We start from the raw sequence: 226909 nt of genomic DNA, 5'->3' as shown, positions 1-226909 counted from the left end.
GAACCCGGAGGCCGCGGCGCGGATGATGGAGGAGACCAAGGCACGCGGGCTGCTGATCGGCAAGGGCGGGCTGCACGGCAACGTGCTGCGGATCGCGCCGCCGATGACGCTCACCGCCGAAGAGGCCGCCGAAGGCCTCGGGATCATCACCGACGCACTGGCCGCCATCTCCTGACAAACGCCAGGAAGGGACCTTTCCTTGCAAATTTTGCAAGGAAAGGTCCCTTCCTGGCGTTCAGGAGCGGACGAAGCGGGCGATGACCTCGCCCAGCCGCCCACCGGCGTCCTCCTGCAGGAAGTGACCGGCGCCGGTGATCGTCGGATGCTCGAGTTCGCGGGCACCGCGCATCGAACCCCGCAGTTCGAGGCCCCACGGCGCGGTGATCGGGTCGCCGTCGGAGAACGAGACCAGGAACGGCTTGTCCAGCTCCGAAAGCACCTTCAGCGCGGCCCGGTTGGCGGCCGCGGCCGGATCGCCCGGAGTGATCGGCACCAGGGACGGCATCGCGCGCGGCGCGGCCTTGTACATCTCGTTCGGGAAGGGCGCGTCGTAGGCGGCGCGGACCTCCTCGGACAGCTTGGTCTGACAGCCGGACTGGACGAACCGCCCGACGTCGATGACCTGGGCGTTCTCCATGGCGTCGCGGAACTTGTGCCAGAGTTCGGGCATGTCGGTGTCGCCGGTGGGGAGGCCGGTGTTGGCCGCGACGACCCGCGCGAAGCGGTCGGGGTTTTCGGCGACCAGCCGCAGGCCGATCAGGCCGCCCCAGTCCTGGCCGACCAGGGTGACGTCGGTCAGGTCGAGGACGTCGAAGGCGAACGCGCGCATCCACTCGACGTGCCGCTGGTAGGTGTGGTCGACCATGTCGCCGGGTTTGTCGGATCGGCCGAAGCCGACCAGGTCGGGCGCGATGGCGCGCAGCCCGGCGTCGGCGAGCACCGGGATGACCTTGCGGTAGAGGTAGGACCAGGTGGGCTCGCCGTGCAGCAGGAGAACGGGCGGCCCGTCCTCGGGTCCGGCCTCCACGTACCCCACTCTGATCACGCCGCCGTGAAGGTCGACGAGCTCCGCGTAGCGCGGTTCGAAGTCGAAATCGGGCAGGTCCGAGAACCGGTCGTCCGGTGTCCTTAAAAGGCGCACGACTCCCACGTTAGTGGGAATCGTGCGCCCATGCCGGTTTCAGTGCGTCAGGAAATCACGAGATGGCGACGGCCACGACCAGGCCGAGGGCGAGGTGCGCGGCCGCGACGACGATGCTGGCCGGGGCGAACTTCTCGCTCTCGATCGTCGAGCGGACGTCGATCCGGGTCGCCCACTCCAGCAGCCGGACGGCGAGCACCTGCACGATGATGCCGAGCAGGCCGTAGACCAGCGAGGTGATGAGCCCCTCGGTCAGGTCGCTGGCGGAGTTCGCGATCGCCACGACGATGATGAACGCCATCGACAGCAGGCCCGACGCGGTGACGATGACCGCGTTCGGCAGGCCGCGGGTGACCAGCTGGGCGAGCTTGCCGGGCGTGGTCCAGTCGATCGCCCAGAACCCGGCGAACATCATCAGCAGGCCGACGACGCCGTACAACAGGATCGCGCCGATCCCTCGCACGAGGTCGGAGCCGAACGTGTCGGACAGCGCAAGGGTGGTGGTCACAGGGGTTCTCCAGGAGTCAGGAATGTCAGGTTTGTGCGGTTGCTTCTATCACGTCTCGACGATGCGGTGCGGGACGAACGCCGCACCGTCGTCGGTGACGAGACCCGCGGTCTCGCGGATGCCGAGGCCGGCGGCCTGGTCCCCGACGATCCACGCGCCGAGCGCGGGCCGGTAGCCCTGGAACTCCGGGAGCGGGTCGAACGCCTGGTAGACGAACCCTTCCGCGCCGTAGACACCGTCGGTCTGCGTCTCGTACCCGGTGGCGACGATCTGCACGTTCGCGCCCTCGCGGCCGAGTTTCGGCTTGCGGACGTACTCGGTCAGCAGGCCGGGGTCGTCGGCGAAGGCGGGCAGCAGGTTCGGATGCCCCGGGTAGTTCTCCCACAGGATCGCGAGCAGCGTCTTGTTGGAGAGGATCATCTTCCACAGCGGCTCGACCCACAGCGTGCGCGGCATGGTCTCGACGGCGAAGCGGCCGAACTCCTCGTCGACCACCCATTCCCACGGGTAGAGCTTCACCACGGTCGCCATCTGCGCCTCTTCGAGGTCGACGAACCGTTTGAGCACCGGGTCCCAGCCGATCTCCTCGATCGACAGGCCGACGGTGTCGAGCCCGGCCTCGGCCGCGGTCTCCTGCAGGTACGCCGTCGTCACGTGGTCCTCACCGGACGGATCGGCCGACGACCAGGTGAAGTGCAGTTCGTTGGACGGCAGCTTGTCGGCGAGCTCGCCCCAGCGCTCGACCAGCTTCTCGTGGATCGAGTTCCACTGGTCGTCCTCGGGGAAGACCGTGGTCTTCCAGTGCCACTGCAGGACCGCGGCCTCGAGCAGCGAGGTCGGGGTGTCGGCGTTGTACTCGAGCAGCTTCGCCGGGCTCTTGCCGTCGTAGCGCAGGTCGAAGCGGCCGTAGACGTGCGGATCCTGCCGTTTCCACGACTCGGCGATATGCGGCCAGACCCACTCGGGGATGCCGAAGCGGTGGTACTGCTCGGTGGTGATCACGTTGTCGACGGCTTCGAGGCACATCGAGTGCAGGAGTTCGACGTCAGCCTCGACGGACAGGATCTCGTCCATGTCGAAGACGTAGTGGACCGACTCGTCCCAGTACGGCCGGGACTTGCCGGAGCCGTCGCGGGCGGGCGTGCCGAAGACCAGCCCCTGCTCTTCGACGATGTTCTGCCAGTCCCGCCGGGGCGGCTTGGAATCCCGGTACACCTACGAGCCCCCGCTCTTGCCGCTGCCGCCGCTCTTGCCGCTGATGCCGAACCCGCCGCGCTGGACGGACTTGCCCGATTTGGTGCTGATGTTCGCGCCCGACGGCGCGGTGTACGAGCCGCCGGACACGCGCTGCCCGACCTGACCGGTCCCGCCGTAGTTGTAGCGGTAGCTCTGCGTCGGCCCACCGATACCGCCGATGGGGAGGAAGAAGAACCCGCCGCTGACGTACCCGCCCTGCGACCGGACGTAGTTCTCGTCGCAGTTCCGGTCGTCCTGAATGATCTCCGTGTCCTTGGCGGCGCAGACCGCCGTGACCTCTTCCGGCTTCGCGACCGTGTAGAACGTCGCGACCAAGCCGACCAGGCCGACGGTCACGCCGGTGCCGATCAGGATCTTCTTCTTGGTCGAAGACTTCTTCTCGGCGGCGCGGGCGGCTTCGGCCGCGAGCACCTCCTGGCGCTCCTGCTCGGCCAGCGCCTGCTGCCGTGCCCGCTGCTCGGCCAGCGACGGCTGCCGCACCCGCGTCGTCTCGTCCTGAAACCGCATGCTGCCGCGCTTCGGTGGCTCCTGAGGCGGCTGTGCCCCCTGGTTGTCATCCTGCGTCATCAAAAGCTCCGTAATCGACGGCCCGCCAAGTATCCGTACCTCAACACTAACCACCCGGTACGCGCACCTTACGTGCGGCGCGGGCATCATGGAGTGGATGTCTCAACAGGCCGAGCGGTTCCGTGATCCGCGAAACGCGCTGAGCACCCTGCGCACCCGGCTCGTCATGGCCGGTGTGTTCGCGGGCGCGATCATCGCGCTTTCGCTGAGTGTGGCGTTTTCGTGGAACGTGGGCCCGGAGGGCGGTGCGGGCGGCGGCGCCCCCAAACTGTCGCCCGCCGCGGCCGAGGCGTTCCAATCTCCTCCTGGCACCTGTCTGACCTGGAACAATCCGGACGCCACCGACGCGCGGCGCGTGCCGTGCGCCGAGGCCCACCTGTTCGAGGTCACCAGCATCGTCGACATCGGCGCGCAGTACCCGCCGGGGGCGCCGAGCCCGAACCTGGAGCAGTGGCAGGAGATCTCCAGGTCGCAGTGCACGATCGACGTCAAGCCGTACCTCGGCCGCAACCTCGATCCCTACGGCAAGCTGAGCATGAACCTGCTCCGGCCGACGCCCGCGCAGTGGGCCGACGGCGACCGGCAGCTGCGGTGCGGTCTGCAGTGGGCGGGCCAGGGCGGCAAGCTCCAGCCGACCAAGGGGCCGGCGAAGGAACAGGACCAGTCCGCCGTCTGGGAGCCGGGCACCTGCCTCGCGCTGCTCAACAACAGCTTCGGCGACCCCATCGACTGCGCGCAGACGCATTCGTACGAGATCATCGCGACGCTCGATCTCAAGACGAAGTTCAAGGACGGCTACCCGTCGCAGGAGCAGCAGAACACCTGGCTGGACACCGAGTGCTCGACGGCCGCGCAGGAGTACACCGGCAACGCGGACCTGGCGGCGAAGAAGCTCATCCTCAGCTGGGACGTCCGCGAGCAGGAGAGCTGGGACGCCGGGTCGACGCTGGTGAACTGCAAGGTGGCGGCGGTCCTGCCGGAGAACAAGGGGCTGGCGCCGGTCACCGGGAGCGTCAAGGTCGGCACCGGCGAGACCCCGCCGCCGTCGTCGTCTTCGGCCCCGAAGACCGGAGGGTGATCGCGTGCCCGTCGAGATGACCCAGCAGCGGTTCGAGGAGCTGGTTTCGGAGGCACTGGACGAGCTCCCGCCCGAATTCGCGGACGCCATGGACAACGTCGTGGTACTCGTGGAGGAGTTCAACGAGGAGTCGCCCACGATCCTCGGCCTGTACCACGGGGTCGCACTGACCGAGCGGACCCACGAGTACGGCGGGGTGCTGCCGGACCGGATCTCGATCTACCGGCGTCCGCTGCTGGAGATGTGCGACACCGAGGAGGACGTCGTCGAGGAGGTGCTGATCACGGTCGTCCACGAGGTCGGCCACCATTTCGGCATCGACGACGCGCGCTTGCACGAACTCGGGTGGGGCTGAGCCCGCCGGACGGACGAGAGCAAAGGTCCCTTGCTCCCCCGAGACGTACACAGTGGATTCCGTGCCGAAGGCGGCATGGTCGGTGATTTTCGTGCGTGAAGCACCAAGGGTACTCCGGATTTTTAACTGGGCGTAACAACCCAGCCACTTTGGGCGACAGCCCCCGCTAAACTTTTCGACACGTTGTCGCCGGCCTGCGCCGGCGAATGCCCGGGGGAGGCGGTCCATGACCGAGTCGGCGACACGAGGGAGGAGTGACCGGCGGTTGCGCTGGTTGCTCGCGTCCAGCGCGGCGTCGAACCTCGGCGACGGGATCGGCAAGGTCGCGTTCCCGCTGCTCGCGGTCACCCTGACCCGTGATCCGCTGCTCATCGCCGGCCTCTCGGCGACCCAGTTCCTGCCGTGGCTGCTGTTCGCGCTCCCGGCGGGCGCGCTGCTCGACCGCATCGACCGGCGGCGGGCGATGATCCTCGCGAACAGCGTCCGCGCGGTCGTCGTCGGCGGGACGGCCGCCCTGGTCGCGGCGGGCGGAGTGACGATCTGGCTGGTCTACGCCGCCGCCCTGCTCATCGGCTTCGCGGAGGTGGTCGCCGACAGCGCCGCGAACGTGCTCATCCCGGCGGTCGTCGGCAAGGGATCACTCGACAGCGCGAACAGCAAGCTCCAGGCGTGCGAGATCGTGGGGCAGACCTTCCTGGGCGGGCCGGTCGGCAGCGCCACCTTCGCGCTCTTCGCGACGTTCCCGTTCCTGCTCAACTCGGTGGGCTTCGCGATCGCGGCCGCCGTGTTGATCGGACTCGCCGGGAGCTATCGGCCGAGAGCCACCGGCAACGCGCCCGCCGGCCTCCGCACCGAACTGGCGGAGGGTTTCCGCTGGCTGAAGCACAGCAGGCTGGTGCTGCGGCTGGTCGTCATCGCCGGGCTGATCAGCCTGGTCAGCGAACTCGCGCAGGCGCAGCTGGTGCTCTACGCGATCGAGTACCTGCGTCTCAGCGAAGCGGCCTTCGGGCTCTTCGCGTTCGTCGGCGGCATCGGCGGCCTGCTCGGCGCGGCCCTCGCCCCTCGGTTGGTGAAGGCGACCAGCCGGCGCGCGGTGCTCCTCGGGGGCACGGCCTGCTGCGGCGCGGCGTTCACCGGGATGGGCCTGACGCGCTCGCCGGTGGCGGGTGCGGCACTGTTCGGCCTGTTCGCGGCCGCCGTGGTCGCGGTGAACATCGTGCTCGGGACGGCGCGGCACACGCTCGTCCCCGGCGACCTGCTCGGCCGGGTCCTCGGCGTGTGGCGCACCGTCGTCTGGGGTGCGATCCCGGTGGGCGCCCTGCTCGGCGGCGTCCTCACCCACGCCCTCGGTTCCCCGGCCAGGACGTTCCTCACGTCCGGGCTGCTGCTGTTCGGAGTAGCCGGTTTCGCGTTCGTCTCGTTACGGCAAGGAACCTTCGATGACGAATCGGCCACGGAGGAGCGGGTTCTCCACCGAGACCGGTGAAAACAAAGGCCTTTGGTGCTGAAATAGCCCATCACCGCCACGGGTGACGGGGAGGTCCGCGATGCAGCAGACACTGGTGCCGGAGGCCGGCGTGGGGACGACAGAACCTTCGAGAAGGCCGCAGGTATTGACCGCCGTCGCCGGTTTCGTGATCGGCGGTGGCGTGATCGGCATGCTGTGGGCGCTCTCGGGCGTCAACGCGGGGGCGCTCGAAGACGCGAAGCACGCTTGCTCGGCGCTGGCGAGGGTCGGCACGATCCCGGACACCACCGACTCCGCACCCGGCGAACGGACCGTGGCCGTCCTCGCCCCCGAAGTCCTGCACCGGATGACGGCCGCACGCGAACTCTCCGCCGCGGCGGCCGCCGCCAAGGACATCTACCGGCCGCTGGCCGAACATATCGACGGGGTCAGCCGGATGGTGTTCAGCCTGCACTTCAACCAGATTTCGGGACAGCGGCATCTGGCGCAGGCCGAACAGCTCTGCGCCCAGCTCTAGCCCTTGTGGACGGTCTTGACGGTCAGCTGATTGCCAGGAATCTTCCCGGCGCAGCCGAGTCCCTGCACCGGCACGAAGTTCGACGCCGTCTCCTGCGGCAGGTACACCCGCAGCCCTCGGGTCTCGGTGGGCTTGCAGACCGCCTCGTCGTAGTTGCGGACGTTCACGAAACCGACGTCGGCGATCGCGCTCTCCCCATTGGCGAGCTGGACCGGGCCACCCTTGGCGCCGTCGCGGTACGCGGCCTCACCGACCTGGTGGCCGTCGGCGCCGGTCACGTACGAGATGCCCGGGAAGCCCTGGACGGTGCACGGGTGTCCGCTCGCGTTGGTGATGACGAGCTTGCGGTACACCGTGCCCGCGGCGGCGTCACTGTCCTTGATGGACAGTTTGACGTCGCCGGCCTTGCACAGCCCGTCGTTCTTCGGCGCCTGTGCGGGCGGCTGGACCGGCTGCGGGGCAGGCGCCGGGCTCGAAGAGCTCGCACTGGGCGCGGCGGAGGTGTCCGGCGCCGAACCGGACGGCGACGCGGACGTGTTCTGCGCGACGGGCGCGGTCTCCGCACCGCAGGCGCTGAGCAGCAGAAGCCCGGCGGTACCCGCGACGAGACCGCCGATGGAGATCAGTTTCGAACGAACCATGGTCATTCGCCTCCCTGTAGTCCGACGCTGCCGGGTGACCCACCGTCCAGTAGACGTGTTGTCCGCCGTGGGGGTTGCGCTCCACCGGTTAATTCCCCACAAGGTGTTAATCGATCTTGTGGGGTGTATTCCCCGGCGGGCGCGGAGGCAAACGTCCCTGGTCAGGGTTCGACGGGGGCCTCCGCCCAGGTGAGACAGCTCCAGCCGGTGGGGGTCGCGACGAGCTCGACGATCCCGGTGTTCGGCACGAGCCCCTGGTTGGCGACCTCGGCGGTCACGTTCCCGGCGAGCCATTCGCCGCCCAGCCGGATCGCGCCGCCGTGGCTCACCAGCACCACCGTGCCGTCGGGGTCGGCCTGCTCGTGCTTGGCACGCAGACGGGCGACCGCGTCGAGCACGCGGGCGCGGACCTGCGCACCGGTCTCGCCGCCGGGGATCGGCGGGTCGAGCTCGCCGAGCGTCCACCGGCGCACGACGCTCATGTAGGTCGTGATCGAGTCCTTGTCCGTCTTGCCTTCGAGGTCGCCCGCCGCGACCTCGTGCACGCCGTCGAGGACCTGGACGTCCAAGCCGAGTTTCGCCGCCAGCGGCGCGGCGGTCTGCCGGGCGCGGATCGCCTGCGAGGCGTAGACCGCGACGATCGGCTCGCCGTCCAGCCGCTTCGCGAGGTCCTGGGCCTGCTCGCGGCCCAGCTCGGTGAGCGGTGGCCCCGGCAGCGCCGTGTCGAGCGCGCCCCGCACGTTGCCGTCGGTCTGGCCGTGGCGGACGAGGAGAAGTTTCACGCCTGTGCTCCCTTCCGTACCGACTCGACCCAGGCGATCGCGTCGGTGAAATCCTCGTTGGCGGCGCCCGGCTCGATCTCGGTCGTGCCGTTGTCCGCGCGCGGGTGGGAGCCGAGGAACCGCACGTTCCGGCACCGGCGGCGCAACGCGGCCAGCGCGTCGCCGATCCGGGACTCTGCCACATGTCCCTCGAAGTCGACGAAGAAGCGGTACTCGCCGAAGTTGTTCCTGGTCGGGCGGGCGTCCAGCTTGGTGAGATTGATCCCGCGGACCGCCAGCTCGGTGAGCAGTTCCGCCAAGGCGCCGGTCCGGTTCGTCGCGGCGGCGACGATCGACGTGCGGTCCGCCCCGGTCGGCTCCGGCAGCTCACCGGGCGTGCGGACGAGGATGAACCGGGTCTTGGCGTCGCGGACGTCGGCGACCTCGGTGGCCCGCACCTCCAGCGGGTAGTGCTCGACGGCGACCGGCGCGGTGACGGCGGCGTCGAACTCGCCCGCGTCGACCGCGACCGCGGCCGCCGCCGTGGACGACGTGGCGACCGGGCGCGCCCCCGGCAGATTCGCCTCGACCCAGTGGCGGACCTGGGCGAGCGCGTGCGGATGGCTGGCCACGGTGCGGATCTCGGTGGTGCCCGGCCGGGTCAGCACGCTGAAGTGGACCGGCAGCAGCACCTCCGCCACCGCGACGACCGGCTCGGCCTCGCTCAGGCTGTCGAGGGTGGCGGTGACCGCGCCCTCCACGGAGTTCTCGATCGGGACACACGCGGCGTCGGCCGCGCCCGAGCGCACCGCGGCCAGCGCCGCCGGGATGGTCTCCGCCGGGATCAGCTCCTCCCCGGGGGCGAGCCGGCGCGCGGCCTGTTCGGTGAAGGTTCCCTGGGGGCCGAAGTAAGCGATCCGTGACACCCCGCCAGATTACGCACGGCGTGGATGGCGACTTTCACTCGGACAGCCGGTACGCGCACCGGTTACGCCGGGTGGCTTTTTTTGCCATGCTTAGCGCGTGACCGCCGAACCGGGCACGCGCACCGGCCACGAGGACACCGGCTCCTCCTTCGCTCCCCCGTCGGACCGCCCCACTCCGGAGCTGGTGCTCTGCGCCGTCGATGACCTGCTCGCACAAGCCTGGACGACCGTCGCGGACACTGTGGACGGCCGGGTCTTCGTGCACCGCGGGTCCGTTCTCGACGTCGTCGCGCAGGCCGTCGTCAGCCCCGCGAACTCCTACGGCTGGATGCGCGGCGGCATCGACGCCGTGTACGCCCGCGCCTATCCCGAGGTCGAGCAGAACGTGCGCAGCGCCGTGCTCGCCTACCACGGCGGGGAGCTCCCGATCGGCGAAGCGGTTATCGTGCCCACCGGCGAGGCCGAGCCCGCCTGGCTGATCAGCGCGCCGACGACGCGGGAACCCGGCGAACGCCTCCCGCGTGACACCGTGCATCCGTACCTGGCCGCCAGGGCGGTGTTCCAGCAGTGGCGCGACGGCAGGCTCGACCAGGGCCGGGTCCGTGATCTCGTGCACACGATCGCGATGCCCGGACTCGGTACCGGCTTCGGCGAGGTCGCGCCCGCGTCCTGCGCACGGCAGGTCGCCGCCGCGTGGAACGAGGTCTTCACGCCGGGCCGTACCCGTAACGGATGGTAACGCCCTGAAGCGGGGTACATCACATCGCAGCGCGTTCACGAGCCGTAAGCCCTACCGTTAAAGCGGCTTCATCCGGTTCGAGGCACGTTCACCCGCCGAGAACTCGTCAACACGGTTTTGTACGGCGCCAGCGCAGGCGACGGGCGAGGAGTGTGCGATGCCGCGGGTCCGTGAGCTCAGTCCCTACGTCGAGCTGCACCGTGAGCAGTGGCGCGAGTTGCGCAGGTCGACTCCTCTGCCGCTGACCGCCGCGGAACTGCTGCGGCTGCGCGGTCTCGGCGAACAGGTCGACCTGGCCGAGGTCGCCGAGGTCTATCTGCCGCTCTCCCGGCTGATCAATCTCCAGGTCGCCGCCCGGCAACGGTTGTACGAGGCCACCACCACCTTTCTCGGTGAAGACAGTCGGGGCACCAAGGTGCCGTACATCATCGGGATCGCGGGCAGTGTCGCCGTCGGCAAGTCGACCACCGCGCGCATCCTGCGCACCCTGCTCGCCCGCTGGCCGGATCACCCCAGGGTCGACCTGGTCACCACCGACGGCTTCCTCTACCCGCGTGCGGAACTGGTGCGGCGCGGGATCATGCACCGCAAAGGTTTCCCGGAAAGCTACGACCGGCGGGCGCTGCTGCGGTTCGTCACCGAGGTGAAGTCCGGGGCGGACCGGGTCAGCGCTCCGGTGTACTCGCACCTCGCCTACGACATCCTTCCCGACGAGGAACAGGTCGTTCAGCGGCCCGACATCCTGATCCTCGAAGGGTTGAACGTCCTTCAGCCCGGCCCTCGGCTCACTGTCTCCGATCTGTTCGACTTCTCGATCTACGTGGACGCGCCGACGACCGACATCGAACGCTGGTACATCGAGCGCTTCCTCAAGCTGCGGCACACCGCTTTCGCGGACCCCGCGTCGCACTTCCACCACTTCGCCGGCCTCCCGGACGACGAGGCCCGTGCCGAGGCACGCCACCTGTGGCGCACGATCAACGAGCCGAACCTGATGGAGAACATCAAACCGACGCGGCCCCGGGCGACCCTCGTCCTCCGCAAGGACGCCGACCACGCGATCAACCGGGTCCGGCTGCGCAAGCTCTGAGGCCGGAGCCGCAACTCACGTGATCGAAGGCGGAACTCGCGTGATCGGACCCGTAACTCACGTGATCGAAGGCGTAACTCGCGTGATCGAAGGCGGAACTCGCGTGATCGAAGGCGTAACTCGCGTGATCGGACTCCGCACACCAGAGTCCGGCGCCCAGTACGCGAGTTCCGGCTCTGATCACGAGTGTCACGTCTTCGAGACCACAACGCCGCGTAACCGGGCACCCACGGATTCTCTACTCACGGCGAACGTTCACGACGACGGCCAAGATCACTTCGCCGTAAGCCGTTCACGCGGTCGGCTTCCGGCTGTTCCCTCACAAGGACCAGCCTTCGCACCACGGGAGAGCCGGTGGTGCCCGCCGGTCGCGCACCGCTGTCGGCCGGTGGCTTTCCTCGGCCGATCGGCCGATCCACGCTCAGTACGTGTAACCGGTTGGCCGATACCGGCTACCGCCCCCCGAGGCGACCCTTGTGTCAGGAGTTCACGAGGTCTCGAAAGGACCTTGAGCAGGGAGGAGGCTCACGATGTTCTCGACCATCCTGACCTGGGTCGGCTCGATTCTCGGACTCGCACTCCTGGTGGCCATGGCCGCCGGCGCCTTCGTCGTCGACTTCGACGACGCCCGCGGTGACCGTCGCCGGAAGAAGCCACCAGTCACGGAGAGCAAGGGCACTCCCGCGGCACCGCTGGGCTGAACCCCGGTGAGCTGAACTCCGGCCGATCAAGGCGTCCGGACGTCTTGATCCCCGCGGAGCTCGGCTCAATCGAACGGATTGTGCACCTGCGCGCCGAGCCCGGCCATGTCGGCGAGGTTCCTGGTGACCAGGGTCAGCTCGTGGACTCGGGCGGTCGCGGCGATCAGCCCGTCGATCGACGGCACCTTCCGCGGCGCGTACTGCCTGCCCCATTCGGCCGCGATTTCGGCGGTCACCGGAAGGATCCGTTCCGAGAACTGCGCGGTGAGCCCGGCCAGCCAATCGGCCAGCGCCTCCGCACGCTCCCTGTCCCGCTCCCCTCGATGCCTGAGTTTCGTTATCCCCCTCTCGATTTCCCCCACCGTCAGCGCGCTCAGATAGAGCCTGCTCGACGACACCCCTCCCCACCACCGGGCGAAACCCGGGTTCGGCGTGCGGCGCCGAGCCTCGGACACGATGTTCGTGTCCAGCAGAAAGCTCACCCGCTCACCTCCACGGCATCCCTCGGCAGGTCTTCCGCTCGTTCGGCGGCGATCTCCTCCAGTACGTCGGCCAGCGCCTCCCCGTACTCGGGATGATGCTGCTCCCCGGAGAGCACGAGCTTGAAATCGACGGCTTCGCCACTTCCGGTCAACCTGCGGTAATCCACGATGTCCAGCACCACGGCCACCTCCTCCCCATGTTTCGTGACGAACTGCGGCCCATCGGACGCGGCTCGGCGCAGCAGCTCGCTCAGCCGCTGCTTGGCGTCCTGCACTTGCCAGGTTGCTGCTTCCATCTAGACAGACTAGACAGAACTAGGTGGGTTGGCAAGGGCTGGAGGGGTGTGACCGGGGAAAACGGGTGTCAGGCGAGCTCGCCGAGCGCCTTCCGATAGTCGTCGATGTCGTAGTCCATCTCGTGCTCGCCCGCTTCGGTGAGCTGGGCGGACAGCGCGTCGATGAGGCGGTCGAAGATCTCCTCGCGCTCCTGCCCGGTCTCGCTCAGCCGCCGCACGGCCTGCCAGACCTCGGCGGGCTCGTCGGCCCAGAGCTGGTCGACGATCGTGGTCTTGAGCGCGAGCCGCATCCGCGGTTCGCCGTCGAAGTTCTCCTCGGCCAGCGCCTCGTGGTATTCGGGGTGCTCGCCGATCACCAGCAGGCGGCGCTGTTCGGGGTCGGCGGGTTCGAGCTCCAGCTCCTCGTCACCGATCTCCGCGTAGACCGTCGGGACGGCGAACATCCGGCGCGCCAGGGCTTCCGCGAGGTCCGCCGGGTCTTCGATCCCCTCGGAGCCGTCGAAGTAGACGTCGAGCGCGGAATCCTCGTCCTGCGCGAATTCCTCCAGGAACTCGGTCGCGCTCTCCAGCAGCGCGACACGCGCGGCCTCGGGGAGTCCGGCGCGGTCGGCGGCCCAGGTGACCCAGCCGAGCAGGGCGGGCTCCAGCGCGTCCTCGTGGGCCTCGTCGATCTCGAACTCGCCGTCCAGCAGTGATTCGAGGAACCGGGCGAGCTTCTCGGGGCCGACCCGCAGCGGGCTGCCCGGCTCGGTCTCACAGCCGTAGTCGACGAGCAAGCGCGCGTAGAACCGCGTCGCCTCCGTGTCCTCGACGAGTCCGGACCCGATGAAGTCGGCCACGACCTCTTCGCGGACCTGCTCGGGCCATTCGGTGATCTCGGGCGACGGCTCGGGAGCGGGCAGCGCCCGGATCCACGCCAGCGCGAGCGCGTGGAACCGCGCGTAGTCCTCGCTGACGTCGGGCTCTTCGACGACGTCCGTCGCGGCCAGCCCGTCCGCGAGCAGCTGGTGGGCACGCTCGGGCAGCACCCGCTCCAGCGTGACCAGCTCCGGGTCGTCGGCGGCCTGCTGCCGCATCTCGGCCAGCACGTCCTGCGGCTTGTCGACCACGACGACGTCGCGGATCCGGCCGCCCTCGGTGAAGTCGACCAGCGCGAGCAAACCGTGCTCGGCACCGCCGCGGGAGAAGACGCACAGGAGGGAGGACTCGTCGCCGAAGACGTCACCGGTCCGCCAGCACTCCCCGATGGTCACCGCGGCCAGCTCCGCCACCCATTCCGGCTCCGGGATCCCGCGGCCCAGCACGGTGTTCAGCGCCGAAGCGGCCGCCTCGCGCTCCTCCTCGGTCTCGGCGAAGACCTTCAGCCCGGCGAGCAGCGCGGCCGCGGCGGGGGTGATCTTCCGCTCGGCGAACGCGATGAGCTCCAGGCCCAGCGGCGTTTCGTCCTCTTCGAGCTCGATCTCCCACCACTGGCCGAGCACCTCGGAGGTCAGCAGCTCGACGTCGAGCACCTCGGGTTCGGCACCAAGGGTCGAGAAGTCCCGGAGGACGTCCTTGAAGAGGCCCGTCACACTCGGAGTGGAGGGCTGGGCTGCCTTCTTGCGCGCACGGCTGACCGGACTCATGGCGACATGTTTTCACGCGGACCCGGCCGGGCTCGTCGCGGTGGTCGCGGGCGCGGAACACGGAGTCCCGGACGCGGGCGGACACCGGTTCACCGACCACCGCGACTTCACCCTCTTCGCCGGGTTTCCTCGGTTCACTGCGAACAACGACAGGCGACGGGCGCGGTTACGCCCTGACCGGTTTGGGAATCGCGATTCTCGCCGCTTTGACCTCGGCGATCAGCCGGGTCTTGCGTTTGTGTATTTCCACCAATGTGCCGAGGTACGAGCTGAATTCTTCAGCTGTACCGGCCTTTTTGTGCGCCGTGCGCAGTTTGCGCAGTTGCCGGGCCGCCTCGCGGTAGGCGTTCGGATCCTTCCGCGTGATCAATTCTTCGACATGGTCCCGGTATACGGGAATGGTTTCGGCCGGATGGGCGACGGAACGGGAATCCGCGAGTTCGACACGCACCGGCAAAGACGCCTCGAAGCGCACGGCCGCCCGCCATGCCTCGTCGGCGCGGTCCTCGCCGAGCAACGCGCGGACGAGTTCGTCGGCGGCCTCCGTGCTCCCGGCGGCGAGTTCACGCAACCTGGCCAGCGCGGTCTTCCGCTGCGCGACCCAGCGCCCGGTTTCCAGCGACTCCGCGCGCAGCGCGAGGTACGTCGCGGCCGTGGGGTTCTCGTCGAAGTCCCTACGCGACAAGGGAACCGGCTCTTCCTCCAGCGGAGGCGCCTCCTCCTTCTTGTCGTGCGTGAGCGCCCGCGCCGCATGCGCGATGGCCTCGCTGTGCCGCCCCGCCGCGCGCAGCACGCGCACGATCTTGAGGCTGACGTCCACCCGCGGCGGCTTGGCGGCGAGGATCGCGACGAGCGCGTCGACGTCGCCGGACACCTCCGCCAGCTCCTCGCGCAACCGCTCGGCGGTCTCGCGTTTCGCCCCGGACGGATGCTCCGCCAACACACCATCCACAGTGGACTTTATCCGCGCGATTCCTTTGTCCCCCAACGCGGAGGCGAAGTCGGCCAGCTCGATGACGGGCCAGCCGGGGCCGTCGAACTCCACTTCGAGGATCCAGGCGGCCAGGCTCTCCGGATCCGGCGGGTGCGCCACGCAGGCCCGCGCGTACAGCTCGACGGCCCGGTCCAGCCGGTCCGCGACCTCGCCCGAGGCGTCGTCGATCTGCTCCAGCATCTCGCTGATGTCGTCCACGGTCCGGCGGGCGAGCGGAGCGAGATCCGCCCGGCTGCCGGCGTCGAGAAGCCGCTGGAGCGTGTCGAGGACGGAGCCGACCTTCGCGGCGTACTCGACGTTGCCCGCCAGCACGGCGGTGTCGAGGAGGCGGTGCGCCTCGGCGACGTCACTCCCCTGGGTGGCGAAGCGGTTCTCCAGGGCCTGCCGTAACGCAGGGTCACGCTCGGCTTGGGCGTGCAGCAGGTCCGCCAGCGTTTCCGCGTCCAAGGTACGCAGGTAGGGGCGCAGATCCGTCGGGGAACTCACCCGGACAAGTCTGCCCGACCGCTTCGCCGACTCGTGTGGGCCAACAGCGTGCTCTTTTCGGCGTAATCGCTCACCAGGTGTGACCAGGTCAGCGGCGTCGCTTCGAGGCGCGAAGGGCAGCGGACGGCCGGGATCGGCAGCCGGCGGGCGAGCTGCATGACGATCGCCATCACCACCGCCGCGAGCAGCGAAATCGCCGCGGCGGCGGCGAGGGCGCCGCTCAGCACCCGGCGCCCGCCGTCGATCGCGAGCTGCGCCGAGTACTCGATCTGGCGCGCGGCGAGGTCGCCGAGGGTCCGGCCGACGACGCCGGCCGCGACCCGCCAGGCGTCCTGGCCGACAGGCGGCGGCGTGGCCGCGCTCAACGCGGATTCGACCGCGCGGAACCGGCCCCAGTCCTCGCTCCCGACGAGATCCCGGTAGGTCTTCCGGCTACTTTCCGTGAGTTTTCCGGCGATCGCGTCGAGCCTGGACCGGTAGGCGCCCACGGCGGCGGCGTAGTCGCGCCGCCCCGCGTCGTCGATCCCGGCGACCGCGAGGGAATCGCTGCGGTCCATGCCTTCGACGGCGGTGAGCAGTTCGACGGCGATCGTCTGCTGGTAGCCGACCTCGGCGTCAGGGGCGGCCCGGGCGATCTCGCGCAGGGAGGAAAGCGAGGTGTCGATGCGATCGGCGTACGCGGTGTAGGTGGCGGAGCGGCTGCCCGGCGCCTTCAACGCGACCGCCCGCTCCCGCTGCAGCGACGCGATCACCCGGCTCGCCCCGGCGAGGGTGACCGCTCCGTTCTCGGCGTCGTCGCGGTCCTCGATGGCCTGCTGGACGAGGAAACCGCCGATGAACAACGCGACGAGCACCAAGGCCGCGCTCGGCACGAACGCGATGGAGAGCATGCGAGACCGAAGGCTTCGCTGATACGTCAAGACTTTCCTTCCGGATCGGTCTCCCGACGCCGGCCGACGTTATGCAATTTGCACTTTGCACGTCAACGCTCGTCCGCCATACGGCCGTTAGCGCACCGTGACGATCTGGTAGGCACGGCACGTGACACTCGACGACCTCAACCAGCGTCTCCGCGACTTCGCCGCGGCACGGGACTGGGAACCGTTCCACACACCGAAGAACCTGGTCATGGCGCTGTCCGGCGAAGTCGGCGAGCTGACTTCGCTGTTCCAGTGGCTCACCCCGGAGGAGTCCGCGGAGTGGCGCTCCGACCCTGAACTGGCACACAACGTCGTCGACGAGATCGCCGACGTCACGCTGTACCTCCTCCAGCTCGCGAACAGCCTCGGTGTGGACCTGATCGAGGCGGCGAACGCCAAGATCGACCGGAACGAAATCCGCTTCCCGGCGCCCGGTTAGCCGCCTTTCGGGTCTTGTGGGGCGTTCGTTCGGCGGAAACACTGTGCCGACGTCCCTGGAGGTGGCCCCTTGTCGCGTTCGGCCCGCACCGTGTTCCTGGCCCTCGTGTTGTCCCTGAGCGCGGTCGCCGCGCCGGCGTACGCGGCGCCGCCACCGACCGCACCGCATCGGGACCCCGGCAACGGGCCGGAACGCAATGAAGTCGCCGCGACCGATCAGCCGATGGGCGTCGCGCGGGCCGCGGCGGGCGAGAACCTCGCGGGCGACCGTTCCGGCTATCCGCGCAAGACCCAGCTGCGCGTGTACCCGGAGAACACGGCCGACAAGTCGATCAAGCTCGGCCTCGCGCCGTATCACGCGATCGCGCCGAAACTGAACGCGTTGCAGGCGCGCAGCGACCGGATCTCGGTCGAGATCGCCGGACAGTCGGGCCTCGGCCGGGACCTCTACCTGGTGACGCTCACCGCGCCGGAGAGTCCCGCCGAGACGCGGCGGCAGGACGCTTGGCGCTCGCTGATCGAGAACGACCCGGCCCGCGCCGCGCGCGACCCGTTCCTGCGCCACGGCTACAAGGCGCCGGTGTGGATCAACAACAACATCCACGGCAACGAATGGGAAGGCACCGACGGCGCGCTCCGCGTCATCGAGAAGCTGGCGACGTCGACCGATCGCACGACGGCCGAACTGCTGAAACGGAACCGTTTCTACTTCAACGTCACGGCCAATCCGGACGGTCGCGTCGCCGGTACGCGGCAGACGTCGCAGGGGTTCGACCCGAACCGCGACTTCGTCACCGCGTCGCAGCCGGAAGTGCGGGCCATGCGCGGGATCGCCATCGGCAAGCAGCCGCTGATGATGCTGGACGAACACGGCTACGTCGCGAACACGCTCATCGAACCGACCACCCCGCCGCACGGCCAGAACTACGACTTCGACCTCTACATCAAACACGGGTACGCCAACGGGCTCGGCATGGAGCAGGCGGTCAAGGCGCTCGGACGGCCGGAAACGGCGAAACCCGAGATCCCGTTCCGCGACTACGAACCCGGCAGCTGGGACGGCTGGGCGCCGATCTACACCGCCCAGTACGCGATGTACCACGGCGCGGTGTCCTTCACGATCGAGTTCCCGATGCGGGTCAACAACGCCGACTACGAAACGCGGCCGGTGGCGGAGCTCCAGCGGCGCGCGGTGATCAACACCGAGGTCGTCGAAGCCACCATCGGCAGCACGCTGCGGTACGTCGACCGCAACCGTGGTGAGCTCATCGCGAACCAGATCGAGATGTTCCGCCGCGGCACGGCGGGCGAGGCGCAGCGTGAGATCCCCGACGGATTCGTGCCCGGTTTCGGGCCGGAAGACCGCTACCGCACGGAGTTCCCGCGCGCGTACGTCATCCCCGCCGGCGCGGACCAGCGTTCGGCCGTCGCCGCTTCGCGTCTCGTCGACCACCTGGTGGCCAACGACGTCCGCGTGCGGCAGGCGGATCGCCCGTTCTCGCTGGCCGGGCGCCGGTATCCGGCCGGTTCGTACGTGGTCGACATGCACCAGCCGAAACGCGGCCTGGCGAACGTGATGCTGGAACAGGGCAGCGACATCTCGGCGAAGGTGCCGGTCATGTACGACATCTCCGGCTGGAGCCACCGCCTGCTGTGGGGCGCGTCGGTCGACATCGTGAAGCAAGGCAGGCTCGACGTCCGGGCGCACGACGTCGTCGCCGCGTCGCCGACCGGCGGCATCGACGCCGCGCCCGGCCGTGACCTCGCGCTGAAGCTCGTCGACGGCAAGGACGTCAGCGCCGTCAACGACCTGCTGAACCGGGGCCTCGCGCTGGGACGTGCGGACGACGGCACGATCATCGTCGCCGCGTCGGCCCGCCCGGCGGCCGCCGAGGTGGCGGACCGCTACGGCGTCCGGTTCACCGAAGCACACGGGACGGCGGCGCCGTTGACCCGCAAGACCATCGCGGCCGCCGTCGGGCCGGACGAGCTGAAAGCGCTGCGCGACATGGGCTTCGACGTACGACCGGTGTCCGCGGCGGTGCTCAACGCCGGCTTCGACTGGTCCAGGGTGGACCTGCTGTTCGTCTCATCAGGACTGCGCTACACCGATCTCAACCCGGCCGCGAAGGACGCTCTGCGTGCCTTCCTCGCTCGCGGCGGCGTGGTCACGCGCGGTGCCACGGGCGCGCGGTTCAACACCGACGTGGGACTTCTCGAAGCGCGTCCGGTCGCGGGCTGGGAGGACGGGAACGGCGTCGTCTCGGTGGTCAACGGGACCGGCCCGGTGGGTGGCGGCGCGCTGCCGGACTCGTTCGTCTACGGACCGTTCTGGTTCACCGATCTCGGCTCCTCGGTCAGTGTCGAGCAACGCTACGCGAGCGGGAATCCGCTGGTCGCGGGCCATTGGCGGACACAGGACGACGGGACGGGCGGGCCGCTGCAGGCGGCGGGACAGGCCGCGGTCGTGTCCGGGACCTCGGGACTCGGCGGGCGGGCGGTGCTGTTCGGCACCGAACCGCTGTTCCGCGATCACCCGAAGGGCTTGTACTCGCAGGTGGCCAAGGCGATTTACTGGGCCGCCGCGAAGTAACGTGGGGGTATGCCGATCCAGGTGCTGCTCATCGACGACCACGAGGTGGTGAGGCGCGGCCTGCGTGACCTCCTCACCGACGAGCCCGACATCGAGGTCGTCGCCGAAGCGAGCGGGGTCGACGAGGCCCTGGCCGTGGCGATGCACGTCGAGCCGGACGTCGCGGTGGTCGACGTGCGGCTCGGCGACGGCGACGGCATCGCGCTCTGCCGCGAGCTGCGCTCGAAGCCGAACCCGCCGCAGTGCCTGATGCTGACCGCGTTCGACGACGAGGAGGCCATGGTCGGCGCGATCATGGCGGGCGCCGCCGGGTACCTGCTGAAACAGGTCCGCGGCCAGGACGTCGTCAACGCGGTCCGCGAGGTCGCGGCCGGCCGGTCGCTGCTCGACCCGCTGTCGACGGCACGGGTGCTCGACAAGCTGCGGCATCCGCCCGAGGACGAACTCGGTTCCCTCACCGAACGCGAGCGCGAGGTGCTGGAGCTGATCGGGCAGGGCATGTCCAACCGCGAGATCGCGGAACGCCTGTTCCTCGCCGAGAAGACGGTGAAGAACTACGTGACGTCGGTCCTCGCGAAGCTGGGTATGCAGCGCCGCACGCAGGCCGCGGCGTGGATCGCGCGCCGGGACAGGTAGTGCGCGAAAAAAGCATCCCCCCGTCGTTTTGGCCGAAGGTCCGGTTGACCCGGGATTCCGCTCCTGGTTGACCAACGCTCCCGAACGACAGCTCCTCGTGGTCGTCCGGACGTTGACGACGTTGAACCGGCTTCAGGACATCCTGACCCTGACGAGTGCCGATCTCCGGGTCCAGACGACCTTCACCTTCGACGAGGCGCGGCCGGGGATCCTTTCGGCCGGGGTGAGTGACGCGCTGCGGGCCCTGCGTGTCGCCGTCACCCCGTGGGAACAGGCCGCGAAGAACACCTTCGACCTCATCCTCGCGGCGAGCGAGAACGACGCCCTTCACGAGCTGAACGGGCCGATTCTGCTGGTGCCGCACGGGATCGGTTACCAGAAGTACTACCCGGGCGGACGAGTCACGTCGGGGATGGACCCGGATCGGCTCCTGCGCCACGACCGGGTGATCCCGGCGGCGATCGCGCTTTCGCACTCCGTGCAACGGGAACAGCTGAAGTCGGCTTGCCCGGAGGCGCTGGACCGGGCGGTCGTCGTCGGCGATCCCTGTCGCGACCGGATGATGGCGAGCAGGCACCGGGTGGCGACCTACCGCGCGGCGCTCGGCGCCGGGAACCGGAAGGTCGTCGCGATCGCGTCGACCTGGGGCAGGCATTCGCTCTACGCCAGGTATCCGCACCTGCCCCACCGGCTGCTGACCGAACTGCCGCTCGACGACTACCAGATCGTCCTCACCCTGCATCCCGGGGTGTGGGCGGCGCACGGCCCGTGGCAGCTGGAGTCGTGGCTGCGCCCGGAACTCGCCGCGGGGCTCACGCTCATTCCCCCGGACCACGGCTGGCAAGCCGCGCTGCTGGCGGCGGATTGCGTGCTCTCCGATCAGGGTTCCGCCGCGTTGTACGCCGCCGCGGCGGGCAAACCCGTCCTCCTCGCCCCGTCCGCCGCGATCACGACGGTGGACGACTCGCCCCTCGCGATGCTGACGCGGGCCACGGCCGAAGTGGCGGAAACGGGGTTGCGCGAGCAGATCGACGCGACCATCGCGAACCATGTGCCGGATCGCTACCGGCCGATCATCGACCAAGCCGTCGAGGACGCCGCGAGCGGTCCGCGGCTGGGCGATGTGCTCTACGACCTCCTCGATCTGAAGCGGCCGGATCCCCGTCCCGTCTTCCCGCCCGTGCCCGCTCCGGCACCGGTGACCCATCCGGTGGCCGCGCTCGCCGCCGGATGGGACGAAACCGGGAAAGTGGTCCGGTTTCCCGCGTCCACCCGGCCGGAAGGCCTGCGTCACCGGCATGTTCTCGCCCACGCCGATCAAGCGACCCTGCGTGACCTGGACGGTGCGGCCATCGTGTTCGCCGAGGACCCGGGCCGGTTCGACGAGCTGCTCACCCACTGGCCGCTCGCCCGGCTCGTCGCCGCTCCCGCCCCCGGCGGCTGTCTCGCGCGGATCCGGGATCGCGGCGATTTCCTGCTGTCAGCGGAAACGGATCCGACACTGCTGGCGAGTCATCTCTACCTTCTGCTCGTCTCGCACGCGGACGTGGAAGGGACGCACGCGGTCAACGGGCAGCCGGTCACCGTCGCCCGGTGTTAGCCAAGACCGAACGGAACTCGGCCTCCCGCGGATGCCCCGCGTCGAAGTACGTCTGCCAGGCACGCTGGAAGTGCGTGTGCGCCCGGCCGTGGTCCCCCCGAGCCGTGAAAAGCCTGCCGAACTCCTCCTCGAACTCGGCCGTGTACTGCGTCGCACCGGACACCAGCCGCCACGCCTCGAGCAATTCGCGTTCGGCGTCGTCGTAGTGGCCGATCGTCCGGAGGTACTTGGCCCGCACCATCGACACCCGGCCGAGGTTCCGGCTGTCGGACGCGGGGAACTGCCGTGCGGATTCGGCGAGCAACGCCCAGACGTGTTCGTACGCACCGGCTTTCAGCAGTACGTTCGCCAGCATGCGGCTGTGGATGCCGAGTGACCGGCGGCCCGCTACGGCCATCGCGCGGTCCAGCGTCACGGCTCGCCGGAGGAAGTCCGCGGCGGCCGGGAGGAGCCCTTTCTCTTCGTGGAACCGGCCGCAGAACTCCTGCACGGACGACTCCAGCGCCGGGTCGTCCAGGGTCCGGACCGTTTCGAGAGCCTCCTCCAGCAGCGGCTGAGCACGGTCGAAATCGTGCAGCAGGAAGAAAGTACGGCCTTGCTGGCTGAGGATCCTCGTGGTCAGGGCCGGATCGCCATGCCGCCTCGCCGCGAGCAGGCCCCAGTGGTTGATGTGGGCGAAGAGCCGGTGGTGCCCACGGTTGAGCATGAGCACTTCCAGCGCGCCGCAGATTTGCCCGAGTTCGACGTCCCGTTCCCGCTCGAAGGCCTGATACGCCAGTGCGCCATAGGTTTCCCGGGCGTCCTCGACCCAGTCGAGCGGCGCCTTCCGCTCGAAATCCGGGGTGGGCACGGAAATCGGCGCGTAGCGGCGCAGGCGGTCCGGGCTGGTGAGGTGGTCCGCGGCGACGGCCTGGTCGCGGAAGAAGACCAACGCGCGATCGGTCACGACGTCCCGGCTCCCGCGCCGGCGCGCCCCCTCGCGGATCAGGTTGAACAGCCGCTGCCGGGGAGTGCCCGTGGGCGCCAGGAACCCGGCGTCCGCGAGTTCGTCGAGCGCGTCTTCGGCGGGTTCGCCGAAGACCGCGGTCGCCGACGCCGTCGTGAAGTCGGGGCCGGGATGGGCCGCCAGCACCTCGCAGAGTTCCGCGGCGTCGGTGGACAGCTCGGCGAACGACTGCTCGAACGCCATCGCGATGACGTCGACTCCGCCGAGCACCCCGGTCCGCCGGAAATCGGCCAGTACCGAGGCGACCGCGCCGGGGCCGCGCCGCAGGCGTTTGCGGATCCGGACGCCGGCCTGCACCAGGGCGAACGGCATGTGGTCGCACAGCGCGGCGAGTTCGGCGGCGGAGTCGCGTTCCGCCTCGATGGCCGCCCGATCCGACGCCTTGCCGAGGAGTTCGAGCGCGAAGTCCCGTTCGAGGGAGTCCAGTTCGATCGGCGGAGCGACGTTGCCGGCCAGCAGGTCGTCGTCCTGGCGGATGGCGGTCACCAGCACCAGGCTCGACGGTGACGAGGGGATCAGTTCGCGGATGTCCGTGGCCACTTCGGCGTTGTCCAGTGCCAGGAGGAACCGGCGCCGGGCGGTGACCGACCGGTACTGGGCCCACAGCTCGGCGGTGTTCGTGGTCACCAGATTCGTCTCGACCCCGAGCGCGCGCAGGACCCTGGTCGCCACCTCCGAGCGGCGCAGCACGGTGCCGTCGCGATAGTCCGAGAGGTCGACATAGACCTGATCGGGGTACCGGTCGCGGAGGTCGTCCGCGAGCCGGTACACGAGCGCGCTCTTCCCGGCCCCGCGCGGACCGGTGATGACGTGGACGCCCGGCCCCGAGGCGCTTCGCCGTTCCCTGTCCCGGTCGACGAAATGCGCGGGCGCGCCCGGCACATCGCGAACACCGGTGCCGTCTCCCGCGAGGATCTCCTGCAACCGCTCGGCGAATTCGGGATCGGTTTCGACCAGTTCCCGGACCGCCCGCTCGGCGCCGCCGGGATCCGCGAGCAGCGCCTCGACGTCCTGTGCGGTGCGGCGGCGGGCGAGCCGCTTGGCCACCAGGTCCTTCACCCCGCCGCCGGCGCCGACCGCCAGCGCTTTCACGGCCTCACCCAGAACGGCTTCCCACACGGCGTGTTCCCCTCGTCACGGCTGGTACCGAGGCTATCAACGATCGGCCTCCCCGATCGGGAGATGGCCGATCCCGGCGAGCGTCACGACCTGCCGGTTGTGGAAGTAGTCGTCCTCACGCAGCACCGTGACGCTCCCGGGTGAACCGCGGAAGTCCACGTACCCGGCCGACTCGAGCGGCATCCGGATCCACGCGGCGATCACGAAGGTGAGCGCACCACCGTGCGTGACGACGATCTGGTGTTCGCAACGGCTTTCCAGGATCGACTCCATGGCCGCGTACACCCTCGCGGCCATCGCTCCTTTGGTTTCGGCGCCCGGGATTCCTTCGTCGTGTCCCAGCCGGTCCCCGACGGCGGGAGGCGGGACGAACCGGCTGTCCAGCCACTCCTGCGGCCTGCCACCGGCTTCCCCGTACGACTTCTCGCGCAGCCGCCGGTCCAGGATCGGGGTCACGCCGAGCTGTTCACCGATCAACTCGGCCGTCCGGACGGTGCGGCGCAGATCCGAGGAGTACAGCTCCACCTGTTCCGGCACCTTCGCCCGCAGCGACTCGGCGACGGCGGCGGCCGCGCGTTCTCCGGCAGGAGTGAGTTCGGCGTCGAACCACCCGCCCACCAGGCGATCGACGTGGTGCGTGGCCTCCGGATGCGTGACGACGTAGACGGTGCGCATCCGGAGAATCTAAACGCGGGTCAGCTTCGCGAAGGCCACGACGTTGTCGAGGTAGTTGCCGGTCGAGGAGTCGAAATCACCGCCGCAGGTGATCAAGCGCAGTTCAGGCCCGGTCGTATCGCCGTAGACCTTCTCCGTGGGGAACGACGACTTCGGATGCCGTTCGACGGCGTACACGGTGAACACCGCGGTGATCCCGTCCTCACGGTGGACCAGGGCTTCGTCGCCGACCTTGAGTTCCTTGAGCCGGACGAAGACGCCGGGGACCTTCTTGTAGTCGACGTGCCCGGCGAGGACGGCGGGCCCGATCTCACCGGGTGCCGGGCCGCCGGTGAACCAGCCGGTGGTGATCGCGTCGTGCGGCACCTCCAGGGTGCCGTCACCGGCGAGGCCGAGGTCGATGATCTCGCCGGTACGGACCCCGATCGCCGGGATCTCGAGCCTCGACGGCCGTGCGGGCGCGAGCGGTGGCGCTTCCACGGCCGAAAACATCGCCGAGGCCACCGTGGTGGGTGGTGCGGGCGACGCGACCTTGCCCGGCGGCGGGACGGCGCACGCGGTCAGCACGGCCGCGCACACCATCCCGATGAGGGTGCCGATGACCATCGGAAACGGCCATCGGCGCCAGAACGATCCGGTCATCGCTCGGCACGCCGCCGGAGCATCAGTGACGCGCCCGCGGCCGTCGCGGTCAGCAGCGCCGCGCCGGTCAGCGCGACCGTGGCGACCTCCGGGAAACCGCCGTTGGTTTCGACCGGGCCCCCGCCGGTCGCGACGCCGCCGACGGGTTTGACCTTGACCTGACCCGATTTCGCGGGTTCGCCGAACCGGGATTCGCAGGCGTACCCGTCGTGGTCACCGTCGAGCTTGTGCGGGTCTCGCGGGTTCTTCTTGAGCTCGGCCTGCGCGGCGGCCTGTGAGGGGAAATCGGCGCAATCCTTGTCGGTGGATCGCGGTGCCCGCGTTTCAGTGGTGCTCGGCGGCGGAGTGGGCGTGCTCGTTCGGGACGGCACCGTTCCGCGCTCGGGAAGCGTTTCGCAGGCGATTCCGTCCTTGTCGCGATCAAGCCCGTGCGGATCGGATCGATCTTTGTCGAGTACGGCTTGCGCGTCTTCCTGGAACTGGAAGTTCCCGCAATCCAGGTCGGCGATCGTGGGCGCTTCCGCCAGCGCGAACGCCACGGAAGCGGGGCCGAACAAGGAGAATCCGGCGAGAATGGCGGCCGTGCCGAGGGCGCGACGAATCGAGGACATGGGGAGTCCTTTCACTCGGAATTCGCGCTTTGAGCGCGTTCGATACACTTACAGTCGCGCACCGGCCCCAGCTGTTACTGATTAATCAGAATTCGCGAATTGTCACTCCAGCGAGCGGCAAAGACCCGTTAATTTCACACGGTTTGATCGAGTGGAACGTCGAAAGCGACCAAGGTCCCCAGGCTCGGGGAAGAATTGATCGAAAAGCGCCCACCGGACGTCGTCGCGCGTTCGGCGAGATGCCGGAGGCCGCGTTTGGCCACTCCCTGCGGAACACCGGATCCGTTGTCCCGCACCCGGAGTTTGACGCCTTCCGCGTCGCGGCTGAGCGTCACGCGGGTCTCGCTCGCCCCGGAGTGCCTGACCACATTGGACAATGCTTCGCGCAGGGCGGCGCGGATGTGGTCCGCCTGTTCGGCGGGGATGTCGGCCAGTTCGCCCGACAGTTCGAGGGTCGGCGGGTAGCCGAGCAGCTCACCCGCGATGCGCACCTCACCCCGCGCGGACTCGGCGAGGTCGGTGGCGGTGACCGACTGGTTCGCGGGCTCCGGGCTGCGCAGGGCGCGCACGGTGCCGCGGATCTCTTCGATGGTCTGGTCGAGCTGGTCGATCGCCTCGGACAGCCGTGCGCCATCGGCCTGCGCGAAGCGTTTCCGCATGTTCTTGCGGACGCGGTCGAGCTGCATCCCGGCGCCGTAGAGACGCTGCACGATGACGTCGTGCAGTTCACGCGCGATGCGTTCGCGCTCTTGGTAGAGGGTCACGCGGTGGCGGGCGTTGGCGCCTTCCGCCAGCGCCAGCACCACACCCGCCTGCGCGGCGAACGCCGTGAGCACCTCGACCGTGCTGGCGGAGAACGGTTCCCCGCCGTGGCGGCGGTACACGGTGAGCGCGCCGAGGACGCGCCCGCCCGCGCCGAACGCCGACGCGGCGAAAGGCCCGAAGCCCTGGAGCTCCGGCGGTACGAACGGCGCCGTGCGGGGATCGACGGTGAAGTCCTCGCTGACCACCGGTTTCCCGCCCCTGGCGACCTGGCCCGCGGCGGAATCGGCGGAAAAGGCCAGCCCCCGGAGGCCTTGGGTGGTGTCCCCGTGCGCGGCCTCGGCGACCACCTGGCCGTCGTCCGCGCGCACCATGACGAGACCGAGGTCGGCCTCGGCCAGTTCGACGGCGCGGGCGACAACGGTCTCCAGCACGTCGCCCGGGTCTTCGCCGGACAGGGCGGTGCCGGTGATCTCGGTGGCGGCGGACAGTGCGCGCGCGGCAAGCGTGGGATCCATGAGCGCTATCGACATTAGACCGCTCCGGCCCTTGTTCGCGCTGTGACCCGGCCCTCCCGAACCTCCAGGATCACGTCCGCGCCGTCGGCTTCGGCGGCGTTGTGCGTGACGTGGACGACGGTCTTCCCTGCGAGTGCCTCGCCGAGCCGTTCGCGGACGCTGCGCGCGGTCGGTTCGTCGAGGTGGGCGGTGGGCTCGTCCAGCAGCACGAGATCGGCCCGGGCGGCACCGAGAACGGCCCGCGCCACCGCGACCCGCTGCGCCTGTCCACCCGAGAGCCCGGCGCCGGCGCTATCGAGCATCGTCGTGAGCTCGACGTCCTCGAGAACGGCTTCGTACAAGGCTTTCCGCAAGTCGGCCTCGGACGCCGCCGGCTGAGCGAGACGCAGGTTCTCGGCGACCGTGGTCGAGACGAGCATCGGTTCCTGCGGCGCCCAGGCGACGTTCTCGGGAACGGCGACGTCACCCTTGCTCGGCTTGAGGAAGCCGAGCAGGGCCGCGACGAGCGTCGACTTCCCGGCGCCGCTCGGGCCGACGACGGCGACGTGCGTCCCGGGCGCGATGTCGAGGTCGACCCCGGTGAGGACCGGGCGCTCGGTGCCGGGCCAGCCGAGGTCGGCGTTCCGGATCCGCACCCCGCCGGTGCTATGAAAGGCCCCTTCATTGCAAATTTTGCTATGAAGGACGCCTTCATTGCACGCGGCGAGGCGCAGACGGGCCTGGCGAAGGGTGTCCCAGTGCTGCGCGGCGGGCGGAAGAAGAGAGAGGACCTCCGCCAGCGCGAGCGGCACCAGGGCGACCACGGGCGCGAGTACCGGGTTCAGCGCGCCTGCGGCGACGGCGCTCACCGCGAACCCGGTGCTCACGACGGTGGCGGCCCCCGTCGCCAGGATGATCAGGGCGTCGGCCGCTCCGGCGCCGAAGGCCTGTCGCCGGGCTTCGGCGGTCAGCGCGGTGTCGGTGGTGGCGATTCGGCGACGTCGCTCTTTGTCGGCCCCGTACGCGATCAGTTCGGCGGCGGCTTCGAACAGGCTCAGCACCTGCGCCGCCACCGAACGCCGTCCGGCGGCCAGCGCGCTGGTCGCGCGGCGTTCCGCCCGGAGCGCGAGCAGCGGCGCGAACGCACTGACCAGCACGGCCGCAGCCAGCGCGAGACCGGCTTCGGGCAGCACGACGGCCTGGACCGCGACGGCGCCGACGGCCACCAGCGCGACCACGATCAGCGGCGTGATCACGCGCGGGAGCAGGTCGCGCACGGTGTCGGTGTCGCCGACGAGCCGCCGCTGCTCCTCGCCGGCCCGAAGCGCTCGTGCCGGGCCGAGCCGCACCAGCGAATCCCACAGCCGGACGCGCAGACTTCCGGCGATCCGGAACGCGGCGTCGTGCGTGACCAGCCGTTCGAGGTAACGCAGCCCCGCGCGGCCGAGACCGAACGTCCGCACGCCGACGATCAGCACCGTCAGGGTCAGGATCGGCGGCTGTTGCGACGCTTTGGCGATCAGCCAACCCGAAAGCGCGGTCAGCGCGACCCCGGCGAGCAACGCGGCGGCGCCGAGCAACGCGCCGCCGAAAAACCTGGGGTTCAGCAGGTCGCGCCAGGGCAGCGGCCGGGTCGCCCGCGTTTCTTCCACGACTCCGGCTTCAGGCACCGCATTGGCCGACATGTCGACACCTGAGGTGCGCTCGTGGGCGGCGATGATCGCGGCGGCACCCTCGTCGACGGCTTCGCGGACCGCGGTCATGACGAGTGCGGCGTTGGCCTCGTCGAGGTGGGCGGTGGGTTCGTCGAGCAGGAGCAGCCACGCGCCCGACCGGACCCGCGTCAGCGCCCGCGCCACCGCGACACGCTGCCGTTGTCCTTGCGACAGCTTCGAAACCGGCCGCTCGGCGAGGCCGGCGAGCCCGAGTTCGCCGAGGACGTCTTCGCCGCCGACCTCCTCGCGGACCGTGCCCCCGCCGAACACCGGCGACTGCGGCACCCAGGCGACGTTCTCCCGCCACCGCTCCAGATCGGCGTCGGCGAGGTCGGTACCGCCGACGGTGATCGACCCGTCGTGCGCCTGCACGAAGCCGAGCAGTGCGGCGAGCGTCGTCGATTTGCCGCCGCCGCTGGGCGCGCGCAACCAGGTGATCTCGCCGGGCCGGACGCTGAACGTCTCGCCGTCGGGCGCGAATCCTCCCCGCCTGACGACACGCAGTCCGCGGACGTCGATCTCACCCTGGGCGGGTGTCTCGGAACCGTTGTCCGGCAAGGGTTCCGAGAGCACATCCGCGACGCGGCGGACGGCCTCGACGCCGTCTTCGCTGGCGTGGAACGCGGCGCCGACCGCACGCAGCGGCTGGTAGCACTCCGGTACGAGGATCAGCACGCCGAGCCCGATGGCCAGCGACAGTTCGCCGGAGACCAGGCGGACACCGATGACGACCGCGACCAGCGCGACCGAAAGCGTCGCGATCAGTTCCAGCGCGAACGCCGACGCGAAGGCGACCTTCAACGTCTTGAGCGTCGTGCGGCGATGACGTTCGGAGATCTTCCGGACCGTCTCGGCCTGCGCCCCGGCGCGGCGGAACGCGCTGAGGATCGGCAGTGCACGGACGAGTTCGAGCAGATGCCCCGACAGTCGTTGTTCGGCGTCGGCGGCTTCGGCGACCCGCTCGGCGGTGTGCTTGCCGATCAGGATGGCGAACAGCGGAACCAGCGGCACGGTGATCACGACGAGCACGGCCGACGGCCAGTCGGCGACCAGGATCGCGGCACCGGCGGCGAGCGGCACGATCGCGGCGGTCACCAATGCCGGGAGATACTGGGTGAAGTAGGCGTCGAGCGCGTCGAGTCCCTTGGTGGTCAACGACGTCAGCTCGCCGTGACCGCGGCGCGCGATCCATTCCGGGCCGAGTTTCAAGGCGTGGTCGAGGGCTTTGGCACGCAGCTCCTCTTTCGCGCGGGCGGCCGCGCGAACGGAAACGATCCGCACCGCCCAGCCGGTCAGCGCGCGCCCGGCGACGAGCGCGAGCAGCACGGCCAGCTGGGCGGTGCGGTCCCCCGGTGTTCCGCGGACGACCGCGGAGAGGACATCGGCCAGCAGGAACGCCTGTCCCACCAGCAAGACCGCGTTGACGAAGGACAGGATCCCGCTGAGGATCAACGCCCGGCGCGCCGCACTCGAAAGTGGAGCCAGCGCGCCGAGCGGACCCCTCCCCGGTCGCGCTGGGTCCATTGTGGACTCCGTGGCGGAAAGGGTGTCGCGGCCGGGAAGTTCGGTCATGGCGCGTGGACCGGTGGGATGTGCCGGGTGCCGATGCGCTTGCGGAACACCCAGTACGTCCAGCCTTGGTAGATCAGGACGGCGGGAGCGCCGAACAGCGCGACCCAGGTCATCACGGTCAAGGTGTACGGGCTCGACGCCTCGCCCGCGATCGTCAACGTGTTCGCCGGGTCCACAGTGGACGGCAGGACGTTCGGGTACAGGGCGACGAAGATCGCGACGGCGGACGCCGCGATGACCCCGCCGAGCGCGGCGAACGCCTGCCCCTCGCGGCCGGCGCGGATCTTGAACCACGCGAGCACCGCGGCGAGGACCGCGACGCCGATGAGGAGCAGCGTCCACAGGTCGCCCGAGCGCAGCTGCACGAGGATGAGGAACGCGAGCAACGGCATCAGCGCGACCGGGAGCAGGCGGGTGGCCAGGTTCCGCGCCCGGTGGCGGAGGTCGCCTTCGGTCTTGAGCGCGAGGAACGCGGCGCCGTGGACCAGCGAGAACCCGACGACCGCGATCGCGCCGAGCAGCGTTTCGACGCTGAGTGCGGCGAACGGGCCGCCGACGCGGTCGCCGTCGGCGTCGAGCGGGAGACCGAGGACGGTGGTCGCGAGGAGGAGGCCGACGCCGAACGGCGGGATCCACGAGCCGATGCCGATGACGCGGTCCCAGTTGCGGCGCCAGCGATCGGAGTCGACCTTGCCGCGGTATTCGAACGCGACGCCGCGGCCGATGAGGGCGAGCAGGACCACCAGGAGCGGGAGATACGCGGCCGAGAACAGTGACGCGTACCAGCCGGGGAACGCGGCGAACATCGCGCCGCCGGCGACGATCAGCCAGACCTCGTTGCCGTCCCAGACCGGGCCGATCGTGTTGACCATGACGCGGCGCTCGGTGTTGTCCTTCGCGAGGACCGGCATGAGCATGCCGACGCCGAAGTCGAAGCCTTCGAGGAAGAGGTAGCCGAGCCAGAACAGGGCGATGACGCAGAACCAGATCGTTTCGAGGGTCATCGGGCACTCCTGCTTGCTTCGTTCACTTCGAGTGCTTGCACTGCTTCGACAGCCTTCGCTCGGCGCTGAGCCGCTTCCCGCGCCGGGACGTTGCGAAAGTGGCTTTCACAAAGCCTCGTGACCGCCCGAGCCCGCCCGAGCAGCCCCCTCATGCCCCGGTCGCCCTGAGTTATCCACAACCGCTCAAGTTGTCCACAGATCGGCTGTGGGTAACCCGCCTGAGCGATACCCCCGATACGCTGGGTGCGGGGCCGTCCCCCGGGAAGGGCGGGGGGCTGGGTAGGTGACGTAAAGAGGCGATCAGTAGGCGAAGGCCAGCGCGTCGTCATCGCCGTCACCGCCTTTCGAGTCGCTGTTCTCGCTGGTCGAGGCCGGTTTCTTGGGTGGCATGACCGCGTCGACGCCGCCGCGGACGTACTTCCGCATCAGGTAGACCTCGACCACGCCGAGCACCGCGTAGACGGTCGTCAGAGCGATCAGCGACGTCCAGACCTCGCCTGTGGACAACTTCGAGACCGCCTGCGCGGTGAACATCCACACCCCGTCGACACCGGTCGGGTTCGGCACCACCACGAACGGCTGACGGCCCATCTCGGTGAAGATCCAGCCGGCGCTGTTGCCGATGAACGGCGTCGCGATCCCGCCGAGCACCAGCCACGGGAACCACCGCTGCCCCGGGATCCGCCCACGCCGGGTCAGCCACAGCGCGAGCAGCCCGATCCCGGCCGAGATCGCGCCGAAGCCGATCATCGCGCGGAAACCCCAGTAGGTCACCGGCAGGCTGGGCACGTAGTCGATCGGCTTGCCCGCGAGCGAACCGAGCTGCGGGTCGTCCGGGTAGTTCGTGCCGTACTTCGCCTGGTACTCGGTCACCAGGTTCTCAACGCCCTTGACCTCGGTCGAGAAGTCGTTGTGCGCCAGGAACGAGAGCAGGGCGGGCACGTTGAACGTCTTGACGTCCTCGCAGTTCGCGTTACGGACGTCGCCGATCGCGATGATCGAGAAGCTCGCCGGTTTCTCCGTGTGGCACAACGCTTCCGCCGACGCCATCTTCATCGGCTGCTGCTCGAACATCAGCTTGCCCTGCAGGTCGCCGGTGATCGCCAGCACCGCGAACGCCACCACGCCGGTCCAGCCGCCGAGACGCAACGACGAACGCCACACCGCGCGGTGCTCGTCGTCCTCCGAACGCTTGCGCCACAGCTGCCAGCCCGCGACACCGACCAGGAACGCCGCGGCCACCGAGAAGGCGCCCGCGAGCGTGTGCGGGATCGCGGCCAGCGCGGTGTTGTTCGTCAGCACCGCCCAGATCGAGTTCATCGTCGGCTTCCCGTCGACGAACTCGACCCCGACCGGATGCTGCATCCACGAGTTCGCCGCCAGGATGAAGTACGCGGACGCCACCGTCGCCAGCGAGTACGCCCACGCGCACGCCAAGTGGACCTTCTTCGGCAGTTTGTCCCAGCCGAAGATCCACAGCCCCAGGAAGGTCGACTCGACGAAGAACGCGACGAGCCCCTCCATCGCCAGCGGCGCGCCGAACACGTCACCGACGAATCGCGAGTACGCGCTCCAGTTCATCCCGAACTGGAACTCCTGCACGATGCCGGTGACCACGCCCATCGCGAAGTTGACCAGCAGGAGTTTTCCCCAGAACTTGGTCATCTTCAGGTACCGCTGATCACCCGTGCGGACCCAGGCCGTCTGCATCCCGGCGACCAGGACCGAAAGCCCGATGGTCAGCGGGACCATCAGGAAGTGGTAGACGGTGGTGATGCCGAACTGCCACCGAGCGAGATCGAGAACTTCCACGCCTCAAGCCTGCTCAACGCCCGATGAGCCCGCCAGTTCAAGTGGTCCCGATCTCGCCGGGACGTAGGTCCCGCGCCCTGGTCAGCCGAGGCCGGCGAGTGTGAGCCTCGCCTCGTCGGCGACCTGCCGCCGCACACCCGAATCCCCCAGCGTCAGCACGTGTTCCAGCGCCAACGCGTACGCCGTGTCGAAAGCGGCCTCGACGTCGACGGCGATGTCGGGCTGAACGCCGACGCCTTCCCAGTTGGTCCCCGTGACCGGGTTCACGGCCCGTCCACCCGGGACAGTGACGTCCAAATGGGTGTCCACTTTGTACTGTCGCCGCGGGTTCGCCCCGCCGCCGGTGACCGCGCCCACCGTCTTCGCCCGCCCCAGTTGCTGCAAGGAGTAGCTCAGATCCTCGGCGCCGGAGAACGTCGTCGGCCCGGTCAGCACCCACACCGGCTTGTCCGCGCCGAACTTGCGGCCCGGTACGTACGGCAGCGTCCAGAACTGGTTGGTCACGTCGCCGTCGCGCAGATAGATACTGTTGAAATGCGTCGGCTCGCCGACCAGATAGCTGATCAGCAGCGCGACCGCCATCGGATCCCCGCCCCGGTTCTCCCGGACGTCGACGATCAGCGCGTCGGTGGTCGCGAGCAGCGTCATCGCCGCGGCCAGCGCCTCGCCGGCGATATCCGGCCCGTAGAGCAGCTTGGTCTCCAGGTAGCCGACGTTCCCGGCCAGCCGCCGCGCCGACGCGATGCCATGGCCGTTCAGCTCCGCCTCGCGCCGATACTGCTCGGGATCGAACGACTCCCCGTCCACCTCGGGCAACGGGTCGACGTGATGCCGCAGCCGCAGGTGTTTGTCCCCGTTGACCGACTGCAGGTCCTGGGTGACCGCGACGGCGAACGCTTGATCGTCGAGGCCCGCGTACGCGCCGTCACTCAGCCTCGCCCGCAGGAGCACCGTCAGCTTCTCGGCGACGTCGGGGAACACATAGTGCTCCTTCAGCCGTTTGCACACGTCTTCGATCCGCGCTCTCTCGTCCATGCGCCCGGACGCTACCAGCGGAGCCGGAAAAAAGAATTCGGTTTGCCGAAAACTCAATTCAGCCCAGCCATGAAATACAATTCGCCCGCACATCCCATGCGATTCGGAAAAGCCATCAGCTTGCCTTTATCTGAAACACCCCTTTATCGTTGCAGTGAAAGGGGTGAAGCACTGTCATGTCGAGCTCGATGCTGGCGCTGATCAGCGCGTTTGGCCTGGTAATGGCCGTGGAGCTACCGGACAAGACCCTCGTCGCCACCCTGGTTCTCACCACCCGTTTCCGCGCGTGGCCGGTATTCGTCGGGGTCACCGCCGCATTCGCCGTGCAATCCGCGATCGCCGCCACCTTCGGCAGCGTGCTCACTTTGCTGCCGGAGACACTGGTGACCGTGATCGTCGCCGCGATGTTCGGAATCGGCGCGTTCATGCTCCTTCGTGAAGGGTTCAGTACCGGCAAGGACGGCGGAGAGGACGCGTCGCGCTCCGGGCCGAGCCCCGCGACCTTCTTCCGCTCCGCGCTGACGTCGTTCGGCGTGCTGTTCGCCGCCGAATGGGGCGACGCCTCCCAGCTCGCGACAGCCAGCCTCACGGCTCGCTTCGGCAACCCGTTCGCGGTCGCCCTCGGCTCCTTCGTCGCGCTTGTCGCCGTCGCCGGGCTCGCCGTCTTCATCGGCGCGAAGGTCCGCAGCCGGATCCGTCCCAAGCTCATCCAGCGCGTGGCGGGATTCGTCTTCGCCGGGTTCTCGCTGTTCGCGCTGGCCCAGCTGGCGTTCTGAGGCGCACGGGGTCTTCACAGGTTCGCCGGGTAACCTTTCGGGAACGAAAAGGTGAACACCCGCCCCGACGTGCCTGGAGAAACCGGTCGTGACCTCGCCGAAGACACTCGCCGTTTCCCCTGTGCACGGCAGGCTCGCGGTCTTCGGCATGGCCGTCGCGGTCGCCATCTCGATCGACCTGCACCTGAGGCTGTCCAGCCAGGTCAGCCCGATCTGGCAGACGCTGTCCGAGTACGTCTACGGCTACCTCTCGCCCGGTTCGACGGCGGCCCCGCTGTTCGGCGCGATGTGCCTGGCGCTGGGGTTCGGCTCACTCGCCCTGCTCGGCGGGATCGCGAAAGCGCACCGGCGCGGCTACGAGTCCGTTCTCGTCCTCCTCGGTGTGTGGTGCGCCGGGCTGTTCGTCCTCGCGCTCGTCCCCGTCGACCCCGAGGGCCAGGCCCGGTCACTGGCCGGGCAGATCCACAACTACGCGGCGCTGGCGGCCTTCCTGGCGCTCCCCGCCGCCGCCTGGGTGCTGACCCGCCCCGGCCGGGCACGATGCCCGTGGGAGCCGCGCCGCACGACGATCCGGCGGCTTTCGGTGGCCAGCTTCGCCGCGGTGGTGATCGTGCTCGGCGGATTCGTCTGGACGATGCTCACCGGCCCGTCGCATCAGGAGGTCACGCTCGGCCTGTTCGAGCGGCTGCTGTTCGCGGTCGACCTCACGCTGCTGGCGACCATGGTCCGCCCGCTGCTCAGCCACCGCTGAGAGCCTGTTGGCGGAGCTGAGACGTACCCGCCCCGGCCGAAGGCCCCGGCTATCGCGGTGGCAGGGTGCCCTGTTCGCTTCATCGTGACGTGGATGACCAGGCAGCGCCCTGCCGACGTCGATCGCGGACGCGGGTTTCACCAACAGACACTGAGCGCTACTCGGGCTGTTTCAGCACCTCGGCCAGCCGGACGGCGGCCGCCACGACCGCCGGACCCACCACGGACGCGTCCAGCGGCTCCAGGGACACGACACCCAGGCTGGCCTTCAAGCCCGGCACCCCGCGCACGGGTGCGGCGACCCCGGAGGCACCCGCTTCCAGCTCACCCGACGAGGTGACCCAGCCCTCGCCGCCGCCGGGACGCAGCGTGATCGCCTTGCCCGCGGCGCCGGCGGACAGCGGATGCCGGGTACCGACGCGGTAGGCGACGTGGAAGCTCGTCCAGGACGGTTCGACGACCGCGACGGCCTGCGCCTGGTCTCCCTGCGCGACCGACAGGTGCGCGGTCGCGCCGACCTTCTCCGCCAGCTCACGCAGGACCGGCCTCGCGGCCTCGCGGAGCTGCGGGAGGACCTGTCCGGCGAGCCGGAGCAGGCCGACCCCCAGCCGTACCTTGTTGCCGTCACGCCACACCAGTCCGCGTTCGGACAGCGGGACGAGCAGCCGATAGACGGCGGCCCGGCTCGCGCCGATGGCGACGGCGAGTTCGGAGATCGTCGCCGCCTCGCCACCGGCGTCCGCGACCGCTTGGAGCAGCGCGAGCCCCCGGTCCAGGGTCAGCGACCCTTCACGAGTCACAGCAACCCGAGTTCCCCGAGGTCGGCGACCGGCTCGTCGAACGAGGCCGCCGCGTACGAGGCGAAGAGCCCGCGAACGGCCTTCGCCGCCTCGTCCGACATCCCCTTGGCCTCGGCGGCCAGCGCGGCGCCGTCGGTCGATTCGAGGGCCGCGCGCACGTCACCGCCCGAAAGGCAGCGCGCGGACGCCACGATCAGGTTCAGGAACCCGTGGTGGGTGAAGCCGCTCGACTCCTCGGTGTGCCGGACGGCGCGGTGCAGGCTGTTCGTCGCCTTGAACGACGCCCCTGTCGAGCCGCTGACGACCGCGAGGAAGTCCGCGACCTCGTCGACGCTGGGGAAGTTCTCACCCGCTTTGCCGCCGCAGCGGATCTTCGGCCAGCTGCCGTGCTCGATCACCTTCCGCACGCCGTCCAGCCAGCCGACGCCGCGCCGCGGCTCGACCACGCGGATGACGTCCTCGGGCACGAACTCGGAGACCCGCTCCAGCCAGACCTCGTCGACGTCCGACGGCGCCGGCATCTCCACCATGCGCAGACTGAGGATCTCGCTGCGCGATTCGACGATCGAGATCGCCTTCGGGACGCCGCCGAGGCCGGTGTCGATGATGAGCGACAGCGGCAGCGGTTCCTTGGGTTTGATCTTGATGAGTTCCGTGATGAGCTCGGGCAGCCGCGACGCCTGGCACAGGAACACACCGAGGACGCCGGAGTGCTCACCGGCCCTCGACACGAAGTGCGCTCGCAGCGCTTCGGGCATGGACGCCTCGCCGGGCGGGAACAACGCCGAGTCGTCGACGAGCCGCGCGAACAGGGGAGGGATTCCTCGGGGGCCGGGTGGCGTGAGTTCCACAGCGCTTGACACGACTGACACGCTAGTAGCGTACGACATCAGGACAAAATCGTTCGCAAAACGGACACGTTCCGGGGAGATTCCGATGCCTTACTACCGGCAGGTAGGCGAGATCCCGCACAAGCGCCACACGGCGTTCCGCAAGCCCGACGGGGGCCTGTACGCCGAGGAACTGATGGGTGTCGAGGGCTTCTCGGCGGACTCGGCGCTGCTGTACCACCGCGGGCTGCCCACCGCGATCGTCGACGCGGTCGCGATCGAGGACGAGCGCGGCCCCATCACCCCGAACCACCCGCTCAAGCCCCGCGCGTTCAAGACCCAGGACCTCGAGTTCGGCGACGCCGACGCGGTCACCGACCGGCGGCGGCTGTTCGGCAACGCCGACGTCACCATCGGCTTCGTCCACGCGACCAAGCCGTCGCCGCTGTACCGCAACGCCGCGGGCGACGAACTGTTCTACGTCCAGGGCGGCGGCGCGACCGTCGAGACGATCTACGGCTCCCTGGAGGTCGGGGACGGCGACTATCTCGTCATCCCGACGTCGTGCACCTACCGTGTGCTCCCGCACGACGACGGCGGGGTCAAACTGCTGACCATCGAGGCGCGCGGCCACATCGGCCCGCCGAAGCGGTACCTGTCGGCGAAGGGCCAGTTCCTGGAGCACTCGCCGTACTGCGAACGCGACATCCGCGGCCCGTCCGAGCCGCTGGTCGTGGACGGCACCGACGTCGAGGTCCTCGTGCGGCACCGCGCCGGGCTGACGCGCTACACCTACGCGACCCACCCGTTCGACGTCGTCGGCTGGGACGGCTGCCTGTACCCGTGGGCGTTCAACATCGACGATTTCGAGCCGATCACCGGCCGCGTGCACCAGCCGCCGCCCGTGCACCAGACGTTCGAGGGCCCGAACTTCGTGGTCTGTTCGTTCTGCCCGCGCAAGGTCGACTACCACCCCGAATCGATCCCGGTGCCGTACAACCACGCGAACGTCGACTCGGACGAGCTGATGTTCTACGTGCGCGGGAACTACGAGGCGCGCAAGGGCTCCGGGATCGGGGTCGGCTCGCTTTCGCTGCACCCGTCCGGCTTCACGCACGGGCCGCAGCCCGGGGCGGCGGAAGCGTCGATCGGGGCGCAGTTCTTCGACGAGACCGCGGTCATGGTGGACACCTTCGCGCCGCTGGACCTCGGTGAGGCGGCCGACGCGTCGGAAGACCCCGGCTACGCGTGGACCTGGTCCGGCCGGGGTCCCGGCGCTTAGTGCCCATGCATTTAGTCCTCTGAATGCGGCATTCGAAGGCCGGCGCGAGCAGGCGCTCACGCATTCAGAGGACTAAATGCGGGAACGTGGCGGGATAAGTACCGCCACGGCCGCAACGGTTCGGCAACGCCAAGCCTGGCAAGGCGAAACCTCCGGATAATCGGTGTTTCTCACCGGGAGGTTCTCCATGGTCGTGAATCCAGGGCAGTCCCGCGGCGGCCGCAAGGTGCTGGCGTTCGTGGCCGCCGCGGTGGTCGCGATCGGGTTGATCATCGGTTTGCGCGCGATCACGAGCGACTCCGGCGAAGAGGCCGTCGAGGCGAAGTGCACCACCGGTGACGCCGTCAAGCTGCAGGTGTCGTCGTCGCCGGAGAAGGCGGGCGTGGTCGCCGAGATCGCCAAGGGCTACAGCGGCCGCACGGTGGCCGGACGCTGCGTCGACGTGCTCGTGCGGTCGAAATCGTCCGGCACCGCGATGCAGGCGCTGTCCCGCGGCTGGAACGAGGCGATCGACGGCCCGCGCCCGGACGTCTGGACACCCGCCGCGTCGGGCTGGGTGAACCTGTTGCGCCAGAACCTCACCGGCTCCGACCACCCCGCACTGGTGCCCGAGGGCGACCCGGAATCGGTCGCGAACGCGCCGCTGGTCGTCGCGATGCCGAAACCGATGGCCGAGGCGCTCGGCTGGCCGGGCAAGGGCATCGGCTGGAAGGATCTCGCCGCGCTGGCCACGGATCCGCAGGGCTGGGCGAAATACGGCCACCCGGAATGGGGGAAGTTCCGGCTGGGCAAGACGAATCCGAACATCTCGACCTCCGGCCTCAACGCCACCATCGGCGCCTACTACGCGGCGACGGGCACGTCTTCCGACCTCACCGCGAACGCGCTCGCGAAGCCGGAGGCGCGGACGTTCGTGCAGAACGTCGAGCAGGCCATCGTCCACTACGGCGACAACACGCTGACGTTCCTGACGAACCTGCAGAAGGCCGACGACCGCGGCGCCGCGATGTCGTACATCTCGGCGGTCACGGTCGAGGAGAACTCGCTCGTCGGCTACAACCAGGGCAATCCCACCAACGACCCGGCGAAACGCGGGCAGCACGCGCCGCCGAAGGTGCCGCTCGTGGGGATCTATCCGAGCGACGGCACGCTCAACTCCGATCACCCGTTCACCGTGCTGAACTGGGCCGACGATCTCCACAAGCAGGTCGCGGCGGACTTCCTCGCGCATCTGCGCGGCGCCGAAGCGCAGCAGAAGTTCAGTGACATCGGCTTCCGCACGTTCGACGGCAAGCCCGGTTCGCAGACCACGAAGGAGAACGGCGCCGAGCCGGATTCGAAGCTCAACCTCATCCGCCCGCCGAGCCCGCCGGTGCTGACCGAGGTGCTGAAGTCGTGGAAGGACCTGCGGAAGAAGGCGAACGTGCTGCTGGTCGTCGACGTCTCCGGGTCGATGGGCGACGGCGTCGGCGGGACCGGGAAGAACAAGATGGATCTCGCGAAACAGGCGGCCGTGGCGTCGTTGCCGCAGTTCAGCGACGCGGACAAGGTCGGGCTGTGGATGTTCTCGACGAAACTCGACGGCGACAAGGACTTCGTGGAGCTGCGGCCGGTGTCGCCGATCGGCGGTGAACCGGGCAGGCAGGAGCTGGCGTCGCGGCTGAACGGGCTGACCCCGCAGAACGGCACGGGGCTCTACGATTCGTCGCTCGCCGCGTACGAGTTCATGAAGCAGCGGCTGGATCCGAACGCGATCAACGCGGTCGTCGTGCTCACCGACGGCCGGAACGAGGATCCCGGCGGTATCGATCTGCCGAACCTCGTCGGACGGCTGCGGGCCGAGGGCGGCGGCGAAGCGGTGCGGCTGTTCACCATCGCGTACGGGTCCGACGCCGATCTGGACGTGCTCAAGGAGATCGCCGAGACCACCCAGGGGGTCGGGTACGACTCGTCCGAACCGGACTCGATCGACCAGGTCTTCACCGCCGTGATCTCGAATTTCTGAGATCCTCGGTTATGCGTTTCGTCCGTGAACTCGGTGAGCCGTGGGGACTGCTCCTCGCGGCGACGTCGGCGGGGGCGGCCTGGGCCGTGCAGCTGCCGGTGCTCGCCGCGCTCGGCGTCGGCGTGACCGTGCTGGCCGCCCGCGCCGGAGTCGCCGCCGCCACGCGGCCGAAACCCTTGCCAGAGCCCGAAGAACGGCCATTCCCCGACGTCAAGCCCGGTTCCCCGGAGGCGGATTGGCTGCGGCGCGCGGAGGCCGCGGCCGACGGGTTCCGGTCGATTTCCGCTTCGCTCGACACCGGACCGCTCGCCGGCCGGGTGGCCGACATGGAACCGGTGGTGCGGGAAACCGTCGACACCCTCCGGCGCCTGGCCGCCCGCACGTCCGCCACCGGGAAGGCGCTGGCGCGCGTGGACCTCGGCGCGGTGTCGGCCGAAAAAGCCAGGCTGCGGAAGGATTTGAAGACCGCCGACGACGACATCCGCGGCGACCTGACCCAGTCGCTCGAAGCCGTGCAAGCACAGGAGGACGTGCACGCGCGACTTTCGAGCGCGCAGCGGAAACTGCTGGCACAGCTGCGATCCGGCGCGCTCGGACTCGACGGCCTGGTCGCCAGGGCGGCCGAATTGTCCGCCGCCACCGGGGATTCGCTGCTCGACACGACGACCATCGGCGAGCTGAGCGAACAACTGGAAGGGATCCGGCGAGGTGTCGTGGAGACCGAGGAGGCGACCCGGCGCTCGCTCGGCTGACGTCACCGGCCGAATCGGACCGGTCCGAAAACCGCGTGACCGGGCACTCCGGCCTTCGCCGTCTTCCCGGCCGCGGGCACGCCGAGCACCCACAGCCGTCCGGTCGCGGCGATGTTCGCGGCCAGCGACGGATCCGAACCACCGGCGGTGACGCCGACCTCGCGTCCGTCGGGCAGGACGGTCCTGCCCTTCACGGTGACCATGCCGAACTGGTTGACCGAGGCAGGCCCGGGCACGACGGCGAGTTCGGTCCACCGCGGCTCGGGCAGCTTCCTGAGCAGCATCACCGCGACGATCGCGAGCCCGAGGGCGCCCACCGCGCAGCCGTAGCCGAAGAACCACGTCACCTTCACCACGACGCTGTCCCGCCGCGGATAGTCGACCGCCGTCCAGAAGCCGAACGCGCTCGCGACGAGCAGCATCGCGACAGTGCTGAAGTAGTACGCCGCGAGAAAACGCCGCTGGGTCGCGAGCATCCGGCCCGGCGACACTGGCTCCGCGGCGAACGGGATCGAGCCCTTCACCGCGGTGTCGCGGAACGCACCGCGGCGCGGGACGACGACACCGGGCAGCACGACGAACGGGCCGAGCACCCAGAGCCGTCGCTGGGCCGCGAGTTGCGCCCGGAGCGGAGCGGGTAACCGCACGACGAGCCACCGCCCGTCCAGGGGAATGCTCACCCGTGCACCGGCGACGACGGCGCCGTCCAGCCCGTTCACCAGGCGGAACGGCTTGCCGGTGAGCTTCCGCATCGAGGAGGATCCGGCAAGGGCGGAGTAGCCGAGGTACACCGAAGACGGTGTCATGAAGACCAGAAGGGCCAGGGGCGCGGCGATCCCGTGTCCCCCGGACACCGCGAGCACGACGCCCAGCGCCACGAGCAGTCCGGTCGCGATGGCCATCGTCCCGGCGGTGACGGTGTTGCGGTCGAGCAGGTGCACCAGGACCGGCATGTTCGTCGCCGGAATCCCTTCGGGTGGTTCGAGCACCCGGATTCCGTGGGTTTCCACCTGGTCAACGTATACGGATGCGGTGAGACGTGATCCAGGCTACTTCCACTCGGTGGCCAGATCAGGTTAGGCTCACCTAACCAGGAGGTGAGCCGTGACCACACCGACGTCCATCCGCCGCCCGCCGGCGCCGAACCCCGCCGAACGCGCGAAGACGATCGCGACCCGCAACGGGCCGGCGACGCTGATGCCGACCGCGGAGCAGCGTGACCAGCCAGGACAGTACGGCCGGGTCATCCCCGAGCTGCACCACGTGCACACGAGCGGCAGCGTCAGCATCCTGCTGCCGGACGAGCACCACCTGGTGCAACGCGCTCACGAGGCCCAGCGCGGCGAGCTCGCGGTGATGGTCGAACTGACCGATCAGGCGCCGGTCGACCTGCGGGAACCCATCCGCGGGCTGCTGTGGATCACGGGCTGGCTCCGCCCGCTCTCCGAGGTTTCGGCGCGGGCCCGCGCGGTCTCGATCGCCGAGACCCGGCCGGACGAGCGGCTCCTGGACGTCGGGCACGGCCTGACGCTGCTGCGGCTGACCCCGGCGTCACTGGTCCTCGCCGACGCCGAGGGCACGCATTCGCTCCGGCCGCACATGTTCAGCGCCGCGCCGCCGGATCCGTTCCACGACTACGAGGCCGACTGGCTGCGGCATCTGGAGACCGACCACGCCGACGTCGTCCAGCAGCTCGCCAAACACGTGCCCGCCGAACTGCGCGGCGGGTGGATCCGGCCGCTCGGGCTGGACCGCTACGGGCTGCGGCTGCGGGTCGAGGCCGACTCCGGCGACCACGACGTCCGGCTCGCGTTCTCGCGTCCGGTCGAAGGTCCGCAGCAGCTGAGCGGCGAGATCCGCCGTCTCGTCGGCTGCCCGTACTTTCCGCAGGGTTAGGCCAGCTCTGCCGGGAAACCGCCCTTGGCAATCGGACCCCACGACTCGATGGTGACGCGGATGATGCTCTTGCCCTGCTTGACCATCGCTTCGCGGTACTCGTCCAGTCGGGGTGCTCACCGGAGATCGCGCGGAAGTAGTCGACCAGCGGCTCGATCGAATCGGGCAGGTCGAGCACCTCGGCGGTGCCGTTCAGCTGGACCCACCGGTCGTTCCACTCGTCGGAGAGGACGCAGGCGGACACCTTCGGCTCGCGCCGGATGTTGACGACCTTCGCGCGCTTCGGGTACGTCGAGATCACCAGACGACCTTCGGCGTCGACACCGCAGGTCACCGGGGAAAGCTGGGGGCCGCCGTCGGCCTTGGTGGTCATCAGGATGGCGCGGTGACGGGTGGACAGGAAGTCGACGAGCGCGGCGCGGTCGAGGAGTTTCGTTGGTCGCGATGCTCCTTGGCATGACCCGACGGTAACGTGCGGCCGATGAGCTGGCTGCGTCCCGAACGCCCGGCGCTGCCGGAATTCGTGGAAGATCCGGCGCGCCGCCGCACGATCGTCATCGAACTGGTCGTCGTCTTCGGCATCACCCTCGGCCTGTCCGGGCTGCGCAGTCTGCTGTCCCTTGTGGACTCGCTGCTGCAGCCGGTGCCGCTGGCGCAGCAACAGGCCCAGCTGAACGTTCCCCAGGCGACACTGAGCCTGGTCGACCTGCTCAAGCAGCTGCTGAGCGCCGGCCAGCTGGTCGGCTGGGGCGCGCTCGGGCTGTACCTGTTGTGGCGCGGCGGGATGAAGCTCGCGGAGATCGGCCTCGACAAACAGCGGCCGGGCCGCGATGTCGTCCACGGGCTGCTGCTCGCCGCGGCGATCGGGATTCCGGGGCTGGGGCTGTACTTCCTGTCCTACGGCCTCGGGTTCAGCCTGTCGGTGCAACCGTCCACTTTGAGCGAGACGTGGTGGCGTCCGATCACGCTGACGTTGTCGGCCTTCGGCAACGCGTTCGCCGAAGAAGTGCTCGTCGTCGCGTACCTGCTGACCAGGCTGCGGCAGCTCGGCTGGCGCGAGAACACCTCGCTGGTCGCGTCTTCGGTGCTTCGCGGGTCGTATCACCTGTATCAAGGTTTCGGCGGTTTCGTCGGCAATGTCGTGATGGGCCTGGTGTTCGGCAGGCTGTGGCAGAAGACGAACCGGCTGTGGCCGCTGATCGCCGCGCACACCGCGCTGGATTTCGTTTCCTTCGTCGGATACGCGCTGCTCAAAGGGCGAGTTTCCTGGCTTCCCTAGCTAGTGTGAAACCGTGATTGACGAGACGACTCCACCCCGAGTTGACAGCGAAGTCGGCCCCCTGCGTGCGGTGCTGCTGCACAGGCCCGGCAACGAGCTCAAAAGGCTCACGCCTCGCAACAACGACCAGCTCCTGTTCGATTCCATCCCCTGGGTGGACCGCGCGCAGGAGGAGCACGACGCGTTCGCCGAGGTGCTGCGCGGCCGCGGCGTCGAGGTGCTGCTGCTGGCCGACGCGCTGCGCACGGCGCTCGCGGACACCCGCGCCCACGCGGCGGGCGTGCACGCGGCCGTCGACGAGCGGCGGCTGGGGCCCGACCTCGCCGATTCGCTCCGCTCCCATCTGTCGAGCGTCACCCCGGCGACACTGGCCGAGGTCCTGATGGCGGGTATGACCTTCGAGGAACTGCCCGCCGCCGAGGGCGCCTCGCTGGTCCGGCTGATGAACCACCCGAACGACTTCGCCGTCGATCCGCTGCCGAACCTGCTGTTCACCCGTGACTCGTCGGCGTGGATCGGCGACCGGGTCGCGGTCTCCTCGCTGACCATGCCCGCCAGGGTCCGCGAGACCGCGGTGCTGGACCTCATCTACGCCTACCACCCGTGGTTCCGCCACGCGTCCCGCGCGTACGGCGCGCATTCGGCACCGATCGAGGGCGGCGACGTCATGCTGCTCTCGCCGGGTGTGCTGGCCATCGGCGTCGGCGAGCGGACGACGGCGGCGGGCGCGGAGTCGCTGGCGCGGTCGGTGTTCGCCGACGGGATCGCGCACACCGTGCTCGCCGTCCCCATCCAGCAGACCCGCGCGACCATGCATCTGGACACCGTCTGCACGATGGTCGACGCCGACGCCGTCGTCATGTATCCGCTTTCCCGCGATTCACTGACCGCGTTCACGATGCGGCCCACCGGCGACGGTTCCGTGAAGGTGGAAGGCCCGGCCCCATTCCTCACCGCGGCCGCCGAAGCAATGGGAATCGACCGGCTCCGGGTCATCGACACCGGCCTCGATCCGGTCACCGCCGAACGCGAGCAATGGGACGACGGAAACAACACCCTCGCCCTCGCGCCCGGCGTGGTCGTCGGGTACGAACGTAACGTGGAAACCAACGCGCGCTTGGCGGAAGCCGGTATCGAGGTACTGGCCATCACCGGCTCCGAGCTGGGCTCCGGCCGCGGCGGGCCGCGTTGCATGTCGTGCCCCATCCGGCGCGAAAGCATCTGACAGAGAAATTAAGTAAGCCTTCCCTAATCGATTTCAATTGATTAGGGAAGGCTTACTTAATTGAGGTGAACCTAGTATTGGGAATACTAACCTAATAGGGGGTACATCACCAGAGAAAAGTGGAAATCGAATATGCGGATGACGTATCGTCGAACACATGGCCCTCACCAAGAAGAAGCAACCGCGCTCGAAGTTCTACGAACTGCTGCAGGCGCAGATCCACAACGAGTTCAACGCCTCCCAGCAGTACATCGCGCTGGCGGTCTGGTTCGACGCCGAGGACCTGCCGCAGCTCGCGAAGCACTTCTACAAGCAGTCCGTCGAGGAGCGGAACCACGCGATGGCGCTGGTCCAGTACATGCTGGACACCGACCACCACGTGGAGATCCCCGGCACCGGCGACGTGCGCAACGACTTCTCCGACGTCCGTGAACTGATCGAGCTCGCGCTGCAGCAGGAGAAGGACGTCGCGACCGACATCCAGCAGCTGGCCAAGGCCGCCCGCGCCGAAGAGGACTACATCGGCGAGCAGTTCACGCAGTGGTTCCTCAAGGAGCAGGTCGAGGAGATCTCCCAGATGTCCACGCTGCTCAACATCGTCAAGCGCGCGAACGGCAACCTGTTCGAGGTGGAGAACCACCTGCACCGCGAATCCGTCGGGGACGGCGGCGCCGACTCGGGGATGCCCCCGGTCGCCGGCGGCGCGCTCTGACGCACCGGCCAACGCTCCCACCACGGGAAAACCCGGGCTCTCCCCCTTGGAGAAGCCCGGGTTTTCTTCATCCCGTCAGCTGAACTGACAGCCCTGCTCGATCCGGGTCAGCAGGATGCCGAGGGCCGACCCGTCGTTGGCCAGCGCGATCCGGTACGCGCTCACCGAACTGATCGGCGCGAAGTAGGCGCTGCCGTTCTTGGTGCCGCCGGGGTAGGCGGCGAGAATGTCCGCTTCGCTCGAACCGACCCCGATCCCCTCGGGGGTGTGCACCGCCCCGGCCGGGTTGATGACGGTGATCCCGTCCGCCTCGGTCAGCGACACCGAAGTCGGCCCCGGAACGGCGGTTCCTTCCACGTAACCGTAGACGCAGTCTTGCCGCCAATCCTTCGCGCGCAGCGGACCGACGGCGGCTTCCGCCTCCTCCTCGCTCATCCCGAGCCGGAGCTTGCCGAAGCCGGCCGGGGTCAGCAGCGCGCCGGTGGTCACCTTGCGCGGTGTCGGCGGGTTCGTGGCGGCGGTGCTCTTCGGCGGCTTGACCGGCCCGTCTGGGGCCGTCGACGGCGGTGACGCGGACGACGGGTTCGGCGACGCCGCCGGGGAGGAGACCGGCGGTGCCGAACTCCCCGGCCCAGGCCGCGCCAGGCTCGACGGGGCCGCCCCCATGGTGAGCTGATCGCCTCCGGGGAAGGCCGCGCCGTTGTCCTTGTCGTGGATCGTGAAGACCGTGACCCCGCTGGCCAGCAGGACCACCGCGGCGGCCATCCCACTCGTCGTCTGCATCAGCTGACGGCGGCGACGGCGACGGCGGGCGCCCGCGACGATCGTCTCGGGATTCAGCGTGGGGCCCACGCCCAGCCGCTCATCAGAGAACAGGTCACGCAGCTTCCGCTGCACGTCCTCTTCGGACATGTTCATCCCGCTTCCCTCCCTTCGTCCTTGGGCTCGATCAGGGCGAGCTTCGTGCGCAGCGACGCGATCGCCTTGCTCGCCTGGCTTTTGACGGTGCCCTGGCTGACCCCGAGCGAATCCGCGATCTCGGCTTCGGACAGGCCTTCGTAGTAACGCAGGACCATCACCGCGCGTTGCCTGGGCGGCAGCGCGCGTAACGCCTGCCACAACGGCTCGTGCTCGAACGGGTCGGCGGGGCTGTACGGCTGGGTGTCCGGCAGGTCGGCGACCAGGTTCTCGCGTTTGGTCCGGCGCCAGCGGCTGATATGCGCGTTGGCCATCGAACGGCGGACGTAGGCCATCGGGTCGCCGGTCTTGTGCTGGACGTACGACCAGCGGGAACCGATCTTCTCCAGCACGGTCTGGACCAGGTCGGCGGCGTCGTGCGGATTTCCGGTGAGGGCGTGGCCGTACCTCAGCAGACCCGGGAGGCTGGTCCTCACGAAGTCGCCGAAGTCGATGAGTTCACCCGGCACGTCACTCCTCCGGCTCTCGCCGGCCCCCCAGACGTCCGTCCCCGGTATGACCGTCGCGGCAGCGGTCACCGTATCGCCTCCTCCCGGGGTCATCCGGCCAGGTTCGCCTGGCTCACCTCTCCCGAAACGCATGACCGCCCCCACAGGTTGTCTCTTGCCGCGAACCAGTTCGAGGGACGCCTGCTCAACGCCTCGCCACGGAGCCGGGAATTCTGAACGTACCGTCCCCCTGAACAGGGAATTCGTGGACGGCCACCACGGCGTTACGCGGTATCGGCCCGTACACGTGGGGGAACTGGAGGCCTGCCGGATGCGGCGGGTCGCCGTCCTCCCAGACGACGGGCGCGCCGACGAGCGCCGGGTCGATTTCCAGCAGCACCAGATCGGTGCGGCCGGGGAACACGGCGTTGGCCGGGATATGCGCCGTTCCCGGGTCCGAGCAGTGGATGAAGCCGTCGGAGCCGAGCGACGCGGCGGTGTAGACGCCGCCTTCGGGCACCGCGGCCCAGTCGGCCTTGGGGCAGATATGGAGGATCACGCACCCATCCTCGCGCGTTTCGTCCTCTGGATGCGGAGCCCGCATTCAGAGGACGAAACGCGCGGGAAGGGATCAGCGGATGGTGAGCTGGCGGCCGATCAGGCCGTCGCGCGAGCGCCGTTCGGCGGCGTTGAGCGGCTCGTTGTCGAGCGACTTCAGCGCGGCCTCGAGGCGGACGCCGAGCTGTTCCTTCGCGTCGGCCCACTCGCGGGCGTGAGCCTCGGGGTCGAGATCCCACACCGGGACGAGCAGCCCGTGCGCGCGGAACGAACCGGCGTAGCGGGAACCTTCGCCGAGGCTCAGCTCGCCGGCCGCCGACAGCCGCGCAAGCGCTTGCAGCAGCAGGTTCTCCGGTTCCGGGCGGACCCAGCGCAGGTGTGCCTTCTCGCCGGCGAGCACCCAGTACGCGCCCGCGCCGAGGCGTTCGGTCGGCATGATCGCCGCGTTCGCGCGCTCGAGGGACAGCGCGACGTCGCCGCCGGCGTCGGCGTCTTCGGGGAGCCACCAGGCGAAGTCGTTGTAGAGCGTGACGTCGAGTTCGGCGTTCACGTCGAGCAGGTCCTGGAGACGGGCCTTCTCGTCGGCGGTGGGCGGCGTCGTGGTGTCCGGCACGGACAGGACGTCACCCTCCTTGGCGTCCAGCACCCACTGGAGCGCGCGGCCGAGGTCGCGGCTGATGTCCGAGGACCGGGTCTGCACCTGCATCCCGACGTAGCGCTCGCCGTCGGACCGGACGAACGCGGCCGCCGCCATCGGCAGCACCGTGCCGAGCGTGACCTTCTCGCCGGAGCCCAGCGTGAGCGCCGCCGTCGCCGACGGGACGAACTCGCGCAGCGCGATCAGCTCGGTCTCCGCCGCGAGCCCCTCGAAGGGCTGGCCGACGAAGACGTCGCGCACCTTCGGCTTGCGATCCGAGGTCGTCTTGGGACCCTTCTTGCGCGAACCCTTGCCCACGTCAGCCTCCTCAAAGCTCGGTTCGGAACGCTATCGCGGGAAGGCACGCGTCTCGTAAGGCCCCCGGGGTTGGTGACGAAGGCGGCGCGGACGACACCCGGCCGACCACCGGATCGACCGGATCGGTGGGTTTCAGCGGCCATCCGGGTACCACGGAAACGTGACTGAAAACGGTTGTCATCATCCGGACGATCGAATCGCGGGTGATCAGCCTGCCGTTTCCCCCGTACCGCACCGAATACTCGATCACGGCGCCATTCCGGCGCCGTAGTGCGGAGAAGGGATCACAGATGAGCACCTCGAAGCGCCGGGCCGCCTTGGCCGCGGTTCCCGTGGCACTCGGACTGATGCTGGCCGGGCCCGCGGCAGGCACGGCTTCGGCCGCGCCGGAGCCCGGCAGAGCGGACCAGGCCCGTCATTGCCTGCTGCTGTGCGGCGGCCATCACCACGGGCATCACCACCACGGCCTGCACCTGCACCTGGGGCTTTGGCTGCATCTGTAGCTCCCTGCCGCGCCGGGGCGGCCACCCCGGCGCGGGTTACAGTCGGCACGTGTTCGACCTCGCCGACCCGGCCTTCCTCGCGAATCCGTACCCGTATTTCGCCGACCTCCGCGAGCGCGGCGAAGTCCACCGCCACGACGGCCTCGGCATCGCCGTGGCGGTGTCGCACGCGGCGTCGGCCGCCGTCCTGCGGCATCGCGGGCTCGGCCGCATCTGGCAGGACGCGCTGCCGGTGGAGCGGTTCGCGTCGTTCAACCTGCTGCACCGCAACTCGCTGCTGGAGAACGAGCCGCCCGCCCACACGCGGCTGCGGCGGGTGATCGCGGGCGCGTTCGGGCGCGGGCACGTCCAGCGGCTGCGGCCGATGGTCGCCGAGCTCGCGGACGGCATGGTCGACGGGCTCGCCGCCGAGATCGCCGAAACCGGCTCGGCCGACCTGCTGGCGCATCTCGCGCAGCCGCTGCCGGTCGCGGTCATCGCGGAACTCCTGGGCGTCCCGGTCGAGGACGGCCCGCGCATGGTGACCCTCTCGAACCACATCGTGAAGATGTACGAATACGGGCTCGCCGAGGAGAAGCGCGACGCCGCCGAAGCCGCGGCCGCGGAGTTCGTCGAGTACCTGCGTGGCGTCGCGAAGCAGCGCGCGAACTCCCCCGGCGACGACATCGTCAGCGATCTTCTGCGCAGTGAGCTCACCGAGGACGAACTGGTCGCGACCGCCGTCCTGCTCCTGATGGCCGGGCACGAGGCGACGGTGAACGTCATCGGGAACGGCGTCAACGCGCTGCTGACCCACCGCGACCAGTGGGAGCGGCTGCTGGACTCCCCGGATCTGCTGGACCCGTGCGTCGAGGAGCTGATCCGCTTCGACGCGCCGCTCCAGCTCTTCGAGCGGACCGCGACCGCCGACGTCGAGATCGCCGGATTCCCGGTGGCCGAGGGCGAGAAGATCGGCGCGCTCCTCGGCGCCGCCGCACGGGACCCGAAGGTCTTCGACCGGCCCGACATCCTCGACATCGGCCGCACACCGAACGCGCACCTCGGCTTCGGCATGGGCATCCACTACTGCGTCGGCGCCCCGCTCGCGCGCGTGGAGATCGCGGCCGCGCTGAGCTCCCTCGCCTCGAAGCTGCCGGGACTGGAGCTCGCCGAAACCCCGGAGCGGCGGCCCGAATTCGTGATCCGGGGGCTGCGCTCGCTCCGGGTCACCACGGGCTAGGCCGTGTCCTGTAAGTCTGTCCGATGGGCTTCGTGATCCAGGTGGTTCCTGGCGGTGCGGGCGGTTCGGCCTCGTACCGGGTTGTACTCGGCTGAGCCGCCCATGCCGTCAGGGGACGCCTGGGCGTGAAGACCGCGGGCAGACTTGCAGGACACGGCCTAGGGGTACTCGACGACCACTTCGTAGAGCGCGGCGTTGGGCGTCGCGACCTCCGCCGCGCGTTCGGTCGACGCCTGGAACACCTGGTTCTTGCCTGCCGCCTCCCAGGCTTCCTTGCTGTCGTAGTGCGTGACGTTGACCAGCTGGAAGCGTGAATCGGGCAGCAGAGCCCGATGGAGCTTGGCGTCGCGGAAACCGGGCGCGTCACGCATCAGCTTCGCGCGCTCTCGCCACGTCTCGACGAACTCGTCCACACGGTCCGCGGGGATCTCGAAGACATTGATGAAGGTGACGCCGTCGTCGCTCATGAGCACAGTCTCGAACCTCCAGCGAACTGGAGGTCAACGGTGACCTGGCTCACCCCAGCGGCGACGGCAGCAAAGGTCCCTTTGCTCTCTTTCGGCAGGTCAGCGCGCGGTTTCGGGATAGAGCGTGAAGTGGGAAACGTGCACCGGCTTGATGTGCTCGAAATGCCGGCGGTCAACCGTCGCCACCTCTACCGTCTTCAGCCGTTCCGCCGTGGCCACGACCGCGGCGTCGGCCAGGCCGAGCGGCCAATCCGAGTACTGGCGCATCAGCACGGCCATCCGCCGGAAATCGTCGTCCATGGGGTGGTAGACGGCGAACTGAGGCGAGCGCATGAGCCCTTCGATGAACGCCGCCTCGGCTTCACCGCCGAGGTACTTCTCTATGTAGTGACATACCTCGGTCAACACCAGCGACGGCACCAGCAGATCACGCGTGGCCGCGGTCTCCAGCCACGACACCACGGCCAGATGATGATCATCTTTTCGGCTGACCATGGCGATGAGCGGGCCAGCATCCACCACTATCGGGCGCGCCATCGGATTACCTGGTGCGCCTCAGGCGACATCCTGGCCGCGCACCACGGCCTTCACGCTTTCGGACGCGTCCGCAGGAAGATCGAACATCCCCAAAAAGGACGGCGGCGCATACGGCTTCGACGGCTCGTCCTTGGCTGGCTCAGGCCTGCGGATTCCATGAGCGGTGAGGCCTGTTTTCACGCCAGGGTAAAATCGCTCAGCGGCAGGCCGCGCGATCTTCGGTCTGGGGGCGGACGGTTTGTACAGACCGAGCACAGCAGACCTCGCCCGGCCGGTCTCCCCGGCGGGCAGATCACACTCCTGCTGCTCGCTGCTCATACCCCCATGTTACAGACCGATCCACTTCCAGCGGAGTGCGGAGATCCCGCATTCAAACGTTCAGTGGAGAAGTTGCGTCAGCGCACTGAAGAGGCCGGGCGCTCCCGCCGGTCCGGATCCGGCGCCCCCTCCACCTTCAGCACGCGAAGCAGCCGAAGGCGCTTCTCCGCCACAGGCGCGAGCAGGTCCGACATGCGCTTCACGAGCAGCGCCGTCACCACCGCCAGCCCTGCCGCGGCCAGGTCGGTCAGCGCGACCAGGACGACCCCGTCGGCCAAGGCCTGGACGCCGTCACGGAACCGCCAGACGATGACGAGCCCGAGCAGCACCCAGTTCAGCATCCAGACGCCCCACCAGATCAGCACGAGCCGCGACGGCTTCGGCCGGGTGTCCCGTGTCCGGCGCAGGACGGCGTGTTCGAGTTCGGCGACGATCGGCAGCACCATGACCAGGTTCACCACCGGCACCAGCACGAACGCCAGCACGTGCCACTGCCGCCTCGGCGGCCCCTCGCCGCGGGCGTCCGCGGCGGCGTGCCTGGCCACGAGCAGCCACCACACGGTGAGCCCCGACGGCAGCAGCGAAAGGATCGTCGTGAGCAGGCCGGCGGTGATCACGAAGCTGTCGGACACCGAGACGACGGACGTCGACAACGCGGAGTCGCGGCTATGCACGAGCAGGACGTAGCGCCAGATTTCGGCGGCCGAGGCGACGACGGCGAGAGCGGCGAAGGTCCACAGCACCGGCAGGAGGCTTCGCGTGATCACCCGCAGTCGTTCCCCAGCGGTGACCTCGCCGGAGGCCGTCCCGGGGACCGCGGTCGGCCGCCGCCAGACCAGGTTCGGGAAGCCCCAACGCGGTGGGACCGGATAGGACGGCGGACCGGAGTAGCGCTCGGCCACCGGATTGCGCCGCTGCGACAAGGCGCCGGGCGGCGGCGACGCGACCCAGCGGACGCGATGACGCGTCGGCTGCCGCATCGGCGCGGGGCGCACCGGCGGCATCGGTGCTCTCGGCGGGTAGTGGCCTGGCTGCACGGTTACAGCACTTCGGGTTCGACGCCGGGATGGTCGCCGACCATCGGGCGCCCCTCCTGCTTCCAGGAGCCCATCCCCCCGGCGACGTTCACCGCGTCCCAGCCGCTCGCGTTGAGCCACGCGGCGGCGCGCGCGGACCGGCCGCCGCTGCGGCAGATCACATAGACCGGCTGGTCGTCGGGCAGGTCGTCGAGTTCGGCGACGCGCGCGGGCAGCTCACCCATCGGGATGTGCTTGGCACCCGGGGCATGCCCGGCGGCCCACTCGTCGTCCTCGCGGACGTCGAGCAGCGCGACACCATCCTTCGGCAGGTCACGGACGGCGACGGTCGGGATGTCAGCAGGGCTCACCACAGTCCCATCCTCGCATCCCGACCCGTTGCGCGCGCGTGAAGAGGCACTCAATGCCGGACGGCCTTTTCCGCACCGGCGCCGGTGAGCGACCGGACCTCCATCTCCGCGTACTTCTTCTGGTTGTGCTCCTTGGACAGCACGGTCCCGAGCCAGCCGAGGAAGAAGGCGACCGGGATCGAGACGATGCCCGGGTTGTCCAGCGGGAACCAGTGGAAGTCGACGCCCTGGATCATCGAGGCGCTCTTCCCGGTCTTCGGGTCGACGGGCTTACCCGAGACCGCCGGCGAGAAGACGATCAGGACGACGCACACGCTCAGACCGCCGTAGATGCTCCACAGCGCGCCCTGGGTGTTGAACCGCTTCCAGAACAGCGAGTACAGGATCGTCGGCAGGTTCGCCGACGCCGCCACCGCGAACGCGAGCGCCACCAGGAACGCCACGTTCTGGTTTTTCGCGAGGATCCCGCCGACGATCGCGACCGCCCCGATCACCAGCGCGGTGATCCGCGCGACGCGGACCTCGCTGTCCGGGGCGGTCTTGCCCTTCTTGAGCACGTTGGCGTAGACGTCGTGCGCGAACGACGCCGACGCCGTGATCGTCAGGCCCGCGACGACCGCGAGGATCGTCGCGAACGCCACCGCCGCGATGAACCCGAGCAGGATCGGGCCGCCCAGTTCGAGCGCCAGCAGCGGGGCCGCCGAGTTGGTCGTCCCCGGCGCCTTCGCGATCACGTCCGGGCCGACGAGCGCGCCCGCCCCGTAGCCGAGCACGAGCGTGAACAGGTAGAAGATGCCGATCAGCGCGATCGCCCAGACCACCGAACGGCGCGCGTCCTTCGCGGTCGGCACCGTGTAGAAGCGCATGAGCACGTGCGGCAGGCCCGCGGTACCGAGCACCAGCGCGATACCCAGCGACAGGAAGTCGAGCTTCGTCGTGCCGGTCTTGCCGTACTGCTTGCCCGGCCCGAGCAGCGCTTCCCCGGTCTGCCCGCCCTTGTCGACGGCGGCCTGGAACAGGCTGGACAGGTTGAAGCCGTACTTCCCGAGCACCCACAACGTCATCGCGAACGTGCCCGCGATGAGCAGGACGGCCTTGATGATCTGGACCCAGGTGGTGCCCTTCATCCCGCCGATCAGCACGTACAGGATCATGATCACGCCGACGACGGCGATCACCAGGTCCTGGCCGAGATTCCCTTCGATGCCGAGCAACAGGTTCACCAGGCCGCCCGCCCCCGCCATCTGCGCGAGCAGGTAGAAGAACGAGACGGCCAGCGTGGAGATCGCGGCCGCCGCGCGGACCGGGCGCTGCTTCATCCGGAACGCCAGCACGTCGCCCATGGTGAACTTGCCGGTGTTGCGCAGCAGTTCCGCGACCAGCAGCAACGCCACCAGCCACGCGACGAGGAACCCGATCGAGTAGAGGAAACCGTCGTAACCGTTGATCGCGATCGCACCGGCGATACCCAGGAACGACGCCGCGGACAGATAGTCGCCCGAGATCGCGATACCGTTCTGCGGACCGGTGAACGCTCGGCCCGCGGCGTAGTAGTCGGACGCGGTCTTCGTATTCCGGCTCGCCCGGAAAACGATCACGAGCGTGATCGCGACGAAGATCGCGAAAATGGTGATGTTGAGCGCCGGATTGCTCCCCTGTACGCCCGCTGCCAGCGTATTCACCGTTCGGTCCCTTCGACCTCGTGCCGGATCTTGTCGGCGAGCGGATCGAGTTTCCGGTTCGCGTACCGGACGTAGAGGCCGGTGATCACGAAGGTGGACACGAACTGCAGCAGGCCGAAGACCAGGCCGACGGTGATGTTGCCGAAGAGCTTGGTGCTCATGAACTCGGTCGCGTAGTCGGCGAGGAGCACGTAGAGCAGATACCAGAGGAGGAACAGGGCCGAGACCGGGAAGACGAATACCCGGAGCCTTCGTCGCAACTCGGCGAATTCGGGGCTCGCCTGCATCTTTTCCCAGTCGGATTCCGGATCGGACCCGAGACCTTGATCGGTATCGCTCACATCGGACCTCCCGTCTGCCGCGACCATTCGATGACTTCGTTGCCACGAAAGATCATGCCCCTCTTAGGGCAGGAAAGGAGCGATCCATTTGAGTGAACGGTACGACTCTGCGTAGACGCTCGCGACTCGAAAGAGTGATTTACTTCCGGTGGCGGCCTTTGCCGGTGGTCCGTGGCTTCTCTGTCTTCTCTTCGGCCTGCCCGAACCGCGCGACCGCACGATCACGCATGAACCCGAGCGGATCGGGCGCGTGCAGCCGCAGCATGACGCCGTGGACGTCGTCCGGCCGCCCGTATCCGGTCGCGCGGCTCACCACGTAGGTGGTCAGGAACGCCGCCGGCACGGTGATCAGCGCGGGCTGGTTCGAGAACCACGGCGCCCAGCCACCGCTGTACTTGCTGACGATGTTGACCACCAGCGCGGTCAGCACCAGCCCGCCGCCGACGAGCATCCCGGCCAGCGCGCCGGGCCAGCTGAGCTTGCGCCACCAGACCCCGAGCAGCAGCAGCGGGCTGAACGTCGACGCGGCCAGCGCGAACGACATCCCGACCGAAAGCGACAGATCGTCCGCGGGCAGCAGAAGAGCCAGCCCGAACGGGATGGCCGCGACGATCGCCGTCGCCACCCGGAAATCGCGAACGCGGCCGGGCAGGACGTCGGTGGACACCACCCCGGACACGCTCACCAGCAGCCCGGAAGAACTCGACAGGAACGCGGCGAAGGCGCCTGCCGCCGTCACCGCGCCGAGGATCTGACCCCAGAGCCCGGGGAGAACGGCGGACGGCAGCAGCAGGACGGCGGCGTCGGTCTTGCCGGTCACCAGCAGTTCCGGGACGTACATCCGCGAGAGCGCACCCAGCAGCGTCGGGAACAGGTAGAACAGCCCGAGCAGCAGCAGGACGTGCACCGTCGTGCGGCGCGCGGCCTTCCCGTCGGGGTTGGTGTAGAAGCGGACCAGGACGTGCGGCAGGCCCATGGTGCCGAGGAAGGTCGCGAGGATCAGCGAATAGACCTGCAGCAGATCGGTGAGACTGCCCGACCCCGGCCGGAGCCAGTCGCCGTTGGACGTGGGCGCGTCGCTGACCACCGGCACCGGGGTGCCGGCGGTGAACTTCAGCGTCGTGCCCTTCTCGACCTTGTGCCCGGCCTCCGGCGCCCACACCGCGAAACCGTTGGCACGCGCGCCTTCCACCTGTCCGTACGCCTCGAGCACGGTCACCGACGTGACCTTCAGCGTGACGTCGGCCTGCACCGAAACCGTGGTGTTCTCCGGGAACGTCGGCGGGGCGGGCTGCCCCAGCGGACGCGCGCTGCCCGGCCCACCGGAACCGAGGAACACGATGCACAGGATGAACGTCGGCACCGCGATGGCGAACAGTTTCAGCCAGTACTGGAAGGCCTGGACGACGGTGATGGCGCGCATCCCGCCCGCGATCACGTTGAAGCCGACGACACAGGTCACCAGGATCGCGCCGGCCCACGCGGGCACGGGCAGGATGGTCGCGAGCGTCAGGCCCGCGCCCTGCAGCTGCGGGACCATGTAGAGGATCCCGATGAACACCACGAACGCCGTCGAGACCCGGCGCAGCATCGTCGAACCCAGCCGCATCTCGACGAAGTCCGGCAGCGTGTACGCGCCGGACCGCCGCAGCGGCGCGGCGACGAACAGCATGAGCGCGAGATAGCCCGCGGTGAAGCCGATCGGGAACCACAGGGCGTCGGCGCCGTCCTTGAGCACGATGCCGGCGACGCCCATGAACGACGCGGCGGACAGGTACTCACCGGAGATCGCGGCCGCGTTGCGCCGGGACCGCACGGTGCGCCGGGCGACGAGGAAATCGTGCGTGCTGACGGCCGACCTCGAGGAGCGATGTCCGAGGTAGAAGGTCAGGACCGCTACCAGCACGATGCCGGCCATGGCCCACGGATTCAGCTGCACGGTGTGGATCCTCGCATGTGCAGCTCCGCGGTCAGTTCTCGATCATGTCGACGAAGTCGCGTTCATGCCGTTCGGCGAGCCGGTTGTACCAGAGGCCGATGCCGAACAGGAACGGGAAAGGCGCCACGCCGAGGATCAGCCAGGGCACCGGGATACCGACGACGGTCACCCTGCCGAATGACGGGATCAGATAGAAGAGCACCGGAAGCGAACACAGGGTGACCATCACCAGCAGCGCCAGCAGGGAGGCCGTCCGCAACTGGATCTTCACCAGGTCCCGGACCAGGAGTTTTCCCCAGCTGGTCTGTTCTTCGAGTTCGACCCTGGCTCGCAGGGTGCTGGTGGCCTGCCGCGGGTCGGCGAGGATCACCCGCTGCCGCTTGGGTTTCGCGTGATGTTCGGGTTTGGCCTGCTCGTGCTTCGGACCGGACGGCGCGCCGGGAACGGGTTCGACGGCGGCGCCCTCGGGCACCGCCGGTTTCCTGCTCTTGCCGAGCGTCGGGTCCGGTTCGCGGACGCCGTTGACGCGGCGGTAGTAGTCGTCGGTCACGTCGACCGGTTGGCGCCGACCAGCCTGTCCTTGAGGGCACGCGTGTGGCGGCGGCTCACCGGCAGCACCTTCTCCTCGTTACCGATCACGACCTGATAGCCGCCCTGCCCCATGCGCAGTTCGGTGATCAGCGGCAGCGAGACCAGGAACGACCGGTGGATGCGGACGAAACCCGCCTTCTCCCAGCGTTCTTCGAGCTGGGCGAGCGGGATGCGGACCAGGTGGCTGCCGTCGGTGGTGAACAACCGGGCATAGTCGCCCTGGGCCTCGACCCAGCGGACCGAAGACCGCGGGATGAGCTTCGTGGTGCCCGCGAGCTCCACGGGGATGACCTCGTCGTCGTTCTTGACCTGTCCCAGCCCGCCTTCCGGGCCGTACTTCGGCGCGGCGTTGGCGGCGAGTTTGTCCATCACGCGCGTGATGGCGCGGTCGAGACGATCCTGCTGGTACGGCTTGAGCACGTAGTCGAGCGCGCCGAGGTCGAAGGCGTTGACGGCCTCTTCCGCGTGTCCTGTCACGAACACCAGCGCCGGCGACGGGCGCAGCGCGGCGAACACCCGCGACATCTCCATGCCGGACAGACCGGGCATGTCGATGTCGGCGAACACCGCGTCCACGATCGGCAGCCCGCGGGCCTTGCGGTCGGCCAGCCTCGGGTCGTCCGCGGACAGCAGGCGCAGCGCCTCCGAAGCGTCGATCGCCGGGTAGACCAGGGCGACGCGCGGGCTGTTGCGGAGACAGTGGACGAGTTCGTCTAGCCCTTTGGGCTCGTCGTCCACCGCCAGGACGATGAGCTTCCGGGTGTCATCGTGAGCACTCACAGTGAGACGCATCCTGCCCATTGCCGCGTTCCTTGTCCAGCCCGCTTCACGAAAGTCGAACGAAAAGGACGGCACCGGCACCCCCGCGCCTGGGGTGACCGGTGCCGTCATCTTTTCCGGTGACACGAACCGCCTCGCCGTGCCACATCTATCCCTTCACGGTGTGAAGGTGAACCAGTTGACGCTCACGAAATCGGCGGGCTGTCCGCTCGTGAAGGTCAGGTAGACGTCGTGTTCGCCGGTGACGCCGCTGATATTCGCCGGGATGGTCCGCCAGCTCTGCCAGCCGCCGGTGTTCGCGACGGCGAAGCTGCCGACGGGCGGGTTGGAGCGGCTGTCGAGCCGGACTTCGACGAGTCCGCTGACGCCGCCCGCCGCTCCGGACGCGACGCGCGCCTGGAACTGCCCGGCCGTTCGCGTCCCGAAGTCGATGCCCGGATACAACGCCCAGTCACCGTTGCCCGCGGGGCCGATGTTCTGCCCACCGCCGGAATCGGACGTGGCCTGTTTGGCGATCCCGGCCGCCTGGCCGTACGACTCCGCCTGGATCGTGCCGTACGCGCTGCCACCGCCGCCGGGACTTCCCGTGGTGGTCGTGGGGGTCGTGCCGCCGCCGCGGGTCAGGACGGTGACGTAGTCGACGAGCATCGGGTGTCCCGGCACGATCCCCGGCCCCGGCGTGGTGGTGCCGGAGTTGTTGTTCGGGAACGCGCCGCCGATGGCGACGTTCAGCAGCACGAAGTAGCCGGCGTGGTTCGTCATGTTGGCCCACGTCGTGGCGTCGACCTGGTTCTGGCTGACCGAATGGAACTGCTGGCCGTCCACCAGCCAGCGGAACACGTTGGGGCTGACGCTCGTGTCCCATTCGAAGGTGTAGGTGTGGAACGCGCTCTGACAGCTCGCGCCGGGGCAAGTGCGACTGCCGACCAGTCCGGTGGTCTCGTTGCAGGGACCGCCGGGGTTGACGCCGCAGTGCAGCACGCCCCAGACCGTGTTGATCCCGTTGACGTTCTCCATGATGTCGAACTCGCCGACTGCGGGCCAGTTCCAGTAGTTGCCGCGATACGGCGAGCCCAGCGCCCAGAACGCGGGCCAGTAGCCGAGCGCCGCGGCGCCGGTGACGTTCGGCATCTGGATGCGGCCTTCGATCCGCAGCGCGCCGCCGGCGGGTGGTTTGAAGTTCGTGCGCTGCGTTTCGATCCGCGCCGAGGTCCAGTTGCCCGCGCCGTCACGCAGCGGCGTGATCCGCAGGTTCCCGGAGCCGTCCTGGGCGAGGTTCGCGGGGTTCGCCGTGTAGTTCTGGATCTCGCCGGTGCCCCAGTTGCCCGGGCCGCCGGGGTAGCCGTGGCCGGTGTCGATGATCCAGTTCGCGCTCGACGGGAGCGAACCCGCGGCGCCGGTGAAGTCGTCGGTGAACACGGTGGTCCAGCCGGCCGGGGGCGGCGGGACGGCGGCGGACGCGGGCAAGGTCAGGGGGACCGTGATCAGAGCCGCGCCGGCGGTGGCGGCGAGCGCGATCTTCCAGCGGCTCGTTCGGGGAGAAGTAACGGACATCGGACCTCCTCGTCAACGCTGTCGAGGTTTGTTGCCGTTCACAACAAAGCGGTATGTCCGATATGAGACCTGGTCTGAACCACTTACGCCTACCACCGTTCGGGTGAATCGCTCCCTGCCGCAGGTGCAATGAAGGGGCCTTTCATCGCAAATTTTGCGATGAAAGGCCCCTTCATTGCACGCGGGTCAGAGGCCGAAGCGGCTCCAGGCGGCCTTGGACTGAACGGCGTCCAGAAGCGCGCTCGCCGCGGCGGGCGCGCCGATACCGAGCCGCGCCAGCAGCGGCTTCTTCGGTTCGGCGATCGCGATCTCGGCGTCCGGGTACCGCTCCGTGATCACCTGACGAAGGCTGCCGACGCCGTCGATCAGGCCGAGCTCGACCGCACGGGCACCCAGCCAGACGTCCCCGGTGAACAGGTCCTCGGAGCCGGAAAGCCGGTCACCACGACGTTCGGTGACCCAGTCGACGAACAGTTCGTGGAGCTGGCCGTGCATCTTCTTCAGCCACTCGATGTCTTCCGGCTTCTCCGGGCTGAACGGGTCGAGCCGGGACTTGTTCGCGCCCGCGGTGTGCAGCCGCCGCTCGATGCCGAACCGCTCCAGCAGGCCGGTGAACCCGAACCCGCCGCTGATCACGCCGATGGAGCCGACCATCGACGTCCGGTGCGCGTAGATCTCGTCGGCGGCGCAGGCCAGCCAGTACCCGCCGGACGCGGCGACGTCCTCGGCGAAGGCCAGGACCGGCACGTTCTTCTCGTCGGCGAGCTGACGGATCCGCTCGGCGACCAGACCCGACTGCGTCGGCGCGCCACCCGGCGAGTTGATCTGCAGCGCGACGGCCTTCAACCGCTCGTGCCCGAACGCGCGCGTCAGCGCCGATTCGACGGCGGCGAGGTTGATCGACCCCCTGGCCAGGGGTGACGGGGTCGGCGTGATCACCCCGTGCAGCTTCACCACGGCGACGACGTCCTTGCGTTCACCTCGATCGCCGATCATCGGGAGACGGGAGGTCAGCTTGTCCGCAACGCTCATACCGCCAGGTTACCGACGTTCACGACGGCAGCACGCCGCTGCGCGAACCGCTCACCCCGCTGGACTCGTTCGGACCGCCCTGAGGCGGGACGGTCGCGCTGTCGGCGGAGAAGTCCGGCAGATTCGGCCGCACACCGGGCATGAACTTCGGCACCCGCAGGGTCACCTTCATGCCGGCGCCGGGCGCCGTCTCGACCATGAGCGCGTAGTCGCGGCCGAACACCTGCTGCATCCGCTGGTTGATGTTGCCGAGACCGACGTGCGCACCCGTGCGGTGCTGGCTGCGGAGGTCCGCGAGCTTGGCGGGTTCCATGCCGATGCCGTCGTCCTCGACGCTGATCAGCGCTTCGGCGCCGTAGTCCTCGGCGATCACCGTGACGCAGCCGCCGGACGGCTTCGACGCGAGGCCGTGTTTGACGGCGTTCTCCACCAACGGCTGGATGATCAGGAACGGCACGACCACCGAGAGCACCTCGGGCGCGATCTTCATCCGCACTTCGAGCCGTCCGCCGAAGCGGGCGTTCTCGATGGTCAGGTACCGGTCGATGTTCCGCAGTTCCTCGGCGAGCGACGTGAACATGCCCGACGTCCGGAACGAGTAGCGCGTGAAGTCCGCGAAGTCCTGAAGCAGCTCTCGCGCTTCCTCCGGGTCTGTCCGGATCAACGACGAGATGGTGTTGAGCGCGTTGTAGACGAAGTGCGGGGAGATCTGCGCGCGCAGCGCCTTGATCTCCGCCTGCTGGAGCTGGTTCTTCGATTCGTCCAGCCGCGCCAGCTCGAACTGGGTGCAGACGAACTGCGCGACCGCGTCGGCCATCTGCACCAGCCGCCCGCGCGTGCGCCCGACGACCAGCAGCGCCGCCTCGGTCTCGCCCTCGACGATCAGCGGCACGATCACCGCGGTCCGCATCCGGCAGGTGCCTCGGTGGTTGCACGGCATCTTGTCGTGCGCGACGACCTCGCGGCGGTGCTTGCGGATCGCGTTGCCGATGGCGTCGACGAGATCGACGTAGTGGTCGTTGGCCTCGCCGTCCCAGGACAGCAGCGTGCCTTCGCTGTCGGTGATGCCGACGGCGACGCAGTCGAGCATCTCCAGCAGCTGGCTGGTGATCTTGTCGGCGACCTGCTCGTCGAGCCCCTCGCGGAGATCCGGTGTCGCCTTCGACATGCGGTGGACGGCCTGCAGCACCGCGTTCTCCACGATGCTCGCGGGACGCCTCAGCTTGATCAGGAGGACGACGACGAGGATCGCGAGCAGCAGCGCCACACCCCAAGGGATGATCTGCGCGATCTCGAGCCCGGACACGGCGTCCATGCTCTGCGCTCGACCAACCGGGTGCAAGGTCTGCTCCCCACTTTCCGTTGAGTTGTGACAACTGAGGGTGGGGCCGACCCTACCCAAGACCGGGGCGTTGTCCCCATGGTCGCTCCCCGTCGCGCCGGGAAGACTGTGCGCAGGCAATCGCTTCCGGGGGAGGAACACAATGCACGGATCGGGGAAACTCGCGGCGGGGGTGCTGGCGGGGGTCCTGCTGGCGAGCGGGACGGCGGCCGCGGCCGGGGATCCGGTGCGCGCGGCCGTCGGCGATCTGGTCGGCGAAGGGGGTTTCCCGGGAGCGGTCGTCCAGGTCCGGACCGGTGAGGCGGTCTCGCGCTTCGGCGCCGGATACGCGAACCAGGCGACGCGCGAACCCGCGGGGCCGCATCACCGGTTCCGGATCGCCAGCAACACCAAGGCGTTCGTCGCCACGGTGGTGCTGCAACTGGCGGGCGAAGGCTCGCTTTCCCTCGACGATCCGGTGGAGCGAAGGCTGCCCGGTGTCGTACGCGGACCTGGCTACGAGCCGGAGAAGATCACGCTGCGCACGCTGCTGAACCACACCTCCGGCGTGCACGACCCCCTGGATCCGCATTTCTTCGACCCGTACCTCGTCCAGGGGAACCGGGCGCACGTCATCACGCCGTCGGAGGTGATCCGGCGGTCGCTCGCCGACCCGCCCTCGTTCGCGCCGGGCACCGGGGTGGAGTACTCGAACACCGGATATCTGTTGCTGGGCAAGGTGATCGAGAAAATCACCCGCAACGACGTCCGCGAGGAGATCCAGCGGCGGATCCTCGACCCGCTCGAGCTCGGCCGGACGTATTTCCCGCTGTGGTCGCCGTTCCTGCGAGGTCCGCACCTGCACGGGTACGACATGCGGGGGAGGGACATGACCGTGTTCAGCCCGTCGTACGACTGGACCGCGGGCGCGATGGTGTCGACCGTCGACGAGCTCGCGACGTTCCATCGCGCGTTGCCGACAGGACGGCTTTTGGAACCCGCACAACAGGCCGAACTCAAGCGGCTGGTGCCGTACAGCGAGCTGGGTGCGTACGGCGCCGGCGTCGAGACGCTCAACCTGCCTTGCGCCGGTGGCAAGAAGACGGTCTGGGGCAACACCGGTGCGGGACCGGGGTTCTACAGCGTCTCGATGAGCACCGAGGACGGCTCGAAGCAGATCGTGCTGGCGCTGAACGTGTACGACCTCGCCGCGGACGTGCACGGCGGGCAGCGAGTGCCGAAGCCGCCGATGCCCGCGGTGATGGCCGCCCTCTGCTGACCGCGTTTAGTCCTCTGGATGCGGTACTTGCATGCGCAAGTACCGCATCCAGAGGACTAAACGCGGCAGTGACGGGTCACTTGAGCAGGCGCGACATCCGCCGGTCGGCCAAGGGTTTCCCGCCGGTCTGGCAGGTCGGGCAGTACTGGAAGGACTTGTCCGCGAACGAGATCTCGCGGATCGTGTCGCCGCAGACCGGGCACGGCAGCCCGGTGCGCGCGTGCACCCGCAACCCGGACCGTTTTTCGCCCTTGAGCCGGGCCGCGGACTGGCCGACCGACCGCGTCACCGCACTGGTCAGCACTTCGCTGATGGCTTCGAAGAGCCCGTCGAGCGCCCCTTCGGACAGCTTTCCGGTTGTGGCGTAGGGAGAAAGCTTCGCCATGTGCATGATCTCGTCGGAGTAGGCGTTGCCGATCCCGGCGATCAGAGACTGATCGGTGAGCGCCGTCTTCAACCGTTCGGTGCGTCCGGCGAACAACTTCTCGAGCCCCGTGCGGTCCAGCGAGAGCGCGTCCGGCCCGAGCCGCGCGATACTCGCGACCTCCTCCGGATCACGCACGATCCAGACGGCCAGCCCCTTCTTCGTCCCGGCCTCCGTGAGATCGAAGCCCGGACCGGCGGCCGCGTCGAGGTGGACGCGCAGCGAGATCGGCCCCTTGCCGGGTTTGAGCGGTGCCGGCGCCAACGCGTCGGACCAGCGCAGCCAGCCCGCCCGGGCCAGGTGGACGACCAGGTGGAGATCACCGGCGACGAGATCGAGGTGCTTGCCGAAGCGGCCGGCACCGGTGACCTCGCGGCCGTGCAGCTCCGTCCACGGCGGGGTCGCCGTCTTCAGCACACTGAGGGACGCCACGTCGACACGGAAGATCGTCTTGCCCACCGCGTGTTCACGCAGGTGGTGGGCGAGCGCTTCGACCTCGGGTAACTCGGGCATGGCCCCAGTCTCGCGTGTTCAGGCCGCCGCGACTACTCCACCGGGTGCAAGGGGCCGTCGAAATCCGGCAGCGAGTGCTTCTGGATGGTCTTCGTGATCTTCGAGACCTCGCCGCGCACGGTGAACATGCCGCGGATGGTGCCGACCCAGCGCTCCGAGGGCCTGTCGCCCGCCAGGTCGCCCTCGGTCTCGGCGACCACGGTCCACGGGCGGCGCAGGATCCACCGCAACGGGAAGAACAACGCGACCAGCAAGAGCGCCAGCGGAACCCACGACGGGATTCTCACGTCGGCGGGGGTCCACATGATGAGCACGATCGCGAGCAGCGCCGTCACGGCGATCATCGCGATACCCGGGCCGTAGCTGCCCGCCACATCGTGCTCGAAATCGTCCGCTGTCGCGGGAGCACGCCATTCCATCTGGGCTCGGACCACCCAGTCACGGCCGTCCTCGCCGTGCACCAGCCGGTTCATTCAGTCGCCTCCCGCGCGGCCGCTCGCTCGTCGTGAGCGAGCTCCACCGTACCGTGACGGGAGCCGGATTCGCGAGAGTTCGAGGGCGATATGCCCGCTCGGGCGTTATGGGCACGTCGGGTAGTCGACACCCGGTTCCGGATAGTGGGAAGTCGGTTTCACCGGGCTCGGCTCGTCTTCCGACGGATCGCCGGACGGGGTCCCGGTCTCACTCTCGGGCGTGCCCGTCTCCGGCGAAGTGGACCCTTCCGGGTCAGTCGTCGACTCCGGCGTGCTCGACGGCTCCGTCTCGTCACGGGAGGTCGTCGTGGACGTCGGGCTCAGCGATTCCCCGGGAGGGATGTCGTCCCGTTTCGAGGTGGTCTGGTTCGTGCCGGTGCCCGGTTCCGGGACCTCGTTCCGCGGCGCGGTCTCCTGCGCCGGATTTTGCTCGTCCGGTGGCCGCACGCCGTTATCGGCACCGCCATCGCCGGCCGCACCGTTATCACCGCCGCCGAGGTCCTTCCGCGACGTGCCCACACCCGGCAGGCTCGGCAGGTCGGACACTCCGAGTTCCGCGGCCTGGCCCCGCCCGGTCACGGCGGGCCGATCGCTCTTGCCGTGCATCCGGTCCTCGGCGATCCGCTGGGGCGGGAGCTCCACCGGCTTACCTTGGGCGGGCGGCGCCACCTGCGCCGGTAGCAACGCCAGCTCCGGCTGGCCGCCCCCGGACAGGCCGACGGTATGCGTCACGTCGGTGCCGAACACGGCCGGACCGGCGACGATCCCGACCGCGCCCGCGGCGGCCGTCGACGCCACCGCCAGGCCGACCTTCACCTTCGACCCGAGCAGAAGTCCCTTGACCGACGCGGCGAGCCCGGACAACGCCCCGCTCGCGTGGGCACCGGCGGCCGCCGGCACCAGCAAGGCGACGACACCGGCGTGCGCCCGCAGCGAGGAACAGACGTCACGCAGCTCGTCGTGCGTCGCCCGGCAGGACTGGCACCCGATCAGGTGGGTCTTGATCCGGCGGGCTTCGGCCCCGGTGACACTGCCCGCGGTGAACCCGCCCAGCTTCTCCACCACGGCCCGGCACGAATCCGGCCCGCGGTTCACCGACAGATGCGCTTGGAGGTACGCCGCCCGCAGCCCCTGCCGCGCCCGCCGGGCCAGCGCCGCCGTCGCGTTCGCGCTCAACCCGAAATGCGGCGCGACCATCGACGGCTGCTCGCCTTCGACCTCGGTCTGCCACAACACCGAACGCCACCGCTCCGGCAGACTCGTGAACGCCGTCGTGATCAGCGAATGTTCGGCCGTGCGGGCATGCGTGTCCGCGCCCGCCCCGGCCCGGAAGGTCAGCTCGTCGTCGCTCACCGGCACGTCACGACGCGCGCCGTGCCACTCCCACGAGACCCGGCGAGCCACCGTCAGCAGATACGCCCGGACGTAGTCCCGCGGCCCGGCGCCCCGGCGCAACGCCTGAAGCACCCGGAAGAAGGTCTCGGCCGTGATGTCCTCCGCCTCCGACCGGTCGGAGGCCAGACTGCGGGCCAGCCGGCGCACGGCGGCGGCGTGAAGTTCGAAAAGCTCCCCGAAGGCGGCGTCCTCCCCATCACGGAGACGCTGGAGCAATGCCTGCTCGTCGGATTCCGAGGCCGCCTGAAGCGGCACCGTGCCCTGCTCGGTCATCCGGCCAGGCACCTCCTCCCCGAAGGACTCACCATTCGGTCGAATGGGGACACCATACGGAGGTATGCAGCCGTCGTCACCCCTTGTACGCCAGGTGTGACACCGAAGCACCTGGAGGGGTGGGTGCGAACGGCTACAGACGGTCTGTGTATGGTGTGTCCACACTGCTTCAAACGAGTGTTGAAGCGCTGAGTGACATGCGGATGTAGCGCAGCTGGTAGCGCATCACCTTGCCAAGGTGAGGGTCGCGGGTTCGAATCCCGTCATCCGCTCGCAAGTGGGCATGGTGTGTCCAGGGAACGCCTGGACCATGACTTGCTCACCATGATTCCCGGGGGCTCGAGCCCTCGGACCCCCGGGTTACCTATAGCTCGCGTTGGCGAGTCGGTTGTCGGGCGCGTCTCGTTCACTCGTTCTGATGGTCACTAACTGCTACAGGTTCGGTGAGTGGGGTCACACGACCGTAGTAATTCGGATTTGTGCATATGTCGACCCGCTGGCGGGGGCCCTCACCTGGGGGTTCGGTACTTTGTGGACCGGATCTTCGAGCATGGGGGAACAAGCATGAGCGAGCGCACGTCGAGCGGCGACACCGCCAGCGTCGAGCCCGCCGCCGACCGTCCGCGAGCTGCCCGGTTGCCCCGCCCCGGCGCCGTGGCGCTGTGGCTCCTCCTGCTCGCCCCGATCGTGCTCGCGCTCGCCGAGGCCGTCAGGTCACCCCGGATGAACTACTGGGACTTCTGGCGCGTCATCGGCATCACCACCGACGCGAACGGCTCGCTCGACCCGGCGACCTTCACCGAGCTGTACAACGAGCACCCGGTCGTCATCGTCGCGATGCTCTTCTGGGCCGACGCGAAACTCTTCGCCGGTTCCAACGCGGCCCTCGGCATCGCCACGTTCGTGCTGGCACTGGCCACCTACCTCGCGCTCTGGCGCATGCTCCCCGAGAAGCTCACCGGCCTTCCCCGGCTCGCCGTCCTGACCGCGCTTTCCCTGCTGGTCTTCTCTTCCGCCGGGACTGACTACTACGGCGCGGGCTGGATGGGCATCCAGTGGTTCGCCGGTATCGCCCCGGCCGTCGCGGCCATCGCGTTCGCCCATCGCGGCCACACCGTCCCCGCCACGATCCTCGCCGTCGTCGCCAGTCTCGGCCACGGCGCCGCCTTCCCGGTCTGGATCGCGCTCGGCCTGATCGCGTGGCTTCGCCGGGACAGGCCGTGGAAGGTGCTCCTTCCCCTGGTTCTGGGCCTCGGCGTCCTCGTCCTGTGGCGCCTCGCGACCAGTAACGAGGCAGGCTCGCCACCCGCCATCCTGGGCGCGGACACCTACTTCGGCTCGGTCGTGACCGTCCTCGGCCGCACCTGGGCGGCCTCCACGGCCGACACCGCCATGGTCTGCGGTGTCGCCATGCTCGTGGCCATCGGGCTGGCCGTCACCGACGCGGTCAAACGACGCGGGACGGCGCCCGAACAGACGGATCAGGTGAACGATTCGGGCTGGGTCGGCCTCGGCCTCCACATGGCGCTGGCGGCAGTGCTGATCGGGCTCGGGCGTGGACGGTACAGCAACATCGAGGGCCTCTCGGCCCGCTACGCGATCATCGGCCTGCTCGCCGTCGGCGCGCTCCTCGTCCTGCTGGCCGTCCGGGCACAAGGGCGCGTCCAGCGCTACCTCGTCCCGATCGCGCTCGTCGTCGGGCTCGGCACCTATGCCGTCGGATCATCGAGTGCGTACCTCCTCCGGAAGGACTATCCGACTCAGCCCGTCCTCGCGGTCGCCATGCAGACCGGCGCCGCGTCGGTCGTCAAGAAGATGAACGCCTACCCGGAGTTCCTTCCGAAGTACCAGCTTCTGGGCGTCTACCCCTTCACCCCCGACTTCACCCTCGGGTGTGGTGCGGGCGGGCCGGAACTCGGGTCGCGGATCGACGTGGCCGCGACGCCGGTGATCACCGGCGCGCCGAACGCCGAGCGGACCGCCGGATTCATCGAAAGCCCCGCGGTCACCGGCGACACCACTCTCACCGGCTGGGCCTTCCTCGGCGGCGAACAGCCCGACTGCGTACTGGTCACCGACGCGGCGGGCACGGTCGTCGGTGGCGGTGCGGTGGGGTTGCCACGTCGCGACGTCGCGACGGAGTTCGGCACCATCACCGGCCGCGCCGGCTGGGAAGCGGTGGCGCGGCCGGGCCTGAAGGACGGTCTCGTGTTCGCGAGCCGGGAAGGCCGCCTCTACCGGCTGGCCCCCGGAGCCCCGGCTGGCTCATAGCGCGGGCGTTTTGAAGGGGTCGTGCTCGGCGAGGAGTTTGTCGACGCGAGCCTGGTCGACTCTGCTGACGACGGTGTTCTCGTCCTGCCGGTCACGAATGCATTTGGCGAGGGTGAACGCCGAGGTCGTCAGGAAGAGCATGCCGAGGGCGAGGAAGCCGCGGACCCAGCCGTCGACCGGCAGGTACCAGATGCCGATGACGACCGCGATCAGCGCCAGCCCGAACGAACACGCGGCCTGGACGAAGAACGCGACGGTGGTGGGAGGCACTGCGGAGGTTTTCGTCATGCGTACCAAGGTCGCGCCGAGCACCCCGCGATGTCTTGAGTACGGCTACTCAAGAAGGGTTGCGATTCAGATCTCGTAGCCGTCCATCACGGTCGGCGCGACCGGTGACAGGTGGTCGTCGCCGCGTTCGGAGACCAGGCCGCGGGCCATCCGGTACACCTTGAACTCGTTGTCGTGGTCGGGATCCTGGTCGTCCCAGACGTGGAGGAGACCGTAGGAGCCCGGCGCGAGATCGCCGACGCGGGTGAACAGGTCCACCAGCTCGGGCGCGATCGCGGTGCCGTGCTTGTCCATGCCGCCAAGGTGCAGCACCGGCACCCCGGCGGCCCAGCGGAGGTCGAGCAGGTCGGCGTCGCCGAAGTCGCGGACGGCTCGGTGCACCCGCTCGACGATGCGCTCGAGCAGCGCGGCGTCGTCGTCACCGGAAGGGCTCGCTTGGATGGTCACCCACCCGTGGTATTCGAACACCCGCCTGAGTTTAGGCAGGTCCGCCCGCCATCACGGCCGGTGCCCCGTCGCGCCGCAGCACGTTCTTGAAAATCTGTTCGCCGTGCTTCTCGAAGGCGGGCACGAGCTTCTCGCCGTACACGCACAACGTCCGCTCCCACGGGTGCCCGAGCGTGCCGAAGCGGAAGTCGTTCGCCAGGAACATGTGGTAGTCCGTGCGCGGGAACACCGAAACCGGCCACGGGTCGAGCGCGGCGTGCCGATGCGGATAGAAGCGGTACGACTGGTGCTGCCAATGCAGCACCCAGACCCACTCGTCCTCGGCGACGCAGTCCTTCAACGCCGCGAGCGCGACACGGGCGACGTCGTTCTGCTCGACGGCGTACGGGCCGAGCCGGAATTCCGGTGACGAACGGTCGAGACCTCCTGGCGCGAGATCCCACGCGACGGACGGAGCGGGTTCACGGAAACCGGGCCAGGCGTGCGCGTAGGTGCTCGGCCAGAACGCGAGCTTGTCGTAGACCCAGTACCAGGCGGGCTCATCTACGACCCTGGAGATGGCTTCCCAAGCGTTGTTCACGAGCGACCCTCGGTGGTTCGGCCGGTTAAGACTGGGAAAGCTTCGTGTTCAGGGCCCAAGTTGTCCAGCTCGTGGGCATTCTCCGCGAAACTGTCACCTGATCAGGTGTCTTGCGCCGTCGCCGGAACCGTGAGAATGACGGTGCGTGAACGGCGAGCCCACCGAACGCGGGCTCGCCGTCGTTCGCTCACGCGGCCGCCTCCCAAAGACTCATGAAGGCCGAGGCCTCACTCCGCACCCATGGCCGCACCTTGTCGCGATCGCGCGGCGACAACGCGAACTCCTTCGAGCGCCGAACGTCGATCACCAGCGGCCGCCCGCCCGGCCGCAGCTCGTCCATGGTCTGCTCGAGCAACCACAGCACCATTTGCGCGGCGTCCCGGCTCAATGGCTCCTCCTTGAAATAGAGCCAGGTCACGTACACCGGCCCGTCTCCCTTGCGCAGGCCGAGATGAGGGTTGATCCCCACTTCGAGCGAGCCGAGCCGCCATCGCGACCGGCCGACCTCCGCCAGCCGCAGGTCACGCCGCCCGACGTAGCGCAGCCAGCCGTCGGCGATCTCGGTGTAGTGCGGCCGCGTGCGCTCGTCCGCGTTCTCGACCAGTGCCCGCAGCACCTCGCGATCCCCTCCGGAGATCCGCCCGGCACGGATCGCGTTCGCGGCACGGAGGTAGAAATTGAACCCGCCCCGGGCCGGGTCCTCGTACTGACGGCGCCAGCGCCGGACGAACGAGGAACGCGAGGGACCCGAGCTCGTGCTGTACCCCACGAACGTGGGCAGGGTGATGTAGGCCATCCGTGTCTGCCTTTCGCCGCTGTTCCTGCTGGACAACGACCATTTTAGAACACATGTACGACAGAAACCGGGGCTTTACGGGTGACGCGGCGGAGGAGGCCAAGGCCCTTCGAGCAGCTCGGCCGACTCCTCGAGGATCGGCACCTCGCAGACGTCCCGCGGGGTGAGGTCGGTCGGGATCCAGCCGTCGAGCATCGCCGACCACCGCGCGATCCCGCGCAACGACGGCGGCGACCCGAGCAGCTCGCCGACCTCGCTGACCAGCGCGCCGCCTGCCGCGGGCGAGAGGCGGCCTTCGACCATCGCGGTGAGCCAGCCGTGGATCAGCAGCCAGCGGGCGGCCGTCGGATCGGCGGGCAGTTCGAGGCCGAGCTCGTCGACGACCTGGCCGAAAGCCTTGTCGACGGCGGCTTCGGCGGAGGATTCGAGCCCGGCGAGCAAGGCGAGGGACGGGGTGTCGAGTCCGGCGACGATCGCGTCCAGACCGGCCTCGACCAGATGGGAGGTGCGGACGTCACGTCCGGCGAGCCTGCCGATGGCCAGCTCGCGCAGCGCGCCGCGACACGCGTCGATTTCCGTCACCCGGCACTTCCCACGTCCGCCACCGTACCGGCGGGACCGCCCGATCGCCGCTGACCAGCCGAAAGAGCATCACCCCGATGGACCCGCGCCGTCGCCTCCGGACCGTGCTGGACCTGCGCCGAAACGGACGCAAGAATGGGAAAGACCAATATCAACCACCCGTCCGGGTCATGCGACACTGGCTGCCCACACCCGGCGGCAGGGGGCTATATGAGCTGGCAGGACGAGCTTCGGCAGCTGGATGTCGAGCTGGCCTCAGGCCGTATCGGGCACACCGAACACCGCAAGCGGCGCGACGAGCTCCTCGCGGAGGCGTCGGGGGGTGCGATGCCGTCGCCGGTCGCCTCGCCGTTGCGTCATCCGGCCGGACCGTGGCACAGCACCAACCCCGCCGTCCGCCCGGCGGAACCGCGGACCGTCCCAGCCCCTTTTCCAGAATCGGCGGCCGAGCCGCCGTCTCCGCCGAAGCGGGAAATCCCCCGGATCGCGCACCACAAGACCACGGCGCCTTCGCCCGCCGACATCAATCCGACGGTCTATCTCCGCGCGGAACCGCCGCAGCAGCTCCGGCGCGGCCCCGCCACCGTCGAGCAGGGCCTGCCGCTCCCGCCGCTGACGCAGGAGCCAGGCCCCCGCCACAGTGCTCCCACCGACGATTACGCCGTCGTCGGCAAGAAGAAGCCGACGTGGCTCTTCCTCGGCGCCGGAGTGCTCCTCGTGCTGGCACTGATCATCGGCGGGACCCTGTGGCTCGGCTCGTCGTCTTCGAACACCGCCGCGTCACCGCCCGAAACCGCCCAGCCGCCGGGCGGGCTGTCCGGGCTCGCACCGAGTGAACGACCGGACAGCGCGCAGACGCCGCTGGAGGACCGGCTCCCCGCGTTGCCGGGAACGCCGTCCAAGGACAACTCCACGATGTCGGTCGCCAAAGGCGCCGAGCTGAAGCTCTATTCCCAGGCGGCGGCCGAATTCCTGCGGACCAAAGGGGTCACGTCGGTGACCTACAAGGGGTCTTCCGAAGGCGTGAACGGCTATCTCGTCCTGGTGATCCCCGCGAACGACGCGAAGGACGCGGACGCGATCGTCAAGTACTTCCGGCAGAACTCGATCAACGCCGGAATGCGCGAACAGCGCGTCGGTGATCAGCTCGCGCTCGTCGGCGCCAACAAGAACGGCCAGCTCAGCGGTCTCGGGTACACGTCCGGGACGATGGCCGTGACGGCGTGGGTGTCCCAGCCGCTCGGCGGCGATTCGAAGGCGCTCGACGAGCGTCTGGCGAAGACGGCCACCGCGCTGGGGGACGTGCTCCCGGCGGGCTGAATCGCCCAGATCGCGGGCAGATCACGATTCGACCCGCGAGAACACCATGGTGCCCGGCAGTGCAGAATGTGCGAGGTCACCGCTGTGGTGACAACGCGACGACCGGGCGCTCTCCGCGAGCCCGGCCATCAACGAAAAGGGGGCTGGTGGTGTCCTGGCAGGAAGAGCTGCGGAATCTGGACGAGGAGCTCGCATCCGGCCGCCTCTCGGCGGACGACTACCGCATCCGCCGCGACCAGGTGCTGTCCTCGGCCGTGGCCTATGGCGACGCGCCACAGCAGCCCGGCACCCCGCAGCCGCCCGCCGGGCCGCAGGGTCAGCCTCAGCAGCAGCCCGGCCAGCCCTCGGCCGATTCGACACAGATCATCGCGCCGGTGAACCAGCCGCAGGGTGACGGCGCCGAGCGCACGCAGGTCGTCCCGGCCTGGCAGCAACAGCAGGCCCAGCAGCCCGCCGACCCGAACCGCACCCAGGTGGTCCCTCCGGTGGCTTCACCCCCCGGTGGCTTCCCCCAGCAGGGTCAGCCGTCGCCCGCGGGTGGCTTCCCCCAGCAACACGGCTACCAGCAGCAGCCGCAGCAGGGCTGGAACGCGCCCGAAGCGGACGCCGCACCGCCTTGGGGCGGCTCGGACTTCCCGCCGATCTCGCCGGTCGGCAGCACGGAATGGGTCAAGCAGGGCCCCGAACTCTTCGACGACAAGCCCCGCGGCAAGGGCGGGAAGATCGCCGTCATCGCGATCGTCGCCGTACTCGTGCTGGGCGGTCTCGGCGTCGGCGGATACTTCCTCTTCTCCGGCGATGGTGACCCGCAGGCGACCGACCCGAACACGCCTCCCCAGAGCCAGTCGCAGGCTCCGCCGCCTTCGTCCACGAAGGTGCTCACTCCCCAGGAGAAACTGCTGGAGAGGATCCCCGAGCAGTCGGGGACCCCGGACCCCAAGAGCGGCGTGATCAAGGTCGGCGAAGCCGCGTCGATCACCGGGATGGAGCAGGGCGAGATCGACCTCGTCACGGCCGAAGGGGTCAAGGAGGTCATCTACCGGGGCTCGGAGAAGCAGCCGGACGAGACCGGGCCGCAGAAGGCCAAGATCTCGATCACGATCATCCCGATGAACAACCCCGGTGGCGCGCAGGACCTGGTGAGCAAGCTCCGGCAGTACCAGACCAGCCACGGGTTCGTGCACATCACCGACACCGTGCTGCCCGGCATCCCGACCAAGGTGAACTTCCACAAGAAGGTCGAGGGCGACAGCGGCGACTACCGCGGCACCTGGGTCTCCGGCAACAACATCATCCGGGTGGACGTCGTCCAGAACCCGCTCGGCGGCGGTCCTGGCGAGGCTGCCTTGAGCGGCACCTACCAGCGTGCGGTGAAGCAGGGCCTGCTGGAAAACTTCCCCGCCACGAACTGAGTGGGGCAGATGGGGGTCGGCAGGCTGCTCTCGACGGTCCTTTCGCTCGCCGAGGACCTGGATTCCCTCAGCGACGAGCTGCACTTCGCCGGCCAGGACCTCGCCTGCCACGCGCCGCTCGACCACGGTGCGGCGAACGTGCTCCGGGCACTCACCCTGCCCGGGAACGCCAGGGTGCTCGAAATCGGCGCCGGTCTCGGGGCGCTGACGAGGTACCTCGGCGAGCGGGCCGAGGTCGTGCACGCGATCGAACCGGACGAGGACTGCGCGGAAGCGGTCCGGTCGCGGACCGGTGAACTGGGCACGGTCGAGGTCTTCACCGTCGATCCGGCGAGGTTTTCGAGCGATGTCGAGTACGACGTGGTGCTCGTCGCCCAGCCGTATGCGACCAGAGGCCTGCTCGATTCCGTCCGCCGACGGCTGCCGCCGCACGGCGCCGTGGTGGTGACGACGCGCTCGCGCGCGGTCGTGGGCACGCTCGCGGCCGCCGGGCTGGACGTCGTCCAGGAGCTCCTCTGCTCGCCAGGACACGAGATCGCCCGATCGGTGCGGTCGGCGCGGCTCGACGCCGAAACGCCACGGCTGGCCGCGGCGATCGTGGACGAGCCCGCCAGTGGTCTGCTGCTCCTGGCCGGTCCCGGCGCGGACGCGCTGTGGCCGCCGGACCGGCTCGCGACCTACTTCAACACCACCGACCGCGCCGCGTTCGCCTGCACCCGGGCCGACGTCGTCCGGACGGCGGACGGGGCCGAGGTACGGCGGGTGCCGCTGCGTCCGCCGACGACCGTCGCCGGGATCTCCGTCGGCCCGTGGACGGATCCGGTGTACGACGCCGCCACGATCCTCGAAGTCCTGCTGGCCGCCCCGGAACGAGCGGGTGACCTCCTGCCCGCCTGGCGCGAACTGCTGCGGACCGAGGCGGAACGGGGCGTGCGGGCGCTGTGGGATCTCGTACCGCACAACGTCGTCGTCGACGGCGAAGACCTCCGCCCGATCGACCTCGAATGGCGGCACACCGGCGCGGGCGTCGCCGAGGTGACCGAACGCGGAGTGCTGGTGCTGGCCGACAAACTCGCCTCGGCGGGCTGGCGCGGAGCGGCCGACGGCGGGACCACGCGTGAGCTGGCAGGCTGGCTCGGCGTGCTCGTGGGACTCGATCCCTCCTTTGTGGACAGTGCGGTCGAGCGCGAGATCGACTTCGCCACGATCGGGTCGTGCGGCGCCGCGCACGGCACCGCCGAGATCCGCGCGGCGATCTCGGACATCTGGCACGCGCGGCTGGAGAGAACGATCCACGCCGCCGGGTACGGTCGCCTCAGCGACGAGAACAAGGAAGCGAAGCCATGACGAGCCTCTACACCGCCGGCATCGTGACCCCGGGCCGGCCGGTCGGGCATCGATACGAGCTCCGCGGCTGGACCACCGGCGTCGGCGGCGCCGGCGAGATGTCCGTGAGCTTCGGCAGGGTGTCCACGACCGTCGTCCCGGACGACTGCCCGGACGCCCCCGAAGGCGCGTTCGGCTGGCGGGCGGTGCCGCACGGATGGCTTCCCGTCGGGCGGCACGATGTGGTCGTCTACGGCCCCGGCCAGCGTGTTCTGTCCACGGCGACCGTCCACATCGGAACGCTGCCCGGTGAGGAACCGTTGTGGATCGGTGAGATCACCACGCCGCCCTCGGGTCAGGTCACCGACGCCCAAGTCGTGTACGTGTCCGGCTGGGCGCTGCTGCAAGGGCGGGCGCCGAGCTTGATCGAAGTACAGGTCGAAGGCGGCGGCACCGTGCGCGCCCGCACCCGCCTTCCCCGCGAGGACGTGCACCCGGTGCTGCCCGGTTTCGTGGACGCCGAGGTGAGCGGGTTCGAGGCGTGGGTCCCGGTCGACCTGCCCGAGGGCACCGAGCGGACGCTGTCGCTCCGGGTCCGGTTCCGCACCGAAGGGATCGGCGAACACGTCTCCCCTCGCCACACCTTCACGCTTCGGCACGCCGAAGCGGACCCTGACGAAGCCGCGCTCGCCGACGAACTGACCGCGGAAACCGCTCGCGTACTGGCCAGGACCACGGTGCCGTCGGATCCACGGCACGCACTGATCTTCACGCACAGCCTCGCCGTCGGCGGCGGGCAGCTGTGGCTGCAGGAACTGCTCGGCAGGCTCGTCCGCGACCATGGCTGGCGAGTCGACCTGGTGACCGCGGTGGACGGCCCGCTGCGGGCGGAATGCCGCGAACTCGGTGTGCCGGTGCACGTCACGACGCACTACCGCACGTCTTCGGTCCCCGAGTACGAAGGGCACGTCGCCGAGCTGGCCCGGTTCGCCAAGCTGTCCGGAGCGGGCGTCGCGCTGGTCAACACCCTCGGCGGTTTCCCCGCCGCGGACGCGGCCAAACGCGCCGGGCTCCCGACCGCGTGGGTGATCCACGAGAGTTTCTCCTTGCCCACCTTCGCTTTTCACAACTGGGGCCCGAACAAACCGCCGTCCGCGGTTCGGCGGCGCTGGGAGTCCACCCTCGCCGAGACCGACATGCTGCTGTTCGTGGCCGACTCGACGCGGGAGATGTTCCTTCCCTACAGCAAGCCGGAACGGTGCCGGACGGTCCGCTACGGGACTCCTATGTGGACACTGGGTGGGCGGACTCCGGCCGAGACCCGCCGCCGGGCACGCTCGGACCTCGGTTACTCGCCGGACGACGTGGTGCTGGTGAACGTCGGGATCACGGAATCGCGCAAGGGCCAGGCCCCGCTGCTCTCCGCGATGCGCCGGATCCGCCGCGTCCACCCCGAAGTGAAGCTCAGCATCATCGGCCTGCACCCGACCCCGTACGGGCTGGCCATGCGGCGGACGGTCGAGCGGACCGGGCTCGGGAAGGCCGTCGATCTGGTGCCGATCCAGCCGGATCCGATGCGCTGGCTCCACGCGGCCGACCTCTTCGTCAACAATTCGGACGTCGAATCGCTGCCGCGGTCGATCCTCGAAGCCGTCAGCTGCGGGGTCCCGGTCGCGGCGACCGACGTGTTCGGCGCCAGGGAAATGCTCGTGGACGGGGAATCCGGCTGGCTGTTCGAAACCAACGACGTCGACGCCTTGACGGCGACGTTGCTCCGGGCGCTCGGCACACCTCCTGCCCGGCGACGCGAAATGGCGGAAGCCGCGTACGAGAAGCTCCTGCCGTGGCTCGATCCGGCGGGCTACGCACGCGAATACTCCGAAATCCTGACCGATCTCGCCCTCAGCGGGCGCCACAGTGCGGGGGGCGACCGTGCCTGACGAAAACTCCGAGTTCACCGGTCTGCCCGGCCGTGTGCAGGCCGAACTGACCCGGCTGCGGGCCGAACGGCAGATGTTCACCGCCGAACAGGACAGATTGAAAGCGAAGCTGACCGGCACGGAGGAGGAACTGCGCGCGGTGAGCGTCGATGTCACGGCGATGAGTTCGCTGCGCGCGGAGCTCGCCGAAATGGAGGAGCGAGCGGCCGCGGTGCAGGAGCGAGCGGCCGCGCAGCGGGAAGAGCTCGACGTCGCGAACGCCAGGACGACGGCGTTGGAGGGCGACGTGCTTTTCGCCAGGCAGCAGCGTGATTCGATGCGCGCCGAGCTCCTGTCGGCCCGCGAAGAGCGCGACAGGCTCCGGCTCGCCTTGCTGGACGCCGAACTCGTGCTGTCCGCGGGGGTCGTCGAGGCGGACATCCTGCCCAGTGGCGAACCGTCCGCCGACCGGCAGCGCATGCTGACCGCGGAACGGGTGGCCGCCGAGATGGCGAACGAGCTCGACGCGACGCGACGGACGGTCAGCTGGCGGGTCACCGCGCCACTGCGGCTGGTGCGCAGGAGGATGAACCGGCCGTGACCGATCTCTGTTTCGTGTCCGCCGAGGGTGGCTCGTCCTTCATGGAGGAACTGCTCGAAGTGGTCGCCGACGCGGTGCGTACGGCGGGCGGGCGGGCTCGGACCGCCGTCGGCAAGTACCCCGAGGCGGGGCCGGACACCGTCTACGTGGTCGTCCCGCACGAGTACTTCGTCATCTGCCCGGACACCGACTTCCCCGACGCCGAACAGGTCCGGCGGACCATCGGGTTCTGTGTGGAGCATCCCGGCACATCGACGTTCGAACGCACCGTGTCGCTCGTCCGCGCGCTGGGCGCCGCGGTCGACATCCACGTCGACGCCACCGTGGAACTGCGACGGCGCGGGGTGAAGGTCGAGCATTTCCAGCTCGGCTACACCCCGCTGTGGGATCTGTGGGGCGGCGACCTCGACAGCCCTCGCGACCTCGACGTGACGTACCTGGGCACGGCCGAACGCCGCCGGTCGGCACTGCTCGGCTCGTACGCACGGGACCTCGAAGGCCTGCGGACGCGGCTGCTGACCCCGCCGCACGAGCCGATGACCGCCGCCCGCGTCGACTTCCTGCCCGGCAAGGCGAAGTTCGAGCATCTCGCGCGGTCGCGGTTCCTGCTGAACCTGCACCGGGAGCAGAAGCAGACGCTGGAGTGGGTCCGCACGCTCGAAGCGATGACCAACGGCTGTGTCGTGATCAGCGAGACCTCGGCCGACATCGAGCCCCTGGTCCCCGGCGAACACCTGGTGATCGCGCGAGCGGAGTCGCTGGGCACCGTCGCGGCGGCGCTGGCCGCCGAACCCGGACGTGAACGACGGCTCCGGGCCGCGGCGTACGAATTCGTGCGTTCCCTCGACATGGGGCCGTCGGCCCGGATGCTGATCGACGTGGCTTCGTCGCTCGCCCGCGGGGTCACCGCGGCGCCGGTGACGGACCTCGCCTCGATGCGGCGGTTCGCGTCGACCCTGCGCAGCCCGGCGAACGCGCTCGCGGTCGACACCGCGCCGTTCGATGCGCGCTTCGCCGGGGACCGCTCGGTGCAAGGCGCCGCCTCGCCCGAAGGCCTGGTGGCTTCGGCGCAGATCATCCGGCAGGTCGAGGTCGCGCGACGGGTCGCCACACCACGCTGGGAACCCGCGGCGGCTTCCTTGCCTGCCACCGCCGACGTGGACGTGCTGATCGTGCGACGGACCGGCGAAGCCGATCCGGACGAACTCGTGAACGACCTGCTCACCGCCAGCGTGACGCCGAAGCAGGTGCTCGTCGGTGAGGACGGCGTGCACCCGTGGCCGCGCCCGCGCCCGTACGACGTCCTGCTGCACGACGCTCCGCTCGGCCGGGGGCTCACCCGGAACTCCCTGCTGGAGCGATCGACGGCGTCGTGGCTGCTGGTGCTCGACGGCGGGACGCGTGCTTCGGAGTTCCTCCTGGAGCGGCTGCTGGCCGCTTCGGAAAGCGCCGACGTCGTGCACTGCCCGATCGCGGATCCAGTGGAAGGCCTGGTCGGCGCGCTGCCGCCGGAGGAGCGGCGCCTGCGGACGCTGCCGTACCTGGGCAGCGGCTATCTGGTGCGGCGGTCGCTCGTCGACGACTTCGGCGGGTGGACCACCGAGGTGCTGTTCGAAGGCCTGGAGGATCACCTGTTCTGGCGGCGAGTGGCCGCGGCGGACCGGCAGGCGGCGCTGGTGCAGCAGGTGCTGTTGCGGCGGCAGCGGCCCGATCCGGACTCACGGCCGATGGACCACGACCCGCATCGGGTGTGGGCGGCGGTCGAAAGCGCTCTGTAGGTGCCTCCCGTGCAATGAACGGGGGTGGGCGCGGCGTTAGCCCGAAAGTGTGAGTTGGGCCGTGTCGATGAACGTCCTCCCCCGCTGATGCGCCTTATGGGCAGAGCATCGGTGAGTCCGGATGCCGGCCGAGAGGAGCCGCCATGGCCTGGGAGATCGCCCTGGTCGCCGCGCTGGCCGTCGTGTTCGTCATACGGCTCGCGCTTCAGCTGAAGCGCAGTTGACCCGGTTTTCGCGCACCCCGCGGCGCGGTGAATGAGGGGAACGGGACTTTCCTCGAGGGTCTCACGAGGAAAGTCCCGTTCACCCCATCGCTATCCGTCTCATCCGTAGCTGCGGAATCTTCCGTGGGCCGATGAGGGCGGACGAGACGGCAGGGAAAAGCGGAGGGCCGTCCTCTCGCAGGCGTTCTTTCACGTGGATCGTCTTGTAACCGGTACTCAGGTAGCCCTCGCTCTTCAGTTTCGCCATCTCGGCATTGACCGACGCTGGTGAAGCGCCGATCGCAGAGGCTATGTCCGTATGGTTCAGTCCCACGTCGATGACGACGCCCGCATCGCCGGGAACCCCGTAGAGCGCCTGCAACCTGGTCAGGAACGCGGTCAGGCGGCTCCGGACCTTGGCCGTCGCGAAACCCTGCGCGACGTTCCGCAGCCGCAACCGGACGGCCATGTCCACCGCGATCAGGGCCATCACCCGATCGTCGTCGAGGAAGCCGTGGAAGGCGTTCCGCGGGATCTCCAGGGCACGAACCGGTTTCGTGGCCACGTACGAGAGATGACTCGGCCGTCTGGCCAGGCAGTCCTCGACGCCGAGCACGTCACCGGCACCGAGCAGGTCCACGATCGTCGGCGGCGTGTCGCTCTGGGCCGCACGCAGCGCCTTGACGAAGCCGGATCGCAGGATCAGCACCGGTGGCGCCGGATCGCCTTGATGGAGCAGTGCCGAGCCCGCCGTGTGGTCCACGTGCCTGCCGAGGTCGAGCAGCCGCTGCCGCTGCCGTTCGGTGACCGCGGCCAGGAAATCCCCGCCCATCAGCCGACCACCGCCGCGAACGCACAGAGGATCGCGGCGAAGACGATGTAGGCGAGAACGACGACGCCTGCGGTGACCACCAGAAGCGGGTCAGGTGTCTTTGTCGTCAATAGTGACTCCCCGTGAGAGAAAAAGTGAATCGAATTCTGGACCCGGCCGAGTGAGAATCGCGTCGGGTAGGTGACATCCCCCTTGCCGTTCAGCCGGAGACTAATGCTCAGCGCCATTGCGACAAAGCAACACAGTGGGAGCCGATCCCGTCCAGGGAGCGATTTCGCGACGGAAAGTGACCGTCATTCCGCGCGACGGCCGAAGAAAAAATCACCCACCGTACACGGATTTGAGCGGCAGCCTCACGCGATACTTCTATACTCGTCAGGAAATCAGGGCTTGCCGTACGTGCGTATTGTTTTCGCGTCGTCGTCTCGGGTAGACCCGTCGCTTCCCCTCGCCCCTGGTGGAGACGGAGATGAGGCCGAATCACCAAGAGTGCACGTGCAGATGCACGTCCTGTCCGAAGCTCGATGGCAAGCCAGCGAGACGCGGAATTAACGGAGCGTCAGCGTTGGGCCACTCTTGATGACTCCACGTGACCGTCCGAGTTTTCCGGCAAAGTCAGCATTTTGGGGGAACCTCAACCCCGGCGAGGGCTGACCAGGCCGGACTCGTACGCCAGCACCACCAGCTGCGCCCGATCCCGCGCCCCGATCTTGATCATGATGCGGCTGACGTGCGTGCGCGCGGTCGCCGTCGAGATCACCAGATGCGCGGCGATCTCGTCGTTCGACATACCGCCGGCGACCAGGCCGAGGACCTCGCGTTCGCGATCGGTGATCTCGCGGACGGCGTTCACGTCGATGCGGCGGTTCTCCGGCCGGTCGACGAACTCCGCGATCAGCCGCCTGGTCACGGTCGGCGCCAGCAGGGCCTCGCCCGCGGCGACCACCTTCAGCGCCCGCAGCAACTCCACCGGATCGGTGTCCTTCAGCAGGAACCCGCTCGCGCCGGCGCGCAACGCCTCGTAGACGTACTCGTCGACGTCGAACGTGGTCAGGACCAGGACCTTCACCCCGGCCAGCTCGGGATTCGCGGTGATCCGCCGCGTCGCTTCGAGCCCGTCGACGCCGGGCATCCGGACGTCCATCACGACGATGTCCGGGTTGTGGTCGACGGCGGCCGCGACGGCCTGCTCGCCATCCCCCGCCTCGGCGCAGACCTCGAACCCGTCCTCGGTCTCCAGCAAAACCCGGAAACCGGCGCGGACCAGCACCTGGTCGTCGGCGAGAACCACCCGGATCGTCATCGTTCCCCCTCGATGGGCAGGTCCGCGCGGACCTGGAATCCGCCGTCCACCACGGACGTCGTGAGCGCGCCGCCCAGCGCGGCCGCCCGTTCGGACATCCCGCGCAGGCCGTGACCGGGCGTGGGATCGACGGCGCCACGGCCATCGTCGCGGACGAGCAGCGTCAGCGCACCGGTTTTCCGTTCGAATCTGACGTCGACACCCCGCGCCTGATGCGCGTGGCGGACCACGTTCGTCAGCGATTCCTGCAGGATCCGGTACGCGGCGCCGTCGACGGGCGCGGGCAGTTCTCCCGGCGCACCGTCGACGCGGACCTCCAGCCCGGCGGCGCGGGCGTGCTCGAACAGCTCGTCGGCCTGGGCGAGGCTCGGCGCGGGCGCCTTGTCCTCGCCGGAACGCAGCACGGCCAACGTGGCGCGAAGGTCCTTCAGCGCCGAAGCGCTCGCCTCCTTGATGTTCAGCAACGCCTCTTTCGCCTGTTCAGGCCGCCGGTCGGCGACGTGCGCGGCGACCCCGGCCTGGACGTTGATCATCGCGAGACTGTGCGCGACGACGTCGTGCACCTCGCGGGCGATGGTGAGCCGCTCCTGCTCGGCGATCCGGTGCCGGTGCTCGTCGGCCTGCTCGCGGCGCGCCCTTGCGGCCGCCATCCCGTTGCGCACCGCCGTCCCGACCCCGACGACCGCGATCACCCAGACCAGGCCCAACCCCGTCCGCAGATCGAAGCCGGCGAACCCGTGCCGGACGAACAACGCGATCCCCGACGCCGCCAGGAGCGCTCCGCCGGTGCCGCCGGCGACGACCGGCCCGCGAATCTTGGTGAGCAGGAACAGCGCGATGGTCGGCAGCACGATCGCCGGCCCGCCCGGGTTGCCGGACGCGTAGTAGCCGAGCGTCAGCGCGGAGGTGAGCAGGAAGATCGTCATCGGGAAGCGGTGGACGATCAGCAGCGGTACCGCGATGGCGACCAGCCACAGCACGCCGGACGTGGTCAGCTGCGGCGAGTCCGGCTGCCAGCGTGAGGCGCCGCTCGTGGCACCGAGGACGAACCCCAGCGGAAGCACCACGCGCAGCACGCGGCCCACCCAGGGGCTCCACGGATACCGTTCTTTCAGCAGCACAGAGCGAAAGCTACCCGGGGCGGAGACGGATCGCGTCCGTTGAAAAGCGGCTTCCCGGCTACGCCGCCCGCGGTAGACGCCGCAGGACCGAGATCATCATCAGCACGCCGCCGATCACCTGGACGGCCAGCACCGTCACACGCCCGGTGGATCCCATGGTGAACGCGCTGAACAAGGCCCACGCCCCCGTGCCGGCCATCGCCCCGGCGCCGGTCCACACCAGCACCAGCCGCGGCCAGAACCGTCCTCGCGACACGTTCGCCAGCGCGATCGCGGCGAGGACGCCGAGCACCGCGATCACGACGTCCTGGCCGCGGGCCGCGATACCGCCGGTCCCGAACGCCCAGATCGTGTGGCCGATCGCCGTGACGAGCGCGGCGACGATGCCGAGCAGGCCCGCCACACCGATCGTGCCCGGCTTCACGGTGCCGGTGAGGACGAACCACCAGCGATCGCGGGCGTAGAGCACGAACGCGGTCAGCAGCAGGATGCCCTGCCAGGCGAAGCCGCCGTAGACGACGGCCCAGACCCAGTTCTCCAGCGGCATTTCGGTCAGGTGCGCCGTGGACAGGTCGGCGACGATCACCGGGACGTTCAGCACGATCGGCGCGAGCAGCCCGGTGCCGATCCAGATCGGGAACAGGACCAGCGGCGCGGGGATCCGGCGGCCCCAGGAGTAGGTGAACGCCAGCGCGAGGATCACCGCGACGACGTCCATCCCGCCGGTGACCAGGTTCGCGAACATCATCAGGTCGGAGTCCACAAAGGACGGATCACGCAGGCCGAGGCTGCCGCCGGTGACCCAGGACGCCTTGAGGGTCAGGTACGGGAGCGTGCCCAGGATCGCGGCGTAGCAGACGATCAGGCGAGCACTGGAGATCTTGGGGGGAGCCATCGCTACGGTCATGCTCACCAGCGTCGGCGTTCGCGCCGCGGAAAGGCTCCCTCGCGAGCCTCGTCCGCCTCCCCCTTCAGAGGGAGCTGGGCAGTTTCGCCGCGGTTTCCTCGTCCGCCGGGGTCGACGTCGCCAGGGAGATCTCGGAACGCCGTCCGAGGTACAGGTACGAGAATTCGAAGCGCAGCAGGCCGACGTCCGGGTGCAGGTAGCGCTTGAGCACGATCCGTTCGGTGGAGACGTCGTGCTCCTTCCACATCCGTTCGAAGAGCTCGGACTCCTGTCGCAGGCGTTTGACCAGGTTCTTCCACGCCGGCTCGGCGATGTGTTCGGCCATCGCGGCGCGGACCTGGGAGTGCTCGATTTCGTGCCGGGGATGCTGCTGTGCGGTCTCGGTCAGGGACTGGCGATGACGACGGTGTTCCGGATCGTCCTGTCGAAGGTGCCGCCGGAGATCTCCGGGGTCGGCAGCGGGATGCTGACGACGTCACAGCAGGCCGCGATGGCGTCGGGCGTGGCGACGCTGGGAACGTTGTTCGCCTCCGCCGGCGCCGGGCCGCTCGGGATGAAGGGCGCGTTCGTGCTGGTCATCGGGATTCAGGCGGTGCTGACGGTCGGGGTGATCACGGTGGCCCGGCGGCTGCCGGATCCACGGGGCTGAGAAAGTTCGAGTTCACCCGTCGGAGTTGTGGCTCCCCGAGCGACGATGGGGATGTGACGGAACCACGGGTGCATCGGGACCCGGCCTTCGCGCTGCTTTCGCTGTACGAGACGGCGTTGCCGGAGGTCTACGGGTACCTGCTGTCCCGGTGCGGTGATCGCACCCTCGCCGAGGAGCTGACGTCCGAGACGTTCCTCGGCGCGGTGAGGGCCTGTCGCAAGGAGTTCGCACCTCCAGTGAGCACCGGGTGGCTGATCGGCGTCGCCCGGCACAAGCTCGCCGATCACTGGCGGCGCAAAGCACGTGAGGAACGCGGGCTGCGGCTCGTCCACGAGGAGGAGTACACCGATCCGTGGGACGAACGGCTGGACGCGCTTCTGGCGCGCGAGGTGCTCGCGTCGCTCGGGGCACATCATCGAGCCGCGTTGACGCTTCGCTACGTCGACGGCCTCCCGGTCCCGGAGGTCGCCGAGCATCTCGAGCGCACGGTGCACGCCACGGAGGCGTTGCTCGTGCGGGCCCGTGCCGCGTTCCGGCGTGCTTACCAGCAGAAGGAGGGTCGCGATGCCTGATCCGTTCGACGCGCTTCGCGCGCCCTCGCAGCCTGTCGAGCCTGACCCGCTCTTCGCCGCCGAACTGCGCGACAACCTTCGTCGCGCCGTCCTGAACGGAGCCGATATGACGGAAACACTCACGACCGATGCCGAAGTCCGCTCTTTGACGCCGTACCTCGTGGTGACGGACGCCCGCGCCGCGCTCGATTTCTATGTCGAGGTGTTCGGGGCACGGCGGCGGTCCGATCCGATCGTGCTGGAGGACGGCCGGGTCGGCCACGCGGAACTGGCCATCGGGGACAGCGTGCTGATGTTCGCGGAGGAATTCCCCGAGCTGGGCATCGTCGTGGCGCCCGCCGGTGGCCCGCTGATCCGGGTCGAGGTCGCGGACGCGCATGCTTCGGCCGCGCGAGCCGTGGAGCTGGGCGGGGAACTGCGACGTCCCGTCGCGGACGAAGGCCACGGGCTGAGCGGGGAGATCAAGGACCCGTACGGCCAGCGGTGGCTCGTCGCGCAGGCTGCGCCTCGGCCCGCTTCGGGCACTACGCCGATCCGGCACGGCGAAGCGGGTTACTTCACTTTCCAGGTGCCCGACGACGAACGCGCGAAGGCGTTCTACGGAGCCGTTCTGGGCTGGCAGTTCTCGCCCGGGCGGGTCGAAGGCGGCTGGGGCGTCGAAGGTTCCGGCCTGCAGGGCGGACTCTGGGGTGGCCCGGGACGGCAGGTGGGCTGGAAACTCATGTACGCCGTCGACGATCTCGCCGCCGCCCTCGACCGTGTCCGCGCCCAAGGCGGCCAGGCAGGCGAAACCGAACAGCAGCCCTACGGCCTGAGCGCCGACTGCGTGGACGACCAGGGCATCGAATTCTGGCTCTGGGAACAGCCGCGCTCCTGACCTCGTGAGTGGCAAGGACGGTTCTAACCGTCCTTGCCACTCACGAGGCTGGAGAGCGTCAGCGGCCGGCGGCGTAGCCCTGCATTCCGCGCGCGTTCGCGGCGGCGCGCAAGACACCACCGGAACGCGACACGGCCGAAAGCCGCCCGAGCGCCCAAGGTCCCGCGTCGACCACGGCGTGCCCGCGCGCGCCGAGAGCGTCTATTGTGGACTGACCGAGCCGCGACTCGACCACCAGCTCCCGCGGCGTCCACGAGCGCGGATAGAACGAACTCGGGAACGCGGTCGTATGCCACGCGGGCGAGTCGATCGACTCCTGCAGGTTCAGCCCGCCGAGCGTGTGCGCCAGCCAGAAACACAGCTGCCACTGGTCCTGCTGGTCGCCGCCGGGGGTCCCGAACGCGAGCACCGGCTCGCCGTCACGCAGGCCCATCGACGGCGAAAGCGTGATCCGCGGCCGCTTCCGAGGTGCCAGCGAGTTCGGCAAACCCTGTTCCAGCCAGAACATCTGCCCACGCGAGTCGAGACAGAAACCGAGTTCCGGGATCGTCGGGCTCGACTGCAACCAGCCACCCGACGGCGTCACCGAGATCATGTTCCCGGCCGCGTCGACGACGTCGATGTGCACGGTGTCGCCGCGAGTCTCGCCCAGCGGCCCGACCGTCGGCTCCCCTGTCGCACCGGAGCCGGATTCCAGTCCGCGCAGCTTTTCGAGGATCGCGGGCAGCCTCGGCGAGGGACCACCGGGCCGGAGTTCGGCGGACGCTTCTTCGGTGATCAACGCGCGGCGGGCGTCCGCGTACTCGCGGGAGATCAGCAACTCGATCGGCACGTCGGGCGAATCCCCGTACCAAGCCTCACGATCCGCGAACGCCAGCTTCGTCGCCTCGACGGCCAAGTGGATCGTGCGTTCCGTCGGAATACCATCCACATAGGACAGTTCGTCGCGCAGCCCGTCCAGCAACCGCGCCTGCTGCAGCAACGCCGGGCCCTGCGTCCAGGCGCCCATCTTCACCAGGCCCCAGTCACCGAAGTCGACCTGCAGCGCGTCCTCGTACGTCGCCTCCCAGCCCGCGATGTCCTCGCCGGTGAGCAGACCGGCGTGATCGCGCCCGGAATCGTCGCGGAAAGCCTTGCGGCTGAACGCTTCGATCGCCTCGGCGACGAAACCTCGCGACCACGCGCGGCGTCCGGCGTCGATCTGTGCCTCCCGGCCACTGACCGACTCGGCCTCGGCGACCAGCCGTTCCCAGGTGTCCGCGAGGGCCGGGTTGCGGTGCAGCCCTTCGGCGGGCTTGCCATCCGGCAACCAGAGCGCCGCCGACGTCGGCCAATGCTCGGTGAAGAGGTCTTGCACCGCGCGGATCGTGTCACCGACCCGGCTGACCAGCGGAATCCCGTTGCGCGCGTACGAGATCGCGTAGCCGAGCACGTCACGCAACGACTTCGTGCCGTGATCCCGCAGGAGCAGCAGCCAGCCGTCCCAGGCGCCCGGGACGGTCGCGGGGAGCAAACCGCTGCCGGGGATCAGGTCGAGCCCGAGGTCCGCGAAGTACTCGGGTGTCGCGGCCGCGGGCGAGACCCCCTGACCCGCGAGAGCACGTGGAGTCCGATCCGCGGCGGTGACGAAGATGCCGGGGACCTGACCCGCCGGGCCGCACAGATGCGGCTCGGCGACCTGCAGGACGAACCCGGCCGCTACCGCCGCGTCGAAGGCGTTGCCGCCGTTTTCGAGCACCGCCATGCCGGTGGCCGAGGCCAGCCAGTGCGTCGATGCCACCATGCCGTGGGTGCCGGCCAGTTCCGGCCTGGTCGTGAACACGAAGCCGATACTACGCTTTGCTAACTACTTTTTCAGTCCCAGAAGTTGAAGAGACCCTCGCCGAGGTTGTCGGGCCGCCAGTACCCGACGTCGTCTTCATCGACCCAAGGCCATGCGGCCAGGTCGAGCGGACCATGCTTCAGGACGGCCAGCAAACCCGGCTCGTCGATGAACCTGAGCGAACCGGATTCCACCGGCGTCGCGGCGATGCCGAGCCCATGCCAGGTCGCGTTCTTGCTCCAGTCCGCGTCCACAGCACGGCGACGGTGCGGTGGGGATAAGCGATGTGGCACTGGTCGAAATTCGGCGCCTAACCGGAGTATCGGAACTCCTTCACGTCGCCTTCCGTCCGCCGGGCAGCCTCGTACCCACCGAAACTATCCCCGCGCGGCGACCGGAGCGTCATAGTTTTCCAGCGTCGCCGAGTTCGCCGCCCGCGACGTGATCCACGTGAACACCTTGGTCATCGGCCGCGAACCCAGCACCCGGTACAGGAAGTTCCGGTAGCCGAGCATGAACCGGGTCTTCGGCGCGAGGAACGTGCCGATCCCGGCGGCCTGCTTCTGCGAGACCTTCACCGGACCGCGCAGTTTCTCTTCGTAGCGCGCGAAAGCGACTTCGTGATCACCCTGCGCGGCGGCGAGTTCCCCGGCCAGGATGTACGCGCCCATCATCGCGAGCCCGGTGCCCGAACCGCCGGGACCCGCGCACCACGCCGCGTCACCGAGCAGCACGACCCGGCCCTGCGACCACTTGCCGAGATGGATCTGGCTGAGTGAATCGAAATACAGCGCGTCGACGTCGCCAAGGCCTTCCAGCAACGTCGGGGTTTCCCAGCCGAAGTCGGCGTAGCGCTCGGTGAGGACCTTCTTCTGTGCCTCGACGTCGCGTCGCCGCACCTCCAGCGACTCCGACGCGAAGACGAGGCTGACATTGAGAGCCGAGCGATCGCGGCCGCCGGCGACCATGACCGTCCGGCCGGGGACGCTGCAGATCTGGCCGAGATGGTCGAGGCCGAGGTGGTTCGGCACGGTGAAGCCCGCGGTGTGGAAGCCGAGGTCGGTGCGGAATCGCTCTTCGTCGCCGAACGTCAGCCGCCGCACGCCCGAGTGCAGCCCGTCCGCGCCGACGACCAGGTCGAATCTGCGCGGCTCGCCGTGGACGAAGCCGACGTCGACGCCGTCCGCGACCTCGTCCAACCCGGTGATCCAGTCGCCGAAGACGTACTCGACGTCGTCTTTCGTGTGGTCGTAGAGGATGCGCGTCAGGTCTGCGCGCTCGATCTCGACTTCGCCGCTGAAGAAGACGGACGGCATCTCGGCGACCTTCTTGCCTCGCGTGTCGACGATGACCTGCGCGCCCATCGCGGTCTCCTTCGCGCGGATGTCTTCAAGGATCCCCATGCGCTTGAGCAGGGTCATCTGCTCGCCGCGGAAGTCGACCGCGCTGCCGCCTTCGCGCAGCGCCGGGGCGCGTTCGACGACGGTCGGCGCGAAACCGCGCTTCCGCAGCCAGAAGGCGAGAGCCGGGCCCGCGATGCCGGCGCCGGAGATCAGAACGGTGGTCGTCATGGCTGCTCCCTGGGTTCGTGGTGATGGGAGCGACCGTACGGCAGATTTGCACGCTTGGTCAATCCATTTGGTTAAACCAAGTGGATAAACCGCGTGGTCTAGGATCCGGACATGGGTAATCGCGAGGACCTGATGGCGGGCGCCATCCAGTGCTTGAAGGAAAAGGGCTGGTCACGCACGACGGTGCGGGACATCGCGACGGCGGCCGGGGTCAGCCACGCGGCGATCGGCTACCACTTCGGATCGCGCGAAGCCCTGCTGCTGACGGCGTTCTCGCAGGCGATGGACGACTGGGGCCGAGAGATCCAGATCGAGATGCGGAGTGCCGTCGACCCCGACGCGTCGCCCTCGGAGCAGTACGCGGCGTCCTGGCGCGCGATGATCGACTCCTACGGGCGCAACCGGCAGCTGTGGATCGCCTCGATCGAGGCGTTCGTGCAGTCCGAGCATCACCCTGAGCTGCGGAAGCAGCTCGCCGCCGCACAGCGCGAAGGCCGCCGGGGAATGGCGGCGGGCATCCTCGGGATCGACGAGGACACCCTCACCGAGGCGGACGAGCGACGGATCGGCGCGGTGGCCACGGCCCTGAACTCGGGCGTGATGCTGCAGCACATGCTCGACCCGGAGAACGGTCCGACGGCCGAGGAGGTCGTGGACGGGCTGCTCAAGCTCGTCTCCCTGGTGCGATGAAAGGCCCCTTCCTTGCAAATTTCGCAAGGAAGGGGCCTTTCATCGCACCCGCGGGAGGCAGGTGGGTCAGGAGACGGCGACCGTCCGCCGCAGCGCCGCCCGCGGCCGCCCGACGCCCTGCCACGACAGGCCGACGTCCAGGATCCGTTGCGGGTCCAGGAGATTGCGCGTGTCGACGACCGCGTCGCCGTCCATCTGCTCGGCCATGTACGTCCAGTCGAGCCGCTTGAACTCGTCCCATTCCGTCAGCACGACGACGGCGTCGGCCGCCTTCGCGACCTGGTACGGGTCGTCGACGACGGTCATGCCGTCGATGTGGCCGCCGACGGCGGGGTCGTAGGCGGTCAGTTCCGCGCCGAGCGCGCCCAGCACCGAAGCGACCGCGAGGGCGGGCGAGTCGCGCAGGTCGTTCGTCCCGGCTTTGAACGCCAGCCCGAGGACGCCGATCCGCGAACCGGCCAGCGTGCCGCCGACGGCGCCGGCGATCTTCGCGACGATCCGGTCCCGTTGTGCGATGTTCTCCTCGATCGCCGAGGTGAGCAGCGTGAAGTCGTACTGCACCGACTCGGCGACCCGGACCAGCGCGCTGGTGTCCTTCGGCAGGCACGAGCCGCCCCAGCCGGGGCCGGGCTTGAGGAACGAGCGGCCGATGCGCCGGTCGTAGCCCATGCCCTCGGTGACCAGGTCGATGTCCGCGCCGAGGCGTTCGCACAGTTCGGCGATCGAGTTCACATAGGACAGTTTCATCGCGAGGAAGCAGTTCGCCGCGTACTTCACCAGTTCCGCGCTGGCCGCGTCGGCGACGACGACGGGGGCGGCGAGGTCGGCGTAGAGATCGCCGACCCAGCGGGCGGCCGCGACGTCGTCCGAACCGACGACGATCCGGTCGGGGCCGAGGAAGTCCTCCACCGCGGTGCCCTCACGCAGGAACTCCGGGTTCGACACGACCGGCACGTCCGTGCGACCGAGCATCGCCTGGATGCGCTTCGACGTCCCCACCGGAACGGTCGATTTGGTGACCAGCGCGCACCCCGGCGGGATGACGTCGCCGATCTCGGTGGTCACGGCCTCGACGGCCCGCAGGTCCGCCGAGCCGCCCGCGCCCATCGGCGTCGGCACACAAAGGAAAACGGCCTCCGCGTCACGAACGGCGTCGCGTGCGCCGACCACGAATTCGAGTCTTCCGCTGGTCAGCCCCCTCGACACCAGCTCGGACAATCCCGGCTCCAGGATGTCCACCCGTCCGGCGGAGAGCCTTGCGACCTTCGCCTGGTCGACATCGACGCAAGTGACTCGATGCCCCAGGCCGGCCAAGCAGGCTCCCGTGGTCAATCCGACGTAACCCGTCCCCACCACCACGATCCGAGCAGCGCTCATGGTGCTGAAGGTGACAGCCGGAGTTGACCTCCGAGCGAACGGAATGCTTCAGGTCCGAATACTCCTCACGACATGCTGCGCACCCGGAGTGAGCCATCCCACCCAGGCCCGATGCGAACGAGCGTTAACCTATGAACGGTTGTCGACGAAAGGGAGAACATGCAGATCACCGATACCGCGGCGCTCGTCACGGGTGGCGCGTCCGGGCTCGGCGGCGCGACCGCGAAGGCGCTCGCCGCGAAGGGCGCGCGGGTCTTCGCGCTGGACCTCGCCGGTGCCATCGCGAACGCCGAGCAGGTCGAGAACGTCACCTACGTCGAGGCCGATGTCACCGACCCGGAGCAGGTGCGGGCGGCGGTCGCGACCGCCGCCGAGTCCGGGGTGCCGCTGCGGACCGTGGTGAACTGCGCCGGGATCGGGCCGTCCGCGCGAATCCTTTCGAAGAAGGGCCCGCACGACCTCGCCCTGTACGCGAAGGTCGTCCAGATCAACCTGGTCGGCTCCTTCAACGTGCTGACGCTGGCCGCCGAGGCCATCGCCAAGACCGAGCCGCTGGCCGACAACGCGCGCGGCGTCATCATCAACACCGCGTCGGTCGCCGCCTTCGACGGCCAGATCGGGCAGGTCGCGTACTCGTCGTCCAAGGGCGGCATCGTCGGGATGACCCTGCCCGCCGCGCGCGACCTCGCGTCGCACGGCATCCGCGTGCTGACCATCGCGCCGGGCATCGTCGACACCCCGATGCTGGCGACGGTGAGCGAGGAGTTCCGCGCTTCGCTGGCCGAGGGCGTTCCGTTCCCGAAGCGGCTCGCGCGGCCGGACGAGTACGCGCAGCTCGCGCTGTCGCTGATCGACCACGACTACCTGAACGGCGAGGTCATCCGGATGGACGGCTCGCTGCGCATGGCCCCTCGCTGAGCCTTCCCCACGTGACATGAAGGACTCCTTCATCGCAAAATTCGCGATGAAGGAGTCCTTCATGTCAGATCAGGGGCGGGTGAGGCGGACGTCCAAGCCGATCCCGGCCGTGGTGACCTCGCACGTCCGGAACGCGGTTTCGGCGACCAGCCCACTGAAGTCGACAGGCGTGTAAGCGCGCCGCCGCAGTTGGCCGAGTGTCTGACGGGTCGCCAGAGCGGCCAGTTTGCCGAGCTTCATGCTCGCGACCTCACGTACGATGCCGCCGTCGGTCGCGTCGCGGTTCATGTCCTGCACCACCGCCGTGCCGCCTGGGCGCAGCACGCGGCACATCTCGTCGAGCGACTTCACCGGCCACACGAAGTTCTTGAACGCGGCCTGGCAGACGACGAAGTCGAACGTCTCGTCGTCGAACGGCATCGCCGCGACGTCACCCTCGCGGAACGAAACCTCGACGCCTTCGGCCCGCGCGTACTCGCTCGCGATCTCCACGAACGTCGGCGCGACGTCCAGTCCGGTGACGGAAAACCCGAGCCGCGCCAGCTCGACGGCGAAGTAGCCGGGGCCGAAGGCGACCTCAAGGATCTTCGCGCCTTCCGGCAGGCCGGCCGTGAGTTCGCGGGCCTGTTTCCGCCAGAGTTCGATCTGCGGTTCGGTGCCGCACTGCCGGGCGTAGTTCCGCGAAGTGCCGTCTCGTGGCCGGGTTCCGGTTGCGGGATCGTCGCCCCGGCGGGGTGCTGCAACACCTCGCCGGGGTTCTTTCGGCTAGCCGGTGCTCCCCCTTTCGGCCGACAGGGCCCGCCATTCGGCGAGACCGGGCATCGAGCCGGAAGTCAGCTCCCCGAGGATCGAGCGGACCCATTCGGCTTCCGCCACTCGGATCGCCAGGTGGTATTCGAGTTCGAGCAGCACCAGCCGCGGGATCTCCTCCAGCAGCCGCGCCAGTTCGGCCCGGGTCGAGGCGATGTCTTCGTCCAGTGCGGCCAGCCGGGTGCGGAACAGGGCGATCACCTCGTCCGGCCCGAGCCAGCCCAGCACCGACAGCCCGGCGACGAACTTCGGCTCCTCCGGCGCGAGTCCGGCCAGCAGTTCGCGCAGCCAGTCGAGCATTTCGTCACGACCGGCGTCGGTGATCCGGTACACCGTGCGCTCGGGGCGGGCACCGTCGCGACCGCTCTCGGCGGCCTCGATGAAGCCGTGTTTCCGCAGGTTGCCGACGACCGCGTAGAACGAGCCCCATTTGATCCCCATGTCGCGGTCCTTGCCGCGGCTCTTCAGGATCGAGGCCATTTCGTACGGATGCATCGGCCGCTCGTTCAGCGTGGACAGGATCGCCAGCGCCAGCAGATTCCCGACCTTCCGCCGCTTCAACACGCCTCCTCGTTGACGAGTATTCGCAGGGACGCGCGTGATCGCAAGTTTCCCGGCGACCGGGTGCTCAGAGGTCGTTCATGTACGGCACGGACGTCTGCGCGTGGTCGGTCATCCAGTTCCGCAGCGCGTGCGTCGCCAGGACGTCGTCCTCGTTGTAGCGCAGCAGGCGCTCCCGCTGGGCGGCGTCCGAGAGTCCGCCGTCCATGCCGACGGCGTCGCGGTACCACCTCATCGACGCCTCGCCGCCCGCTTCCGGGTCGCGCCAGGCGAATCCCGCGACCGGCGCGATCACCTTGAGCCCCTTGCCCTGCGAGCAGAGGAACTGGTCGGTGACGCTGCGAAAGAGATCGATCCACTCCTCGGAGTCCACAAAGGACGCGATCTCGGCCTTCTTCGGAACGCCGGGGTACTCGCCGAACCGGTCGGCGGAGCCGAAAAGCCAGCGGTTCTCGGCGAGCGCGTTGTAGCAGTAGGCGCGGAAGGTCAGGCCCGCGGCGAGCGTGCGCTCGCGGACTTCGGTGAACCAGGCCCAGAACTCGGCGAACGACCGGGCCTCGTCCGCGGTCGGCAGCGGCTCCCACGTCGCGAACGCGCGATAGCCCTGCTCCATCCCGATGTCGGCGCCCGTCAGCAGCGAACCCCACAGGTACGCGCCGGAATCGCCGAAGCTCTCCATGTCGACGTCGACCTCGACGTCACCGCGCGGGACCTCGACGCGGTCGACCTTGCGCACCATCGTGAGATCGGCGAGCCAGGCGCGCGCGAGGATGATCGCGTCGGCGAACGTGCCGCCGGTCCAGTTCATCGGCGGCGGTTCGTCGGCCGGATCGAGCGCGGCCAGCTTGTCCACCGTGGACACCCCGGCGCGGCGGAGCTCCATCGCGTCCTCGCCGCGGACGACCAGGCTGACGTCACGGGTTTCGGTGAGCACGACCTCGCACGTCGGCCACCACGGGCAGCGCCGGCATTCGAGGACGCGGGACGGCTCGGCGAGCGGCTCCTCGCCCTCGGCGGCAGCGCTCGCGATGGCGAGCCTGTCGACGAAGCGGCTCTGGTACTCCGTCAGCGCGCTTCGGCCGCCCGGCCAGGTGGCCGCGGACAGGTCGTGCCAGACGACGACGTCCGCGTCGAGCCCGATGACGCCGCCGACGGCGCGGTGCCCTTCGTGCTTTCCGAGCGCTTCGAGCATCCGGTAGAGGTGCGCGAGCCGCATCTGGTCCCGCGGCTGCGAGCGGACCTTTCGCGCCGGATCGGGCAGCCGGTTCGCCGGATCGAGGTCGGTCATCACCGTGGTCGGCGCGCCCGCGCCGCGATCGGTGATGCGGTGCCGCACGACCAGCACCGGCACGTATCCGTCACCGGTGTGGACCAGGAGTTCGGAGCCACCACGCCGATGACCGGCACGATCCACCGGGAGCAGCGCGCCCCAGACGTAGCGCGCTTCGGCGGCGAAGGCCTCTTCGGTGAGCTGCACGCGCTCGGCGGCCGGGAGGTCCCGGGGGATCTTGACCCAGGTCGCGTCGGGTCCCGTCGCCTCCATGAGGCGCCGCACGATCGCCTCGCGATGCGCTGACGCGTCGGCGATCCGCTGCTGCGCGGCGGGGTCGGGCGGGGCGAGCGGGACCTCGCGCATCGCCGGATCGTGTTCCAGGTGCACGCGACGCCGGCAGCGGCTCACCGCTCCCGCGTCCAGTAGCACCTCGTTACTCACAGGCAACACTCTAGAAGGCGTCCGGCAAGCCGACATGCCCGCCACATCGGGGACCAGTAAGTTCGTCTGTGACACAGCGTGGGAGGTGCCATGGCGCGCAAGGCCAAAGCCGTCGAGGGCGAAGGCAGGTTTACCCCGAAGAAGGCGAAGAACGCCGTCGCGGTGGCCAAAGTGCTCGGACCGGCCGTACTGCCGGTGATCGCGCCGTACGCCGTTCGAGCGGCGGGTGCCGCGCGAGAGCTATACGACCGTTATCAAGCGAAGAAGCTCGGCGTCGCCGTCGACCAGCTCGGCGAGTACAGCGGACGCGGTGCCGCGCTGCACGCGCGGATCGCGGGGCTGACGCAGGGGCTCGCGGAGCTGAAGAGGTCGGCGAAGGCGACCGACGCCGACGCGGCCTTCGCGAAGGACACCCAGGGGACGCTGGAGCAGCTTTCGGCGACCGTTCGCGCTTCGGAGCGGATGCCCGCCGCGCGGCGGAAGGCGGCGCATCGGGCCGTGGCCGGGGAGCTGGACCAGCTGGAGGGAAAGCTGCTGCACCGCCTCGGGATCTGAGCTGCCTCGTGAGTGGCTAGGACGGTTAGAACCGTCCTAGCCACTCACGAGGCCTAAGAGATGAACCCCTTCTTCTTCATCCACTCGTAGGCGACCTCGCCCTGGTCACGACCGTCGACGTCGACCTGCTTGCACAGCTCGATCATCTGCTCGTTGTCGAGGGCCGCGGCGACGGCTTCGAGCGGTCCCCGCAGTTCCGGGTGCTGCTTCAGGAATTCCGTCCGCAGCGTCGGCACGGCGTTGTACTGCGGGAACGCCTTCTTGTCGTCTTCGAGGACGCGAAGGTTGAGCCCGGCGATCCGGCCGTCGGTCGTGAAGATCTCGCCGATCGGGCAGGTCCCGCTCGCCACGGCCGAGTAGATCGTGCCGATGCCGAAGTTCTTGATCACCGGGTTCTGGAACCCGTACGCCCGCACGGCGGCGGGGAAACCGTCCTGGCGGCTGGTGAATTCGGTCTCCAGGCAGAACACGTTCTGATCGGGCTTCCGCTTCAGGAACTCCGCCAGGTCCGACGTCGTCTTCAGATTGTTCGCCGCTCCGTAGGCCTCGGTGACCGCGAAGGCGTACTGGTCGTTGAGCGGCGAATAGTTCAGCCAGGTGACGCCGAACTTCGCCTCGTCCGCCGCCTTCGTGGCTTCGTACTGGGCTTGTTCCCCGCCGGGGACGGGGAGTTCGTTGCCCTGGTAGTTGATCCAGCCGGTGCCGGTGTACTCCCACGTGACGTCGGTCTGGCCGGCGAGCAGCGCCTGCCGCGACGAGTTCGAGCCCTTGATGTCGGTCAGGTCGACGACGTCCGCGCCCGCCGCGGAAAGCGCCATCTCGGCCATGTAGCCCAGGATGATGTTCTCGGTGAAGTCCTTCGAGCCCACCGTCACCTTGACGCCCTTGAGCGACTCGATGGGCTGGATCGAACCGGGTTCGATCTTGTACGGCAGCGCGGTGTTGACCTCCAGCCCGCACGCGGAAAGCGTGCCGCACAACAGGACCGCACCGAAGATCGCCTTGAGTCGCATGTCAGCGCAGTCCCTTCGGTCCGAAGAACTGTTCCGCCACCGCGCCGAGCCAGTCGACCAGCAGCGCCAGCGCGACGGCGAGCACCGAGCCGGTGATCAGCACCTTCGTCAGGTTGAGCTTGTAGCCGGTGTCGATCAGCAGGCCGAAACCACCGGCGTTCACGAACATGCCGAAGGTCGCCGTGCCGACGGCCAGCACCAGCGAGGTCCGCAGACCGGCCAGGATCAGCGGGATGGCCAGCGGGAACTCCACCCGCCACAGCACGCCGGACGCCGACATGCCGATGCCGCGGCCGGCGTCGATCAGCGACGGCTCCACCTGTTGCAGGCCGACCATCGTGTTCCGCAGCACCGGAAGCAGCGAATAGAACGCCAGCGGCAGCGCCGCCACCCACAGCCCGCCGGTGGCGCCGGTGACGATGAACCACAGCACCAGCACACCGAGCGCGGGCGCGGCCTGGCCGATGTTCGCGACCGCCAGGAATACCGGCGCCGCCCATCTCGCCCACGGCCGCGTGACGAGCACGCCGAGCGGCACCGCCACGGCGACCACGATCGCGGTGACCACGACGGTCATCGCCAGGTGGTCGCGCAGCGCGGCCAGCAGCCCGGCGGCGTTGAGCGTTTCCTTCTCCGTCGCGGTGAGGTCACTGGCGAAGACCCAGATCAGCACCGCGGCGACGATCAGCAGGACCGCGGCGGGCTGGGCGAACAGCCGGACCCGTTCGGCGCCTCTCGACGAGGACTCGGTGGAGAAGCCGGTATCGACGGTGGCCGTCATGCGGTCACACCTTCCGCCGGGCTGTCGTCGGAGTGCTCCTCGCGCAGCTGCTGGATCGTCGCGATGACGGTGTCGAGTTCGATCGTCCCGGCGTACTCGCCGCGCGCGCCGGTCACCGGGACGCTGCCGCCCTCGGCGAGCATGGCTTCGAGCGCGTCCTGCAGGGTCGACTGGAGGCTGACGTAGTCGCGCAGCGGTTTGCCCGCGGTGGACAGCGACGTCGCCTTGGTCAGCTCGCGGACGTGCACCCACCGCATCGGACGGCGGCGCTGGTCGAGCACCAGCACGAAATGCTTGCGCTGCTGAGTCAGCTTCTCGCGCACCGAGGACGGCGACTCGCTCACCGTCGCCGTCAGCGCGTCCTGCTTAAGCTCGACGTCACGGACCCGCAGCAGCGTCAGCTGCTTCAGCGAGGCGCCGGCACCGACGAACCCTGCGACGGTGTCGTCGGCCGGGTTCGCGAGGATCGCGTCCGGGGTGTCGTACTGGAGGATCTTCGACTGGTTGCCGAGCACCGCGATCTTGTCGCCGAGCTTCACGGCCTCGTCGAAGTCGTGGGTGACGAAGACGATCGTCTTCTTCAGGTCGGTCTGGAGCCGCAGCAGTTCGTCCTGCAGGTTGCCGCGGGTGATCGGGTCGACCGCGCCGAACGGCTCGTCCATCAGCAGCACCGGCGGATCCGCCGCGAGCGCCCGCGCGACGCCGACGCGCTGCTGCTGTCCACCGGACAGCTGACGCGGGAACCGATCACGGAAATCGGCCGGGTCCAGCCCGACCAGGTCCATCATCTCCTCGACCCGGTCGTTGACCTTCTTCTTGTCCCAGCCGAGCAGCCCCGGCACCACGGCGATGTTCTGCGCGACGGTGAAATGCGGGAACAGCCCGGCCTGCTGGATCGCGTAGCCGATGCGACGGCGCAGGGTGTCGACGTCGAGCTTCAGCGCGTCGTCGCCGCCGATGGTGATCCGGCCCGACGTCGGCTCGATCAGCCGGTTGATCATCCGCATGGTCGTGGTCTTGCCGCAGCCGGACGGGCCGACGAAGACCACGATCTTGCCGGCGGGCACCACCATCGAGAAGTCGTCGACCGCGGGCTCACGGGTGCCGGGGTAGCGCTTCGTGACGTTCTCCAGCTCGATTTCGACGCCGGATACGGTTTCAGGAGACTCAGCCACGGACACCCCTAGAGACGGTCAAACGGTTGATCAGGACGTAAACGGCGTCGAGGACCAGTGCGAGGACGACCACCCCGAGCGTCCCGGTCAGTGCCTGGTTGAGGGAGTTCGTGCTCCCCGCGTTGGTGAGGCCGGAGAAGACCTCCGAGCCGAGGCCCGGCCCCTTGGCGTAGGCCGCGATGACCGCGATACCCATGAGCATCTGCGTCGCGACCCGCATACCGGCGAGGATCGCGGGCCAGGCGAGCCGCAGCTCCACCTTGGTCAGCACGCCGAAGCGGCTCATGCCGATCCCGCGTGCCGCGTCGCTGACCGCCGGATCCACGCCGCTCAGCCCGACGATCGTGTTCCGCACGATCGGCAGCAGCGCGTAGAGCACGAGGGCGATGACGGTGGTGTTCGCGCCGAGACCGAACACGGGGATGAGCAGGCCAAGGAGGGCGAAGGAGGGGACGGTGAGGATCGTGCTCGCCAGCGCCGTGGCCACGGCCGACCCGATCGGGCTGCGGTAGACGGCGACGCCGATCACCACGCCGAGGACGGCGGCCAGGATCGTGCACTGCACGACCGCGCTGACATGGAGGAGCCCTTGGAGGGCGAGTCTGTCCCACCGATCCGAGATGTACTCGAAGAGGTTCATCGCGTGCTGGTTCTCCCGCCGCCTCTGGGTGAGACTCCTCACCCATTCGGAGTAGCTGTATCGGGAGCCTGACTACCCAAAAGCCGCGCGGTCAAACCCCTGTTTACCGCCTTTTATCCCGTCAACCTTCCCCATTCGGCCTAAATGGGCAAACGCACGCGCCGGTCCGGCGGTGTCTTTCCCACTGCTCACCAGCCGGGAGGAGATCGACCACTCGGACGTACGTCGAATACCCTTCACCCGTGAGTAAAGGCAGCCATCACCGAAGCGCGTTACGCGCTGTGCGTGGCGGCTTGCTCGGCGTGAGTTCCGCGGCGCTGGCCGTGACCGCGCACATGATCGGGGACGGCGATCTCCCCGATACGGCGATGACGTTGTTGCTCACCGTGCTGATCGGCTGGAACGCCGCCGCGCTCGCCGAGAAGGCGCGCGGGCCGTTGGCCACCATCGTCGACCTCGGCGCCGGTCAGGTCGTGATGCACCTCGTGCTCAGCTCGTTGAGCAGCCACGAACCGCACGGCGAACCCGCACCCTTTTCGGGCGGCCTCGCGATGACCGTCGCGCACGTCGTCGCCACGCTGATCACCGCGTTGCTGCTGGCCAAGGCCGACGGACTGCTGCTCGGCGTCCTCGCCTGCCTGCGCGCGCTGGTCCCCTTCATCCTCAACGCGCTCCCGGTGCCCGCCGCGGTGGCGTCCCCGGTGCTCGCCCGTCCGGCCGGGCCCGGCCACCTCGTCCGCGTGGACCTCCGCCGCGTCCACGGCAGGCGCGGCCCACCCCTGTTCTCCTGAACCCCAGCTCATCCCCCGTAATCGGCGCGGTCCCCGAACCCGCCGTCTCATTCACGTTCAGGAGTTCTCGTGTCCAAGCACGTCTTCAAGCGCGCCGGTTTCCTGGCCGCCACCGTCGGGATCACCGGCCTGCTCTCGGCCGGGATCGCCTCGGCCCACGTCACCGCCAACGTCTACGGCCCCCAGCCGTCGAAGGGCGGCTACGGATCGATCTTCTTCCGCGTCCCCAACGAGGAGAAGGACGCCGGGACGGTCAAGGTCGAGATCACCCTCAAGCCCGAGTACGCGCTCAGCTCCGTGCGCGCCAAGCCGCTCCCCGGCTGGAAGGCCGAGGTCGTCAAGTCCAAGCTGCCTGCCCCGGTGACCACCGACTCCGGCACGCAGATCACCGAGGCCGTCACCAAGGTCTCCTGGACCGCGGAGCCCGGCACCAAGATCGCCGCCGGATCGACCGAGTTCCAGGAGTTCCAGATCAGCGCGGGTAAGTTCCCGACCAACGTCGACGCGATCGACTTCCCCGCCACCCAGACCTACGAGAACGGCAAGGTCGTCGAGTGGAACCAGCCGACCCCGGCCTCCGGTGAGGAGCCCGAGCACCCCGCGCCGACGGTGAAGCTCGCCGAGAAGAGCGCTGACGGACACGGTGGCGGCCACGGCACCGACACCAAGGCCACGTCCGAGGAGTCGCACGCCGCGTCGTCCTCTTCCGACAACACCGCCCGCTGGCTCGGCGGCGCCGGACTGGTCGTCGGCGCGCTCGGCCTCGGTGTCGGCGCCGGTGCCACCCTGCGCGCCCGCCGCGCCACCGCCGCTTCCGGCACCAGCAACACCGAGGGAACCAAGTAAATGCGTAAAGCGATCGTCGCGCTGGCGATCACCGGGGTGGCGTGGCTCGCCACCGCCACCCCGGCCCTGGCGCACAACGTCCTGATCTCCTCGGACCCGGCGAAGGGCGCTTCGATCGCCGCCGGGCCCGCGAAGATCACGCTCACGTTCGACCAGTACGTCCAGAACGCGAACGTCAACCAGATCGCGGTCATCGGACCGGGCGGCGGCCAGTGGGCCGAAGGCCAGGTCGAGGTCCGCGACAGCGTCGTGACCGTGCCGCTGCGGCCGCTCGGCCCGGCGGGCGAGTACAAGATCGGCTACCGGATCCTGTCCGCGGACGGGCACGCCGTGACCGGCGAGGTGCCGTTCACGCTCACCGCCGCGGGCACCGGGACCCCGGCGAGCGCCGACGCGGCGCGCAGCAACGCGGGCCAGGCCGAGACGGCCCCGGCGACCGGCGGCGAAGGCTCGTCCGGGGTGCCGATCTGGGTGTGGATCGCGGGCGCCGTCGTGCTGCTCGCCGTCGGACTGACCGTCGCGCTGCGCACCGGCGCGGACAAGGAGAAGAGCGGCTCATGACCCAGGCCGAGACCACCTCGCGTGCCCGCGTCGCCGTCCTGTTCTGCGTGGTGACGGCGGGTATCGTCGGCGCCCTGATCGGTGTCGCGCTGACGGCCACCGCCCCGGTCCCCGGGGTCGCGCAGGTCAGCGAGGTGGTCTCGGTCTCGATCCCGATCGTGCGGGTGCTGCTGGACATCTCGGCGGTCGCCACGATCGGGCTGGCGCTGCTTTCGGTGCTGGTCGGCTACGACCGGCCGAAGCTCTCCGAGCCGATCATGCGGATCGCGCGGCCCGCGAGTGTCGCGGCCGCGCTGGTCTGGGCGACCACCGCGCTCGTCGCGCTGATCCTGCAGACCGCCGAGTACCGCCCGGGTTCCAGCACGCTGTCGATGTCGGACGTCGGCAGCTACATCGCCGACGTCGGCGCCGGGAAGGCGCTGCTGATCGTGGCGGTGCTGGCCCTGCTGCACGCGGGACTCGGCGTCCTCGCCCTGAAACACGGCGAGAAGGTGCCCGCCGAGGTCCGCGTCGGGCTCGGCCTGTTCGCGCTGCTGCCGCTGCCGGTCACCGGGCACGCGTCGAACTGGAACTACCACGACTACACGATGATCTCGATGGAACTGCACGTGATGAGCGCCGTCGCCTGGACCGGCGGGCTCGGCGCGATGGCGGTGCTGCTCGTCGGGAACCGGACCCTGCTGGCACACGCCCTGCCGCGGTTCTCCAAACTCGCGACGCTGTGCCTGATCCTCGGCACGGCGACCGGGCTGTTCAACGGGTTGATCGAGATCTCGCTCAACCCGTCGCTCGGCTTCTGGGAAGGCGTCTTCACCACGCCGTACGGGCAGCTGGTGCTGCTGAAGCTGTTGTGCACCGGCGTGATCGCGGGCCTCGGCGCGTACACGCGCTGGAAGCTGATGCCCCAGATCGTCCGGCACAACCGGACGGCGCTGGCCGCGTGGGCGACGCTCGAACTGACCGTGATGGGGCTCGCGTTCGGCTTCGCCGTCGTCCTCACGCGAGCCCCTGTCGTGCCGACCACCTAGTTCGCCTGTGGTTCGCCACGACCCTCAACTGTCCACAAAGGACACCAAGTCTGCCCCCTGCGCCCGATATGAGTGCTTTGCCCAGGGGTCGTGAGTGGCGATGATCGTTCTAACCCTCTTTGCCACTCACGACCCCGAAGCCGAACTGTACATATCAGAATAAATCGGGCATTCAAGCGGCGCGGGATGTCCCTTGTGGACTCTCTGAGCAGGACCGGACCACCGGCCGGTCCGAAACCACGCCACCCAGGACACCTCATCCCCTAGTGAAGCCGGCCGACACAGCCTGCACGACCGGGGTCCGATCACGCCGTATTCGCCTCACCCCTCAGTTCTCGACCGCGTACCGCAGGAGCACGACGCCGTTCTCGAACGCGGTGGCCTCGATCGGCTTCAGCTCCCGCCGGTCCTGGAAGACACGCGTCCCCTTGCCGCGAGTCACCGGGCAGACCATCAGCCGGATCTCGTCGACGAGTCCCGCGTCCAGCAGCGACCTCATGAGGGTCAAGCTTCCCCACAGCCACAGGTCCTTGCCGCGCTGTTCCTTGAGCTCGCGGACGGTGGCGGCGGGGTCGCGCGTTACGGTCGCGGCGGGGAAACCGCCCCAAGGGGCGTCGTCCAGCTTGGACGACGCGACGAACTTGGTGAGGTTGTTGAGCTTCTCGCCGTACTCGCCCTGCTCTTGGGCGTGCGGCCAGTAGTCCTTGGACATCGCGTAGGTGTTCGCTCCCAGGATCATCGTGTCGACCGAATCGACGAGCCCCATCACGCTCGCCTTGAACGCCGGCTCGGTCTTCTCGGAGAAGGGCTCGCCCGACACGAAGCTCAGGCCGCCGTCTTCCTCCGCGGCGATGTTGTCGACGGTGACCCACTGCTGAACGATGAGCTTGCGCATGTCCGTCCCTCCGGTTCGCGCGGCCACTCCGGCCGCGTCCGCCCCGGGGACGAAGCCGTCGAGCCGGTCTCGACATCACCCGCGCGACTTTTCGCGAGCTGTTACACGCCTTGCTCCATCCGGCCGCATTTGACCGATTTCGCTGTTCTCGTCGGACCTACGCCGGGATGCTCTACGCGTTCGCTGGGTTAACCCGAAGAGGGGATGTTGATGGGCGGCCCGTTGCCGGGTGAAAGTGAAGTCAGCACGCCACAGGTACCGCGCCAGCGATCGGCGGTGAAACTCACCAGGCAGGTGAGTTCGGGGCCGCGTCAGCTCCCGCCCGCGCCCGCGCATTTCACCAACCGCACGGCCGAGCTCGCGCTGCTCGAAGAACTCCTGTCCCAGGACGACACCGACGGGCCGGCGGTGCACCTGATCAGCGGCCAGGGCGGGATCGGGAAGACGGCGCTGGCCACCGCGTGGGCCCGGCACCTCGGCGACCGGTTCCCGGACGGGCACCTCTGGGCGGATCTCGGCGGCTTCAGCGCCAACGGCCCGCTCTCCGCGAGCGAAGCGCTCGGCCGGTTCCTCCGCGCTTTGGGTGTTCCGCCGGAAGGGCTGCCCGCGGACGTCGAGGAGCTCACCGCCCTCTACCGCACGACGACCGCCGAACGACCGTTGCTCGTGCTGCTCGACAACGCGGGTTCGACCGAACAGGTGCTGCCGCTGCTGCCCGCCGGCGGCGAAAGCCTCGTGATCGTGACGTCGAGGCGCCGTCTGGGCAGGCTCCAGACCGAACATCGCGCGCGTCTGGTCGAGCTGGCCCCCTTCGGTTCCGCGCACAGCGCCGAACTGCTGGGCCGCGCGGTCGGCGCGGAGCGGGTCGGCGCCGAAGCCGCGCAGGCGCGGGCCATCGCCGACCTGTGCGGCGGCCTGCCGATCGCCCTCACCACAGTCAGCGCCAAGCTCGCGGGGCGGCCGAAGATGTCGCTGGAGAAGATCGCCACCGAGCTGGGGAAGGAATATCGTCGACTGGCCACGCTCTCGACGAAAGAGGCGCAATCGGTGGAAGCCAGCTTCAACCTCTCCTACGACGAACTCCCCTCGGACGCGGCCGCGCTGTACGCGGCGCTCGGCCTGCATCCCGGACCCGACTTCGGCGTCGGCGTGGCCGCGGCGTCGATCGCCGTCCGCGAGGAGGTCGCCGAAGACCTGCTGGACCAGCTCGTCGACGTCGGCCTGCTGATCGACCGCGGCGACGACCGGTACACCTTCCACGACCTCGCGCGGCTGCACGCCAAGGAGAAGACGGCGGGCAACGAGTACGACCGCGACATCGCGGTGCGCCGCATGCTCGAGTGGTACCTGCACACTGCGTCCAAGACCACCGCGATGACGGTCCCCGACCAGGACCCGATCCCGTACCGGTACGAATACCGGCCGCCGACGCCGGTCTCGTTCGAGTCCGCCGACGAGGAACTCGCCTGGCTCGAACGGGAACGCGAGAACCTCATCGCCGCCGTCGAGACCGCCGAAACGTGGCAGCTGCCGGAACTCGGCTGGCAGCTCGCCGCCGCGATGTGGCCGCTCTTCCTGCTGCGCAAGCACTATCCGGACTTCCTCAAGGTGAGCCAGGCAGGCGTGCGGTGCGCGCGGGCGTGGGGCAACGCCTCCGCCGAGGCCCTGATGCACAACCGCAGTGGAGCCGCCTGCCGCGGCACCGGCCGGTACGACGAAGCCGTCGCGCATTACGAGGCGGGCCGCGAAGCCGCGCGGAAGGCCGGGAACGAGGTCGTCGAGATCCGGTCGGTGGAAGGGCTCGGCCTGGTCGCGCTGGCGCAGGGCAGGCTCGAAGACGCGGTGCGGTGGTTCACCGAAGACCACCGGCTGAGCGAACGCCAGAACCGGACGCACGACGTCGGGCTCGCGCTGATCAACCTCGGTTCGACCCAGCTCAAGGCCGGTCGGCCGGATCCCGCGATCGAGCATCTCACCCGCGCTCGCGAGGCACTGGCCGCCGACCCCTACAACGTGGCCCGCGCCCGGACCGACCTCGGCCGCGCCCTCACCGCGGCCGGGGATCTCGCCGCCGCGCGGACCGAACTCGAAGCGTCGCTCGCCACCATGGAGGCCAGCGGGTCGCGGTTCGAGGTCGCCAGGGCGCTGTCCGCCTTCGGCGAGGTCGCCGAGGCGGAAGGGAACCCCGAGGAGGCGAGGCGGTTCTACGACCGGGCGTTGCCCATCCTCGTCGGCCTCGGCCGCCCGGAGGCTGACGCTCTGCGCACGCGACTGGAGCAGCTCTGACCCGGTGGCCCCAATCGGTACCCGGCGACCGGGTGAGCTCGCCGCGCCGAATGACGCAGCGTAGTTGCAAGTTGCACATTCGGGGGAGCATTGGGTCAGGAGAAGTGATTAGCCGGGGCGAATTCGTCACCGATTGATCGGCGAATTCGGACAAGCGACGAACGGTCATTCGTCGTCGGCGAATGCACGTGCAGACGCCTTTCCCGGGTGAGTCACCGATACCGGTTCCAGCGTGCCCCGGTGCGCCCGTTCCGGAGATCGTTCAACCGTTTCCGCAGTTCATCCCGCACGCTGGGATGACTGCGGAGAATCGGGAGAACACTCGTCGTGAGCTTGAGTTCGCGGATGGCGCGCAGTACCGAGAAGCCGGACCAAGTGGTCACGTCGAATCCGTATCGCTGCGCGAACACGCGATAGCGGGCGGGTGGATCACCGAACCGTTCACGGCCGACGGCGAGCGGCGTCAGATCCCATTCCGGCGGCCCGACACAGGACGAATCGAAATCGCACAGCACCGGCCCGTCCGGCCCCGGGATCACGTTCCCGGTGTGCGCGTCCCCGTGGACGAGGCCTCGGGGCAGGGGGAAGTCGAGGTTCGCGAGCGCGGCTTCGAGCTCGGCACAGCGTTCGAGCAGGAACCGCCGGTCGCCGTCGTCCAGTTCCTCCGCGTCCGAAACCCGGGCACGGACCGCGGCGACCGGCGCCCATTCGGCGAGCCCCTCCGGTGGTTCGAGCGCGTGGACCCGGCGCAGGAGCGCGGCGAGGTCGGCCGCCTTCGCCTTCCGGCCTGTCCCCGGCACCTTCCACCAGACCGTCACGAGATGTCCGCCGACCGGCAGTGGCTGGTCGAGGCCGGGAACGAGGCGGATGGCGGGCACGTCGTGCCGTTCGAAGTGCCGCGCGACCCGCACGACCGTGCCGACGCGATGCCGCAGCCGGGTGGAGCCGACGATCCGGACGACGAACGGCGCGCTCGCCAGCTCGTAGACGGCGTTGTTGGTGAACCTCAGCAGGCGGGCGCCTTCGGGGTCCACACCCAGCAGATCGCACGTCCGCCCGAGGGCGTCGCGCAGGATGGCGGGCGTGAACCGGCCGCCCGGGCCGATCGGCTCAGGCGGCGTAGAACGAGTTGAGGCGGTCGGCGAGGTCACGGGCGTCGGCGTTGTTCCGGCGGCGTTCCGCCTCGACCTGCAGAGGTCGCATCCGGTCCTTCACCCGCTCCGATTTGATGCCCTCGGCGCAGTCGATGGCCTTCGAACCCACCTTCGCACCGTGGTCGAGGTCGCCTTCGAGCAGGTGGTTCGTCGCCAAGGCGCTGAGCATGAACGTCTTGCTGCGGGCCATGTCGTCGGTGTAGGCCTCGACGGCCTTGGTCAGTGCCGGGATCGCGTACTTGGTGTGCTCGGCGTTCTTCTCGGCGAGCACGGTGTGCACGGTGCCGATCATGGCGTAGACGTCGGTCTCGGTGAAGAACTTGACCCAGGACTCGGCCTCGGCCAGATCGGCGCGGGCGAACTCGTCCTTGCTCCGGCCGAGCAGCTTCGTGGCCTGCTCCTCGTTGCCCATCATCGCGTAGGCCCACGCCTCGTTGGCGCAGAGCACGGCGACCGCCAGCTCGGAGCCCGATTCCTGGGCGGCGATCTGGCCGAGCTGGAACAGTTTCAGCGCGTCGTTGGGAGCGTCGTTGTGCAGGTAGACCCGGCCCATCCGGTACAGCACGTTGGCCACCAGCGGGTGACTGTCGCCTTGTTTGGCCAGGTCCAGCGCGTTCGCGAAATGGCCGCGCGCGGAATCCATGAGCCCCGTGTCGAAGGAGGTCCACCCGGCCAGGCCGTGCAGGTCGGCGAGGGCGACGTACAGCCTGCTCTTGACCATCTCGGTGCCGGTGGACTCGAGCATCTGCTGTCCCCAGGACAGCTGGGCGACCACGGCGTCACGGCAGAAACCGCCGCCGTACTGGTAGTCGAGGGACCGGAGCGCTCTGGTCGCGGCTTCCACCTGGCGGACGTCGGTCATGCCGATCCGCCCGGGGGCGGGCGTCTTGGCGGGCCCCGCCGACCACGTACCCGATTCCGGACCGAACACCGCCGCACCCATCGTGACCTGGGCGGCGTGCGCGAGGAACCTCCGTCGCTTCACGGACTCGTCCTCCTCCGCCTGCTGGCCGTCGGCAGCACCGACGACCTTTATCGCTGTCGCCTCGTCATAGGCGAGACCCATGTATCCCCTGGGGACACCAAGGCCGTCAGCGATGCGGGTGAGCACGTCGTACGCCATCACCTGGCGACCCTTGAGGATCTCGGACACCTCGGACTGCGACTGGCCGGTCATCGCGGCGATCTGACGCTGCGACACACCGTGCTTGCGCAACAACCGGTACACGGAGGAGATCTCCCGTGTGGCCAGTGCGGCTCGCATCTCCGGCTGCTCCCAGGCATCCGGCGGCACGGGGTGACTCTGGCGACTCGAACCGCTTACAGCGTCCGAGCCGGCGACAGCGCCGCCACCGATACTGGCGTCCATTGCGCCCCCTCACAGTTCCGTTGGGGTCGAGAAACAGCGTAGGCACACCTATTCAACCGTGCGAAACACCGGATCGCCCGTCGTGATCGGCCCGGCAGAAGTCGTTTGACCGCTTACCGTGAAACCTCGTCCGGTCACCGCTATGACGGCGGTTCGACCTTCTATCGCACTCGGTTTCACATCACTGTAGTTGTCAGATCTCCGTGACCGACCGGCCACCGGCAGCCATCACGGAGAGCTACCAAGTCTCCGAACCCCCGCAAGGGTGCGGACACGCGGATACGAAGACGACGTGGAACGAGAGAGCGGAGAAGAGCCAGTGGAGTTCGTGGACTCGATCGCAACAGGCTCCATCACCGCGGGACGGCCCGGTATGGCCACGCGCCACCTGCGTGCGGCCGGCCCCGTCGGTCAGCAGACGGTCGCCAACCGTCCGGTCTCCCCTTCCGCCCCGGTCGACCCTCGTACCGCGAGTGTGCGCCGTTACGAAGGCGGACAGCTGGTCTGGCGGGTGCAGTGCGGCGATCTCATCAGCCGTGAACGCGCCGTCACCGTGTTCGTCGAAGACAACCAGGTGGTTCTCGTCTCGCCGCCAGGAGAGACCGCGCGCCTGACGTCCGGCCAGCTCGGCCAGCTCAGGGCAGCGCTCAACGAAGCCGCCAAGATGGCGGAAAGGTAACGGTGAGTTCTCCGTGGATCAGGTCCTAGGGCAAGTTCTCCGCAACGCTGTTTGGGAACGCCTCGACATGCTCTCCGATCTCGCGACCAGGGCCGACGCGCAGTCGCTCGTCTCGGTCGCCCGCTCGGAGCTCCCCCGCCTGACCGAAGGCTGGCGCGCGATGCTCCAGGCGCACGAGCCCGACGAGCGCGGGGACTGCCCCACCTGCTCGACCCGCTGGCACAAGTGCAAGGCCCCCTGCTCGGTATGGCAGGTCGCGCACGAGCACCTGGTCGCCGGTGGCCTCGCCCCCCAGCAGACCGCGGCCACCCAGGACCACCGGCGCGAAAGCCGCCGCCGTGTCCCGGGGCAGAGCAGGGTCAGCGCGGCTGAAACGACCGGCAGGCACGCGCTGGTCAACCCGCGTCGTGCCGCCATCGGCGGCGTGCACGCTTAGAAGAATGCCGCAGCCTGACTCATCTTGAGAAAACACAGCTTGAAGCCGGGCGAGTGAACGGCGGTCCGAGCGCCCCCTCGGCAACCACGCCACGATCTCGCCTCCGCCGGCAGTGGTTCGCGCGTACCCCCGAACGCGACGAGCCGCTCTCGGTAATCACTCCGGTCCCCACCGCGATTAATCGAAAATTATCGGCAGAACACCTAGCGAAGGCAGTAATCGGTCGCTAGGTTGATGATCACAAACGCAGCGCGATACCTGCCCCGGAGCGCGCTGTCATCCCCCGAACCCCGCGGGCCGGTGCCGTTGCACTCCCCTCCCCCGACCGGCACCGGTCCGCGGTCTCCAACGTTCTAGCGGACGCCCTTCACCCGCGTGACCAGCACCGCGGCGATGACCGTGGACAGCGCCGAAGCCGCGAAGAGACTCGAGTATCCGCCCAGGTAGGCCAGGATCGGCGCGGTCAGCATCGGCGCGACCACCTGCGGCAGCGAGTTCGCGATGTTGATGACCCCGAGATCCTTCGCCCGGTCCTGCGCGGCGGGCAGCACCTGGGTGAGCATCGCCAGCGCGACGGCCATGTACGCGCCGAAACCGACACCCAGCAACGGTGACGCCGCGAGCGCGGCCGTCCAGTTCTGCCAGACGACGAGCAGCGACGCCGCGACCGCCATCACCGCCGAGGCCGCGAGGACGTACGGCTTGCGCCGTCCCGACTTGTCGGAGAAATGCCCGGCGACGAGCGCGCCGACGACGAGCGCGGCACCGTAGAGACCCATCATGATCAACAGGCCGGTGTCCGGATCCTCGTAGTGCACCGCGTCCTTGAGGAAGAACAGCAGGTACAGCGTCCCGAACGCGTTGCCGAGGTTGATCATGAAGTGGCAGGCCCACGCCCAGGCGAAGTCCGGATGCCCGCGCGGGGAGATCCACAGGTTCGCCAGCACGTCCCGGGTCCGGACGGACGGGCGGAACGCGACCGGCAGCCGCGCGTCCGGCGTGCGCAGGACGAACGCCGCCGCGCCCGCCAGCACGATGGCCGCGCACACCGCGTATCCCAGCGGGAGACCGGCGAGGTCGAGCATCACCACGACCACCACCGCGCCGAGCACGGTCCCGAGCATCTGCGCGATGCCGACGAGCCCGCCGACCTGCGCACGCTGGGGCACGGGCACGCGGTCCGCGATGGCCGAGACCAGCATCGCGAGCATCCCGTTCAGCCCAGCCTGGACCAGGCACCAGCCGAGCACCATGACCGCGACGTTCGGCGCGAACGCGAGGACGAGCAGACCGGCCGCGGCGACCGCCGCACCGGCCGCCGTCCACGGATGACGGCGGCCGCGGGCGGAGCAGGTGCGGTCCGACAGCAGGCCGATGGCCGGGTTGGCGATCAGCGCGACGACCGCGCCGATTCCGGTGACCAGGCTGAACACCGCTTCTTTGTTGGCGGCGTCCAGAAGCTCGGCCTGCTTCGGCAGGAGGACCTGGATGGGCGCGTAAACGCCGAGCCAGAGCGCGATGTTCGCGAAGAACAGCAGGCTCATCCAGCCCGCGCGGACCCTGGTGACCGGTTCCGCGAGCGCCTCGGGCAGCTCCCGGACCTCACTCATGGCGGATCAGATCCCGGTACCAGCCGAAGGAGTCCTTCGGCGTGCGCTTCTGCGTCTCGTAGTCGATGTGCACCAGCCCGAAGCGCGGCTGGTAGCCCTTCGACCATTCGAAGTTGTCCATCAGCGACCAGACGAAGTACCCGCGGATGTCGACACCGGCGTCCATCGCCTCGCGCACCGCGACGAGGTGGCTGTCGAGGAAGTCGATGCGCTCCTGGTCGTGAACGTGCCCGTCTTCGGCGACGACGTCGTCGAAACTGCACCCGTTTTCGGTGATGTAGACGGGCGGGAGATGCTCGCGGTAGCGGTCGTGGAAGCCGACGAGAAGATCGCGCAGCCCATGCGGGACGATCGGGGAATCGTTGGTGGTCATGGGATATCCCTCGATCGCGCGAAGCTCGAAGGGAAGAGGGTTGCCTTCGCCGGGCGCGGCGACGCCCTGCGGCTCGTAGTAGTTCACCCCGTAGAAGTCGAGCGGCTGTGCGATGGTGGGCAGATCATCGGCGAAGCCCACTGGGAGATGTTCGACGACTTGTTCGGGATATCGGCCGAGGAGCACCGGATCCGCGTATGTGCGATTGATGAGGGCGTCGATCCATTCGCCCGCGGCCTTGTCCTCCGGCGAATCGGAGGCGGGCCAGATCGGCGAATGATTGTTGGCCGTGCCGACGCTGCGGGCACCGGCGGCGCGGAGCGCCTGGACGGCGAGACCGTGCGCGAGATTCTGGTAGTGCGCGGTGGGCAAGGCGTCGAGCAGGAGCGTCTTGCCGGGGGCGTACTCGCCGATCGCGTAGCCGAAGATCGACATGACCATGGGCTCGTTGAGCGGGATCCACATTTTCACCCGATCGGAGAACCGTTCGCCCACGATGGCGGCGTACTCCCCGAAGCGTTCGGCGGTATCACGGGAAAGCCAGCCGCCCTTGTCTTCGAGCGCCTGCGGGAGGTCCCAGTGGAACAGCGTCCCGGTCGGCGCGATGCCGGCGGCACAGACTTCGTCGAGCAATTTGTCATAGAAGGCAAGGCCTTCGGCGTGGGGCTTGCCTTCGCCGCCGGGCTGGATTCTGGGCCAGGCGAAGGACATCCGGTAGGCGCCGACGCCGAGTTCGGCCATCAGCGCGATGTCCTCGGAGTAGCGGTGGAAGTGATCGGCGGCTACTTTGGCGTGCTCAGCCCGCGCGATCTTTCCCTCCGTTTCGGTGAAAGTGTCCCAAATGGACTGCCCTCGGCCGCCTTCCCCGGTCGCCCCCTCGATCTGGAAGGCGGAGGTCGAAACACCCCACAGGAATTCGGACGGGAAGGTCGGATTCTCCACCGGCGGCACACCTTTCCTCTTCAGACTCGGCCGAACATGAAAAGTTCTCAGATACTATGCCTTCACTCGACCGGGGGGAACCCTGTCGGCACGATAAAGTCGCAGATCAGCGAAGGAGGAGCCCGAGTGTCCGACATCCAGGCCGCGAAACCGCAAGCGGAGACCACTCCGCTCCGGCGGCAGCCCGTCCAGCAGCGCAGCGCCAAGCGGGTGGAGCAGATGCTCGACGCCAGCGCCCAGCTGATCGACGAACTCGGTTACGACGCGTTGACGACCACACTGATCGCGAAGCGCGCCGGCGTGGCCGTCGGTTCGCTGTACCAGTTCTTCCCCGACAAGCGGGCCGTGGTGCAGGCGCTGACGCAGCGGAACCTCGAACGGTTCGTCGCCTCGGTGTCGGAAACCCTGAACGAGCTCGCGCCCGAACACTGGTGGGACGTCGTGGATTCGATCCTCGACATCTACCTCGCGATGCACCGCGAGGTTCCCGGCTTCTCGAAGGTCCACTTCGGTGACGTCGTGGACCGGCAGCTCCTCGACGAGACCCGCGACAACAACGCCGTCATCGTCGACGCGCTCACCGACGTGCTTTCGGCGCGGATCCAGTCGCCGCCGGACGACATCCGGTTCGCGCTGACGATCGCGAACGAGACGGCCGACGCCTTGCTGAAGCTGGCCTTCCGGCGGGACCCTCGAGGGGAAGAGCGGATCGTGGCGGAGGCGAAGTCCGTGGTGAAGGGGTACCTGGCGAGCAAGTTCGGCGAGTCCTGAGGGTTACTTCCGCTGGGGCTCGCTGCTGGGCTTCGCCGGGGGTTCAGCCCGGCCCGGCTCCGTCCATTATGGACTCCCGGTGAACGTCCTGAAGGCCCCCTTTGAGACGTTGAGCGTCCCAAAGGAGGCCTTCAGGACACCGGTGGATCCCCGTTGCTCCATTCGTGTCCACCGATGCCTGGACCCCACGTCCCACCAGTCACACAACTCCCAGCAACCACGCGCACACGCCCGCTGACCTGGCCTTACCCGGTTATCCACATAACCTGTCCACACCCACCCACAGTTGTGGACAACCTCGCCCCTCACCCCCTCGGAACCGCCGTCCCCGACACCCCCTCCCGATACGCTGGTGCGGGGCGCGCCCCCCAGGGATGGGTGGGGGGTGGGGTCGCGCGGGTCAGCCGAAGTTTTGGGATTCGCCTCGGTAGGTGGGGACGGTCCGGTCGACGCGGTCGCCGACGACGACGTGGTAGTGCGTGAAGCGTTCGGCGAGTTCGCCCGCCTTCGCGTGGCGCAGCCAGACGCGGTCGCCGAGCCGCAGATGGCGGGCGGCCTCACCGGAGACGGGGGTCTGGACTTCGCCGGCGCCCTCGAATCCGAGTAGCGAGAGGCCTTCGGGCAGGTAAGGCGTCGGGAGCCGCGAAGACTCGGCGGGGCCCGAAGCGATGTAGCCGCCGGAGAAGAGCGTCGCAACCTTCGGTGCCGGGCGGCGGACGACGGGCAGCGCGAACATCGCGGCCGGGCGCGGCGAGAAATGCGCGTAGCCATCGAAGAGCGTCGGCCCGATCAGGCCCGAGCCCGCCGCGATCTCGGTGACGGCCGCTTCGGCGCCGGTCGATTCGACGCTGCCGCTGCCGCCACCGTTGACGAATTCCAGGTCGGCCAAGGCCCGCACCGCGCGGACCGCGGCCGCGCGGCGTTTCGCGATTTCCACAATGGACTTCCGCTGCATCCAGCCGACGAGCGAGTTCTTGACGCCGCCACCCGCCGCGTCGCCGAGCCCGGCGATCTGACCTTCGTACGCCATCATCCCGACGAGCCGGAAACCCTTGCGGGACAAAATGGTTCGCGCGAGATCCGCGGCCTGCCTCGGACTGAACACCGGCGAGCGCCGGGTGCCGACGTGCACTCCTGGCAGCGGCCGCCACGAAGCGTCGAGCTCCAGGCAGACGCGGATTTCGGGATGCCCCTGCCCCAGCGCGGCATCGACCAGGTCGAGATGTTCGGGCGAGTCGACCATGATCGAAATCGCCGCCCGCGCCCGGTCGTTCGCCGCCAGCCGGCGGAGCGCGCCGTGGTCGGCGGTCGGGTACGCCACCACGATGTCCTCGGACGTCCCCTGCTCGACATGCCAGACGGCTTCGGCGAGCGAGTAGCACATGAGGCCTTCGAAACCGGGCCGCGCGAGCACCCGTTCGAGCAGATACCGGCAGCGCACGGACTTGCTGACCACGCGGATCGGTTTGCCGCCTGCCCGCCGCAGCAGGTCGGCGCCGTTCGCGTCGAACGCATCCAAGTCGACAACCGCGAACGGAGGATCCAGGTCCTTCGTCGCCAAGTCGTACACCGTCGCACTGGTCACCCGAACTAAGGTACGACAGAAGGGCTTGAAACGCGAATACTATTCACTTAATGTTTCGGCACTCGGACATCTCAAGGGCAGCAGCTCACGAAACGGGTGGCTCATGACACGGTGGAGCAACTGGGCCGGCACCGCGACGGCGTCGCCGCTGCGCGTGCATCGGCCGCGGGACACGGCCGCGATCGCCGAGGCGATCGGCCGGTCCGCCGCGGACGGACGGCGCCTGCGCCCGCTGGGCAGCGGCCACTCCTTCACCGCGATCGCCGCGGCGGATTCCGACGCCATGGACCTGACCGGCTGGACGGGCATCGCGTCGGCCGACGTCGCGAAAGGCCAGGTCACGGTCCGTTCCGGCACCACGCTCAAGCAGCTCAACGCCGAACTCGACGCGCTGGGCCTGGCGATGACCAACCTCGGCGACATCGACGCGCAGACCGTCGCGGGCGCGATCTCCACCGGCACCCACGGCACCGGCGCGCGGCTCGGCGGGATCGCCACCCAGATCGCCGCGCTCGAACTCGTGCTCGCCGACGGCGCCGTGGTCACGTGTTCGGCGGACGAACGCGCCGACCTCTTCGCCGCGGCGCGAGTCGGGCTCGGCGCGCTCGGCGTCATCAGCACGGTCACCCTGCAGTGTGAACCGTCGTTCCTGCTCTCCGCCCAGGAGCGGCCGGAACCCCTCGAACAGGTCCTCGAAGGTTTCGACCGGTTCGCCGACGAGAACGACCACTTCGAGTTCTACTGGTTCCCCTACGGCAAGAACGCCCTGGTCAAGCGCAACAACCGGCTTCCGGCGGGCAGCGAACGCCGTCCGCTTGCCAAGCTGAAGGAATTCGTCGACTACGAGGTCACGGAGAACATCGCGTTCGGCGGCCTGTGCCGTCTCGGCCGCGCGGTGCCGAAACTCGTGCAGCCGCTCGGCCGGTTCGCCTCGAACATCCTCTCCGCCCGCGAGTACAGCGACACGTCGCATCGCGTCTTCGTGACCCACCGCGGCGTGCGGTTCGTCGAGTCGGAGTTCGCGATCCCCCGCGAAGCGCTGCATGACGTCTTCTCCGAGCTCCGCGCGTTCGTCCCGAAGCTGGAGAACCCGGTCGCGTTCCCGGTCGAGGTGCGCGTCGCCGCCGCGGACGACATCTGGCTTTCGACCGCGAACGGCCGCGACTCCGCCTACATCGCGATCCACCAGTTCGTCGGCATGCCCTACCGCGAGTACTTCGCCGGATTCGCGTCGATCGTCGGCGAGGTCGGCGGCCGCCCGCACTGGGGCAAGATGCACGACCTCGACGCCGCCACCCTGCGCTCGCGGTACCCGCGCTTCGACGACTTCCTGCGGGTCCGCAAGGAGGTGGACCCGGCCGGGGTCTTCACGAACACGTACCTCGACCGGGTCCTCGGCACCGCTTAAGCCGTTTCGAACAAGGCGCTGACCGACTCGCCGTTGTGGATCCTCCGCATCGCTTCCGCCAGCGCGGGCGCGATCGACAGGACTCGCAGCTTCGGGCTCTGCTCCTCCGGCGGGATCGGCACCGTGTTCGTGCAGACGACCTCCAGCACGTCGGGCTGGCTGCCGATCCGTTCGAGCGCGCCGCTGGAGAAAAGGCCGTGCGTGCAGGCGACGCGGATCGAGCGCGGCTTCAGCTCGCGCAGTTTGGTGAGCAGCTCGATCACCGTGCTGCCCTTGGCGATCTCGTCGTCGAGGACGATCACGTCGCGGCCGGTGATCTCGCCGATCACCGAGCTGATCTCGACCCTGTCATCGGCGAAGCGCTGCTTCGCGCCGGCGGCGACCTGAACTCCGAGCAGCCGGGCGAAATGCGCGGCCTCCTTGGCGTTGCCGAGATCCGGCGAAACGACGGTGGCCGCGGAGAGGTCGTACTGGCGGAAGTGCTTCGCCAGCTCCTGCAACGCGTGCAGGTGATCGACCGGAACGCTGAAGAAGCCGTGCACCTGCGGCGAATGCAGCGTCATCGCGAGAACCCGGTCGGCGCCGGCGGTCGCCATCAGGTCGGCGACGAGACGGCCGCCGATCGAGATCCGCGGCGCGTCCTTCTTGTCCGAGCGGGCGTACGAGTAGTGCGGCATGACGACGGAGATCCGCTTGGCCGACGCGCCCCGCGCGGCGTCCAGCATCAGCAGCAGTTCGACGAGATGTTCCTGCACCGGCCGCACCAGCGGCTGGATCAGGAAGACGTCGCGCTCGCGGCAATTCGCTTCGAGCTGGACTTCGAGACAGTCGTTGGCGAATCGCTGCACCTTCACCGGATGCAGGGGAACGCCGAGATGGGCGCAGATCTCTTCGGCGAGCTCGGGATGTGCGCTGCCGCTGAAGACCGCGATGTCCTCGCGCAAGGACCTACTCCGTTCAGTCAAAAGACGGATTACGCCCACACACTAGAGTTTCACAGAGCGGAAAAGGCCTGAGAGATAGCAGTATCACCCGAGATCGCTTCGAGAACGCGGCCCGCCGTCGACGGGGCGTCGAGCAGCGCGACGAGAATCGCGGCGACGTCCTGCCGGGGAATGGGTCCGCGGCCGGTGGACTCGGCGATCAGGATCTCGCCGGTGCCTTCGTCGTTGGTGAGCTGTCCCGGCCGCAGGATCGTCCAGTCGAGATCGCGGGCGCGCAGATCGTCTTCGGCCGCTTTCTTGGCCTTGAGGTAGATCCGGAAATCGTCCGGGACGTCCACGGTCTCCCATTTGTCCGCCCCCATGGAGCCGACCTGGATATGCCGCCGGACGCCCGCCCGCTCGGAGGCGGCCGCGAAGAGTTCGGCGGCCGCTCTGTCCACAGTGTCCTTGCGGGCGGTGCCGCTGCCCGGCCCGGCGCCTGCCGCGAAGATGGCGGCGTCGGCGCCGTCGAGCACCTTGGCGACGGCGTCCACATCGGACTTTTCCAGATCGAGGACGACCGCTTCGGCACCGGCGGCTTCGAGGTCGGCGACATGGTCGGGATTACGCACGATCCCCACCGCCTGATCACCGCGTGCGGAGAGCAGTTTCTCCAGCTTCAGCGCGATCTGTCCGTGTCCACCCGCAATGACGACTCGCATTCCCGCGAGCCTAGTGCGTTCAGTCCACTTCGGCAGGGAGCTCGGTTTCGCGCAGCAGCTGGTCGTAGACGATCTCGTTGACCAGGCGCGAGACAGGGTCCTCGTCGAGGATCATGCGCTCACCGTGGCCCTCGAGGTCGAGGTCGGCCACCGCGTTGGGGTCGGCGGTGACGATGCCGAGCCCGTAGGCGCGGGCTCGCGGCAGGCAGTTGCCGACGTAGTCTTCCGTCAGTACGGCAGGCGATGGGAGAACCATCGCGGCCTCGCCGTAACGTGCGAACGGAACCGCGGAGGCCATCGCGGTGCGCCAGTGCCGGGCGACCGCGAGGACGCCGATGATCTCGGCGGCCGGCGCGGGTGCGGTCGCGGCCAGCTCTGGCCATGTCCAGGTGTCGACGGTGGCGCGATCGATGACGGGACCCATGCCCATCGCGATGCGCTCGGCGTGCACGTCGGTACGGAGCCGGGCGACCACGCAGATCTTGCGGCCGAGCACGGTGGTCTCCGGCAAGACGATGCCGTTCCAGCCGAGCAGGGCCGCCGCCTTGCGCGAAAGCTCCCCGACGCTCGCGGGCAGTTCGATCGGCGGCACCACCCGGCTCGGCAGTGACCGGCTGCGCTTCGCGCCACCGGCGACCGTCGAGCTCTCCATGTTCGGTGTAGCCGCCACGTTCCGCCTCCTTCGAACCTGGTTTCCCTAGGGCTCTTCATCCCGTGCCACCTCGGTGGAAGCGGCACATGATCTGTCTAACAGGGCGGGGAGGCGACGGCGCCGGACAACGGGAGTGGCTGCGATCGGCGGCGCCTTGTCATCGGTGACCGGTCGGTAGGCGGTCATCGGACTTCAGTCCGACGTGCCGCCAACCGAGTGAGGGAGAGGTAAGTGGTGTCACCCGGCGTCTCCGAACGGTCACGAGTACGGACTGATCGCCACCGAACACCGGCGCGGCAAGGGAAGTAAAACGTTAGACCATTCAGCCCAGTGAATACCCATTCCACTTTGGACCTTCGCAGGTCAGGTCACGAGATCGTCGCGGTGCGGAGGAGTTCTTCGACGCCCGGTGTCCGCCACTCGTCCATCACCACGATTTGCCTGTCCGCAACGAACCAGATCCGCTGGGTCACTTGCGTCTCGCCGCTTCCACCCGTCTGTCCACGAGGAACACACTGGATCGTCCACTCCTCGTAGGTCGCCGATGTCCCGCCCACCGGTGCGGTGGTGGAAACCGTCCGCACGGCGTCACCCTCTTGGCGGAGGTCCTTTCGCCCGGCGGCGTTGCAGGCCCGGCCGCCCGCGCTGCGCCGATAGAACTCACCGGGCCGGTACGGCGGCTGTTCCGCCGACTGCTGAGTGTTGTCCGTGAGCAGGACGTACTTGCAGTTGAAGTACTTCTTGGGGTCCGGGCAGCCAGGATCGACGAGCACCTTCTCCAGCCCCTGCGAGACCACGGACCAGCCCTGCGGCAGATGCAGCGTCAGCGCGCCCGCCGAGACGTCGGTGACTCCCGGCGCGGGCGGGGCGGACGAAGTTCCCTTCAGCGGTTTTCCGCCGGTCACGCCCTCGACGAGCTCCGGGTTCAGGAGACCGCTCAGCTTGTCGTACGGCAGCGTGTAGTCCTGGACTCCGCAGGCGGTGGCGAAGCCGAGCAAGTTGAGGTCGACGGTCACCTCGACGACCGCCGGGGTGAACGCGAGCCACACCTTCGGCTCTTCGGCGAGGTCGGCCGTCTTGAGGGGCTGGTACGGGAAGGTGCTGCTGACCGCACCGCACTGCTGCTTGTCGGGCCAGAGCAGTTCGGCGAGGGTCCGCAGGCCGTCGTCGCTGAACTTTCCGGGGGCGAACAGCTCGGCGGGAGTGAGCGCCTTGCCCTCCTTCAGGTCGATGGTCACCGCGGCACGACCATTTCCCCAGGTCGAATGCGGTTTGTTCGCGAGATCGTGCGTGTAGCGCACCGAGAGGTACCGCTCGTTCCGCGAGCGCACGTCGGCCTTCGTGAGGAGCTTGTACGGGCCGCGTTCCGGCTCCAGCTTGGCGGCGCCCGGGCCGGTCTTGCGGTTCCAGTCGTCGATCGGCGCCGTCAGTGCGTCGTTGACGCGCTTCAGCCAGGCCTGATCGGTGGACCCGGTCACCTCGGGGTGATCCCCGCTGTACGCGATGTTCGTCCCGGGCACGGTCCCGGTCCGGGTCTTCATGGCGACCTTGAGCGCGACGGCCTGCTGCGTGGTCGGCGGAGACGGCGGCGGCGTGCTCGCGTCGGAGAAGACGACCACCGAGCCGACCACGGCGGCCGTCGCCGCGACGACACCGATGGCGATCTTCAGTCCTGCCGCGATCCCGCCGGTGGACGCGGCCGCCGCGCCCGTCCCGGCGGCGGCGACCCCGGGCGCGGCCGCCGTACCGGCACCGAGCAGGACCAACGGGGTCGCCGCGGCGAGCACACCCGCCGCCTTCGCCAGCCGTGACCAGCCCTTGCGCTCCCATTCGTCGCCGTAGCCCGCGCGGGCGACGCGTTCCAGTTCACTGACGAACATGAGCGCGTCGACCGGTCGTTTCGACGGGTCCTTCGCCATTCCCAGCGCGACGATCTCGTGCACCGGCTGGGGGACTTCGCCGAACGGGATGGGCGCGTGTTCATGCAGCGTGCGGAGCACTTCGGTGTCTTCGGCCTGGTAGGGCCGGTGCCCGGCGACGCACTGGAAGAACACGCAGGTCGCGGCGTAGACGTCGGTCGCGGGCGTGGCCTGTCCGCCCGACCACTGCTCGGGAGCCATGTACGCGGGCGTGCCGACGGACGGGCCGCGTTCCCCCGCCAGGACGGCCGTGCCGAAGTCGACCAGCTTGCTCTCGCCGGTGTCGGCGACGAGGACGTTGGCCGGTTTGTAGTCCCGGTGGACGACGTGGGCGGAATGCGCCGCGGCCAGGCCGAGCAGCGAACCCTTCAGAACCGCGAGGGCGGCCTCGGGTTCGAGAGCGCCTTCGGCCTGGAGCACCGAACGCAGGGAGACGCCGTTGATCGCCTCCATGACGATCGCGGCGCCCTGCGGCGTCTCGAAGAACTCGTGCAGTTTCACGACGTGTGGGCTCGACACCCGGTGCAGCGCCAGGGCTTCCTGCCGGAACGCGGCGAGATGCGCGGGGTCCGCGGCGAAGCTAGAGAAGAGGTACTTGATCGCGACGAGGTGGCCCGTGGTGTCCTGGCGTGCGAGCACCACGCGGCCGAAGGTGCCCGTGCCCAGCTGCTCCAGCTCGGTGAAGCCGGGCAGTCTCCACTCGTCAGTCAGTTCCACTGCGCCTCTTCCAGAATCTTGTCGAGGCCTGGAGTGTTCCATTCGTCGACGATCACGAGCTGCGTTTTCGGCAGGAACCAGACCCGCTGGGTGACCGTGCCGCCGCCAGAACACGTGAGCCGCCACTCTTCGTAGGCGGCCCGCTTCGTCCCGACCGGGCGAAGTTCCTTCATCTGGAGGGCAGGTGCTCCCTGGGTCTCACCGGGTGCGCCGATGGAATGGCACGGACGCGGGCCGGTCGAGCGGTTGTACGGCTTGCCCGGTTCATACGCCCGCGTGGCCGGGTCGGCCCGCGAGTTGTCGCTGAAGACGACGCCCGCGCAGTGGAACGGCTGCGTCCCGCCTCCCGCGCACTGGTCGGCGGTCACCAGGTAGCGCTCGATGGGGGCGCCGGAGAGCAGCGACCACTTTTCCGGGGTGGTGATGGTGAAGGCGCCGACGTCGTCCACTTTGGTGCGTTGCCCCTGCGTGCCGCCGAGCAGGTTCACGACCCCCGGGCTCAGCAGGTGGAGGAGGTGGCGGAATTCGACGGTGACCTGGGTCGGGTCGCAGACACGGGGGTAGCCGAGCACGGATCCGTAGACGTAGAACGTCATCCCGTTCGCGGTCGGTGCCGCCTGCAGCACGGTGTCGCCGGTGACGGACCACGGATCCGACATCGCGCGGGCCGGCAAGTGCTCGGGCGAGCTTGGCGCGTCGGCGAGGCAGTCACCCGGCCTGGCGGCGTCGAAGAGCATGTCTTCGAGCATGAGCATCCGGTCGGCGGTGCCGTCGACGTTGTCGAAGAGCCGCGCGGTGGGGATCGGCTCGCCCTTCGTCAGGTCGATGACGATGGGACGGATGCTGAACCCGCCGTGGTTGCCGAACTGGACGGAGTCGATCGAGCGTTTGTAGACGACCGAGAGCAGCTTGTCGTCCTGGCGCAGGATCTCGGCTTCGGTCTTCATATGCGGGATGTCGCCGTCGGGTTCCCGCTGGGGCGGGTAGCTGTCCGGCCAGAAGCCCGCGAGCCACCCGTCGATCGGCGCCATCAGCGCCTTGTTGACCCGTTCTTCGGCGGCCTTGTCCTTCAGCCCGCTGATCCGGACGTACTTGCCGTTGTAGTCGAAGCCGTCGAGCTTTTCGGTGCGGGTGAGGAGGTCGACCTTCATCGCGGCGACGGTCGTCGTCTGAGGCGGCGCTTCGTCACCGTCGGCGTTGACCACGACGACCGTGCCGACGGCGGCCGCGGTGACGGCGGCGACCGCGGCCGTCACCTTGAGACCGAGCGCGATCCCGCCACCGGTGGTGGCCGCGACCCCGCCACCCGCGATGACCGGTGCCGCGGCCGTCCCGGCACCGAGCAGGGCCAACGGGGACAGGGCGACCAGGACACCGGCGCCTTTGGCGAGCCAGTGCCAGCCGTTGCGCTCCCAGTCCTCGCCGTACGCCTTCCTGGCGGACGCCTCCAGTTCGGTGACGAACTCGGCCGCGCCCGACGGCCGATGGGCGGCGTCCTTCGCCATGCCGCGCGCGATGAGGTCGCGGACCGGTTCGGGGACCTCGCCGAACGGGATCGGGGCGTATTCGTGCAGCGTGCGCAGCACTTCGGTCTGTTCGGCCTCGTACGGCCGGTGTCCGGCGACGCACTGGAAGAACACGCAGGTCGCGGCGTAGACGTCGGTCGCGGGGGTGGCGATGCCACCCGCCCACTGCTCGGGCGCCATGTACGCGGGTGTGCCCGCGGCGACCCCGGTCTGCCCGGCGAGCACGGCGATGCCGAAGTCGACGAGCTTGCTCTGCCCCTCCCGGGTGACCAGGACGTTGGCCGGTTTGTAGTCGCGGTGGACGGTGCCCGCGGCGTGCGCGCCGGCGAGACCGAGCAGCGAGCCCTTGAGGATGGCCAGCGCGGCTTCGGGTTCGAGCTTCTCCTGGCGGCCGAGGATCTCTTTCAGGGAGATTCCGTGAACGGCTTCCATGATGATCGCGGCCCCTTGCGGGGTCTCGACGAACTGGTGCAGCCGGGCGATGTGGGGCCCCGAAACGCGGCTCAGGATCTGCGCCTCGTGGCGGAATTCGGCCAGCCGCCGCGGGTCTGCCGCGAACCGTGCGTACAGGTATTTGATGGCCACGACCTGCGCGGATTCGTCGTGGCGAGCCAGCACGACCCGGCCGAATCCCCCTTCGCCCAGCGACCCCATCTCGGTGAAACCCGGCAAGGCCCAGTCGTCCACAGATTCCTCCGCGATTCCCGATCGTGTCCCCTTGGAGGTGAGCTGCGCCGCAGCGGTTCCCCGCCTTCCGGGTTTAGGGTTACTCGTCGGTCACTTAGCCCGTTGCGATGGAGGAACGATGCGTTCGCCGAAGGATTTCTTCGCCCCGCTCGCGGTGGGGGCGCCGGAACCGCTCCGCCAGATCCCCGTGCCTCCTTCGCGGATGATCCACTTCTTCGATCCCAGCAACGAGAAGATGGCCGCCAAGGTCCCGGATATCGCCAAGAAGGTCGACGTCCTGCTCGGGAACCTCGAAGACGCCGTGCGCGCCGATCGCAAGGAGGCCGCGCGGAACGGACTGGTCTCCATCGCGAAGTCGACCGACTTCGGCAAGACGCAGCTGTGGACCCGCGTCAACAGCCTCGACTCGCCGTGGGTGCTCGACGACCTGATCACGCTGGTCACCGAGATCGGCGACAAACTCGACGTGATCATGGTGCCGAAGGTCGAAGGCGCGCAGGACATCCACTACGTCGACCGGCTGCTCGCGCAGCTCGAGGCACGGGCAGGCCTGACGAAACCGCTGCTGGTGCACGCGATCCTGGAGACCGCCAGCGGCGTCGCGAACGTCGAGGAGATCGCGGGCGCGAGCCCCCGGATGCAGGGTATCTCGCTCGGCCCGGCCGACCTCGCCGCGAGCCGCCGGATGAAGACCACCCGGGTGGGTGGCGGGCACCCCGGTTACCTGGTGCGCACGGACCCCACCGGCGAAGACCTGAACGAGGGGCGCACGACGTATCAGCAGGATCTGTGGCACTACACCGTCGCGCGGATGGTCGACGCCTGCGCGGCGAACGGGATCCTGCCGTACTACGGGCCGTTCGGCGACATCCGCGACGTCGTGGCCTGCGAAGACCAGTTCCGCAACGCGTTCCTGCTCGGCTGCGTGGGCGCCTGGAGCCTGCACCCGGTGCAGATCGACATCGCCAAGAAGGTGTTCTCGCCCTCGCCCGAGGACGTCGCCTGGGCGCGGCGCGTGATCGCCGCGATGGGTGACGGCACCGGTGCGGTGATGATCGACGGGAAGATGCAGGACGACGCCTCGGTGAAGCAGTGCCGGGTGGTCGCCGAACTCGCGGACGCCCTCGCCGCCGACGATCCTGAACTCGCCGCCGCCTACGAAGCGGCAACCAAGGAGGCTTCCGAATGAACCCCCGGCGTTCCGTCCTCTACATGCCCGGCGCGAACGAAAGAGCGCTCGAAAAGGCCAAGTCGCTGGACGCGGACGGGCTGATCCTCGACCTCGAAGACGCCGTCGCGCCCGACGCGAAGGAAGCCGCACGTGAACGCGTTTGCGCGGCCGCGTCGTCGAAGGAGTACGGCTCGCGCGAGGTGACCATCCGCGTCAACGGCCTCGACACCGAATGGCACGACGCCGACCTCCGTGCCGCCGCGCAGGCCGGCCCGGACGCCATCGTGGTGCCGAAGGTCGACTCCGCCGCCGAAGTGCACAACATCGAGCGTGCGCTGGAGCTCGGCGGCGCGCCGGATCACACGAAGATCTGGGCGATGGTGGAGACGCCGGTCGCGATGCTGCACGCCGAGGAGATCGCGTCGGCGTCCGAACGGCTCACCGTGCTGGTCATGGGCACGAACGACCTGGCGAAGGAGCTGCACGCCGAGTTCGTCCCCGGCCGCGCGCCCCTGCTGGGCGGGCTTTCGCTCGCGCTGCTGGCCGCGCGGGCGACCGGCAAGGCGATCCTCGACGGCGTCTACAACGACGTGAAGGACCTCGAAGGCTTCGAGGCGGAATGTGTGCAGGGACGTCAGTTCGGCTTCGACGGCAAGACGCTGATCCACCCGGCGCAGCTGGAGCCGTGCAACCGGATCTTCGCGCCGTCCGAGGAGGAGATCACGCGCTCGCGCAAGATCATCGCGGCGTTCGAGGAAGCACAGGCGGCCGGGCAGGGCGTCGTGACCGTGGACGGGCGGATGATCGAGAACCTGCACGTGGACAACGCGCGGCGGATCCTGGCGCTGGCCGAGGCGATCGGCGACTGACGCGTTTAGTCCTCTGAATGCGGTAGTTGCGCGCGCAAGGACCGCATTCAGAGGACTAAATGCGGGTCAGGGCCAGGGGCGCGGAGTGGGGCGAAGGGATTCGTAGGCGGCAGCGGCGCGAAGGACGTCGAGGTCGGCGAAGCGGCGGCCGCTGATCTGGAGACCGATGGGCTGGTCGTCGCTCGTGTAGCCGCAGTTGATCGAGACAGCGGGCTGGCCGGACATGTTGTACGGCACGGTGAACGCGATGTGCTCGAACGGGCGGCGCGGGTCGTTGGTCGGCGAGGGCCATTCGGCGGGCGGGGCCGAGACCGGGCAGGTCGGTGACAGGACGACGTCGAAACGTTCGGTCGCGCGCAGGGTCGCGACGGCGATGGCGTCGATCTGCGCGAAACCGCGGTAGGCGTCGACACCGCTGACGTCGGCGCCGCCGGCGGCCCAGTCGGCGATGTACGGCAGGACCTTCGCGCGGCGCTCTTCGGGCAGGGCCGACATGTCCGACCAGGCACGGACGCGCCAGAAAGTGTCGAGGCCGTCGAGCATTTCTCGCCGCAGGAACGGCGAAACCGGCTCGACGACGGCACCCGCGGCCTCGAAGACACGTGCGGCTTCGGTGACGGCGGCGATCGTCTCCGGCAGCACCGGAAGACCGACACCCGGGTCGAGGTGCAGCCCGATCCGCAGGCCCTTGACCTCGCCCGACAACGAAGTCCAAGCGAGCGACGAGGGCGGCAGCGAAAGGTGGTCGCGACCGTCCACACCGGACAGAACGCTCATCAGCAGCGCGGTGTCGGCCACGGTCCGCGTCATCGGCCCGGCGACGCGGCCGAGGAACGGCGGATCCACCGGCACCCGGCCGAAACTCGGCTTCAGCCCGACCAGGCCGCACCAGCCGGCGGGCAGCCGGATCGAGCCGCCGATGTCGGTGCCGACGTGCAGCGGGCCGTAACCCGCGGCGGCCGCCGAACCGGCACCGGCGCTGGAACCGCCGGGCGTGCGCGTGGTGTCCCACGGATTCCGCGACGCGGTGTGGAAACTCGACAGCCCGGACGTCAGCATCCCGTAGTCCGGCATGGTCGTCTTGCCCAGCAGGACACCGCCGGATTCGCGCACGCGAGCGCCCGCCGGGGCGTCTTCGAGCGCGGGTTCCAGCGCGGTGGCGGCCGTGCCGAGCGGGACCGGGGTGCCGCGGGTCGCGATGTTCTCCTTGAGCGTCAAGGGAACGCCGTCGATCGGGCCGAGCGGTTCCCCGGCGTGCCAACGGCCTTCGGACGCCTTCGCGTCTTCGCGCGCGCCACTCGGGTCATACGCGTAGAGCGCGTGCAGTTCGGGTTCGCGTGCCTCGATGCGGGCGAGGACGGCTTCGGTGACTTCGACCGGCGACAGTGTCCCGGCACGGTACCGCGCGACAATTTCGACAGCGGTCAGATCAGGCAACTCCGGCACGGCAGCACTCCTTAGCGTCTGGTGAACCCGCGTCCGCGATCGACGTCGGCAGGGCACGACCTGACATCCAGGTCACGAAGGTGGTGAAGGCGCCCTGCCACCGCGATAGCGGGGCCTCCGGCCAGGGCGGGTTCACGCATTGAGTCACTTTCCCGACAAAGCACAGCTACGCCAACAGGTGCTTACGTCGCGGGCGGTTCGAAGCGGCCGTCGACCGCGGTCCAGCCGCCGTCCACCGCCAGCACGGAGCCGGTGACGAACGACGACGCGTCCGAGGCCAGATAGACGACGGCGCCCGCGAGTTCGTCCGGACGCGCCCATCGGCCGAGCGCGCCTTTGGTCGCGTACGCGTCGTACCAACCCGGATTCGCCTTGATCTGCGCTGTCAGCGGAGTCTCGACGACGCCGGGCGCGATCGCGTTGACCCGTACCCCGGCCGGGCCGAACTCCGCCGCGGCCGTGCGGAACAGCTGCACCAGCCCGGCTTTCGTCGCCGCGTACGGTCCTTGCCCCGGCTCGACGGTGGTGCCACGGATCGACGAGAACCCGATGATGCTCCCCCGCCCCCGCTCGACCATCCCGGCGCCGAACGCGCGGACGACCTCGAAGGTCGCGCCGAGGTTCAGCGCGATCACCCGGTCGAATTCCTCGCGCGAGTACTCCAGCAGCCGTTTGCGCACGTTGGTCGCGGCGGTCAGCACCACGATGTCGATCTCGCCGAGTTCCGCCGCCGCCCGCGCGACCGCACCGTCCGAGAGCAGGTCGATCTCGTACGCCTCGCCCGCGCCGGTTTCCTTGGCGGCGGCGACATCGCGGTCCGCGACGATCACTTCGGCGCCGTGCGCGGCCAGCGCCTTCGCGGCTTCGCGGCCGATCCCGCTGCCACCGCCGAGGACGACGGCTCGCTTTCCGTCGAGCCGGAACAGGTTCTCATAGCTCACGGGCGCAGCACCGCCATCCTCGTCACGGTCAGTTCTTCGACCGCGAACCGCGGCCCTTCACGTCCGATACCGGAGTCCTTCACGCCGCCGTACGGCATGGTGTCGGACCGGAATCCGGGTACCTCGTTGACGACCACGCCGCCGACTTCGAGCTCGTCAAGTGCGCGGAACGCCGTCTTCAAGGACGTGCTGAACACCGAAGCGTGCAGCCCGTAGCGCGACGCGTTGACCGCGTCGAACGCTTCGCCCACAGAGGACACAGTGCGGATACAGACCACGGGGCCGAAGATCTCCTCGTCCCAGCATTCGAGGCCGTCGGGCACGTCGAGCAGCACGGTCGGCCGGATCACCGTGCCGTCGACACCTCCCCCGACCACCCTCGCACCGGCCGAAGTCGCTTTGTCGACCCATTCCTGGACGCGCTGAGTGGATCCCGGGTCGATCAGCGCCGAGACCCGCGTCTTCTCGTCTCGCGGGTCACCGATGACGACCTCGCCGAGCCGTGAGAGAACCCGTTCGGTGAACTCCTCGGCGACGGCTTCGACGACCAGCACCCGCTGCACCGAGATGCACGCCTGCCCCGACGCGTAGAACCCACCGCGCAGCACGGCGTCCGCGGCCGCGTCGAGATCCGCGTCCTCGGCGACCACCAGAGCGGCGTTGGACCCCAGCTCCAGCAACGTCTTCGTGGGTGCGGCGTCGCGGGCGATCCGGTGCCCGACCAGCGCGGATCCGGTGAACGACACCGCGCCGACCCGCCGGTCGGTGACCAGCGCCGAGCCGACGGCCGCGTCGCCGGTGACGAGCTGGACCATCGCGGGCAGGTCGGTCAGCGACCGTACGAGATGCACGAGCCACAACGTCGCGAGCGGGGTCTGCGGCGCCGGTTTCACCACCACCGGGCAGCCCGCGGCGATGGCGGGCGCGATCTTGTGCGACGCCAGCAGCAGCGGGTAGTTGAACCCGGCGATACCGACCACGACACCGATCGGCTTGCGTTTCCAGAACCCGACCAGCCCGTCGCCGGACGGCAGCAGGTCGAGCGGCACGGTCTCGCCGTGCAGCCGCGAGACCTCCTCCGCGGCGGCCTGCCAGGTGACGATCGTGCGCGCGACCTCGACCCGGCAGTCGACCAGCGGCTTTCCGGTTTCGAGAACCAGAAGCCGCTCGAGTTCGGCGCGTCGTGCTTCCAGAGCGGCGGCAACGTCGTTCAGAAGCGACCGCCGGGTCCGCGACGGCAGGGCCGCGACCTGCTTGAACACCGCGACCGCCTCGTCGATCGCGCGCGTGGCCAGCTCCGGCGTCCCGACCGGCGCCCGACCGATCTCGCTCCCGTCGTACGGGAACACGACCGGCTGTGTGTCTACAGTGGACACCCACTCGTCACCGATCGGCAGTCCTTCCGGGTACTCAGCCATCGTCCCCTCCCCTCAGCCGCGCCAGCTCGGCCCGCAGATTCGGCGCGGCCGCCAGCAGTTCCCTGGTGTACTCGTGTTCCGGCGCGTCGTAGACCTGGTCGACGTCACCGATCTCGACGATCTCACCGCGCCGCATCACCGCGACCCGGTCGCAGACGTGCCGCACCACGCCGAGGTCGTGCGAGACGAAGATCAGCGTCAACGAGTACAGCTCGACCAGCGACGCGAGCAGGTCGAGGATCTGTTTCCGCACCGACACGTCGAGCGCGCTCACCGGCTCGTCCGCGATAAGGACGCTCGGGTTCGGCGCGAGCGCCCGCGCGATCGAGATGCGCTGCCGCTGCCCGCCGGAGAACTGGTGCGGATAGCGGCCGGCGGCGTCCTCGGGCAGGCCAACGGCCTTCAGCAGTTCCGCGACCCGCGCGGGATCCCGGCGGCCCAGAGGTTCGGAAATGATGTCGCGCACCCGCATCCGCGGATCGAGCGAACCCATCGGATCCTGGAAGACGATCTGCAGTTCCGACCGCAGGAAGCCGAGTTTGCGTTCGGGCAGCGTGTCGATCCGTCGGCCTTGGAACGAGACACTGCCCGCCGTCGGTTTGTCGAGCGCGGCCAGCAGTCTGACCAAAGTGGACTTTCCCGAACCCGACTCGCCGACGATCCCGAACCGCTGACCTTCCGCGACGTCGAACGAAACTCCGCGCAGGGCATGGACGTCGCGCCGCGTGTAGCGACGTTCGAGGTCGCGTACTTCGAGCATCATCGGCCCGCCTCCAGATCCGAAGCGGCCAGAAGTTTCTTCGTGTACTCGTGCTTCGGTGCGGTGAGCACCTCGCGGGTGGTGCCTGCTTCGACGATCTCGCCGTCCAGCATCACCAGCACCCGCTCGCATACCGACGCCACGACGGCGAGGTCGTGCGTGATGAACAGCAGCGCGCTCTCCCGCTCCCGGACGCCGTCGAGGATCAACTCCAGGATCTGTGCCTGCACGGTGACGTCGAGCGCCGTCGTCGGCTCGTCGCAGATCAGCAGCTTCGGATCGTTGGCCAGCGCGATCGCGAGGACGACACGCTGCCGCTGCCCGCCGGACAGTTGATGCGGATAAGCGCGAGCGACACCGGGTAACCCCACGGAATCCAGCAAAGCCTCGGCCGCCTCGCGATGTTTCCCGCCGTCTCGGTGGATCCGCATCGGTTCGGCCACCTGCGCGCCGACCCGCATGGCCGGGTTCAGCGCGGTCATCGGTTCCTGGAAGACCATCGACATCTCGTTGCCGCGCAGCCGCGACAGGTCCTTCTCCGGCGCGCCCAGCAGTTCGCGGCCGTCGAGCTTCACCGATCCGGACGCGGCGAGTTCTTCGGGCAGCAGGCCCATGATCGACAGCGCCGTCAACGACTTCCCGGAGCCCGACTCGCCGATCAGCCCGACCCGCTCACCGCGCGCGATGCCGAACGAGACGCCGTGAACCAGACCGCCGATCCCGAGGCCCTGGACTTCCAGTGTCATAACCGCGCCGCCAATCGGGGGTCGAGACGATCGCGGAGGCCGTCACCGAGCAGGTTGAAGCCGAGGACGGCGATGGCGATCGCGACGCCCGGCACGAGCGCGAGCCTCGGGTGCAGGGTCAGGAACATTTGGGATTCCTGGAGCATCCGGCCCCAGGACGGCGTCGGCGGCCGCGTGCCGAACCCGAGGAACGACAACGCCGCTTCCGCGAGCACGGCGATCGCGAACGACACCGACGCCTGCACGATCAGCAGCCCGGAGATGTTCGGCAGCACATGCCGCGCCGCGATGTTCAGCCGCGAGCGCCCGGCCGACCGCGCGGCCAGCACGAACTCGCTGCTCATCACCTGCAGCGTTCCCGAACGCGCGATCCGCGCGAACGACGGGATGGTCGCGATGCCGATCGCCACCATCGCGGTCAGCGTGTCCGCCCCGAACACCGCGCCGAACATGATCGCCAGCAGCAACGCGGGGAACGCGAGCACGAGATCGTTGACCCGCATGACGAACTCGCCGAGCCAGCGCGATGACATCCCGGCGAGGATGCCCAGCGGCGTCCCGATCAGCGCGGCGATGCCGACCGCGACCACACCGACGTACAGCGTCGTCCGCGCGCCGACCATGAGCTGGCTCAGCACGTCACGGCCGAAGCTGTCCGTGCCCAGCGGATTGGCGCCGCTGAAGTCGTGCAGGCGGTTGGCCGCGTCGACCTTCACCGGATCGAACGGTGTCCACACGAACGAAAGGAGCGCGGCGAGCACGATCAGCGCGACGAGCACGCCGCCGATCACGAGACTGCGGCTACGCATCAGGAACCCCGCAATCTCGGGTCGAGCACCGTGTAGAGGACGTCGACCACGAAGTTCACCAGCAGCACGCCGACCACCAAGACCAGCACGATCCCCTGCACGGACAACAGATCCCGCGACGCCACCGAGTCGAGCAGCATGCTGCCCAGCCCCGGCAGGACGAACACGCGCTCGACGACGACCGCGCCGATCAGCAGGGTCGAAAGTTGCAGGCCGAGCACCGTCACCACCGGCACGGCGGCGTTGCGCAGACCATGGCGGAACAGCGCTTGGAACGGCCGAAGTCCCTTGGACCGCGCCGTGCGCAGATAGTCCTGGCCGAGCGTGTCGAGCACCGCGGACCGGACGTACCGCGTGAGGACCGCGCCCTGCACGAGCCCCAGCGACAGCGCCGGCAGGACCAAACCGCGGAGAAATTCGCCTGGGTCCTGCACGGGCGGTGTCCAGCCGCCGGAGGGCAGCCAGCGCAACTGCACCGCGAAGATCTGCACCAGGATGATGCCGGCGAGGAACGCGGGGATCGCGACACCGATCTGCGACAGCCCGGAAAGCGCGGTGCCGTCGGCCTTCCGATGCCGCACCGCGGCGAACGTCCCGGCCGGTACGGCGATCAGCAGCGCCACCAGCATCCCGGCCCCGACCAGCCACAACGTCACGCCGAGGCGGTCGGTCAGCGCGGGCCCGATCTCCTCGCGCGTGACGTACGAGCGGCCGAAGTCGCCTTGCAGGACACCGCCGATCCAGTCGAGGTACTGCGTCACCAGCGGCCTGTCGATGCCGAACTCGGCGCGGGTCTTCGCGACCAGTTCCGGCGTCGCGTTGACGCCGAGCGCGACCTGCGCCGGGTCACCCGGCAGCACGGCCATGAACAGGAACACCACGATGGACGCCACCAGCACGCTGGCCACGAGGATCCCCAGGCGGCGGAGCACCTTGACCGTCATCGCGGCGCCAATCCCGTGAGATCGAAGGACTCGCTGACCTGGTTGCGGACGAACCCGGTCACCTTGTTCTTCGCCACGATCACGTTGGGGAACAGGAAGAGCCAGTCCGCGGCGGCGTCTTCGGACAGCCGCCGCGCGACCTGGCGCATCGCGTCGACCTGCTCCTGGGGCGTTCCGGCGTCGGCCTTCGCCAGGTTCTGCTGGACGGGCTTGCTGTCGTAACCCCAGTAGTACTTCGGCCTGCCGAAGGTCACGATGTCGCGCGCCTCGACGTGCTGGATGATCGACAGGTCGTAGTCGCGGTCGGTGAAGACCTGTTTGAGCCACACCGCCGGGAAGTCCAGCGGCTCGATCGTCACCGTGACCCCGACGTCCGCCAGCTGCGACGCCACCACCTGCGCGGACGAGACGGCGTACGGCAGGTTGGGAATCCTCAACCGGAGCGAAGGATTCGGCTGGCCCGCCTCAGCGAGCAGGGCTTTCGCCTTCGCGGGATCGAACGGGTACGCGTTCGAAAGGTCTTCGTACCAGGGATCCGTCGGCGGGACCATACTGCCGATGAGCGTGCCGCGGCCGCCCCAAGCCGTGTCCAGCAAGGCCTTCCGGTCGATGGCGTACGACAGCGCTCGCCGCACGCGGACGTCGTTCAGCGGTGGGCGCGCGTTGTTGAACGCGAGCGTGACCTCGCTGTTGGTCGTGCCTTCGACGACGGTGAACCGGTCGTCGCTCTGGAACTGCGGGATCGAATCCGGCACGGTGATCGCGGAGATGACGTCGATCCCGTTGCTGAGCAAGGCGTTGTTGAGCGCCGTCGGATCCTTGATGTACTTGAGGACCACCGTGGAATATGCCGGTTTCCTGCCCCAGTACGCGGGGTTCTCCTTGAGCACGATGGAGTCTCCGCGCCTGCGTGAGGACACCGTGTACGGCCCGGTGCCGATCGGTTTATTCGCCAGATCCGCGACACCGGTGCGGCTGAACATCGCGCCGAGGCGGCTGGTGAGACTGAACAGCCAGCCGTTGCTGGGCTTCGTGAGCACGACTCGCGCGTGGTCCGGCGCCACGACGTCGACCCGGTCGACGACGTCCATTGTGGACTTGATCGACACGGTCCAGTCGGTCTTCACGCGCGTCAGGGAGAACTTGACGTCCTCGGCGGTGAACGGCGCCCCGTCGCTGAACTTCGCGTTCTTCCGGAGCTTGAAGTCGTAGGTCCTGCGGTCTTCCGAGATCGTCCACGATTCGGCGAGCAGCGGCACGATCTTCGCGTCCGCGTCGAGTTTCACCAGGCCCTCGTAGACGTTGTAGAGCAACGCCTGCGGGATGGCGGCGCCGTCCGTGCGGGTGAAGTCGAAGTTCGCGGGTTCGGCGGTGTAGCCGATGGCGAGCGTGCCGGGATCCTTGGCCACCGTGGCACTCGATCCGGCGGAGCAGCCGGACGCCACCAGCAGCAACGCTGCCACTGCCGCGTGAATCCGGGGTTTCATCCTGCCCCCTGACCGGTAGACTGGTCTGACCAGTAAACCAGACGAGACGGCAGGGTCAAGATGGAATTCGAGCCGGTCGCCCCTGTCCGCGCGTACCAGCGTGTCGTCGAACAGATCGAGGAAGCCGTGTTCAGCGGCCGGATCAAACCGGGCGACCGGCTGCCGAGCGAACGCGAGCTGATGGTGCAGTTCGACGTCGGCCGCTCGACCGTGCGCGAGGCGTTGCGCGTGCTGCAGGCGGCGGAGATGATCCGCTCGCGCCCGGGCGACCCGCGCGGCCCCGAGGTGCTGGCCGCCTCCCCCGCCGCGTTGCACCGGTCGATGCACCGGCTCGCGCGCGCCGACCACATCGGCCTGTCCGAGCTGTTGCAGTTCCGCATGGTCCTCGACGGTTCCGCACATCTGCTCGCCGCGCAGCTCAGGACCGAGGACCACCTCGCCGAGCTGGACGCGGCGCTGGAGGCGATGCGCGAGGGCGTCTCGAAGGGGTTCGCGGAGTTCTCCCACGCGGACGTCGCGTTCCACGAGGCCATCGCCCGCGCGACCGGGAATCCGCTGCTGGTGATCAGCGGCGAGGTCGTCCGCGGTGTCGTACTGGAACTCATCGAGGACAAACTGGAACACGCCGACGACCGGACGGCACTGATGCGCAACTGGCTGGCACACCACGAAGAGGTGCTGGGAGCGATCCGTGACTCCGACGGCGAGCGTGCGTCACGGCTGGCGAAGCAAGCCCTGTACGACAACTACGCCGAGTACGTCCCCGAGGAGCAACGTCGCCTCTTGCGGCCCCTGCTCGCTTGACCGCCTCTACACTCGCTCAGGTGGGGGATATCAAGAAGCCTTCGACAGCGCGCCAAGGTGTCGGTCTCGCCCTGTCCGGCGGCGGCTACCGCGCGATGTTGTTCCACACCGGAGCGCTGTGGCGGCTCAACGAACTCGGCTGGCTGTCGAAGATCTCGACGTTCTCGAGCGTCTCGGGCGGCTCGATCGCCGCGGGCGTGCTCGCGCACGCGTGGTCGGACCTGAAGTTCGAAAACGGTGTCGCGGACAACTTCTACGACGAGGTCGTCGCGCCGGTGCGGAAACTGGCACGTACCCGGCTCGACATCCCGGTCACCTTGCTGGCCATGGCGATGCCCTGGCGAAGCGCCGGTGAGGAGCTCGCGCGGGTGTACGCGAAACACCTGTTCGGCGACTGCTGCCTCAAGGACATCGACCCCGGCGGCCCGCAGTTCGTCTTCACCGCGACGAACCTCCAGGACGGCGCGCTGTGGTGGTTCTTCCGTCAGAACGGGCCGCACGGGAACATCCCGCTCGCGACCGCGGTGGCCGCGTCTTCGGCCTTCCCGCCGATGCTTTCACCCGTCGTGATCCACGACCCGCTTTCCGACGAGCGGAAACGCAAGATCGTGCTCAGCGACGCCGGCGTCTACGACAACCTCGGCCTGGACCCGGTCGAAGGGCACGCGACGGTGCTGGTCAGCGACGCGGGCAAGCGGATGAAGGTCGCGCGGAAGGTCAAACGTGACTGGGGGCGGCAGTTGCTGCGCGTCCTCGACGTGATCGACAACCAGGTGCGCGAGCTGCGGCGGGGCGCGCTGCTGAAGTCCTATGTGGAGAAAGATTTCAGTGGCGCCTACTGGGGTTCCTACGTCGATCTCGAGAACTTCGAGCTCAAGGATTCGCTGAAGGCGCCTGTGGATCTCACGCACAAGCTGGCGGAGACCCCGACGCGCCTGACGAAACTGCCGGAAGTGCTGCAGGAGCGGTTGATCAACTGGGGTTACGCGGCCTGTGACGCGGGGATGCGGAAGTGGGTCGACACCGAGGCGGTGGCTCCCGACGGGTTCCCGTTCCCTGCCGCCGGGGCGGGTTGAGCGCGTCCCCGACTGCAATGAAGGACTCCTTCATCGCAAATTTCGCGATGAAGGAGTCCTTCATTGCACACCTCAGGGAGCGAGGTTCGCGTAGACGATCACGTTGTCCTTGTAGCTGTGCTCTTCCTTGTCGAAGACACCGCCACAGGTGATCAGCCGCAGCTGCGGCTTGTCCGTGTTGCCGTAGACCGCTTCCTCGGGGAACTGGTCCTTGGGGACCTGGTCCTTCTTCTCGACCACGAACTTCAGGCTCTTGCCGTCGCTGCGGTCGACGAGCACCTCGTCACCCGGGTTGACGTCCTTGAGCTTGTAGAAGATGCCCGGCTGCTTGTTGCCGTCGACATGGCCGAGCAGGATCGACGGGCCGACGTCACCCGGCACCGGAGAAAGCCGGTACCAAGCGGCTTGCATCGGGTTCTTCGCCGACGGGACGGACATCTTGCCGTCCTTGCCGATGGCGACCGTGACCAGGCTCGATTCCGCGCCGATCTTGGGAATCCGCACGTTCGTCGGGCGAGTCCCGTTGAACGGTTTGACGACCGGCGGTGTCGATTCCGCCGCCGCCTGCGCGGCGGGCGGGGCGGGTTCGTCGGTGCCGCATCCCGTCAGCGCGAGGGAAAGCACAAGGGCGGCCGCGACCACGCGGCCGCCCTGCGTCAGGAGCTTCATCGGATCAGGCCGCGGTGGCGCCGAAACCGGTCTCGATGCCGCCCTTGGGCTTCAGCTTGACCTGCTTCTTCGGCTTGTCGGCGCCCGGCGCGGTCGCGCCGCCGCCAGGAATCTCCTCGAACTCGATGTCACCCTTGCCCGGCTTGCCGTCGCAGGTCCAGGTGAAGGTGCTCGCGGTGCCCTTGAAGCCGGGCTTGGCCTCGATGATGTAGATCCACAGGTAGGCCTCGCCACCGTCCTGGAACGAGTCGACGATGGTGAAGTCCGGCGCGGTGACGTCGGCGGGCTCCGAACCGCAGAGGATGGCCAACGCACCCTCGTTGCCCTCGACGTATCCGGCGCCGACGTTCAGCTCCGGCATCGGCGGGGTGGTGCTGGTCGGCGCCTCAGAGGTGGAGGTCGGCGACGGCTTGCCGGAAGTCGGCTTGCCGCTGCTGGTCGGCGTCGGCTCCTGCGAGGACGACGAGGCCGGGGTGCTCGTCTCCGGCGGAGCCGACGTCACCTTGCCGCCCGACCACGAAGGCGAAGGTGCCGTGGAGGGCGCTTCGCTCGACGGCGCGGGAGGCGTGGTCGTCGTTTCGGTCTGCGCCATCGCGACCGGCGTCACGGCCAGCGAGATGACGGCGCCGGCCAGCACCGCGCCCGCGAGGCGGCCCAACGTCTTCTTCAAAGTGATCTCCCAGTGGAAACATCGCAACACAGGGTGACCCCCACCCTGCGGTCACCCGAAAGGAATCGCACGTTCGGGTGACAGCGTGATCCTGCCGGAAAAGTACAGCGGGGCCGTAGTGGAAAAGTCGTGACAAGAACCACTGGGAAAACCGGTAACGCCGCGGTATTCCTGCCCGATACAAGGGCCCGAAAGTCGCTCAACAGAGGGAAAGTCTCGCGGCGACGAAGGAATGTTAACACCCGGAGGGCCGGATCGGTTGCGGTGCGGAAGTATTTTTTCCCCGCCCGCCGAACCGCCCGGAATCGCCGGTTTTCCTGGCCGGATCTCCCTTTTTCGAAGACTCTCCGCACACTTGCCGCCGACCGGTTCACCCGTCCGGACCACGTTTTGGTGAAGGCCTGACCATTTACGTCCGGATACCGGCGCCGGGCAACCAGAAGGTCACGATCAGAACACCAGGAACAGTGCCACGGCGAGGGAGAGCGCGCCGAGGAGGCCCGCGCCGAACAGCCAGGGCTTCGGCGACGTCCGGTTCCGCACCGCCCGGCCGCCGCCCACCGCCGCGATCAGGAGGCCGAGGCCGAACCCGATCGCGGGCAGGAAGGTGGCGAAGGTCCGGTTTTCCGCGGCACAGGCCCAAATCGCGTCGCTCGGGCAGGGCGACGCCGCGAGCTCGGCCAGCAGACCCGCGGTGACGATCGCGAGGAAGCCGAGCACCAGGAGCCAGAACAGGCCCCACAGCAACTGACCGAGCCGCCGAGGCGGTTTCGTCTCGTCCACATGCCCAAGCTAGCCGAGCGCCGAGGCCAGATCCGTCCAGAGATCTTCCGGATCTTCGAGCCCGACGCTGAACCGGACGAGCCCGGCGGGCACGTGGGCGTCGCCTGCCAGCCAGGCCCGGCGCTCGACCAGGCTCTCCACGCCGCCGAGGCTGGTGGCGGCGCGGATCAGCCGCAGCGAACCGATGACCTTGTCCGCGGTCTCCGCGTCCGGGAGTTCGAACGCGATCATCGTGCCGGAGCCGGGATAACGCACCCGGGTGATGGCGGGATGGTCGACCAGGCGCGCCGCCAGCAGGGCGGCCGTGCGCGTCTGCTCGGCGAGGCGGACCGGGAGCGTCCGCAGCCCGCGCAGGGCGAGCCACGCTTCGAGCGCTCCCGGCGTCGCGCCCAACCTGGTGCGCGCGTCGCGCAGGTCCTTCGCGACGCCTTCGTCGGCCGCGATGGTCAGTCCGAGCAGCAGATCGCTGTGGCCGCCGATGAGTTTCGTCGCGCTGTGCACGACGATGTCGGCGCCGAGGTCCAGCGGCCGCTGCCCGAGCGGGGTGGCGAACGTGTTGTCCACGGCGACCAGGCCGTTCGCGGCGGCGGCGATCGTCTCGATGTCGATGACGTCGAGCGTCGGGTTGGTCGGCGATTCGAGCCAGAGCAGGTCGGCGTCCGCGGCCGCGACCCAGGCGGCCGTGTCGTCCGGCGCGATCTCGGTCACCACCAGGCGTCCGGTGCGCTGCGCGTGCGCGAGCAGGCCACGCGATCCCGCGTAGGAGAACGTCGGGACGCAGACCTTCGCGCCCACCGGCAGAGTGTCGATCACGGCGCTGAGCGTCGCGATCCCCGAGGCGAACGCGGTGGCGTGCCCGCCTTCGAGCGCGCCGATCGCGGCTTCGAGGGCCTCCCAGGTCGGGGTGCCGTCCTCCCGTGAATACGCGCGGTCGGCGCCGGCGTCGAAGGTGCTCGCCGCGACGATCGGCACGTTCAGCGGTTCGCCGGGGCCCTCCGGTCGTCCGGCGGCGACGGCGAGGGTGCGAGGTGACCAGTCGTTCGTGTCCACCTCGTCACCGTAAACCGTCCCGCGATGATCACCACGTGACGACCTGGACGCTCGGAGACCTGCCGGTCAACCGGGTCGGGTTCGGCGCGATGCGCTTGCCCAGCGAGGCCCCTCGCCGGGACCCGTCCGGCGAACCTGCGGCTGTCCGGGTCGGTTCCGATCGCCGGCCACTTCGGCGCGCTAGCCGAGCTTCGCGACGCCGGATTGCTCCGTCACCTCGGCGTTTCCCACGTCGGTTCTTCGCCATCGCCGAAGCCGGCCGCGAGGCGGGCAGCGCGCCTAGTGGGCATAGACCTCGAACTCGTAGAGGGAGTAGCCGTACTTCGTGCCGCGCTGGAGACCGGCCATCCGGACGTGACGCGCGTCCACGGCTTCGAAGGCGACGTTGTCCTGCCCGCCGTCTCCGTCCACTATGGACGCCACGTCCCGCCAGTTCGTCCCGTCGGACGAGACCTGCACCTTGTACGCCTTGCCGTACGCCGATTCCCACCGCAGAACCACGCGGGAGACGCGCTGCACCGAACCGAGGTCGACGGTGATCGACTGGTTGTCGCTCCAATCGCTCGCCCAGCGCGTCGACAGGTTCACGTCGATGGCGTTGGACGGCGGCGAGTTGTACCAGCCCGTTTCGTGGCTGGTCGCGCTCACCGAGCGGCCGGTGGCGAGGTTGGCGATGTTGTCGCCGCGTTTCGCCGGGAACTCCACGACCTGCTGGAAGGTCGGCCGGTTCTGGGTGCTCATCTTGTCCTGCGTGATGCCGCCGAGCGCGCGGTGGATGATCGTGTCGGCGCACCACTGATCGCCCGCGGCGCAGTCGCCGTCACCGGGATAGACGGTGTTGGCGGGCTGCGCGGCCGCCTGCGTCAGCGAGTCGAGCAGCACCTGGCGGCAGGCGTTGAGGTCGCCCCCACCGCAGTACTTCACGGCGAGCGGACCGGCGACGTTCTGCCCGAGTACCGAACGGATGTCCTTGTGCACGTAGCCCCACCAGCCCGCCTGGTACGACGAACCCGCGTGCGACTGGCCGACGTGCTTGCCAGGAACCTCGTTCTGCCAGCCCGACGGTGACTCGTTGATCTTCAGCACCCCGACCATGGCGCCGTAGGCGTCGCCCATGCCCGGTTTGAACTGCGCGTTCACCAGCAGGGGCCACCAGGCGTCCATGATGCGGATCGCGTCGGCGTCGGCGTAGGCCTTGCTGCCCGGCGAGGTCTCCGAGCGCAGACCGCCCGCGGAGAGCCAGGTCTTCAGCTTCGCCACCGCGTCCGCGGCCGGACCGGTCACCGGCGCCTTGTCGATCACCTTGAACAGTTCCGGCAGCACCTTCTCCGCGCGGAGGTCGGCGAGCGCGGCCTCCTCCATGGCTTGCGTGAGGTTCACCCGCGTCACCTTGGTGCCGCTGGAGATCATCTTCTTGACCCGCGCGTCGATCAGATCGCCGCGGTGCACGGAACTCTTGTCCGCGCCGCTGGCCGCGTAGCCGTTGGCCTGCGCGTTGTTCCAGCTGATGTAGTAGTCCTGGTTGATCGACTGCGGATGCTGTGACGACGGCGTGTAGTTCGCGAGGTTGCCGTCGGGGTTCCAGCCCTGCCAGTCGAATCCGGCGTCGCCCTTCACCGGCATGGCCGGGTCGACGTTCGGATTGCGGACCGGGTTCGAGCCCGAGTTGAAGTACGCGACGTCACGCGAGTCGGCGTAGAACCAGTTGTAGGTCTGGTTGACGTCGGCCGCCGCGGCCTGGAAGTCCTGCGCGGACTTGATCGCGTCCGGGTCGTTGAACTTCTGGAAGCCGATGATCGTGTCGATCTCGTGCTGGAACGTCGACCGCAGCGACGCGTACGCGACCGGTTTGCCGCCGACCAGCGCCCGGCTCGTCACCGGCCCGTACTTGGTGCGGAAGCTGCGCAGGGTGTACGAACCTTCGGCCGTGCCGTCGGCGACGGTGGGCTTCCAGGCGTTCTTGCGTTCGACGATCTCGAACGGCAGGCACTGCCCGCGGAACCGGTAGAAGTTGGAGTTCTTCGTCGGCGCGGAACCGTTCTGCTCGCACAGTTCGACGGCGTAGGTGTCGACGATGTCCTGCGACGCCGACGTCGCGCTCCACGAGTAGTCCTTGCCGCGGCCGAGCAGCACGTACATGCTGATCCCCGCGAACGAGGCGCCGCGGGCGCTGATGCCAGGGCCCTGGATTTCTTGCAGCATCAGCAATTGCGGCGCGAAGTAGCCGGCCTGCGGGCCGAAGACGGCGACCGGGTGCCCACTCGCGGTCTTGGCGCCGGAGACCACCAGCGCGTTGGACATGCCGTGCTTCTCCGACAGCATGTTGCCCGGCAGGACGCCGTCGTCGAAGATGCCGCGGACGGCCTTCTGGTCTTCAGGCGCGGGAACGTCCACCTTGGCGGGTGCCGCCGTCCCGGCGGAACCGGTCGGATCGAAGACCAGCTGCTGCCCGGTGACCGAACCCTTGTCCGGCATCGCGGCGCCCTGCGGATTCGACGGCGCCTTGCCGTAGTCGAAGGTCTGTCCATTGTGGAGGGTCTTGACCGTCTCGGGGTCGTCCTCGGACCGGAGGCTCCGCCAGACCTTGTCGCCCTGTTCGAGACCGTACTTCTCCTGCATCGCCATCTTCGCGATGGCGTTCTGCACCTCGCCGCCACCGCCGGCGCCGAACTGCGCTCCGACGACGGCGGCGAGGACGACGAGGTCGGTGAGCTTGAACGGCTCGATGGTCCCGGCGTTCGTGATCGCGTCGACGTGCCCGGTGAGCACGTACTCGCCGGGGAAGTAGCGGCCGCTGTGCGCGTCGGAGATGTACTTGTTGACACCTTGGACATAGGCCTCGGCGTCGGCTTTGCCCTGTGCGCCGCGCGGACCACTGGCCGCCGCGTTGTCGATCTGCTTCTGCAGTTCCTGTTCGGTGTACGGCGCCGACGAGAAGAAGCTCTGTTCGAGTTCGCGGTTGCCCTGGGCGCCACCGGCGAACGAGGTCAGCTGGCCGCGGCCGACCCGGCGCATGATGTCCATCAGCCACAGGCGGTCCTGCGCGGCGGCGTATCCGGCGCCGTACATCGTGCCCGGCCGCGTCGTGCCGACGATCCGGGGCACGCCGGTCGCCTTGTCGCGGGTGATCGTCACGTCCGGACGCGGTTTGATCGTGCTCTCGACCTGCCCGGACGGAATCCCGAACGAGGCGTCGTTGAAGAACTGGTTGATCTTGTCCGTGGTCAGCGTCTTGTAGCCGTCGGCGAGCGAGGCGTACTTGCCGAGCTGATCGGCCGAATGCGCGGGCCGGGTGCCGAACGCCTTGTGCGCCAGGATCTCGGCGAGGGTGGCGTTCCCCTTCGTGCCGGGCGGGAGGATGTCACCGCACTGGCCGCCGCAGTAGTCGTCGAGCGCGGCCGCCACCACCGAGTCCGGTGGGGTTTCCGCGGCGTTCGCCTGAAGTGCCGGGACGGTTCCCGCCACCAGCGTCAGCCCCGCCAGCGTCGTCAAGACCCGTATGCCTCGTCGCATGAAAGACCTCCGTCGTCGGAGAGTGACGAGGCGCACACTACCCACGGGTATCCAAATTTGTGAAGACTATTCGCGTTCTTGCCACCGTTCGGCGGAACACTCGCCCTGCGGACCCGGGACCAGCGCAGGTATGTTCCAGGCATGTCTTCGCAGAAGCCCCAGATCGACCGCCCCGAGGGGCCCGCACCCTCCGAGCTGGAGACGACCGACATCTCCGTCGGCGACGGCCAGGAGGCCAAGTCCGGCGACACCGTCACGGTGCACTACGTCGGCGTCTCGCACTCGACCGGCGACCAGTTCGACGCGTCGTGGGACCGCGGTGAGCCGCTCCGCTTCGGCCTCGGCGCCGGCCAGGTCATCCCCGGCTGGGACCAGGGCGTCGCCGGGATGAAGGTCGGCGGCCGTCGCAAGCTGGTCATCCCGCCGCACCTCGCGTACGGCGAACGCGGCGCCGGCGGCGTCATCAAGCCGAACGAGACCTTGATCTTCGTCGTCGACCTCGTCGGCGTGAACTGACCCACACGCACCTCAAGACCCGGCCCAGGCCGGGTCTTTTTTCTTTTCCCAGGCCAGGGCCGCCAGGCCCTAGGCCGCCCCCGCTCGCCAACCGCCGCCGGACGCACCGCGGGGGTCCGGGGGGCTCGGCCCCCCGGGAGCTGACGAGCGACGACCTCACGAAAGAGGCCCCCGTCGCGTAGCGAAGGGGGCCTCGAACAAGAGTGGGCGAGGAGGGAGTTGAACCCTCACGTCCTTTCGGACACACGGACCTGAACCGTGCGCGTCTGCCATTCCGCCACTCGCCCGAGTGCTTCGTTCTCTGACAGCTCGCAAAGCGTAGCAGGCGGATTTCGCGGGTTTCACCGGGGGCCGTGTCCGACTGGCCGTACCCGGATAGGATCGACGGGGAAGCACACGTGTGAGGAGGTTGCCCGGTGGGCCGCGTCGAACGCTTTGACAGACGGCTCGAGAACCTCGTAGGCAACACCTTCGCGCGCATGTTCGGTGGCAACGTCGTCACGCAGGAAGTGGCGGTGGCGCTTGAGCGCGAGAGCGAGGAGAACGTTCGTGAGCTGGCCGGTGGTCGACAGCTCGCCCCCAATCACTACATCGTGTCGCTGGGGCAGGCTGATCACGAGCGCATGGCCGGAGACGAGCGTCGGGTCACTTCGGTGTTGGCGGAGGCGGTCAAGGAACACCTCGCCGAGCACGGATGGGACACCTATGGTGACGTCGTAGTTTCGCTCGAGCGCAACGAGGCGCTGCATACTGGACAGTTCAAGACCCGTTCGTCCGTCGATCCCGACGTCAAGCCCCACGGCGCCGAAGGTTCGCCACGGTCGGCACGACCCAGCAACGCAGGAGACCCAGCAATGAGCCAGCCCCCCGGCTACGGCCAATACGACCAGGGTGACCCGTACGGCCAGCAGGGCCAGTACGGCTACGGACAGCAGGCTGGCCAGCAGCAGCCCGGGTACGACCAGGGTTATGGCGGCCAGCAGCAGGGCGGCTACGACCAGGGCTACGGCGGCGCACAGCAACCGGGCTACGACCAGTACGGCGGCGCCCAGCAGCAGCCCGGCTACGACCAGGGCTACGGCGGCGCACAGCAACCGGGCTACGACCAATACGGCGGCGCCCAGCAGCAGCCCGGCTACGACCAAGGTTACGGCGGCGCCGCGCAGCAGCCCGGCTATGACCAGTACGGCGGCCAGCCGCAGCAGGGCGGGTACGACCAGTACGGCGGCGGCCAGCAGCAGTACGGCCAGCCCGCCGCGGACCCGTACGCGCAGGGTGGCGGCTACGGCGGCCAGCCGGCGGCCGGGCGTCAGCTCACCGCGAGCCTCCAGCTCGACGACGGCTCGAACCGTTCGTACTCGCTGAAGCAGGGCGGGAACGTCGTGGGCCGCGGCCAGGACGCCGACTTCCGGCTCCCGGACACCGGCGTCTCGCGCCGTCACCTGGAGATCACCTGGGACGGCCAGAGCGCGACGCTCGCGGACATCGGTTCGACCAACGGCACGACGGTCAACGGCACCCCGGTGCAGACCTGGCAGCTGGCCGACGGCGACGTGATCCGCGTGGGCCACTCGTCTCTCGTGTTCCGTACGCAGGGCTGACCGGCGGCGTCCGGAGGGGGTATCGCAGAATTGCGGTGCGGGACCTGTGGTGGATCGGCACCTCGGGTCGTACGCGGAGAGCAGCGCTGTCCGGAGCCGACCATCCCGGACGGCACGGGCTCTCCGCGGCGTACAGGAGAAACGGGAGCGGACACAACAAGTGCCAGAGCTGGTCGTTCAACTCACCAGGGTGGGCTTTCTCGTGCTGCTCTGGCTCTTCGTGTTCGCCGCGTTGCGTGTCGTCCGTTCGGATCTGTACGCGGCCTCCGGGCTGCGAGTCGCCGTCCCGACGTTCGGTCGCAAGAAGAAGGAACCCAAGAAGCCGCGCGGCGGGAAATCGCCGCAGCAGCTGCTCGTGACCCATGGTGCGCTGGCAGGAACCAGGATCGCCTTGGACGGCAGGCCGATCCTGATCGGCCGCGCCGACGACTCGACCCTGGTGCTGGACGACGACTACGCGTCGACCCGCCACGCCCGGATCGCCCTGCGCGGGGAGGATTGGTACGTGGAAGATCTTGGCTCGACGAACGGGACGTACCTCGACCGGGCTAAGGTCACGGCACCCCTCCGGGTTCCGCTCGGAGTCCCCATCCGGATCGGCAAAACGGTGATCGAGCTTCGCCCATGACTCTCGTCCTCCGCTACGCGGCTCGCAGCGACCGGGGCCTGGTGCGTTCCAGCAACCAGGACTCCGTGTACGCCGGTCCCCGCCTGCTCGCCCTCGCCGACGGCATGGGCGGTCACGCCGCGGGTGAGGTGGCCAGCAAGGTCGTCATCGCCTCCCTCGCCCCACTCGACGACGACGATCCGAGCGACGATCTTCTCGCTCAGCTGCGTGAGGCCGTCCAGAACGGCAACGCGGCCATCGCCGAACTGGTCCAGCAGGACCCGGACCTCGACGGCATGGGCACCACCCTGACCGCCGTGCTGTTCGCCGGTTCGCGGATGGGTGTCGTGCACGTCGGCGACTCGCGGGCGTATCTGATGCGCGGCGGTCAGTTCTCGCAGATCACGCGGGACGACAGCTTCGTCAACGAACTTCTCGAACAGGGCCGGATCACGCCGGAAGAGGCCGCGGTGCACCCGCAGCGGTCGCTGCTGCTGAAGGCGCTCACCGGCCATGAGGTCGAGCCGAGCCTGACCGTGCGTGAGGCGCGCGCCGGTGACCGGTACCTGATCTGTTCGGACGGCCTGTCCGGCATGGTCAGTGACGAGACGCTGTCCGAGGCGATCCAGATCCCGGATCCGCAGGCCTGCGCCGACCGGATGATCGAGCTGGCGCTCAAGGGCGGCGGCACGGACAACGTCACGGTGATCATCGCCGACGTCGTCGACGTCGACTTCGGTGAGGACGCGCCCATCGTGGGCGGCGCCGCCGGGGACGGCAGTGACGAGTTCCACCAGGGCGACTCCCCCGCCGCCCGCGCCCGCGCGCTGACCCAGCCCGCGCCGCAGCCGCGGCCCGAGGTCCAGCCCCAACAGGAGGACCCGAAGGTCAAGCGCCGGAGGCGATTTCGCTGGCTGGCGGGAGCTGTGGTCGTCCTGATCGTGCTGGCCGCGGCGGCGATCGCCACGCGGTATTTCGTGCTGAGCCAGTACTACGTCGGCGAGGGTCCCGGCGAGGAGGTCGTGATCTATCGCGGCGTCCCCGGCAGTGTCCTCGGCATCGACCTGCACGCCTTCGAGCAGGGCTCGTGCCCGCCGGGCGGGCTGTGCACCGACAAGCTCTTGGTGCCGGCACTGCAGGAGGACGCGCGGATCGCGGTGAAGAACGGCGTCAAGAAGGACAACCTCGACGACGCCCGCAAGTACATCGACGACTTCCTGCGGCCGCACAAGCAGCTGGCCGACTGCAAACCGAACTCCAGCTCGACTTCCACGCCGCCTACCGAACCGGCACCGCCGGTGTCGTCGTCGGCTGCCGCCCCTTCTACCCCCGCCTCGCCGAGTTCGGCGAATCAGCCAGCGGGGAGGGACTGCTCGACGCCGACCACGGCAGCACCAGGGGGCGGTAACTGATGAGCACGCCGCTCGCCGATCCGGCTTCGGCCCAGTTCGCCACGAACCCTCCGCGCGAGCTGCCCAAGCGGCGCGGCACCGAACTCGTCCTCCTGGCGTTCGCGACCTTCATCGTCACCGTCGCGCTCGTGCTGGTGGAGGCGAACCAGGAGCAGGAACTCACCAGCTCGATCATCTGGCTGGGGCTCTCGTACCTCGCGGTGCTGACGGCGGCGCATCTGGCGGTCCGCCGCTGGGCGCCGTACGCGGACCCGGTGATCCTGCCCTGCGTCGCGCTGCTGAACGGGCTCGGCCTGGTGATGATCCACCGGATCGATCTGGCGCTCGCGGAACGCGCGATCCAGCAGGGCAGGGAGTACACGCCGGACGTCACCAAGCAGGTGCTGTTCACGGCGATCTCGCTGGTGCTGTTCGTGGTGGTGCTGGTCGTGATCAGCGATCACCGCACGCTGACCCGCTACGGCTACACCTGCGGTCTGGTCGGGATCGTGGCGCTCGCGCTGCCCGCGGTGCTGCCGTCGAGCCTGTCCGAGGTCAACGGCGCGAAGGTCTGGATCAAGCTGCCGTTCTTCTCGATCCAGCCGGGCGAGTTCGCGAAGATCCTGCTGATGATCTTCTTCGCCTCGTTCCTGGTGACGAAACGCGACCTGTTCATGGTCGCGGGCAAGCGGATCGTCGGCGTCGAGCTGCCGCGCGCGCGTGACCTCGGCCCGATCCTCATCGCGGCGGCCGCCTGCCTCGGCGTGCTGGTGTTCGAGAAGGACCTCGGCACGTCGCTGCTGTTCTTCGGTGTCACGCTGGTGATGCTGTACGTCGCCACCGAGCGGGTCATCTGGGTCGTGCTGGGTGTCGGCTTCTTCGCCGCCGGCGCGATCATCGCCTACAACCTGTTCACGCACGTCCAGCAGCGCGTCCGGAACTGGATCGACCCGCTGGCCACCTACGACGACCCCGGCGGCGGCTACCAGGTCGCGCAGGGGCTGTTCGGGCTCGGCACCGGCGGGGTCGGCGGGACCGGCCTCGGCGCCGGGCGGCCGGATATGGTCCCCGAGGCCAAGACGGACTTCATCACCACCGCGATCGGCGAGGAACTCGGCCTGATCGGGCTCACGGCGATGCTGATGCTGTACCTGATCCTGGCGATGCGCGGGATGCGCAGCGCCCTCGCCGTGCGCGACACCTTCGGCAAACTCCTCGGCGGCGGTCTGTCGTTCGCCCTGGTCATGCAGATCTTCGTCGTCGTCGGCGGCGTCACGAACCTGATCCCGAACACCGGGATCACCGCCCCGTTCCTCTCCCGCGGTGGTTCTTCACTGCTCGCGAACTACATCCTGGTGGCTCTCCTGCTCCGAATCTCCGACGCCGCCCGCAAACCCGCGGTGCGGCCGAAGCCGCAGCAGCCGCAGGCGCCGCTCGCCGAAGCGCACACGGTGATGGTCCAGCGGCCGCCCGCGACCGGTGAGGGGAGCCCGTCGTGAACACCCCGCTCCGCAAGGTGGGTGTCGCCATGCTCGTCATGGTGGTGCTCCTGATGGCCAACGCCACCTACATCCAGGTGGTCAAGGCCGACGACTACCGCACCGACTCGCGCAACGTGCGCGTGCTCTACGACGAGTACTCCCGCCAGCGAGGGCTGATCGTGACGCCCGACGGCGCCGCGCTCGCGAAGGTCGACCCGTCGAACGACAAGTACAAGTTCATCCGGACCTACGCCGACGGCCCGATGTACGCGCCGGTCACCGGCTACTACTCGATCAACTACGGCTCGGGCGGTCTGGAGCGGTCCGAGGACGACGTCCTCAACGGTTCCGACCCGCGGCTGTTCGTGCGGCGTCTTTCGGACATGGTCACCGGCCGCGACCCGCGCGGCGGGAACGTGCGGCTGACGATCAACCCGGCCGTGCAGAAGGCCGCGTACGACCTGATGACGCGGAAGGGCTACACCGGCGCGGTGGTCGCGATGGAGCCCAAGACCGGGCGCATCCTCGCGATGGTGTCGACGCCGTCGTTCGACCCGAACAAGCTGGCCTCGCACACCACGAAGGAGCAGGTCGCGGCCTGGTCGCAGTGGCGCGACGATCCGAAGAAGCCGATGCTGAACCGCGCGATCTCGGAGACGTACCCGCCGGGTTCGACGGCCAAGCTGCTGGTGACCGCGGCCGCGCTCGAGGACGGCAAGACCGCGGACATGCCGGTCAACACCGCGCCCAACGTGAAGCTCCCCGGCACGCAGACGACGCTGGAGAACTACGGCGGCGCGGCCTGCAAGGGCAGCACGCTGAAGGAAGCGCTGCGGTACTCGTGCAACGTGCCCTTCGCCGAAATCGCCGGCGAGCTCGGCAAGGACAAGCTGAACGCGACGGCCAAGAACTTCGGCGTCGGCGAGGACCTGACCGTGCCGATGCGGGTCGCCGGATCCTCCCTCGGCCCGCTCGAATCGAAGGCGGCCCTGTACCAGAGCGCCATCGGCCAGCGCGACGTGCGGCTGACGCCCCTGCAGGACTGCCTGCTCTCGGCGACCATCGCGAACAACGGGATGGCGATGAAACCGCAGCTCGTGCAGTCGCTGCTGGCGCCGAACCTGTCGACCATCGAGGACTACACCCCGATCGAACTGACCGGTGACGCCGCGATGTCCAGCGCGAACGCCGCGATCCTGCGCGACATGATGCTGGCGTCGGAAGAGAACACGAAGGGCGCCGGCAAACGCGGCGACATCCAGATCGCCTCCAAGACCGGCACCGCCGAGCACGGCAACGACCCGAAGAACACCCCGCCGCACGCCTGGTACACCGGGTTCGCGCCGGCGATGGACCCGAAGATCGCCGTCTCGGTGATCGTCGAATCCGGGGGTAACCGCGGGCTCGAAGCGACCGGTGGCACCGTGGCCGCGGAGATCGGCCGCGCCGCCGTCAACGCCATGCTCGGGGGTGGATAGCGGATGCTGTCCTCGGGTCAGCTGCTGGCCGACCGGTACAAGCTGACGAACCGGATCGCCGTCGGCGGGATGGGCGAGGTCTGGCAGGCCAGTGACACGCGGCTGGACCGGACGGTCGCGGTCAAGATCCTGAAGGCGGAGCTGTCCGGCGACGCGGAGTTCCTGCACCGGTTCCGGACCGAGGCGCGGATGACCGCGTCGCTGAACCATCCCGGCATCGCCGCGGTGCACGACTACGGCGAGACGGTCGCGGACGAGCTGTCGATCGCGTATCTGGTGATGGAGCTGGTCGAAGGCGATCCGCTGGCCGCGATCATCACCCGCGAAGGACGGCTGAACGCCGAGCGCACCTTGGACATCTTGGAGCAGGCCGGTAACGCGCTGCAGGCCGCGCACGAAACCGGTCTTGTGCACCGCGACGTCAAACCGGGCAACATCATGGTGACCCCGGCCGGGCAGGTGAAGATCACGGACTTCGGTGTCGCGAAGGCCGCCGACGCCGCCCCCGTGACCAGGTCCGGCATGGTGATGGGCACCGCCCACTACATCGCACCCGAGCAGGCGCTCGGGCACAACGCCGAACCGGCGAGCGACGTCTACTCGCTGGCCGTATGCGGCTACGAATGCCTCACCGGGCACCGGCCGTTCCTTTCGGAGAACGCGGTGACCGTCGCGATGATGCACATCCGCGACCTCCCGCCGCCGCTGCCGCCGGACGTGCCACCGGGCGCCCGCGCGGTGATCGAAGCGACCCTGATCAAGGATCCGAGACAGCGGTACAACAGCGGTGGCGAGTTCGCCGCCGCGGTGGCCGCGGTCCGCGCCGGGCTTCCGCTGCCGACACCGTCGGGGCTGGTGAACGTGGCGTACTCCGCGGGTCAGCCCGTGATGCAGCCCGGCCCGCATTCGCCGCCGAACCCGATGGTGGCCGTCGGGCCTGCGTCGCAGCCGGCGATGCACCCGGTCAGCGGCCCGCCGCCGATGGCGGTCCGCCGCCTGCCGGGCAGACGGCCACAATGGGGCTGGTGGGTACTGCTCGCGGTGATCCTGATCGCAGTACTGGTGGCAGGCGCCTTCCTCATCGTGAGACTGGTCGGTTCGGGCAACGGACCGCAGTCGGGCGGCGTGGAAACCAGTGAACACGCGCCGGCTCCGGGTAAGGAGTCTGAAGGTCCTTCGCCGACATCCGCATACCCAGCGGTGCCGACGGAGGGCGGCACCGAGGAGCCGGCCGGACAGGCGAATCCGGGAATGATGAGCAGCAAACCTTGGACGGAATGGAACGGCACGCAGAGATGAGCACACCAAGACTGCTCAGCAACCGCTACGAGCTGGGCGAAACGCTCGGCTACGGAGGCATGTCGGAGGTCCACCACGGCCACGACGTGCGCCTGGGCCGGGAGGTGGCGATCAAGATCCTGCGTGCCGATCTGGCGCGGGATCCCCAGTTCCAAGAACGTTTCCGTCGCGAGGCACAGAACGCGGCGGCACTGAACCACCCGGCGATCGTCGCCGTCTACGACACCGGCGAGACGAACACCGAGTTCGGCCCGCTGCCCTACATCGTCATGGAGTACGTCGAAGGACGGACTCTGCGGGACATCGTGAAGACCGAAGGGCCGATGTCGCAGAAGCGGGCGATGGAGGTCATGGCCGACGTCTGCGCGGCACTGGATTTCTCGCACCGGCACGGCATCGTGCACCGCGACGTCAAACCGGCGAACGTGATGATCACGAAGAACGGCGCCGTCAAGGTGATGGACTTCGGCATCGCGCGCGCCATGCACGACGGGCAGTCCGCGATGACGCAGACCGCCGCGGTGATCGGCACGGCGCAGTACCTCTCGCCGGAGCAGGCGCGCGGTGAGTCCGTCGACGCGCGTTCCGACGTCTACGCCGCCGGTTGTGTGCTGTACGAACTCATCACCGGCGAGCCGCCCTTCACCGGCGACTCGCCCGTGGCGGTGGCGTACCAGCACGTCCGGGAAGACCCGAACCCGCCGTCGTCGGTGAACCCGGCGGTGGCGCCCGAGCTCGACGCCGTCGTGCTCAAGGCGCTCGCGAAGGGCCCGGCGAACCGGTACCAGTCGTCGGCGGAGATGCGTTCGGACCTGGTCCGCACGCTGTCCGGCCAGCGTCCGGCCGCGCCGATGGTGATGTCGGAGGACGAGCGCACCCAGGTCATGGACTCCGACCGCCGGGTGCCGCCGCGCTACGACCAGTACGAGGACGAAGAAGAGGACCCGGCCGCGAAGAAGAAGCGGCGTGCCTGGCTCATCGCCGGTCTCGTGGTCTCGCTGGCCGCCGTGGTGCTGCTGATCATGTGGCTGTCCAACGCGTTCAACAGCACCGGCGCGGAGAGCAAGGCGATCCCGAAGGTCACGGGCCAGTTCGAGTCCGCGGCGAAGGACACGCTCCGGGCCGCGGGGTTCAACTCGTTCGAACCCACCAAGAAGGTGCCCTGCACCGGTGAGGCCGTCAACGGCCTGCCCGCTTGCGACGAGAACCTGATCGACAAGGTCATCGCGATCAGCCCGGCCGAGGGGCAGATGACGCCGACCTCGGAAAAGATCACGCTGACCGTCGGCGCGAAACCGGAGAAGGTCAAGACCCCGGACCTCAAGGGCAAGAGCGTGGCCGAGGCCACGGCCGCGCTGACCGAAGCCGGTCTGAAGCTCGGCGCGACCGACGAGGTGGAGACCGAAGACACGACCGAGGCCGGCAAAGTCATGTCGCAGAACCCGGCTCCGCAGGCCGAGGTCGATCAGGGGTCGAGGGTCGACATCACGGTCGGCAAGTCCAAGGAACTGAAGACGGTCCCGAACTACAAGGGCAAGACGCAGGCCGAGGCCGAAGCCGGGTTGAAGGCGGCCGGGTTCACCCCGTCGGTCACCAACGTGGACTCCGACCAGCCCAAGGGCACGGTGATCGACCAGACCCCGAACGGCGGCAAACTGCCGGTCGGCAGTGTCGTCAAGCTGTCCGTGTCGAACGGCAACCAGGAGACCTTCGACATGCCGAACCTGAAGGGCATGACCGAGGAGCAGGCGACGCGACAGCTGCAGCAGCTGGGCTGGAACGGTCAGCTGAACACCCAGGCGGACAAGAACGGCGACAAGGACGACGCGGGCAAGGTCAGCAAGACCAACCCGCAGGCCGGTTCGAAGGTCGCGAAGAACGCGCCGATCACGCTGTTCATCGTCGAAGGCGATGAGACGCCGACGTCGTCGAGCTCGCGGCTCTTCCCGCCTCCGTGATCCAGCGTTGACGTGAGTAGGGCCCCGCACGGTTTCGTGCGGGGCCCTTTTCATGCCGGCTGATCCCGCCAAAGAGACCTGGCACCTTCTCAACCATCCATAAGGGACTCGTTCCCAGAGGGTGATGCCCGATTTGCACGGTTTCACGAGGGGTCGTGAGTGAAAAAGAGTGTTAGAACCGCCCTTGCCACTCACGACCCCTCGCGACACCGCACATAGAGGCATCAAGCGGACACGGCCGGCACCTGTCGGCCGGCTCGAACCACGCACAAGGACTCCACCGCGAGCTGTGCGACGACATGCCGAACATCATGCGTGCCGTCGAAGAAGGGACAGCTTTGTCCTCACCTGTGACGGCACGCCTGTCGCCGGAAGCAGGGATTAAGGCGCCAAGCTGCGAAGAAGTCCCTGGTAGGCCTGCTGAACCCGCCCGGCGCTGGTGTGCACCACGACCGCCTTCGGTCGCGTCGCGACGAGTGCCACGAGCCTGTCGTACATGGCCGCGAGCCGCTCGGGGCCGCCCAGCATCTCGTGCGCCTCGACGTGTTCGGGTTCGGCCGCGGCGCGGGTGCGCTCGGCGAACCGCCGGAGCACGTTGTCCTTGGTGTCGAGGAGGACGATCTCGTGGAACTCCGCGCCCGTCTCCCCGGCGAGCGTTTCCAGTCGTTCGAGGAAAGGGGCGCGGCCGAGGAACTGCGGGACGATCACGTCGCGGCCCGCGAGCAGATGGGTCCGCGCGGCGCTCACGGCGAGGTCGCGGGCGAGCGTTCCGGCTTGCGCGGGGTCGTCGCGCCAGGCACCGAGCAGGCCCCGGATCCGGTCGATGTCGAGATCCAACGTCAACGGGCGATCTTCGGCGTACCGCCGGGCGAGCGTCGACTTCCCGCAGGCGGGTGGGCCGTTGAGCACGATGAGACGCGGCATCAGGCGTTGCGCCGCAGCAGGTGGCCGACGGCCGTCGCGCTCAGCAGCAGGGCGGCGACCGCCGCCACCGCGGCCACCGTGAACGGGACGGCAAGCGGTTGTTGCGAGGTCAGGGCCCGCAACAGCGGGTTGGCCAGCGGCAGCCACTTGATCAGGAGCACGGCCGCGAGCGCGAAGATCGCGGCCAGCACGGACCAGCCGACGCGCGGGACCAGCAGCCGCGAACAGGGCAGTCCGATAGCGATCCCGAACAGCGCGCACAACGCGTGCGCCGCGGCCCCGAGAGCGAGGGCGCCGATCGGGAAGCCGCCGGAGCGGAGGCCCGACCAGCCCAGTGTCACGACGATCAGCACCGCGGCGCAGCCGAAGACGGCCAGGGTGGCGCCGCCGAGGACCGATCGCCAGCGTCGTGCGTGGCTGAAGGTCACCAGCCGCTGGACCGGGTCTTCGACGTCGAGCATCGCGATGGTCAGCCAGCATGAGACGACGAGGAGCGAGCCCGCGCTGATCCCGTACTGCGGCAGCAGCGGCGACTTCGGATCCGTGTAGAGCACGGTGTTCACCGCGAGGTAGGCGAGGATCGCGGGAAGGTAGCGCTGGGAATGGCCGAGCAGCGCGAGGTAGTAGCGGGTCATGGCGAGCACGGGGCCACCTCCCGGACCGAGAAGCCCCGGTTGAGCGCACGCAGCAGGACCGCGTCCGTGTGCCCGGCTTCGACCGTCAGGACGACCTTCCCGCCTTCGGCCACGGCTCGACTGACGCCGGGTTCCGAGGACCAGTCGCCGGCGGGCCCGTGAAGGACGATCCTCGTCGCGTTTTCGGCTCTCGTTTCGACGCGGGTCAGGAGGCCGCCGTCCATCCGATAGACGTCGTCCGCGTGGGCGTGCACGGCGGCCGCGCGGTGGTCGGTGAAGACCACGCTCGCACCCCGTTCCTTGGTCTCGGCGACGAGTTCGCCGAGCACGGTGTGGGCTTCGACGTCGAGCCCGGACCAAGGCTCGTCGAGGATCAGCAGGTCCGGCTCGGCGAGGACGGCCTGCGCGAGGCCGACTTTCTGGGCGTTGCCCTTCGACAGGGTCCGCAAGGGCGCGTCCGGGCCGCCGACCAGCGCCAGCCGGTCCAGCAGCGGATCGATCGCCGACAAGTCGACATGGCCGTCGATGCGGGCCATATGCCGCAGGTACGCCCTGGCACTCATCCGCTGTCCCGCCGGGAAGCGGTCCGGCAGGTAGCCGACACGCGGGCTGCCCACGACGCTTCCCGAAGTCACCCGTGAAAGTGCCGCGAGGATCCTGAGCAGCGTCGACTTCCCCGAACCGTTCGAGCCGAGGACGCCGATCACACGACCCGCCGGTACGTCGAGGTCGACGTCGGCGAGCACGGGTTCGCCGCGGCCGTAGCGCTTACCGACTCCTTCGAGCCGGATCAGCGAGGTCACGCAGCAGCGGCCTTCTGCAGCGCGCGGGTCTCCTGCTCGAGTTCGTTGACCGTGGCGTCGGGGACCGGGTGCCCGGCCGAAGCCATCCAGTTCGCCAGCATCCGGTGCCCACCCTGAGTGAGCACGGATTCGGGGTGGAACTGGACGCCTTCGAGCGGCAGCTCGCGGTGCCGCATGCCCATCACGACACCGGATTCGGTGCGGCCTGTGATCTCGAACACGGCGTCGTCGATGGTTTCGGGCAGAACGGTCAGCGAGTGGTACCGCGTGGCGGTGAATTCCGAGGGGAGCCCGGCGAGCACTCCGTCGCCCGAATGGCGGACTTGACTGGTCTTGCCGTGCAGCAGTTCCGGGGCGCGGTCGACGGTGGCGCCGAAGACGACGCCGAGGGCCTGGTGACCGAGGCAGACGCCGAGCATCGGGATGCGCTTCTCGGCGCATTCGCGAATGACGTCCATGCTCTGACCAGCGCGTTCCGGGGTGCCGGGGCCGGGAGAGACGAGCACCGCGTCGAACTCGCCGAGCTTGCCGACGTCCACCACGTCGTTCCGCCAGACGGTGCAGTCGGCGCCGAGCTGGGCCAGGTACTGGACCAGGTTGTAGACAAAACTGTCGTAGTTGTCGACGACGAGCACGCGCATGGAGCCAGCTTAGCGGCTCCCACCAGGTGGACCGTACGCCAGATCACAATGATTGTTAGGGCTGCCTAACTTACCGTGGTAGGAGTGAGCCGTTCTCTTCGTGTAGCCATCGTGGGTGCCGGTCCGGCCGGCATCTACGCCGCCGACATCCTCGACAAGTCCGACGCCGACGTGACGATCGACCTGTTCGAGCGCATGCCGGCGCCGTTCGGGCTGATCCGGTACGGCGTCGCGCCCGACCACCCCCGGATCAAGGGCATCGTCACCGCCCTGCACAAGGTCCTCGACAAGCCGAACATCCGGCTGCTGGGCAACGTCGACTACGGGACCGACCTGAAGCTCGACGACCTGCGCCAGTTCTACGACGCGGTGATCTTCTCGACCGGCGCCATGGCCGACCGCGCGCTCGACATCCCCGGGATCGACCTCGACGGCAGCTACGGCGCCGCCGACTTCGTCTCCTGGTACGACGGGCACCCGGACGTGCCGCGCACCTGGCCGCTGAACGCGACCTCGGTCGCGGTCCTCGGTGTCGGGAACGTGGCGCTCGACGTGGCACGGATCCTCGCGAAGACCGCCGACGAGCTGCTCAGCACCGACATCCCGGACAACGTCTACCAGGGGCTGAAGGCCAGCCCGGTCACCGACGTGCACGTGTTCGGCCGCCGCGGCCCGGCACAGGCGAAGTTCACGCCGCTGGAGCTGCGGGAGCTGGACCACTCGCCGAACGTCGAGGTCATCGTCTACCCCGAGGACATCGAGTTCGACGAGGGCAGCATCGCCGCGCTGCGGGCGTCGAAGCAGATCGACATGGTCGTGAAGACGCTGCAGGAGTGGGCGATCCGCGACCAGGGCGACCGGCCGAAGCGGCTGCACCTGCACTTCCTGCACTCGCCCTGCGAGATCGTGGGCGAGGACGGCAAGGTGACCGGCCTGCGGACCGAGCGCACCGAACTGACCGGTGACGGCAACGTGCGCGGCACCGGCGAATTCCACGACTGGGACGTCCAGGCCGTCTACCGCGCGGTGGGCTACCTGTCGTCGCATCTGCCGGAGATCCCGTTCGACCACACCACCGGCACCGTGCCGAACCAGGCGGGCCGGGTGCTGGACATCGATGAGGAGCAGGTGCCGGGCGTCTACGTGACCGGCTGGATCAAGCGCGGTCCGGTCGGCCTCATCGGCCACACCAAGGGCGACGCGGCCGAAACGATCGCGAGCCTGCTGGCCGACGCCGACGCCCTGACGGCCCCGGCCGTGGACGACCCCGACGCGATCCTCGGCTTCCTCACCGAACGCGGCGTGCCCTTCACGACCTGGGAAGGCTGGGGCAAGCTCGACGCCCACGAGAAGTCCCTCGGCGCTCCGCACGGCCGGGAACGCGTCAAGGTCGTCGAGCGCGACGAGATGACCCGCATCTCGCGCTCCTGAACCCGTTTCCGTGAAGGCCTCCTTCCCTACTCTCAAGGTAGGCAAGGAGGCCTTCACGGCATTTGAGGTCAGGTGCCCAGGTAGGCCAGGACCGCGAGAACGCGCCGGTTCGTGTCGTCCGAGGCGACGATGCCGAGCTTCGCGAAGATGTTCGCGGTGTGCTTCCCCACCGCCCCTTCGCTGAAGTGCAGCCGTCCGGCGATGGCCGCGTTGGAACAACCCTCCGCCATCAAGCCGAGCACCTCGCGCTCGCGTGGGGTCAACGCCGCGAGTGGGTCGGATGCGTTGCCCGCCAACAGTTTCGCGATCACTTCGGGATCCATCGCGGTCCCGCCGCCCGCCACTCGCCGCACCGCGTCGATGAACTGGCCGGCGTTGAAGACGCGGTCCTTCAGCAGGTAGCCGATCGCGCCTGCGCCGTCGGCGAGCAGCTCACGCGCGTAGAGCTGCTCGACGTGTTGTGACAGAACGAGAATCGGCAAGCCGGGGAGGTCACGCCGCACCGCCAGTGCGACCTGGAGCCCCTCGTCGGTGAGCGTCGGCGGCATCCGGACGTCGACGACCGAGACGTCGGGCCGGTGCGTGCGCAGCGCCCGTTCCAGTTCCGGCCCGGTGCCCACCGCCTCGACGACGTCGAAACCGTGCGCGGTCAGCAAATGCGTCAGGCCGTCTCGGAGGAGATATTGGTCCTCGGCGACGACGCATCGGGGTCGAGCTGGCACGGGATCTCCATGATCGCCTTCGTCGGCCCGCCGAGCGGGCTGGTCAGGGCAAAAGTACCGTCGAACGCGCCCAGCCTGCGTTCGATCCCGCGAATCCCGCTCCCCCGGGCCGCGTTCGCGCCGCCCTTGCCGTCGTCGGTCACCTCGATCCGCAACAGACCGTCGTCGTAGTCGAGGTCGATCGACACTCGCCGCGCCTCGCCGTGCTTCGCGGCGTTGCCCAGCAGCTCGCTGACCGCGAAGTACGCGCACGCCTCCGCGGGCTGCTCCAGTCGAGGCAGGACGCCGTTCACCGAAGCCCGCAACGGACTGTCGAGCGCCATCGCCCGCACCGCGTCACCGAGCCCGCGCTCGGACAACACCGGCGGATGAATCCCGCGCACCAGCAGCCGCAACTCGGTCAGCGTCTCGGACGACGTCTGCCGGAGCTCGGCGGCCAGCCGTTTCGCCGCGGCCGGATCGCCGTCGATCAGCGCCTCGACCGCGCCCAGCTTCATCCCCATCGCGACCAGCCGCGACTGGACCCCGTCGTGCAGGTCCCGCTCGATGCGCCGCAGCTCGGCGGCCTGCGCGACAGACGCGTCCGTCCGCGTCTGCTTCAGCCGTTCGACGCGCTGCGCCAGCCGCGAAGCCTCTGTCGGCCCCAGCAGCAGCTTCGCGAAACGCGCTCCTTGGCGGGCGAGCCACGGCGCTGCGGCCAGTCCCGCGACGAACGCCGCCACGGCGACCGGAGTCAGCGCGAGCGCTTGCCCGAACGGCCGCAAGACCCAGAGCGCCACCACGCCCCAGAGACCGAAGAACACCAGCGCCGCCGTCGGCACCACCATCAGCAGCAGCACCACGGAGTTGACCACCGCGGCCGCCATGTCGCGCCAGGTCGCGCGGTCGGACATCGCCCAGCGCCAGCGCGCCAGCCGCGCCGGCCACCACGGTGTGTCGTACAGCTGCCGTCCATGCTGGTACATCCCGTCCGCGCGCGGGACGGGGAACGGCGGCTCCGGCAGGTACGGGCGGTCGATCCGCACGCCGGTCCAGTTCTTGGCCTCGCGGCGCAGGGTGTCGGTCACCGTGCGGCCGGCGACGACCATCGTCGCGAACAGCGGCGACGGCCAGATCAGGGCGAGCAGCGTCGGGATCACCATCCCGAGCTGGGCGGCCGAAAGGGGCGAACAGCCCCATCTGGAAACCCAGCGCCTTCAGTCTCTTCTTGATCCAGCCGTCTCCGTCGCGGGCCGGGCGGGGCCCGAGCCACCAGCGCGTCCACTTCCCGTACAGCCGGAGCGCGCGCGGTCCGGTCAGCAGGACCGCCGGCGCGAGCACCAGACCGGCCACCGGATTCCACAGCTGCCAGCCGAGATCGCGGCCGGTCGCCGGATCGTCGGAGATCCACTCGAACCGTTTGGTCCACCGGATGAACCAGGACCGCTTGAACAGGCTGTTCCCGTCGCGGTACCAGCCGTCGCGCTCGCGTTCCGGCTCCGGCGGCGCCGGCCGGTAGGGCGGTTCGACGTCGACACCGCACCAGCGTCCGGCCAGCCGGCGGGTGAGCGCGGCGCGCGGACGCGTCCCTTCGAGCGCCAGCGTGTAGGCGAAGACCAGGCCGACACAGAGCAGGCAGAAACCCACCAGTTCGAGCAGCAGGTCCAGCCAGCTCACCAGCGCCAACCCCGCGAGCACGAAGCCCCGGCGCACTGAGGTGAGGTAGGTGCGGATCATGCGACGAAGTCTTCCCCACCGCCCCGGCCCGGCACAGTGACCACAGGCCCCCGATCAGGGTGGGCCCAGCCCCACCCCAAGTGTGGGTTCAGCGCCATTCTGGCGAAGTTCCTTGCGCCATAACGTTTTTCGCATGCCACTCATCGAAGTCAGCAACCTCCGCAAGACGTACGGGGAGCACGTCGCGGTCGACGACGTTTCGTTCCACGTGGAACAGGGCGAGATCTTCGGGATCCTCGGGACCAACGGCGCGGGCAAGACCACCACCGTCGAATGCCTCCAGGGCCTGCGGACGCCGGACTCCGGCACCATGTCGGTCCTCGGCCTCGACCCCGGCAAGGACCACACCGCGCTGCGGCAGCGCCTCGGCTCGCAGCTCCAGGAGAGCCGACTGCCGGACAAGATCAAGGTCCACGAGGCGCTCGACCTCTACGCCTCCTTCTACGCGAACCCCGCCGACACCGGCGAGCTGCTCGCGAAACTGGGTCTCACCGAGCAGCGGGGCAAGTACTTCGGCAAGCTTTCCGGCGGCCAGAAACAGCGCGTCTCGATCGCGCTCGCGCTGGTCGGCCGCCCCGAGGTCGCCGTTCTCGACGAGCTGACCACCGGACTGGACCCGCACGCCCGCCGCGACACCTGGAAGCTCGTCGAGACCGTGCGCGACACCGGCGTCACGGTCCTCCTCGTCACGCACTTCATGGACGAGGCCGAACGCCTCTGCGACCGGCTCGCGATCTTCGACGCCGGCCGCGTGGTCGGCACCGGCACCCCCGGCGAGCTCCGTGACCGCGCCGGTAAATCCACTTTGGACGAAGCCTTCGTAACCCTGACCGGCCGCGACTGATCGGAGGAGAGGAAAATGAACACACTCGCCAAGATCACCCTCACCGAAACGAAACTCGCCCTCCGCACGCCCGGCTTCGTCATCGGCGGGCTCGTGCTGCCGACCGCCATCACGGCCGTGCTCGGGGTGATCCCCGGCATTCGCGCGGAGAGCGGGACAACGACGGGTATGCGCTTCCTCGACGCCTGGGTGCCGTCGATGATCGTGCTCACCATCGCGATGATGGGCCTGCAAGCGATCCCCGGGATCATCGCGTCCTACCGCGAACAGGGCATCCTCCGCCGCTTCGCCACCACCCCGGTGCACCCGGCCCAGCTGCTGGTGGCGCAGCTGATCATCAACGTCACCGTGACGATCGGCGGGGTCGGCATCCTCCTCGTGACGGCGGGCGTCGTCTTCGACGTCCCCAGCCCGCGGCACCCGCTCGGCTTCCTGCTGACGTTCGTCCTCGGCACGACCGCGATCTTCGGTCTCGGCCTGATCGCCGCGGCGGTCGCCAAGACCAGCCGCGCCGCGGGCGGGATCGCGATGATCGCCTACGTCCCGATCATGTTCCTCGGCGGCGTCTGGCTGCCGCGTCCGTTGCTTCCGGAGGCCGTCCGGGACATCGGCGCGTACATCCCGCCGGGCGTCAAAGCCCTCGAAGACGCCTGGACCGGCACCGGCGCCCAGCCGCTGCAACTCGCCGTACTGGCGGCTTTCGCGGTGGGCAGTTGTGTCGTGGCGGCGAAGCTCTTTCGCTGGGAGTGACGACGGCTTCCGCCAAAGTGGTGATGATGATCGTTTTCTCTTGTGGCTGGGGCCGAGGGTGAGTAGTCAGGGAGATGGCCCACGTTCACTGTGTCTCTCTCGGAGGTTCGATGTCTCTGGATGTATCGCCCGCGCTGCTGGAGAAGGCCGAGCGCGGGGAGGTCTCCGACGCCGAATTCGTCGCCTGTGTCCGGGAGTCCCTGCCCTACGCCTGGACCGTGATCACCGGTGTCATCGCGGAGGCCGAGGGCGCGGCCGACGGGTTCGCCGACAACGAGACGCCGCCGCCGAGCGAGGCCGAACGCGGCCAGTTGCTGCGGGCGCTGGCCTCGGACGCCATCCGCGGCGGGCTGGAACGGCACTTCGGCGTGAAGCTGGCGTTCCAGAACTGCCACCGCGTCGCCGTGTTCAAGAAGTCCCAAGTGGACAGTGACCGCTACCGCGCGTTCGTCTCCGTCCGCGGCCAGCTGCTGAACCAGAGCCCGGAACTCCGCGACTGCTAACCCCTGCGTAGCGCGGGAAGGACCTCTTCCCCGATCCGCGCGATGTTCTCGAGCGTTCCCTCCGGCGTACCGGACGCTTCCACCATCATGATCACGTGGGAGACCCCGGTACGCCGGATGCTCGTTCCCAGCCGGTCGACGCAGTACTCCACGCCGCCGATCGGGTGCATCTCGCACAGCCGGTCGGTGTAGGAGACCGGATCCTTGTCCAGCCCCCGCTTGCCGTCGAGGTACACATGCCCGGCGAATCCCTCCTTGAGGGAGCCCGGCAGCGCGGACCGCACGACGTCCAGCGCGTCGTCCCCGACCTGGCACATCACCGTCGAGACGTGTTCAGCGGCGGAATCCCCGTACGCGGCAAGCGTTTCGATCTTGCCGTCGTCGTCGGTGTGCAGCCCGAGCAGCATCGGCAGCCCGCGATCGGCGGCGAGCCGGACCGCGCGAGAGCCGGCGTCCCCGCAGGCCACGACCATGCGCGGAGCCCGCTCCGGCCGCGGCACCATCGGCACCTCCCGGAACCGGAAGTGCTCCCCGTCCGCCGAGACAGTCTTCGACGTCATCGCGGCGAGCAACAGATCGAGGCTCTCCTCGAACCCGGTTTCGTAGCGGGCCGCGCCGGTGCCGAAGACCTCCAGGTCCTGCCACGGCCCGCCCCGGCCGACACCGATCCGCAGCCGACCGCCCGAAACCGCGTCGAGCAGCGACCATTGTTCGGCGAGCGCCACCGGATGCGCGACCGACAGCACGCTCACCGCGGTGCCGACGGCGATCCGCTCGGTGCGGCCCAGCACGTGCGCGGCGAGGGTGATCGCGGACGGGCAGACGCCGTACGGCATGAAGTGGTGCTCGGCGAACCACACGTCGTCGAACCCGGCCCGTTCCGCGGCGATGGCGGCGTCGACCGACCGGCGCAGGACATCGGCGTCCTCCTGCCCGGGGAACCGCCCGGAGACAAGGAAGACGCCGAACCGCGCGTCTACTGGACGCTCACTTCGTTGAACCAGAGCCGGGGTTCCAGCCACGGGAAGACGACGAACATCAGCAGCGCCACGATCCCGAGCGCCAGCACGACGGCCGTCGCGAGCTTCACCGCGAAGGGGCCCGGCAGCTTGCGCCAGATCCAGCCGTACATCAGCGCGCCTCCGAGATCTTGGGCAGGAGTTCGGCGTAGGAGCCGACCTGGTTCTTCGGCACCTGCTGAGCCAGCACCGCGTGGATGATGAGCCGTTCCTTCGCCGAGAACTTCGGGTGACACGTCGTCAGCGTGAGCAGCGAGACCTGCTCGGCCTTCGGCAGGATCTCCGGGTCCTTGTACGGCACCGGGTTCACCGTCTCACCCTTGGACGGGAACACGATGCGGCGGCCGTTGGTCTCGCCGTAGGGGCCGCCGTCGACGGCGTTCGGGTCGCGCAGGGTCCCGACGTTCTTGCACTTCGGCTGTGCGCCCTTGCCCGCCGCCCAGCCCTCGACCTCGTCCTTGTACGGCAGCACCTTGTAGATGTAGAAGTCGGTCTGCGTCTCGATGATGATCTGGTCGCACGAGCTGAGGTTGTCCAGATCGTTGAACGGCGCGCCCTTGCCGACACGGTGGCCCGCGATGGCGAAGTTACCCGGCTCGCCGGGCAGCGCCGTGCCCTTGTAGTGGCCGGGGCCGACTTCGAGCGCCGCCTCGGTGGTGCCTTCCTGGATGGTGAAGTTGAAGTCGGCGCCGAACACCGGGATGTGGATCCTGGCGAACGCCTTCCCGTCGACCAGATCGGGGTGCAGCTGCCGGTCCTTGCCCCACTCGCCGTCCAGTTCCGAACTCGCCTCGGACTGCTTGCCCGCCGAGAAGAGGTCGGTCACGTAGACCTCGTAGACCATGAACAGCAGCACCACGAGGCCCGCGGTGATGAGGAGCTCGCCGACGGTCCGGATCGCGGCGCCGCCCTTGCCCAGTTCGCGCGGCGGCGGCCGTTCCTCGGTCGCGGTGCCACCGCCGACCGGTTCGAAGACGACGGTCTCCTCGGTCGACCCCGGCGGCGCGGGACGACGGCGAGGCGGCGGCGCGTCCGTCCGGCGGCGCGGCGGAGGTCCGTCGTACGCCCTGCCGTCCGGCGGCCTCCGTCGAGGCGTCGGCGCCTCTCCCGGTGCCCGGCGCGGCGGAATTGCGTCCTCCGGCCTACGCCGGGGGGCCGGACGGCCGCCACCGGGTGGTCGTTCGGAGTACCGCCGCCGGTCCCCGCCCGGCTCTTCCCGCTCAGCCACCACCCAAGCTCCTCAGTCTCGAACCAAGCCGCAGTGTCGAACCAGCACAGTGTGTCGAACCGTGTGTGACACCATTGTCACAGTGCGGGAAATCGACCGGTCCCGGACGGTGCCCAGCGGCGCTCGTTTACGTTAACGTGTGCACGTGGCGCTGGTTGCGCACCCGAAAGCGGGTCATCGCCACCAGGGAAGCCGAACAGTACGCGAGGAACACGATGCCGAAGTCCAAGGTCCGCAAGAAGACGGCGTACACCCCGCCGACCGACCGCCGCACGCCGGTGAAGGTCAAGGCCGCGGGCCCGTCGAACCTGTTCTACAAGATCGTGATGTTCGGCCTCATGCTGATCGGCCTGATGTGGCTGGTCGTCAACTACATCGCGGGCGACAAGATCCCCTTCATGGCAGATCTGGGCAACACGAACTTCGCCATCGGCTTCGTGCTGATGATCGCCGGGTTGCTCATGACGATGCGGTGGCGGTGAGCATTACCCCGGATGGCGGCTTGACGCCTAATTACACCGGTGTGACTCATCCCCAGTGTGGATAACCCCTGTGGATAACTACCCCACCTCGTGGGCGCCGCAGCGGAACGTTGTGGTAGTGGCCTGGGTGATCACCCTGTTGTTGCTGGCAGGCGTGCTGTGGCTGGCCATCGGCGGTGACGCCGGCGGCACGATCCTGACCGGGCTCGCGATGCTCTCCGTGGGCGCGCTCGCGCTGCACGGCACCCTGCTCCGTCCCCGGCTGGCCGCCGGACCCGACGGAATCCTGGCCAGGACCGTCGGTGGCACGCGCCGCTACTCCTGGTCCGAAGCCCGGCTGCGGGTGCGCACGACACGACGGCTCGGCCGGGACAGCCTGACCCTCGAGGTCGAATCCGGCGAACACCTGCTGGTGTTCGGCCGGATCGACCTCGGTGAGGACCCCAGGGACGTCCTGGACGTCCTCACCGCTCTCAAGGGTCAGGCGTTGTCGTAGTAGTGGACGTCGCCGTTCGGGCCGTGTGACCAGCCAGGGACGGCCGGGCCGACCGCGGGCGGCGCGTATTCCCCGAAGATCTCGTACGGCGCGGCCGGCGAGCAGATCGGGTTGATCTTGACGACGCAGTTCCGGAGCGACCCGCTGAACTTCGCTTTGACGTGCCGAGGCCGCTGGTCCTCGACCACCGCCTGGCCCGCGGTGATCTCCCAGCCGGTGGCCGCGCCCGGCCCCGTCGTGCCGACGGTCTGCGTCGCCACCGACGACGTGACTCCGGGATCGCCGAAGCAGATTTTCAACGCCGCGTCGACGTAGGCGACACGCAGCGTGATCGCGCTGCCGGAGCCGAGGAAATAGCGTTTGGTGTACGTCTGGCAGGTCTCGGCGGCTTGACCGGCCTGCGCGATCGACGGCGCCAATGCCGACGCCAGCACGGCGACGGCGGCGAGAGCTGCTGCTTTCCGGATCTTCATCTCAACCCCCAAGTTGATGATGTCAATGATCAACTCGAAGGTACCCGGACTTGTTGCTTCTCCACCGGGTATTCGGATAACCCACTCAGGGGAAGATCGGCCACTACCGGTAGCAGGCGTAGACCTGCTGGCCCTGGAACGGCGTGAACTCGCAGTAGGCGGCGGTGACGGTCTGGGCGTCTTTCCAGACGATGAGGCCGATGATCGCCACGACGACGAGCACGATCCCGCCGATCTGCCACTTGAGCCGGTCTTTCTCCGGTGCGTAGAGCAGCGCGAACGTCACCAGCAGACCGGCGACGAACCCACCGGCGTGCCCGAGGATCGAGATGTCCGGCACCTGGAAGGTGATGAAGACGTTCAGCCCCAGCATGATGAGCAGCCAGGTGGGATTGAGCTTGAGCTTGACGACGATGACCGCGTAGGCACCGATGAGGCCGAAGATGGCACCGGACGCGCCGACCACGGGGCGCGCTCCGAGGTCCGAGAACACCAGGCAGGCGGCCGAACCGCCGAGCATCGACACGAAGTAGAGCACCGTGAACGGCACACGGCCGAGCGCGACCTCCAGCGGGCGGCCCACGAACCACAGCGAGAAGGCGTTGCTCGCGATGTGCAGCAGGCCGAAGTGCAGGAACCCCGAGGTGAAGATCCGCCACCATTCGTTGCCTGCCAGGGTCGGCGCGTTGTTCAGGTTGCCGAGCTGGAAGAACTCCGAGATGTTGTTGCCCGCGAGGCTGCCGGCCAAGGCGACGGTGAGGAAGAATACGGCGACGTTGATCCCCAGGAGGACCGGCGTCACGACAGCCGTCCGAGGCTGCCGGGCACCGGCGATGGTGCTCGCGCCGTAGCCCGCGTCGCGGTACTGCTTCTGCTGGACGCGGTCCTGCTGGCGGCCTGCCTGGATGCAATCGGTGCAGTGGAAGCCGACGGCGGCTTCGCGCAGGCAATCCGGGCAGGCCGGACGCTCGCAGCGTGAACAGCTCAGCCCGGTCGGCCGGTTCGGGTGCCACCAGCAGCCGGGCATGGCGGCCTGCTGGTACTGGGGATTCGGTGGTTGGCTCACGATGCCACCAACCTACCGAAATCCCCCGTAACCGGCTCTACGATCAGCCCTCGCGGCTGATGCTGACCTTCTCGATGACGATGTCCTGCAGCGGACGGTCCGCCGGACCGGTCGCCGTGCGGCCGATCGCGTCGACGACGTCGCGGGACGCCTGGTCCGCGACCTCACCGAAGATGGTGTGCTTGAAGTTCAGGTGCGTCGTCGGCGCGACGGTGATGAAGAACTGCGAGCCGTTGGTGCCGGGCCCGGCGTTGGCCATGGCCAGCAGGTACGGCTTGGAGAACTGGAGCTCCGGGTGGAACTCGTCGCCGAACTTGTAGCCGGGGCCGCCGCGGCCGGTGCCGGTCGGGTCGCCGCCCTGCAGCATGAAGCCGTCGATGACGCGGTGGAAGATCGACCCGTCGTAGAACGGGCCCGAGTTCGTGCCCTGCGCGTTGGGCTGGGTGTACTCCTTGCTGCCCTCGGCGAGCCCGACGAAGTTCGCGACCGTCTTCGGCGCGTGGTCGGGGAACAGGTTCAGGTTGATGTCACCCTGGTTGGTGTGCAGAGTGGCCTTCAGCGCGCCACCAATGAGGGATCCCTTGCTTTCAGTCACGAGCTTCATCGTGCCATCTGCGGCAAGATCTGGGGAAAAGGGGCACGATAGGTTACAAGCAACGAAGCAGAATCAAAACGATTGATGAGGTGAAGGCCATGACCCGGGCCGCAGATTCGGTGAGCGAGTCGGCGAAGGCCGGCGCGCTCGGCCTGCGCAAACGTGCTGTCGAGGCGGGCAAGGAAGCCACCGCCCACGCCGTCGAGGTAGCCGAGCAGAAGCTCTCCGAGAGCGCCGGTGAGATCGCTAAGACCAGCCGTCGCGCGCGCAAGAAGCTCGCGAAGAAGACGGAACTGACCCGCAAGGAGCTCAAGCGCAGCTCCAAGGCGGCTCGCAAGGAGGCGCTGGCCAGGATTTCCGAGATGCGGAAGCCGGGCCGCAAGGCGCGCAAGGCCGCCATCCAGGCCGCGAAGTCCGCCGGCGAGTCCAAGCGCCGGGGCAAGAAGGACTTCAAGGCGGCGAAGAAGGACTTCAAGGCCGCGCTCGTCGAGGCGAAGTCGGCGGCCAAGGGGACGCGCAAGCGTCGTCGCTGGCCGTGGGTGATCGGTATCGCGGTCGTCGGCGCCGGTGCCGCCTACGCGCTGCGTTCCAAGCAGGAGCCGCCGGTCGCGCCCGCGCCGCCGAAGGCTCCGCCCGCTCCTCCGGCCAAGCCCGCGGCTCCGGCCGCGGCCGCTCCGAAGCCCGCTCCGGCGAAGCCTGCCGCTCCGGCGAAGCCTGCCGCTCCCGCGAAGCCCGCTGCTTCCGGTCCGGCTGGGGGTTCGGGTGCGGCCAAGCCCGCGGCTCCGAAGAACGGGCACCAGGCTTCGAACGCCGGCTCCGCCGACAAGAAGAACTGACGCCTCACGCTTTTCTGCTTGTCGCGAAGGGTCGCCCAGGACCACTGTCCGGTCCTGGGCGGCCCTTTCACGTTCCGGGGACGAGTTCGTAGCCCGCTTCTTCGACGGCGGCGCGGACGACTGCGACGTCGAGGTCCTGGTCGCTGGTCACGGTCACCATGCCGTTGTCGACGTCCACCGCCACGGCGGTGACCCCCGCGATGGTCTCGATCTCCTCGGTGACGAAACCCGCGCAGTGCCCACAGGCCATGCCGCGCACGGCATAGGTGCTCGTGCTCATGCCGTCGCCGCTTCGGCGGGAACGGTGCGGGTGAGCGTATGTCCCCGCCGCATCCGGCCGTCGGGGGTGAACTCCCCGAAGAAGTACACCTCCAGCTTGAGGTCCCTCTTGCGATTCGTCACGTGGAGAGTGCTCCGCGCGGCGATCCGGTTCCCGTCCGCCACCGCGTCGTGCACCTCCATCCGGGCGGTGGGCCGGTTCTTGCGGACCGGGCGGGTGTGCGCGATGAGCTTGTCCCGGTCCATCCGGTGCCCGTCGGCGATCTGCACGATGTCCGGCGTGTGATAGCGGTCGACGATCACGCCCGCGTCTTCGTCGCCGTTCACCAGTTCGTCGTGGAAGGACTCGTGGAAGTCCGCGATGAACTTCTTCGGATCGGTGCCGTGAAAGGGCGTCATCGTGCTCCCCAAGCCGCCTGAGTTAACTCTTACACGCTGTAAGATATCTGCGGAGCACGAGCTTTGACAAGGTGTCAGAATTACGAAGGGGCGCCGTCACTCCCGACGTGATGTCGAGAGTGGACGGCGCCCCTTCGGGTGTTCGGCTCAGCGCGTGGCTGAACGGGTCACGCGTTCGCGGCGTGCTTGTCGATCAGCTGGCCGAGGCGGGGAAGGGCCTCCTCGACGTTCTTCTTGCCGTTCGGGCGCAGCTTCGAGTAGACCTTCTTGATGCTGTCGCGGCTGCTCTTCTCGGCGCGCGAGTCGGTGACCGACAGGAGCGCGTCCGAAGCCTCGTCGCTGCGGCCGACCAGGTAGGCGCCGAAGTCGTTGCCACCCTTGGCCTTGTAGTCGCCGTAGAACGGCTCGAGGGCCACGGTGAAGTCGTCGAGCAGGGTGTCGACGGCGGCGGGGATGATGCCCGGCTTGATCTTCTTGACGGCGGCGAAGCCGGTCTTCACGACGGCACCCGAAACGCCGCCCTTGTCCGAGACCTCGGCGTCGACGAGACCTTCGAAGTCGCTCACGACCGCCGGGCGACGGCTGGAGTCGAGCAAGATTTCCTTGAGGGTGTCAGCCACGAAACCTGTCCTTTTGTCTTATGGGGAGAAATGATCTTTTGTGCCGCCGAGCCACACCGCAAGGCGGCCTCCGCCGGATCTGGCGCCCGCGCTGGTCCCGCGAAACCTCGCGCGTGCGGCACAGGGTAGTACAAGATCAACTTCACTCTGACGTGTGGATACCACTACCTAGAGCTTCAGCTCACCGATAGCCTCCTTCGCCACCGTACGTGCTTTGATGCTCTGCTTCTGGTTGGTGGTCACGACAACCGCGTTCCCACCCTTCGCGACCGCGTAAACGGCGCCTTCCCCGGAAGGTTGGTAGCCGCCCTTCCAGCCCGCCGGTTCGTCGGCCGGGTTCGAGGTGTCGATGGGCGCGGCCTGGTCCACCAGCGCCTTGGCCACGGCGGGTTCCCCGACGTACACGCGCACGGTGAGCTGCAGTTTCCCGCTCAGCGCATAGAAGAAACAGGTCGGATGCGGCTGATCGGCCGAGGTCTTGACCTTGGAGACCTTCTGCCCGTTGGCGTCCGAGACGAAGTCGGTGCCGAGGTACGGGCACGGGCCTTTGCCGGTGGGTTCCGGGGCGGGCGGGATGCTGGGCGCCGCGGTGCTCGACGGCGCGGGCGAACTCGCCGCGGGCGGCGGCTGTTCCCTCGGCCCGCAGGCCGCCAGCAGCGGCACGACGAGCGGCAAGATCAGAAGACGTCGCATAGTGGCGTCCAGTGAAGCAGATCGCCGTTTTCGTGCGACGATGGCGCTGCGCGAGGAGTCTTCGGGAGGGTCAGTGCTCAGCAAGGAGCAGTACCTGGGTGCGGTGGCAGAACGTATCCAGCGCAGCGGGGGCAGGCTGAACACCGTGCAGATCGGGCCGAGCGCGGCCGTCGTGGGGCTGTTCACCGAGTCCGTGATGATGTCGACGATGAACTACTGCGTGGTCGCCGCGGCGATCCCGGAGGTGACCGCGCCCGCGTTGTACGACTTCACCGGGCTGGCGACGCAGCACGCGCGCGCGAACGTGATGGGCACGGTCGGCTGGACGGCCGCTTCGGTGGTCATCGCCGGGCTGATCGGCGACCGGGTGTACCCGGACGCCGCGCAGGCCGCGTCGGCGAAGTCCGGCAACCAGTTCGGCGGCGAGACGCGCATGGTGGCCGTCGACGTTTCAGCGGCCCAGATGTACGCGTTCGTCGGCGGGAAGCTGTGGGGCGCGGCGGTGCAGGGTTCGGTCAACGCGAAGCTGACGTTCTGTTTCCCGCAGCCCGCCGAGGTCTATCAGCAGGTGCAGTGGGCGCAGTCGCAGGGCCAGCAGCCACCCATGCCGCCAGGGCCGCCCATTCCTCCAGCCGGTCAGCAGCCGCCGCCCGGCTGGCAGCCACAGCAGCCGCCGCAGTACCCGGTCGGGCCATCGCCCGCGCAGGGTCCGCCGCCGGGTCAGCATCCGCCGCACTATCCGCCGCCCGCGCCCGGCTATCCGCCGCAGCGCCCGCCGGGGTACTGATGAACCGCACGTTGCGCGGCTGGCCTTCGTTCCCCGAGGCACTTCCGGAGTTCGGCATCGAGGCCGCACCGGCGACCCCGCGGGAGCTTTTCCTGGAATGGCTCGACGAAGCGGGCGAACACGTACTGGCGCCGCACGCCGTCACTCTGTCCACAGTGGACGCCGACGGGGTGCCGGACGCGCGGGTCGTGATCCTCAAGGACGTCGACGGGGACACCTGGGCGGTGGCGACGAGTTCCGAAAGCCCGAAAGGGGTTCAGCTGGCGAAGAATCCGTTCGCCGCGCTGACCTTCTTCTGGCCGGGACGAGGCCGTCAGGTGCGCCTGCGCGGTCCGGTCTCGGCAGCCGATCCCGAAGTGTCCGCCGCCGATTTCACCGCCAGGCCGCCGGCGTCCCGGGTGGAGGCGTTCATCGGCAGGCAGTCCCAGGTGCTCGAAGAACCGGCCGATCTCGACCGCGCCGCCGCGGAAGCGGAGCGGTGGGTCGAGGAGAATCCCGGCGTGGCACCGGAAACCTGGACCCGCTACCTGGTGACGCCGTCCGAAGTGGAGTTCTGGCAGGCGAGCCACGACCGGCGGCACAAGCGGCTCCGCTACCGGCGCGAGAACGGAAGCTGGCGCAAAGAACGCCTCTGGCCGTAAACGGTAACTGGGAACGACGATCGTCGGGTTGTCGTGGATGATTGACTTCGGCGACGGTGAACGACACCTTGTCCCAGATCGTTCGGAGGCGAAATGTCCACACGCCGTCGCATCGGGGGCGCCTTGGCCGCCACAGGGCTCGCCCTGCTGGCCGTCACGACGCCCGTCGCGAGCGCCCAGACCGGCGACCCGGCGAGAGGGCTGTACTCGGTGGAGGGCGCGTCCACGCCGGACAAACGCACCGAGGTCGCTCGAACCGGCGTCGACGTCGCGGGCTCGCGCGGCGGCGCGCTGACCGTCGTCGCCACGCCGGGGCAGGCCGCGGCCCTGCGCGCGAACGGCTTCGGCCTGAAACCGCTCGGCGACTTCGACAGCATGCTCAAGCAGCGGAGCGGTCGCGCGGGCACCGCGGCGGTCGCGGGCGACTTTCCTCCGGGCGACGAGGCATACCACACCTACGCCGAAACGACCGCTGAGCTGCAGAAGGCCGCGAAGGACCACAGCGACATCGCGACGCTGTCCAGCGTCGGCAAGTCCCACGAAGGCCGCGAGCTGAACCTGCTGAAGATCAGCGACAACGCGGGCACGGACGAGAACGAACCCGAGGTCCTGTTCACCTGCAACCAGCACGCGCGCGAACACCTCACCACCGAGATGTGCCTGCGGATCGTGCAGCGGTTCACCAGCGGCTACGCGACCGACGCGGCCATCAAGAAGATGGTCGACGAGCACGAGATCTACGTGATCCCGAACGTCAACCCGGACGGCTCGGAGTACGACATCTCCGGCGGCGAGTACCAGGGCTGGCGCAAGACGCGGAAGCCCGTACCGGGCAGCAGCGCGATCGGCACCGACCCGAACCGCAACTGGGACTACAAGTGGAACTGCTGCGGCGGGTCGAGCAACAGCCCGTCGGCCGAGGACTACCACGGTCCGTCGGCGTTCTCCGAGCCCGAGACCAAGGCGGTCGCGGATTTCGTGGACTCCCGCGTGGTCGGTGGCGCGCAGCAGATCAAGACGCACATCGACTTCCACACCTTCTCGGAACTGGTGCTCTGGCCGTACGGCTACACGAAGGCCGACACCGACACGGGCCTGAACGAAGAGGAAGCGAAGCGCTTCGCCGACGTCGGCAAGCAGATGGCCGCCACCAACGGCTACACGCCGGAGCAGTCCAGCGATCTGTACGTCACCGACGGCGACGTCAACGACTGGTTGTGGGGCAAGCACAAGATCCTCAGCTACACCTTCGAGATGTACCCGAAGGACGGCGGGATCGACGGCTTCTACCCGCCCGCTTCGGTGATCCCGGAGCAGACCGCCCGCAACGACAAGGCGGTCGACATCCTGATCAACGAGGCGAAGAGCTGACCCCGCTCAGTTCCTGAGATCGGCCACTCGCGACGCCCGGCTCTTCGGCGAATCCAAGCCGAAGCTCCGGGCGTCGCCCAGTTGGTCACGGACGAATTCCTCGGTCCGCGCGATCGTCTCGCGCAACGCGGCGTCCTCATCACCGAAGAACTTGTGGACGATCTTGCGCGTCTCCGTGTCGAATTCCCACAAGCCGGCGATGCGCCCCCGGTCGACGATGACGTGACTCGGCGGATCCGCCTGCCCGCCCAGCGTCTCCCCCGCGCGGCCTCCGGGCACCGGGCGTTCGACGTCGGCGTCGGCGAGCAGCCGCGGCAGGTCGCGGTGCAGCAGATGGACGCCGTCGATCCCGGCGAGCAGCGCGTACGACGGCTCGGCCGGCACGGTGAACGCGGCGAACTCGTCGGCGATCTCCTCGGGCATCAAGAGATCGGTGCCGTCGAGCGGCACGAGTTCCAGCTGTTCCGCGATCTTCTTCGCACTGGTCGCGGTGAAACCGGAGAACCAGCGGAAATGCTTCAGCGACGCCGGGGCCGCCCACGAGAAGTACCGCCGGGCGAGTTCTGCCCGCGCGGTGTCCATATCGGACAGTCCACCGCGCGGGGACGGCGCCCAGCGGACGTAGCCGTAACGCTGCTGGTCCAGCCGCCCGTCGACCGGGACCCGGCGGATGTCGCCGCGGGCCTGGAGCAGGCCGAGCGCGAGCGGCAACGTCGTGGTGGTGCCGCGTTTGCGGCCCGCTTCCCCGAGATTGCGCACCACCGGTCCGGCGGCGTCCTTGATCGCGGCCGGGGCGAGCGGTTCGCCGGCGCCGTCGAGCAGATCGGCGACGGTGACGCACAACTGCTCGATCTCGGCCTGCGTGACGCCGAGGTATTTCTCCGCGGCCGCGAGTTCACCGGCGGGCGCCGCGGCGCCGACGGTCAGGCCGAGTTCGAAATCCACCGACGGCAGGACGTAGGTGCAGCCACGCGCCGAAGGCAGTTCGTGGATGGCGAGCCGCGCGACGTCCGCGTCGACCGTTTCGCGATCGAGGCCTGCCCTGGCGAACAACCCGAGATAGGGCGCCGATCCGCCGACCGAGCGCATCCAGCCGGTCCGCTCCAGCACGGCGGCCGCCGAGGATCCGCGCGGCGTTCCGTCGAGCCCCTGCCGATGTGCCCACCACGCGCGCAGCTTGTCGGTCGCCATGACTCCACGGTATGGGTATCGGGCGACACCCCGCAGCCTGGCAGGATTACCGGATGCTGGTCGAACTGGCCATCGGCGACGCGTACGGAGGATCCTTCGAGCACGCGTACCCGAGCTTCGTCGCCGAACACAACAAGCTGACCGGTTACGTGCCGCATCACGGTCAGCCCGGCGACCCGGCCGGTCGCTACACCGACGACACGCAGATGACGATCGCGATCGCCGAGGTGCTCGTGTCGGGACGGCGATGGACGCCGCTGCTGCTCGCCGAGCAGTTCGTGCGGGCGTATCACCGCGATCCGCACGACGGCTACGCGCCGCGTTTCCATCAGCTGCTCAGCGAGGTCCGGGACGGCGAAGAGCTGCTACGGCGCCTCCAGCCGCAAAGCGACAAGAGCGGTGCGGCCATGCGCGCGGGGCCGATCGGGCTCCTGCCGACCGTCGACGACGTCCTCTACCACGCGAAACTGCAGGCCAGGATCACGCACGACACCCCGGCCGGGATCGCCGCGGCGCAGGCCGCCGCGCTGGCCGTGCACTACTGCCACCATCGGGTGGGTCCGCTTTCCGAGGTCACGAGGTGGATCGACGGGATCCTTCCGGAGGACGTCGGGCACGGCGGCTGGGCGCTGCCGTGGTCGGGCAAGGTCGGGCCGCAGGGTTGGATGAGCGTGCGCGCCGCGCTGACCACCCTCGCGACCGGCCGGAGCCTGAGCGGAATGCTCCACGCCGCCGTCGCGCTCACCGGTGACGTCGACACCGTCGCGACGATCGCGCTGGCCGCCGCGTCGCGTTCGCCCGAGGTGGCTCAGGATCTGCCGCCGGTGCTGTGGCGCGACCTGGAGAACGGCGAGTTCGGCCGCGACTATCTGGCGGCGCTCGACGAGCGGCTGCTGCACATCTGACGTAGGCGGGCTCCACGGAACGCGGACGCGCACGCCGTCCGGTTTCGGCAGACTGGGCGGGTGAAGTGGCTGATCAGGGGCGGAGCAGTCGCCGCTTGGCTCGCGGTGAGCGCGCTGCTCGTCGTCGGCACGGCGAATCTCGAACCCGGGCCGGGGGAACGCCCGGTCGACGCGTTCGGCTTCGCCGTCGTCGCGCTCGCTTGTCTCGCACTCGCGGCAGCGTGGCGGCTTCCGGTTGTCACGGCCGGAACGGAAGCGTTTGCGCTGCTGTTCTACCTGGGGCTCGGCTATCCCGACGGTCCGGTGTTGTTCGCCGGTCTCGTGCCGCTGTTCGCGCTCGGAACCCTGCGTCCGCGACGGCTCGCGTACGCCGTCGCGAGCGGTACGGCGGCGATTGTCGTCGGCGCGAACCTGGCCACCGGCGGGGCGGGCGTCCTCGATCTGGTCTTCGTCGGCTGGGCAGGCTTCGCGGTCTTCGCGGCCGACGCGCTTCGAGGACGGCGTGAGCGGGCCGCGGCCGCAGAACAGGCGGAACGCGATCGCGTCCTCGGCGAGCGGCTGCGCATCGCCCAGGATCTGCACGACAGCGTCGGCCACGCGATGGCGGTCATCAACGTCCAGTCGGGGATGGCCGAGCACGTGATCGACGATCACCCCGAAGTGGCGAAGGAAGCGCTCGGTGTCGTCCGCACGGTCAGTGGGACGATCCTGGACGAGCTGAACGCGATGGTGCGGCTGCTGCGTGACGACTCCGCCCCGCTCCGGCCGGCGCCCGAGGTGGCGGACATTCCCGCGCTGGTCGCGTCGGCGAACCAGGCGGGCCTGGCCGTCACGCTGGACCTCGACGCTCCCGGGATCGGGCAGCCGGTCGGTGGCGCGGTGTACCGGATCGTCCAGGAATCCCTCACGAACGCCGCGAAACACGGTGGGGCGGCCGCCGAGGTGATGGTGCGAGCCGACCAGAGCGGCCTGCGGCTCGACGTGGTCAACGAGGTCCGCACGCCGGGGCCGGACGTCCCCGGTGCCGGGATCAGGGGAATGGGTGAACGGGCCAGGACGACCGGCGGCACACTGACCGCGGGCCGTGAGGACGGGAGGTTCCGGGTGAGCGCGCGATGGCCGTGATCAGGGTGGTGCTCGCCGACGATCAGCTCCTGGTGCGGTCCGGGTTCGCGGCACTGCTCCGGGTGGAAGCCGGGATCACCGTGGTGGGGGAAGCGGACGACGGCGAGGCGGCGGTCGCCGTCGTCGCGGAAACCGTGCCCGACGTGGTGCTGATGGATATCCGGATGCCGGGGACGGACGGGCTGGAAGCCACCCGCCGGATCATGGCGGACGAACGGCTTCCCGGTGTCCGCGTCCTCATGCTGACGACATTCGACCTCGACGAATACGTCTTCGACGCGCTACGCGCCGGAGCGAGCGGCTTCCTGCTCAAGCACACGAGGCCCGCCGATCTGATCCAGGCGGTCCGCGTCGTGGCGGCGGGAGACGCGCTCCTCTCCCCGAGCGTGACCAGGCGCCTGATCGCGGAATTCACCGCTCGGCCGTCACCTTCGCTGCCCCGTGCCGACGGCTCGGCGTTCACCGAACGAGAGCACGAAGTCGTCCTTCGCGTCGCGCAGGGAATGTCGAACGAGGAGATCGCGCGGGAGTTCGTGATCAGCGCGGCGACCGTCCGGACCCACGTCAGCCGGGCGATGACCAAGGTCCACGCCCGCGACCGCGCGCAGCTCGTGGTCTTCGCCTATCAGAGCGGGATGGTGCGCGCCTGACGTAGCCACCGATCCCCACGCCGGCACGACGACGCGACCCCGGCCCGCGAGCGACGCTTCCGCCATGAAACTCACTGCGAAAGCGGCTCTGCTCACCGCGCTCCTTTCCTTGACCGGGATCACGACGGCGACCGCCGCCGAAAGACCGGCCCGCTGCGCCGAACACCGCTTCGCGGTCCAGGTGAACGGCGAACGTCAGACGGTCGCCGGCGAACTCTGCGTCCGCGGGAAGCTCACCCCGCGCACGCCGATCCAGATCCTGTTGCACGGCGGGACCTACGACCGCGCCTACTGGGACTGGCCGTACCAGCCGCGTCGCTATTCCTATGTGGACAGTGCGACCCGCGCGGGCTACGCGACGCTCAACCTCGACAGGCTCGGGTACGGCCGCAGCAGCCGTCCGGATCCGGAGACCCTCGACTTCGACGCCGGCGGCGAGGCCGTCCACCAGGTCGTCCGGCAGCTGCGCCCGCGGTTCCGCACGATCGTCCTCAATGGACACTCTATGGGCGGGCTCGTCGCGGAACGGGCCGCCGGACGGGGCGGCGTCGACGCCGTGATCGTCAGCGGCATCCCCCGCGACCGGCCCGGCGCACGGTCCGCGGCGACGGAATCACCCTTCTTCCCGGCCGAACTGGACCCGAAGTTCGCCGGAAAGCCTTGGGCCCGCGGCTATTTCACGACACGTCCCGGCACCCGCGCGCAGACCTTCCACCACCCCGGCACCTACGACCCCGCGATCATTCCCGTCGAAGAAGCCCTCAAGGACACGCTGGCGTCGGCGGAACTCCGCTCGGTGGGATCCGGTGCGGCGAACCGATCGGCACCGACAGTCCCGACGGCGTACGTGCTCGGCGAGCACGACACCCTGGTCTGTGGGAGCGGCGACTGCGGCGCCGACAAGATCGTGCGGGGCAGCGGTCACTCGATCAACACCAGCCTCGCCGCGCCGAAGTTCTACCGGTGGACCTTCACCTGGCTGGCTCGAAAGTTAGGGTGACCTAACTTAGACTGGTCGCATGGATTCCTTGACGCCGGTTCGCGAGGCCGCCGACCATTTCGGGCTGGCGATCTCGACCCTGCACTACTGGGAACGCCGAGGACTCATCACGGCCTTCCGCCGCTCGGGCAAGCGGTACTACGACGACGACCAGCTGTACCGCATCGCGCTGATCAAGCATTGGCGGCGGATCGGCGGGCTCGGCCTGACCAGGATCACCGAACTGCTCGCCGAACAGCACCGCTGGCGGGAGGTGGTGACGGGCAGGATCGCCGAGATCGAACGGGAGCGTGCGCGGCTCGACACCGCGCACGACTACCTGGTCGAGCTCCTCACTTGCCGCCGCGAGGGGAACCTTGAGGACTGCCCCTGGTTCCGCGACCGGGTCGACCTGCCCGCCCATGCGGCGGCGAGCTGAGTCCCGGCATCGCCAGCGCCGCGACCACCGCGGCGGCCGCGAGGCAGGCGGCGGAGGCGAGGAACGCGGCGGTGTAGCCGTGCACCAGCGCCTCCCCCTTCGGCAAGCCGGACGGCGAGCTCGCGGTCACGGCCGCCGCGAGCGCGGTCAACGCGGCGAGGCCGAGCGCGCCGCTGGTCTGCCGGACGGTGTTCAGCAGACCGGCGGCAAGGCCGTTCTGGCGTTCCGGCACCCCGCTGGTGGCGGCCACGGTGATCGGAGTGAAGGCCGCGGCCGTCCCGAAGCCGAAGACCATTCCCGGCACCAGCACGGACGCGACGTACGAAGCGTGCGCACCGGCCAGCGCCGCGACCCCGGCGAAACCCGCCGCACCGATCGCGCAGTACAACGCCGCCGCCCGCCTCGGCCCGATCCGCACCGACAACCCGCTCGCGGTCCGGGCGCCGGCGAACATCGCCGCTCCCACCGGCAGGTAGGCCAGTCCCGCCCGCAGTGGCGAGTACCCGTGGACGTCCTGGAGGTACAGCGAAAGCAGGATCGGACTGGCGAGGAAACCCAGCCCCAGCAAGAAGATCACCACGTTCCCACTGGTGACCGAACGCAGCCGGAAGATCCCGAGCGCGACGAGCGGTTCGTCCGCCCACCGGTGCTGGTGCACCAGGAACACACCGAGCAGGACGAGCCCGCCGAACAGCGGGAGCAGCACGGACGCGCTTCCCCAGCCGTCGACCGGAGAGCGCATCACCGCGTAGACCACGCCGACGAGTCCCGCCGCCGACAGCACCGCGCCGAGCACGTCCAGCCTGCCGCGAGGACGGCTTCGATCCCGGAGCGGCAGCACCGCCCCGGCGACGAGAACGGCCACCACACCGATCGGGACGCTGACGAAGAACACCCAGCGCCAGCCCGCCCACTGGGTCAGCAGGCCGCCGATCACCGGCCCCGCCGCGGCGCCGGCCGCGCCCACCGCGCTCCAGGTTCCCAAGGCCCGCGCGCGACGGGCGGGTTCGGTGAACGTCGTGGTCAGCAAGGACAACGTCACCGGCATCAGCAGCGCGCCACCGAATCCTTGCACCGTGCGGGCCACGAGCAGCGTTTCCGGTGAACCGGCCAGCCCGGCGGCGAGCCGCGCGACGGTGAACAGGCTCATCCCGAGCACGAAGATCCGCCGCACGCCGAATTCGTCGCACAACCTGCCGCCCAGCAACAGGAAACCGGCGAAGGCGAGCGTGTACGCGTTCACCACCCAGGTCAGCGCGCCGTCGGGGAAACCAAGGCCGGACCGGATCGCGGGCAGGGCGACGGAAACGATCGTCGCGTCGAGGATGACCACAAAGGATCCGGCGCACGCCAACGCGAGCAGGACGCCTTCACGTTTCATACCGTCACCCTCCGCCTCCGGCGGCGGATGATCTCCGCCGCCGGGCCAGCGTGCACGCTGAAGCGCGCTTGAGGGCAAGCCGTACTACCAGGAAGGCCGGTACCGCAGGCCTTGCTCGTAGTACTGATCGTCGGATTCGACCGGTTCGGGCCGCTCGTCCTCGGCGGGTCCAGCCGGTTCTTCCGAACGGTCCTTGAGCACCACGTTTTCGGCGCCCGCCGTCGGCCGGCGCGGCACCGGCGGCGTGACGGTCTCGCCTGCCTCCTGGAACGAAGGGGTGAACCCGAGCCGCCAGCGGAGCCGGTCGGTGATGTAGCCGGCGTTGCCGATCGGCGCCATCAGGTCCGCACTGCGTTTCGCGGATCCTTGCCGCGCTTCCTGATAGGTCCGCATGACGGTGTCCGCGATCTCGGCGGGCGACATCCGCGACACGGCTTCACTCACCCTGAGCCGCGTCATCACGCCGTCGGTGTTGACCGAAACGGAAACGGCTTGCCGGTCGTTACCCGGCTTCTTGGGTGCCGGTTTGTCGGCCACGCTCACTCCTTGAGGGGTGACAGCTCCCGCGGCGGTTCCTGGAACTTGCCGTCGTTCGAGATGTCGACGTTCTTGTCCCGGACCCGCTTTTCCGTTCCCTTGTCGGTGTTCTCCGTTTCGAAGTTGCCGGGATCGAAGGTCTCACCGGGGCTGACGTCCGGCGGTTCGGGAATGATCGGCAGTTGTTGATCTCGGTGTCGATCTTCGAGAGCAGCGACTCCGACGCACGGAACATGCTTTCCCTGAGGTTGACCACACCGTCGTGGAAGCTGTTGTAGATCATCTCGGGGCTGTCCCCGACGATGTCGGCCTGCACGGTGGCCGCCGTGGCGAGCCCGGCCCCGGCCGCCGCGCGGGCGACCTGCACTCCGTTCGCGGTGGTGAAGAACGCCGCCGCGGTGAGGCCACCCGCCGGTGGCACGGCCGCCACGAGCAGAGCGGTGACAGCGGCGGCGAAGGTCGCGGCCAGCGCCTTCTGCAAGGCGGATTCGTCCTGCCGTTCCTTGTCGTCCCGGTACTTTTCCGCGGCGGTCAGGAAGGAAGCGGCGAGAGTGCTCAGGTCGGCCCGCGCGGTCGCGATGGCGTCCCGCGGGGCCACGATGTCGGCTTCCAGCACGGTGAGTTTGGTGCCGACCCGGGCGTAGGTGTTCACGAGACCTTGGATGTAGCTCTTGGCGGTCTCGGCGCCTTCACCACGCCACTTGAGAAGCAGCACCAAGGACCGGTCGAGCGGCGCTTTCGTGTCCTGGAAAGCGTTCCAGAGACCTTCGTAGGCCTCGATCATGGTCTGCAGGCTGTTCTCGCCGACGAGCGCCGCCTCGGAGAACTCGAGGAAGAAGTCGCGGACCTGTTCCTTGCGACCGCCGCTCATGTCGACGTCGCTGCCGAACATCCAGTTCTGGAAAAGGAGATCGACCGCCGCGAAGGCCTTTTCGGCACCCGCGGTGAGATCGTGGGAGATCCCCTCGAGGAGTTCGCTGTAGTCGCCGGGTCCGGCGGTGGTCTCCGCGTCCAGTGCGTTGAAGTACCGGTCCACGCCGCTACCCCTGGTTCCCGTATGCCGCGCGGTTCATTCGCTGCTTGTTGTCCTCGTCCACGGATTCGTACAGCTCGGCAACCCGCTCCAAGGCACGGGACGCGTCCTGCGTGCTGCGGTGCAGCTTCGCGAGCATCTTCTCGACGGCCTGGCGATGTTCCTCGTAGGCCGCCGAAACCCCGCGCATGCCCAGGGTTTTCCCGAAAGCGGTGTCCGGCGCGAAAAAGCCGGGGAGAAGGCCTCCCGTGACCGGGTCGGGAGCGGGCACGTCCTGCCCTCGCACACCGGTATGGACGGTACTGACTATGTCCGCGGCATTCTGCAGTTCCTTGCTCGACAACTGAGATCGTCGAGGTCGGTCTCGAAACTGACCATGTTCACCTCGCTGTCCGGATTCACCCCCACGTAAGCAGCGTTGACTTGGCTGGGCGCACGACTTTGTCATCCGCGTACGGTGACGAACGTCATTCCTCAGACGCAGACCCAGCAGTAGAGGCGGTCGCCCCTGGTCGTGGCGGTGCGGGCGAGTTCCGCGAGGCCGGTCAGCACGGCGGCCAAGTCGGCGGGGTCGGCCTGGCCATCGAACTCCTCGGTCCGGGACCAGGGCTCGGCCACCTCGCGTAAGCGCGCTTCGTCGGCGTCGGACAGCGCGGCGGACAGCTCTTCGGTCAGCGGGACGACCAGACGTACGCCGTCACCGGCCAAGGCGACAGGTTCGACGGAGCGTCCGATGATGGTCTCGTAGTCGACACCGGTGAGCAGGGACTCCAGCGTGCCCAGCTGCACGAACGGGTCCACACCCTTGAGTTGGACGGTCGGCAAGGACGCCTCGGCGGGGCCGCCGACAAGGTCGATAGTGGCGGCCGCGGCGTCGTTGTCCGGTGCGGCGAAGTAGTCGAAGAGCACACCCATGCGCGCATTCTGGCGGAAATGAGAAGGCCACCCGCGGTGCGGGTGGCCTTCGTGAATCCCCTTCGTGAATCCCAGAGTGGAGCTGAGGGGAATCGAACCCCTGACCCCCGCCTTGCAAAGGCGGTGCTCTACCAATTGAGCTACAGCCCCGGATCGCAGGCGATCATGATAACCGCCCGCGCCGAAATCAGTTGTTGCGGGACGCGTCCGCGGCCTTGGCCGGAGCGCTTCCGTTCGTGGAAGCGGATCCCAGGGGACGCTCGGTGGGGGCGGTGGCCTCACGCCAGAGGTCGGCCTCGGCCTTGGCGGCCTTGTTGCGCTTGATCACGAACAGCACGCCGCCCGCGATGACCGCGAGTGCCAACAGCTTCTTCATCAGAAGCCCCCTCTTTCCGCCGATTTGCTCCGCCTACCCACCGATGCTACTGCACGCCGTTCTCCGGACGCCCGCTGCCCGACGTTCCACGTGGAACCGAAGACCGACGAGACTTTCCCGCCCACGCGACCCAACGTCGGGGGGTCCAGGGGGGCGAAGCCCTCCCTGGCGGGGGCTTGGGGGTTCGACCCCCAAAACGAAAAACACCCGGTTGCATCTGCGCATTTTGCAGATACAACCGGGCCAACCGGGTGGGCCCACCAGGACTTGAACCTGGGACCTCTTCGTTATCAGGTCAGAATAGGCCTCTGTTGACCTTGAGAATCGGTGTCCGACCTGCGAGACGAACGTCCACCAACGTCCACGGTGATCCGTTGATCACCGGCACGATTGTCGCCCAGTTCGTCGCTCACCGCTGGAGAGCGGCGAAGAAAGTTAGGCCGAATCCTTCTCGTCTGAGGGTGGCAGGAATGCCCTGACCTTGTGGTCCATCTCGTAAACGAGCTTGAGAAGCTGGGCGGTAAACGTCAACGTCCCCAACGCTTCATCCTCACCCGACGCCGGAAGCTCATGGGTCGCGATGTTGCCTCGCTTACGGATGAAGTCAACCCATGGCTGCATGGGCGGCGTCAGGTATCCAGTCGTGACCAGGTGATCCAGATAGAAGGCGAAGGGCTTTCCCGTTGCAGCGCCCTTGTCAACGGCGACATGCATAAGGATCTTTCGACACATCAGCTCACAAGACGTGTACGACGCGGACGATGCGTTTCGCCTGGCTTCCTCGTATGCCTCAGCGGTGTCACTTGGAACACCCTCGACCGGCTCCCCCGCCAAACCGCTCGGCGAAATGAAGTGGCTGTTCTTCACCATGCCTAGATGGCAGCTCGGACACCGGAGCCAAGAAACCGGCTTAACGCCACCTTCCTGCACCTCAGCTATCACCGCCGCCATTACCCTGTCGTGGCAATGCGGGCAACGCATCTGCATGTGCGCTCGGGTGTCCGAGACGCCACGAGAAGACGTGTTCGGCGCGCCGGTCGTCGTGTGGACGATCCCACCGTGTCCAGCCATCCGACGATGGTAGTCCCTAGGTCCCGAGGCAAAGTGGCCGAACACGATTCGGTCACTGGAGTTGTACGTAAGGCGGGGATGGAAGATCCTTGGCGCCGGAGCCGTCGGGCAGAGCTCGGCACTCCACCCGACGGCTACCTGTCTTACAGCAGCGCGTTAAGAATCGTGGTGATCAGCAAGATCCCGTCAAGGATCAGGGTGACCACCAAGATCAGCAGCTTGACGTACTGCGCGTGTAGTTCGACGGATCGGCGTCGGCCAGGGATTACGGCCCTGGACCGACGCCTCCGCCTTCTTCGGTCGTTCGCATCCGTTGACACGATCGGTTCTCCTGAGTTAATCGCCTCAATCGAGGCGTGATGCCCCGGCGCAACCGGTTACGTCGGGACAGGGGCGACCGGTGGTGCTTGTGGCCCGTGTCGGTCAGCGAGGACGCTAGAGCGCTCAGAAGGACCAGCGCAATTTCACCTGGGGACAACTGTGGATAAGTCGACCGGAAATCTGGGGACAACCTGTTGATACCTGTAGAACACCTGTTCATATCCTGGTGATCAAAACAGGTCGTGTCCGGAAACTTGCTGGTCAGACCCTGTGAGGATTCTGGGGACTACATGGGTGTAACTCGTACGGCGTGTCGCGAGAGTGTCGCTCCTTCGGCGTGTCGTGCCAACCCCCGCAAGCGCTTTCGTCCTCTGAAGGTCCTGTCGCCCAGCCCAGACGATGAGCCACACGTGAAACAGGGACCAGACCTAACGCGACCTCTGCGTATGACTCAGATGCCCCAAAATCAGGACGATCTTGTAGCAGGCCATTCACGGGACGCTCATGGTGGCCGAGCAGTAGCGGGACGCGTTGCCCCCACTGGTACGTGGACGTGCGGAGACTGCGGCCAGGAGATACACCCGCAGATCTACGACGAGGACGACTTCTTGGCTGCTGGGTTCACCGACTTGAAACCGCGAGTTACCCGCCAACCCGTCGGAGGCCGGCACAAACGACTCCAAGACGAGGTCCCCGAGCCATACGGCGACCGACACGCTGTGAGCGGTGGACGGGCGGGAGTACAAAAGGAGGCGCTCTGCGGCGCCCTCGTGTGGGTGATCGATGGACCTTTCGAGGCAGGCGTCGGTGGCATGGACCTGCGCAACTGCAAACGCTGCGAACACCTCGCCGATGGGCTCTAGTCCACGATCACGGGGTTGCAACTATCAGCTGGTCAGCCCGACGAGTTACCTCTGAGAGATGAAAATGTCGGACCTTGCCGGGATGATGGAGACCCAGAGCGGCGACGAACGGGAGGCGTCATGGCACATGTCGAAGCGGTCACCCGCGATGAGCTGCTAGAACGGCGGGACAGCATCCTCAAGCAGCTAGGCACTGATCTGACCACATTCACGGAGCGAGCGAAGGCGTTCAGCCTGGTCGGCGACGAGTGGGACACGTGGGATGAGCTGCAGAACATCGCGTTTCTTCTCGGCGATGACGAGCTCTGACCTTCAGGAGCAGGTAGATCGGTTCACTTCCGAGACTGAAACGCTGCTCCGAGCCTGCTTCGACGATGTCCCCGACAGCGAGGTCAAGACACGGGCCGAACGCGTCGTTACGGACATCAAGCCCGTCACTCTGAAGGCCAAGGGGCGGCCGCTTGCAGAACTGCACGTGTCTCAACGCTTCCGCCTGGACAGTACCGAGACCTACCTGGCCGTTGAGCAGTCAGTCTTCAAGCTCATTGCCAAAATCGACCGGACGCCTATCGTCCGGTACGACTACGACCGCGACGCTAGAAGCAAGCCTTCATCCCATATCCAGCTCCACGCTCATCGCGGAGCAATCTCGCATCTCCTCTCTCAAACTCGGCACTCCAATCCTCATGAGCTGGCGTCGCTCCACTTCCCTACGGGTGGTGCAAGGTTCAGGCCGTGCTTGGAGGACTTTGTGGAGTTCCTGATTCGTGACTGTCGGCTAGACGCCAAGGCAGGCTGGGAGAAAGAGGTGAACGCCGGACGAGAACGCTGGCGGCGTCTTCAAGTTCGCGCAGTCGTCCGCGAGGTACCGAGTGAGGCTGTCGCAGTGCTAGAGCGGCTCGGATACAAGGTCCAGCCGCCTGATGAGGCCAGGCTCGACAGTCAAAAAGCACTGCACACCTGGTAACCGCCTCAGATCTTGATGTTCGCCCAGCGCACGAACTCGCAAGCGTTTCCGACTTCCGACGGTCCTGCTCGGCGAGCGTGATGACCGTTTCCCGGACGTGCAAGTGGTAGCGGGTCTGCTGTGGCGAGACCTGACGCGCGAGCTGGAGCGCTTGGAGCGAGCGTGCCCGGTTCCCGTGGAGCTGGAAGCCGCGGCATTCGTCACTCACCACAGGAGCTTCAACACGAAGTTATCGCAGGTCAACAACCCCATAGTGAGCGGCCAGTCGCGCAAATTCGGCACCACGACGCCGAGAAGCCCGGTCGACGAGGTTCCGCATCGTCGACTTGCCCAGCGGCTGGTACCGCACCCAGTCCGGAGCAAGGTCCCTTGCCTCGGCGAGGTAGCGGAGTGCATCTGGGTAGTGCCTCACTTCGACGGATGCGGCGGCCAACCTCAACCGGTGGCCAGCCTCCCAGAACGCTGGCACTTCCCCACGTGTCGACGGCATCGATTCGGCGAGCCGCAGTGCCTTGTCGGGGTCTCCGGCTCGGGCCGCGTGGTCGACCTGCTGTAGTGCGGCCACACGCGGTCCGAAGATTGCAGCCTCGGTAGCGCTGTCGCCGCGCGAACGCATGGCCGCCGCTTGCGCCTCGGCAAGCAGGTCATCGGCGCGCCCCAGCCGCCCGGCCGACAAAGCCGCGGATGCGGCATTGAACAGCAGGTTGCCGAACACTCCTGCTCGCGCGGGATCTCGGTCGAGCATCGCGGGTTGTACCTGCTCAGCTGCCCTGACAGCAACCCTCTCGGCCTCGTCGAGCCGCCCTTGCCGGACCAACGTCCAAGCAAGGTAGCGAAGCGATATCGCTGTCTCCAGGTCCGGTGAATCGGACTGCCGAGCAGCGTCCAAAGCTCTCTCGGCCGACGTCCAAGCGAGGTCATCGAATCCGACTCGACCAGCCATTCCAGCACCGAGCCGGTACGCCGTCGACAACGCGCGATGCGCGGCAGCCTGTTCGTCTCCGCTAGTTGAGCGGACGAGCCGACGCGCGTCGGCAAGGACAACAGGCAGGGCGTGGAGCAGTTCGACGTGGCGACCATCGACATACGCGCGCCATGCCTCGTGTGCGGCGCGGTCAAGCTCTTCGATCTGGACTACCTCGTGAGCCTCAGCGAAGTCGTCCAGGCCGGGCACGTGCTCCCCGGCGGTGATCGCATGGCGCAGCGTCACGACGTCGATATCGCTCGGCGCAGTAACGAGCTGACCAAGCAGGCGTTCGTCCGAAACACCGAGTGCTTTGGCCAATCTCGCCAACGTCGTGGGCCGCGTGGTCTTGCGCGAGCCCTGCTCAATCCTCGCGACGGTGTCCACTCCCACCCCGGCCGCGTAGGCGAGTTCATGCTGTGACATGTTTCGCGCCTTGCGGAACCGAGCAAGATTCTCGGGGAGCTTGCTTCCGGTCGTCATGGCCCCTCCAAAGCAGACAGCGCCTTGACCAGGCTATCCGCTGGTCAGCGGGTTTCCGTCGTTGCACAACACCAGTTCACCTGTCCTCGCCGCTTCGAGGGCAACGGCAAGTCGCCGACCGAGAGTCGGCTTCAACCTCTGCGCGACCTCGTCGAGCTTGCAGAGACAGGCCCGGACGATCTCGGGATCGGTGAGCACGAGGTCTTGCACCTCTTGCTCAGTGATCAGTCCGCCGTCGAAAACGAACGCAACACCCTCTGGCATGCGCCCGTCGTCGGCCACGTGGTCGATCACGAGCAGTTGACCGAGTGGTCTGTCCAGGCCGATCTCTTCGTGAACCTCACGTACCGCTGTTGTCCAAGGGGCCTCCCCCGCGTCGACCGCTCCACCTGGGATTTCCAAGTGCGGCTTGTACGACGGCTCGACCAGGAGCACTCGGTCAGCGTCGTCACGGAACAGCACTCCAGCGGACATGCGCTTCCGGTCAAGCGAGCGCACATAGTCGTCGAACGGGAGGAGATCCACGTGGAAAGGCTACCCGGCCCTGTCCTCGGTGGGTTCTGTGCTCAAGAGGCATAGGTACGCACCAAGCACGGGGCGAAAACGGTGATCGACGCCCTGTTTTCGCACGTCAGATCACTCGAATATCGAAGTATGACGACAGTGAGCACCCACCCCACGTGGGTGACGTCAACGACGTCGATGGCAAATCACGCCGTCACGGACGACGCGATGGCGGCCGGCATTGCCACGCTCGAACCCAGGCCCCTGCGAGGTGAAAGCAACCCATGAGGCAAGAAGTATCGCTGCCTCAGCGGTGCGTCGAAGCCCTACGGGCCCAGCGGGCGAAGCAGGACTTCGCGCGACGTGTCGCGGGCGACCGATGGCAGGAGAACAACTTGGTGTTCGCGTCGGACGTCGGCACGGAACTGGATGCGGCGAACGTCCGGCGCGGGTTCCGGAAGGTATGTGCGAAAGCCGGGCTCAATCCGAACGAGTGGACGCCAAGAGAGCTTCGTCACAGCTTCGCGTCACTGCTCTCCGACAGCGGGATGCCGATTGAGCAGATCTCTCAACTCATGGGCCACAACGGGACGGCAGTGACTGAGTTGGTCTATCGCCATCAGCTACGGCCGATCATTCAGGAGGGCGCGAAAGCCATGGATGAGATCTTCTCGACGGTCTGAGGTGACCTGGCCTCACTGCCGGGTCCGGGCAACAACGCCTGGGCCCGGCAGTATTCACTCGACGTGACAACAGTCACAGTCGAAGATGGTCGGGTGACAGTCGCCGATCGCGCATTAGAGAAAGCCCTGAAGAGGGTGCAGAACATAGCCCGCAGACGCCAGGCCGGAGAGCCGCACGGGATGACCCGAGTTGTGCCTGGCCAACAAGGGAAGTACGTCACTTACGGGCGGAGCGCGCTGGAAGCTGTCGAAACTGCGGCCAAGCAGATCGCTGCCGACCTGCGTTTCGAGCACCTCGACGAGCCTGCGGATGTGTTATGGGACTTTGTCGACCAGTGTCAGGCCAATCGGCAGGATGATCACGTCAGCTCGTTCGTTGACGCGCATGCCCGTAATCCCTTCACAGCCATGTGCCGTGTCGAGGTTGATCACCTGATGGTTCAGCAGCCAGTCGACTTTTTCGGCGTCCGGCTCACCCCCGTAGACGAGATGCCAAAGATCCGACGCGACGTGCCTAACCTTGACGTTCATTCAGGCTGTATGGCTGAGATCCAGGTCACTGGTACCAGCCATGACCGAATGATCGAACGAGCACGCTCTCAAGCGGAGCGCGCGCTGCGGATCTTGCGAGTGGCGTTCCTCGACAAGCACAGCGTGCGGGCTGTGCAATTGCGATTCCAGGTCGGTGCTGTCGGCGAGCTAGACAACGGTGCCGGAGAGTGGCGCGCGTTGGACCGTGGCGCAATGCCACTAACGATCAGCCGGTCCACGGTTGAAGCCGCACGCGACCACCCGGCCGCGAGCTTGATCGGCGAAGCAACCCAAGACATCGAGCGCAAGGCCAACGTTGCTTTAGGTTGGATCGATCGCGCGGTGTTCACTGACGATCCGCTGGTAGCGCTGCTCTACCAATTCTTCGCTCTCGAAGCGCTCCTTGGCGACAAGGCGAGTGGACTGAAGGGCGAGCAGCTCGCCTTCCGGCGCGCAACGCTGAGCCACATAGCGACAGGAGAATTCCGGCACCCCTTAACCACTCTGTGGCTATACGAGGAAGTTCGGAACAATGCAGTGCACGGTGAGAACATGCCTGAGGTGGACTGGGGGGAGGTCCATCGCTTCGCCTCGGACGTCCGAGCTGCCCTCAACGAGTACCTCACGTTCGCTCGGGCCCAAGGTTTCTCGCGTCGTAGCGAGTTGACGTCCGCACTCGGTCAGCATCCGGATCGGATGCAGCTCGTTGAGTGGCTCCGTGAAAGCGGCGGACCACGTTGGGAGCGACTCGTCGCCAACCAGACGCTCTCCGGTGACGCCAGGACCTTGTCGAACCGACAGTCACCCATATAGTCACTCAGCATGAAAAAAGCCCGGTTCACCAACTTGGTGAACCGGGCTTTGACCTGTGTGGGCCCACCAGGACTTGAACCTGGGACCTCTTCGTTATCAGCGAAGCGCTCTAACCGCCTGAGCTATGGGCCCGAACGAGGAGAAGATTACAGGACGCCTTTCGGCGCCCTGCAACCGGGTCACTCTCGTTCGGAAAGGGTCACTTCCAGGCCTCCGGCAAGGTCGGCGGAGACGTTGTAGATGAAGGCGCTGACGGTGGCCAGCGCCGAGATCAGCACGATGTTGATGGCGCCGAGGATGGCCGCGATCCCGAAGACACGGCCGGCGCTGATCAACGGGTCGGCCGGCGCGTCGGCCCCTTCGCCGCCGACGAGCGACGAGTAGGTTCCGTTGAGTTTGTCCCAGACGCCCATGCCGTCGAGGACGGTGTACAGGACGCCGACGGCGACGAGCCACACGAAGAACAGCGCGACGCCGAGGACGAGGGACAGTTTCAGCACCGACCAGGGGTCGAAGCGTTTGATCTGCAGGCTGGCGCGACGCGGTCCGCGGCCGGGGCGGCGGAGAGCGGTGGGCGCGGCACGGGTGCGGGAGGCCGACGGGATGGCGGAGGGGGCGGGGTCGCCCTCTCCGCTGTCGCCGAAAAGCCTCTTCGCGGCAGTGCCGCTGACACCGTGATAGTCGGTCACGGTCGTCGCGTCCCGCTTCGGGTCCGAGTGGGCCACGTCTTCGGTGGCGACCGAAGACACCGAGACCGTCTGCTCGCTGGAGCCTTCGGGCTCCCCGGCGCCGCTGTCGCGCTGCCAGGGCGGGCTCGACGAACCCGCCTGCGCGCCGCCTGCTTCGGGCTTCTCGGATGGTGTCACGAGGTGTCAGTCCTTACCCAGTACGTGGGCGTCGTCTACTCCTGCTCCGACGCCGGGGTTTCTTCTCCTTCAGCACTACCTGCAGTGGCGACGTCTGAGGGCTCGTCCGCGTTGCGTGCGACCGCGAGAAGAGTTGTTCCTTCGTCGAGATTCATCAGCCGCACTCCCTTCGTCTGCCTGCCTGCCTTGCGCACCTGTCCGGCCGAAGTCCGGATCACCCCGCCGCTGGAGGTGATCGCGTACAGCTCGTCTTCGGCGTCGACGATGACCGCGCCCACCAGCCTGCCACGTTTCTGGTCGTACTGAATGGTGAGCACGCCCTTGCCGCCGCGACCCTGCACCGGGTAGTCGTCGGTCGGCGTGCGCTTGGCGTAGCCGCCGGCGGTGGCGACGAGGAGGAACCGGTCCGGCTGGACGACGTTGATGCCGAGCAGTTCGTCGCCGTCGTTGAACCGCATGCCCAGCACACCGGACGTCGCGCGGCCCATGGGGCGCAGGGCTTCGTCGGTGGCGTGGAAGCGGATCGACTGGCCTTCCGCGGACACGAGGAGCAGGTCGTCCTCGGCGGCCGCGAGTACCGCGCCGACCAGTTCGTCGCCTTCGCGCAGGTTGACGGCGATGAGGCCGCCGGCGCGGTTGGAGTCGAAGTCGGTGAGCTTGGTCTTCTTCACCAGGCCGCGGCGGGTCGCGAGCACGAGGTACGGGGCGACCTCGTAGTTCGGGATCTCGATGACCTGGGCGATCTGCTCATCGGGCTGGAACGCGAGCAGGTTCGCGACGTGCTGGCCGCGCGCGTTGCGGTTGGCTTCGGGCAGGTCGTAGGCCTTGGCCCGGTACACGCGGCCCTTGTTCGTGAAGAACAGGATCCAGTCGTGCGTCGAGCAGACGAAGAAGTGCTGGACGATGTCGTCCTGTTTGAGGGTCGCGCCCTGGACGCCCTTGCCACCGCGTTTCTGCGAGCGGTACAGATCGGTTTTCGTCCGCTTGGCGTAACCCGTGCGGGTGATCGTGACGACGACGTCCTCGACCGCGATGAGGTCTTCGACCGAGACCTCGCCGTCGAACGGGATGATCTTGGTGCGCCGGTCGTCGCCGTACTTGTCGACGATCTCCTGCAGTTCCTCGGCGATGATCGCGCGCTGCCGCTCGGGCTTCTCGAGGATGTCCTTGAGGTCGGCGATCTCGAGTTCGATCTCGGCGAGGGTGTCGATGATCCGCTGCCGCTCCAGTGCCGCGAGACGGCGGAGCTGCATGTCGAGGATCGCGGTCGCCTGGATCTCGTCGACGTCCAGCAGGCTCATCAGGGCGGGCCGGGCCTCTTCGGCCGAGGGCGAGCGCCGGATGAGGGCGATGACCTCGTCGAGCATGTCCAGCGCCTTGACCAGACCGCGCAGGATGTGGGCGCGTTCCTCGGCCTTGCGCAACCGGAAACGGGTCCGGCGGACGATGACGTCGATCTGGTGCTTCACGTAGTGCCGGATCATCTGGTCGAGACGCAGCGTGCGGGGCACGCCGTCGACCAGGGCCAGCATGTTGACACCGAAGTTCTGCTGCAGCTGGGTGTGCTTGAACAGGTTGTTCAGCACGACCTTCGCGACCGCGTCACGTTTGATCGTGACGACGATCCGCATCCCGCTGCGGCTGTTGGACTCGTCGGCGATGTCGGAGATGCCGGTGAGCTTGCCGTCGCGGACCAGGTTCGCGATGTTCTCGACCAGGTTGTCCGGGTTCACCTGGTACGGCAGCTCGGACACGACCAGGATCGTGCGGCCCTTGGCGTCCTCTTCGACCTCGACGACCGCGCGCATGCGCACGGAGCCGCGGCCGGTGCGGTACGCGTCCTCGATCCCGGAGTTGCCGAGGATCATCGCCTTGGTCGGGAAGTCCGGGCCCTTGATCCGGACCAGCAGCGCGGCGAGCAGCTCGTCGTCGCTGGCCTCGAAGTTCTCCAGCGCCCATTTGACGCCGTCGGCGACCTCGCGCAGGTTGTGCGGCGGGATGTTCGTCGCCATGCCGACCGCGATCCCGGAACCACCGTTGACCAGGAGGTTCGGGAACCGCGACGGCAGGACGTCGGGCTCCTGGGTGCGGCCGTCGTAGTTGTCGGAGAAGTCGACGGTCTCTTCTTCGATGTCCTGCAGCATGTGCATCGCGAGATGCGCCAGCCGGGACTCGGTGTACCGCATGGCGGCGGCGGGGTCGTTGCCCGACGAACCGAAGTTGCCCTGACCGTCGATCAGCGGGTACCGCAACGACCACGGCTGCGCGAGCCGCACCAGCGCGTCGTAGATCGCGGAGTCACCGTGCGGGTGGTAATTGCCCATCACGTCGCCGACGACGCGGGAGCACTTGTTGTACCCGCGGTCGGGGCGGAAGCCGGAGTCGAACATCGAGTACAGCACGCGGCGGTGCACCGGCTTGAGGCCGTCCCGCACGTCCGGCAGCGCCCGCGACACGATGACGCTCATCGCGTAGTCGATGTAGGAGCGCTGCATCTCCTGCTGGATGTCGACCGGTTCGATCCGGTCGTGGTCCGGAGCCGGCGGCAAGGTTTCCGTCATGAGGTCCTTCTCGTGGGAGCAGTCCTAGGGGACAAAAGAGCGGGACGTCGCTAGACGTCGAGGAACCGCACGTCCTTGGCGTTACGCGTGATGAAGGAACGGCGCGCTTCGACGTCCTCGCCCATCAGGACGGAGAACAGGTCGTCGGCCTGCGCGGCGTCGTCCAGGGTGACCTGGCCGAGCAGCCGGTTCGCCGGGTCCATCGTGGTCTCCCACAGCTCTTCGGCGTTCATCTCGCCGAGACCCTTGTAGCGCTGGATCGCGTCGTCCTTCGGCAGCTTCCGGCCGGCCTCGACACCCGCCTGGATGACGGCGTCGCGTTCCCGGTCGGAGTAGGCGTACTCCGGCTCCTGCCGCGGCCACTTGATCTTGTACAGCGGCGGGCGCGAGAGGAACACGTGCCCGTGCTCGATCAGCGGGGGCATGAACCGGAACAGGAAGGTGAGCAGCAGCGTGGTGATGTGCTGGCCGTCCACGTCGGCGTCGGCCATCAGCACGATCTTGTGGTAGCGCAGCTTCTCGATGTCGAACTCTTCGTGGATACCGGTGCCGAGCGCGGTGATCAGCGACTGGACCTCGGTGTTCTTGAGGACGCGGTCGATCCGGGCCTTCTCGACGTTGATGATCTTGCCTCGGATCGGCAGGATCGCCTGGTACATCGAGTCGCGGCCTTCCTTGGCCGAACCGCCCGCCGAGTCACCCTCGACGATGTAGAGCTCGCATTCCGACGGGTTGGTCGAGCGGCAGTCCTTGAGCTTGCCGGGCAGCCCGCCGATCTCCAGCGCGCCCTTGCGGCGGACCAGGTCACGCGCCTTGCGGGCGGCCATCCGCGCCTGCGCCGAGGAGATCGACTTGTTGATGATCGTCTTCGCCTCGGTGGGGTTGCGCTCGAACCAGTCGGCCAGCCATTCGTTCGAGGTCTGCTGCACGAACGTCTTGGCCTCGCTGTTGCCCAGCTTGGTCTTGGTCTGGCCTTCGAACTGCGGCTCGGAGAGCTTGATCGAGACGATCGCGGCGAGCCCCTCGCGCACGTCGTCACCGGAGAGGTTGGCGTCCTTCTCCTTGAGCAGCTTCTTCTCGCGCGCGTACGCGTTGACGACGCGGGTGAGCGCGGCGCGGAAGCCCTCTTCGTGCGTGCCGCCCTCGTGCGTGTTGATCGTGTTGGCGAAGGTGTACACCGACGGCGTGAAGCCGTTGTTCCACTGCATGGCGACCTCGACCTCGAGGCCGGTGCCCTTGGCCTCGAAGGAGATCACGGACGCGTGGATCGGGTCCTTGCTGCCGTTGATGTGCTTGACGAAGTCTTCGAGACCGCCCGGGTAGCAGTAGGTCTTCTCCTTGACCCGCGCCGCCTGGCCGGAAGCGTCCGCTTCGGTCTCTTCGTCGGCGACGCGCTCGTCGCGCAGCGAAAGGGTCAGGCCCTTGTTGAGGAAGGCCATCTCCTGAAGACGCCGGGAGATCGTCTCGAAGTTGTACGTCGTGGTTTCGAAGATGTCGCCGTCGGCCCAGAAGGTGATCGTGGTGCCGGTGTCCTCGGCGGGGCCGAGATCCTCCAGCTCACCGGGGATCTGGTCGGTGTACACCTGCCGCCAGCTGTGCCCGCCGCGTTTGACCTCGGCGATCAGCTTGGTCGAGAGCGCGTTCACCACGGAGACGCCGACGCCGTGCAGACCACCGGAGACCGCGTAGGAGTCACTGTCGAACTTGCCGCCCGCGTGGAGCACGGTGAGCACGACCTCCAGGGTCGGCTTCTGCTCCTTGGGGTGGATGTCGACCGGGATGCCGCGGCCGTCGTCGACGACGCGCACCCCGCCGTCGGCCAGCAAGGTAACCTCGACCTTGGTCGCGTAACCGGCCATCGCCTCGTCGACGGAGTTGTCGACCACCTCCTGGACGAGGTGGTGGAGGCCGCGTTCACCGGTGGAACCGATGTACATACCGGGACGCTTGCGGACGGCTTCGAGGCCTTCGAGCACCGTGATCGACGACGCGTTGTACTCGCTCTTGTTCTCGGTCACAGGCGTTGATTCTCCTCGTCTCGCCCGAGCGGACGCTCGCTCATCCCCAGTGTACTTGGCCGCGTTCGCAGGCATGCGGCAAGGACACCCCTGATTTGCTCACAGGCGCGCTAATTCGTTCAAAGAAGAGTCTTGACGTTCGCGAAGCGCTCTGGGCGCGTTCTCGGGGCGCTGGTGGCACAGTCCCGGCGAAGCGCAACTCGGATCAGCCGTACGTGTCACGCGGGCCGCGTCCCGGCACGTGCCGCGGCCCTTTCCGCCAGCTCGGCGCCGTCGGCCCTTGGATCCGCATCTTCTTCACCACGCCGCGCCCGACGCCCTTCGCGATCTTCGCCAGCAGCTGCCCCTGGAGCAGGCGAAGCTGCGTCGCCCACGCTGTCGAGCTCGCGCGGACGGTCAGCTCGCCGTCCTTCAGCGCCACCGGTTGGGCGTGTTCGGCGACCTCTTCGCCCACAAGCCGTGCCCAGCTGCCGAAGACCTGACCGTTGGCCAGCCGCGTGTTCCAGCCGCGGTCGACCGCGATCCGGGAGGCGAGCCTGCCGAGCGGTTGCGGGTCGCGGGCGTCGGCACCCGGCCCTGACCAGCGACGACGTCGCGGGCTTTGGCCCGCCGAACCCGCTCCCCCTCCGGTGATACGGCCGCGGCGCACGCCCGGTTCAACGCCGCGGGCCTTGGCTTTGGCCTTCGCGGCGTCCAGAGCGGCACGTGCGAGGTCGCGACCGGTAGCCGGTTCCTTGCTTTCAGTATCGGTTGCGCCGTTCGATACCGCGGTCGGTTCACGCTGCGTGTCGAACAAAGCTCCCTCACCCGGGTTACCACCCGGGCGGGGGGTGTCAAGCCGCTTATCAGGCCCCTTGGTCACGCGGGGCGATAACGCGTTCACGGTGTTATCCACACTGTCCACAGGTTTGTCCCCAGATCGGTGGGCAACTGCTGTGGCGCCGATCACCCGGGGTGTCCGCTTCGCGGGATCACCCTCGGTTGATCTCACCATCCGCCACGAGGAATCGATGTCCGGCCAGTTCGGCGGGCACGTCCTCATCCACGGCGGCGGTCACCAGCACCTGCTCGGCGCCTGCCGCCACCTCCGCCAGCCGGGCCCGGCGACGCCGGTCCAGCTCGGCGAACACATCATCCAGCAGAAGCACCGGTTCCCCGGCCTCGCCACGCAGGAGCTCGTAGCTTCCCAGACGCAACGCGAGGGCGAACGACCAGGACTCCCCATGGCTCGCGTAGCCCTTCGCCGGCGCTTCGCCGAGGATGAGATCGAGCTCGTCCCGGTGCGGGCCGACCATGCTCACCCCGCGCTCCAGCTCCAGATTCCGGGACCGTTTCAGTGCCTCGACCAGCACTTCCTTGAGGACCGCTTGGTCGGCGCGAGGTCCGTCCGGAGTGCCGTAACCCTCCGGCATCGCTTCGCCCAGGCTCGACTTGTACGCGATCTTCGCCGGTCTCGAGTCGGGCGCGACCCCCATGTACGCGGCGGCCGCGTACGGCGCGAGGTCCGCGATCAGGTTGAGCCGGGCCGCCAGCAACGCGGCCCCCGCCACCGACAAGTGGTCGTCCCAGACGTCGAGCGTCGACAACGCGTACGGGTCTTCGCGTCCCGTACGCCGTTTACCCGCTGTCTTGAGCAGGGCGTTCCGCTGCTTCAGCACCTTCTCGTAGTCGGCGCGGACCCCGGCGTACCGGGGCGCGCGCAGCACGAGGAGCTCGTCCATGAAGCGGCGGCGCTCCCCGGGATCCCCGCGCACGAGCGCCAGGTCCTCCGGGGAGAACAGCACCGTGCGGAGGATCCCGAGCACGTCACGGGGCTTGCCGACCGCGCCGCGGTTGACCCGCGCACGGTTCGCCTTGCCGGGCGTGATCTCCAGCTCGACCGTCAGCTCGCGGTCCTCGTTGACCACCGCGACCCTGATCAGCGCGCGTTCGCACCCGTGCCGCACCAACGGCGCGTCGGTCGCGACGCGGTGCGAGCCCAGGGTCGCGATGTAGCCGATCGCCTCGAGGAGGTTCGTCTTGCCGCGGCCGTTCTGTCCGACGAGGACGGTCGGGCCGGGTTCGAGCGCGAGATCGGCTTGTGGCCAGGACCGGAAATCGGTGACCTGCAGATGTCTTAAATACAACCTGCTTGCCTAGTCGCCGGCCTTCTTGACCGAGTGCCCGCCGAACTGGTTGCGCAGCGCGGCGACGGCCCGCATGGCGGCGGAGTCCTCCTGGCGCGAAGCGAACCGCGCGAACAGCGCGGCCGAGATGACCGGCGCCGGGACCGCGTTGTTGATCGCCTCTTCCAGCGTCCACCGGCCTTCGCCGGAATCCTCGACGTAGCCCTCGAGGTCGTCCAGCTCCGGGTCCTCGTCGAGCGCGCGAACGAGCAGGTCGAGCAGCCACGAGCGGACGACGGTCCCCCGCTGCCAGCCCTTGATCACCGCGGGCACGTTCTCGACGACCTTCGCGGCTTCGAGCAGCTCGAAGCCTTCGGCGAAGGCCTGCATCATGCCGTACTCGATGCCGTTGTGGATCATCTTCGCGTAGTGACCGGAGCCGACGGCGCCGGCGTGCGAGAAGCCCTCGTCACGCGGGCCTTCGGGGCGAAGCGCGTCGAAGATCGGCATGGCCTTCTCGACATCCGAAGCCGCGCCGCCGACCATCAGGCCGTAGCCGTTGTCCTTGCCCCACACGCCACCGGAAACCCCGCAGTCGAGGTAGCCGATCTTCTTCGCGGCGAGCAGGTCCGCGTTGATCCTGTCGTCGGTGTACTTCGAGTTGCCGCCGTCGATCACGAGGTCGCCCTCGGACAGCAGGTTGCCGAGCTCCGCGACGGTCTGCCGGGTGGGTTCACCGGCCGGCACCATGATCCAGACGATCCGGGGACCGTCCAGTTTGGACACCATGTCCTCGAGTGAGGTGGAGTCGGTGACGTCGGGGTTGCGGTCGTAGCCGACCACCTCGTGACCGGCCGCGCGCAGCCGCTCACGCATGTTGAACCCCATTTTGCCGAGGCCGATGAGTCCCAGCTGAGCCATGAAGATCCCCTTTGGTGCGAACAGAAGTGGCTGCCGGTCAGCCCGGGAGGCGAACCGGCATCAGGAGGTACAGGTAGCCGGGGACGACGTTGCCCTCCTCGTCGGCGGGCTTGATCAGCGCCGGCCGGTTCGGGGTGGTGAACGTCAGTTCCGCCCGGTTCGCGTTCAGCGCGCCGAGCCCGTCGACGAGGTAACCCGGGTTGAACGCGATGGTCACCGGCTCGCCCTCGTAGTCGACCTGAAGCTCTTCTTCGGCCGATCCCTCGTCGTCGCCGCCGGCGGACAGGCGCAGCGAACCGTCGTTGAACTCCAGCCGCACCTGGGTGCCACGCTCGGCGACGAGCGAAACACGCTTGATGGACTCGGCGAGCGCGGAGACCTCGATGACCGCGCGCGACGTGTGCTGCGCCGGCAACAGCTGCCGGTACGGCGGGAACTCCGCGTCGAGGAGGCGGGTCGTGGTGTAGCGGCCGGAGCCGGAGAGACCGAGGAGGCCTTCGCCGCTGGCGAGCGCGAGCCGGATCTTGGCTCCGCTGGCACCGAGCGTCTTCGCGGCCTCGGCGAGCGTGCGGGCCGGGACGAGCACCGCGGCGTCGGACAGGCCCTCGGCCGGCTCCCAGGTGAACTCGCGCATCGCGAGGCGGAAGCGGTCGGTGGCGACCAGGGTCAGCGAGGAGCCGGAGATCTCCAGCCGCATGCCGGTCAGCATCGGGAGGGTGTCGTCCTTGCCCGCCGCGACGACGACCTGGGTGACGGCCTGGCCGAACGCGTCACCGGTGAGTTCACCGGCGAAGGCGGGCTGGGACGGAAGCTGCGGGTAGTCCTCGACCGGCATGGTCGGCAGGGAGAAGCGCGCGGAGCCGCAGGTGATGGTCGCGCGGGCGCCGTCGACGGAGATCTCGACCGGCTGCGCGGGCAGCGACTTCGTGATGTCGGCCAGCAAGCGGCCGGAGACCAGCAGACGGCCGCCGTCGGCGATGGTGGCCGGGACGCCGACCGTGGCGGAGACCTCGTAGTCGAATCCGGAGACGGTGAGGGCGTCACTCGTCCCGTCGGATCCCGCATCGAGCAGGACGCCGCCCAGCACCGGGACCGGAGGCCGCGACGGGAGGCTTCTCGCCACCCACGCGACGGCGTCGGCCAGCCCGTCACGCTCGACGCGGATCTTCATGCGCGCTTCCTTTCGACAGCCGAGCCCCTGACGGCTCGAAAGCTCAACGGGTCACCTCGGCCGGAGAGCGCGATGGCCAGGTGCCTCGCAGGTGTTGTTCGGTCCGAGCGAGGACGCGAACGCACGTCGACACGCAGACCAGGTGCAGGGACCCACGTTAGGCCGTCCCCGGGGTCCGCGTCACCTCGGCCTCCCCTTGCTTTTGTCGACAAGACGACACGGCTCATCGGCTGTCCCCAGATTCGTCCTTCGCCTGTTTTTGTTTTGTTCTCTTCTAGAGAAGAAGAAAAGACAGCAGTAGTAATAGGCGTTGTGGATTGTGTGGACAAGGCTCGTTCGCGCAGGTCCGAGCGCCTCCCAGGCTGTGGACTCCGGGTGTGTACGGACGGTGGACAGCTCGGGCCGTCGGTGGATGGATTCGGGCGGCGCTCGATCTGTCCACAGTCATCCACAGTTGTCCCCATGGTTATCCCCAGTTGTGGGGCGGTTTGTACCCAGGGTTGTGGGCGGCGTTCGTGACCGGAATCGCTCGGGAGAGTGATCCGTGCAGCTTGCGTCACCCTTGTGCACAAGATGTGGGCAACCTGGGGACAGCGTGTGGATCTTGGTGTGGAAATGCTGTGGATTGCCTGTGAGTGCGATGTGGACGGAATCCTGGTCGCCGCAGCTCTCAGGCCCACCGGAGTTGTGCACAAGCTACCCACAGCATGTGGATTCCCTTTGTGCACAAGGAAAATCCCGAAGCACCCCTTAAGCTGCTTCGCCCACTTCGCGCCCTTCGCCGCCCACACTCGCTCCTGGCCGCCGTGAAGGCGCTCTAGCGCTCCCGCCTTCTTGCCGGATGGCGTCATTCGCGTGCTTGAAGGCGGAACTCGCGTGATCCGGCCAAGCTCCGGGGCGAAGCGGTCCCGATCGACGGGTCGATCCCGATGCCCCAGTTCGGTCCTATGTGGATACAAGAAGGGCTCCCACCTGGACGGTGAGAGCCCCGAAACCCCTTGTCGGCCAAGCGATTGTTGCCTGGTGACCCCAGGGTCTCCCCAAGGGCGCCCCGCGCCCGACGGAGACTTCACCGTCGAGCGCCCTCTTTCGGGCCGAAGGCCCACGTAAACGTGATGAAGGGGCGCCCTCCGCTCTCAACCTGAGTTGGAAGCGGAACGACGCCCCTTCGGCACGTTTACGTCAGCGCTCGATTAAAAACTACTGCCGTGCGCGCTGCTTGATCCGTGAGGTCAGTTCCTGCACCTGGTCGTAGATGCGCCGTCGTTCGGCCATCTCCTTGCGGATCTTCTTGTCCGCGTGCATGACGGTCGTGTGGTCGCGGCCGCCGAAGGTCTGCCCGATCTTCGGCAGCGACATGTCGGTCAGTTCGCGGCAGAGGTACATCGCGATCTGGCGTGCGGTCGCGAGCGCCTTCGTCTTGCCGGGGCCGCAGAGGTCGTCGAGCGTCACGTCGAAGAACTCGGACGTGACGCCCATGATGGTCGGCGCGGTGATCTCCGGTGCGTGCGAATCCGGGATGAGGTCCCGGAGCACGATTTCGGCGAGCGCCACGTCGACGGGCTGCTGGTTCAGCGATGCGAAGGCGGTGACGCGGATGAGCGCGCCTTCGAGTTCCCGGATGTTCGCCTCGACGCGCGAAGCGATGAACTCCAGGACCTCGCCGGGAACCGCGAGCCGGTCCTGGGCGGCCTTCTTGCGAAGGATCGCGATCCGCGTTTCGAGTTCCGGCGGCTGGATGTCGGTGATGAGGCCCCACTCGAACCGTGTGCGCAGCCGGTCTTCCAGCGTTTCGAGGCGCTTCGGCGGGCGGTCGGAAGAGACGACGATCTGCTTGTTCGCGTTGTGGAGGGTGTTGAAGGTGTGGAAGAACTCTTCCTGCGTACCTTCTTTGCCTTCCAGGAACTGGATGTCGTCGACGAGCAGGATGTCGATGTCGCGGTAGCGGCGCTGGAAGGCGACCTTGCGGTCGTCGCGCAGCGAGTTGATGAAGTCGTTGGTGAACTCTTCGGTCGACACGTACCGCACGCGCATGCCGGGGAACAGCCGCTGGGCGTAGTGCCCGACCGCGTGCAGCAGGTGGGTCTTCCCGAGTCCGGACTCTCCCCAGATGAACAACGGGTTGTACGCGCGCGCCGGTGCTTCGGCGACGGCGACCGCGGCCGCGTGCGCGAAGCGGTTCGACGCGCCGATGACGAACGTGTCGAACGTGTACTTCTCGTTGAGCTTCGTCTTCGACGTCTGCGGCTGCGCCGGCGCGGTGTAGGGCTGACCCGCGATCGGCTGGCCGGAGAACGTCGGCCAGATCTCGGTCACGGCGGCGAGGGCCTCGCCCTCTTCGTCGACTTCTTCATCGCTGTCATCGCCATCGTTGAGGCTGTTGTCCACCGGCTGCTGCCTCGGCGGCCTCGGCTTCGGAGGCTCGGGCCGGGGCCTGGTCGGGGACAGCATGCCGTCGCCTTCGGGCAGCGGAGGAGTACCCGGCACCGGTCCGGAACCGTTTTCCACCCGGCTGGGTGAAGTCGGTTCGTAGCGGGGGCCGGGCGAGGGCGGAGGCGGAGGCATCGAGGGCTCGGTGCTGTCGACCTTCACCGCGAGCGAGACCGCGCGGCCGAGCCGGCGCGAAAGAGCTTCGGTGATGGCGCCGCGGAGAGCGCGCTCGATCGCTTCCTTGGCGAAGTCGCTGGGGGCGGCGAGAAGCGCGGTGCCGTCGAGCAGGCCGATCGGCCGGGTCACCCGCATCCAGGCGCGCTGCTGCGGGGAGAGGGTGCCATCCGACAGCTCGCGCACGACCTGTTCCCAGATGACGCCAAGATTGTGCTGGTGATCGGACACCTGCCTGACTCCCCTCCCCTCATCGGTGCGCTGCGGCGAGATCACTCAGCGGCCCGAAACGCCGGGTCGAGCGTCATCCTGGCCCGATCGACTCATGCGCACAGCAAATATCCACATAGTTGTCCACAGCTGTGCACTAATGTACGGCGGCCCGCGGTGACGTCACCTGCGGGCTCGACGTATGCCGACGGGACGCCTCCACATCCCCAAGGACACCCGGGCGCCTGCACCGTTCCACCTCGGCGAAAACCCGGGAGGGGCACGCTAACAAGCCCCGCTCGTTGCCACAAGGCATCCTCGCGCGCAAGCATTTCACGGTGTACGGCGTGTTGCCATTCGATGCCCTCGCGTCGTCGGTGATCACTCTCCACGTACCGTCGCGGTGCGTGGTCGAGGGGGTGCCTGCCGGGCTCGGGGGGCGGGTGCGTACCCTCGTAAGGTCTCCCGTATACAGCGGGGGCGTTTCGCGTGCCCACGTTGTCGTCGCTCGACGTGACGAGGCCACACGTTGGTAGGAGACACCAGAGACTGCCGTGCGTCAGCACGACACGCCAGGAACGGGTCGAACCGTTCCCGGCGGCCGAGAAACAGGAGAAGTTAGCCGTGAGCAAGGGTAAGCGCACCTTCCAGCCGAACAACCGCCGACGCGCCCGGGTCCACGGGTTCCGGCTTCGGATGCGGACCCGCGCCGGCCGGGCCATCCTGGCGGCTCGCCGTCGCAAGGGCCGCGGCGCGCTGTCCGCCTGATCCGGTCGCCGTCGAGGGACGTCGTGCTGCCGGCCGCCGCGAGGTTGCGGCGCAGTGAGGATTTCCGTGCCGTGATGCGGCGTGGGGCCAAGGCAGGCAGGCGCCGCCTCGTCGTCCATGCGTTGACCACGGACCCGCCCGATGCCGCCGAAGCGGCACGGGCGGGTTTTGTGGTGAGCAAGGCCGTCGGCAATTCGGTGGTCCGTCACCGGGTCACCCGCAGGTTGAGGCATCTCATTTCCGCCAGGCTCGGAACACTGCCGCCGGGGAGCTCGTTGGTGATACGGGCACTACCACCGGCCGCGGACGCGTCCAGCGCGGAACTCGGCTCGGACCTCGACGCGTCGTTGCGACGCCTCGGGCTGTCCGGGCACTCGGCGCACTCTGCCGTCACCGGGAAGTCCCGCCAGACGCGAGCCCCCGACAACGGATCAGCGGTGTAACGGCATGCGAGCCACCGAGAACGAGACCACCGAAGACGCCCGCCCCGGCCCGGTGGCATGGGTGCTGCTCCTGCCCATCAAGCTGTACCGCAAGGCGATCTCCCCCTTCTTTCCTCCGGCGTGCCGGTTCTACCCGAGCTGTAGCGCGTACGCCGTCGAGGCACTGACCCGGCACGGCGCCGGCCGCGGTAGTTATCTCGCGGCCCGGCGTCTGCTGCGCTGTGGCCCGTGGACCATGCCCGGCCGCGACCCGGTACCCGAGACGTTCTCGTGGCGCCACCGCCGACCTGAAACACCGATCGAGGAGTAGCTCAGTGCTCGACTTCATCTACTACCCCGTGTCCTTCATCTTGTGGTGTTGGCACAAGGTCTTCGGGCTCGTGTTCGGTGAGGCGAACGCGATCTCCTGGGTCCTCGCGATCGTCTTCCTGACGGTCACCGTCCGCGGCATCATGTTCAAGCCGTTCGTGAACCAGGTCCGGTCGATGAAGAAGATGCAGGACTTCGCGCCGGAAATGAAGAAGATCCAGAAGAAGTACTCCAACGACCGGCAACGCCAGGCGATGGAGATGCAGAAGCTCCAGAAGGAGCACGGCGTCAACCCGCTTGGCAGCTGCCTGCCGATGCTGCTTCAGATCCCGGTCTTCATCGGCCTTAACCACGTCCTGCGGATGTTCACCATCAACCCGTATGGCGGCCCGAAGACCGAGAACTACTTCTTCGACCAGGCCGGTGTCGAGTCCTACGTTCACGCGAAGCTGTTCGGCGTCAACCTCGGCGACGCCATCTACACCGGCGTCGACATGGTCAGCGGAGGGAACGCGGCTCCCGGGTTCCACTGGGGCGTCGCTCCGGTCGCGATCCCGCTGATGATCGTCGCGAGTATCGCGACGCACCTCACCGCGCGGCACTCGGTCCAGCGCCAGAACCCCGAGTCGGCCACCCCGCAGACCGCGATGATGAACAAGCTCACGATGTACGTCTTCCCGATCGGTGTCCTCGTCTTCGGTGCGCTGTTCCCGATCGGTCTGCTCATCTACTGGCTCGCCAACAACGGCTGGACCCTGATGCAGCAGCGCCTCGTCTACACGAAGATCGACAAGGAAGAAGAGGCCCGCAAGGCGGCCGAGAAGGAGAAGCGCGCGAACCTCGGCCCGAAGCCGGGCCAGAAGCCGACCGCGCCGCGCCCCGGTCAGAAGCCGGTCCAGCAGAAGAGGAACAAGCAGTCCTCCGGCGGTCAGGTCAAGAAGGCGGGCTCGCCGCACGGCTTCGCCCAGACCGAATCCTCCACCGCGGAGAAGAAGGACGCCAAAGACGGAACGGCCGAGTCGTCGACGAACGGCTCGAAGGAGAACGGTGCGGACGTGCCCGGTCTCATCTCGGACTCGACTAAGAAATCGGGCCGGAAGCGTCGCTGACGCCGATCCGGGCCGGAGAGGAGACCAGTAATGGCGGAGACGATCGACACGATCGACGCCGAGGAGAACAGCGCGGCCGACGTTGAGGCCGCCGCTGAAGAGACCGCTCGCAAGGGAGGTGTCGACGACGACGTCCTCGTAAAGGAGGGCGACATCGCCGGTGACTACCTCGAGCGGCTGCTCGACCTTTTGGACTATGACGGCGACATCGACCTCGATGTCGAAGCGGGCCGCGCGATCGTCAGCATCGACGGCGGCGAAGACCTGGAGAAGCTCGTCGGCCCCCGCGGCACCGTCCTTGAGGCGCTGCAGGAGCTGACTCGACTGGCGGTGCAGCAGGAGACTGGTTCGCGGAGCCGGCTGATGCTGGACATCGCGGGCTGGCGAGCGGACCGCCGCGAGGAGCTCCGCGAGCTCGGCCGCTCGACCGCCGAGACGGTGGTCTCCTCCGGCGAGCGTGTCCGGCTGCAGCCGATGAGCCCGTTCGAGCGGAAGGTCGTGCACGACGCGGTCGCCGCCGTCGACGGGGTCAAGAGCGAGAGCGAAGGAGAGGACCCGAAGCGCCGGGTCGTCATCTTCCCCGCCTGACGGTTTTCTCGAACGAAGCGGCCCGCCGGTCATCCGGCGGGCCGCTTCTTTGTTGTCCGGATGAATTACACGCGTGGCGTTTCACGTGAAACGGGCGAGGGCGAGTGGAGTTGTCCACAACTTCGGACTGTCTCCCCGCTTTGCGGTCAGCGTCATGGACAATCAGTGGAGCGCGTTTCACGTGAAACGGCGTCGAGGGTTGAGGAGCGAGAGTGGGCTTGGACGGGGTCGCCGCATCGGTACGGAGCGCGGCGTCGGAAGTATTCGGAGACCGCGCCGAGCAAGCCGTCGGCTACGTCGAACTCCTGGAGCGGCACGGCGTCGAGCGCGGGCTGATCGGCCCCAGGGAGGTCGACCGGCTGTGGGAGCGCCACGTCCTCAACTCCGCCGTGATCGGCGAACGGATCCCGGACGGCGCCCGCGTGGTCGACGTCGGCTCAGGCGCGGGCCTTCCGGGTGTACCGCTCGCGATCAGCCGACCGGACCTCGATATCGTTCTGCTCGAACCGATGGCCCGCCGCGTCGACTGGCTGGCCGAGGTTGCCGAGAAGCTGGAACTCCCCATCACCGTTGTCCGCGGGCGCGCGGAGGAGCGGCAGGTACGTGAGGAGCTCGGTGGCGCGGATGTCGTCACCGCCCGGGCGGTCGCTCCGTTGGCCCGGCTCGCGAACTGGTGCCTCCCGCTCGTGCGTTCCCAAGGTGCTCTGGTCGCCCTCAAAGGAGCGAGCGCTGGAGAGGAAATCGAACGCGATCGCGCCGCCGTCCGGAAGGCCGGCGGCGGCGAACCGGAAGTCTTCGAGTGCGGCGCCAAGGTGCTCGAGGTTCCGAGCACGGTCGTCGTGATCCACCGTCTGCCCCCCAAACCGTCTCGATCGCGCGGCAGGCGCAGCTAGACCGGTTCCACGTGAAACAACGCAGAACGACTCTCACGTCCACTACAGAGGAGGCTCGAGACCGGTGACTCCCCCGCCGTCCGACCCTGCGAGCGTCGGCCAGGAACTCGGCTGGACGCCCATCGCCGAAGAAGCCGTCCGCGCCGCCAGTGTGCTGCACCCCAAGGAGGGTGCGCTCCCCCGGCCGAACCGCCGGCGGGTGCTGACGGTCGCCAACCAGAAGGGCGGCGTCGGCAAGACGACGAGCACGGTGAACCTCGCCGCCGCCCTGGCCGTGCACGGGCTCAAGACGCTCGTGATCGACCTCGACCCCCAGGGCAACGCGAGCACCGCGCTCGATATCGACCACCGATCCGGCACGCCGTCGATCTACGAGGTACTGATCGGCGAGGTGTCGCTCGCCGAGGCGGCGGCCCAGAGCGAGCAGTCGCCCAACCTCTACTGCGTGCCCGCGACCATCGACCTCGCCGGCGCCGAGATCGAACTCGTCTCCATGGCGTCCCGCGAGATGCGGCTCAAGGAGGCGCTGTCGTCCGAGATCCTCGACGAGATCGGCGTCGACTACGTCTTCATCGACTGCCCGCCGTCGCTCGGCCTGTTGACCGTCAACGCGATGGTCGCCGCGCAGGAGGTGCTGATCCCGATCCAGTGCGAGTACTACGCGCTCGAAGGTCTGGGTCAGCTGCTGAGCAACATCGAGCTCGTCCAGGCGCACCTGAACCGCGAACTCAGCGTCTCCACGATCCTGCTCACCATGTACGACGGCCGGACGAAGCTGGCCGATCAGGTGACGAACGAGGTCCGGAACCACTTCGGGGACACTGTTCTCAAGACGGTGATCCCGCGCAGCGTGAAGGTCTCCGAAGCCCCCGGATACGGGCAGACGGTCCTCGCGTACGACCCGGGTTCCCGGGGTGCGATGAGCTACGTGGACGCGGCCAAGGAGATCGCGCAACGTGGGGTGGAGATGAAGGAAAGGAGCGGTACGGCATGAGCGAGCGCAGAGGGGGGCTCGGGCGCGGGCTCGCCGCCCTGATCCCCACCGGCCCGCCGCCGGGTTCGGCGGCCCCGGCCGAGAACGGCTCCCCTGCCCCGTCCGCGCCCGCGAGCAAGCCCGTCGGGCCGGATGACAAGGGCTGGTTCGCGGCCAACGGTGCGGCCGGTTCACACGGCGGAACGGTCGCCGGCGCGGTCTACCGCGAGGTGCCGGTCAGCCAGATCAAGCCGAACCCGAAGCAGCCGCGGCAGGTCTTCGACGAGGACGCGCTCAACGAGCTGGAGCACTCGATCCGCGAGTTCGGGCTCATGCAGCCCATCGTGGTCAGGGAGCTCGGCTCCGACGAGTACGAACTCGTCATGGGCGAGCGGCGCCTGCGTGCCTCCCAGCTGGCGGAGCTGGAGGCGATCCCGGCGATCGTCCGCCAGACCGCCGACGAGGCGATGCTGCGCGACGCGCTGCTCGAGAACATCCACCGCGTTCAGCTCAACCCGCTCGAAGAGGCGGCGGCGTATCAGCAGCTGCTCGACGAGTTCGCGGTCACGCACGAGGAGCTGGCGGGCCGGATCGGGCGCAGCCGGCCGGTCATCACCAACACGATCCGCTTGCTCAAACTCCCCCTCGCGGTCCAGCGGCGGGTCGCGGCCGGGGTGCTTTCGGCGGGTCACGCGCGGGCGCTGCTCTCCCTCGAAGACGCCGACAGTCAGGAAGAGCTGGCCGCGCGGATCGTCGCGGAAGGCATGTCGGTCCGCGCGACCGAAGAAGCCGTCACGCTCAAGAAGAGCGAAAAGCCGGCCAAGCCGAAGCCCGCTCCGCGCAAGCCGATCCAGGCTCCCGGTCTTCAGGAGCTGGCGAACCGGCTCTCGGACCGGTTCGACACTCGCGTGAAGGTCGACTTGGGTCGCCGAAAAGGTCGGATCACGCTCGAATTCGGGTCCGTTGACGATCTTGAACGCATCGTGGCGCTGATGGATCAAAATCAGGCAAATCAGACACGCGAAACCGATTAGGGATTACCCCAGGTCGTTTTGTCACGGTGACGATAGCTGGGTGTCGACAGAGAAATCACGCTGAGTACTTGAACTGGGGGCAAGTATGAAAGGGCTCGTCGGCGGTCGAAATCCCCGCGCGGTGGTCTTCGACTGCGACGGACTACTCATGGACACCGAGCCGTGTTGGTCGGTCGCCGAGACCGAGCTGTTCGCTCGGCGAGGTCTGCCCTTCGGTCCGGACGAGAAGGCGTTGGTGATCGGCAAGTCGCTCCCGGCCGCCGCCGACGCGATGGCGGAGGCGTTCGGCGAACCCGAGGGCGGCGCCGAGATCGCGGACGAGTTGCTGAGGTTGGTGACCGAAGTCGTCACCGCGAAAGCGGAGGCGATGCCCGGCGCGCGCGAGTTGGTCGAGTTGACCGCCGCCGCCGTCCCGGTCGCCGTCGCGAGCAACTCGCCCCGGGCGCTCCTCGAAGCCGCGCTCGTTCGCGGCGGGCTTTCGGAGATGTTTCCCGTGAAACTGGCCGCCGACGAGGTGGCCGCGCCGAAGCCCGATCCGGAGATGTACCGGACCGCCTGCGCACTGCTCGACGTCGATCCCGTCGACGCGTTGGCGTTCGAGGACTCGCCGACCGGTCTCCGGTCGGCGCGAGCGGCCGGGATGACCGTCATCGGAGTTCCCACCTTGAAGCAGCAGGACTTCCCCGCCGATGTCGTGATCGGCTCTCTGCGCGACGAAGAGCTGCTGGCCTGGATCCGCGGCTGGCCTCGGCGGTGACCGGTCTCCCCTTCGTCCGCTTCCAGAGCCCGGTCCGCGATGAGCGTGGAAACTTCACCGGCGTCTTCGGTCTCGTGAACGGGCTCGCCCGGGCCGGACGCCTGACCGTCGAGCAGGAAGCCTTCCGCAGGGCGAACAACGACTGGTACGACGCGAACTTCATCAACCCGGCGCACGCCGATCCGAGCGTCTACGACGCGGAGGTCAATCCCGGAGCCGCAGCGTGGTTCAAGGCGACCGCTCGTGTCTTCATCGAGCGGGTCGACGGCTACCTGGCGATTCTCGAGGCGCACGAGATCCCGTGCGAGACCGTCCGGTCGGCGAATCCGGGCCGGGTCGTCTACGAGGACGAGTACCAGGTAGTCGCCGTCCAGAACTGAAAGACTCAGCTCTTGCGGGAAATCGCCCGTCCCACGAGGTCGGCGAAGACCGAGCCGAGGGTGGCACCGGACGCCTCGATCGCCACCGGGACGATCGAAGTCTCGGTCAGGCCCGGGGACAGGTTCACCGCGAGGAAGTAGACCGTGCCGTCTTCGGCGACCACGGCGTCGGTGCGGGAGATGTCGCGAAGCCCGAGTTGCCGGTGCACGGCGACGGCCAGCTCGCTGACCGCCTTGGCGGCGTCGTCGGGGATCCGCGCGGGGGTGAAGAAATCGGTCAGCCCGGCGGTGTAGCGGGCGGTGTAGTCGTACACGCCGCTCTCCGGCACGATCTCGACCGCGGGCAGGGCCTCGGGGCCTTCCGCGCCTTCGATGACCGTCACGGCCACCTCAACGCCGGATACGAACTTCTCGGCGAGAACGGTGTCTCCGTAAGCGAAGCAGCCGACCATCGCGCCGGGCATTTCAGCGGCGTTCTTGACGACCTGGGCGCCCAGCGCCGAACCGCCCTGGTCCGGTTTGAGGATCATGGGCAGGCCCAGCGTCTCGACCATCGAGTCGAGCACGGCCTGCGCGCCGAGTTCGCGGAAGGTGCTGTGCGGCAGCACGACCCAGTCCGGCGTGGTGAAACCCGCGTCGGCGACGAGTGCCTTGGCCGTCGGCTTGTCCCACGCGCGGCGGCAGCCCCGCGAACTGGTCCCGACGTAAGGCACGTCGAGCATCTCCAGCACCGTCTGCACCGCGCCGTTCTCCCCCTCACCACCGTGAAGGGCGACGATGGCCGCGTCAGGCCGCTGGGTGCGCAGGCGTTCGAGCAGGCCCGCGTCGGTGTCCCACTCCTCGACGATGAGACCTTCCGCCCGCAACGCGACCGAGAGCCGGCGTCCGGAGCGGAGAGAGACATCGCGTTCGTGGGAAAGTCCGCCTGCGAGTACGGCAACGGTGCGGTCGACCACCGAGACTCCTTTGTGCTTGGGGACGTCCGGCCGATCAGACCGTGTCCGGAGAAGGGTTCTGCGGCCCCGAGATCGAGCGTGGGCTCGCGTTACCGAAGGTACGCGCGAGGTCCATTTCGGACTCGAGCACCGCGGCGAGCCGCCGGACACCTTCGCGGATCCGCTCGGGCGTCGGGTAGCAGTAGGAAAGTCGAAGCTGTCTGCTGCCGAAACCGTCGGCGTAGAAACCGGTTCCGGAGGCGTACGCGACGCGGGCCGTGACGGCCCGCGGCAGCATCGCCTTCGTGTCCACGCCCTCGGGGACGGTCATCCAGACGTAGAAACCGCCATCGGGTTTGGTCCAGCTGCAACCGGCGGGCATGTGCTGATCGAGCGCGGACAGGATCGCGTCCCGTCGCTCCCGGTAGTTCTCGCGAAAGGTCTTGATCTGCCCCATCCAGTCGTGCGTCGAGAGGTATCGCGACACGATCAACTGGTTAAGCGTTGGCGGACAAAGCGTCGCGGACTCGGCCGCGAGCACGAGTTTCTCCCGGACGGCATGCGGCGCGAGCACCCAGCCGACCCGCAGGCCGGACGCGAACGTCTTCGAAAAGGAGCCCAGGTAAACGACATTGTCGGGGTCGATCGAGCGGAGCGCGGGGTACGTCTGCCCGCCGAAGCCGAGCAGTCCGTACGGGTTGTCCTCGACGATGAGGATGTCGTTCTCCCGGCAGATCTCCACGATCTCCGCGCGCCGCTCGACGGCCAGCGTGACGCCGCCGGGGTTGTGGAAGTTGGGGATCGTGTAGAGGAACTTGACCCGGCGGCCCGCTTTCCGTGTCTCCGCGAGCGCGGCGCGGAGCCCCTCGGGGACCAGGCCGTGGTCGTCCATCGCGACATGGACGACGTCCGCCTGGTACGCGGCGAACGAGCCCAGCGCGCCGACGTACGACGGGCCCTCGGCGATGATGACGTCACCCGGATCGCAGAACAGCCGGGTGACCATGTCGAGCCCCATCTGGGAGCCGACCGTCACGACGACGTCGTCCGGGTGGGCCTTGATGCCCTCGAGGGCCATGATTTCGCAGATCTGCTCACGCAGCGACGGGATGCCGTGCGCGGAGCCGTACTGGAGCGCGACCAGGCCGTCTTGGGCGATGAGCTCGCCGACCTGCGCGGACAGCGTGTCCAACGGGAGCGCGGCGAGGTTCGGCATCCCGCCGGCGAGCGACACCACTTCGGGGCGACTGGCCACCGCGAACAAGGCCCTGATCTCGGAAGCAGTCATCCCGGCCGTACGAGCGGCGTAGCGGTCGAGATGAGGGTCGAGGTTGTGTCGGCCGGGCTCCGGCCGGACAGGGCGGTTCTCGGTCATCAGGCGCTTCACCCGGCTTCGAAGTGGACATAGTCGCTACCGACTGGTAGTTCCATCGAGTGTAACCACCCTCCCTTGAGGGGCCCTGGCCTTTCGGTGTTCATCACATCGGCCTATCCTCGGTCTGGACCCCTTCAGTGAGCCCTGCTCGGGACAAGGCCGCGTCGGGTGTTCCTCATTCAGGGAGGTTTGTCTGTGTCGCGTCGCGTCGTGGGCGTAACCCTGGACAACCTCGAACACCTGCCCAAGAGCTGTCGCCGCTGCGTGTACTGGGAGCTGGCACCGCATCTGAAGGCGCAGGCCGAGGAATACGGCGCGACAGAGGTCGAAAAGGAAGCCTGGGTCTCCAGCGTGCTGCTGGAGTGGGGTTCCTGCGGCCGGATCGTCTACAGCGACACCCTGCCCGTCGGTTTCGTGCTCTACGCGCCGCCGAACGCCGTGCCGCGCTCGCTGGCTTTCCCGACTTCGCCCCCCGGCCCCGACGCGGTCCTGCTGACCGCCTTCCAGGTGCTTCCCGAATTCCAGGGCGGCGGGCTCGGCCGGATGCTGGTGCAGGCCGTCGCGAAGGACCTCACCAAACGCGGGGTTCGCGCGATCGAGGCCTTCGGGGACGCCAAGCCCGACGAGACCGATCCGGACGGCGGGCACAGTTGTGTCCTGCCCGCCGCGTTCCTGCAGAGCGTCGGGTTCAAGACCGTGCGGCCGCATCCGCGGTGGCCGCGGCTGCGGCTGGAACTGCGGTCGGCGATCTCGTGGAAGGAAGACGTGGAGGCGGCCCTCGAACGGCTACTCGGCCAGGTCTCCATCACGACGGCCGAGCCGAGCATGGGCCGCGCCTGACCTTCTTCGCCCCGCTTTAGCAGAGTTTCAGAGCGCGCGCAGCAGCCATCCCCCTGCCTGGGGACAGCTGTGGGTAACCCGCCGAGTTATCCACAGATCGCTGCTAGGAGCGGTGGAAAATCTGTGGATGGGTAGGCTGGACTTGGGGACGCCCCCCGGGAAGGGTGGGGGCTGCGCGCCAGGTGGAGCTAGGGGTGGCGTACTCGGGGGACGGGGCACACAACCGGTTGTGCCGAGGGCGTCGGCAGAGGGATGTGCGCCCGCGTGCGGGTGTGGAGGACTGGCTACTCCGCTTTGGCGAGTTCGTGGGCCAGGACGTCCGCGAAGGTGAACGTGCCGGTCGGTTGGTCGCCTTCGCCGAGGAGGTACAGGCGCTTCACAGCGACCAGGATGCCTTCGGCGACGACGTCGCGGAAAGCCGGGTCCGCCAGTTTGCGGCTGTCCTCGGGGTTGGTCAGGTAGCCGATCTCGATCCGCACCGCGGGGCAGCGGGTGCGGGTGAAGATCTCCCAGGTCTTGTAGTGCGTGCGGCAATCGAGCATGCCGGTGCGGGCGGCCAGCTCGCGCTGGATGAAGCCGGCCAGCAACTCACCGACGGTCGACGTGGTGCCGTTGCCGGTGCCGAAGTGGAAGCTCGCGACCCCCTGCGCCTTGGGCGAGGGGTTCTTGTCGTTGTGCAGCGAAAGGAACAGGTCGGCGCCCGCCTCGTTCGCGAACTTCGCCCGCTCACCCTCAGTCGGGCTCTGGTTCGGGCCGCGCGAGATCAGCGCCTCCATGCCCGTGGCCTGCATCCGGCCTTCGAGCCGCCGCGCCAGGTCCCAGGCGATGTCCGCCTCGCGCAAGCCGCCCGCGACGACCCCGAGGTCCTCGCCGCCGTGGCCAGGGTCGATCACGATGCGCTTGCCGCGCAGCCGGGGGCCCGCCTGCCGCACCTGCTCCTGCTCGCGCAGGAAAACGGGGCGGCCGCCGCGGGCACGCGGCGAAGAGAGCCGGTGCAGCTCACGGATGGTGGCCGGGCCGCACATACCGTCGGCGACCAGGCGCATGTCGCGCTGGAAGGTCTTGAGCGCACGCTCGGTCTGGGGACCGAAGTGGCCGTCCGGGCGGCCGGCGTCGAAACCGAGCTCGGTCAGCCGCTCCTGGAGCGCGAAGACGTCGTCACCCTGCATGGGGGCGGAGAACATGTAGGTCAGCGGCCGGCTGCCGAGATGGAAGCCGGCGCCGCGAAGCGCCTGATAGGTGGCCGGACCCACCAGACCGTCGGTGATGAGCCCACGGCGCTGCTGGAACGCCCGCACGGCATGTTCCATCGCCGTGTCGAAGACCTCGTACTCCCCGGATTCGGTCACCGGCGGGAGCAGCTCCATCGCCGCCAGCGTGGACCTGATCTCGGCGACGTCCGGTCCGGCGTCACCGCGGCGGAGTACCCGCATGCACTCCTCGCTCTTCCCTTGGGGCACCGATCGAGCTCGATGCACGACTATGAAAACCCTGCGGGGCGAACCCCGGTGCTCTATTGTGCCCTGTGAACTCTCGGTGAGCGCGGAGGCCCGGTCGGTGCGTCAAGTCCCCGTTCGTGGAACTCGTCCAGGCGTTCCCATAACGGAGAGATCTACCCATTCCCCGTGACGACGAAACCCGGAGCCTGGGCAGGCCCCGGGTTTCGGCAGGTGAAACGCGAGATCAGAGGACGTCGGCGAGGTCCGACAGCAGCGCGGCCTTCGGCTTGGCGCCGACGATCTGCTTCACCGGCTTGCCGCCCTGGAACAGGATCAGCGTCGGGATCGACATCACCTGGTAGTCACGCGCAGTGTTCGGGTTGGCGTCGATGTCGAGCTTCGCGATCGTCAGCTTCTCGCCGTTCTCGGCCGCGATCTCCTCGAGTACCGGGGCGACCATCTTGCACGGACCGCACCAGGTGGCCCAGAAGTCGACCAGGACGGGCTTCTCGCTCGTCAGCACGTCGTCGACGAACGTCTTGTCGGTCACCGTCACGGTGTTGGCCATGGTGTCTCCTTCTGGGTGGTGAAACTCCGGTGTTGGGAAAGTCAGTCGGTGGTGGCGCCGTAGCCGCCACCGACCAGCTCAGGGGTCTCCTGGGCGGCCTCGACACCGGCGTGCTCCGCCAGCCATCGTTCCGCGTCGATCGCCGCGGCGCAGCCCGAGCCCGCGGCGGTGATCGCCTGCCGGTACGTGCGGTCGACCAGGTCGCCCGCGGCGAAAACGCCGGGAAGGTTCGTGTACGAGGTGCGGCCCTTGGTGAGCACGTAGCCGTCCTCGTCGAGGTCCACCTGGCCGCGCACCAGTTCGCTGCGCGGGTCGTGACCGATCGCGACGAAGAACCCGGTCACGTCCAGCTTGGACTCCTCACCGGTGACCGTGTCCTTGAGCTTCAGGCCCTCGACCTTGCCCTCACCCTCGACCTCGGTGATCTGCTTGTTGAGCGCCCACTTGATCTTCTCGTTCTCGCGGGCACGCTCCAGCATGATCTTGGAAGCGCGGAACTCCTCGCGGCGGTGGACGATCGTCACGGACTTGGCGAACTTCGTCAGGAAGGTCGCCTCCTCCATCGCCGAGTCGCCGCCGCCGGCGACCACGATGTCGTGGTCGCGGAAGAAGAAACCGTCGCAGGTGGCACAGGCCGAAACCCCGCGGCCGAGCAGTTCCTGCTCGCCGGGCACGTTCAGATAGCGGGCCGCGGCGCCCATCGAGAGCACGACCGCGCGGGCCGCGTAGCGCTTGCCGTTCGCGAAGACGTACTTGACGTCACCGGTCAGCTCGACGGACTCGACGTCCTCCTGGCGCAGGTCGGCGCCGAAACGCTTGGCCTGCTCGCGCATCTCTTCCATGAGGTCGGGACCCTGGATGCCTTCGCGGAAGCCGGGGAAGTTCTCGACCTCCGTCGTCGTCATCAGCGCACCGCCGAACTGAGTGCCCTCGAACACCAGCGGTTCGAGCTGCGCCCGTGCCGCGTAGACAGCGGCGGTGTATCCCGCAGGACCCGATCCCACAATGATCAGGTTCCTGATCTCCTCGGCAGCCACCCGTGACCTCCGCTCGTAGTGACCTGTTCACCAGGCTCAACACGATCGTAAGGGCCGGTGTTCCCGGGGTGACCGGCGCTACTTCCCCGCCCCGCGCCGAGGTGGTGGCAAAGGTCCCTTGCTCCCCATCCGGAGAGCAAGGGACCTTTGCCACCACTTACCGCGTCTCGTCTGCTACTTCGCTCCGATGATCTTGTCGAAGAGGACCGCCGGGTTGCCGGGGCCGCAGTCGGCACCGAAGGCGACGATGCGGAACTGGGCGAGTTTGCCTGTGGTGTAGATCACCATCACGCCGTCCTTGCCCGCGACGTTCACCGGCCGGATGCCCTCCGGCCGCACGTCGGCGTCCATTCCGGCCGCGGCGACGCAGGCGTCGAGGCGTTCTTCGGTCTTCAGCGAGCCGAAGTCGCGGACGCCGATCGCCTTGCCGACGAGGGCTTCGGCACCTCCGCCGTCTCCGCCGACCGAAGGTCCGGAAGGAGCCGACGGCGCGGGCTGGGCGATACCGCCCGAATCCGGCTCCCGGGTGGCCGGGACGACTATCGCCACGGCGGCGATGGCCGCCGCCGCCACGGTCGCTATTCCGGCGCCCCAGCCGATCCGTTTGTTCCGCCGCCGCCGTGCGGCCGCGAGGTCCACCACCGGGGCGACCTGCTCCTGCGGCCGTTCAGATGCGCCTTGAAACGCAGGCGACACTCGCATTTCGGCGGCCAGCGCGGCGTCGATCCGTGCCGCGTACTCCGCCGGCATCGGCGCGACCGGCTCGTTCGCGAGTTCCGCGAGGTCGGCTGTGGTCGCTTCGAGTGCTTCGATGATCGCCAGTGCTTCGGGGTCGGCGTTCACCAGCGGCCACAGCTTGGCCGCTTCTCGCTCGTCCAGCACACCTGCGTGCAGGTCGGCGAGCACATCGACAGACCACGGCGGACCGACGGTCCCACCGATCCCCCTGCTCTCGTCTGTCATCGTCCCTCCCCGTCACCCGGCGTGCCCTGAGGACGCCTGGCACCCCGTTGCGGGGTAGCGCGCTCTCGTTTGCTTTCGTGAGTTGGGACGTTCGCAATCGCATCGGGGTTCCGTAGATGTCCGAGAACCTTCGCGAGCTTTCCGCGACCTCGGGCACACCGGCTCTTGACCGTGCCCTCGGCGATGCCGAGCATCTTCGCCGTCTCGGCGACGGAGTATCCCTCGACGTCGACCAACACGATCGGGGCACGCTGCTCTTCGGGGAGCTGGTCGAGGGCTTCCTTGACGACCAGGCTCGTCTCGCGTTCCGACATCGAGTCACGCGGTGAAGCGGGCTCGTTGAACTGCCCGGTCTCGGGCAACGGAACGGTCGGTCTGGCCTTGCCCCGCCGGATGCGGTCGAGGCACGCGTTCACGACGATGCGGTGCAACCACGTCGTGACCTGCGATTCTGCTCTGAAGTTGCCCGCTGCTCGGAACGCGGAGATGAAGGCGTCCTGCAGGGCGTCCGCGGCTTCTTCCGGATCCCGCAAGGTGCGCAGGGCCACCGCCCACATGCGGTCTCGATGTCGCTGGACCAGTTCACTGAACGCGTGCGGGTCTCCAGCGGCATGCGCCGCTATGAGATCCGCGTCCGTGGGAGCTGCAGCTGTCACCCGGGAGAGCCTACTGACCCGGTGTCCGCCGTCACCCCGCAGGCAGGAAGGTCAGCTCTTTGAGTTCGGTGACGAACTTTCCTTTGTCATCTTCACCCAGCTGAGTGATCCAGATGATGAAGTACTGACCCTGCTGAGGCTGCTGCAACGCGATGGTCGACTCGCCCTCCGCGAGGTCTCCGGTCCCGACGACCTTCGTTTCGTCGAGCTTCGGGTTCTTCTTGTCGGCGGAGCGGATCTCGACCTTCGAGCCGGGGTTCGCCGCGTCGATCTTGACCTGGGTGAGGTTGATCGGGTCCTTGAAGGTCACGACCAGCCCGACGCCGTCCTTGAGCACCGGGAACTGCTTGTCGTACTGGTCGGTCTTCCACGAGGTGACCGTGTCGCCGTCGGTGGCGTTCCTGGCCTTGCCGGGGCTGTCGCCCCTGCTGCCCGGGTTGTAGACGGCCACGGCCGACGGCTTCACCGCGGCACCCACGGCGGGGGACGGCTTCTGCTGGGCCGGCGGCGGCTGCTCGCCCGAGGGCGGCGGCGCGACCTGCGAAGAGGACGCGGCGACGTTGATTTTCGGACCGCTGGACTTCGACTCGCCCTGGAACAGGTTGATCAGCATCATCCCGCCCCAGGCGAGGATGACCACGGTCGCGACGACCAGCACGGTCACGCCGAACGCCAGCTTCTTGCGGCGCGCGACGTCCTTGACCGGCTTCTTCGTCGTCCAGACCGTGCCGTCCGATTCGGCCACGGCCTCTTCCTCGCCGACGGCCTTGATCAGCTGGGTGCGTTCTTCGGCTTCGGCGACCTGGTCCAGGACACGCAGGATGGCCGCGCTGGTGCGGATACCGCCGTGGCCGCCGTCCTCGATGGTGCGGACGGCGAGCGAGGACAGCTCGACGGGCACCGTCGGGACCAGTGAACGCGGCGGGATGACACGGCCGGTCGGCGCGTGCGGCGCCGCCGGGATCGCGGCCGGGCCACCGGGAAGGGCCCACCGGCCGGTCAGCAGCAGGTAGAGGACGGCGCCGAGTGCTTTGACGTCGTCGCGAAGGGTCGCTTCGGGCAAGGGGCCCGGGAAGGCGAGCTTCAGTGCGCCGTCCGGGGTGAGCCGGAGACGCTGCGGGTGGTCGAGGCCGAGGACGAGACCGTTCTGATGGGCGTGGTCGACGGCTTCCGCCAGCGCCTGCACCATCCTGGCCGCCGCGGCGGGCGCCACCGGGCGCTGCGCCACCAGGTCGACCAGGTCGCTGCCCTTGGTCCATTCCGCGACGACGACACCGAGCAGACCTTCGCTCGATGTGACGCCGCTGCCGAGGCTGAGCACGTCGAGAACGCGCGCGACCCCGCCGTGGCCGAACTTGGAGGCGTGCGCGGCACGCTCCAGCGTCCGGCGCGCGAGCCGGGCGGCTTCCGCGTCCGCGGGGTCGCCGACCAGCAGCGTCAGCGCCACGTCCCGCTTCAGCTGCCCGTCGCGGGCACGCCAAAGATGCGCGGCGGCCCGCTCGTCCACCCCGAACTGTGCGAGCAGGCGATACCGGCCGTCACCGACGACCCGGCCAGGGGCCAGCGACCCGCCTTGGGCCCGGATGCCCATCTGGCCGGCCTCCCCTGCCTGTTCGCTCCGTCTCGTATCCACCGCACTCTCCCGCGTAGCTCCCGCCCCGAGAGTACCCAGAATACGACCCGTGAACGCGCGCCATCCGTACGTGAATCGTTATCCGCGCTTGATCAACCGGGTGATCCTCGCCGTGGCGGGCTTCAATTCCTCGACCTTCAAGGCCATGAGCACGCCGAACGACACCACGATCCCGACCACCGTCTGGAGCAGAAGTTTCACCCAGGCATGGAAAGTAGGCCCGAACGAGTCGGGGACGATCTGCCCGGCGAGCCACGCCGCGCCGACCCCGAGCACACTCGCGACGACCGTGAAGAGGATCACCCCGAGAACGCGCTTGCTCCGGAGATTTCCGAGGGTCACCCACAGCCAGACCTGACCGAGGATCGCGCCGACGACGAACGTGAGGCCGTTGACCATCATCACGCCGAGCACGATGTTGTCCGGCGAAAGCAGGACGGGGCACAGGTACAGCAGCGGCACCTTCACCACGGTCATCACGATCATGATCAGCACCGGCGTCCGCGCGTCCTTCATCGAGTAGAACACCCGCATCTGAAGCATGACCAGCGCGTACGGCAGCAGCGCGAACGCGGAGATGGCCAGCGCCTCGCCCATCCGTGACGCGTCCTCGACCGTGCCCTTGCCCAAGGTGAACAGGGCGATACCGACCGAACCGCCCACTACGGTCATCACCGCGGAGATCGGCACGAGCATCACCGTCGAGATCCGCGACGCGTAGGAGAGGTCGCCGATCAGCTTCTTGTGGTCGCCGTCCGCGGCCGCGCGGCTCATCCGCGGCATGATCGCGGTCAGCAGCGACACCCCGATGACGCCGTACGGCAGCTGGAAGAGCAGCCACGCGTTGCTGTACGCGGTCACACCGCCCTGCGAACCGCTGGTCAGCACCCGGGTCGTGATCGTGTAGCCGACCTGGCTGACCGCGACGTAGCCGACGGTCCACAGCGCCAGCCCGCCGAACTCCTTCATGCGCTTGTCGATGCCCCAGCGCCATTTGAACTTGAACCCCGACCGCAGCAGCGGCGGGATCAGCAGCACCGACTGCGCCACGATGCCCGAGGTCACGCCGATGCCCAGGGTCAGCACCTTCGGGTCGGTGATCGACACCGGATCGGTGGAGATGTTCCCCGGCATGATCCACACCACGAGGATGGTGAAGATGACGACGAGGTTGTTGATCACCGGCGCCCATGCTGTCGGGCCGAAGATGTTCTTCGCGTTCAACACCGCCGAGAGCAGCGCGAACACGCCGTAGAAGAAGATCTGCGGCAGCAGCAGGTACGCGAACGCGGTGACCAGCTCGGGATTCGCCTGGCCCTTGTCGTCGACGTAGAGCTTGGTGATCAACGGCGCCGCGAAGACGGCGATCGTCGTCCCGACCACGAGCAGCGTGCCCGCCACCGTGACCAGCCGCTGGGTGTACGCCTCGCCGCCGTCCTTGTCGTCCTGCGACCGCACGAGCAGCGGGACCACGAGGCTGGACAGCACCCCGCCCATCAGCAGCTCGAAGATGATGTTCGGCATGGTGTTGGCGACGTTGAAGGAGTCGTTCTCCACCTGGGCGCCGATGGCCGCGACCAGCAGCAGCTTCCAGGCGAAGCCGGTGATGCGGCTGATCAGCGAGGCGATCGCCATCCGGCCGCTCGACTTCGCGATCGACGGCGCCTTCGCCGGGGCGGCGACATCCTGCTCGCCCGTCTCCCCCGGCCGCGGTTTGACCAGCGGCGCGTCCTTGATCGCCGGCATGACCTGCGTGGCGAGCTGGTCGTACGGGCGGAGGACGTCAGGGTCGGCGACCGGCCAGCGCGAGCCCATCGGGACGCCGGGGGTGCGCGGGATGAACCGCGTCGCGTCGGGTTCGTCGCGCCGGTCGACCTGCCACGGGCGGACCGGTGGCGGCTGGCGGCGCCCGCGATGCGGCGGAGGCGGTGTCTGGTGGAGCGCCTGAGGAGGCGGCTGTGACACGGCCGGACGCCGCGGCGGCGGGTTCTGGGACGGCTGCGGCAGCGGCGGGCCCTGCGGCGGCGGAACCGGCTGACGACGGGTCGGCGGCGGAGGCGTCCCCTGGGGAGGGGGCACCTTCCGCGGCGGTACCTGGTTCGGCGGCGGGGCCTGCGGTGGCCTCAGCCGCCGTGTCTCGTCGTCGGGGCGGCCTGCCACCCGCTGGCGGCGTCCGTCCACCGGCGGCGGAGGAGGAGGCGGCGGCACAGCCCGCCGCGGACGCTCACCGCGTTCGGGCGGGGGCTGCTGCGGGGGCGGCTGACGACGCTCCGGACGGCGTGGGGGTCCATCGGTGCGGCGGGGCGGTGGCGGAGTGCCTTCGCGCCGGGGACGGCCTGCACGCTCGGGCGGTACACCCGGCTCTCTTTCCAACGCGTGCCCAATCCTCGGTGCTCGGCTACGTGATGCCCGGCGGCATCGTTCGACCCAGGGTAATCGGCGACGCCCGGAAACACTTAAACCTGTGCGTCCTCGGTCACACGCGGGGCGGTTTCGTTCGCCCGATCGGCTCGTGAGTCCTTGATCCTCCGGTAGATCCGGCGGGACGACAGGAGCAGCAGCGCACCCGCCGCGGTGATGGTGATGATGATGGTGATCGCGCCGTACTCCGTGGACGTCAGCTCGAACCGCGCGGCCGAACCGAGCGGGGTCCCGTCGGGCGTGGTCAGCGACACGTCGACGCTGAACCGGCCGGCCCGCAGCGCCTCGACCGGGAGCAGCCGGTTACGGGCGCTGTTGGCCGGGACCATCTGAGCCTGCAACTGGGTGTCGTCGGTCGGCCGCAGGCCCACGTTGTTCTTCAAGGCGACCTGGACGGCGACGCCGACCGGCAGGTTGTTGGTGATGAACACCGGCAGCGGCGCCGCGCCGGAAGCCAGCGCGATCGTCTGCTTCGGCCGCTCGACGGTGACCTGGCTGCGGATCGCCTCCAGATCGCCGCGGGCGTTGCCGGTGACGGTCGCGGCGTCCGCGCCGCGCCACGACGTCGACGCGGCCCGGATGAGGGCGAGCCGGACCGGGGCGACCACGTCGGCCGGCCTCACCCGTTTGGTGGCATCCATCGTCATCGCGGACGACAGGCCCAGTGTCTCGTTGTCGAGCTGGGACATCTTCGCGGTGACGTCGCCGCTGGTCGCGGCCGTCAGATCCTGTGGGTCGTAGTTGACCGACGCCGTCCCGGACGGGGCTTCACCGAGTAGTTCGGGCAGCGCCGCCGACCTGAGGAGGCCGGCGGTGTAGAAGTCGCCCATCCGCTCCAGGAACGTGGTGAGTTCGGTGCCGGTCGCGGCCCACTGCCGCGGCGGCGCGATCAGCAACCGTGCGCGTTCCGGCCCCTCGTTCTGCCCGCCGAGCCCGGCACGGAAGGCGATGGCGCCGAGCCCGTTCTGGGTGGACCCCGAGCCGTTCAGCGCGGACGAGATCAGCGCGTCGATCGGCTGCGCGCGCAGGTCCGTCCCTTCGATCGACACCCCGCTCGAAAGCGGTGTGCGGGACTGGAGCTTGCCCGAATCGGTCAGCACGGTCTTGACGCCCGCCTTGCCGATCGCTTCGACGGTCTGCGAGTCGAGGGCGCCGCCGGGCCAGAGCACGCCGTCCTGCGGCTGGATGCCGAGCAGGTTCTTGATCGTCCCCGCGCCGCCGAGCGCGGTGGTCATGAGCGCGGTGTCGGTGGCGTCGCCGGCGCGGACCTTCGTCAGCGCGGTGAGGTCGGCGTCGGCGAACGGGAGGGTGACCACGCAGCGGCCCGCGACCAGCGCCTTCAGCCTGCCGAGCCAGTTCTTCGCGGTCTCGACGCCCTTGCCGGCAGCTCCGCCCGCGACCTGGTAGCCGCGGGTCATCGCGTCGACGGTCGCGACCAGGTCGGGGTCGATGGCCAGGCACAACGACGACGAGACCTTCGTGTCGGCCTCGGCCGCGCGCGCCGCCTCGACCAGCGAGTCCAGTCGTCCGCCGGCGGCCAGCTCGTCCGCCAGCCGCTCGTCCGCGAGGGTCAGCGGCCCGCCGAGTGGGGCGGAGACGACGTGCACGACGCTGTTCGCGATCGGCCACAGCAGGCTCGTCGACGGCGCCGACGGCGGACGCGACGCGGGTGCCTTGCCGGGGACACCGAGCACCGGCATCAGCAGGGTGACCGCCGCCAGCCGTTCCGGACCGCCGAAATCCGGGGTCCCGTTGACGTTGACCAGCAGCGGGTACACGCCGGGCCTCGGGAACTGCAGCTTGGCGGACTGACCGAGCGGGACGGCCAGGTTCAGCGCGGCGCTCTGGCCGGGCTCCAGCTCGTCCGGTTCGAGGTCGACGAACTCCGTCGCCGCGAGATCCTTGAACTTGTCACCGGCGAGGACGTCACCGATCTGCTGCTCGCTCTGCAGCCGCGTGCCCAGCTGCAGCCGGACACCCAGCTTGCTGATCCGCCGGTCGCCGATGTTGGTGACGCGGCCGGTCACGGTGAGCGAAGCCGACGTCGAGGTGATCACGCGGGGGTTGAGCTGGTCGAGGTCCACGCGCAGCCGGGGCTGCTCCTGGGCCTGCGCGACCGCGACGGGCAACGCGATGAAGGCCAGGAACAGGATCGACAGGACAGTGGCGGCAAGCCGCTTCACTCAGGTGCTCCCTCGGCGGTGTGCTGTTGCTGCGCGAAGAGTTCTTTGGCCTTCCGGACCAGCTTGCGCTCGTCGGAGTAGGCGAGTTTGGTCTCCAGGTCGGCGAGCGGTACCCAGGCGACCTCGGTCACCTCGACATCCTCGTCCGAAAGTTCGCCGCCGGTGGATTCCAGGATGAAATGGTGCACCGTCTTGTGCACGCGCCGTCGCTCGGCCACGAACCAGTAGTCGATGGTGCCGAGGGGCCGCAGGACCTGCGCGGAGATGCCGGTCTCTTCCTTCACTTCGCGCACAGCCGTCTGCTCCACCGTCTCACCGTCCTCGATGTGGCCTTTCGGCAGCGACCACAGCAGTCTGCCGTGCCGGTCGAGCCGCCCGATCAGTGCGGCGTTCGCCCGTTCGGCGTCGACGACGAGTCCGCCGGCCGAGGTTTCGTCGACCGTGGTCAGCCGCCTTCCCCGCCTGCGCCTCCGCCGGCGGCCCGGCTTCGAAGCGCCGGAGCGCCCGGCTGATCCAGACATGCTGCGATGCTAGAGCAAACGGCGGTACGGGTACGCTGGCTCTCCGTGCCCGTGTTGGGCCGGGCCGTAGTAAGTACATCCAAATCGTGGTGGGATTGTCGTGAACAAGGTGGTCGCCGGGCAGGCGATTGCGGGGAAGAGCACTGCGATGCAGAACGCCGTGAGCGAGCTGATGCGCATCTCCCCGTTGGCGGACGAGCTGGCGAAGCTCTTCGCGAAGGCGGGGTACAGCCTGTACCTGGTCGGCGGCAGCGTCCGGGACATGATGCTCCGCCGGCTGTCGAACGACCTCGACTTCACCACCGACGCGCGGCCGGACCAGGTGCTCAAGATCGTCAGCGCCTGGGGCGACGCGGTGTGGGACGTCGGTATCGCGTTCGGCACCGTCGGCGTGACCAAACAGGGCATGACCCTGGAGATCACCACGTTCCGTGCCGACAGCTACGACCGCGTCGGCCGCAACCCCGAGGTCACCTTCGGCGACAGCATCGAGGGAGATCTGCTCCGCCGCGACTTCACGGTCAACGCGATGGCGATCGACCTCGCGAACAAGACCTTCGTCGACCCGTACGACGGGCTCCAGGCGCTGCAGGACAAGGTGCTCGACACGCCCGCGACCCCGCAGGAGTCCTTCGCCGACGACCCGCTGCGCATGCTGCGGGCCGCCCGGTTCTCCGCGCAGCTCGGGTTCACCGCGGCGCCGCGGGTGGTCGACGCGATGTCGTCGATGGCCGAGGAGATCGACCGGATCACCGCCGAGCGCGTGCAGGCCGAGCTGTCGAAGCTGCTGCTGGCGGACGACCCGCGGCCGGGTATCGAGCTGCTGGTCGACACCCGCCTCGCCGACCGCGTGCTGCCCGAGGTGCCGGGGATGCGGCTGGCGATCGACGAGCACCACCAGCACAAGGACGTCTACCAGCACTCGCTGACCGTGCTCGCGCAGGCGATCGACCTGGAGAAGTCGCACGAACCGACTTCGGAGCCGGATCTGATCCTGCGGCTCGCGGCGCTCCTGCACGACATCGGCAAGCCCGCGACGCGCGAGTTCCAGCCCGGTGGCGGCGTGAGCTTCCACCACCACGAGGTCGTCGGCGCGAAGATGGCGCGCAAGCGTTTGCGTGCCCTGAAGTTCTCGAAGGAGATCGTCCAGGACGTCAGCCAGCTCGTGTTCCTGCACCTGCGGTTCCACGGCTACGGCAAGGGAGAGTGGACGGATTCCGCGGTGCGGCGCTACGTCACCGACGCCGGCGACCTGCTGCCCCGGCTGCACAAGCTGGTGCGCGCCGACTGCACCACGCGCAACCGCAAGAAGGCGGCCGCGCTGCAGGCCACCTACGACGACCTCGAGCGGCGGATCGAAGCCATCCAGGCACAGGAGGACCTCGACAAGGTCCGCCCGGACCTCAACGGCGAGGAGATCATGCGGATCCTCGACCTCAAGCCCGGCCCGGACGTCGGCAAGGCGTGGAAGCACTTGAAGGAACTGCGGCTCGACCGCGGTCCGCTGGAGCACGACGAGGCGGTGGCCGAGCTGAGGAAGTGGGCCGCCGAGAACGGCATAGGCTGAGATAAACCCCCTTGGTCTCTGGATCCACACGGCGTAACCGGAGATACTCCTGCCGGTGCTCCGGGCAGGGGGAAA

222 protein-coding genes, 4 tRNA genes and 3 pseudogenes (1 of these 229 cut by a window edge) are annotated in these 226909 nt (G+C 68.5%); 90 read left to right on the top strand and 139 right to left on the bottom strand.

Features of this window, described 5'->3' with window-relative positions; translation table 11 throughout:
• Positions 1–175: the 3' portion of an aspartate aminotransferase family protein gene (locus AC069H_RS03125; protein WP_478231165.1), read on the top strand. The gene continues 1109 nt to the left of window position 1, outside the view; the window shows 175 of its 1284 coding nt (coding positions 1110–1284); its start codon lies beyond the left edge, outside the window; its stop codon occupies positions 173–175.
• A gap of 60 nt (positions 176–235) precedes the next feature.
• Here AC069H_RS03125 and AC069H_RS03120 read toward each other — a convergent pair whose 3' ends face one another.
• The 4 genes from AC069H_RS03120 to AC069H_RS03105 are packed head-to-tail and all read right to left on the bottom strand — an operon-like array spanning position 236 to position 3473.
• The gene (locus tag AC069H_RS03120; RefSeq protein WP_478231164.1) at positions 236–1141 is read right to left on the bottom strand and encodes a haloalkane dehalogenase; all 906 of its coding nucleotides are present in this window, start codon (positions 1139–1141) and stop codon (positions 236–238) included.
• A 55-nt stretch (positions 1142–1196) separates the two neighbouring features.
• A complete protein-coding gene (locus tag AC069H_RS03115; protein WP_340685923.1) occupies positions 1197–1649 on the bottom strand; it encodes a DUF350 domain-containing protein in 453 nt (150 codons plus the stop codon).
• Positions 1650–1697: 48 nt separating this feature from the next.
• The gene (locus tag AC069H_RS03110; protein WP_478223770.1) at positions 1698–2864 is read right to left on the bottom strand and encodes a glutathionylspermidine synthase family protein; all 1167 of its coding nucleotides are present in this window, start codon (positions 2862–2864) and stop codon (positions 1698–1700) included.
• The gene (locus AC069H_RS03105) at positions 2865–3473 is read right to left on the bottom strand and encodes a hypothetical protein (RefSeq protein ID WP_478231163.1); all 609 of its coding nucleotides are present in this window, start codon (positions 3471–3473) and stop codon (positions 2865–2867) included.
• Positions 3474–3570: 97 nt separating this feature from the next.
• Here AC069H_RS03105 and AC069H_RS03100 point away from each other — a divergent pair, with 97 nt between their 5' ends.
• The 4 genes from AC069H_RS03100 (at position 3571) to AC069H_RS03085 (ending at position 6891) form a co-directional block, all read left to right on the top strand.
• Positions 3571–4551: a septum formation family protein gene (locus tag AC069H_RS03100; protein WP_478231162.1), complete on the top strand. Its 981-nt coding sequence runs from the start codon at positions 3571–3573 to the stop codon at positions 4549–4551.
• A 4-nt stretch (positions 4552–4555) separates the two neighbouring features.
• Positions 4556–4906 carry a metallopeptidase family protein gene (locus AC069H_RS03095; protein ID WP_093936420.1) on the top strand — a complete coding sequence of 117 codons (351 nt, stop codon included), beginning with the start codon at positions 4556–4558 and terminating at the stop codon, positions 4904–4906.
• A gap of 226 nt (positions 4907–5132) precedes the next feature.
• Positions 5133–6392, top strand: a complete 1260-nt coding sequence (locus AC069H_RS03090; RefSeq protein WP_478231161.1) for an MFS transporter — start codon at positions 5133–5135, stop codon at positions 6390–6392.
• Between the two features lie 61 nt (positions 6393–6453).
• Positions 6454–6891, top strand: a complete 438-nt coding sequence (locus AC069H_RS03085; protein WP_478231160.1) for a hypothetical protein — start codon at positions 6454–6456, stop codon at positions 6889–6891.
• Here AC069H_RS03085 and AC069H_RS03080 read toward each other — a convergent pair.
• The 3 genes from AC069H_RS03080 to pheA all read right to left on the bottom strand — a co-directional run bounded on the left by AC069H_RS03080 (position 6888) and on the right by pheA (position 9219).
• The gene (locus AC069H_RS03080) at positions 6888–7538 is read right to left on the bottom strand and encodes a DUF4232 domain-containing protein (RefSeq protein ID WP_478231159.1); all 651 of its coding nucleotides are present in this window, start codon (positions 7536–7538) and stop codon (positions 6888–6890) included. The two genes, AC069H_RS03085 and AC069H_RS03080, sit on opposite strands and share 4 nt — an antisense overlap.
• 155 nt (positions 7539–7693) lie before the next feature.
• Positions 7694–8314 carry a histidine phosphatase family protein gene (locus AC069H_RS03075; protein ID WP_478231158.1) on the bottom strand — a complete coding sequence of 207 codons (621 nt, stop codon included), beginning with the start codon at positions 8312–8314 and terminating at the stop codon, positions 7694–7696.
• The gene (gene pheA / locus AC069H_RS03070; protein ID WP_478231157.1) at positions 8311–9219 is read right to left on the bottom strand and encodes a prephenate dehydratase; all 909 of its coding nucleotides are present in this window, start codon (positions 9217–9219) and stop codon (positions 8311–8313) included. Before pheA ends, AC069H_RS03075 begins: the two co-directional genes overlap by 4 nt.
• A gap of 97 nt (positions 9220–9316) precedes the next feature.
• Here pheA and AC069H_RS03065 point away from each other — a divergent pair, with 97 nt between their 5' ends.
• From AC069H_RS03065 to AC069H_RS03055, 3 genes are all read left to right on the top strand, one after another.
• On the top strand, positions 9317–9958 hold the full coding sequence (locus tag AC069H_RS03065; RefSeq protein ID WP_478223778.1) for a macro domain-containing protein: 642 nt from the start codon (positions 9317–9319) through the stop codon (positions 9956–9958).
• A gap of 157 nt (positions 9959–10115) precedes the next feature.
• On the top strand, positions 10116–11048 hold the full coding sequence (gene coaA, locus AC069H_RS03060) for a type I pantothenate kinase (protein ID WP_340685933.1): 933 nt from the start codon (positions 10116–10118) through the stop codon (positions 11046–11048).
• A 530-nt stretch (positions 11049–11578) separates the two neighbouring features.
• A complete protein-coding gene (locus AC069H_RS03055) occupies positions 11579–11749 on the top strand; it encodes a hypothetical protein (RefSeq protein ID WP_340685934.1) in 171 nt (56 codons plus the stop codon).
• A gap of 65 nt (positions 11750–11814) precedes the next feature.
• On the opposite strand, the gene AC069H_RS03050 is transcribed toward AC069H_RS03055, so the two are convergent.
• The 5 genes from AC069H_RS03050 to AC069H_RS03030 form a co-directional block, all read right to left on the bottom strand.
• The gene (locus tag AC069H_RS03050; protein WP_478223780.1) at positions 11815–12231 is read right to left on the bottom strand and encodes a PIN domain-containing protein; all 417 of its coding nucleotides are present in this window, start codon (positions 12229–12231) and stop codon (positions 11815–11817) included.
• Positions 12228–12527, bottom strand: a complete 300-nt coding sequence (locus AC069H_RS03045; RefSeq protein WP_478231156.1) for a type II toxin-antitoxin system Phd/YefM family antitoxin — start codon at positions 12525–12527, stop codon at positions 12228–12230. Before AC069H_RS03045 ends, AC069H_RS03050 begins: the two co-directional genes overlap by 4 nt.
• 68 nt (positions 12528–12595) lie before the next feature.
• Positions 12596–14152, bottom strand: a complete 1557-nt coding sequence (locus AC069H_RS03040; RefSeq protein WP_478231155.1) for a DUF1841 family protein — start codon at positions 14150–14152, stop codon at positions 12596–12598.
• A gap of 166 nt (positions 14153–14318) precedes the next feature.
• Entirely contained in the window at positions 14319–15632 is a 1314-nt protein-coding gene (locus tag AC069H_RS03035) for a hypothetical protein (RefSeq protein ID WP_478231154.1), read from the bottom strand.
• Positions 15629–16522, bottom strand: a complete 894-nt coding sequence (locus AC069H_RS03030; protein ID WP_478231153.1) for a nitrate- and nitrite sensing domain-containing protein — start codon at positions 16520–16522, stop codon at positions 15629–15631. The genes AC069H_RS03035 and AC069H_RS03030 overlap by 4 nt, the downstream gene beginning before the upstream one ends.
• A gap of 151 nt (positions 16523–16673) precedes the next feature.
• Here AC069H_RS03030 and AC069H_RS03025 point away from each other — a divergent pair, with 151 nt between their 5' ends.
• The 4 genes from AC069H_RS03025 (at position 16674) to AC069H_RS03010 (ending at position 21819) form a co-directional block, all read left to right on the top strand.
• Positions 16674–16991: a nucleotide pyrophosphohydrolase gene (locus AC069H_RS03025; protein ID WP_126732489.1), complete on the top strand. Its 318-nt coding sequence runs from the start codon at positions 16674–16676 to the stop codon at positions 16989–16991.
• Positions 16992–17060: 69 nt separating this feature from the next.
• Positions 17061–19583, top strand: coding sequence for a M14 family zinc carboxypeptidase (locus tag AC069H_RS03020; RefSeq protein ID WP_478231152.1), 2523 nt, complete (start codon positions 17061–17063; stop codon positions 19581–19583).
• Positions 19584–19592: 9 nt separating this feature from the next.
• Positions 19593–20219: a response regulator gene (locus AC069H_RS03015; protein ID WP_034309658.1), complete on the top strand. Its 627-nt coding sequence runs from the start codon at positions 19593–19595 to the stop codon at positions 20217–20219.
• A 67-nt stretch (positions 20220–20286) separates the two neighbouring features.
• A complete protein-coding gene (locus AC069H_RS03010) occupies positions 20287–21819 on the top strand; it encodes a hypothetical protein (RefSeq protein ID WP_478231151.1) in 1533 nt (510 codons plus the stop codon).
• Here the strand turns inward: AC069H_RS03010 and AC069H_RS03005 are convergent.
• From AC069H_RS03005 to AC069H_RS02965, 9 genes are all read right to left on the bottom strand, one after another.
• Positions 21800–23944 carry an AAA family ATPase gene (locus AC069H_RS03005; protein WP_478231150.1) on the bottom strand — a complete coding sequence of 715 codons (2145 nt, stop codon included), beginning with the start codon at positions 23942–23944 and terminating at the stop codon, positions 21800–21802. The two genes, AC069H_RS03010 and AC069H_RS03005, sit on opposite strands and share 20 nt — an antisense overlap.
• 36 nt (positions 23945–23980) lie before the next feature.
• Positions 23981–24619, bottom strand: coding sequence for a histidine phosphatase family protein (locus AC069H_RS03000; RefSeq protein ID WP_478231149.1), 639 nt, complete (start codon positions 24617–24619; stop codon positions 23981–23983).
• A gap of 9 nt (positions 24620–24628) precedes the next feature.
• Positions 24629–25261 carry a class F sortase gene (locus AC069H_RS02995; RefSeq protein WP_478231148.1) on the bottom strand — a complete coding sequence of 211 codons (633 nt, stop codon included), beginning with the start codon at positions 25259–25261 and terminating at the stop codon, positions 24629–24631.
• On the bottom strand, positions 25258–25872 hold the full coding sequence (locus tag AC069H_RS02990) for an excalibur calcium-binding domain-containing protein (protein ID WP_478231147.1): 615 nt from the start codon (positions 25870–25872) through the stop codon (positions 25258–25260). The genes AC069H_RS02995 and AC069H_RS02990 overlap by 4 nt, the downstream gene beginning before the upstream one ends.
• 134 nt (positions 25873–26006) lie before the next feature.
• Positions 26007–27152, bottom strand: a complete 1146-nt coding sequence (locus tag AC069H_RS02985; protein ID WP_340685946.1) for a GAF domain-containing sensor histidine kinase — start codon at positions 27150–27152, stop codon at positions 26007–26009.
• A gap of 14 nt (positions 27153–27166) precedes the next feature.
• Positions 27167–30370, bottom strand: a complete 3204-nt coding sequence (gene cydC / locus AC069H_RS02980) for a thiol reductant ABC exporter subunit CydC (protein WP_478231146.1) — start codon at positions 30368–30370, stop codon at positions 27167–27169.
• A 44-nt stretch (positions 30371–30414) separates the two neighbouring features.
• On the bottom strand, positions 30415–31422 hold the full coding sequence (gene cydB, locus AC069H_RS02975) for a cytochrome d ubiquinol oxidase subunit II (protein ID WP_478223793.1): 1008 nt from the start codon (positions 31420–31422) through the stop codon (positions 30415–30417).
• Positions 31423–31722: 300 nt separating this feature from the next.
• On the bottom strand, positions 31723–33234 hold the full coding sequence (locus AC069H_RS02970) for a cytochrome ubiquinol oxidase subunit I (RefSeq protein ID WP_478231145.1): 1512 nt from the start codon (positions 33232–33234) through the stop codon (positions 31723–31725).
• A gap of 81 nt (positions 33235–33315) precedes the next feature.
• Positions 33316–34269: a S41 family peptidase gene (locus AC069H_RS02965; RefSeq protein WP_478223795.1), complete on the bottom strand. Its 954-nt coding sequence runs from the start codon at positions 34267–34269 to the stop codon at positions 33316–33318.
• Between the two features lie 188 nt (positions 34270–34457).
• On the opposite strand from AC069H_RS02965, the gene AC069H_RS02960 reads away from it, so the two are divergent.
• Both AC069H_RS02960 and AC069H_RS02955 read left to right on the top strand, forming a co-directional pair.
• Positions 34458–35045: a TMEM165/GDT1 family protein gene (locus tag AC069H_RS02960; RefSeq protein ID WP_478224434.1), complete on the top strand. Its 588-nt coding sequence runs from the start codon at positions 34458–34460 to the stop codon at positions 35043–35045.
• An 88-nt stretch (positions 35046–35133) separates the two neighbouring features.
• Positions 35134–35796 (top strand): DUF998 domain-containing protein, encoded by a 663-nt coding sequence (locus AC069H_RS02955; protein ID WP_478223796.1) that lies wholly within the window; start codon positions 35134–35136, stop codon positions 35794–35796.
• Between the two features lie 157 nt (positions 35797–35953).
• On the opposite strand, the gene AC069H_RS02950 is transcribed toward AC069H_RS02955, so the two are convergent.
• Together AC069H_RS02950 and AC069H_RS02945 are read right to left on the bottom strand one after the other, a co-directional pair.
• On the bottom strand, positions 35954–36595 hold the full coding sequence (locus AC069H_RS02950) for an IclR family transcriptional regulator (RefSeq protein WP_340685952.1): 642 nt from the start codon (positions 36593–36595) through the stop codon (positions 35954–35956).
• Positions 36592–37446 carry a hypothetical protein gene (locus AC069H_RS02945; RefSeq protein ID WP_478224435.1) on the bottom strand — a complete coding sequence of 285 codons (855 nt, stop codon included), beginning with the start codon at positions 37444–37446 and terminating at the stop codon, positions 36592–36594. Before AC069H_RS02945 ends, AC069H_RS02950 begins: the two co-directional genes overlap by 4 nt.
• A gap of 85 nt (positions 37447–37531) precedes the next feature.
• On the opposite strand from AC069H_RS02945, the gene AC069H_RS02940 reads away from it, so the two are divergent.
• The 3 genes from AC069H_RS02940 (at position 37532) to AC069H_RS02930 (ending at position 41464) form a co-directional block, all read left to right on the top strand.
• The gene (locus tag AC069H_RS02940) at positions 37532–38707 is read left to right on the top strand and encodes a homogentisate 1,2-dioxygenase domain-containing protein (protein ID WP_478231144.1); all 1176 of its coding nucleotides are present in this window, start codon (positions 37532–37534) and stop codon (positions 38705–38707) included.
• Positions 38708–38894: 187 nt separating this feature from the next.
• On the top strand, positions 38895–40712 hold the full coding sequence (locus AC069H_RS02935) for a substrate-binding and vWA domain-containing protein (RefSeq protein WP_478231143.1): 1818 nt from the start codon (positions 38895–38897) through the stop codon (positions 40710–40712).
• An 11-nt stretch (positions 40713–40723) separates the two neighbouring features.
• Positions 40724–41464, top strand: coding sequence for a hypothetical protein (locus AC069H_RS02930; RefSeq protein ID WP_478223799.1), 741 nt, complete (start codon positions 40724–40726; stop codon positions 41462–41464).
• Positions 41465–41466: 2 nt separating this feature from the next.
• Here AC069H_RS02930 and AC069H_RS02925 read toward each other — a convergent pair whose 3' ends face one another.
• Positions 41467–42474 (bottom strand): hypothetical protein, encoded by a 1008-nt coding sequence (locus AC069H_RS02925; protein ID WP_478231142.1) that lies wholly within the window; start codon positions 42472–42474, stop codon positions 41467–41469.
• Positions 42475–42568: 94 nt separating this feature from the next.
• Here AC069H_RS02925 and AC069H_RS02920 point away from each other — a divergent pair, with 94 nt between their 5' ends.
• Positions 42569–43360, top strand: a complete 792-nt coding sequence (locus AC069H_RS02920) for a DUF2470 domain-containing protein (protein ID WP_478231141.1) — start codon at positions 42569–42571, stop codon at positions 43358–43360.
• Here the strand turns inward: AC069H_RS02920 and AC069H_RS02915 are convergent.
• Positions 43357–43818: pseudogene (locus AC069H_RS02915) on the bottom strand (PPOX class F420-dependent oxidoreductase). The gene AC069H_RS02920 and the pseudogene AC069H_RS02915 sit on opposite strands and share 4 nt — an antisense overlap.
• Before the next feature lie 23 nt (positions 43819–43841).
• On the opposite strand from AC069H_RS02915, the gene AC069H_RS02910 reads away from it, so the two are divergent.
• The 3 genes from AC069H_RS02910 (at position 43842) to AC069H_RS02900 (ending at position 46576) form a co-directional block, all read left to right on the top strand.
• Positions 43842–44639, top strand: a complete 798-nt coding sequence (locus tag AC069H_RS02910) for a CPBP family intramembrane glutamic endopeptidase (RefSeq protein ID WP_478231140.1) — start codon at positions 43842–43844, stop codon at positions 44637–44639.
• 13 nt (positions 44640–44652) lie between these two features.
• A complete protein-coding gene (locus AC069H_RS02905) occupies positions 44653–45864 on the top strand; it encodes an arginine deiminase (RefSeq protein ID WP_478223803.1) in 1212 nt (403 codons plus the stop codon).
• Between the two features lie 157 nt (positions 45865–46021).
• Positions 46022–46576: a ferritin gene (locus tag AC069H_RS02900; protein ID WP_478223804.1), complete on the top strand. Its 555-nt coding sequence runs from the start codon at positions 46022–46024 to the stop codon at positions 46574–46576.
• 75 nt (positions 46577–46651) lie between these two features.
• Here AC069H_RS02900 and AC069H_RS02895 read toward each other — a convergent pair whose 3' ends face one another.
• From AC069H_RS02895 to AC069H_RS02880, 4 genes are all read right to left on the bottom strand, one after another.
• A complete protein-coding gene (locus AC069H_RS02895) occupies positions 46652–47494 on the bottom strand; it encodes a hypothetical protein (protein ID WP_478231139.1) in 843 nt (280 codons plus the stop codon).
• Complete coding sequence (locus AC069H_RS02890; RefSeq protein ID WP_478231410.1) at positions 47491–48003, bottom strand: SigE family RNA polymerase sigma factor; 513 nt, start codon at positions 48001–48003, stop codon at positions 47491–47493. Before AC069H_RS02890 ends, AC069H_RS02895 begins: the two co-directional genes overlap by 4 nt.
• 184 nt (positions 48004–48187) lie before the next feature.
• Positions 48188–48541: a DUF952 domain-containing protein gene (locus AC069H_RS02885; RefSeq protein ID WP_478231138.1), complete on the bottom strand. Its 354-nt coding sequence runs from the start codon at positions 48539–48541 to the stop codon at positions 48188–48190.
• A 72-nt stretch (positions 48542–48613) separates the two neighbouring features.
• Positions 48614–49495 (bottom strand): DUF5926 family protein, encoded by an 882-nt coding sequence (locus AC069H_RS02880; protein WP_478223807.1) that lies wholly within the window; start codon positions 49493–49495, stop codon positions 48614–48616.
• Between the two features lie 290 nt (positions 49496–49785).
• Here AC069H_RS02880 and AC069H_RS02875 point away from each other — a divergent pair, with 290 nt between their 5' ends.
• The gene (locus AC069H_RS02875; protein WP_340685965.1) at positions 49786–49998 is read left to right on the top strand and encodes a hypothetical protein; all 213 of its coding nucleotides are present in this window, start codon (positions 49786–49788) and stop codon (positions 49996–49998) included.
• A 49-nt stretch (positions 49999–50047) separates the two neighbouring features.
• A complete protein-coding gene (locus tag AC069H_RS02870) occupies positions 50048–51217 on the top strand; it encodes a cytochrome P450 (protein WP_478231137.1) in 1170 nt (389 codons plus the stop codon).
• 158 nt (positions 51218–51375) lie between these two features.
• Here the strand turns inward: AC069H_RS02870 and AC069H_RS02865 are convergent, their stop codons facing one another.
• From AC069H_RS02865 to AC069H_RS02805, 13 genes are all read right to left on the bottom strand, one after another.
• Positions 51376–51684, bottom strand: a complete 309-nt coding sequence (locus AC069H_RS02865; RefSeq protein WP_340685967.1) for an antibiotic biosynthesis monooxygenase family protein — start codon at positions 51682–51684, stop codon at positions 51376–51378.
• A gap of 99 nt (positions 51685–51783) precedes the next feature.
• Positions 51784–52221: a type II toxin-antitoxin system VapC family toxin gene (locus AC069H_RS02860; protein ID WP_478223810.1), complete on the bottom strand. Its 438-nt coding sequence runs from the start codon at positions 52219–52221 to the stop codon at positions 51784–51786.
• A gap of 18 nt (positions 52222–52239) precedes the next feature.
• On the bottom strand, positions 52240–52539 hold the full coding sequence (locus tag AC069H_RS02855; protein WP_478223811.1) for a hypothetical protein: 300 nt from the start codon (positions 52537–52539) through the stop codon (positions 52240–52242).
• A 77-nt stretch (positions 52540–52616) separates the two neighbouring features.
• Positions 52617–53543, bottom strand: a complete 927-nt coding sequence (locus tag AC069H_RS02850; protein ID WP_478231136.1) for a DUF4328 domain-containing protein — start codon at positions 53541–53543, stop codon at positions 52617–52619.
• 35 nt (positions 53544–53578) lie between these two features.
• Positions 53579–53929 carry a rhodanese-like domain-containing protein gene (locus tag AC069H_RS02845; protein ID WP_125679193.1) on the bottom strand — a complete coding sequence of 117 codons (351 nt, stop codon included), beginning with the start codon at positions 53927–53929 and terminating at the stop codon, positions 53579–53581.
• A 47-nt stretch (positions 53930–53976) separates the two neighbouring features.
• The gene (locus tag AC069H_RS02840; protein ID WP_478231135.1) at positions 53977–55608 is read right to left on the bottom strand and encodes a solute symporter family protein; all 1632 of its coding nucleotides are present in this window, start codon (positions 55606–55608) and stop codon (positions 53977–53979) included.
• Positions 55605–55949 carry a DUF485 domain-containing protein gene (locus AC069H_RS02835; protein WP_340685970.1) on the bottom strand — a complete coding sequence of 115 codons (345 nt, stop codon included), beginning with the start codon at positions 55947–55949 and terminating at the stop codon, positions 55605–55607. The genes AC069H_RS02840 and AC069H_RS02835 overlap by 4 nt, the downstream gene beginning before the upstream one ends.
• Positions 55950–56088: 139 nt before the next feature.
• Positions 56089–57888 (bottom strand): sodium/solute symporter, encoded by a 1800-nt coding sequence (locus tag AC069H_RS02830; protein ID WP_478223814.1) that lies wholly within the window; start codon positions 57886–57888, stop codon positions 56089–56091.
• Between the two features lie 31 nt (positions 57889–57919).
• Positions 57920–58438, bottom strand: coding sequence for a DUF485 domain-containing protein (locus AC069H_RS02825; RefSeq protein WP_340685972.1), 519 nt, complete (start codon positions 58436–58438; stop codon positions 57920–57922).
• Positions 58435–59271, bottom strand: coding sequence for a LytR/AlgR family response regulator transcription factor (locus AC069H_RS02820; protein ID WP_478224436.1), 837 nt, complete (start codon positions 59269–59271; stop codon positions 58435–58437). Before AC069H_RS02820 ends, AC069H_RS02825 begins: the two co-directional genes overlap by 4 nt.
• A gap of 144 nt (positions 59272–59415) precedes the next feature.
• Positions 59416–60813 carry a glycoside hydrolase family 16 protein gene (locus tag AC069H_RS02815; protein WP_478231134.1) on the bottom strand — a complete coding sequence of 466 codons (1398 nt, stop codon included), beginning with the start codon at positions 60811–60813 and terminating at the stop codon, positions 59416–59418.
• Between the two features lie 186 nt (positions 60814–60999).
• Entirely contained in the window at positions 61000–61845 is an 846-nt protein-coding gene (locus tag AC069H_RS02810; protein ID WP_478223816.1) for a S49 family peptidase, read from the bottom strand.
• Between the two features lie 19 nt (positions 61846–61864).
• Positions 61865–63160: a histidine kinase gene (locus AC069H_RS02805; RefSeq protein ID WP_125679199.1), complete on the bottom strand. Its 1296-nt coding sequence runs from the start codon at positions 63158–63160 to the stop codon at positions 61865–61867.
• A gap of 169 nt (positions 63161–63329) precedes the next feature.
• On the opposite strand from AC069H_RS02805, the gene AC069H_RS02800 reads away from it, so the two are divergent.
• Positions 63330–64445: a serine hydrolase domain-containing protein gene (locus AC069H_RS02800; protein ID WP_478223817.1), complete on the top strand. Its 1116-nt coding sequence runs from the start codon at positions 63330–63332 to the stop codon at positions 64443–64445.
• Positions 64446–64521: 76 nt separating this feature from the next.
• Here AC069H_RS02800 and AC069H_RS02795 read toward each other — a convergent pair whose 3' ends face one another.
• The 3 genes from AC069H_RS02795 to AC069H_RS02785 form a co-directional block, all read right to left on the bottom strand.
• Positions 64522–65382 (bottom strand): Fpg/Nei family DNA glycosylase, encoded by an 861-nt coding sequence (locus tag AC069H_RS02795; protein WP_478223818.1) that lies wholly within the window; start codon positions 65380–65382, stop codon positions 64522–64524.
• A 32-nt stretch (positions 65383–65414) separates the two neighbouring features.
• On the bottom strand, positions 65415–65855 hold the full coding sequence (locus AC069H_RS02790) for a DUF983 domain-containing protein (RefSeq protein WP_125679202.1): 441 nt from the start codon (positions 65853–65855) through the stop codon (positions 65415–65417).
• A 105-nt stretch (positions 65856–65960) separates the two neighbouring features.
• On the bottom strand, positions 65961–67523 hold the full coding sequence (locus tag AC069H_RS02785; RefSeq protein ID WP_478231133.1) for a sigma-70 family RNA polymerase sigma factor: 1563 nt from the start codon (positions 67521–67523) through the stop codon (positions 65961–65963).
• A gap of 199 nt (positions 67524–67722) precedes the next feature.
• Between AC069H_RS02785 and AC069H_RS02780 the strand changes: the two genes are divergently transcribed.
• Together AC069H_RS02780 and AC069H_RS02775 are read left to right on the top strand one after the other, a co-directional pair.
• Positions 67723–67795, top strand: a tRNA-Gly gene (locus AC069H_RS02780).
• A 292-nt stretch (positions 67796–68087) separates the two neighbouring features.
• On the top strand, positions 68088–69794 hold the full coding sequence (locus tag AC069H_RS02775) for a hypothetical protein (RefSeq protein WP_478223820.1): 1707 nt from the start codon (positions 68088–68090) through the stop codon (positions 69792–69794).
• Here the strand turns inward: AC069H_RS02775 and AC069H_RS02770 are convergent.
• From AC069H_RS02770 to AC069H_RS02750, 5 genes are all read right to left on the bottom strand, one after another.
• Positions 69789–70082, bottom strand: coding sequence for a YiaA/YiaB family inner membrane protein (locus AC069H_RS02770; protein ID WP_478223821.1), 294 nt, complete (start codon positions 70080–70082; stop codon positions 69789–69791). The genes AC069H_RS02775 and AC069H_RS02770 overlap by 6 nt on opposite strands.
• Before the next feature lie 66 nt (positions 70083–70148).
• The gene (locus tag AC069H_RS02765) at positions 70149–70550 is read right to left on the bottom strand and encodes an immunity 7 family protein (RefSeq protein ID WP_340685979.1); all 402 of its coding nucleotides are present in this window, start codon (positions 70548–70550) and stop codon (positions 70149–70151) included.
• Positions 70551–70560: 10 nt separating this feature from the next.
• Positions 70561–71109, bottom strand: a complete 549-nt coding sequence (locus AC069H_RS02760; protein WP_478223823.1) for a DUF2716 domain-containing protein — start codon at positions 71107–71109, stop codon at positions 70561–70563.
• Between the two features lie 187 nt (positions 71110–71296).
• Positions 71297–71905, bottom strand: a complete 609-nt coding sequence (locus tag AC069H_RS02755; RefSeq protein ID WP_478223824.1) for a hypothetical protein — start codon at positions 71903–71905, stop codon at positions 71297–71299.
• A gap of 75 nt (positions 71906–71980) precedes the next feature.
• Positions 71981–72487, bottom strand: a complete 507-nt coding sequence (locus AC069H_RS02750; protein WP_478223825.1) for a hypothetical protein — start codon at positions 72485–72487, stop codon at positions 71981–71983.
• Between the two features lie 210 nt (positions 72488–72697).
• Here AC069H_RS02750 and AC069H_RS02745 point away from each other — a divergent pair, with 210 nt between their 5' ends.
• From AC069H_RS02745 to AC069H_RS02720, 6 genes are all read left to right on the top strand, one after another.
• Positions 72698–73807 carry a hypothetical protein gene (locus tag AC069H_RS02745; RefSeq protein ID WP_478223826.1) on the top strand — a complete coding sequence of 370 codons (1110 nt, stop codon included), beginning with the start codon at positions 72698–72700 and terminating at the stop codon, positions 73805–73807.
• 146 nt (positions 73808–73953) lie between these two features.
• Entirely contained in the window at positions 73954–75219 is a 1266-nt protein-coding gene (locus AC069H_RS02740; protein ID WP_478223827.1) for a flagellar basal body-associated FliL family protein, read from the top strand.
• A gap of 9 nt (positions 75220–75228) precedes the next feature.
• Positions 75229–76566, top strand: coding sequence for an rRNA adenine N-6-methyltransferase family protein (locus AC069H_RS02735; RefSeq protein ID WP_478223828.1), 1338 nt, complete (start codon positions 75229–75231; stop codon positions 76564–76566).
• The gene (locus AC069H_RS02730; protein ID WP_478231132.1) at positions 76563–78485 is read left to right on the top strand and encodes a glycosyltransferase family 4 protein; all 1923 of its coding nucleotides are present in this window, start codon (positions 76563–76565) and stop codon (positions 78483–78485) included. Before AC069H_RS02735 ends, AC069H_RS02730 begins: the two co-directional genes overlap by 4 nt.
• Positions 78478–79065, top strand: a complete 588-nt coding sequence (locus AC069H_RS02725) for a hypothetical protein (protein WP_478231131.1) — start codon at positions 78478–78480, stop codon at positions 79063–79065. Before AC069H_RS02730 ends, AC069H_RS02725 begins: the two co-directional genes overlap by 8 nt.
• Positions 79062–80843: a glycosyltransferase family protein gene (locus AC069H_RS02720; RefSeq protein WP_478231130.1), complete on the top strand. Its 1782-nt coding sequence runs from the start codon at positions 79062–79064 to the stop codon at positions 80841–80843. Before AC069H_RS02725 ends, AC069H_RS02720 begins: the two co-directional genes overlap by 4 nt.
• Positions 80844–81146: 303 nt before the next feature.
• Here AC069H_RS02720 and AC069H_RS02715 read toward each other — a convergent pair whose 3' ends face one another.
• From AC069H_RS02715 to AC069H_RS02695, 5 genes and pseudogenes are all read right to left on the bottom strand, one after another.
• Positions 81147–81878 (bottom strand): Crp/Fnr family transcriptional regulator, encoded by a 732-nt coding sequence (locus AC069H_RS02715; protein WP_478223832.1) that lies wholly within the window; start codon positions 81876–81878, stop codon positions 81147–81149.
• Between the two features lie 634 nt (positions 81879–82512).
• Positions 82513–83181: a response regulator gene (locus tag AC069H_RS02710; protein WP_478231129.1), complete on the bottom strand. Its 669-nt coding sequence runs from the start codon at positions 83179–83181 to the stop codon at positions 82513–82515.
• Positions 83178–84302: a sensor histidine kinase gene (locus tag AC069H_RS02705; RefSeq protein ID WP_478231128.1), complete on the bottom strand. Its 1125-nt coding sequence runs from the start codon at positions 84300–84302 to the stop codon at positions 83178–83180. The genes AC069H_RS02710 and AC069H_RS02705 overlap by 4 nt, the downstream gene beginning before the upstream one ends.
• Positions 84303–84360: 58 nt before the next feature.
• Positions 84361–85209 carry a hypothetical protein gene (locus AC069H_RS02700; RefSeq protein ID WP_478231127.1) on the bottom strand — a complete coding sequence of 283 codons (849 nt, stop codon included), beginning with the start codon at positions 85207–85209 and terminating at the stop codon, positions 84361–84363.
• 64 nt (positions 85210–85273) lie between these two features.
• A pseudogene (locus AC069H_RS02695) lies at positions 85274–85543 on the bottom strand (MmyB family transcriptional regulator); the annotation flags it as partial.
• On the opposite strand from AC069H_RS02695, the gene AC069H_RS02690 reads away from it, so the two are divergent.
• The 3 genes from AC069H_RS02690 to AC069H_RS02680 are packed head-to-tail and all read left to right on the top strand — an operon-like array spanning position 85523 to position 87307.
• A complete protein-coding gene (locus AC069H_RS02690; RefSeq protein WP_478231126.1) occupies positions 85523–85858 on the top strand; it encodes a hypothetical protein in 336 nt (111 codons plus the stop codon). The pseudogene AC069H_RS02695 and the gene AC069H_RS02690 sit on opposite strands and share 21 nt — an antisense overlap.
• A gap of 53 nt (positions 85859–85911) precedes the next feature.
• On the top strand, positions 85912–86430 hold the full coding sequence (locus tag AC069H_RS02685; RefSeq protein WP_478231125.1) for an RNA polymerase sigma factor: 519 nt from the start codon (positions 85912–85914) through the stop codon (positions 86428–86430).
• On the top strand, positions 86423–87307 hold the full coding sequence (locus AC069H_RS02680) for a VOC family protein (RefSeq protein ID WP_478223839.1): 885 nt from the start codon (positions 86423–86425) through the stop codon (positions 87305–87307). Before AC069H_RS02685 ends, AC069H_RS02680 begins: the two co-directional genes overlap by 8 nt.
• A 58-nt stretch (positions 87308–87365) precedes the next feature.
• Here AC069H_RS02680 and AC069H_RS02675 read toward each other — a convergent pair whose 3' ends face one another.
• The 3 genes from AC069H_RS02675 to AC069H_RS02665 form a co-directional block, all read right to left on the bottom strand.
• A complete protein-coding gene (locus tag AC069H_RS02675) occupies positions 87366–89129 on the bottom strand; it encodes a gamma-glutamyltransferase family protein (RefSeq protein ID WP_478223840.1) in 1764 nt (587 codons plus the stop codon).
• 32 nt (positions 89130–89161) lie between these two features.
• A complete protein-coding gene (locus tag AC069H_RS02670; RefSeq protein ID WP_478231124.1) occupies positions 89162–89383 on the bottom strand; it encodes a hypothetical protein in 222 nt (73 codons plus the stop codon).
• 123 nt (positions 89384–89506) lie between these two features.
• Positions 89507–90700 carry an FAD-dependent monooxygenase gene (locus AC069H_RS02665; RefSeq protein WP_478231123.1) on the bottom strand — a complete coding sequence of 398 codons (1194 nt, stop codon included), beginning with the start codon at positions 90698–90700 and terminating at the stop codon, positions 89507–89509.
• 111 nt (positions 90701–90811) lie between these two features.
• Here AC069H_RS02665 and AC069H_RS02660 point away from each other — a divergent pair, with 111 nt between their 5' ends.
• Positions 90812–91390 carry a TetR/AcrR family transcriptional regulator gene (locus tag AC069H_RS02660; RefSeq protein ID WP_478231122.1) on the top strand — a complete coding sequence of 193 codons (579 nt, stop codon included), beginning with the start codon at positions 90812–90814 and terminating at the stop codon, positions 91388–91390.
• Between the two features lie 66 nt (positions 91391–91456).
• On the opposite strand, the gene AC069H_RS02655 is transcribed toward AC069H_RS02660, so the two are convergent.
• Entirely contained in the window at positions 91457–92767 is a 1311-nt protein-coding gene (locus AC069H_RS02655) for a UDP-glucose dehydrogenase family protein (protein ID WP_478223844.1), read from the bottom strand.
• Positions 92768–92926: 159 nt separating this feature from the next.
• Here AC069H_RS02655 and AC069H_RS02650 point away from each other — a divergent pair, with 159 nt between their 5' ends.
• The gene (locus tag AC069H_RS02650; RefSeq protein ID WP_478223845.1) at positions 92927–93685 is read left to right on the top strand and encodes an SDR family NAD(P)-dependent oxidoreductase; all 759 of its coding nucleotides are present in this window, start codon (positions 92927–92929) and stop codon (positions 93683–93685) included.
• 69 nt (positions 93686–93754) lie between these two features.
• Here the strand turns inward: AC069H_RS02650 and AC069H_RS02645 are convergent, their stop codons facing one another.
• The 3 genes from AC069H_RS02645 to AC069H_RS02635 all read right to left on the bottom strand — a co-directional run bounded on the left by AC069H_RS02645 (position 93755) and on the right by AC069H_RS02635 (position 96770).
• On the bottom strand, positions 93755–94330 hold the full coding sequence (locus AC069H_RS02645) for a class I SAM-dependent methyltransferase (RefSeq protein WP_478231409.1): 576 nt from the start codon (positions 94328–94330) through the stop codon (positions 93755–93757).
• A 120-nt stretch (positions 94331–94450) separates the two neighbouring features.
• Positions 94451–95056, bottom strand: coding sequence for a PadR family transcriptional regulator (locus tag AC069H_RS02640; RefSeq protein ID WP_478231121.1), 606 nt, complete (start codon positions 95054–95056; stop codon positions 94451–94453).
• Positions 95057–95123: 67 nt separating this feature from the next.
• A complete protein-coding gene (locus AC069H_RS02635) occupies positions 95124–96770 on the bottom strand; it encodes a TM0106 family RecB-like putative nuclease (protein WP_478231120.1) in 1647 nt (548 codons plus the stop codon).
• A gap of 90 nt (positions 96771–96860) precedes the next feature.
• On the opposite strand from AC069H_RS02635, the gene AC069H_RS02630 reads away from it, so the two are divergent.
• Positions 96861–97325 (top strand): DUF6474 family protein, encoded by a 465-nt coding sequence (locus AC069H_RS02630; protein ID WP_125679227.1) that lies wholly within the window; start codon positions 96861–96863, stop codon positions 97323–97325.
• 53 nt (positions 97326–97378) lie between these two features.
• Here AC069H_RS02630 and AC069H_RS02625 read toward each other — a convergent pair whose 3' ends face one another.
• Genes AC069H_RS02625 through AC069H_RS02610 form a run of 4 tightly spaced genes read right to left on the bottom strand, consistent with a single transcriptional unit; the run spans position 97379 to position 100934 of the window.
• Positions 97379–98338, bottom strand: coding sequence for a glycine betaine ABC transporter substrate-binding protein (locus AC069H_RS02625; RefSeq protein WP_478223848.1), 960 nt, complete (start codon positions 98336–98338; stop codon positions 97379–97381).
• Between the two features lies 1 nt (position 98339).
• Positions 98340–99119: an ABC transporter permease gene (locus tag AC069H_RS02620; protein ID WP_478231119.1), complete on the bottom strand. Its 780-nt coding sequence runs from the start codon at positions 99117–99119 to the stop codon at positions 98340–98342.
• Positions 99116–100300, bottom strand: coding sequence for an ABC transporter ATP-binding protein (locus AC069H_RS02615; protein ID WP_478223850.1), 1185 nt, complete (start codon positions 100298–100300; stop codon positions 99116–99118). The genes AC069H_RS02620 and AC069H_RS02615 overlap by 4 nt, the downstream gene beginning before the upstream one ends.
• Positions 100287–100934: an ABC transporter permease gene (locus AC069H_RS02610; RefSeq protein WP_340686010.1), complete on the bottom strand. Its 648-nt coding sequence runs from the start codon at positions 100932–100934 to the stop codon at positions 100287–100289. The genes AC069H_RS02615 and AC069H_RS02610 overlap by 14 nt, the downstream gene beginning before the upstream one ends.
• A gap of 302 nt (positions 100935–101236) precedes the next feature.
• On the opposite strand from AC069H_RS02610, the gene AC069H_RS02605 reads away from it, so the two are divergent.
• The 4 genes from AC069H_RS02605 to AC069H_RS02590 all read left to right on the top strand — a co-directional run bounded on the left by AC069H_RS02605 (position 101237) and on the right by AC069H_RS02590 (position 104160).
• Positions 101237–101725 (top strand): hypothetical protein, encoded by a 489-nt coding sequence (locus AC069H_RS02605; RefSeq protein ID WP_478231408.1) that lies wholly within the window; start codon positions 101237–101239, stop codon positions 101723–101725.
• A 69-nt stretch (positions 101726–101794) separates the two neighbouring features.
• A complete protein-coding gene (locus tag AC069H_RS02600; RefSeq protein WP_478231118.1) occupies positions 101795–102571 on the top strand; it encodes a YcnI family copper-binding membrane protein in 777 nt (258 codons plus the stop codon).
• The gene (locus tag AC069H_RS02595) at positions 102572–103132 is read left to right on the top strand and encodes a copper resistance CopC family protein (protein ID WP_478231117.1); all 561 of its coding nucleotides are present in this window, start codon (positions 102572–102574) and stop codon (positions 103130–103132) included.
• Positions 103129–104160 (top strand): copper resistance D family protein, encoded by a 1032-nt coding sequence (locus AC069H_RS02590; RefSeq protein WP_478231116.1) that lies wholly within the window; start codon positions 103129–103131, stop codon positions 104158–104160. Before AC069H_RS02595 ends, AC069H_RS02590 begins: the two co-directional genes overlap by 4 nt.
• 328 nt (positions 104161–104488) lie before the next feature.
• On the opposite strand, the gene AC069H_RS02585 is transcribed toward AC069H_RS02590, so the two are convergent.
• Entirely contained in the window at positions 104489–105055 is a 567-nt protein-coding gene (locus AC069H_RS02585) for a dihydrofolate reductase family protein (protein ID WP_478231115.1), read from the bottom strand.
• Between the two features lie 276 nt (positions 105056–105331).
• Between AC069H_RS02585 and AC069H_RS02580 the strand changes: the two genes are divergently transcribed.
• Positions 105332–107341, top strand: a complete 2010-nt coding sequence (locus AC069H_RS02580; protein WP_478231114.1) for a tetratricopeptide repeat protein — start codon at positions 105332–105334, stop codon at positions 107339–107341.
• 212 nt (positions 107342–107553) lie between these two features.
• On the opposite strand, the gene AC069H_RS02575 is transcribed toward AC069H_RS02580, so the two are convergent.
• Both AC069H_RS02575 and AC069H_RS02570 read right to left on the bottom strand, forming a co-directional pair.
• On the bottom strand, positions 107554–108492 hold the full coding sequence (locus AC069H_RS02575) for a phosphotransferase (protein WP_478231113.1): 939 nt from the start codon (positions 108490–108492) through the stop codon (positions 107554–107556).
• On the bottom strand, positions 108452–109864 hold the full coding sequence (locus AC069H_RS02570; protein ID WP_478231112.1) for a helix-turn-helix domain-containing protein: 1413 nt from the start codon (positions 109862–109864) through the stop codon (positions 108452–108454). Before AC069H_RS02570 ends, AC069H_RS02575 begins: the two co-directional genes overlap by 41 nt.
• Positions 109865–110183: 319 nt before the next feature.
• On the opposite strand from AC069H_RS02570, the gene AC069H_RS02565 reads away from it, so the two are divergent.
• Both AC069H_RS02565 and AC069H_RS02560 read left to right on the top strand, forming a co-directional pair.
• Positions 110184–110543 (top strand): hypothetical protein, encoded by a 360-nt coding sequence (locus AC069H_RS02565; RefSeq protein WP_478224439.1) that lies wholly within the window; start codon positions 110184–110186, stop codon positions 110541–110543.
• Positions 110544–110556: 13 nt separating this feature from the next.
• Positions 110557–110979, top strand: coding sequence for a hypothetical protein (locus tag AC069H_RS02560; RefSeq protein ID WP_478223857.1), 423 nt, complete (start codon positions 110557–110559; stop codon positions 110977–110979).
• A gap of 353 nt (positions 110980–111332) precedes the next feature.
• Here the strand turns inward: AC069H_RS02560 and AC069H_RS02555 are convergent, their stop codons facing one another.
• Positions 111333–112589, bottom strand: coding sequence for an MFS transporter (locus tag AC069H_RS02555; protein WP_478223858.1), 1257 nt, complete (start codon positions 112587–112589; stop codon positions 111333–111335).
• A complete protein-coding gene (locus tag AC069H_RS02550) occupies positions 112582–113904 on the bottom strand; it encodes a GH1 family beta-glucosidase (protein WP_478231111.1) in 1323 nt (440 codons plus the stop codon). Before AC069H_RS02550 ends, AC069H_RS02555 begins: the two co-directional genes overlap by 8 nt.
• 126 nt (positions 113905–114030) lie before the next feature.
• On the opposite strand from AC069H_RS02550, the gene AC069H_RS02545 reads away from it, so the two are divergent.
• Entirely contained in the window at positions 114031–114675 is a 645-nt protein-coding gene (locus AC069H_RS02545) for a TetR family transcriptional regulator (RefSeq protein WP_478223860.1), read from the top strand.
• Positions 114676–115075: 400 nt separating this feature from the next.
• On the opposite strand, the gene AC069H_RS02540 is transcribed toward AC069H_RS02545, so the two are convergent.
• Positions 115076–116260, bottom strand: a complete 1185-nt coding sequence (locus AC069H_RS02540) for an amino acid deaminase/aldolase (protein WP_340686021.1) — start codon at positions 116258–116260, stop codon at positions 115076–115078.
• A gap of 103 nt (positions 116261–116363) precedes the next feature.
• On the opposite strand from AC069H_RS02540, the gene AC069H_RS02535 reads away from it, so the two are divergent.
• The gene (locus AC069H_RS02535) at positions 116364–117668 is read left to right on the top strand and encodes a D-arabinono-1,4-lactone oxidase (RefSeq protein WP_478231110.1); all 1305 of its coding nucleotides are present in this window, start codon (positions 116364–116366) and stop codon (positions 117666–117668) included.
• Here the strand turns inward: AC069H_RS02535 and AC069H_RS02530 are convergent.
• The 5 genes from AC069H_RS02530 to AC069H_RS02510 all read right to left on the bottom strand — a co-directional run bounded on the left by AC069H_RS02530 (position 117665) and on the right by AC069H_RS02510 (position 124814).
• On the bottom strand, positions 117665–118612 hold the full coding sequence (locus tag AC069H_RS02530) for a ribose-phosphate diphosphokinase (protein ID WP_478223863.1): 948 nt from the start codon (positions 118610–118612) through the stop codon (positions 117665–117667). The genes AC069H_RS02535 and AC069H_RS02530 overlap by 4 nt on opposite strands.
• 50 nt (positions 118613–118662) lie before the next feature.
• Positions 118663–119313 (bottom strand): NAD(P)H-binding protein, encoded by a 651-nt coding sequence (locus AC069H_RS02525; protein WP_478231109.1) that lies wholly within the window; start codon positions 119311–119313, stop codon positions 118663–118665.
• A gap of 19 nt (positions 119314–119332) precedes the next feature.
• Positions 119333–119983, bottom strand: coding sequence for a hypothetical protein (locus AC069H_RS02520; protein WP_340686024.1), 651 nt, complete (start codon positions 119981–119983; stop codon positions 119333–119335).
• A 350-nt stretch (positions 119984–120333) separates the two neighbouring features.
• Entirely contained in the window at positions 120334–122601 is a 2268-nt protein-coding gene (locus tag AC069H_RS02515) for a serine/threonine-protein kinase (RefSeq protein ID WP_478231108.1), read from the bottom strand.
• A complete protein-coding gene (locus AC069H_RS02510; RefSeq protein WP_478231107.1) occupies positions 122592–124814 on the bottom strand; it encodes a serine/threonine-protein kinase in 2223 nt (740 codons plus the stop codon). Before AC069H_RS02510 ends, AC069H_RS02515 begins: the two co-directional genes overlap by 10 nt.
• 118 nt (positions 124815–124932) lie before the next feature.
• Here AC069H_RS02510 and AC069H_RS02505 point away from each other — a divergent pair, with 118 nt between their 5' ends.
• Positions 124933–126003, top strand: coding sequence for an HpcH/HpaI aldolase/citrate lyase family protein (locus AC069H_RS02505; protein ID WP_478231106.1), 1071 nt, complete (start codon positions 124933–124935; stop codon positions 126001–126003).
• On the top strand, positions 126000–126854 hold the full coding sequence (locus tag AC069H_RS02500; RefSeq protein WP_478231105.1) for an HpcH/HpaI aldolase/citrate lyase family protein: 855 nt from the start codon (positions 126000–126002) through the stop codon (positions 126852–126854). Before AC069H_RS02505 ends, AC069H_RS02500 begins: the two co-directional genes overlap by 4 nt.
• A 66-nt stretch (positions 126855–126920) precedes the next feature.
• On the opposite strand, the gene AC069H_RS02495 is transcribed toward AC069H_RS02500, so the two are convergent.
• From AC069H_RS02495 to AC069H_RS02460, 8 genes are all read right to left on the bottom strand, one after another.
• Positions 126921–128300, bottom strand: a complete 1380-nt coding sequence (locus tag AC069H_RS02495) for an amidase (RefSeq protein WP_478231104.1) — start codon at positions 128298–128300, stop codon at positions 126921–126923.
• Between the two features lie 182 nt (positions 128301–128482).
• On the bottom strand, positions 128483–129241 hold the full coding sequence (locus AC069H_RS02490; protein ID WP_478223869.1) for an SDR family NAD(P)-dependent oxidoreductase: 759 nt from the start codon (positions 129239–129241) through the stop codon (positions 128483–128485).
• On the bottom strand, positions 129238–130659 hold the full coding sequence (locus AC069H_RS02485; protein WP_478231103.1) for an aldehyde dehydrogenase family protein: 1422 nt from the start codon (positions 130657–130659) through the stop codon (positions 129238–129240). Before AC069H_RS02485 ends, AC069H_RS02490 begins: the two co-directional genes overlap by 4 nt.
• Entirely contained in the window at positions 130652–131422 is a 771-nt protein-coding gene (locus AC069H_RS02480) for an ABC transporter ATP-binding protein (RefSeq protein ID WP_478231102.1), read from the bottom strand. Before AC069H_RS02480 ends, AC069H_RS02485 begins: the two co-directional genes overlap by 8 nt.
• A complete protein-coding gene (locus AC069H_RS02475; protein ID WP_478231101.1) occupies positions 131419–132165 on the bottom strand; it encodes an ABC transporter ATP-binding protein in 747 nt (248 codons plus the stop codon). Before AC069H_RS02475 ends, AC069H_RS02480 begins: the two co-directional genes overlap by 4 nt.
• Entirely contained in the window at positions 132162–132974 is an 813-nt protein-coding gene (locus AC069H_RS02470; RefSeq protein ID WP_478223873.1) for an ABC transporter permease, read from the bottom strand. Before AC069H_RS02470 ends, AC069H_RS02475 begins: the two co-directional genes overlap by 4 nt.
• On the bottom strand, positions 132974–133918 hold the full coding sequence (locus tag AC069H_RS02465; protein ID WP_478231100.1) for an ABC transporter permease: 945 nt from the start codon (positions 133916–133918) through the stop codon (positions 132974–132976). Before AC069H_RS02465 ends, AC069H_RS02470 begins: the two co-directional genes overlap by 1 nt.
• Positions 133915–135405, bottom strand: a complete 1491-nt coding sequence (locus AC069H_RS02460) for an ABC transporter substrate-binding protein (protein ID WP_478231099.1) — start codon at positions 135403–135405, stop codon at positions 133915–133917. Before AC069H_RS02460 ends, AC069H_RS02465 begins: the two co-directional genes overlap by 4 nt.
• 60 nt (positions 135406–135465) lie before the next feature.
• Here AC069H_RS02460 and AC069H_RS02455 point away from each other — a divergent pair, with 60 nt between their 5' ends.
• Both AC069H_RS02455 and AC069H_RS02450 read left to right on the top strand, forming a co-directional pair.
• Positions 135466–136209, top strand: coding sequence for a FadR/GntR family transcriptional regulator (locus AC069H_RS02455; RefSeq protein WP_478231098.1), 744 nt, complete (start codon positions 135466–135468; stop codon positions 136207–136209).
• A 20-nt stretch (positions 136210–136229) separates the two neighbouring features.
• Positions 136230–137285, top strand: coding sequence for a patatin-like phospholipase family protein (locus AC069H_RS02450; protein ID WP_478231097.1), 1056 nt, complete (start codon positions 136230–136232; stop codon positions 137283–137285).
• A 72-nt stretch (positions 137286–137357) separates the two neighbouring features.
• Here AC069H_RS02450 and AC069H_RS02445 read toward each other — a convergent pair whose 3' ends face one another.
• The 5 genes from AC069H_RS02445 to AC069H_RS02425 form a co-directional block, all read right to left on the bottom strand.
• Positions 137358–137954, bottom strand: a complete 597-nt coding sequence (locus tag AC069H_RS02445) for a class F sortase (RefSeq protein WP_478231096.1) — start codon at positions 137952–137954, stop codon at positions 137358–137360.
• Positions 137955–137958: 4 nt separating this feature from the next.
• Positions 137959–138624 carry a hypothetical protein gene (locus AC069H_RS02440; protein WP_478223879.1) on the bottom strand — a complete coding sequence of 222 codons (666 nt, stop codon included), beginning with the start codon at positions 138622–138624 and terminating at the stop codon, positions 137959–137961.
• Positions 138625–139074: 450 nt separating this feature from the next.
• On the bottom strand, positions 139075–139407 hold the full coding sequence (locus AC069H_RS02435) for a hypothetical protein (RefSeq protein ID WP_478223880.1): 333 nt from the start codon (positions 139405–139407) through the stop codon (positions 139075–139077).
• Positions 139408–139416: 9 nt separating this feature from the next.
• Positions 139417–140457, bottom strand: a complete 1041-nt coding sequence (locus AC069H_RS02430; protein ID WP_478223881.1) for a trans-sulfuration enzyme family protein — start codon at positions 140455–140457, stop codon at positions 139417–139419.
• Positions 140458–140736: 279 nt separating this feature from the next.
• Positions 140737–143970 carry a penicillin acylase family protein gene (locus tag AC069H_RS02425; protein ID WP_478231095.1) on the bottom strand — a complete coding sequence of 1078 codons (3234 nt, stop codon included), beginning with the start codon at positions 143968–143970 and terminating at the stop codon, positions 140737–140739.
• Positions 143971–144111: 141 nt separating this feature from the next.
• Here AC069H_RS02425 and AC069H_RS02420 point away from each other — a divergent pair, with 141 nt between their 5' ends.
• Positions 144112–144486: an FKBP-type peptidyl-prolyl cis-trans isomerase gene (locus AC069H_RS02420; RefSeq protein WP_340686044.1), complete on the top strand. Its 375-nt coding sequence runs from the start codon at positions 144112–144114 to the stop codon at positions 144484–144486.
• Between the two features lie 204 nt (positions 144487–144690).
• On the opposite strand, the gene AC069H_RS02415 is transcribed toward AC069H_RS02420, so the two are convergent.
• Positions 144691–144773: transfer RNA gene (locus AC069H_RS02415), tRNA-Leu, on the bottom strand.
• Between the two features lie 129 nt (positions 144774–144902).
• Here AC069H_RS02415 and AC069H_RS02410 point away from each other — a divergent pair.
• The 7 genes from AC069H_RS02410 (at position 144903) to pknB (ending at position 154301) form a co-directional block, all read left to right on the top strand.
• Complete coding sequence (locus AC069H_RS02410; protein ID WP_478231094.1) at positions 144903–146087, top strand: DUF3662 and FHA domain-containing protein; 1185 nt, start codon at positions 144903–144905, stop codon at positions 146085–146087.
• A 160-nt stretch (positions 146088–146247) separates the two neighbouring features.
• Positions 146248–146715 (top strand): FHA domain-containing protein FhaB/FipA, encoded by a 468-nt coding sequence (locus tag AC069H_RS02405; protein ID WP_276365536.1) that lies wholly within the window; start codon positions 146248–146250, stop codon positions 146713–146715.
• Entirely contained in the window at positions 146712–148106 is a 1395-nt protein-coding gene (locus AC069H_RS02400; RefSeq protein WP_340686045.1) for a protein phosphatase 2C domain-containing protein, read from the top strand. Before AC069H_RS02405 ends, AC069H_RS02400 begins: the two co-directional genes overlap by 4 nt.
• Positions 148106–149584: an FtsW/RodA/SpoVE family cell cycle protein gene (locus AC069H_RS02395; protein WP_340686046.1), complete on the top strand. Its 1479-nt coding sequence runs from the start codon at positions 148106–148108 to the stop codon at positions 149582–149584. Before AC069H_RS02400 ends, AC069H_RS02395 begins: the two co-directional genes overlap by 1 nt.
• The gene (locus AC069H_RS02390) at positions 149581–151044 is read left to right on the top strand and encodes a peptidoglycan D,D-transpeptidase FtsI family protein (protein WP_340686047.1); all 1464 of its coding nucleotides are present in this window, start codon (positions 149581–149583) and stop codon (positions 151042–151044) included. Before AC069H_RS02395 ends, AC069H_RS02390 begins: the two co-directional genes overlap by 4 nt.
• A 3-nt stretch (positions 151045–151047) precedes the next feature.
• Positions 151048–152343: a protein kinase domain-containing protein gene (locus tag AC069H_RS02385; RefSeq protein WP_478231093.1), complete on the top strand. Its 1296-nt coding sequence runs from the start codon at positions 151048–151050 to the stop codon at positions 152341–152343.
• Positions 152340–154301: a Stk1 family PASTA domain-containing Ser/Thr kinase gene (gene pknB, locus AC069H_RS02380; protein WP_478231092.1), complete on the top strand. Its 1962-nt coding sequence runs from the start codon at positions 152340–152342 to the stop codon at positions 154299–154301. Before AC069H_RS02385 ends, pknB begins: the two co-directional genes overlap by 4 nt.
• 381 nt (positions 154302–154682) lie before the next feature.
• Here the strand turns inward: pknB and AC069H_RS02375 are convergent, their stop codons facing one another.
• Genes AC069H_RS02375 through AC069H_RS02360 form a run of 4 tightly spaced genes read right to left on the bottom strand, consistent with a single transcriptional unit; the run spans position 154683 to position 157304 of the window.
• A complete protein-coding gene (locus tag AC069H_RS02375) occupies positions 154683–155225 on the bottom strand; it encodes an AAA family ATPase (RefSeq protein ID WP_478231091.1) in 543 nt (180 codons plus the stop codon).
• The gene (locus tag AC069H_RS02370) at positions 155225–155869 is read right to left on the bottom strand and encodes a hypothetical protein (protein ID WP_478223886.1); all 645 of its coding nucleotides are present in this window, start codon (positions 155867–155869) and stop codon (positions 155225–155227) included. Before AC069H_RS02370 ends, AC069H_RS02375 begins: the two co-directional genes overlap by 1 nt.
• Positions 155857–156663, bottom strand: a complete 807-nt coding sequence (locus tag AC069H_RS02365) for an ATP-binding cassette domain-containing protein (protein ID WP_478231090.1) — start codon at positions 156661–156663, stop codon at positions 155857–155859. The genes AC069H_RS02370 and AC069H_RS02365 overlap by 13 nt, the downstream gene beginning before the upstream one ends.
• The gene (locus tag AC069H_RS02360) at positions 156660–157304 is read right to left on the bottom strand and encodes an aminodeoxychorismate/anthranilate synthase component II (protein ID WP_478231089.1); all 645 of its coding nucleotides are present in this window, start codon (positions 157302–157304) and stop codon (positions 156660–156662) included. Before AC069H_RS02360 ends, AC069H_RS02365 begins: the two co-directional genes overlap by 4 nt.
• A gap of 111 nt (positions 157305–157415) precedes the next feature.
• Between AC069H_RS02360 and AC069H_RS02355 the strand changes: the two genes are divergently transcribed.
• The gene (locus tag AC069H_RS02355; RefSeq protein WP_478231407.1) at positions 157416–158735 is read left to right on the top strand and encodes an FAD-dependent oxidoreductase; all 1320 of its coding nucleotides are present in this window, start codon (positions 157416–157418) and stop codon (positions 158733–158735) included.
• A gap of 68 nt (positions 158736–158803) precedes the next feature.
• On the opposite strand, the gene AC069H_RS02350 is transcribed toward AC069H_RS02355, so the two are convergent.
• Both AC069H_RS02350 and AC069H_RS02345 read right to left on the bottom strand, forming a co-directional pair.
• Positions 158804–159457 (bottom strand): response regulator, encoded by a 654-nt coding sequence (locus AC069H_RS02350; protein WP_478231088.1) that lies wholly within the window; start codon positions 159455–159457, stop codon positions 158804–158806.
• A pseudogene (locus AC069H_RS02345) lies at positions 159397–161173 on the bottom strand (sensor histidine kinase). The gene AC069H_RS02350 and the pseudogene AC069H_RS02345 overlap by 61 nt, the downstream one beginning before the upstream one ends.
• A 133-nt stretch (positions 161174–161306) precedes the next feature.
• Between AC069H_RS02345 and AC069H_RS02340 the strand changes: the two are divergent.
• From AC069H_RS02340 to AC069H_RS02330, 3 genes are all read left to right on the top strand, one after another.
• The gene (locus AC069H_RS02340; protein ID WP_478231087.1) at positions 161307–162017 is read left to right on the top strand and encodes an ABC transporter ATP-binding protein; all 711 of its coding nucleotides are present in this window, start codon (positions 161307–161309) and stop codon (positions 162015–162017) included.
• 15 nt (positions 162018–162032) lie between these two features.
• Positions 162033–162767: an ABC transporter permease gene (locus tag AC069H_RS02335; RefSeq protein ID WP_478231086.1), complete on the top strand. Its 735-nt coding sequence runs from the start codon at positions 162033–162035 to the stop codon at positions 162765–162767.
• Between the two features lie 110 nt (positions 162768–162877).
• Positions 162878–163270, top strand: coding sequence for an SCO5389 family protein (locus AC069H_RS02330; RefSeq protein ID WP_005161845.1), 393 nt, complete (start codon positions 162878–162880; stop codon positions 163268–163270).
• On the opposite strand, the gene AC069H_RS02325 is transcribed toward AC069H_RS02330, so the two are convergent.
• The 3 genes from AC069H_RS02325 to AC069H_RS02315 are packed head-to-tail and all read right to left on the bottom strand — an operon-like array spanning position 163267 to position 165517.
• Positions 163267–164292: an LLM class flavin-dependent oxidoreductase gene (locus tag AC069H_RS02325; RefSeq protein WP_478231085.1), complete on the bottom strand. Its 1026-nt coding sequence runs from the start codon at positions 164290–164292 to the stop codon at positions 163267–163269. The genes AC069H_RS02330 and AC069H_RS02325 overlap by 4 nt on opposite strands.
• On the bottom strand, positions 164247–164402 hold the full coding sequence (locus tag AC069H_RS02320; protein ID WP_005161850.1) for a hypothetical protein: 156 nt from the start codon (positions 164400–164402) through the stop codon (positions 164247–164249). The genes AC069H_RS02325 and AC069H_RS02320 overlap by 46 nt, the downstream gene beginning before the upstream one ends.
• A complete protein-coding gene (locus tag AC069H_RS02315; RefSeq protein ID WP_478223893.1) occupies positions 164402–165517 on the bottom strand; it encodes a class E sortase in 1116 nt (371 codons plus the stop codon). The genes AC069H_RS02320 and AC069H_RS02315 overlap by 1 nt, the downstream gene beginning before the upstream one ends.
• Positions 165518–165732: 215 nt before the next feature.
• Between AC069H_RS02315 and crgA the strand changes: the two genes are divergently transcribed.
• Both crgA and AC069H_RS02305 read left to right on the top strand, forming a co-directional pair.
• A complete protein-coding gene (gene crgA / locus AC069H_RS02310; protein WP_034322048.1) occupies positions 165733–165999 on the top strand; it encodes a cell division protein CrgA in 267 nt (88 codons plus the stop codon).
• Positions 166000–166117: 118 nt separating this feature from the next.
• Complete coding sequence (locus tag AC069H_RS02305; protein WP_478223894.1) at positions 166118–166495, top strand: PH domain-containing protein; 378 nt, start codon at positions 166118–166120, stop codon at positions 166493–166495.
• Here the strand turns inward: AC069H_RS02305 and AC069H_RS02300 are convergent.
• The 3 genes from AC069H_RS02300 to AC069H_RS02290 all read right to left on the bottom strand — a co-directional run bounded on the left by AC069H_RS02300 (position 166480) and on the right by AC069H_RS02290 (position 168638).
• Complete coding sequence (locus AC069H_RS02300) at positions 166480–166968, bottom strand: hypothetical protein (protein WP_478231084.1); 489 nt, start codon at positions 166966–166968, stop codon at positions 166480–166482. The genes AC069H_RS02305 and AC069H_RS02300 overlap by 16 nt on opposite strands.
• A 103-nt stretch (positions 166969–167071) precedes the next feature.
• Positions 167072–168034 (bottom strand): rhomboid family intramembrane serine protease, encoded by a 963-nt coding sequence (locus AC069H_RS02295; RefSeq protein WP_478231083.1) that lies wholly within the window; start codon positions 168032–168034, stop codon positions 167072–167074.
• A 43-nt stretch (positions 168035–168077) separates the two neighbouring features.
• Positions 168078–168638, bottom strand: coding sequence for a peptidylprolyl isomerase (locus AC069H_RS02290; protein ID WP_034321953.1), 561 nt, complete (start codon positions 168636–168638; stop codon positions 168078–168080).
• Between the two features lie 89 nt (positions 168639–168727).
• On the opposite strand from AC069H_RS02290, the gene AC069H_RS02285 reads away from it, so the two are divergent.
• Positions 168728–169465 (top strand): hypothetical protein, encoded by a 738-nt coding sequence (locus tag AC069H_RS02285; protein ID WP_478231082.1) that lies wholly within the window; start codon positions 168728–168730, stop codon positions 169463–169465.
• 67 nt (positions 169466–169532) lie between these two features.
• Here the strand turns inward: AC069H_RS02285 and AC069H_RS02280 are convergent, their stop codons facing one another.
• The 4 genes from AC069H_RS02280 to AC069H_RS02265 form a co-directional block, all read right to left on the bottom strand.
• Complete coding sequence (locus tag AC069H_RS02280) at positions 169533–169745, bottom strand: heavy-metal-associated domain-containing protein (RefSeq protein WP_478223898.1); 213 nt, start codon at positions 169743–169745, stop codon at positions 169533–169535.
• Positions 169742–170143, bottom strand: a complete 402-nt coding sequence (locus AC069H_RS02275) for a nuclear transport factor 2 family protein (protein ID WP_478223899.1) — start codon at positions 170141–170143, stop codon at positions 169742–169744. Before AC069H_RS02275 ends, AC069H_RS02280 begins: the two co-directional genes overlap by 4 nt.
• Before the next feature lie 167 nt (positions 170144–170310).
• Positions 170311–170763 (bottom strand): DUF6918 family protein, encoded by a 453-nt coding sequence (locus AC069H_RS02270; RefSeq protein WP_340686064.1) that lies wholly within the window; start codon positions 170761–170763, stop codon positions 170311–170313.
• A gap of 168 nt (positions 170764–170931) precedes the next feature.
• A complete protein-coding gene (locus tag AC069H_RS02265) occupies positions 170932–171456 on the bottom strand; it encodes a DUF2020 domain-containing protein (RefSeq protein ID WP_478231081.1) in 525 nt (174 codons plus the stop codon).
• Positions 171457–171529: 73 nt separating this feature from the next.
• On the opposite strand from AC069H_RS02265, the gene AC069H_RS02260 reads away from it, so the two are divergent.
• From AC069H_RS02260 to AC069H_RS02250, 3 genes are all read left to right on the top strand, one after another.
• Entirely contained in the window at positions 171530–172243 is a 714-nt protein-coding gene (locus AC069H_RS02260) for a hypothetical protein (RefSeq protein ID WP_478231080.1), read from the top strand.
• On the top strand, positions 172243–172884 hold the full coding sequence (locus AC069H_RS02255; RefSeq protein WP_478231079.1) for a pyridoxine/pyridoxamine 5'-phosphate oxidase: 642 nt from the start codon (positions 172243–172245) through the stop codon (positions 172882–172884). Before AC069H_RS02260 ends, AC069H_RS02255 begins: the two co-directional genes overlap by 1 nt.
• A gap of 93 nt (positions 172885–172977) precedes the next feature.
• Positions 172978–174255, top strand: coding sequence for a M14 family metallopeptidase (locus tag AC069H_RS02250; RefSeq protein WP_478231078.1), 1278 nt, complete (start codon positions 172978–172980; stop codon positions 174253–174255).
• 6 nt (positions 174256–174261) lie between these two features.
• Here AC069H_RS02250 and AC069H_RS02245 read toward each other — a convergent pair whose 3' ends face one another.
• Positions 174262–175446 (bottom strand): DNA glycosylase AlkZ-like family protein, encoded by a 1185-nt coding sequence (locus AC069H_RS02245; protein WP_478231077.1) that lies wholly within the window; start codon positions 175444–175446, stop codon positions 174262–174264.
• A gap of 53 nt (positions 175447–175499) precedes the next feature.
• On the opposite strand from AC069H_RS02245, the gene AC069H_RS02240 reads away from it, so the two are divergent.
• From AC069H_RS02240 to AC069H_RS02220, 5 genes are all read left to right on the top strand, one after another.
• Entirely contained in the window at positions 175500–176351 is an 852-nt protein-coding gene (locus AC069H_RS02240) for an ADP-ribosylglycohydrolase family protein (protein ID WP_478231076.1), read from the top strand.
• A gap of 60 nt (positions 176352–176411) precedes the next feature.
• Positions 176412–177476 (top strand): sensor histidine kinase, encoded by a 1065-nt coding sequence (locus AC069H_RS02235; protein ID WP_478231075.1) that lies wholly within the window; start codon positions 176412–176414, stop codon positions 177474–177476.
• Entirely contained in the window at positions 177467–178126 is a 660-nt protein-coding gene (locus AC069H_RS02230; RefSeq protein ID WP_478231074.1) for a response regulator, read from the top strand. The genes AC069H_RS02235 and AC069H_RS02230 overlap by 10 nt, the downstream gene beginning before the upstream one ends.
• Before the next feature lie 64 nt (positions 178127–178190).
• The gene (locus tag AC069H_RS02225) at positions 178191–179126 is read left to right on the top strand and encodes an alpha/beta hydrolase (protein WP_478231073.1); all 936 of its coding nucleotides are present in this window, start codon (positions 178191–178193) and stop codon (positions 179124–179126) included.
• 19 nt (positions 179127–179145) lie between these two features.
• Positions 179146–179544 (top strand): helix-turn-helix domain-containing protein, encoded by a 399-nt coding sequence (locus tag AC069H_RS02220; protein ID WP_478231072.1) that lies wholly within the window; start codon positions 179146–179148, stop codon positions 179542–179544.
• Here AC069H_RS02220 and AC069H_RS02215 read toward each other — a convergent pair.
• The 8 genes from AC069H_RS02215 to AC069H_RS02180 form a co-directional block, all read right to left on the bottom strand.
• Entirely contained in the window at positions 179459–180925 is a 1467-nt protein-coding gene (locus AC069H_RS02215) for a DHA2 family efflux MFS transporter permease subunit (protein ID WP_478231071.1), read from the bottom strand. The genes AC069H_RS02220 and AC069H_RS02215 overlap by 86 nt on opposite strands.
• An 84-nt stretch (positions 180926–181009) precedes the next feature.
• Positions 181010–181462 carry a YbaB/EbfC family nucleoid-associated protein gene (locus AC069H_RS02210; protein WP_478231070.1) on the bottom strand — a complete coding sequence of 151 codons (453 nt, stop codon included), beginning with the start codon at positions 181460–181462 and terminating at the stop codon, positions 181010–181012.
• Entirely contained in the window at positions 181428–182498 is a 1071-nt protein-coding gene (locus AC069H_RS02205) for a hypothetical protein (RefSeq protein ID WP_478231069.1), read from the bottom strand. Before AC069H_RS02205 ends, AC069H_RS02210 begins: the two co-directional genes overlap by 35 nt.
• 4 nt (positions 182499–182502) lie before the next feature.
• A complete protein-coding gene (locus AC069H_RS02200) occupies positions 182503–182781 on the bottom strand; it encodes a hypothetical protein (RefSeq protein WP_478231068.1) in 279 nt (92 codons plus the stop codon).
• Between the two features lie 188 nt (positions 182782–182969).
• Positions 182970–183410, bottom strand: a complete 441-nt coding sequence (locus AC069H_RS02195) for a hypothetical protein (protein WP_478223912.1) — start codon at positions 183408–183410, stop codon at positions 182970–182972.
• Positions 183411–183487: 77 nt separating this feature from the next.
• Positions 183488–183560 (bottom strand) — tRNA-Ala (locus AC069H_RS02190).
• Positions 183561–183597: 37 nt separating this feature from the next.
• Positions 183598–183786, bottom strand: a complete 189-nt coding sequence (locus tag AC069H_RS02185) for a DLW-39 family protein (RefSeq protein ID WP_034321928.1) — start codon at positions 183784–183786, stop codon at positions 183598–183600.
• A 435-nt stretch (positions 183787–184221) separates the two neighbouring features.
• The gene (locus tag AC069H_RS02180) at positions 184222–184656 is read right to left on the bottom strand and encodes a DUF4145 domain-containing protein (RefSeq protein WP_478231067.1); all 435 of its coding nucleotides are present in this window, start codon (positions 184654–184656) and stop codon (positions 184222–184224) included.
• A 1505-nt stretch (positions 184657–186161) separates the two neighbouring features.
• Between AC069H_RS02180 and AC069H_RS02175 the strand changes: the two genes are divergently transcribed.
• Together AC069H_RS02175 and AC069H_RS02170 are read left to right on the top strand one after the other, a co-directional pair.
• Positions 186162–186350, top strand: coding sequence for a hypothetical protein (locus AC069H_RS02175; protein WP_478231066.1), 189 nt, complete (start codon positions 186162–186164; stop codon positions 186348–186350).
• A complete protein-coding gene (locus tag AC069H_RS02170) occupies positions 186337–187008 on the top strand; it encodes a hypothetical protein (RefSeq protein WP_478231065.1) in 672 nt (223 codons plus the stop codon). Before AC069H_RS02175 ends, AC069H_RS02170 begins: the two co-directional genes overlap by 14 nt.
• A 229-nt stretch (positions 187009–187237) precedes the next feature.
• On the opposite strand, the gene AC069H_RS02165 is transcribed toward AC069H_RS02170, so the two are convergent.
• Positions 187238–188455, bottom strand: a complete 1218-nt coding sequence (locus tag AC069H_RS02165) for a helix-turn-helix domain-containing protein (RefSeq protein WP_478231064.1) — start codon at positions 188453–188455, stop codon at positions 187238–187240.
• A gap of 33 nt (positions 188456–188488) precedes the next feature.
• Positions 188489–188980: an NUDIX domain-containing protein gene (locus tag AC069H_RS02160; RefSeq protein ID WP_478231063.1), complete on the bottom strand. Its 492-nt coding sequence runs from the start codon at positions 188978–188980 to the stop codon at positions 188489–188491.
• A gap of 263 nt (positions 188981–189243) precedes the next feature.
• On the opposite strand from AC069H_RS02160, the gene AC069H_RS02155 reads away from it, so the two are divergent.
• Together AC069H_RS02155 and AC069H_RS02150 are read left to right on the top strand one after the other, a co-directional pair.
• Positions 189244–189642, top strand: a complete 399-nt coding sequence (locus AC069H_RS02155; protein WP_478231062.1) for a tyrosine-type recombinase/integrase — start codon at positions 189244–189246, stop codon at positions 189640–189642.
• A gap of 93 nt (positions 189643–189735) precedes the next feature.
• On the top strand, positions 189736–190986 hold the full coding sequence (locus tag AC069H_RS02150) for a hypothetical protein (protein ID WP_478231061.1): 1251 nt from the start codon (positions 189736–189738) through the stop codon (positions 190984–190986).
• A 58-nt stretch (positions 190987–191044) separates the two neighbouring features.
• Here the strand turns inward: AC069H_RS02150 and AC069H_RS02145 are convergent.
• The 9 genes from AC069H_RS02145 to dnaA all read right to left on the bottom strand — a co-directional run bounded on the left by AC069H_RS02145 (position 191045) and on the right by dnaA (position 203463).
• Positions 191045–191118: transfer RNA gene (locus AC069H_RS02145), tRNA-Ile, on the bottom strand.
• A gap of 47 nt (positions 191119–191165) precedes the next feature.
• Positions 191166–191852, bottom strand: coding sequence for a DUF3566 domain-containing protein (locus AC069H_RS02140; protein WP_125679336.1), 687 nt, complete (start codon positions 191850–191852; stop codon positions 191166–191168).
• 35 nt (positions 191853–191887) lie between these two features.
• Entirely contained in the window at positions 191888–194413 is a 2526-nt protein-coding gene (gene gyrA, locus AC069H_RS02135) for a DNA gyrase subunit A (protein ID WP_478223913.1), read from the bottom strand.
• Between the two features lie 50 nt (positions 194414–194463).
• Positions 194464–196431 (bottom strand): DNA topoisomerase (ATP-hydrolyzing) subunit B, encoded by a 1968-nt coding sequence (gene gyrB, locus AC069H_RS02130; protein ID WP_478223914.1) that lies wholly within the window; start codon positions 196429–196431, stop codon positions 194464–194466.
• A gap of 205 nt (positions 196432–196636) precedes the next feature.
• On the bottom strand, positions 196637–197128 hold the full coding sequence (locus AC069H_RS02125) for a DciA family protein (protein WP_478231406.1): 492 nt from the start codon (positions 197126–197128) through the stop codon (positions 196637–196639).
• A 274-nt stretch (positions 197129–197402) separates the two neighbouring features.
• On the bottom strand, positions 197403–198557 hold the full coding sequence (gene recF / locus AC069H_RS02120) for a DNA replication/repair protein RecF (RefSeq protein ID WP_063276697.1): 1155 nt from the start codon (positions 198555–198557) through the stop codon (positions 197403–197405).
• Positions 198558–198566: 9 nt separating this feature from the next.
• Complete coding sequence (gene gnd, locus AC069H_RS02115) at positions 198567–199457, bottom strand: phosphogluconate dehydrogenase (NAD(+)-dependent, decarboxylating) (protein ID WP_016330461.1); 891 nt, start codon at positions 199455–199457, stop codon at positions 198567–198569.
• A 37-nt stretch (positions 199458–199494) separates the two neighbouring features.
• Complete coding sequence (gene dnaN, locus AC069H_RS02110) at positions 199495–200628, bottom strand: DNA polymerase III subunit beta (protein WP_020632653.1); 1134 nt, start codon at positions 200626–200628, stop codon at positions 199495–199497.
• A 1200-nt stretch (positions 200629–201828) separates the two neighbouring features.
• Positions 201829–203463 (bottom strand): chromosomal replication initiator protein DnaA, encoded by a 1635-nt coding sequence (gene dnaA / locus AC069H_RS02105; protein ID WP_125679342.1) that lies wholly within the window; start codon positions 203461–203463, stop codon positions 201829–201831.
• A 603-nt stretch (positions 203464–204066) separates the two neighbouring features.
• Here dnaA and rpmH point away from each other — a divergent pair.
• The 10 genes from rpmH (at position 204067) to AC069H_RS02055 (ending at position 210696) form a co-directional block, all read left to right on the top strand.
• On the top strand, positions 204067–204210 hold the full coding sequence (gene rpmH / locus AC069H_RS02100) for a 50S ribosomal protein L34 (protein ID WP_005154511.1): 144 nt from the start codon (positions 204067–204069) through the stop codon (positions 204208–204210).
• 23 nt (positions 204211–204233) lie between these two features.
• Positions 204234–204653 carry a ribonuclease P protein component gene (rnpA, locus tag AC069H_RS02095; protein WP_478223916.1) on the top strand — a complete coding sequence of 140 codons (420 nt, stop codon included), beginning with the start codon at positions 204234–204236 and terminating at the stop codon, positions 204651–204653.
• Between the two features lie 4 nt (positions 204654–204657).
• Complete coding sequence (yidD, locus tag AC069H_RS02090) at positions 204658–204963, top strand: membrane protein insertion efficiency factor YidD (RefSeq protein WP_340686101.1); 306 nt, start codon at positions 204658–204660, stop codon at positions 204961–204963.
• 4 nt (positions 204964–204967) lie between these two features.
• Positions 204968–206071, top strand: a complete 1104-nt coding sequence (gene yidC, locus AC069H_RS02085) for a membrane protein insertase YidC (RefSeq protein WP_478223917.1) — start codon at positions 204968–204970, stop codon at positions 206069–206071.
• Between the two features lie 30 nt (positions 206072–206101).
• Positions 206102–206659 carry a Jag family protein gene (locus AC069H_RS02080; RefSeq protein ID WP_125679346.1) on the top strand — a complete coding sequence of 186 codons (558 nt, stop codon included), beginning with the start codon at positions 206102–206104 and terminating at the stop codon, positions 206657–206659.
• Between the two features lie 212 nt (positions 206660–206871).
• Positions 206872–207552, top strand: coding sequence for a 16S rRNA (guanine(527)-N(7))-methyltransferase RsmG (gene rsmG / locus AC069H_RS02075; protein WP_478231060.1), 681 nt, complete (start codon positions 206872–206874; stop codon positions 207550–207552).
• 64 nt (positions 207553–207616) lie between these two features.
• On the top strand, positions 207617–208546 hold the full coding sequence (locus AC069H_RS02070; RefSeq protein WP_125679348.1) for a ParA family protein: 930 nt from the start codon (positions 207617–207619) through the stop codon (positions 208544–208546).
• Positions 208543–209559: a ParB/RepB/Spo0J family partition protein gene (locus AC069H_RS02065; protein WP_478223919.1), complete on the top strand. Its 1017-nt coding sequence runs from the start codon at positions 208543–208545 to the stop codon at positions 209557–209559. Before AC069H_RS02070 ends, AC069H_RS02065 begins: the two co-directional genes overlap by 4 nt.
• An 85-nt stretch (positions 209560–209644) precedes the next feature.
• Positions 209645–210316 carry an HAD family hydrolase gene (locus AC069H_RS02060; protein WP_478223920.1) on the top strand — a complete coding sequence of 224 codons (672 nt, stop codon included), beginning with the start codon at positions 209645–209647 and terminating at the stop codon, positions 210314–210316.
• On the top strand, positions 210313–210696 hold the full coding sequence (locus tag AC069H_RS02055) for a hypothetical protein (protein WP_478223921.1): 384 nt from the start codon (positions 210313–210315) through the stop codon (positions 210694–210696). Before AC069H_RS02060 ends, AC069H_RS02055 begins: the two co-directional genes overlap by 4 nt.
• Before the next feature lie 5 nt (positions 210697–210701).
• On the opposite strand, the gene AC069H_RS02050 is transcribed toward AC069H_RS02055, so the two are convergent.
• Positions 210702–211652, bottom strand: coding sequence for a D-alanine--D-alanine ligase family protein (locus tag AC069H_RS02050; RefSeq protein WP_478231059.1), 951 nt, complete (start codon positions 211650–211652; stop codon positions 210702–210704).
• Between the two features lie 34 nt (positions 211653–211686).
• Positions 211687–213006, bottom strand: a complete 1320-nt coding sequence (locus AC069H_RS02045; RefSeq protein WP_478223922.1) for an aminotransferase-like domain-containing protein — start codon at positions 213004–213006, stop codon at positions 211687–211689.
• 195 nt (positions 213007–213201) lie between these two features.
• On the opposite strand from AC069H_RS02045, the gene AC069H_RS02040 reads away from it, so the two are divergent.
• Positions 213202–213846, top strand: a complete 645-nt coding sequence (locus tag AC069H_RS02040; RefSeq protein WP_465459656.1) for a GNAT family N-acetyltransferase — start codon at positions 213202–213204, stop codon at positions 213844–213846.
• 284 nt (positions 213847–214130) lie between these two features.
• Here the strand turns inward: AC069H_RS02040 and AC069H_RS02035 are convergent, their stop codons facing one another.
• The 10 genes from AC069H_RS02035 to AC069H_RS01990 form a co-directional block, all read right to left on the bottom strand.
• Positions 214131–215279 carry an N-acetylmuramoyl-L-alanine amidase gene (locus tag AC069H_RS02035; protein ID WP_478223923.1) on the bottom strand — a complete coding sequence of 383 codons (1149 nt, stop codon included), beginning with the start codon at positions 215277–215279 and terminating at the stop codon, positions 214131–214133.
• Positions 215280–215529: 250 nt separating this feature from the next.
• Positions 215530–215853 carry a thioredoxin gene (gene trxA / locus AC069H_RS02030; protein WP_007032253.1) on the bottom strand — a complete coding sequence of 108 codons (324 nt, stop codon included), beginning with the start codon at positions 215851–215853 and terminating at the stop codon, positions 215530–215532.
• Positions 215854–215894: 41 nt separating this feature from the next.
• Positions 215895–216890, bottom strand: a complete 996-nt coding sequence (trxB, locus tag AC069H_RS02025) for a thioredoxin-disulfide reductase (protein WP_478223924.1) — start codon at positions 216888–216890, stop codon at positions 215895–215897.
• 174 nt (positions 216891–217064) lie between these two features.
• Positions 217065–217853, bottom strand: a complete 789-nt coding sequence (locus tag AC069H_RS02020) for a hypothetical protein (protein ID WP_478223925.1) — start codon at positions 217851–217853, stop codon at positions 217065–217067.
• A complete protein-coding gene (sigM, locus tag AC069H_RS02015; protein ID WP_037333997.1) occupies positions 217850–218509 on the bottom strand; it encodes an RNA polymerase sigma factor SigM in 660 nt (219 codons plus the stop codon). Before sigM ends, AC069H_RS02020 begins: the two co-directional genes overlap by 4 nt.
• Before the next feature lie 31 nt (positions 218510–218540).
• Positions 218541–220100, bottom strand: coding sequence for a protein kinase family protein (locus AC069H_RS02010; RefSeq protein WP_478231405.1), 1560 nt, complete (start codon positions 220098–220100; stop codon positions 218541–218543).
• A 120-nt stretch (positions 220101–220220) separates the two neighbouring features.
• The gene (murJ, locus tag AC069H_RS02005; protein WP_478231058.1) at positions 220221–222323 is read right to left on the bottom strand and encodes a murein biosynthesis integral membrane protein MurJ; all 2103 of its coding nucleotides are present in this window, start codon (positions 222321–222323) and stop codon (positions 220221–220223) included.
• Entirely contained in the window at positions 222266–222499 is a 234-nt protein-coding gene (locus AC069H_RS02000; protein ID WP_478231057.1) for a hypothetical protein, read from the bottom strand. The genes murJ and AC069H_RS02000 overlap by 58 nt, the downstream gene beginning before the upstream one ends.
• Before the next feature lie 99 nt (positions 222500–222598).
• Entirely contained in the window at positions 222599–224746 is a 2148-nt protein-coding gene (locus tag AC069H_RS01995; protein ID WP_478231056.1) for a DUF6049 family protein, read from the bottom strand.
• On the bottom strand, positions 224743–225267 hold the full coding sequence (locus AC069H_RS01990) for an NUDIX hydrolase (RefSeq protein ID WP_125679360.1): 525 nt from the start codon (positions 225265–225267) through the stop codon (positions 224743–224745). Before AC069H_RS01990 ends, AC069H_RS01995 begins: the two co-directional genes overlap by 4 nt.
• A 148-nt stretch (positions 225268–225415) precedes the next feature.
• On the opposite strand from AC069H_RS01990, the gene AC069H_RS01985 reads away from it, so the two are divergent.
• The gene (locus tag AC069H_RS01985; protein ID WP_478231404.1) at positions 225416–226834 is read left to right on the top strand and encodes a CCA tRNA nucleotidyltransferase; all 1419 of its coding nucleotides are present in this window, start codon (positions 225416–225418) and stop codon (positions 226832–226834) included.
• Positions 226835–226909 lie beyond the last annotated feature (75 nt).

The organism is Amycolatopsis sp. NPDC043887, assembly GCF_056435665.1.
This window is presented reverse-complemented; position numbering and strand designations above follow the sequence as displayed.

Coding starts and splice junctions, on each gene's coding strand:
- AC069H_RS02465 (WP_478231100.1), bottom strand. CDS start 133,918: ATGACGGTCAAGGTGCTCCGCCGCCTGGGGATCCTCGTGGCCAGCGTG.
- AC069H_RS02790 (WP_125679202.1), bottom strand. CDS start 65,855: ATGAACCGGCTGGTGCACGGCGAGGACGGCCGTGACTGGGTGGTCCGA.
- AC069H_RS03045 (WP_478231156.1), bottom strand. CDS start 12,527: ATGGAAGCAGCAACCTGGCAAGTGCAGGACGCCAAGCAGCGGCTGAGC.
- AC069H_RS02585 (WP_478231115.1), bottom strand. CDS start 105,055: ATGCGCAAGCTCATCGTTCAGCAGTGGGTCACCGTCGACAACATCGCC.
- AC069H_RS02910 (WP_478231140.1), top strand. CDS start 43,842: ATGAGCTGGCTGCGTCCCGAACGCCCGGCGCTGCCGGAATTCGTGGAA.
- AC069H_RS02865 (WP_340685967.1), bottom strand. CDS start 51,684: ATGAGCGACGACGGCGTCACCTTCATCAATGTCTTCGAGATCCCCGCG.
- AC069H_RS02360 (WP_478231089.1), bottom strand. CDS start 157,304: ATGCGCGTGCTCGTCGTCGACAACTACGACAGTTTTGTCTACAACCTG.
- coaA (WP_340685933.1), top strand. CDS start 10,116: ATGCCGCGGGTCCGTGAGCTCAGTCCCTACGTCGAGCTGCACCGTGAG.
- AC069H_RS02020 (WP_478223925.1), bottom strand. CDS start 217,853: ATGACAGACGAGAGCAGGGGGATCGGTGGGACCGTCGGTCCGCCGTGG.
- trxA (WP_007032253.1), bottom strand. CDS start 215,853: ATGGCCAACACCGTGACGGTGACCGACAAGACGTTCGTCGACGACGTG.
- AC069H_RS02035 (WP_478223923.1), bottom strand. CDS start 215,279: ATGCGGGTACTCCGCCGCGGTGACGCCGGACCGGACGTCGCCGAGATC.
- AC069H_RS02470 (WP_478223873.1), bottom strand. CDS start 132,974: ATGCGTAGCCGCAGTCTCGTGATCGGCGGCGTGCTCGTCGCGCTGATC.
- AC069H_RS02385 (WP_478231093.1), top strand. CDS start 151,048: ATGCTGTCCTCGGGTCAGCTGCTGGCCGACCGGTACAAGCTGACGAAC.
- AC069H_RS03015 (WP_034309658.1), top strand. CDS start 19,593: ATGCCGATCCAGGTGCTGCTCATCGACGACCACGAGGTGGTGAGGCGC.
- AC069H_RS02820 (WP_478224436.1), bottom strand. CDS start 59,271: ATGCGTCTCACTGTGAGTGCTCACGATGACACCCGGAAGCTCATCGTC.
- AC069H_RS02775 (WP_478223820.1), top strand. CDS start 68,088: ATGAGCGAGCGCACGTCGAGCGGCGACACCGCCAGCGTCGAGCCCGCC.
- AC069H_RS02680 (WP_478223839.1), top strand. CDS start 86,423: ATGCCTGATCCGTTCGACGCGCTTCGCGCGCCCTCGCAGCCTGTCGAG.
- AC069H_RS02400 (WP_340686045.1), top strand. CDS start 146,712: ATGACTCTCGTCCTCCGCTACGCGGCTCGCAGCGACCGGGGCCTGGTG.
- AC069H_RS02935 (WP_478231143.1), top strand. CDS start 38,895: ATGGTCGTGAATCCAGGGCAGTCCCGCGGCGGCCGCAAGGTGCTGGCG.
- AC069H_RS02280 (WP_478223898.1), bottom strand. CDS start 169,745: ATGAGCACGAGCACCTATGCCGTGCGCGGCATGGCCTGTGGGCACTGC.
- AC069H_RS03055 (WP_340685934.1), top strand. CDS start 11,579: ATGTTCTCGACCATCCTGACCTGGGTCGGCTCGATTCTCGGACTCGCA.
- AC069H_RS02155 (WP_478231062.1), top strand. CDS start 189,244: ATGAGGCAAGAAGTATCGCTGCCTCAGCGGTGCGTCGAAGCCCTACGG.
- AC069H_RS02445 (WP_478231096.1), bottom strand. CDS start 137,954: ATGAAGCTCCTGACGCAGGGCGGCCGCGTGGTCGCGGCCGCCCTTGTG.
- AC069H_RS02965 (WP_478223795.1), bottom strand. CDS start 34,269: ATGGACGAGAGAGCGCGGATCGAAGACGTGTGCAAACGGCTGAAGGAG.
- AC069H_RS02785 (WP_478231133.1), bottom strand. CDS start 67,523: ATGACCGAGCAGGGCACGGTGCCGCTTCAGGCGGCCTCGGAATCCGAC.
- AC069H_RS01990 (WP_125679360.1), bottom strand. CDS start 225,267: ATGTCTGGATCAGCCGGGCGCTCCGGCGCTTCGAAGCCGGGCCGCCGG.
- AC069H_RS02665 (WP_478231123.1), bottom strand. CDS start 90,700: ATGACGACCACCGTTCTGATCTCCGGCGCCGGCATCGCGGGCCCGGCT.
- AC069H_RS02745 (WP_478223826.1), top strand. CDS start 72,698: ATGAGCTGGCAGGACGAGCTTCGGCAGCTGGATGTCGAGCTGGCCTCA.
- AC069H_RS02455 (WP_478231098.1), top strand. CDS start 135,466: ATGGAATTCGAGCCGGTCGCCCCTGTCCGCGCGTACCAGCGTGTCGTC.
- AC069H_RS02960 (WP_478224434.1), top strand. CDS start 34,458: ATGCTGGCGCTGATCAGCGCGTTTGGCCTGGTAATGGCCGTGGAGCTA.
- AC069H_RS02225 (WP_478231073.1), top strand. CDS start 178,191: ATGAAACTCACTGCGAAAGCGGCTCTGCTCACCGCGCTCCTTTCCTTG.
- AC069H_RS02730 (WP_478231132.1), top strand. CDS start 76,563: ATGACGAGCCTCTACACCGCCGGCATCGTGACCCCGGGCCGGCCGGTC.
- AC069H_RS02425 (WP_478231095.1), bottom strand. CDS start 143,970: ATGCGACGAGGCATACGGGTCTTGACGACGCTGGCGGGGCTGACGCTG.
- AC069H_RS02805 (WP_125679199.1), bottom strand. CDS start 63,160: ATGGACGCCGTGTCCGGGCTCGAGATCGCGCAGATCATCCCTTGGGGT.
- AC069H_RS02500 (WP_478231105.1), top strand. CDS start 126,000: ATGAACCCCCGGCGTTCCGTCCTCTACATGCCCGGCGCGAACGAAAGA.
- AC069H_RS02815 (WP_478231134.1), bottom strand. CDS start 60,813: ATGTCCGTTACTTCTCCCCGAACGAGCCGCTGGAAGATCGCGCTCGCC.
- AC069H_RS02180 (WP_478231067.1), bottom strand. CDS start 184,656: ATGGTGAAGAACAGCCACTTCATTTCGCCGAGCGGTTTGGCGGGGGAG.
- AC069H_RS02660 (WP_478231122.1), top strand. CDS start 90,812: ATGGGTAATCGCGAGGACCTGATGGCGGGCGCCATCCAGTGCTTGAAG.
- AC069H_RS03100 (WP_478231162.1), top strand. CDS start 3,571: ATGTCTCAACAGGCCGAGCGGTTCCGTGATCCGCGAAACGCGCTGAGC.
- AC069H_RS02940 (WP_478231144.1), top strand. CDS start 37,532: ATGCCTTACTACCGGCAGGTAGGCGAGATCCCGCACAAGCGCCACACG.
- AC069H_RS02535 (WP_478231110.1), top strand. CDS start 116,364: ATGACACGGTGGAGCAACTGGGCCGGCACCGCGACGGCGTCGCCGCTG.
- AC069H_RS02375 (WP_478231091.1), bottom strand. CDS start 155,225: ATGCCGCGTCTCATCGTGCTCAACGGCCCACCCGCCTGCGGGAAGTCG.
- AC069H_RS02330 (WP_005161845.1), top strand. CDS start 162,878: ATGTCTCTGGATGTATCGCCCGCGCTGCTGGAGAAGGCCGAGCGCGGG.
- AC069H_RS02650 (WP_478223845.1), top strand. CDS start 92,927: ATGCAGATCACCGATACCGCGGCGCTCGTCACGGGTGGCGCGTCCGGG.
- AC069H_RS02755 (WP_478223824.1), bottom strand. CDS start 71,905: ATGGCCTACATCACCCTGCCCACGTTCGTGGGGTACAGCACGAGCTCG.
- AC069H_RS02275 (WP_478223899.1), bottom strand. CDS start 170,143: ATGACGCCCTTTCACGGCACCGATCCGAAGAAGTTCATCGCGGACTTC.
- AC069H_RS02060 (WP_478223920.1), top strand. CDS start 209,645: ATGAAAGGGCTCGTCGGCGGTCGAAATCCCCGCGCGGTGGTCTTCGAC.
- AC069H_RS02795 (WP_478223818.1), bottom strand. CDS start 65,382: ATGCCCGAGTTACCCGAGGTCGAAGCGCTCGCCCACCACCTGCGTGAA.
- AC069H_RS02220 (WP_478231072.1), top strand. CDS start 179,146: ATGGATTCCTTGACGCCGGTTCGCGAGGCCGCCGACCATTTCGGGCTG.
- AC069H_RS02860 (WP_478223810.1), bottom strand. CDS start 52,221: ATGGCGCGCCCGATAGTGGTGGATGCTGGCCCGCTCATCGCCATGGTC.
- gyrA (WP_478223913.1), bottom strand. CDS start 194,413: ATGACGGAAACCTTGCCGCCGGCTCCGGACCACGACCGGATCGAACCG.
- AC069H_RS02630 (WP_125679227.1), top strand. CDS start 96,861: ATGGCGCGCAAGGCCAAAGCCGTCGAGGGCGAAGGCAGGTTTACCCCG.
- AC069H_RS02265 (WP_478231081.1), bottom strand. CDS start 171,456: ATGCGACGTCTTCTGATCTTGCCGCTCGTCGTGCCGCTGCTGGCGGCC.
- AC069H_RS02525 (WP_478231109.1), bottom strand. CDS start 119,313: ATGCGAGTCGTCATTGCGGGTGGACACGGACAGATCGCGCTGAAGCTG.
- AC069H_RS02895 (WP_478231139.1), bottom strand. CDS start 47,494: ATGAACATGTCCGAAGAGGACGTGCAGCGGAAGCTGCGTGACCTGTTC.
- crgA (WP_034322048.1), top strand. CDS start 165,733: ATGCCGAAGTCCAAGGTCCGCAAGAAGACGGCGTACACCCCGCCGACC.
- AC069H_RS02555 (WP_478223858.1), bottom strand. CDS start 112,589: ATGAGTGAGGTCCGGGAGCTGCCCGAGGCGCTCGCGGAACCGGTCACC.
- AC069H_RS02065 (WP_478223919.1), top strand. CDS start 208,543: ATGAGCGAGCGCAGAGGGGGGCTCGGGCGCGGGCTCGCCGCCCTGATC.
- AC069H_RS02340 (WP_478231087.1), top strand. CDS start 161,307: ATGCCACTCATCGAAGTCAGCAACCTCCGCAAGACGTACGGGGAGCAC.
- AC069H_RS02700 (WP_478231127.1), bottom strand. CDS start 85,209: ATGACCGTAGCGATGGCTCCCCCCAAGATCTCCAGTGCTCGCCTGATC.
- gnd (WP_016330461.1), bottom strand. CDS start 199,457: ATGGCTCAGCTGGGACTCATCGGCCTCGGCAAAATGGGGTTCAACATG.
- AC069H_RS02215 (WP_478231071.1), bottom strand. CDS start 180,925: ATGAAACGTGAAGGCGTCCTGCTCGCGTTGGCGTGCGCCGGATCCTTT.
- AC069H_RS02255 (WP_478231079.1), top strand. CDS start 172,243: ATGAACCGCACGTTGCGCGGCTGGCCTTCGTTCCCCGAGGCACTTCCG.
- AC069H_RS02420 (WP_340686044.1), top strand. CDS start 144,112: ATGTCTTCGCAGAAGCCCCAGATCGACCGCCCCGAGGGGCCCGCACCC.
- AC069H_RS02185 (WP_034321928.1), bottom strand. CDS start 183,786: ATGAAGAAGCTGTTGGCACTCGCGGTCATCGCGGGCGGCGTGCTGTTC.
- AC069H_RS02505 (WP_478231106.1), top strand. CDS start 124,933: ATGCGTTCGCCGAAGGATTTCTTCGCCCCGCTCGCGGTGGGGGCGCCG.
- AC069H_RS02590 (WP_478231116.1), top strand. CDS start 103,129: ATGACCCAGGCCGAGACCACCTCGCGTGCCCGCGTCGCCGTCCTGTTC.
- AC069H_RS02290 (WP_034321953.1), bottom strand. CDS start 168,638: ATGAAGCTCGTGACTGAAAGCAAGGGATCCCTCATTGGTGGCGCGCTG.
- AC069H_RS02655 (WP_478223844.1), bottom strand. CDS start 92,767: ATGAGCGCTGCTCGGATCGTGGTGGTGGGGACGGGTTACGTCGGATTG.
- AC069H_RS02715 (WP_478223832.1), bottom strand. CDS start 81,878: ATGGGCGGGGATTTCCTGGCCGCGGTCACCGAACGGCAGCGGCAGCGG.
- AC069H_RS03040 (WP_478231155.1), bottom strand. CDS start 14,152: ATGAGTCCGGTCAGCCGTGCGCGCAAGAAGGCAGCCCAGCCCTCCACT.
- AC069H_RS02625 (WP_478223848.1), bottom strand. CDS start 98,338: ATGCGACTCAAGGCGATCTTCGGTGCGGTCCTGTTGTGCGGCACGCTT.
- AC069H_RS03080 (WP_478231159.1), bottom strand. CDS start 7,538: ATGACCATGGTTCGTTCGAAACTGATCTCCATCGGCGGTCTCGTCGCG.
- AC069H_RS02475 (WP_478231101.1), bottom strand. CDS start 132,165: ATGACACTGGAAGTCCAGGGCCTCGGGATCGGCGGTCTGGTTCACGGC.
- pknB (WP_478231092.1), top strand. CDS start 152,340: ATGAGCACACCAAGACTGCTCAGCAACCGCTACGAGCTGGGCGAAACG.
- AC069H_RS02300 (WP_478231084.1), bottom strand. CDS start 166,968: ATGAAGATCCGGAAAGCAGCAGCTCTCGCCGCCGTCGCCGTGCTGGCG.
- AC069H_RS02850 (WP_478231136.1), bottom strand. CDS start 53,543: ATGCCGCCGGTGCGCCCCGCGCCGATGCGGCAGCCGACGCGTCATCGC.
- AC069H_RS01985 (WP_478231404.1), top strand. CDS start 225,416: ATGCAGAACGCCGTGAGCGAGCTGATGCGCATCTCCCCGTTGGCGGAC.
- AC069H_RS02195 (WP_478223912.1), bottom strand. CDS start 183,410: ATGGGTGTGCTCTTCGACTACTTCGCCGCACCGGACAACGACGCCGCG.
- AC069H_RS02395 (WP_340686046.1), top strand. CDS start 148,106: ATGAGCACGCCGCTCGCCGATCCGGCTTCGGCCCAGTTCGCCACGAAC.
- cydC (WP_478231146.1), bottom strand. CDS start 30,370: ATGGACCCAGCGCGACCGGGGAGGGGTCCGCTCGGCGCGCTGGCTCCA.
- AC069H_RS02335 (WP_478231086.1), top strand. CDS start 162,033: ATGAACACACTCGCCAAGATCACCCTCACCGAAACGAAACTCGCCCTC.
- AC069H_RS03000 (WP_478231149.1), bottom strand. CDS start 24,619: ATGCGCACCGTCTACGTCGTCACGCATCCGGAGGCCACGCACCACGTC.
- AC069H_RS02010 (WP_478231405.1), bottom strand. CDS start 220,100: ATGGGCATCCGGGCCCAAGGCGGGTCGCTGGCCCCTGGCCGGGTCGTC.
- AC069H_RS02240 (WP_478231076.1), top strand. CDS start 175,500: ATGCTGGTCGAACTGGCCATCGGCGACGCGTACGGAGGATCCTTCGAG.
- AC069H_RS02250 (WP_478231078.1), top strand. CDS start 172,978: ATGTCCACACGCCGTCGCATCGGGGGCGCCTTGGCCGCCACAGGGCTC.
- AC069H_RS02930 (WP_478223799.1), top strand. CDS start 40,724: ATGCGTTTCGTCCGTGAACTCGGTGAGCCGTGGGGACTGCTCCTCGCG.
- AC069H_RS02855 (WP_478223811.1), bottom strand. CDS start 52,539: ATGAGCAGCGAGCAGCAGGAGTGTGATCTGCCCGCCGGGGAGACCGGC.
- AC069H_RS02285 (WP_478231082.1), top strand. CDS start 168,728: ATGACCCGGGCCGCAGATTCGGTGAGCGAGTCGGCGAAGGCCGGCGCG.
- AC069H_RS02165 (WP_478231064.1), bottom strand. CDS start 188,455: ATGACGACCGGAAGCAAGCTCCCCGAGAATCTTGCTCGGTTCCGCAAG.
- AC069H_RS02875 (WP_340685965.1), top strand. CDS start 49,786: ATGAGCACCTCGAAGCGCCGGGCCGCCTTGGCCGCGGTTCCCGTGGCA.
- AC069H_RS02170 (WP_478231065.1), top strand. CDS start 186,337: ATGACGAGCTCTGACCTTCAGGAGCAGGTAGATCGGTTCACTTCCGAG.
- AC069H_RS02985 (WP_340685946.1), bottom strand. CDS start 27,152: ATGGATCCCACGCTTGCCGCGCGCGCACTGTCCGCCGCCACCGAGATC.
- AC069H_RS02800 (WP_478223817.1), top strand. CDS start 63,330: ATGCACGGATCGGGGAAACTCGCGGCGGGGGTGCTGGCGGGGGTCCTG.
- AC069H_RS03030 (WP_478231153.1), bottom strand. CDS start 16,522: ATGCTCTCCATCGCGTTCGTGCCGAGCGCGGCCTTGGTGCTCGTCGCG.
- AC069H_RS02710 (WP_478231129.1), bottom strand. CDS start 83,181: ATGACGATCCGGGTGGTTCTCGCCGACGACCAGGTGCTGGTCCGCGCC.
- AC069H_RS02810 (WP_478223816.1), bottom strand. CDS start 61,845: ATGAGCGTTGCGGACAAGCTGACCTCCCGTCTCCCGATGATCGGCGAT.
- AC069H_RS03090 (WP_478231161.1), top strand. CDS start 5,133: ATGACCGAGTCGGCGACACGAGGGAGGAGTGACCGGCGGTTGCGCTGG.
- AC069H_RS02080 (WP_125679346.1), top strand. CDS start 206,102: ATGGCGGAGACGATCGACACGATCGACGCCGAGGAGAACAGCGCGGCC.
- AC069H_RS02045 (WP_478223922.1), bottom strand. CDS start 213,006: ATGACCGAGAACCGCCCTGTCCGGCCGGAGCCCGGCCGACACAACCTC.
- AC069H_RS02770 (WP_478223821.1), bottom strand. CDS start 70,082: ATGACGAAAACCTCCGCAGTGCCTCCCACCACCGTCGCGTTCTTCGTC.
- AC069H_RS02245 (WP_478231077.1), bottom strand. CDS start 175,446: ATGGCGACCGACAAGCTGCGCGCGTGGTGGGCACATCGGCAGGGGCTC.
- AC069H_RS03085 (WP_478231160.1), top strand. CDS start 6,454: ATGCAGCAGACACTGGTGCCGGAGGCCGGCGTGGGGACGACAGAACCT.
- AC069H_RS02460 (WP_478231099.1), bottom strand. CDS start 135,405: ATGAAACCCCGGATTCACGCGGCAGTGGCAGCGTTGCTGCTGGTGGCG.
- AC069H_RS02570 (WP_478231112.1), bottom strand. CDS start 109,864: ATGGACGCCAGTATCGGTGGCGGCGCTGTCGCCGGCTCGGACGCTGTA.
- yidD (WP_340686101.1), top strand. CDS start 204,658: ATGCGAGCCACCGAGAACGAGACCACCGAAGACGCCCGCCCCGGCCCG.
- AC069H_RS02175 (WP_478231066.1), top strand. CDS start 186,162: ATGGCACATGTCGAAGCGGTCACCCGCGATGAGCTGCTAGAACGGCGG.
- AC069H_RS02485 (WP_478231103.1), bottom strand. CDS start 130,659: ATGGCTGAGTACCCGGAAGGACTGCCGATCGGTGACGAGTGGGTGTCC.
- AC069H_RS02900 (WP_478223804.1), top strand. CDS start 46,022: ATGGCCCTCACCAAGAAGAAGCAACCGCGCTCGAAGTTCTACGAACTG.
- AC069H_RS02620 (WP_478231119.1), bottom strand. CDS start 99,119: ATGACGGCCACCGTCGATACCGGCTTCTCCACCGAGTCCTCGTCGAGA.
- AC069H_RS02480 (WP_478231102.1), bottom strand. CDS start 131,422: ATGATGCTCGAAGTACGCGACCTCGAACGTCGCTACACGCGGCGCGAC.
- AC069H_RS02735 (WP_478223828.1), top strand. CDS start 75,229: ATGGGGGTCGGCAGGCTGCTCTCGACGGTCCTTTCGCTCGCCGAGGAC.
- AC069H_RS02230 (WP_478231074.1), top strand. CDS start 177,467: ATGGCCGTGATCAGGGTGGTGCTCGCCGACGATCAGCTCCTGGTGCGG.
- AC069H_RS02990 (WP_478231147.1), bottom strand. CDS start 25,872: ATGTCCTCGATTCGTCGCGCCCTCGGCACGGCCGCCATTCTCGCCGGA.
- AC069H_RS02320 (WP_005161850.1), bottom strand. CDS start 164,402: ATGTACGGCTGGATCTGGCGCAAGCTGCCGGGCCCCTTCGCGGTGAAG.
- AC069H_RS02610 (WP_340686010.1), bottom strand. CDS start 100,934: ATGAACCTCTTCGAGTACATCTCGGATCGGTGGGACAGACTCGCCCTC.
- AC069H_RS03105 (WP_478231163.1), bottom strand. CDS start 3,473: ATGACGCAGGATGACAACCAGGGGGCACAGCCGCCTCAGGAGCCACCG.
- AC069H_RS02595 (WP_478231117.1), top strand. CDS start 102,572: ATGCGTAAAGCGATCGTCGCGCTGGCGATCACCGGGGTGGCGTGGCTC.
- cydB (WP_478223793.1), bottom strand. CDS start 31,422: ATGACCCTCGAAACGATCTGGTTCTGCGTCATCGCCCTGTTCTGGCTC.
- AC069H_RS02995 (WP_478231148.1), bottom strand. CDS start 25,261: ATGACCGGATCGTTCTGGCGCCGATGGCCGTTTCCGATGGTCATCGGC.
- dnaN (WP_020632653.1), bottom strand. CDS start 200,628: ATGAAGATCCGCGTCGAGCGTGACGGGCTGGCCGACGCCGTCGCGTGG.